The organism is Thalassobacillus devorans (assembly GCF_011761345.1).
GTDB lineage: Bacteria > Bacillota > Bacilli > Bacillales > Halobacillaceae > Thalassobacillus > Thalassobacillus devorans.
Genome location: NZ_JAASRY010000001.1, coordinates 974,420 through 1,205,105 on the forward strand (window position 1 = coordinate 974,420; position 230,686 = coordinate 1,205,105).

Below are 230,686 nucleotides of genomic sequence, written 5' to 3' on the forward strand. Positions count from 1 at the left end.
ACTTTCTGGAACAAATGGGACAAGTCCGAAGCATGGGACCATTGGATGAACTACTCGATATGATTCCAGGAGCCAACAAGATGAAGGGTCTGAAGAATGCGCAAATTGACGACAAACAAATCTCGCATGTAGAAGCAATCATCCAGTCAATGACGAAGAAAGAACGGCAGGATCCATCTCTAATGAATGCAAGTCGTAAACGCCGGATCGCTAAAGGTTCCGGAACATCCGTATCTGAGGTCAACCGACTTCTGAAACAGTTTGAAGAAATGAAGAAAATGATGAAACAAATGACCAACATGCAAAAAGGAAAAAAAGGCAAGGGAATGAATTTTCCGTTCATGTAATGGAAAAATCCTTTACACACAGAAAAACATCTGCTAAAATCTAAACTTGTGCGAAACATTAATAATTTATGGAGGTGCTTAAAGATGGCAGTAAAAATTCGCCTAAAGCGCATGGGATCAAAACGTAACCCATTCTACCGTGTAGTTGTAGCTGATTCACGTTCTCCTCGTGATGGACGTTTCATTGAACAAATTGGCACATATAATCCAGTAGCTAACCCAGTTGAGGTTGATATTGATGAAGAAAAAGCTTTGAACTGGATGACTAATGGTGCTAAGCCAAGCGACACGGTTCGTAACCTATTCTCAAATGAAGGCATCATGACGAAGTTCCACGAAGCAAAAAACCAAAAGTAAAGTAGTGGTGATACCATGAAAGCCTTGATTGAAACTATTGTCAATCCGCTAGTCGATTACCCGGAAGACATCCAGGTAGACGTCAAAGAAGAGGAACGCAAAATCGTTTATCATTTGACGGTTAACCAGGAGGATGTCGGCAAGGTGATTGGAAAGAACGGTCGGATAGCAAAAGCGATCCGGACAGTTGTTTACGCAGCAGGGTCAGACTCTAAAAAGAGAATTTACTTGGATATCATGTAATGAGGGAGAGGGAGCAATTACCTTTCCCTTTTTTACAATTTACTTTTTAATTTATTGATGTATGGAACCAGAACGGAAAGCTTTGAGAAAAAGGGGCAGGAACATGAAAATTATTAAAAAAATTCCTGTAAAACAAGTACTGACTGCAGACAGTAAAGAACAGCTGTCACATGATTTCCAATCAAGATATCAAAGATATGACCGTGAATGCCAGCAGCTGCGTTTTGAACAGCGAAAGCTTGAGAAAAGAAGTGACATCTCACCAAGTGAAATTGAAAAACGGTTTACACAGGAAATCAAACTTCGCAAAGAAAAGATGAACTGGGTAGAATATAAACTCCAGCAACTAGAAATACTGCCAGAGGGCAGCGAATTGTTCATCGAAGAAGTCGAAGCGATTGTTGAAGTAACCGAAGGTGCCAGATGGGATGAAATATACGAACATCAGACAATCGTCATAAAAGATGGAATAGTAATTCAAGCGAGGTAATGAAATGGAACTGCAAATGTACAATGTAGGGAAAATTGTCAATACGCACGGAATCAAAGGAGAAGTGAAAGTGATTCGCATCACCGACTTTGACGATAGGTTCCAGCCAGGAGCGCCTTTGTATTGGGTGAAGGACGGCGGGAAACCGGAGAAATTGATTGTCTCCGGTCACCGTGAGCATAAAGGGTTTGATCTGATCACGTTTGAAGGACTCCCGACAATCAATGATGTCGAGCGCTTAAAAGGCGGCATCCTTCAGATTCGTGAGGAGCAGTTGTCGGATTTAGAAGAGGGAGAATATTATTTCCATGAAATTATCGGCTGCCGTGTCTTCCATGTTGATGGAACAGAACTTGGAGAAGTAAAAGAAATCCTCACTCCAGGAGCGAATGATGTCTGGGTCGTAGAGCGAGAAGGAAAGTCTGATGTCCTTATTCCATATATCGATGATGTCGTGAAGCAAGTGGACATAGAAGAAGGAAGGATTGTCATTGATCCAATAGAAGGGCTGCTTGACTGATGCATATTGATATTCTGACGTTGTTTCCAGAAATGTTTGAAGGCGTATTGAATAACTCTATTTTGAAAAAAGCGCAAGAGCGCGATATTTTCAGTTATGATTTCATCAACTTCCGGGATCATAGTAATAATAAACACCAGAAGGTTGATGACTATCCATACGGTGGAGGTGCCGGAATGGTGCTTACTCCCCAGCCGCTGTTCGATGCAGTGGAAACGGTAAAGAAGAAACGGAACTCGAAGCCTCGTGTCATCCTGATGTGCCCACAAGGAGAGACACATACGCAGAGTAAAGCATTAGAGCTTTCCGAAGAAGAGCATTTAATTTTTCTATGTGGCCATTATGAAGGCTATGACGAACGTATCCGTCAGCATATCATTACGGACGAGCTGTCTATTGGTGATTATGTACTGACAGGTGGAGAGCTTGGTGCGATGGTTGTGATCGATTCGGTCGTACGCTTATTGCCTGAGGCACTCGGTAACAAACAGTCTGCACCGGAAGATTCTTTTTCTAATGGTTTACTTGAACACCCTCATTATACCCGTCCAGCCGATTTTAGGGGAATGAAAGTCCCGGACATATTATTGTCAGGTGATCATGCCCGAATCGAAAAATGGCGGCATCAGCAGTCGTTGTACCGTACATGGGAGCGCAGGCCAGACCTGCTAGAAGAAAGGGAATTGACCGGGGAAGAAAAATCGTGGATAGAAAAATGGGAAAATAGCTGACAGCTTGTTGCAGTAGCAAAGAATCTATGATATATTAAATTTTGTGCTTAAACGTCGGTTTAAGCGGAAAACGATGTTCCGCTGTCTCCTAGTTAGTCAAGAGCATTAGTTTGGAAGGAGTGAAATAGGATGCAAGATTTGATTAACGAAATTACAAAAGATCAACTTCGTACAGACCATCCTGATTTTCGTCCTGGTGACACTGTGAAGGTCCACGTTAAAGTCGTGGAAGGAACTCGCGAGCGTATCCAGGTATTCGAAGGCGTTGTAATCAAGCGTCAAAACGGCGGAATCAGCGAAACATTCACTGTACGTAAAATTTCTTACGGTGTAGGAATCGAGCGTACATTCCCGCTACATTCCCCACGTATCGAGAAAATCGAACGTACACGTCGTGGTAAAGTTCGTCGTGCGAAGCTATACTATCTACGCAACCTGCGTGGTAAAGCAGCACGTATTAAAGAAATCATCTAATGAACCAGGAAGGAGCTTGCAGACGCCAAGCTCCTTTTTTCTACTTGTACATTAAGAAAGCTTAACTTTGTTAAAAGCTTAAAGTAGTTCTGGAACTTAATGAAAGTTAACTTAGCAGGAACAGTTAGTTTAGAGGAAAGGGATGGCCTTCATGAAAAATGCATGGATGGAATGGATCAAAGCATTCCTGATCGCTGCCATACTAGCCATTTTGGTAAGGGTTGTACTATTTGCTCCGGTTGTTGTCGAAGGGCCATCAATGCTTCCGACATTGGAAAATAATGACCATCTGATTGTCAGTAAGATCAATTACACGCTGGGAAAGCCGGAACGCTTTGATATTGTCGTATTTCACGCCACAGAGAGACGAGATTATATCAAACGGGTAATTGGGGTTCCGGGAGATCATGTAGCTGTCGAGAATGATGAGTTGTATATCAATGGAGAAAGAGTGGCTGAACCTTACCTGAAGGAAAGAAAAGAACAGCTGGCCGAGAATCAGATTCTAACCCAGGATTTCACGTTAGAACAAGTAACGGATGAAGGGTATGAAACAGTCCCGGAAGGGCATGTATTCGTCCTGGGAGATAACCGTAATAATTCGACAGACAGCCGTATGTTCGGTGTCGTTCCTATGGATCAAATAGTCGGGGAGGCAGTATTTACTTATTGGCCACTCGATCGCATCCGGCTCGCAGATTAAGAATAAGGTGATGTTATGACAATACAATGGTTCCCTGGCCACATGGCCAAAGCAAAAAGAGAAGTAGCAGAAAAATTAAAGCTGGTCGATTTCGTCATCGAACTTGTCGATGCCAGAGCACCGGAATCATCACAGAATCCGATGCTTCAGCAATTACTTCAGACAAAACCAAAGATGATCGTTATGATGAAGAAAGACCTTGCAGACCCTAAGTTGTCTGAGCAGTGGATGGAAACATTCAAGAATGATAACGTTTCTGCGGTAGCAGTTAACGCCCAGGAAAAAAAAGATATCCAGGCGCTAATCAACCTTGCCAAGCAAATGGCTCAAGAAAAAATGAACAAAATGAAAGCCAAAGGGATAAATCCACGGCCAGCCAGAGCTATGATTCTAGGGATACCGAATGTAGGGAAATCCACTCTGATCAACCGTCTTGCCAATAAGAAAATCGCTAAAACAGGCGATCGTCCTGGTGTCACAACCAGCCAGCAATGGATTAAAGTCAAGAAGGATTTTGAGCTTTTGGATACACCAGGTATTCTATGGCCGAAGTTCGAAGATGAAGAAGTAGGCTACCGTCTTGCTGCTATCGGTACGATTAAAGATCAAATATTACCGATTGAGGATGTAGCAGCTTATATATTAGACTATCTGAAGAATTTTTATCCCGATCTTTTAAAGGAAAGGTTTGGTTTCTCGAATTTTGAGGACATGATCGAGGCTTTCGAAACGATTGGGAAACGGCGTGGCTGCCTGGAAGCAGGAGCACGTGTCAATTATGAGAAAACGGCCGAAGTCATTATTCAGGACCTGAGGTCAGGCAAACTGGGCCGCATTACCTTCGATGTTCCCACAGAGTAATAGTATAAGAGCGCATTTTTGACCTCAAAAGTGCGCTTTTTTCTTTGATATTAACTCGGTAAAATCCCGTATTGATTTTATATATAAGCTCCCTTTAATTGAAGGCTCAGTTTCGAGAGAAACTGTTTCCGTTATGGATGAGAGCCTCTGGGGGTCCGGGAAATCACTCGCTTTCCGTGGGCATGTGGTGAGCTTCCTCAGGCTTCGCCTTGCGGGATCTCACCGCTCATGTTCATCCCACAGGACTTTGAATAAGCTTCTTGAATAAACACCGCACGAAGGAAATGTGTAGCATTTTCGAGGAGTCTCGCAATTTCCCGGACCTCCTTGCGTTTATAGGAGAAACGGAAACATCGTTATAGCGTTCTTCAAACAAAGAGTGAGCTAAGCATGAAATGTGAGCTTAAAACCGCGTTTTTGTTCAATAATCAATAAAAAGTAGAAGACATTTTCAATATGGTATGGGTTCGTTTCTCTTATCCTTCGGATGGGTTGGTTGGGAAACTAGGAGACTCCCGCGGGAGAAGGATCCAGGCGAGACCTCAGAAGGAGTAAAACGACTGAGGAGGCTTGCCGGTTCCCCCGCAGGAAAGAAATGAATGCGTAATCGCCTTGGGAGACACGACACGCGTAAGCAGAACAGCAAAAGGGAAGTGGTCTTTCTTCCCGTTGATGGACTGCTTATGTCGCGAGTGTCTAGGCGATGGAGCTGGAAAGCGAGTAGTTTCCCAGCCAACCCTCCCGCTATTAAGGTAAAGAACCCTTGGTATCTTCAAATCAAGTCTTCGACTTTTCGGGCGTTCAATGGAATAAACCTCTTGTGATAGATCAATAACGTTTAACAGAGTCTTGATATTAAAAAGAAACTTCCGATAAATAGAATAAGGATAGGAGAATGTACGGTGGGGAAATGGACGATTGCACAAGTGAAAGAAAAGCTGGCAGGAAGGCAGTTAGCTGAGCATGAATGGACAGCATTAAAACAGGACACTCGTAAAGGAGTTCAAAAATTACTCCTCCAGTATGAACGCTTGTTAGAAAAAGAACAATTACTAAAAGTTAAATATCAAGAGATGATGGCTTTTGAAAAGAAGCAATACCAGGCTGGCAAACAATATGTAGCCGGTGTTGATGAGGCTGGAAGAGGACCGCTTGCCGGACCGGTAGTAGCCGGTTGTGTCATTTTACATAAAGATTATTATTTAGAAGGCTTGAATGATTCAAAACAATTATCACACGAAAAAAGAGAAATGTTGTTCGAACGCATTACAGCCGATGCTCTGGCCTATGGAATTGGCGAAGTAACAAATGAGGAAATTGATCGCTACAACATATATGAAGCAACGAAAATGGCCATGAGACGAGCGGTGAGCAACCTGGGAATCACTCCTGATCATTTATTAATTGACGCAGTCAAACTTGAGGGAATGCCTTGTACAAAAGAGGCTTTAATCAAAGGAGACCAAAGAAGTGTGTCAATTGCGGCAGGAAGCATTGTCGCAAAAGTGACAAGGGACCGAATGATGGCAAAAATTCACGAAGAGTTTCCAATGTATGATTTTCAGTCAAACCAGGGCTATGGCACAAGTACTCATATGAAGGCTTTAGAGCAATTCGGCCCTTCCCCTTATCACAGGTACAGTTTTTCTCCAGTGGCAGCAGCAATCCGGTCTTAAGGGAGGAACTTAGCATTGAAAGGTATAGCATCAGGGTTATTTCAGGCATTACAACGAGTGACCAGTGTTAACAGGCCAGGGCTGGTTCATGGGCAGGTGTTATCAGGGCGCGTGATAAAGCTGATGCCAAAAAATACGGCAGTCATATCGTTAGGAAATCAACAAGTGACTGCCCAGTTGCAAGCACCTGTGACATCTGGGAAGAAGTATTTATTTCAAATTCTTTCCCTGGAAGATAAAATCCAATTGAAAATATTAACGAAACAATCGAAAGAGTACAATGATGACCCTAAACAGGTGTTAGATCGACTTGGGGTAGCAGCGACTGCAGATAACAAACGTCTGGTGTCATTACTAGTAGAGCGGAACCTTCCTTTCCGTCAGTCAGCATTGAAGCAGGCCTCATCCCTCTTACATAAGACAAGTGATAAACAAAAAACTTTGGGAGCTTTGCTTCAAGCTTTTGAAAAGCAGCTTCCTATCCGTACCGGCATCATAGAAGCCTTGACCGTTCGCCAACATGCTACTTTGTCATCCCTTCTGCAAGAAACAGAGAGGTATCTGACGGAAAAAACGTCTTTGAGCAATACGGAAAAAGCCCTTCTTCACCGCCTGGCCAGTTTGAACGGGACTCCGGGATCAGCGGGGAGAACACTTGGTATTGCGAGTCTGTTACACCAGGTGTTGAATGGCAATAAGGAAAGCTTCCTCATCTTGAAGGAGACTGGAGTACTCCCAGAAAAGGCAACATACGAGCATTTTCAAAAAAAATGGATCCAGTGGATGTACAGGCAAGGAAGTAATATTCACAAAGGAGATACGGCTGTTTCTATTTTAAATAAATTATCTGGTGCGAACCTTTCCACTATTCCTTTTGATCTGCCATCTTCTGAAAATAGCCGCATCATTTTCGATCTGCTCCAGTCAAGAAACAGTGCGAAAAGTTCAGCATCGCCTGTGACTGCCAAACAATTAAGCCCTGAAACCAAAGCTGTAATGATGGCACTTCTGCCTGAGTTTCCTCAACCGGAAAACCTTTCACAAAGAATCTCCCTTCAAGTGAAAAACATGATGCTGTTTGCAGGGCTTGATGATGAAATGCAATTGTTGAAACAGTTATCTAACCAGGAGGAACTTCAGTCAAACCACAGTATGAAAACGCTTCTGCTTCAGGCACTTAATGAACAGCAATCAGGGAAGTCGCAATTAGAACGGATGCAGCAAATTCTCCATTTTTTAAATGGGATTCAGTTGACAGCACATCAGGATAATACACAAATGGTACAGTGGAGCCTTGTATTACCCGGTACATTTATGAAGGCAAAGGATATACAGGTTAATATAGAAGGACGAAAAAATGAAAAGGGCGGGATCGACCCTGAATTTTGTCATGTTCTGTTTTATTTAGAATTAGGCAACTTAAAGGAAACAGTGGTAGATATGTCCATTCATCACCGCAAAGTATTCCTGACAGTTTATAATGAAAATAATGAGTTACTGAAAAGGACCTCCCATCTTCAGTCACAAATGGAAAAAGGGCTGGAGCAAGCGGGTTTTGACCTGGCTTCGATTCAATTTAAAAAAATCAAAAGTTCCAGTGATCGTGTTACTTATCCAAGCTACTTTTCCGAGAGCGGAGTGGATTTAAAAATATGAATGACAAACAGAAACAGGCTATGGCATTAGGATATAAGCAGGATCAGGATAATGCCCCTAAAGTTCTGGCAAAGGGGAAAGGCTATGTGGCAGCCAATCTGATTGAGAACGCAGTAAAAAACGATGTTCCCATCCAGGAGGACGCTTCCTTGGTGGAACTGCTATCCCAATTGAATATTAATGAAGAAATCCCGGAGGAGCTGTATCAGGTGGTGGCCGAAGTATTTTCTTTTATTTACAGGGCAGACCAGGAAATATAAGGGAAGGAGCTCACCTTCATTGTTTACATAATCAAGTTATGGTCCATTTGTTTCTGTATGTGACACTTTTTCGACAAGTTCCAACGGTTACTGTGGACAATTCCCGACGTTTTTTTATACAATGGTAATGCAGTTAAAATGATGGGAGGATGGAACATGAACATTCACGAGTATCAAGGGAAAGACATTCTACGCGAATTTGGCGTTTCAGTACCAAATGGTCATGTGGCATATACCGTAGATGAAGCTGTTGAAGCAGCTGAGAAATTAGGTTCAGGTGTCACAGTAGTGAAAGCGCAAATCCATGCGGGAGGCCGCGGTAAAGCCGGCGGTGTCAAAATCGCTAAAAATGCTGATGAAGTGCGTACATATGCCGATGAAATTCTTGGCAAAACGCTCGTTACTCATCAAACTGGCCCAGAAGGCAAGGAAGTAAAGCGCTTACTGATTGAGGAAGGCTGCGACATTAAGAGTGAATACTATGTCGGCCTTGTATTAGACCGCGCAACAAGCCGTGTTACCATGATGGCTTCAGAAGAAGGCGGTACGGAAATTGAAGAAGTTGCAGCAGCAACTCCTGAAAAAATCTTTAAAGAAGTCATCGACCCAGTAGTCGGATTGACTCCTTTCCAGGCCCGTCGTCTGGCATTCAACATCAACATTCCGAAAGAGCAAATTTCAAAAGCTGTTAAATTCATGATGGGGCTTTACAAAGTATTTGTCGAAAAAGATTGTTCCATCGCTGAAATCAACCCACTAGTCACTACAGGTGATGGGGATGTCATGGCGTTAGATGCTAAGTTGAACTTTGACGACAATGCACTTTACCGTCAAAAAGACGTACAGGAGCTTCGTGATCTCGATGAAGAAGATCCGAAAGAAGTGGAAGCTTCTAAGTATGACCTTAGTTATATTGCACTTGATGGCAATATCGGCTGTATGGTTAATGGTGCTGGTCTTGCAATGGCTACAATGGACACCATCAAACACTATGGCGGCGACCCGGCCAACTTCCTTGATGTAGGGGGCGGAGCAACTACTGAGAAGGTTACAGAGGCATTCAAAATCATCTTATCTGACGAACATGTCAAAGGAATCTTTGTTAATATCTTCGGTGGAATCATGAAGTGTGATGTCATTGCTGAAGGTGTTGTAGAAGCTACAAAACAGATCGGATTGACACTTCCGTTGGTCGTTCGTCTGGAAGGTACGAATGTCGAACAAGGTAAGAAAATCCTTGATGAATCCGGTTTGAACATAACATCTGCGGATTCAATGGCAGACGGTGCACAAAAAATAGTAGAACTAGTGAAGTAGAAAGGCGGGGAATCAGATGAGTGTATATGTTAATAAAGACACAAAAGTAATCGTGCAAGGAATTACAGGTTCAACAGCCCTTTTTCATACGAAACAAATGCTGGATTACGGTACGAAAATCGTAGGTGGTGTCACACCAGGTAAAGGCGGCACAGAGGTTGAAGGTGTCCCTGTATTCGATACAGTTTCAGAAGCAGTGGAAAAGACCGGTGCCAATGCTTCTGTCATCTACGTCCCTGCACCATTTGCAGCGGATGCCATCATGGAAGCGACAGATGCGGAAATGGATTTAGCGATCTGTATCACAGAGCATATTCCTGTGCTTGACATGGTGAAAGTAAAACGCTACATGGAGGGGAAAAAGACACGCTTAGTAGGTCCTAACTGTCCTGGTGTCATTACTCCAGAAGAGTGTAAAATTGGTATCATGCCTGGCTATATTCATAAGAAGGGCCATGTAGGGGTTGTTTCCCGTTCTGGTACCTTGACATATGAAGCGGTACATCAGCTTTCCGAAGCTGGAATTGGCCAGTCGACAGCAGTAGGTATCGGTGGAGACCCAGTCAATGGCACAGACTTTATCGATGTTCTGCAGGCGTTCAACGACGATGATGACACAGAAGCAGTCATCATGATCGGAGAAATCGGTGGTACGGCAGAAGAGGAAGCAGCAGAATGGGTCAAGAAAAATATGACCAAGCCTGTGGTAGGCTTCATCGGTGGACGTACAGCACCTCCCGGAAAACGTATGGGCCATGCTGGTGCCATTATTTCCGGTGGTAAAGGTACAGCTGACGAAAAGATCCGTGTCATGAACGAATGTGGCATCAAAGTGGCGGAAACACCATCTGTCATGGGTGAGACATTGATTGAAGTATTAAGTGACAACGGTCTTTATGACAAGTGTAAAACACATTAATTTCATGTTTGAGATCGTGCATGGCATCTTCATGCACGATCTTCTTTAAGTTGAACATAAATCTATCGTAAATTTCATAGCTTCCATCTCTTCTATTTAAAAAAGATTTTCCCCTTTTTTCTTCCACTTATAATAAACCTCGCCAATAATTTCACCACTAAAACAGGAGTGATTGGTATTGAATGATCAAGATACACGACGAAAATTGTTGGTTTTTCTTTACAATAATGACTACGCAACACGCCCCTTACTTCGAAGAATCCTCCTTCATGATCCTGGATTGACCTCTGTTTTTCAAATGTCTTCAAAAGATATTTCTTCCCTTTACAAAATACCCTTCCAACGAGCGCAAGCTTTTCATGACCAGCTTCAATCTGATACAAAAAGGTATAAAAGTGAACAATTTATGAAAGAATTCTCTGTGATAACAATTTTCGATGACGACTATCCCATCCTGCTTAAAAATATTCCGGATCCTCCATATGTGCTTTATCTGGCTGGTAACCGAAAGCTGTTGAACCATACACCATCGATCAGTGTAGTAGGTACGAGGAAACCGACGAAGTCAGCTTATCCATCAATGGAACAGGTCATTGCTCCACTGATCGAATCAGGCTGGAGGGTTGTCAGCGGGCTTGCTGCAGGGGTAGACAGGTTTGCACACCTCTTGGCTTTGCGCTATCATGGTACAACAGTCGGGGTGATTGGTTCTGGCTTTTATCATATGTATCCAAAACAGAACATATCCTTATTTCAACAAATGGCTGCTTCTCAATTGGTAATTTCAGAATATGCCCCGGATGTTCGTCCACAAAAGTATCATTTTCCCGAAAGGAACCGGATTGTGAGCGGTTTGTCAGCAGCTACTTTAGTAGTGGAAGCGAAGGCTCGAAGTGGTTCTTTAATAACGGTGGATCAGGCATTGGAACAAGGAAGAGAAGTTTTTGCGTTTCCTGGTTCACTTTTGAATGAAAATAGTGAAGGATGTAATCGCATGATTCAGGAAGGAGCGAAATTGGTTCTAAATACCCATGACATATTAGAATCATGGCCGAAATAAAACTCGGTTTACTGTCGAAATATGACGGATAACCACTTTTAATAGCTTAAGTTAAAAAAATTCTGACCAATCATGTTTGACAAATGAAAAGAAAGTATTTAATAATAGGGAAAGTTTATCAAAGAAATTGCATAAGGTGCACACACCTCTATGGGAGGAACAGTAATGGCAGATTATCTAGTTATCGTCGAATCACCTGCAAAAGCCAAAACAATCGAGAAATACTTAGGAAAAAAGTATAAAGTAAAGGCTTCTTTAGGCCATATCCGTGACTTGCCTAAAAGTCAGATGGGTGTAGATGTCGACAAAGAATTTGAACCAAAATATATAACGATCCGCGGGAAAGGTCCCGTGCTTAAAGAATTGAAAACAGCAGCTAAAAAAGCCAAGCGTGTCTATCTCGCTGCCGACCCCGATAGAGAAGGGGAAGCGATTGCCTGGCATTTGGCTCATAGCCTTGAAATAGATGATAAAACAGAATGTCGTGTGGTCTTTAATGAAATTACGAAAGACGCCGTAAAAAATTCATTCAAGAATCCCCGCACCATCGATATGGACCGTGTCGATGCTCAGCAGGCGAGGCGTATCCTGGATAGATTGGTAGGGTACAACATAAGCCCGATCCTGTGGAAAAAAGTTAAAAAAGGCCTGAGTGCCGGTCGTGTACAATCGGTCGCGGTCCGGTTGATCATCGATAGAGAGAACGAAATTAACAAGTTCAAGCCTGAAGAATATTGGTCCATCGACGGCTCTTTCCTAAAAGAGAAGGAAAAATTCTCTGGTGCCTTTTATGGGGTAGACGGGAAAAAGCAGGAATTGAAAACCAAACAGGACGTGGACCAGGTTCTTCAGAAAATGAAGGGCAAGGATTTCCAAATTGATAAAGTGAACAAACGGGAACGCAGAAGAAACCCTTCGGTACCGTTTACGACTTCTTCGCTTCAACAAGAGGCGGCGCGGAAGCTGAATTTCCGTGCAAAAAAGACAATGATGATCGCCCAGCAATTATATGAAGGTATTGAACTGGGTAAAAAAGAAGGTACCGTTGGTTTGATCACCTATATGCGTACAGACTCCACCCGTCTATCGGAATCGGCTCAGAACGAAGCGAAAAGCTATATCGAGGACAAGTTTGGTAATGAGTACCTGGGCGGTGGTAAAAAGAAGAAACAGAAGGAAGGCGCCCAGGATGCCCATGAGGCCATCCGTCCGACCTCTGCCGTACGTGATCCAAAAAAAATGAAAAGCATCTTGTCCCGGGATCAATATCGACTATATAAGTTGATTTGGGACCGCTTCATCGCTAGCCAGATGGCGCCTGCAGTTTTGGATACGATGACTGTGCATATGACCAACCAGGGGGTTGAGTTCCGTGCTACTGGCTCAAAGGTGAAATTCCAGGGTTTCATGAAAGTATATGTGGAAGGCCGGGATGACAACAAAAAAGAGGAAGATAAAATGCTGCCGGACCTGGAAGAAGGAATGACCGTCAAAGCAGATGAGATCGAACCGAACCAGCATTTTACCCAGCCGCCTCCCCGTTACACGGAAGCGAGATTGGTCAAAACATTGGAAGAGTTGGGAATCGGAAGACCTTCCACCTATGCCCCGACTTTGGATACCATTCAGCGCAGAGGCTACGTCGCACTCGATAATAAACGATTTGTGCCAACAGAACTGGGCAGTATCGTTCATGAATCCATCGAGGAATACTTCCCGGAGATTATTGATGTCGATTTCACTGCCAAGATGGAAGAAGATCTCGATGCAGTGGAAGAAGGAAACGTAGAATGGGTAAAAATCATCAAAGACTTTTACACAGGATTTGAACCTAGGCTTGAAAAAGCTGAAAAAGAGATGGAAAAAGTAGAAATCAAAGATGAACCTGCGGGCGTTGACTGTGAGAAGTGCGGGCATGAAATGGTTTATAAAATGGGACGCTACGGAAAGTTCCTTGCTTGTTCCAACTTTCCTGACTGCCGGAACACAAAGCCGATTTTAAAGAAAGTCGGCGTCACCTGTCCGAAGTGTAAAGAGGGAGAAGTAGTGGAAAGGAAAAGCAAGAAACGCCGGACTTTTTATGGCTGCGAACGTTATCCTGATTGTGACTTCATTTCCTGGGATAAGCCGATCAGCCGTCCTTGTCCAAAGTGCAGCTCCCTGCTTGTTGAGAAAAAGTCGAAAAAAGGTGTACAAATTCAGTGTACGGAATGTGATTATAAAGAAGAACCTCAAAAGTAAGCGCAATATTTGCGCTTGCTTTTTCTTTTTGGTATGTATGATAGAGTGAAGAATGATTGAAATATCTTATTGACACTAGTTGACCGTATCGATATAATTACCGAATGGTAAGTAGATATACTTGACACGAATATGAAAGGAGCATATCTAATGACGACACAACATGTGACAGTAATCGGCGCCGGTCTGGCCGGAAGTGAAGCAGCATGGCAGCTTGCCAAGCGAGGCATCCAAGTAAATTTGTACGAAATGCGGCCATCGAAACAGACCCCGGCTCACCATACAGATAAATTTGCAGAGCTCGTCTGCAGTAACTCCCTGCGGGCCAATGCCCTGACCAATGCAGTGGGGGTCATTAAAGAAGAAATGCGCAGTTTGGATTCTATTATCATTCAAGCGGCTGATCAGTCACAAGTTCCTGCTGGAGGAGCACTTGCTGTGGATCGCCATGAATTTGCGGGCTATGTGACCGAGAATGTTAAAAACCACCCGAATGTAACGGTATATAATGAAGAAATTGGGAATATCCCTACAGATGCCCCTGTAATTGTTGCAACCGGCCCATTGACTTCCGAGTCATTATCCAACCATTTAAAAGAAATGACTGGTGAGGAATACTTATACTTTTATGATGCAGCTGCTCCGATTATAGAAAAAGATTCGATTGATATGGACAAAGTCTATCTGAAATCACGCTACGATAAAGGAGAAGCGGCATATCTAAACTGCCCGATGACAGAAGAAGAATTTGACCGATTCTACGAAGCTCTGACTTCTGCCGATACCGTACCATTAAAAGAGTTCGAAAAAGAGATTTTCTTTGAAGGCTGCATGCCTATCGAAGTGATGGCCCAGCGCGGGAAAAAGACTATGACATTCGGCCCGTTGAAGCCTGTAGGTTTAGAAGACCCGAAAACAGGTAACACTCCTTATGCAGTCGTCCAATTACGTCAGGATGATGCAGCTGGAACATTATATAATATGGTAGGTTTCCAAACCCACCTGAAATGGGGAGCGCAAAAAGAAGTGTTCCGAATGATCCCTGGTCTGGAAAACGCTGAAATTGTACGCTATGGCGTCATGCATCGGAATACATTTATCAATTCTCCAAATTTACTTAAAGCGACTTATCAATACAAAGATAGAGATGATTTATTTTTTGCGGGGCAAATGACAGGGGTGGAAGGTTACGTTGAATCTGCGGCTGCAGGTCTCATTGCAGGCATCAACGCTGCTCGCCTGGTCGAAGGGAAAGAGCCTGTTGTGCTCCCGCATGAAACCATGATGGGAAGCATGGCTCATTATATTACAACGACGAGCCCGAAGAACTTCCAGCCGATGAATGCAAACTTTGGTCTTATTAAACCGCTGGATAAAAAAATCAAAAATAAAAAAGAAAGAAATGAAGCATACGCTAACAGAGCCTTGGACACAATTCAGAATTTTGTTACAATTTAGTTAAAACGATTGCGTTAATTGATTGAATTGTGTTAAAATTTAAACGCCTTGAAGAGGTGGATATATGGACGACTTACAAACAGAAAAACTACTTTTTCTGGAATATCTGCAAATTGAAAAAAATGCATCTTCATTAACCATTCAACACTATGAGAAAGATGTCGATGCATTTTTTCTTTTTATGCAAACAGAAGGTATAGCCAGTATCAAAGAAGTGGATTACCCTTTGATCCGGATATTCCTGACTCAGTTATACCAGCAGAAGCTTTCACGCAGAAGTGTATCAAGGAAGCTTTCCTGTATGCGGTCGTTTTACCGGTTCCTGGAGAGGGAAGGCAAGGTTACCCATAACCCATTCCTCAATGTTTCGCTGCCAAAGGAAGGTAAACCGATTCCGGAATTCTTTTATGAAGAAGAACTGGAGCGGTTATTTTCTGTGAGCGATTTGACTGATCCTCTTGGGCAAAGGAATCAGGCTTTACTTGAATTGATGTATGGGACAGGAATGCGTGTCAGTGAATGTGTCGCTACCAAAGTGGAGGATATAGATTTTTTTATCGGTACTATTTTGGTAAGGGGAAAGGGTCGGAAGGAAAGGTATGTACCCTTTGGCCAGTTTGCCGAAAGGGCATTGAAGAAGTATATCGAGGATGGACGCGTAAGTCTATTACAAAAAAGCAAAGCCCAGCCAGTTCAGCTGTTTTTGAATGCAAAAGGCGGGGCCCTGTCTGATCGCGGTGTACGCCTTATCCTGGATAAACTGGTTGAAAAAGCTGCCATGACTGTCAACATACATCCCCATAAATTAAGGCATAGCTTTGCGACCCACATGTTAAATCAAGGTGCTGATCTACGGGCAGTCCAGGAGCTGCTTGGCCATGAAAATTTATCATCCACACAGATTTATACTCATGTGACGAAGGACCATTTGCGTAAAATATATAGGGATAGTCACCCGAGAGCGAATAAATAGAGGTGAGAAGAGGATGAGTGAACAATTTCATGCAACGACAATTTTTGCTGTACAGCACAAAGGGCAATGTGCGATGAGCGGCGACGGCCAAGTGACACTTGGCAACCAGGTAGTTATGAAACATACCGCGAAGAAAGTAAGACGTTTGTTTAAAGGGAAGGTTCTGGCGGGTTTTGCCGGTTCCGTAGCCGATGCTTTCACACTGTTTGAAAAGTTTGAAGCCAACCTGGAAGCTTATGATGGCAACCTTGCCCGGGCAGCGGTGGAATTAGCCAAAGAGTGGCGAAGCGATAAAGTGCTTAGGAAGCTGGAGGCCATGTTGATTGTCATGGATAAAGACAGCATGTTCCTGGTGTCTGGTACGGGAGAAGTGATTGAACCGGATGATGGCATTCTTGCTATTGGTTCCGGAGGCAATTATGCCTTAAGTGCCGGTCGGGCACTGAAACGTTATTCAACGGAAAAGAGTGCCAGAGAAATCGCCCAGGCAGCATTAGAAATCGCTGGAGAAATTTGTGTCTTCACGAATGACCAGATTACCCTAGAGGTCATTGAATAAGGAGGCTGGTGGAATGTCATTTGAATTAACCCCCAGGCAAATTGTAGAAAAACTGGATCAATATATTATTGGCCAGAATGATGCCAAAAAATCAGTTGCTGTAGCATTGCGGAATCGTTATCGCCGTATGCGGCTGGATGATCAGCTGCGGGAAGAGATTGTGCCTAAAAACATTTTGATGATTGGTCCCACTGGTGTCGGAAAAACCGAAATTGCACGCAGACTTGCCAAACTGGTAGGGGCACCGTTTGTCAAAGTGGAAGCTACTAAATTCACGGAAGTAGGCTATGTCGGACGGGATGTCGAATCAATGGTAAGAGATTTGATGGAAACCGCAGTCCGGATGGTAAAAGAAGAGAAGATGGAAGCCGTTAAAGGTCGCGCCGAAGAACAAGCGAACAAGCGGCTTGTAGAGTTGCTGGTCCCATCCAGGAAGAAGCAGGCGAACTTCAAGAATCCTTTTGAAATGCTGTTCAATCAGCAAGGCGGTCAAGAAACCCAGGAAACTCCGGGTGATGAAGAAGCGGAAGTTGAAAGTAAACGGAAGCGGATAGCCCAGCAGCTGGCAATGGGTGAGTTAGAAGACCGCATGGTCAATGTAGAAGTGGAAGAACAGCACCCATCTATGTTTGATATGCTTCAAGGTTCAGGTATGGAACAAATGGGGATGAATATGCAAGATGCTATGAGTCAATTCATGCCGAAGAAAAAGAAGAAACGTCGCCTATCTGTATCGGAAGCCCGAAAAATACTGACCCAGGAAGAAGCGCAAAAATTAATTGATATGGATGAAGTCAGCCAGCAGGCTATTGAAAAGGTAGAACAATCTGGCATGATCTTTATCGATGAAATCGATAAAGTCGCCGCTAAAAGTGATAATCAGGCGAATGTTTCCCGGGAAGGTGTCCAGCGGGATATACTGCCGATCGTAGAAGGATCAACTGTTGTGACGAAGCACGGGCCTGTAAAGACGGATCATATTTTATTTGTTGCGGCAGGTGCTTTTCATATGGCTAAACCTTCTGATCTTATTCCTGAACTGCAGGGAAGATTTCCGATTCGTGTAGAATTGGAAAAACTTACAGTAGAAGACTTTAAACGGATTTTGAGAGAGCCTTCCAATGCACTTTTAAAACAATATGAAGCTTTATTGGAAACAGAAGGTATAAAGGTTGAATTTTCTGACGAAGCTGTAACTAAGCTAGCAGAAATCGCCTTTGAAGTTAATCAGGACACAGATAATATCGGCGCACGAAGACTGCATACGATTCTTGAGAAATTGCTGGAGGATTTATCGTTTGAAGCTCCCGATGTAACGATGGATACGATAAAAATCACCCCACAATACGTCGATGAAAAACTTAGCAGCATCGTGAAAAATAAAGATTTAAGCCGGTTTATTCTTTAGTAAGCGAGTAAAGTTAGGAGGAAGAGAAACATGCAATTATTAGAACGTGCCAGAAAAATCAACTCTATGTTACAGAAAACAACAGGGAAATCAGTTAATTTCAATGACATGTCAGCCACTTTGCGCGATGTCATTGGTGCCAACATTTTTATTTTGAGTCGCCGAGGTAAGCTATTAGGTTTTGCGATCAAACAGGAAATTGAGAATGAGCGTATGAAAGCGATGCTTTCAGAACGTCAGTTCCCGGAAGCGTATACCCAAAATCTATTCACCATTCAGGAAACAACTGCTAATATCGATATTGATAGTGAATATACCGCATTTCCTGTAGAAAACAGGGAACTTTTTGAAAATGGTCTCACGACTATCGTACCGATTATCGGAGGTGGGGAACGCCTTGGAACGTTGATCCTAAGCCGCCTGAGTGACAGTTTTGAAGAAGATGACCTGTTGCTTGCTGAATACGGTGCTACTGTTGTAGGGATGGAAATCCTTCATGAAAAGACGGAAGAAATCGAGCAGGAAGCAAGAAGTAAGGCTGTTGTTCAGATGGCGATCAGTTCCTTGTCTTATAGTGAACTGGAGGCGATTGAGCACATTTTTGATGAGCTGGAAGGTAACGAAGGGCTGCTTGTTGCCAGCAAGATCGCGGATCGTGTCGGCATCACCAGATCCGTCATCGTTAACGCCTTACGTAAATTGGAAAGTGCCGGGGTTATAGAATCCCGTTCCCTTGGAATGAAAGGTACCTATATCAAAGTGCTCAATAACAATTTCTTAGTAGAACTTCAAAAACTTCGTACAAATTAATAAGAAAGAACAAAAAGTACAGTTTCGTGAAATAACTTACAAGCTCAGAGTCGATAATGACTCTGAGCTTTATTTATGCCGGTTTCTTATATTCCCTATATTTTTAGGCTCTGTTAAACTTTGTTGTTGATTTTTCATAACAGGTTTATTCCACAATAGGGCCGAAAAGTCGAAGACTTGATTTCGAGATATTTATTGGAGTTTAGGGGCTCCGGGAAACGATTCGCTTTCCGTGGGCGTGTGCTGAGTCTCCTCAGGCTTCGCCTTGCGGGGCCTCAGCGATCCCGCATATCCCACAGGACATTGAATTTTCATCCTGACTTTACCCACGCACGAAGAAAATGTGGATACATTTTCGAGGAGTCTCACCGTTTCCCTACGCCCCTTTGCCATAGGAAGTTCTCGAAAACGCGATTGTGAAAAATGCCCTATGATAATAGCGAGAAGACTTTGGTCCTCTTACATTCTTTATAAATGCCTGAGGGTGAAGGCTTTTTTGTACGCCCTTTCTCCTTTTGAAGGGTCCGTTTGTTACAAATTTGGCTGGATGGGCGGGGAAACGGGGAGACTCCCGCGGGAGGAGGGGCTAGGCGAGATCCCACAGGGCTATAGCCCGAGGAAGCTTGCCAGGTCCCCCGCAGGAAAGAAATGAATGCGTAATCGCCTTGGGAGACACGACACGCATAAGCAGAACAGCACAAGGGAAGTGATTTTTCTTCCCGTTGATGGGCTGCTTATGTCGCGAGTGTCTAGGCGATGGAGCTGGAAAGCGAGTCGTTTCCCTGCCCATCCCTTATTTTTAAGATAACGGCCCCAACTCGCTCTATTAAAACTCCACGCAAAGCTAACGTAGTCTCTGTCTGAAAAATATCCTCTCCATGTTCACAAATGGTAGATTCCTTTTGTTTATGTTGTGTGTCATAATATTGGTAGGATGTTCATTATTCGTCAAAATCCTACAAAATTCCTACAAAAAGCTTTTAATGTAAAAATATGTCTAATTATTAATTGAAAATACCTGGTAATATAGTCGTTTTCTGTAAGGTTTCATAACATATTGACGAATTCGCATAGACAACGTGTCATTAATTCCTTACAATGTGTTGGTAGGTTATGGGACCATGTCCATAAATCAGGAGGTAGTAAGATGAATTTATTTGGAGGTACCATCCAGACACTGGAGAATTCCTTAAACTACGCATCTAAGAAAAACAATACGATTGCAAATAATATTGCGAATGTAGATACTCCAGGCTTTAAGGCTAAGAAGGTTTTATTCAAAGATTTGCTGGCTGAAAAACAGAAAGAAAGTATTTCAGGGACTCGCACACATCCTCAACATCTTCCGATTGGCGGGGCTTCCAATGATTCAATGGCCTATAAAGTAGTGAAAGATAATGGGACTGCCTATAATCACAACGGAAATAATGTGGATATCGACAAAGAAATGAATGAGCTCGCAAAAAACCAGCTCTTTTATCAATCAATGGTCGATCGTTTAAATGGAAAGTTTCGGAGTCTGGAAACTGTAATCAAGGGAGGTAGATAGTGTGGGCATTTTTCAGTCTATGAATACGAGTGCAAGTGCGTTGACTGCCCAGCGTCTGCGAATGGACACTATATCTTCCAACATTGCTAATGCGGAGACCACCAGGGCCCAATTAAATGAAAACGGAGATTGGCAGCCCTATCGACGCAAACAGGTTGTTTTTGAATCTGGACAGAAAAGCTTCGGTACATATTTGAAGAAAGCGACAGCAGCGTCCGCTGATTCAGCAGAAGGAGTACGGGTCAGTGAAATCCGGGAAGATGACAAAGAGCCATTTAAAATGGAGCATAATCCCAATCACCCTGATGCGGATGAAGACGGCTATGTAAGGTTACCTAATGTCGATCCGCTAAGGGAAATGGTCGATTTAATGAGCGCTACCCGTTCTTATGAAGCCAACATTACTTCCATTAACGCTTCAAAGTCAATGTTGATGAAAGCGCTAGAAATCGGAAAATAAGGCAGGTGAAAGTTATGACCAATTTGTCCGCAGTTAGTCAGGTGTCTCCATTTCTTAACAAATCACAGACAAACCTAAAGAATACTCCCGCTGAGGCCCATAGTGCTTTTGCCTCCGACTTAAAAAAGGCGATAACAGGTTTAAACAGCAGCCAAAAACTATCAGATCAAAAAACAGAAGCATTGGCAAAAGGAGAAATCAATGATTTGCATGACGTTATGACAACTGCAAAAAAAGCGAGTATCACTTTACAGACTTCTGTAGAAGTCCAGGGTAAAGTGATAGAAGCCTATCGTGAAATTATGCGGATGCAAGTGTAATTCCGTTCTATCGCGATTCGATATTATATTATTCTGATGAAGTGTGTGTTTTATGGGGGCAATTATGAGAAAAAATTTATTAATTTTCAAAGAATCTGTTTCGAACTTTTGGAAAGAACGGACGAAAGCACAAAAAGGAACACTGATTGGTTCGGTACTGATCTTTTTTATCGCTTTGCTTTTGATAAGTATTTTATCTTCAAAAAGCAATATGGTCCCCCTTTACCAAAACCTTTCTTTACAGGAAATCGGTCTGATGAAAACGGAACTGGACGCACGCAATACACCCTATAAGTTGACGGAAGGCGGTACAACCATACTGGTGCCAGAATCGCAGGTCGATACACTTTTAGTAGAGTTAGCTGCAGCAGGCCTTCCTAAAAACGGCAGCATCGATTATTCCTTTTTTAGTGAAAACACATCCTGGGGGATGACGGACAACGAATTCGACATGATCAAACTGGATACAATGCAGACCGAATTGGCTAATTTAATGATTGGAATTGAAGGGATCCAGGACGCGCAAGTAATGATCAATCAGCCGCCCGAACCAGTATTTATCGGGGATGAAAGCCAGGAGTCCACAGCATCTATAGTATTACATACAACACCAGGTTATCAGTTCAAAGATAATCAGCTGCAAGGACTTTATAACCTCGTTTCCAAATCAGTACCAAATCTATCTACTGACAATATCGTCATCATGAATCAATATTTTGAGTATTACGATCTAAATAATTCAGAATCACTGGCAAGTGGAGATACATATACCCAACAGCAAAACATCAAGAAGGATATTGAGCGGGATATTCAGCGCCGCGTACAGCAAATGCTGGGAACTATGATCGGTATGGATAAAGTAGTGGCTTCTGTCACCACAGATATCGATTTCACACAGGAAAACCGGGTAGAAGAACTAGTAGAACCGGTCGATCCAGACACGATGGAGGGCCTTCCTGTCAGCGTGGAACGCTTAACAGAAACCTATACAGGCAATCCGCCGATAGAAGGCGGTGTTCCTGCAGGAGAGGAAGACGTACCGGGTTACAATGCAGAAGATGAGGCCGGCGAAGGAGATTATGAAATGGTCAAAGAGACCATTAATAACGAGTTTGACCGGATTCAACGTGAAATCGTCGAAAGTCCATATAAAATCCGGGACATTGGTATACAGGTAGCAATTGACACTTCAAAAGGCACGGATGAAGCTGGAGATGTTCAACTTTTATCGCAACAGGAACAAGCAACTGTAGAAGCCAGTGTCAGTTCACTTCTCGACTCGATTATATCTACCTCTGTTGCAGCCCCATATGAAGTGAGTTCACCAGGTGAAAAGGTATCGATTGTCTTTCAGGAATTCAGCGGAGCGGAAGCGAAATCACCTGCCTCGCCTGTCATCCCGTTATGGGCCTATATTGCGGGGGGCATATTGCTCGTTATCGTACTCACGTTATTATGGGTATTATTTCGTAAAAAACGTGAAGAGGAATACGAAGAAGAAAACTACCAGGAATTTATCCAGAAACCGTTGGAAGAACCTATCCCTGAGCTGGATGTCGAAAAAGACACAGAGGAAACGAAAAAACGTAAACAGCTGGAACGAATGGCCAAAGAAAAGCCGGAGGATTTCGCCAAGCTTTTAAGGTCCTGGATTGCGGAAGATTAGGGGGAATATTAGATGCCTAAAAGAAAAACATTGACGGGTAAACAAAAAGCAGCGATTCTTTTAATTTCTCTCGGTCCAGATGTTTCCGCGCAAGTATACAAGCATTTATCAGAAGAAGAAATTGAAAAGTTGACCCTGGAGATTTCTTCAGTCCAGAAGGTCGAGGCGAAACAAAAAGATGCTATTTTGGAACAATTCCACCAGCTTGCTTTAGCTCGGGATTACATTACCCAGGGCGGGGTTGATTATGCAAGAACGGTGCTTGAGAAAGCGATGGGAGAAAACGAAGCTTCTAATATCATCGGAAGACTCACCTCTACTTTGCAGGTAAGGCCGTTTGACTTTGCGAGGAAAGCAGACCCGCAACAAATTTTAAATTTCATCCAGAATGAGCACCCACAGACGATTGCGCTCGTACTATCCTATTTGGATTCCGCACAGTCTGCTGAAATCTTATCTCAGCTTCCCCAGGAAATGCAGGCGGATATTGCCAAACGAATAGCTTTAATGGATTCGACTTCCCCGGAAATCATTAATCAAGTAGAACAAATTCTGGAACGGCATTTATCATCTACAGGGACACAGGATTATACACAGACCGGTGGGATCCCGGCGGTAGTTGAAGTGCTGAATGGTGTCGATCGAAGCACAGAACGAACCATTCTCGATGCACTCGAAATCCAGGACCCAGAACTTGCGGAAGAAATCAAAAAACGGATGTTCGTTTTCGAAGATATTGTCACTCTTGATAATCGCGCCATTCAGCGTGTGATCAGAGAGGTGGAAAACGATGACCTCCGTCTGTCACTGAAAGTAGCGAGCGAAGAAGTGAAAGAGGTTGTTTTTAACAATATGTCCCAGCGAATGGCTGATAACTTTAAAGAGGAAATGGAATTCATGGGGCCGGTACGTTTGAAAGATGTAGAAGAAGCCCAGACACGCACTGTCTCTGTCATCAGGCGATTAGAAGAAATTGGTGAAATCGTAATTGCCCGTGGTGGAGGTGACGATATTATTGTCTAAATTTAAATCTGAAGCTAAATCACGCCTTATCCGTCTAAGGCCAGTATTATCTTCTGAACAGGCACAAAATCAGGAGAAACAACCGCAAAACCTGAACTTGGAAGCAGAGATAAAAAGGAAATTACGAGAAGCAGAACAGGAACGAAACGCTGCCCATGAGCAGGCTGAGGACCTGTTAAGAAATACAGAAGCAGAAATAAGCCACCAAAAACAAGTCTGGGAGCAGGAACGTGTGCATTTGGAAGAAGCAGCAAGAAAGGATGGATTCGAACAGGGATTATTGGAGGGGAGGAACAAAGGATTCGAGGAATTCGCTCTGAATATTGAGAAGGCTCGCCAGGTAATCGACCAGGCAAAAGAGGAATATCAACAAATTATAGCATCGAGTGAAACGGACATACTGGATATCGCGGTACAGGCTGCTGAAAAAGTAATATGCCAGCAGCTCACACATAGCCCGGAGAGTTTTATGTCCCTTGTGAAAGGGGTAATAGCGGATGTTCAAGATCAACCAGAAATTATTATTTCGGTCCATCCTGAGCAATATTCCCTGCTGCTTACGCAAAAGAATGAATTGGAATCACTTATTTCCAGTAAATCCAAGCTCACCATTTATCCTCATGCCCAACTTGATTCTTACAGTTGTCTGATAGAATCGCCATTTGGAAGAATAGATGCTTCCATAGACAGCCAGTTGACAGAGTTGAGGAAACAGCTTGAAGAATTTAATAATGAGGGAAACCCAGATGAATAAGGCAAAACTTCTCACGGCTATCGAACAGATGGATACATATAAACGTTTTGGCAGGATTCATCGAGTAGTAGGACTGATGATTGAGTCGAAAGGACCGGAGGCGTCAATTGGCGATGTCTGTCTCATTCACTCTCCCAGTAATAAAAAGATAAAAGCGGAAGTAGTCGGATTCCACAATGAGAATATCCTGTTAATGCCTTTTAAAGAGGTGAGAGATATCAAACCAGGCAGCCTGGTAGAAGCGACAGGTGCTCCTCTTCTTATCAAGACAGGGACTGGTTTAATCGGTAAGGTTGTCGACGCTTTGGGTAAGCCATTAGATAACCAGCCCCTGCCTAATGGCCTTCGCTCTTATCCCACTGATCAGGATCCCCCTTCTCCATTATCACGGCCGACCATTAAAGAACCGCTGCAGGTTGGGGTAAGGGCGATCGACACGCTTCTGACCGTCGGTAAAGGACAGCGCATCGGCATTTTTGCGGGTAGTGGTGTCGGTAAGAGCACACTGATGGGAATGATCGCGAGAAACAGTTCTGCCACAATTAATGTCATTGCTCTCATTGGCGAACGTGGACGAGAGGTCAGAGAATTTATTGAAAATGATCTTGGAAAAGAAGGATTGAAAAAATCGATCATTGTAGCAGTTACCTCTGACCAGCCTGCATTGATGAGAATCAAAGGTGCCTATACAGCGACGGCGATCAGTGAATATTTCAGGGATTTGGGCTATCAGGTTAATTTGATGATGGATTCGGTGACAAGGGTGGCAATGGCCCAGAGAGAAGTAGGACTGGCTACTGGTGAGCCCCCTACTACCAAAGGTTATACCCCTTCCGTCTTTGCCATGCTGCCCAGACTATTAGAACGGACGGGCACAAGTACCCAGGGAACAATTACAGCATTTTATACCGTCCTCGTAGACGGGGATGATATGAATGAGCCGATCGCCGATACGGTCAGGGGGATATTAGACGGTCATTTCATATTAGATCGGAAGCTGGCTGAACAGAATCACTTTCCTGCTATCAATGTATTGAAATCCATAAGCAGAGTGATGAACCAGGTAATTGATGACAGCCACAAACAAGCGGCTGATCGGGTTCGCAACCTGCTTGCCACTTATGAAGAAAATAGGGAATTGATTCAGATTGGTGCCTATAAAACTGGAGCGGACAGACAAGTGGATGAAGCAATTCAGGCAAACACCACAATCAATGACTTCTTAAAGCAAGGTACCAATGAACCAGCACCTTTTCTTGAAACTTTGGACCAGTTTAACCAGTTTAATAGCGGGGGTTAATAAGGATGGCAAGTATACAAGCTTTTCATAAAATCAGAGATGTTCATGAGAATGATAAGTTAGCAGCACAGAAAACTTACCAGCAAGCTGTAAAGAATTTTGAAGAGATAGCTGAACAATTATATTTGGGGTTGAAAAAGAAAGAAGAAACTGAGGAACAGCTGCATGAAAAGATAACAGGTGGAACATTGACTGCCCATCATTTTGCTCAAATGCAGCATTATATTACACGCCTGGACCAACAGATAATGCAGTTGCAACCGGAGGTCAATCAGGCGAGAAATTATATGGAGAAATGCCGCAGGAAAATGACCGAGGCTCATGTGGAAGTGAAAAAGTTCGATAAATTGATTGATAGAAAACTGAAACAGTGGCAAGACAGTCAGAAGGAAATAGAGAAAAAGCAGATGGATGAGCTTTCCCTGCAGCAATTTTTATTAGAAAGAAACAGGTGAGATCATGGCAAATCCGTATAGAGAAGAATCAAAGCAAACGAATAAAGTCCAGTGGTTCTTCTTTGTCATCTTCATTCCTGCTTTATTCGCTATAGCATTGACATGGATAGTACTGACGATAGCAGGGATAAATGTCGGCGATTGGGCTTCGAAGCATGCCGCTGATGTGCCGGTAATTTCTTCGGTGTTCCCTTCAGACGAGGAAAAAGAACAGGAAGAGCTGATCGGTCAATTACGACATAATCTCGATGAAAAAGAGACCGTGATTCAACAGCTGGAACAGGAAAAATCAGAGCTGGATGCCAAAATTGATGATTTGGAACATCAAGTTGGTGACCTGGAAGCCAAACTAACTAAGGCAGAAGGTACGGATGAAGAACAAGAAGCTCAGGTGAAAAAAATTTCCTCTTCGTTCCGGGAAGTAGAACCTGAACAAGCAGCCGCTATCATCAAAAATTTAGATCAGTCGGTTGCCGTTACCGTGCTAGTTAATCTTCCTGCCAATGAAAGAGGAGCTATTTTGGGAGAAATGGATCCAAAGGACGCTGCCAAGTTAACCAGTCTATTACTTACAAATGGAAATTGATAGTCTTTCTGATTCTTGAAAGGAGGTGAAATAGAATGGAATCGAGTCTTATAAAATCAACATTTTCTTTACCAGGCGGTTCGTTAACAGCACAGCATCGCCCTCGTGGTCCAGCTGCCGCTTTTGAACAGTTAGTATCGAAATGCTTTTCTGCTGGAGAAGGGAAGAAGGAGGTTCAACCATTTCCTCAAGCAGTATCCTCCATAAAGCATTTTACCTCGACTATAGTGAAAACAGAGGGAGAAGGGAGTTCCGATTCTTCAGAGGTTGTGAAGGAATTGCCGCAATCGGTGCTGGACTACTTGCAGGAAGACAATAAATCCCTTTCTTCCTTGGTGCTCACAGCACAAGATGGGGAACTTCTTCAAATAGAGAAACTACCACCCGCCTTGGAAAACAGCGATTTTTATGTCAGTTCCGAAGGGGATACAGGGAAACTCATTGCTGAATCAAATTTATTAACACCCATCAGTGAAGAAAAAGTAATCCTGGGTGATTTTCAGTCCTTACTCCTACATATCAAAGAATTATTACAGAAGGCGGGTACTGAATCAGGTAGTGAGTATGGAATTATAGCGAAAAAGCTGCTTCATTCACTCGAACAATTGTCCCAGCAAAGTAAGTTACAGGAACCAGCGGTTTGGAAGAGGGTTGAAATACTCCAGGGTGATCGGGCTTTACGTGATGTGATCAAATGGTATCAATCACGCACTTCTATGCCAAACACAGCTTACCACTCCCAGGCACAAGTCACGACGAAAGATATGAGCAAATGGCTGAAGCAGGCGATTAACAAGTACAACATGAATGAGTTATCTGGTGCCCATCAGGGGCCTATTTCTCCAGGACCACTTTCCAAAGTAGAACAATTGATGATTCGGCTGGACCAAAGCCAATCATCAGATGGCATGCAAAAGCAGCTGATGCACGCATTTGAACGCGCCATAAAATCTAGTAACCTGCAACAATTAAAATCTGGCGCAATGGAAATGCAACTGAAGTTGAAGCCTGGAAACCTGGGCGATGTAGTAGTAAAGATGACGCAATTGAACGGAGAAATGGCTGTGAAGATTCTCGTAACTTCTCAGTCTGCTAAAGAAATGCTGGAAGGGAATATCCAGCAGCTTCGCCATATGTTCTCCCCTCAACAGGTTGTAATTGAAAAATCAGATATGCATCCTGGACAACAGCAATTTCAATCAAAAGAACAATCATTCAGCGGTCAGGAACGCGACTCTCACTCCCAACATCCTTCAAGAGAGCAAAATTCTGACGGAAGCAGTGAGGAGGAGAAGGAAAGCTTTCACGATATATTGGTGAATGAGAAAGTGTAGGTGATTACCATGACAAAGATTGATCCATCCCTTTATTTACCACAGCAGCCAACTAGAGGATCCACAAGTTCAACATTAGATAAGGATGACTTTTTAAAAATATTAATGACACAACTGCAAACCCAGGATCCGATGAATCCAATGGAGGATAAGGAATTCATTTCTCAAATGGCCAGCTTTTCCAGTTTGGAGCAGATGATGAATATGACACAAGCAATGGAAAAAATGGCTGACTCCCAGACATTTGTACCAGTAGTACAGTACAGCTCCCTCATTGGAAAAGAAGTGTCCTATCCTGTGGAAGGTGACTCCGAAACAGAAATGGGAGTGGTGGCAGCTGTCAGTCAAAAAGATGGTGAAACCTGGCTGGAAATGGAAGATGGTACGCAAGTCGATGTCCAGTCCGTTTTGCGGATAAGCCAGTTGAGTACCGAGTGATGTATAGAAAGGGGATTATATGGAACCTCGCATCCATCAGCTGCATCAACCGATGCCCTTACCTAAGGTTAATAAGCAGCAGACTTCCAATACGAGCAGTATCTCTTTCAAAGATGTACTTGCAGATGCCAGGCAAGTCAAGTTAAGTAAGCATGCCGGAGAACGGCTGCAACAAAGGAATATCGCGATTTCCCAAGCACAATGGGACCGGTTATCTGACAAGATGCAAGAAGCAAAACAAAAAGGGATTACCGATTCACTGGTATTGCTTCCTGATGCGGCTTTACTAGTCAGTACCAAAAATAACACGGTTATTACTGCTATGAACCGTAACGAAGCTTCTTCAAAAATATTTTCAAATATTAATGGCACGATTTTAATGGATGATTAGGCTGGACCCAGCAAGGGAAGCCGTAGAAACTGCTGACTGATCGAAGCAGTTTGAAAAACTTAAAAAGAGAAAGGAATGTAAGCTGCATGCTACGTTCAATGTACAGTGGAATTTCAGGTATGAAAGGGTTTCAGACAAAACTTGATACGATCGGAAACAATATAGCTAATGTCAACACCTATGGATACAAAAAAGGCCGGACTACCTTTCAGGCAATGATGAGCCAAACAATCAGTGGGGCTCAAGGTCCTACTAACTTTTCAGGTGGTAAGAATCCTTCACAAGTGGGGTTGGGATCTAATGTAGGAGCTGTTGATACCATCCATACACAAGGAAACCGTCAATCAACAGACCGTCCATTAGACTTGGCTATTGAAGGATCTGGAATGTTTGTTGTTGCTGAAGGAGAAGACACCTCCACTAATATCCTGGAATCTAAATTGAGTTTCACAAGAGCTGGAAATTTTTATTTGGATGATAACGGTGACGTGGTTAATAGTAATGGCCAGTATTTAGTTGCCGATACTTTTGATGAAGATGGCAACAGTTTAGGTGAGGGTCGTATAAATATTCCTGATACTGCTCAAAGTTTCAGTATACAGAGCAATGGTACAGTAACTTATGTAGAGAATGGCAAAGCAGTAAATGCTGCCCAAATTCGTCTGGCGAATTTCTCAAATCCTGATGGATTAGAAAAAGCGGGTGGCAATATGTATACACTCACTGACAACGCAGGTTTAAGTGTCCAGAACGAACAGACTGGTTTGGCTCTTACTGATTTAGAGATACCAGGTCAAGGGGGAGTTGGTCAAACTATTGCTGGTGCGTTGGAAATGTCTAACGTCGATCTTTCGGAAGAGTTCACTGAAATGATAACCGCTCAGCGTGGTTTTCAGGCTAACACCAGAATCATAACGACATCGGATGAGATTCTTCAGGAATTGGTCAATTTGAAGCGTTAATATAAGGGAGGAAAGGAGGATTCATTTAAAATGGATCCTCCATCATATGATTACACTTACACGGCTTAATGGTGAAACATTTCAACTTAATGCGTTGTACATAGAACAAATCCAGTCCTGTCCGGATGCCACCATAACCACCACGACTGGCAAAAAGTTAGTGGTACGGGAAGAAGAACAACTAATCGTCGCTCGTATGAAGCGATTTTATCAGGACATCGGGTTCACAGGCCAATGGAAAGGAGCTGGAGATCAAGAATGAGTTCCAAACTGCTCAAAACAATGGTTATTTCTTTATCAACTGTGGCGGTGCTCGGAATCATAGCACTTATATTGGTCTTGAATATGGGAGAGCAGCCACAGGCAGAGGGGAAACGATCCATCGATGATATCATCGAGACCTCTTATGAAACGGAAGAGATAACTACTGATTTAAAGGACAACCGTTTTGTCCGCATACAATTCCGAATCGTGACGGACAGTAAAGGCGCCCATGAAGAACTGCAAAAAAGGGACTTTCAATTACAGAATGTGTTGATTAAAGAGCTGGCTACCATGGAAGTCAGCGAGTTCAAGAGCGGCCTGGATAAGTTAGAGGCCAGTTTGAAAACGAAACTGAATGACTTGTTGACGGAGGGCAAGGTTGCCGATGTCTATACGATTAAAAAAGTATTGCAATAAAATATAAGTTGTTTATGAACGGAGGTGGTATTAGTGGCAGAAGATGTACTTTCCCAAAGTGAAATTGATGCACTGCTTTCCGCAATATCGACCGGAGAGATGAATGCGGAAGAATTAAAGGAAGAACAAAATGAAAAAAGGGTCAGGGTTTATGATTTTAAACGAGCGCTCCGTTTTTCTAAAGATCAGATAAGGAGCCTCTCACGAGTCCATGAGAATTTTGCGAGGCTTTTGACTACCTATTTTTCTGCAAAGCTCCGGACCTATGTACATATAACGGTTGCTTCTGTCGACCAGGCTCCTTATGAAGAATTCATCCGTTCCATACCTAAAATGACAATTTTGAATATATTCAGCCTTCCACCCTTAGCGGGCCGAATTCTGTTTGAAATCAATCCGAATATCGCTTACGCCATGCTGGATCGAGTATTGGGCGGAAGAGGTGTCAGTTTTAACAAAGTCGATAATCTGACAGAAATTGAAACGACAATCATGAAGCAATTGTTTGAGCACGCTGCCGAGAACTTTCAAGAGGCCTGGAGTTCTATTGTAGAAGTGGAACCGATAATGGAAGATTTTGAAGTGAACCCACAGTTTCTTCAATTAGTTTCACCGAATGAAACAGTAGTGATCATTTCTTTGAATATGACGATTGGGGAAACGACTGGAATGGTCAATATTTGTATTCCACATGTCGTTCTGGAGCCAATCATTCCAAAGCTTTCCGTCCATTATTGGATGCAGAACCAACAGCTGACCGAAAGCAAACCGGAAGAATACCAGGCCCTTTCAAAATCTCTGGAAAAAACAACAATTGAGGTAAAAGCGATATTAGGGGAAGCAGATGTCAGTATTGAAGAATTCATCCAGCTGAAGCCGGATGACGTTATCCAGCTTGATCAACTGATTAGTGACCCGCTGCGTCTATGTATTGATGAAGAACCTAAGTTCTATGTTCAGCCAGGAAAGAAACGGAGAAAGATGGCTGTCCAGGTTTTGGAAGAAATCAAAAGGGGGGACGAATACAATGATGAATGATGATATGTTATCGCAAGATGAAATAGATGCGCTTCTCAACGGAAGTGACATGGGTGATGAACAAGAAGAAAGCAAACCTGCTGCCTCAAAAACTCGGATGAACACAGAAGATTACCTCACCGAATTGGAAAGAGATGCCCTAGGTGAGATTGGAAATATTTCGTTCGGTAGTGCGGCCACCGCATTGTCCACCATATTGAAACAGAAGGTGGAAATCACGGCACCGTCCACGATGGTAATAGACAAGGCGCGGATTCATGAAGAATTTCCACAGCCCCATGTTGCAATCAAAGTAACCTATACGGAAGGTTTTACAGGGGATAACTTATTAATCATCAGCACAGATGATGCCGGTATTATTGGAGATTTGATGTTGGGTGGGGATGGAACAGCTCCTCCGACAGAGCTGGAGGACATGCATAGGAGTGCTGTCCAGGAGGCCATGAACCAGATGATGGGAGCCGCAGCAACAAGTATGTCAACTATTTTTGAAAAACGAGTAGATATCTCACCTCCAACCATCGATATGCTCGATCTCCCAGAAGATGAAGGATTAAATTATATTCCTGACGAAAATATTCTCGTCAAAATATCCTTCAACCTGAAGGTTGGTAACATAATTGACTCCAATTTCATGCAATTGCTTCCTTATCGTTTTGCGAAAGATTTGGTGGAAAGCTTGCTGCACCAGGACCCTCCTACTGAAGAAATTGTGCCAAATGGTGGCAGTGTTTCTTATCCAGGTGATGGGAAGGATAGCGAAATGCCTGGAAGCCATTATGTCACTGAGGAAGCTAAGCAACAGCAGTCTTCCCAATTATTAGGTACATATGGAAGCCAGCAGCAGGATGCGGAGATTCAATCTGCCCAATTTTCTGATTTTGGTACACAGCCACCTGTCTCTAAAGACCTGCGGAACCTCGATATGCTGCTCGATATTCCGCTTAAGGTAACGGTGGAGTTAGGGAGAGCGAAACGCACGATCAAGGATATTCTCGAATTATCTTCCGGTTCAGTAGTAGAGCTTGACAAGCTTGCAGGTGAGCCTGTTGATATCCATGTCAATAATAAATTGATTGCCCAGGGGGAAGTCGTTGTCATTGACGAAAATTTCGGTGTAAGAGTAACAGATATATTAAGTCCAAAGGATCGCTTGAAAAGGATCAAATAACAGGATAGAGAAGAGGGTTTATATGGCTAATAAAGTTTTAATTGTAGATGATGCTGCATTTATGCGGATGATGTTAAAAGATATCCTCACTCAACACGGATTTGTCGTAGCGGGGGAAGCGCAGGATGGGAAAGAAGCGATTGAAAAATTCGAAGCGATTACCCCTGATCTTGTGACAATGGATATCACGATGCCGGAGATGGATGGTATCTCAGCTCTGAAAGTGATTAAACAGAACCACCCGGACGCGAAAATTATTATGTGTTCAGCAATGGGCCAGCAGGCGATGGTTATCGAAGCGATTCAGGCGGGAGCAAAAGATTTCATTGTTAAGCCCTTTCAGCCGGAACGCGTAGTCGAAGCAGTTCAAAAAGCAATAGATTAAGTGTAGAAGTGAGGCTGTTATGTTTATAAATAGAGTGCTTTACATGCTTGGGGCCCTCGTCATATTGGTATCATTTTCATTGACTCCGGTAATGGCGACCCCTTCGGTGATTGATTGTACAGAAAATCCTGGATTGGAAGGGTGCAAGGAAGCGGGGACAGGGTCCACCGAATCACCGGTTAACCAAAATAGTCATTCGAACGAAATAAGCACAGCCAATGGTTCAATGGCTTGGAACCTTGTCCAGTTACTATTTTCACTCGCGCTGGTCCTTGGATTGATATACGGTCTCCTGAAGTTTTTTAATCGAAGAAATAAGTTATTCCAAAAAACGCGCAAACTTGAAAATATCGGTGGTCTATCGTTGGGGCCCAGCCGTTCCCTTCAGGTTGTTCGTATCGGAAGTCGGGTCTTAGTAATAGGAGTTGGGGACAATGTTGAAATGATTACAGAAATCACAGATGAACATACAAAAGAAGAGCTATTAAATTCGGAACCGGATACGTCAATGGAGCAGCAGATTTTCACACGTTTCTTTCAAAAGAAAAAAGAGAAACATGCCGCTTATGACAATTCCTCCTCTTCTGTTCAATTTCAACAATTATTTCAGCAAGAGCTGGGGGACCTGAAGGATAAGCGTAACCAGCTTTTACATAACAAAAAGCAGGGAGAGAGACATAACGATGAATGAATTCGTAGAGATCTTTTCAAGCTCAGATCCGGAGAACGTTTCTACAGCTGTCCGTCTCCTTTTGCTGCTTACCGTACTTTCGTTAGCCCCAGGTATTTTAATATTGATGACAAGTTTTACGCGTATATTAATCGTATTGTCATTTGTCCGAACTTCACTGGCTACTCAGCAGATGCCTCCTAATCAGGTCCTGATAGGAATAGCGTTGTTCCTGACTTTTTTCATAATGTCTCCCACTTTACAGGAAGTGAACGATCAAGCGCTTCAGCCATTATTCAATGAAGAAATCACGCTGGATGAAGCTTACGAAGAAGCCGCGGTGCCGATGAAGGAGTTTATGGCAAAGCATACGCGGCAAAAAGACCTGGCGCTTTTTATGAATTATGCTCAAATGGAACGGCCGAATACAATCCATGACATCCCGATGACAACCCTAGTCCCGGCATTCGCCATCAGTGAACTGAAAACCGCTTTTCAAATGGGGTTCATGATTTTCGTTCCGTTTCTCGTTATTGATATGGCAGTGGCCAGCGTCTTGATGTCGATGGGGATGATGATGCTGCCGCCAGTCATGATTTCACTGCCATTCAAAATCCTTTTATTTGTATTGGTCGATGGCTGGTATTTGATTACCCATTCGTTACTGGAAGGGTTTTAGAGACAGGAGGTAGCTTCAATGAACAGTGAAATGGTCATCTCACTGGCAGAAAGAGGAATCTATACGGTTTTGATAGTTACTGGTCCATTATTGATTTTGGCGCTTGGGGTCGGTTTGCTGGTCAGCATTTTCCAGGCTACAACTCAAATACAGGAACAGACGCTTGCTTTTATTCCGAAAATTGTAGCTGTCCTTCTCGGTCTTATATTCTTTGGACCATGGATGCTTACACAGGTAGTGGAATTCACAGCAGATATCTTTAGAAATCTTAATATATTGGTAGGTTAAAATATGCTGGAAACAATCAATTTGGCAAGCATTCCTGCATTTTTACTTGTATTGGTACGGGTGACTGCTTTTTTCGTTACATTGCCGCTCTTTTCCTATCGAAATGTACCTGCGCAGCATAAATTAGGCTTCGGTTTTTTCCTGGCGCTATTGATGTTTTTTACCATAGATGTTCCCATCGTGTTGCCTAATGGCACCTATATACTTTTACTTTTAAAAGAGGCGCTGGTCGGCTTGATGATCGGTCTGATTGCTTACATCATATTAGCTGCTATCCAAATTGCTGGAGGGTTCATCGATTTCCAGATGGGGTTTGCCATCGCCAATGTCATCGATCCTCAAACAGGGGCACAAAGCCCGTTGATCGGCCAGTATCTTTATACATTCGCCTTGCTGTTTTTATTAGCCGTCAATGGCCATCATCTGATGCTGGATGGGGTGTTTTACAGCTATGAGTTAATACCGATGCAGGCCTGGCTGCCGTTATCGGATGGTAATTTCGCTGACTTTGTCATTCAGGCATTCAACCAGATGTTCATCATTGCCTTTTTGATGGCTGTACCTGTGGTTGGCTGCTTGTTCCTTGTGGATGTCGCACTGGGAATCGTCGCACGGACTGTTCCTCAATTGAATGTATTCGTCGTCGGCCTTCCTTTGAAAATTCTCGTCGCATTTATTGTGTTATTTTTATCCATCGGAATTTTCATGATGTTAATTGAAAACTTGTTCGAAACGATGCTTGCTACAATGAGGGGCCTGATGCAACTGTTTGGAGGCGCATGACATGTATTTGAAACTAGACCTGCAGTACTTCGCAGGTGAAAAAACGGAGAAAGCAACACCTAAAAAGCGGCAGGATTCACGGAAAAAAGGGCAGGTAGCAAAAAGTCAGGACGTCAATACAGCAATCCTTATGCTTTGCATGTTCGCCCTGTTTATGGTGCTCGGGGATTTTCTTAAAGGTGTGATGACAGGCATGTATGAACATGCTTTCCAGGAATATATCCATTGGGATGTAACCGAAAAGAATGTTTTTCAGGTATTTACAGAGACAACGATTGAATTAAGCAAAGTTCTCGCGCCTATTATGGGTGTAGCGGTAATAGCTGGACTGGCTTCCAACTGGCTGCAAGTCGGCTTCATGTTTACCACTGATCCTTTAAAGTTCAAATTGAGTAAAATCAATCCAATCCAGGGAGCAAAAAAGATCTTCTCGGCACGGGCGCTCGTAGAACTGGTGAAATCGTTATTGAAAATCACCATGATTGGTACAATTACCTTCGCTGTAATCTGGTTAAGAAAAGATGACATGATGATGATGTCCCAGCGACCGGTCGAGGGGGCACTGGCTTTCTTTGGTCAAACGACCGTCATTATGGGGATAGCTTCAGCTATAGCCCTGTTGCTTATCTCGGTACTGGATTACAGTTATCAAAAATATGACTTTGAAAAAAGCATCAGGATGTCGAAACATGATGTCAAAGATGAACATAAAAATATTGAAGGCGACCCGTTAATTAAATCGAAAATTAAAGAGAAACAACGACAAATGGCCATGCAGCGGATGATGAGTGAGGTGCCGGAAGCAGATGTGGTCATCACCAATCCGACGCATTTTGCCATTGCGATTAAATATGACGAGGAAAAGGGCGACGCTCCGATCGTTCTTGCCAAGGGTGTTGATTTTGTCGCCCAAAAAATAAAAGAAGTGGCGAAGGCAAATAAGGTAGTCATGGTAGAGAATCGTCCCCTGGCAAGAGCGTTGTATGATGGTTCGGAAATTGGGGAGGCAATTGATGAAAAGTTTTATAAGGCTGTGGCAGAAGTGCTTGCCTATGTCTACCGTATCCAGAAGAAAGTCTAGAAAGTAAGGGGGAGAAGACAATGGCACCAAGGGATCTATCTGTTTTATTAGGCGTCATCATGATTATTATAATGTTGGTCATTCCCTTGCCGGGTTGGCTTTTAAGTTTTTTGATCTTAATCAACATCTCCCTTGCTTTGATGGTCATTCTTGTGTCCATGAATATGAAAGAGGCCTTGCAATTTTCTATTTTTCCTTCTTTGTTACTATTAATGACGTTATTCCGCCTGGGCTTGAATGTTTCCACTACTCGGTCCATTCTATCCAAAGCTGATGCTGGAGGGGTTGTCGATACATTTGGCACCTTTGTCATCGGAAACAATCCCCTGGTAGGTTTCGTAGTATTCATTATCCTGGTGATTATTCAGTTTTTAGTCATCACGAAAGGGGCAGAACGAGTGTCGGAAGTCGCAGCCAGATTCACCCTGGATGCCATGCCTGGAAAGCAGATGAGTATCGATGCCGATCTCAATGCCGGTATGATTTCCGAACAGCAGGCAAAAGAGCGCCGGGAAAAAATTGAACAGGAAGCTGATTTCTATGGAGCGATGGATGGTGGAAGCAAGTTTGTCAAAGGGGATGCTATCGCTGGAATTATTATCGTTTTGATCAATATTATGTTTGGATTGATCATTGGAATGGTCCAGATGGATATGTCTTTCGCGGAAGCGGTTGATGTCTATATGCGCCTCACTGTTGGGGATGGTCTTGTCAGTCAGATACCTGCGCTGTTGATATCTACAGCTACTGGCATTGTAGTCACTCGCGTTGCTTCAAAGGGGAACCTTGGGACAGACGTCACTAATCAGTTGCTGCAGGATCCTACAATGTTATACATAGCTGCTGGGACTATCTTTTTATTAGGATTGACACCGATTAACTTTCTTCTGACGACAATGATCGCCTCTATTTTAGCTTTTGGAGGCTATTGGCTGTCGCGCGATCCCGAAGAAGATGAAACGGACCTGGAGGAAAAAGAAGAAGAAGCGGATAGCAGTCAAATGAAGTCACCGGAGAATGTCGTCAATTTGATAAGTATGGATCCTGTTGAATTTGAATTTGGCTATGGTCTTATACCGCTCGCTGACACTAATCAGGGCGGAGATCTCCTCGACCGGATTGTCATGATTCGCCGTCAGCTTGCAATTGAACTTGGAATCGTCATTCCAGTGGTAAGAATAAGGGATAACATCCAATTAAGCCCTAATGAATACCGTTTGAAAATAAAAGGAAATGAAGTAGCCCGTGGAGAGCTGATTCTTGATCATTATTTGGCTATGAGCCCAGGGGACGACGATGAGGCGATTGATGGGATTGACACCAGGGAGCCTGCCTTTGGACTTCCAGCGAAATGGGTAACCGAAGAAGTAAAAGACGAAGCTGAACTTTCCGGATACACAGTTGTCGATCCCCCTTCTGTCGTATCTACGCACCTTACAGAAGTCATTAAAAAGCATGCTCATCAGCTGTTAGGAAGACAAGAGACACAGCAGCTGATCGATCATTTAAAAAATACTTATCCAATATTAGTGGAAGAGGTAACACCTGAACCACTCGGCGTTGGAGATATCCAGAAAGTGCTGGCGAAGCTGCTTAGAGAAAATGTATCGGTCAAAAACCTCCCAGTTATTTTTGAAACGTTAGCAGACTTCGGTAAAATGACCAACGATACCGAGCTGCTTGGGGAATATGCCAGACAGGGCCTCTCCCAGCAAATCACCGAACAATTTTCTAATGGTAGATCCATGAAGGTGCTGACCGTTTCCGGGAAAGTGGAAAAGTTGTTAGCTGATCATATCCAGCAGACAGAGCACGGCAGTTATTTAACACTCGACCCGGATACTCAGCAAACCATTATCCAATCTGTAGCGGAGCAGGCAGAACAACTATCATTGCAAGAAGAGACAGCGGTTGTCCTTTGTTCGCCGGCTGTCCGTATGTATTTGAAGCAATTGCTCGACCGGTATCTGCCTCAGGTCCATGTACTTTCCTATAATGAGCTTGAGCCAACCATAGAAGTCCAAAGTGTAGGGGTGGTGAATGTGGCATGAAAGTAAAAAAATATCAGGCACCATCCATGCCTGAAGTTATGACCCAGGTTAAAAAAGAGATGGGGAGCGACGCGGTGATTTTAAATTCTAAGGTCGTTTATCGCGGTGGTTTCCTTGGTTTATTCAAAAAAAAGAATATTGAAGTAATTGCAGCCATCGATCCTGATACTAGGGAACCTCATATTGCGGGCAGCCAAAATAAAATTAAGCAAGAAGCGAAACCGGTCCCTCCTCCCCCACAAAACGATCAATCAATGGATCTGGACGTAATAAGGGAAATCAAGGCAATGAAAAAGCTGCTTGAACGACAGCAGCCCCAATCGTTTCATTTAGCCTCACCTTTTAATGAAATATACGAGCAATTAATGGAACAAGAAGTTGCCCCGGCAATTGCAGAAGAAATCATAAATGATTGGAAGGAGCACAACAGGGATACTACACCTGAGGGTGGTATACATGAAGTTATCTCCTCTGCATTGAACCGTTTGAATCCGCTTTTATCATTTGGGGGAATCGATTATCGTAATCAATATATTCAGTTTGTCGGTCCTACTGGGGTAGGAAAAACCACTACGATTGCAAAGGTAGCCGCCCAGGCGGTATTATCTGCAAACAAAAAAGTAGCGTTTATTACAACGGATACCTATCGTATTGCTGCTATTGAACAATTGAAAACTTATGCAGAGTTATTAGATGTTCCGATTGAGGTCGCCTATTCTATTGAAGATTATATGGCAGCACGGGAAAAGTTCTCAGCTTATGATTTAGTATTGATCGATACTGCAGGAAGAAATTTTCGCGACGCGCAGTACATCAAAGAATTAAAAGAAATGATTGATTTCGGGGTAAATATGGAAACTTATCTAGTATTATCGCTGACCTCCCGATATCGGGATATGCAGGTGATTTACGATCAATTTCATGAAGTTCCAATTAATAAGCTGATCTTTACAAAAGCTGATGAAACTTCCACGTTCGGCTGCGCCTTGAACATGCTGCTTCGCAACAAAGTGGGAGCAGCCTACATTACAGATGGACAAAATGTACCGGATGATATTCGGGGAGCAACCATTGATTGGGTGGCATCGAGGATAGCAGGTGACAGAAATGATGCATGACCAGGCGCAGCAGTTGCGTGACCGTATGCTGGAAAAAAAGAATAGAGAAGAACATAAAGCCAAAACCCTTGCCATTATCAGTGGTAAGGGGGGAGTGGGCAAATCAAATTTTGCCTTGAATTTCTCTATTGCCTTAAAAGAGAGACAGCAGAGAGTTTTGTTGTTTGACCTAGATATAGGTATGGGTAATATCGATATCCTCATTGGGAAAAGTGCCACCCATAATCTTGTAGATCTGTTTGAGGGGGATGTATCTCTCAAGCATATTTTGACCCAGGGACCGGAATCATTGGAATACATAGCAGGAGGCTCAGGGTTATCCGAGCTGTTTCATTTGGATGAAAATCGGTTCCATCACTTTTTATCTGAGTTTGAAGCTATATCTAAATCTTATGATTATGTCATTTTTGATATGGGGGCAGGAGTTACAAACGACAGTTTAAAGTTCATTTTAGCTGCTGAAGAAACCATATTGGTCACCACACCGGAACCTACTGCGTTGACGGATGGTTATGCCATCCTTAAATATATTCATCAGCTACAGAGAAACATGAACATTTATATGCTGATTAATCGGGCTTCTGACATTCAGACTGGTAAGGAAACTCTGAATCGTTTTCAAAGGGCAGGAAAGCAGTTTCTTAATAAAGAATTGCATCCGCTTGGTATTTTACCTGATGATCCTAATGTTGGGAAAGCAGTAGTTTCTCAGGTGCCATTCTTACAATTCAACCGAAGATCATCAGCTTCTAAAGCGCTTTTGCAGATTACACAGCAATATTTGGATGGGTCTATTACTATCAACCAATCTGCAGAAACCGGGTTTGTGAATAGACTGAAACGGTTGATTTCAAATCAGGGGAGATAATTTTTAAAAGGGCAAGGGGGCCTGTATATGAAACAATACCTGGATATTTTTATCGAAGAAAGTAATGAAAATATTCAACGCATTAACGACCATCTGCTCGCCTTAGAAAAAGATCCTTTCAGCCTGAACCGAATCAATGAAGTCTTCCGTGCAACGCATACATTGAAGGGGATGGCTGCAGCTATGGATTTTCAGCACCTGGCCAAACTTACTCATTCGATGGAAAGTGTACTGGATGCTGTACGAAACCAGGCTATTCTCATTACGCCGCAGATCATAGATGTTCTTTTAAAAGCTGTAAATGATTTGGAATCAATCCTCATGAATATTGCGGCAGGCAATCACAGAAATCTGGATATAGATGCAACTATCTATCAGTTAGAAGTAGTCGAACAAATGGGCAGTTCTCCGGATGGATCCAATAATGCAGCTGAGCAGGAAAACCATACTTTTCCAGAAAACGAATTCGAAGATGCAGCACTAAAAAAACCTGAGGTCACCAGAGTAACTGGTCCTTATTTTCATACTCAGACTATGGAAGATACAACAATTCGTGTAAAGAAGGATCGGTTAAGCCAATTGTCTCAAGTGGCGGATAGGCTTGAAAGAGAAAAAGGGAAGTTAAACCAAATAACTGAATTAATCAATGATAAGGAATTACAGGCAACGCTGGGCCGTGTGTTAACATGCAGCACGGAATTAAAGCAGCTTACAACTGAGTTAAGGAAGATACCAGTTGGGCAAGTTTTTGCCAGATTCCCACGGATGGTCAGGCAGTTGGCCAGAAACCTCGGTAAAAACATCAACTTAGAAGTTAGCGGTGCAGAAGTTGAAATGGATAAATCGATTACCGATACCATCGCAATTCCTATTGTCCACCTGCTCCGAAATGCGATTGATCATGGCATTGAACAACCTGAGGAAAGAAAGCGTAGGGGGAAAAACGAAGAGGGTACCCTGACTCTTCGAGCTTATAAAGAAACAAGGCATTTTTACATAGAAATCACGGATGATGGCGCGGGGATAAGGCGCGATGAAGTAGTGCACAAGGCGATCAATCGTGGCCTTGTTAGTAAAAATGAGGCATATCATATGAAAGATTCACAGCTATTCCATTTAATTATGAGCAGTGGTTTTTCCACAGCAGATAAAGTTTCGGATGTGTCTGGTCGTGGTGTAGGGCTTGATATCGTGAAAAATACGATTGAATCCCTTGGCGGCCAAATAGATATCACTTCCCAAATAGGGAAAGGAAGCACGTTTCTTATCCGCCTGCCCTTAGGTAATGATGGTCAAGCAGCAATTACCTAAGGAGTGGACTGGATTGCAATGGTTATAGATGGAGGTGGCTAAAGAGAATGGCCGGAAATCTATTATGGAACTTAGCGTTAGCGATATCGGGATTTTTTCTCTCTTTGCTTCTATCACTGCAAAATAATTCCCTTGATACCTCCATGATAAGAGCAGCTTTCGTGTTTGTGTGTTTATATTTGCTTGGGTATTTTTTTCGCTGGGCATTTCAGTTTATTAAAGGGGAAAAGACCAAATTAGCAGTAGTAAATAAGGATATAAACGATCCTCTTCCTATTAATAAAGACGATGTAGAGGAGGTACAGCTATCCGCACAAGCTACAGAGGCAGTCAGACAATTATTAAAGGAAGATTGATAGCTTAATAAGCTAACTAGGTTAGAGATTTATAATTGAAGGAGGGAGAAGATGGCAAGCTCGTTATCGTTGGAAGAACAAGAGTTATGGAACCGGTGGCAGCAGGAGGAGAATATGGAAGCGGCCAATGAATTGATTGAAAATCATATGGATTTAGTCAATTTTCATGTGCAGCGGATTGCAGCTCATTTGCCTGCAAGTGTCAATAAAGATGATATTAAAAGTCTTGGTTTATACGGTTTATACGACGCCTTAAAAAAGTTTGATATCCAACGCGACTTGAAATTCGATACCTATGCATCTTTTCGTATTCGTGGTGCCATCATGGATGGTCTTCGAAAGGAGGATTGGCTCCCAAGGTCTGTCCGGGATAAAGCAAAAAAAATTGAACATGTCTCAGAACGACTCGAACAAAAATTACAACGGCTGCCCACTTCCAAAGAAATTGGGGAAGAAACTGGATTGGAAGAAGAAGAGGTTGCAGAAGTAGTGAAGGATGCTTTATTTGCAAATATCCTATCCATGGAAGATAAGACAAAAGATGGGAGCAATGACCAAACGGAAGGTGTGGGATACACTTTGCCGGATAATAAATCGTTGACTCCGGAAAAAAGTCTGGTCCGCCAGGAGAATCATCAGGATTTAGCTGATGGAATCCGCCAGCTGAAAGAGAAAGAGCAACTGGTGATCAGTTTATTCTACTATGAAGAACTCACGTTGACTGAAATCGGACAGGTATTAGGATTGACAACGTCAAGGATTTCTCAAATTCACGCCAAAGCCCTATTTAAACTCAAGAACAATCTTGGTGGCCTTATAAACGCATAGCACCAACTGTTGGGCCCGTTACCATGAGATATAAGGGATGGGCTGGGAAACGACTCGCTTTCCTGCGGGGGACCTGGCAAGCTTCCTCGGGCTAAGCCCTACGGGATCTCGCCTAGCCCCTTCTCCCGCGGGAGTCTCCCCGTTTCCCTGCCCATCCAACCAGTTTTGTAACAAACGGACCCTGCAGAAGGGGGAAAGCGCGTACAATAAACCTTCATCCTCAGGCATTTATAAGGATGTAAAGGGTCCATAGTCTTCTTTTTATTATCATAGGGCGTTTTTCACAAGTTTAATCAAGTCTTCGACTTTTCGGTATTTTATTGAAAAAGCTTATTATGACATATCAATAACAAGGGTTAACAGAGCCAAATTATAACCATTTAATGAGGTGATGGAACATATGACGACTTTCTTATTGGTCGTTAGTTTTTTACTCCATGGCATTATGCTCCTGGTCATTTTTATCCTTTTTGCCAGAGTGAAAAAAGCAGAAGAGTTGGAAATGAGGCAAAAGCAGGTAGCGGGGGAAATTGAGGAGATGTTTACCGCCTACTTACTTGAAATAAAAGAAGAGAATGAACAGCTAAAGCGATGGCTGAATGAAAGCCCGAAGAAATATAGGAACACTGAAATTAAGCAGCCTAAAAGTCATGAATACAGGAAAACTGCTAAAGAAGAAACGCACTCCGATTTGAATAAGGAGTACTCCGATCCTGTTTACAACCCTCCCATCCCGGGAAACAATGATATAGAGTATCAGCCTTCTTTGTCGACACGCGTAGTTGCCATGAGGAACGAGGGCTATACAATAGAAGATATAGCCCGTAAAATGGATTGTGGCAAAACAGAGATTGAATTAATTTTAAAATTCCAGCCACAAAAAATGTAATAATTACTTGATTGCACCAATGGCATATGATATATTTACTTTTGGTGTCAATACACACGTCCGCAGATTCCTGCCGAGGGTGCTCTGTTCCAGAGTTTCGGAAGGAAGATGAAGTGGACGGAGGATACTAAAAAAACCAAACAGGAGGAATTAACATGTCTGTTATTTCAATGAAGCAGCTGCTTGAAGCTGGTGTTCATTTTGGACATCAAACTCGCCGCTGGAACCCGAAGATGAAAAAATACATCTTCACAGAGCGTAACGGTATCTACATCATCGACCTTCAAAAGACGGTCAAGAAAGTAGATGAAGCATTCAATTATGTAAAGGATCTTGCTGCTGACGGAGGAACAATCCTTTTCGTCGGAACAAAAAAGCAAGCACAAGACACTGTACGTGACGAAGCTACTCGTTGCGGCATGTACTATATCAACCAACGTTGGTTGGGTGGTACGTTGACAAACTTCCAAACGATTCGCAAGCGTATCAACCGTCTGAAAGATATCGAGCGTATGGAGGAAGATGGAACATTTGATGTACTTCCTAAGAAAGAGGTAGTCGGACTTCTTAAAGAAAAAGATCGTCTGGTGAAATTCTTGGGCGGTATCAAAGAAATGAAGAACCTTCCTGATGCACTTTTCGTTATCGACCCACGTAAAGAGCGCATTGCGATTGCTGAAGCTCATAAACTAAACATTCCGATTGTCGGAATTGTTGATACAAACTGTGATCCAGACGAAATCGATTATGTCATTCCTGCGAATGACGATGCGATTCGTGCTGTTAAATTGCTTACTTCCAAAATGGCTGACGCTGTTCTTGAAGCAAAGCAAGGCGAAGAAACTGAAGTTGCAGAAGAAGCTGCACCAGCAGAAGATGCTGAAGTGGAAACTGCAACCGAGTAACAAAGGTTTCAAAGGTGATAAGAGGGTGGACCTTTTATCACCTTTTTTAAAGAGGATGTCCAAAGGCATGAGGACGTAACGATTATTATCGAGCTTCCACCCGGAGCCTGACTTCCTTTTTCTTCTTAACTTAATTGATGAAGCATACGTAAATGCTTAAATTTTAAAGGAGGAAATAACATGGCTGTAACTGCAAAAATGGTAAAAGAACTGCGTGAAAAAACAGGCGCAGGAATGATGGATTGTAAAAAAGCACTAACGGAAACGGATGGAGATATGGACAAAGCGATGGAATGGCTTCGCGAAAAAGGTATCTCTAAAGCACAAAAGAAAGCAGACCGTATCGCTGCAGAAGGTTCTGCCCACGTTGAAGTTGACGGTAACACAGCAGTATTGCTGGAAGTGAACTGCGAAACTGACTTCGTAACTAAAAACGATCAGTTTAAATCTCTTCTTCAAGAGCTTGGAAAACACCTTCTTTCTCAAAAGCCTGCAGATGCAGAAGAAGCTTTAGAGCAAAAGCTGCACGGTGAAGGAGATGCTGTTCAAGAGTATATCAACTCTACTATTGCAAAAATTGGGGAAAAAATCTCGCTGCGCCGTTTCACAATCCTTGAAAAAACGGATAACGACGCTTTTGGTGCATATATCCACATGGGTGGTAACATCGGTGTCCTTACCCTTCTTGAAGGTGCAACAGATGAAGCTGCAGCAAAAGACGTAGCTATGCACATTGCTGCTGTCAACCCGCGTTACGTTTCTCGTGATGAGGTTTCTGAAGATGAAGTAAATAAAGAACGTGAAATGCTTAAGACCCAAGCCTTGAACGAAGGCAAGCCTGAGCATATCGTTGAGAAAATGGTCGAAGGCCGTCTTGGCAAATTCTTCGAAGAGATTTGCCTGCTTGAACAAAGCTTTGTCAAAGATCCGGATCAAAAGGTTAAACAATTTGTTGAATCCACAAAAGGTTCTGTCAAAGGTTTCGTACGTTATGCGGTAGGAGAAGGCATGGAAAAACGTGAAGACAACTTTGCTGAAGAAGTCATGAGCCAAGTGAAAAAATAAGCATGCCTGAAAAAATAGGGGACACACGCAGTGTTCCCTATTTTCAAACATGCTACATACCATGTATATTGACAAGAACAAAAGATTATCAAACTGATAAAATAGGTATATGGAGGTTACTATGACTGCAGCTCGTTACCGTCGAATCGTATTGAAATTAAGTGGTGAAGCCTTAAGTGGGAAAGAGGGGTTCGGTTTAGATCCTGCTATCATCCAGTCTGTAGCGAAACAAATTAAGGAAGTTGCCGAACTAGGAGTTGAAATAGCCGTTGTCGTAGGTGGCGGTAACATTTGGCGAGGCAAAGTCGGAAGCGAAATGGGAATGGACAGAGCGAATGCCGATTATATGGGAATGCTGGCAACGGTCATGAATTCCCTGGCATTGCAGGATAGCCTGGAAAACCACGGTATTCCTACTCGTGTGCAAACTTCAATTGAAATGCGCCAGGTGGCTGAGCCATACATCCGTAGAAAAGCAATCCGTCACCTTGAAAAGAAGCGTGTTGTCATTTTTGCTGCCGGTACCGGGAATCCATATTTCTCTACGGATACTACTGCGGCACTGCGCGCTGCAGAAATAGAGGCAGATGTCATTCTAATGGCTAAAAATAACGTGGATGGCGTTTATAACGCTGACCCTAAATTCAATAAAGATGCTGAGAAATACGATCAGCTTTCCTATATGGATGTACTGAACGAAGGGCTTGGCGTTATGGATTCAACTGCCTCATCCTTATGTATGGACAACGATATTGCTTTATTGGTATTCTCAATTACTGAAGAGGGTAACATTAAAAAAGCAGTTCTGGGTGAAAATATCGGAACGATTGTTAGGGGGAAATAACATGTCCAACGAAGTAATCAAAGAAACGAATTCTAAAATGGAACAGGCGGTACAGGCGTACTCCCGTCAATTGGCAACTGTACGTGCTGGGAGAGCTAATCCTAACCTCTTAGACAGTGTTTATGTCGATTATTATGGTGCTTCTACACCGTTGAACCAATTGGCACAAGTATCAGCACCAGAGGCGCGCTTGCTTGTCATCACACCTTATGATAAATCTGCCATCGCAGATATTGAAAAAGGTATCCAAAAGGCAGATCTTGGACTGTCTCCTTCCAGTGATGGAAATGTAATTCGCATTAACATTCCGGCACTGACGGAAGAGCGTCGTAAAGATCTGGTAAAAGTTGTTGGGAAATATGCAGAAGAAGCGAAAGTCCAAATTCGTAATATTCGCCGTGACAGTAATGATAAGTTGAAGAAGCTTGAAAAAGACGGCGAACTTACTGAGGATGAATTACGATCTTTCCAGGACGATGTACAAAAAGCTACCGATAGCCACGTGGCAAAAGTCGACGAACTTTCCAAAAACAAAGAAGCAGAAATCCTGGAAGTATAAAGGAAAGGGAAAGTGTCTATTAAACTTAATAGGCGCAGAATGACTATACCTTTCAGTGTTAAAGTAAAAAGCCGCGCTGCAATTGGCGCGGCTTTCTATTTTGTCCGTCTGACCTTTTGGGTTGATTGTAAAACTATTAAAACTGTTATAAGCTTCGTTCCAAGCCGTTTTGTTAATCATTTACGTAGATTACTCTTATAGAAAGTTTTGACGTTATACTTTATGTCATTATACGCTTAGGGTAGGATTATAGTATAATAAATATGATAAGTATCCTTATTGGAGGATGTCGAAATGCCAATCAAAATTCCATTTACAAAAATTAAATCAAAGCCTGAAGAACAAACGCCTGATTTAGATTATAATCATTTACCATCTCACGTAGCTATTATCATGGATGGAAATGGAAGATGGGCAAAAAGCAAAGGTCTTCCAAGAATAGCAGGACATAAAGAGGGCATGAATGTAGTAAAGAAAATTGTCAGGCACGCTTCGAACCTGGGAATTGAGGTGTTGACTTTATACGCCTTTTCTACGGAAAACTGGAAGCGACCGAAGACAGAAGTCGATTTTCTTATGAAATTACCGATGGAATTTTTAAATACATATCTCCCGGAACTGATAGAGAAAAACGTACGCGTTGAAACTATCGGTGATTTCGAGAGATTGCCTCACCATACAAAGAAAGCTGTTCAGGAAGCGAAGAACCGTACGTCACAAAATACTGGCCTGGTGTTGAATTTTGCACTGAATTATGGAAGCCGCTATGAAATGGTGAAAGCTGTCAAACAAGTAGCGGACGAAGTGCGGGACGGTGACCTGGTTCCTGAGGATATCGATGAAGACTGTATTTCTGATCGTCTGTATACAGCAAACCTGAAAGAGCCAGACTTACTGATACGTACAAGCGGCGAGCAGCGTCTAAGCAACTTTCTACTGTGGCAATTAGCGTATAGTGAGTTTTGGTTCACTGATGTATACTGGCCTGATTTTGATGAAACATATTTTGAAAAAGCGCTGTACGACTATCAGAAAAGAAAACGTCGTTATGGCGGGATATAAGGTGTTGAAGTAGCATGAAACAAAGAACGATCACAGCAATTGTCGGAGCACTTATATTTCTTCCTTTAATCATTCTGGGAGGGTGGCCATTTAAAGTTTTCGTCTATTTGATTGCTAGTATAGGAATTTTCGAATTGATCCGAATGAAAAAGATTTCCCGGTATTCCATTCCTTCTATACTGACGCTTTTTTTAATGTGGGCTTTAATGTTCCCTTTCGGTGATGTGTTCGGTATGAAAGATGTTGATGTCACCAAATCTGAATTTACACTGCTTGCGGTTTTACTATTACTTAGTTATACCGTCTTGGTGAAAAACCGTTTCACTTTTGATGATGCAGGTTTCCTTTTGATTTCTGCCATTTATGTAGGAATGGGCTTCCATTATTTAATGGAAACAAGAGATAGTGGCCTGGTGTATATCTTTTATGCTTTGTTTGTCATATGGGCAACGGACACAGGAGCCTACTTATTCGGCCGCTCTTTCGGCAAGCATAAACTGTGGCCGAAGATCAGTCCCAAAAAGACAGTGGAAGGTGCAGTCGGCGGCATCGTGCTGGCCTGTATCGTAGCGCTCGCCTTTCAGCTATTCTATCCGGTACACTCATCTACTATCATTGTATTGATTGTAACCGTAGTGGTATCATTTTTCGGTCAGATTGGAGATCTCGTCGAATCTGCCTTTAAACGTCACTATGCGGTGAAGGATTCTGGCAGTATTCTTCCAGGGCATGGTGGTGTACTCGACCGGTTTGATAGTTTAATTTTCATATTACCTGTATTACATTTCATAAATTTCATTTCATAGCATTCAATAGAAGTGGGAGAGATTTATCATATGAAGCAAATTACGTTGCTCGGGGCCACTGGATCCATTGGCATCCAGACACTGGAAGTCATTCGGCTGCATCCTGATCATTTCTCGGTCTATGCACTTGCTTTTGGGAAAAATATTGAAAAAGCATTGCCGCTGATCAAAGAATTCTCACCAAAAATAGTTGTTGTCCAGGATAAAACGATTAAAAAACAAGTGGAAAGTGAATTCCCTGATATCCAAGTATTACTGGGAACGGAAGGGATGATTGCAGCAAGCACAGCAGCTGATGTGGATGTCCTGGTCAATGCTGTCATGGGCAGTGTAGGTCTTCCGGCAACCCTTGCAGCAATTGAAGCGCAGAAAGTCATTGCCATTGCAAATAAAGAAACGCTTGTAACAGCAGGCCATCTGGTGATGGAAGCAGCTTATAGATATAACGTGGATCTTTTACCAGTGGACAGTGAGCATTCTGCAATTTTTCAAAGCTTGAACGGGGAAAAACCGGACACGATTGAACGACTGGTTCTGACAGCTTCCGGCGGAAGTTTCAGGGACAAGACAAGGGAAGAACTGAAAGGTGTTACGGTAGAAGATGCCTTGAATCACCCGAACTGGAGCATGGGAGCCAAGATTACCGTTGATTCCGCTTCGATGATGAACAAGGGGCTGGAAGTAATTGAAGCGCACTGGCTCTTTCATATCCCTTACGAACAGATTGATGTTATACTTCATAGAGAGAGTGTCATCCATTCCATGGTTGAATACAAGGATAGAAGTGTCATTGCGCAATTAGGTACACCGGACATGAAAGTCCCAATTCAATATGCACTCACTTACCCGGACCGCCTTGATTTATCAATGACCAAACGGTTAAACTTAGAAGAAATCGCAACCTTGCACTTTCAGCCAATGGATTATGAACGTTTTCGCTGCTTGAAGTTAGCCTATCAGGCGGGGAAAGAAGGCGGGTCGATGACTACCGTTCTAAATGCCGCTAATGAGCAGGCTGTTGAGCTATTCCTGAATGGGAAAATCTCATTTCTGGATATAGAGACCTTGATTGAACAAGCTTTAGAAAGCCACCAAACCATTGCCAAACCTGATTTAGAAACGATTATCGCAATTGATCAGGAAACAAGAAGCCAGGTGTGCTCGTATTTAAAATAAAACACTGTTAAATGTTGTTATTGATAGTTTCAATTGTTCGTACGTCTGAGTTTGTCTTCGTAACTATCAATAGAAAGATTTAACAGCGATTAAAAAGGAAGGTGCTTCTTTTTGACGACTGTTATTGCTTTTATACTCATGTTCGGTGTTCTTGTATTTGTGCATGAGTGGGGCCATCTGATCTTTGCCAAGAGGGCAGGGATGCTTGCAAGGGAATTCGCGATCGGCTTCGGTCCGAAAATTTTTGCCTTCACGCGAAATGAAACGCTATATACCATTCGTCTGCTCCCTGTCGGCGGTTATGTAAGAGTCGCAGGAGAAGACCCGGAAATCATCGAATTGAAAGCAGGACATCACGTAGGTTTGGAATTCAATGAGCAAGGCAAAGTCAATAAGATTATTGTCAATAACAAATCCAAACATCCAAACGCGCGTGTGATCGAGGTAGAAAAGGCGGACCTTGATCACCGACTGGTCATTGAAGGATATGAAATCGATGAAGATGAAAAGCTGTTTTTTGAAGTAGATCCTAAAGCCTTCTTTGTAATGGATGAAAAGGAAACACAAATTGCCCCATATAATCGGCAATTCGCTTCCAAAACGGTAGGTCAGCGGGCCATGCAGCTGTTTGCTGGGCCATTGATGAACTTTGTTTTGGCGATTATCATCTTTTTCATCCTTGGTTTCATCCAGGGGGTTCCGGTAAATGAAGCACAAATTGGTAATATAGTTGAGGATACACCTGCAGAGCAGGCAGGTTTGCAACAAGGTGATGAGATTGTAGCAATTGAAGGACAGCAGGTAGCAACCTGGGATGAGTTTACTGAAATTGTCAGAAATAACCCTGATACAGAGATGGATTTTACTGTAATAAGGAATGGACAAGAACAGGAATTTTCCGTCACACCTGCAGCAATTGAACAGCAGGATGTTAAAATAGGACAAATTGGGGTAGAAAGAGCTTTTGAGGATTCGTTCCTGAAAACAATCCAATTCGGTTTCACGCAAACCTATGATTGGACGGTGCTGATTCTCACCAATTTAGGGAAGCTGGTAACTGGACAGTTTTCACTGGATATGCTGTCTGGACCTGTCGGTATTTATGATGCCACGGACAAAGTGGTACAGACTGGCATCATCAATTACTTGATGTGGTCCGCTATATTGAGCATCAACCTCGGCATCGTCAACCTCCTGCCATTGCCAGCACTTGATGGGGGACGGCTTTTATTCGTTGGAATTGAGGCGGTAAGAGGAAAGCCGATTGATCCACAGAAAGAAGGCGTAGTGCACTTTATTGGGTTTGCACTGCTAATGCTATTGATGCTGGTAGTAACCTGGAATGATATACAACGCCTATTCCTCTGATAACTTATCTTCTGTTACAATAGAAAGAGGAAAGCAGGTTTTATCAGTAACGAAACGAATGCAAAGTCTGCTGGAAGTGGAGGGTTTACACCCTTTACTTCCAGTTTTCTATCACGTAGTAATGAATAGGGGTGTTTAGTATGAGGCAAAGTGAAATGTTATTACCAACTTTACGTGAAACCCCAGCCGATGCTGAAATAAAAAGCCACCAGCTTCTAGTCAGGGCAGGCTATATTCGCCAGATCGCCTCTGGTGTGTATAGTTTCTTACCGATCGGTCGCAGAGTGTTGCGTAAAGTAGAAGAAATTGTAAGAGATGAAATGGATAAAGCAGGGGCACATGAGATGCTTATGGCTGCTCTACAGCCAGCTGAACTGTGGAAGGAAACGGGGCGCTGGGATACATTCGGACCAGAGCTGATGCGTCTTCACGATCGACACGAACGGGAATTTGCACTTGGGGCGACTCATGAAGAAGTAATCACAAGCATTGTCAGGGATGAAGTAAAGAGTTATAAAAAACTGCCACTTACTGTGTATCAAATTCAGAATAAATTCCGCGACGAAAAACGACCACGTTTTGGATTACTTCGAGGCCGGGAATTTTTAATGAAGGATGCCTACTCTTTTCATGATTCGTTTGAAAGCCTTGATGGTACATACCAAAGACTTTTTGATGCGTATTCCAATATTTTTCGTCGTTGCGGTTTGAATTTCCGGGCGGTCATTGCCGATTCGGGGGCAATGGGCGGTAAAGACACCCATGAATTTATGGTACTATCCGACGTCGGGGAAGATACGATTGCATACTCCGATACTTCCCGCTATGCCGCTAACATTGAGATGGCACCTGTCATCACAGAATATGATAAGTCGAATGAAGAGCCGAAAGAGATGGAGAAAGTAGCCACTCCGGAACAGAAGACGATGCAGCAAGTAGCTGATTATCTCGGTCATGGATTGGATCAGGGCTTGAAGTCAATCATGTTCAAAGTGGACGAGCGGTTTGTTATGGTCGTAACACGTGGGGATCATGAAGTAAATGATGTAAAGCTTAAAAACCTTTATGATGCCAGTCTGATTGACCTTGCTTCCGAAGAGGAAACAAGAAAATTGATGGGTGCAGGGTTCGGCTCCCTCGGTCCTATAGGTGTACCGGCGGAAGTAGAGGTAGTTGCTGACTTTGCGGTTGAAGCGATGGTCAATACTACCTGTGGAGCTAATGAAGAAGGATACCACTTTGTCAATGTAACACCAGGGAAAGATTTCTCTATCGATAAATATGCTGATTTGCGTTTTATTCAAGAAGGAGATCCTTCACCAGATGGAGAAGGCAATATCAAATTTGCCCGTGGTATTGAAGTAGGACATGTGTTCAAACTAGGGAAGTTCTATGCCGAGAAAATGGATGCTACCTACCTGAATGACCAGGGGAAAGCAAACACTATGATTATGGGATGTTATGGCATTGGAGTATCTCGTACGTTGGCATCGATCGTGGAGCAGTATCACGACGAAGATGGAATCACATGGCCGGCGAATGTCGCTCCTTATCATGTACACTTATTGACATTGAACCCTAAGAAAGAAGAGCAGGCGGCACTTGGAGAAGAATTATACCAAAAGCTTCAAGCTCAGGGAATTGACGTTTTATATGATGATCGGAAAGAACGTCCAGGTGTCAAATTTGCAGACAGTGACTTAATTGGTATCCCGCTGCGGATAACAGTCGGAAAGCGCGCCGGTGAGGGCATTGTAGAATTCAAAGAACGTGCGACCAAGGAACAACTCGAACTTGAAACAGACCAGGTCATCGCTCAAGTAAAAACATTCCTTGGCAAATAGAAAAAGAATTTCATCTTGATTAAGTGGATATACCCTTGCTACATTTATATGCGAGGGTATATTTTATTGCACGGAATGAAAATCGATTGGATGAATTTAGAAAAGCGGTATTCAGTAGTTTGTAAAGGCTGCAGATACACTGGGAGGAATCATCGTGGGAGTTTCAAGTAGAGAGAAGATGGAGTTGTTATTAGAACAGATTCAGTTTCCCGAAGAGCTGGCAGAGCAGCATATGGGAAAGTGTTCTTTGAAGAAATTGGACGTTTATACGCAAACAAAAGCGTGGCACTTTCATTTTCACCTGGAATGCCCGCTGCCTCCATCTGTTTATCAGTTGTTCACAACGAAATTGCAGGAAGGGTTCAGGCATATAGCTGAAGTAGTGGACTGGACGATGCATACAGATCAACAATCGCTTGAAGAACAAGACCTGCTGGATTATTGGAAATGTTTTGTCACTACTGTACCTCAGCTGTCTCCGGCGTATAAGGATCTAGTCTTAGAACAACAACCAGAAATTAACGGTAATAAGATTATGTTAACATGCAGGAATGAAGCAGAAAGTCACGCTGTCAGGAAGCGGCTGCACGAGCCGCTGATCTCCTTCTGCAAGAAAGTGGGCATCCCGCCTTGCGCGATAACTACTAAAGTGAAAAGTCAGGAAGAAGAAATCAAGAAGTTCCAGCAGGAGCGCCAAAAAGAAGATCAATTATTTGTCCAGCAGGCCGTCAAGGAAAAAGAAGAACGTGCAAAACAACAGAGCGAAGGACAACATGAAGGTCCCGTCATGATCGGTTATAACATCCAGGAAGAACCTGACAAGATGAGCGATATCCTCGAAGAAGAACGCAGGAAAATCGTTCAAGGTCACATATTTGATGTCGAGGTGAAAGAACTTCGTTCCGGACGCCATCTGCTGCTATTGAAAGTGACGGACTATACGGATTCTTTTTCTATCAAAATGTTCTCCCGCGGTGATGATCACGCGGAACAATTCAAGGCGATTAAAAAAGGAATGTGGATTAAGGCGCGTGGAAGTATCCAAACGGACAATTTCACTTCAGAACTGACTATGATGGCAAACGATATTAATGAAATAAAGCCATCCCTGCGCGTCGATGAGGCACCGGAAGGAGAAAAGCGAGTCGAGCTCCATGCCCATACTACCATGAGCCAAATGGATGCGCCGGTAGCTCCGGGACGTCTGATAGAGACCGCTGCCAGATGGGGCCATGAAGCGATTGCTATCACAGACCATGCAGTAGTACAGGCTTATCCGGAAGCCCATAGCGCAGGAAGTAAGCATGGGGTAAAGATAATTTACGGCGTTGAAGCGAATCTGGTTGATGATGGCGTGCCCATCGCTTATGAAGAACAGGATAGAGAACTGGCGAATGATACGTATGTCGTATTTGACGTTGAAACCACTGGTCTGTCTGCTGTCTATGACAAAATCATTGAACTCGCTGCAGTAAAAGTAAAAGATGGTGACATCATCGATCGTTTCGAATCATTCGCAAATCCACACCATCCATTATCCCAGACAACGACTGATTTAACAGGGATTACCGATGATATGGTAAAAGATGCACCAGAAATCGAAGATGTACTAAAAGACTTCCATGAGTGGACAGGAGACTCGATTCTTGTTGCCCATAATGCCAGCTTTGATATGGGCTTCCTTAATGCAGGATACAAAAATATTGGCCTCGGGAAGTCTGAGTTACCTGTAATCGATACATTGGAACTTGCGCGTCTGTTAGTTCCGGAGCTGAAGAATCATCGGTTGAACACATTATGTAAGTTTTTTGATATTGAACTCACTCAGCACCACCGTGCGATATATGATGCGGAAGCCACAGGGTATCTATTATGGAAGCTCGTTAAGAAGGCACTGGAAAGAGGAATTACAAATCATAAGAACTTGAACGATTATATGGGGGAAGGGAACGCCTATCAACGCTCCCGGCCTTTCCACTGCACACTGTTAGCGACAAATGAGACCGGATTGAAGAATATCTACCGCCTTGTTTCCCATGCGCATATTGATTATTTTTACCGGGTGCCGAGAATACCAAGATCGAAATTATCCAAACTGCGTGAAGGGGTCCTTATTGGCTCCGGTTGTGATAAAGGTGAAGTTTTTGAAACGATGATGCAAAAGTCAGAAGAAGAAGCGGAAAAAACCGCTGAATTTTATGACTATATTGAAATACAGCCACCAGGAAACTATCGACATTTGATAGAAAAAGAGCTTGTGCAGAATGAAGCACAAATCTTTGATATTTTGAAGAAGCTGGTTGCCATGGCAGAGCGGCTGGGCAAGAAAGCGGTAGTTACCGGAAATACTCATTATATTGAGCCGCATGAAAAGATGTACAGGCAGATTCTGATATCTTCTCAGAATGGAAATCCATTGAATCGTCAAACACTCCCAGAGGTTCATTTTAAGACGACAAACGAATTGTTGGACGAATTTGCATTTCTAGGTAAGGAGAAAGCGAAAGAGGTTGTCGTCACTAATACTCAGGCAGTAGCAAATCAAGTGGAAGAAGTCTCACCGGTGAAAGAGGACCTTTATACGCCTAATATTGAAGGTGCCGACCAGGAAATCAGGGAAATGTCTTACAATAAAGCGAAGAGCCTGTATGGGGATATGTTGCCTGAACTGGTAGAGAAAAGGTTAGAAAAAGAATTGGACAGTATTATCGGGCATGGGTTTGCTGTCATTTACTTGATTTCTCAAAAGCTCGTGAAAAAATCATTGGACGATGGCTACCTGGTCGGTTCCAGGGGATCGGTTGGTTCCTCTTTCGTTGCCACGATGACAGGAATTACGGAAGTGAATCCATTGCCTCCGCATTATGTATGTGCCCATTGCCGGGAGCCGGAATTTTTCACGGACGGGTCAGTAGGGAGCGGGTTCGACCTGCCAGAAAAAGATTGTCCTAAATGCGGGGAACCGATGAATAAAGATGGTCAGGATATTCCGTTTGAAACCTTCCTAGGGTTTAAAGGGGATAAAGTCCCCGATATTGATTTGAACTTCTCCGGTGAATATCAGCCGCAGGCGCATAACTATACAAAGGTACTGTTCGGTGAAGACAAAGTTTATCGTGCCGGTACGATCGGTACGATCGCAGAAAAGACTGCTTATGGTTATGTGAAAGGTTATGCCGGCGACCATCAATTGCAATATAAAAATGCTGAAATCGATCGTCTTGTCCAGGGATGCACAGGTGTCAAACGGACCAGTGGCCAGCACCCGGGCGGTATTATCGTCGTGCCTGATGATAAGGAGATTTATGATTTCACACCGATTCAGTATCCAGCGGATGATACGAAAGCAGAATGGCGTACTACTCACTTTGACTTCCATTCCATTCACGATAACCTATTGAAGCTCGACATACTCGGACACGATGATCCGACGGTTATCCGAATGCTTCAGGATTTAAGCGGGATTGACCAGAAAGAAATTCCGGTTGATGACCAGGAAGTCATGAAAATCTTCAGTGGGCCGGAAGCGCTGGGCGTTACTGCTGATGAAATTCTTTGTAAGACTGGCACTCTGGGTGTTCCTGAATTCGGCACACGTTTTGTCCGTCAGATGCTAGAAGATACCAGCCCGAAAACATTTGCGGAACTGGTCATTATTTCAGGGCTTTCCCACGGAACTGATGTGTGGCTGGGTAATGCCCAGGAACTGATCAATGACGGCATCTGTACATTGCCGGAAGTAATCGGCTGCCGGGATGATATCATGGTTTATCTGATGCACAAAGGGCTTGAACCGTCCCTTGCCTTTAAGATCATGGAATTCGTCCGTAAAGGGCGCGGTCTCCAGGATGAGTGGATTGAAGAAATGAAAAAACATGGGGTGCCAGACTGGTATATTGATTCCTGTAAGAAAATCAAATACATGTTTCCGAAAGCCCACGCGGCTGCCTATGTATTGATGGCTGTACGGATCGCTTACTTCAAGGTTCACTACCCAATTTACTTCTATGCTGCCTACTTTACGGTGCGTGCCAGTGATTATGAACTGGAAACCATGGTAAAAGGTTCAGATGCAATCAGGAAGCGGATCGAAGAGATTCTGGCAAAAGGAAATGACGCCTCTCCAAAAGAGAAAAGTTTACTTACTGTGCTGGAACTATCTCTTGAAATGTGTCAGCGCGGCTATTCCTTCCAGACCGTAGATCTTTATAAATCCAGTGCCAGTGAATTCCTTGTAGAAGGGGATACATTGATTCCACCTTTCAACGCGATCGATGGTCTTGGCACGAATGCTGCCATCAACATCGTAAATGCCAGGGAAGAAGGAGAGTTCCTCTCTAAACAGGACCTTCGGGAAAGAAGCCGCATTTCGAAGACAGTTCTTGAATACCTTGACCAGCAGGGCTGCCTGGAAGGCATGCCGGAAGAGAATCAGTTGTCCTTATTCTGATTGGTATGAAGGTGCTTTCTTGCATTAAAAAGGAACGTATGGTATATTTTTAATGGTTAGAAAAGTGATACGGAGGACGGCGAAAGAGTGGGGCAACCCGCTCTTTCGTTTATCTTTACGGTTATTTTTCTGTTTCGATTTCGCACCTGTTTGTGCACTACACTTGCTGTAGTGCCGTATTTTTGTGGATGACTGCATGTAACAAATGCAGGCGGAGTGCCAATGAATTAGATGATAGGAAATGATTATATTAGAAATACTAAGTGTAAGAAAAAGGAGGGAACGACATGGGTGACAATGTTATACGCTTGACAGAAGAGCTGGTTCAGCCGGTACTCGAAGAAATGAACCTGGAGCTCGTCGACGTTGAATTCAAAAAAGAAGGAAAGAACTGGTTCCTTCGTGTATTTGTAGATAAGGAAAATGGCGTAGACATCGAGGAATGTGGGTATGTATCTGAACAGCTTAGTGAAAAGCTGGATGACGTGGATCCGATAGAATTCCCTTATTTTCTCGAGGTAGCATCGCCGGGGGCGGAACGGCCTTTAAAAAACAAAGAAGCATTTGAAAAGAACGTCGGCCGCCGTGTCCATGTAAAGCTATATGAACCGATGAGTGGCGAAAAAGAATTTGAAGGTGATTTGACTTCCTTTGATAATGAAGTCGCCACCATTGCTTACAAAATTAAAACAAAGACAAAAACAGTTGAAATTCCATATGATAAGATTGCTAAAGCCCGTTTAGCAGTGAGTTTCAATTAAAGGGGGAGAAGATAGTTGAGCAACGAACTTTTTGATGCTATCCATTTTTTAGAAAAGGAAAAAGGCATTGATAAAGATGTATTAATCGACGCTCTGGAGGCTGCCTTGATTTCTGCATATAAAAAGAACTTCAATTCAGCTACCAATGTTCGTGTGGATTTGAACGAGGACGCAGGGACCATGAAAGTATACGCCCGTAAAACGATAGTAGACGAAGTAGATGACCCGCAGGAAGAGATTTCCACAGAAGAAGCGAAAGAAATCAATCCTAATTATGAATTGGAAGATGTTATCGAAGTAGAAGTCACACCAAAAGATTTTGGCCGTATTGCTGCACAGGCAGCCAAACAAGTGGTGACTCAGCGAGTACGTGAAGCGGAGCGCGGAGTCATTTATGGCGAATACAGCGATCGGGAAGAAGATGTTATGACAGGGATCATCCAACGTAAGGATCCTCGTTTTATCTATGTGAATCTAGGTAAAATTGAAGCCCGTCTTCCAGAAGCGGAACAAATGCCGACAGAGACCTATGAAGTCCATGATCGTCTTAAGGTATTGGTTACGAAAGTCGAAAATACCAATAAAGGGCCACAGATTTATGTTTCCCGTACCCATCCAGGCCTCTTAAAACGTTTGTTTGAGATGGAAGTGCCGGAGATTTTCGATGGTACTGTAGAAGTGAAATCGGTAGCTCGTGAAGCTGGAGACAGATCCAAAATTTCCGTCCATGCGGAAGATCCGGAAGTGGATCCGGTTGGTTCCTGTGTCGGGCAGCGAGGCCAGCGAGTGCAGGCAATCGTAAATGAATTGAAAGGCGAAAAGATTGATATTGTTCAGTGGTCCGAGGATCCAGTAACTTATGTCTCCAATGCCTTGAGCCCATCTAAAGTGGTAAAAGTGCTGGTCAATGAAGAAGAAAAAGCTACTACTGTCATTGTACCGGACTATCAACTGTCCCTTGCGATTGGTAAACGAGGGCAAAATGCTCGTCTAGCCGCTAAACTGACAGGATGGAAAATTGATATTAAGAGTGAATCAGAAGCAGAAGAAGAAGGCCTGTTAGATGATAATCTTCAGGAAGATGAAGCAGTTGATGCTGTTTCTGAATCTGACGAAGAACGCTTTGAATAAGGAGTGGTAATAATGGCTGCTTCAAGAAAAATTCCATTGCGTAAATGCGTTGTAACCAAAGAAATGAAACCGAAACAACAACTGATCCGTGTGGTACGCAACAAAGAAGGAGAAGTCTTTGTTGATCCGAGCGGAAAGAAAAATGGCAGAGGCGCCTACATTTCAAAGGATCCAAAGGTCATTGAAACCGCTCAGGATCAGGACGTACTAAGCCGACAGCTGAATACAAAAGTCGATCATACTATTTATGAAGAACTGAAATCCTTGGCTGGAGAGCAATAACATGCAAAAAGCATTGAATTTATTGGGACTTGCCTATCGTGCTGGCAAGTGCACGCTTGGTGAAGAACTAATCACCAGGGATATCCAGAAGAAAAAAGCAAAGCTTGTCTGGATAGCGGAAGATACCGGCTATCAGACGAAAAAGAAGCTGATAGATAAATGCAGCTTTTATAACATACCCTACTATCTTGCGGCCGACAGGGATACATTATCCCAGGCTATTGGTAAGGAGGGGAGAGTCGCGATCGCAGTTCTTGACCAAGGATTTGCGAAAAAGTTGCAATCGCTGCTCGATGAATCTATTCGGGGGTGAACGTATGAGTAAGATGCGAGTATATGAATATGCGAAGAAAAATGAAATGACAAGTAAGAAAGTGATCGATAAATTAGGGTCGTTGAATATTGAGGTTTCCAACCACATGTCAACGATTTCTGAAGATACAAAAGCAAAACTGGACCAGGAGTTCGGCTTTGCCAAGAAAGAACAAAAGCAGGCTGGACAGAAGAGCAACAGCAGCCAGCAGGATACGCAGAAGAAAAACAACCAGAACAGTCAGCAAAGTAACCAGAGTAACTATAAGAAAAAATCCAACCAGAATAAGAAAAAGAGCCATAATCAGAAGAAAAACAAAAAGCAGGACCGTAAGCAGCAACAACAGCAACAACAAAAACCTGCTTCTAAAGGTACACCGGATAAGATCCTTTTCTCTGGTACTCTAACCGTTGCTGAACTTGCTGAAAAGCTGAACAAAGATACTTCTGAAATCATCAAAAAGTTGATGATGCTTGGAGTAATGGCAACGAAAAATCAGGATTTAGATGTCGATGCCATTGAATTGATCTGTTCTGAATATGACGTAGAAGTCGAAGAAGAAGTGCAAGTAGATGAAACAGATATTGAGAACTATCAATTTGAAGATGCTCCCGAAGACTTGGAAGAGCGTCCTGCAGTTGTTACGATCATGGGACACGTCGACCATGGTAAAACAACATTACTTGATTCCATCCGTGATACTAAAGTAACAGAAGGTGAAGCTGGAGGTATCACGCAGCACATCGGAGCGTATCAAGTGGAAGAAAACGGCAAGAAAATCACCTTCCTTGATACACCAGGCCACGCAGCTTTTACAAGTATGCGTTCCCGTGGTGCTCAGGTTACCGATATTGCAATTTTAGTAGTTGCAGCAGACGATGGGGTCATGCCACAAACTGTAGAGGCAATCAACCATGCCAAAGCAGCTGAGGTACCGATCATTGTTGCTGTCAACAAAATGGATAAAGAAGGCGCCAACCCGGACCGCGTCATGCAGGAACTAATGGAATATGAGTTGATTTCGGAGGATTTCGGTGGCGAAACCATTTTTGTCAAGATGTCAGCCGTCAAACACGAAGGCATTGATGACCTCTTAGAAATGATCGTCCTTGTCTCTGAAATGGAAGAATTGAAAGCAAATCCTGACCGTCCGGCATATGGAACGGTTATTGAGGCAGAACTCGATAAAGGTCGTGGCTCTGTTGCTACCTTGCTCGTTCAGAATGGGACCCTTAATGTAGGAGATCCATTAGTAGTAGGTAACACCTTCGGTCGTGTCCGTGCCATGGTTAACGACCTAGGCCGCCGCGTAAAATCTGCCGGCCCATCCACACCTGTAGAAATCACTGGTTTGAATGATGTACCTCAAGCCGGGGACCGCTTCCTGGCATTTGAAGATGAAAAGAAAGCACGGGCCATTGGAGAAGCTCGTCAGCAGAAACAAATCGAGGCACAGCGTAGTGACAAAACGAAAGTCAGCCTGGATGATTTGTTTGAACAAATCAAACAGGGGGATATTAAGGATATCAATCTGATTGTTAAAGCAGACGTACAAGGTTCAGTGGAAGCACTTGCTTCTTCCCTTGAAAAAATTGATGTCGAAGGTGTTAAAGTCAACATCATCCATACCGGTGTCGGCGCTATTAATGAATCAGATATCAATCTGGCATCTGCCTCCAATGGTATCGTAATCGGGTTCAATGTCCGTCCGGATGCTAATGCTAAAAAAGCAGCAGAATCGGAAGATGTGGAAATCCGTCTACACCGTGTCATTTACAAAGTAATTGAAGAAATCGAAGCAGCGATGAAAGGGATGCTTGACCCTGAGTATGAAGAAAAAATCATCGGTCAGGTGGAAGTGCGGGAAACATTTAAAGTTTCCAAAATCGGCACCATCGCAGGTGGTTATGTCACTGATGGTAAAATCACAAGAAATTCAGGTGTGCGTATCGTTCGAGACGGCGTCGTCCTTTTTGAGGGTGAAATTGACACCTTGAAGCGTTACAAGGACGATGTCAAAGAGGTGGCACAAAACTATGAGTGCGGGATTACCATCAAAAATTATAATGACATCAAAGAAGGCGACGTCATTGAAGCGTTTGTCATGGAGGAAGTTGAACGTACATGATTCTAAGCGCAGAAATCGAGTGCTTCATATATGATGCACAATCGTTGAAGGAGAAACGTTCTGTCCTCAAGCGGATAACGACCAGGCTGCAAAATGAATTCAATGTTGCTGTAAGTGAGCTGGAACATCAGGATTTATGGCAGAGGACAGTCATCGGGATCGTGACGATTTCAAGCGACCGTGTCCAGGCAGAACGCCTCATTCAGCAAGCGTTATCCTTCATTGATTCATTTCCTGAAATTGAAAGGGCAGAGACGACCATTGAATGGTGCTGATGCTGCCTGGCAAGGAAGAGGTGGAAGAGATGAGTGATTTACGAGCCAATCGTGTAGCAGAACAAATGAAGAAGGAACTCGGAGACATCATCAGTAAGAAAATCAAAGACCCTCGCGTCGGTTTTGTTACGGTTACAGATGTTGAGGTCACCGGCGATCTTCAACAAGCGAAAGTTTATATCTCTGTATTAGGTAATGACAAGCAACAGCAAGACACATTACTTGGATTAGCCAAGGCAAAAGGGTTCATCCGTTCCGAAATCGGAAAACGGATCCGCCTTCGCAAAACACCGGAAATAGCTTTTGAATTTGATGAAGCAATTGAACGCGGCAATCGAATCGAAGCAATTTTACGTGACCTGAATGATACAGAAAGTAAATAATCCAGACGAGACTGTCCTTTTCAACCTGTTCTTTTGCCCAATATGTACAGCTGCCTGAGAAACACACTGTATCAGGAAGGGCATAGAGAGGAGACAAAAGTGACAGTCTTTTCTTTTTGATGAGGACTGTTAAAACTCCATATTGATTTTACAAATAAGCTCCCAATTGCTGAAGACTCAGTTTCGAGACGTTAGGTAGGAATTATGGTGGCAGGGAAAACGGATAGCTTTCCGTGGGCATGTGGTGAGCTTCCTCAGGCTTCGCCTTGCGGGATCTCACCGCTCATATCCCTCCCATGGGAAAGGATAGACTGGCAAGACCCCACAGAGCTTTAGCTCGAGGAGGCTTGCCGTCTTCCCCGCGGAAAGAAATTAATGCGTAATCACCTTGGGAGACACGACACGCATAAGCAGAACATCAAAAGGGAAGTGATTTTTCTTCCCGTTGATGGACTGCTTATGTCGCGAGTGTCTAGGTGATGGAGCTGGAAAGCGAATCCTTCCCCAACGACCCTATTCCTTAAACAATGTCTCGAAATCAAGTCTTCGACTTTTTGGGTCTTTAATTGGATAAAATCAATGATATTTTACAGAGCTTTTTACTTTAAAATAAGATAGCGAGGTGGATATAGTGGACGGTATACTGCCAGTTTGGAAGCCGAAGGGCTGGACTTCCCACGACTGTGTCATGAAGGTACGTAAAATCCTACATACGAAAAAAGTTGGACACACCGGCACCCTGGATCCGGATGTGGAAGGGGTACTGCCGCTCTGCATCGGCCGGGCTACAAAAATTGTTCCTTTTTTGACCGATACCGTAAAAGTCTATGAAGCTGTAGTAACTTTGGGCGTGGCAACCGACACAGAGGACAGTTCAGGTGATGCAGTTGAAACGAAAGAAGTTGCTGAGGTGTTTGATGAAGAGCAAATCAAAGAAGTTTTGCAAACTTTTCAAGGTAAAATCAAACAAATTCCTCCGATGTATTCTGCTGTAAAAATAAAAGGAAAAAAACTGTATGAGTATGCAAGAGAAGGGAAAATAGTTGAACGTCCAGCCCGTGAGGTTTATATTCATAATATAGAAATGCTGGGATCGATCAATTATGAACACGGAAAAGCGAGCTTTCCTTTTCGAGTAGTTTGTTCTAAAGGCACCTATATCCGAACGTTATGTGTCGATATCGGAACAGCTATCGGATATCCAGCTCATATGTCATTCCTTGAACGTACCCGTACGGGCGATATCAGGAAAGAAGATTGTTATCAGATTGAAGATATCGAGAAGCTGGCTGAGCAGGAAGCCTATGACGATCTGCTGCTGCCGCTTGAAAGAGGATTGAATCATTTGGATGCCTGGCAAGTTGATAAAGAAACTAGTGAGAGAATCCAGCACGGCCAAGTCCTCCCGGCTCCGGCCCAATCTTTTGAACGTGATATTTTTCAAGTCAAATATCAGGATAAGGTACTGGCAATCTATCAATTCCATCCGGAAAAGCAAGGTAAAATAAAGCCGGTACGGGTTTTTTGATTTGTGCCTTTATCTGTAATAAAAGTAGGTGAACATCGTGAAAATTACCGAATTGAAATATCCCCATGACTTTAATAAAGAAGATTTCCCCCCTTCTGTTCTGGCCCTCGGCTTTTTTGATGGTGTCCATAAAGGCCATCAGGAGCTGATTAACACTGCTGTGGAAAAGGCAAGGGAAACGGGACTAAACAGTGCTGTGATGACATTTTACCCTCATCCATCCGTTGTATTGAAAAAACAGGAACAGCACGTTGCCTACATTACCCCTATGAGGGAGAAGCAGCAAGTTCTTGAGGAACTAGGCGTCGAGCAATTGTTCATCGTTAAATTTGACGAACAGCTGGCTGATTTATTGCCGCAGGAATTTGTTGATCACTTTCTCATTCAATTGAATGTACGGCATGTAGTGGCAGGGTTTGATTACAGCTATGGGAGGATGGGGCGTGGCAATATGGAAACTTTGCCGTTCCATTCCAGGGGGATGTTTGACCAGACAGTGATTGATAAAGTGGAAGATCATGGAGAAAAAATCAGCTCTACCCGAATTCGCCGTGAATTGAAGCAAGGGAACATGGAAGAGGTAGCCCGGCTGCTTGCACGTCCTTTTTCTACGTATGGGAAGGTAGTACAGGGAGATCAACGAGGAAGGACCATTGGCTTTCCAACAGCAAATATAGCATTGAATGAAGATTACCTGCTGCCAAAGGTAGGGGTGTATGCTGTCCGTGTAAAATATAAGGGAAAACTTTATCAAGGGATGGCCAACCTTGGGTTTAAACCTACCTTTAACGAAGAGGCAGAGAAACCTAATTTAGAAGTGTATATTTTTGACTTTTCTGGAAATATTTACAACGAAGGAATCGATGTTTACTGGCATGCATTCATCCGTGATGAAAAGAAGTTTAACGGGGTGGATGCCCTTGTGGAGCAATTAAAACAGGATGAAAGAAATATCCGTCAATTTTTCGTAGAGAACATGAACTAATCCTTGCATTTTTGCAGCAAAAGTTGTACCCTTAAATACGGAACCTTCGCTTGGCAACGCGTGTCTCCAACGCTTGCTCGGGGAAAGGGAATTTTTATAGAAATCCAGGAGGTGTAGCCGAAATGGCAATCACACAAGAACGTAAAAACGAAATCATTAATGAGTATAAGACTCATGACAACGACACTGGTTCTCCAGAAGTACAGATCGCTGTACTTACTGAGCAGATCACCAGCTTGAATGAGCATTTGCGTACGCATAAGAAAGACCATCATTCTCGTCGTGGTTTGTTGAAAATGGTAGGTAAGCGTCGTAACCTTTTGAACTACCTACGTAAAAATGATGTTACACGTTACCGCGAGTTGATTAAGAGTCTTGGCTTGCGTCGTTAATGGTAAAGACAAAAAGCGGGAGTTAATCCCGCTTTTTCTGTATGTTTGCATACATAAAGGTGCAGCTGGACGCTGTATACTTTAAATTCATGTATATTCCCGAAGCAGACAGCTCATGCTTTTTATAGAAATAGGAAAAGCTAATGAGCATACAGGCTATACAAGGAATCGTGTTCACTTAACAGTTGTTATTGAGAGGAGTATTAAAAGTTATGGCAGAAGAAAAGCAAATTTTTTCGATCGAAGTTGGCGGTCGGACATTCTCCATCGAAGTAGGAGAATTAGCCAAGCAGGCTAATGGAGCCTGTATGGTACGCTACGGAGATACATCCGTTTTGTCCACTGCGACTGGATCTAAAGAACCGAAAGATCTACCTTTCTTTCCGTTGACTGTCAATTATGAAGAACGTCTATATGCAGTTGGGAAAATTCCAGGAGGATTCATTAAAAGGGAAGGTCGTCCGAGCGACAAAGCAGTTCTCGCCTCCCGTTTGATTGACCGTCCTATCCGTCCAATGTTTCCGGATGGCTTCCGTAATGATGTTCAGGTCATCAGCACCGTGATGAGTGTAGACCAGGATTGTTCTTCGGAAATGGCAGCCATGCTTGGTTCATCATTGTCTTTGGGCATTTCAGATATCCCATTCGCCGGTCCAATTGCTGGAGTGATTGTCGGACGTATTGATGGAGAGTTTGTCATCAACCCGACAACGGAACAGCAGGATAAAAGCGACATCAACTTGACGGTTGCTGGTACGAAGGATGCTGTCAACATGGTAGAAGCGGGAGCATTGGAAGTTCCTGAAGAAGACATGCTGGAAGCAATCATGTTCGGTCATGAAGAAATCAAACGCCTGGTGGCATTCCAGGAAGAAGTGATCGAAGCAGTTGGAAAAGAAAAGATGGAAGTGACACTGGTTGACCTCGACCAGGAATTGAAACAGCAGCTGGAAGCTGACGTCAAAGAAACTATGGTCAAAGCTATCCAGACGCACGAAAAGAAAGCCCGCGAACAAGCTATCGATACAGCTAAAAAAGAGATTATCGCCAGCTACGAAGAACAGGAAGCTGATGAAGAAACAATCAAGAAAGTAAAAGCTATTTTAGATGATATGGTGAAAGAGGAAGTACGCCGCCTGATTACAAAAGAAAAGGTACGTCCAGATGGCCGTAGTCCTGAAGAAATCCGGCCACTGTCCTCCCGTGTTGGTGTCTTGCCTCGCACCCATGGTTCCGGATTGTTCACACGTGGACAGACGCAGGCATTAAGTATTTGTACGCTGGGGCCCCTGGGTGACGTTCAGATTCTTGATGGATTGGACCTGGAAGAATCCAAGCGTTTCATGCATCACTATAACTTCCCGCATTTCTCTGTAGGTGAAACAGGGCCGATTCGTGGACCGGGACGTCGTGAAATTGGACATGGAGCTTTAGGTGAACGTGCATTGGAAGTTGTCATACCTTCTGAAGCAGACTTCCCTTATACGATCCGTCTGGTATCAGAAGTTCTAGAATCTAATGGCTCTACTTCTCAGGCAAGTATCTGTGCAAGTACATTAGCTATGATGGACGCAGGTGTACCGATCAAGGCACCTGTAGCTGGTATCGCTATGGGACTCGTAAAGTCTGGTGAAGATTATACGATTCTAAGTGATATCCAGGGAATGGAAGACTTCCTTGGCGATATGGACTTTAAAGTGGCAGGTACATCAAAGGGTGTCACGGCTCTTCAGATGGATATTAAAATTGAAGGACTTTCGCGTGAAATTCTGGAAGAAGCATTGACTCAGGCTAAGAAGGGCCGTATGCACATTTTGGATAGCATGCTGGCTACAATCCCTGAATACCGTCAGGAGCTTTCTCAGTATGCGCCTAAGATACTGACGATGCAGATTAAACCGGATAAAATCCGTGATGTTATCGGTCCAAGTGGAAAGCAGATCAATAAGATTATTGAAGATACAGGTGTCAAAATCGATATCGAGCAGGACGGTAAAGTCTTCATTTCTTCTACTGATGCAGAAATGAACTTGAAAGCGAAACAGATCATCGAGGATATCGTTCGTGAAGTAGAAGTCGGTGAAGTATATGAAGGAAAAGTGAAGCGGATTGAAAAATTCGGTGCCTTCGTAGAACTTTTCAAAGGAAAAGACGGCCTTGTACACATTTCAGAAATGGCTGAAGAACGCATCGGAAAAGTGGAAGATGTTGCGAAAATCGGTGATATGCTGAAAGTGAAAGTCAAGGAAATCGACAACCAGGGACGCGTCAACCTTTCCCGCAAAGCTGTACTGGTTGAAGAAAAGAAAAAGCAGGAAAAAGAAAATAGCGATGCATAATTGAAAAGAAGCTGGACATCCAGTTTCTTTTTTTACTTTAAAAAAGATTTACTAATTTAAAGGTAAAAGAAAACTTAGGCTTTCGCCATAAGGACTTAAACCGTTTTTCTAAAATGTATAATAAAAGTTCTAACTCGTCCTTTCTGTCCATAAGGTAACGATAAGGGGGAGTTTGTAATGAAATGGAGATACATAGGAATAAGCGTCATAGCTTTGATCATCATCTATTTTTCCATGGCTGCAAGACCTCTCTCTTATACCCATGTGTTTGCTCCATTAACCGCCTCTATGGAAACCACAAACCTCTATAAAGAAATAGAAACCAAAAAAGGAGATTATGATTTACCCGCCCAAGACGCCTATATAGATAAAGTCTGGAAAAAAACACCTGGACTCGAAGGCAGGAAAGTGAATGTGAAAAAGTCTTATGAGAAAATGAAAAAAGTGAATACTTTTGATGAAGATAAATTGGTCTACGATTCAGTGGCGCCAGAAGTATCATTAGAGGACCTGCCTGCCTCTCCCATCTACCGCGGTCATCCTGAGAAAGAGATGGTTACTTTCCTGATTAATGTCTCTTGGGGAGAAGAGCATATACCAGATATGTTAAAGACATTGAAAGAAAAAAAGGTAAAGGCTAACTTCTTCATTGACGGGCAATTTGCTGAGAAAAACCCTGACCTAGTCAAGATGATTAAAGAGGAAGGTCATATAATTGGAAATCATGCATACAATCACCCTGATATGAGTAGAATGGACAGTGGTCAAATACAAGAACAAATAGAAAGGACCAACCAGGTCATCACATCGCTTATAGATGAAACCCCAAAATGGTTTGCTCCACCTTCAGGAAGCTACAACAAAGCGGTAGTAGATACAGCAGCTGCGTTGGAGATGGAAACCATATTGTGGACCGTTGATACCGTTGATTGGAAAAAGCCAACCCAGCAAGTTATGGTGCAACGAGTGGTTTCAAAAATACACCCCGGAGCAATGGTATTGATGCACCCGACCCATGTAACTGCTCAAAGTCTCGAAGTAATGATCGATCAAATCAGAGAGAAAGGGCTAAAAGTCAGTGACATTGAATCTTTATTGAGTGAATCAAGATGAAAGAAGGAGTGGCAGCTGATGAGGTTCAAAAGTTTGAGCGGTAAGGAAATTGTCGATGTATCCAGTGGCACGAAGCTTGGAATTTTAGGGCAGACCGATTTAGAGATAGATGAAAAAACCGGGGAAATCAAATCATTCGTCATACCAGAATACAAGTGGTTCGGAGTTAAATCAGGACACGAAGGCCACCGGATAACCTGGAATGAAATTATCCGTGTCGGAGAAGACATGATCCTGATTCAGCCAAAAAAAGGATAAGAGATTCTTATATAAGTATTACAAATAGAGGTGCCGATCGAATAACGATCGGTGCCTTTTTATTTTTTTGCAAAACCTTACTTATATATAGATTCAGCTAGGTGGAGATGTATCTTTTTTTACGTCATAAACTTCAACTTATTCCACTAAAGGACCGAAAAGTCGAAGACTTGATTTCAAGATATCTAGGGTTCTTTACCATAAAAGTGTCATGGGCGGCTGGGAAACTACTCGCTTTCCTGTGGGGGAACTGGCGAGCTTCCTCGGGTTATTGCCCTGTGGGATCTCGCCTAGATCCTTCACATCCGAAGAATGAGAGCAACGAACATTTGAAGAGCTCTTCTACTTTTAATGGATAATTGAACAAAGGCAAGGTTTTAAGCTCACATTTTATGCGTAGCTCACTCTTTGTTTGAAGAACGTTATACCGTTGTTTCCGTTACTCCCACCAACGCAAGGAGGTCCGGGAAATTGCGAGACTCCTATGGGATGAACATGATCGGTGAGATCCCGGAAGGCGAAGCCTGAGGAAGCTCACCCCATGCCCATGGAAAGCGAGTGATTTCCCGGACCTCCAAACGCTCAACACCATAACGGAAACAGTTTCTCTTGAAACTGAGTCTTCAGCAAAAAGGAGCTTATCTGTAATATCAACCCTGAGGAAATCCCCCTATACTTTGGAATGTTTCTCCATGTCCCATTTCAATTTTAATAATCGACACCTTCCTATCTTTCATCTTTGCCAGTGATACAAGGAACGAACAATCCGCTCCTACATAGGATAGAGGGAGAACGTGAAGCACCAATGCAAAAGGAGGTGTCCGGTATGCTGACCGGATGGAATGTGGCAATCCTCGGCGGGGATGCAAGACAAATCGAAATGATCCGCAAGCTGAGTGAATGGGATGCCTCACTTCACTTAATAGGTTTCGACCAACTAGATTACGGCTTCACCGGAGCAAACCATATCGATATGGATGATGAAGAAGTAGAAAAATTTGACGTAGTCATTCTTCCTGTGGCGGGGACAGATGAAAACGGCAATATTGATAGTATCTTTTCCAATCAACAAATGGCGCTCGATGAGGACTGGGTGACACGGACAAAAGACGACTGTATCTTCCTGACAGGTATAGCCAATAAATATTTAACTGATTTAATGGATAAGACTGATCGTAGGTTGGTTCCTTTACTATCCCGTGATGATGTGGCGATTTATAATTCTGTCCCTACAGTAGAAGGGGCAATCATGATGGTTATCCAAAATACTGATTTCACTATACATTCTTCCAGAGTCCATGTCCTTGGTTTAGGAAGAGTGGGAATGAGTGTCGCGCGTGCTTTCCATGGTCTTGGCGCAAAAGTACATGTAGGGGTAAGAAAGCCAGCCCATTACGCAAGAGTACAGGAAATGGGGCTTGTTCCGTTCTATTTGAATAATTTAGAAAAAAATGCAGAAAACAGCGACATCATGATCAACACTATCCCGGCTCCGATAATAAACGCTTCTGTAATAAGAAAAATGCCCAGTCACACGTTCATTTTAGATTTGGCGTCTAAACCAGGAGGAACAGACTTCCGCTATGCAGAGAAACGTGGCATAAAAGCGATCATCGCCCCTAGTCTCCCGGGAATTGTAGCTCCTAAAACTGCCGGCAGGATTTTAGCGAACACAGTTTCGCAGATTTTAAAAGATTACAAGCGAAAGGATGGAGAATCTAAATGAGTCTTTCAGGGAAAACGATCGGCTTCGGATTAACGGGATCACATTGTACGTATGATGCTGTCTTTCCAGAAATCAAGCGCTTAGTGGATATGCAAGCGAAAGTGATACCGATTCTCTCCTATACGGTACAAAAGACGGATACCAGGTTCGGGGATGCGACAGACCACTTGAAAAAGTTGAAGGAATTGACCGGTGAAGAACCGATCATGACCATTCCGGATGCGGAGCCGTTAGGACCTAAACGCCCCCTCGACTGCATGGTAATTGCCCCGCTTACGGGCAATTCCATGAGCAAAATGGCTAATGCATTGACGGACTCCCCGGTATTGATGGCAGCCAAAGCAACATTAAGGAATGGAGGACCCGTAGTTCTCGGAATTTCCACGAATGATGCACTAGGGTTAAATGGAGTCAATCTAATGAGGTTGATGGCTACGAAGAATATCTATTTTATACCTTACGGGCAGGATGACCCATATAAAAAACCGAACTCCCTTGTCGCAGATATGACAAAATTACCGGAAACAGTAGAGGCGGCCATTGCTGGCAGGCAGAAACAACCTGTTTTACTCCAGCGTCATTTTGAAGATGCATAGAATATCGCTAACATCAACTCCCCTTATTATGATAGAATACAAGAAGTGACTCTATTTCAGAGAATTTTCAATTATTCAAACGAGAAAGGGGACACGGATATGAGTCAGTCAAAACAATACAACGTAGCAGTAGTAGGTGCCACAGGCGCTGTTGGTCAGAAAATGATAGAAACATTGGCAGATCGTGACTTTCCAATCAAAAGTCTGAAGCTGCTTTCTTCCTCGCGTTCAGCGGGTAAGAAAATTTCTTATAAAGGTGAAGAAATTACAGTAGAAGAAGCTAAACCTGAAAGCTTTGAAGGAGTTGATATCGCCCTATTTTCTGCTGGCGGTTCCATTTCTAAAAAGCTGGCTCCTGAAGCCGTAAAACGAGGAGCAGTTGTGGTGGATAATACAAGTGCTTATCGTATGGATCCGGAGGTACCGCTTGTCGTACCTGAAGTAAATAAAGAAGATATCAAAGAGCACAAAGGAATTATTGCTAATCCGAACTGTTCCACAATCCAAATGGTAGCAGCATTGGAACCGATCAAAGATGCTTACGGATTAACCAGGGTAATCGTATCTACCTATCAGGCTGTTTCAGGCTCTGGTACAGAAGCAATCGAAGAATTGCGCGAACAATCGCAGTCCTTCTTGAACGGAGAAGATATGAAGGCAGAAATCCTTCCCGTCAAAGGTGATGAGAAACATTATCCAATCGCGTTTAACGCGTTACCGCAAATCGACACCTTTGAAGAGAATGGTTATACCTTTGAAGAAATGAAAATGATTAACGAAACGAAGAAAATCATGCACGCGGAAGACTTGTCTGTAGCAGCTACATGCGTAAGACTACCGATATTCACATCTCATGCGGAAAGTGTATATATTGAAACAGAGAAAGAAGGACTATCAGTTGAGGATCTACATCAATCCTTGAAAAATGCACCTGGCATCGTATTGGAGGACGAACCGGCGACTCAAACGTATCCTACTCCGCTAAGCGCAGCAGAAAAACGGGATGTGTTTGTAGGCAGGATAAGAAAAGACCTGGACCAGACAAATGGTTTCCATCTTTGGATCGTCTCTGATAATCTATTAAAGGGAGCGGCTTGGAATTCTGTACAGATCGCAGAACAACTAGTTGCTAATGATTGGTTGTAATTTCTTAGTTGATGGGGTGTCAACATGAAAGTAGTAGTACAAAAATTTGGTGGAACATCTGTAAGAGATGAAGCAGGAAGAGCAAAAGCAATCGAACATATTCAGACAGCTATTGAACAAGGATATAAAGTGGTGGTCACCGTTTCTGCAATGGGCAGGAAGGGTGATCCTTACGCCACAGATTCTTTACTTGACCTCGTTGGTTTCCCTGCCTCTAATATTTCTTCCCGTGAACGTGATTTATTGATGTCATGCGGAGAAACGATCTCCTCTGTTGTTTTTTCCAATGAACTGAAACGGGCAGGCATTCATTCGATCGCATTAACAGGCGGTCAGGCTGGATTCATAACAAATGGAGATTTTACAAAAGCTAAGATTATCAAAATGGATGCTACACGTGTGGAAGAAGAACTTAATTCCCATGATGTAGTGGTTGTAGCAGGCTTCCAGGGCAGGTCGGAAGAGAACGAAATCACTACGATCGGCCGTGGTGGAAGCGACACGACAGCAGCCGCATTAGGCGCTTCCCTGCAGGCGGATTTTGTGGATATCTTCACAGATGTAGAAGGTATAATGACAGCAGATCCTCGGATTGTTGATTCGGCACGAGCTCTTGATAAGGTTACTTACAATGACATTTGTAATTTAGCCTACCAGGGAGCAAAAGTCATTCATCCGAGAGCGGTTGAAATTGCCATGCAGGCGGAAGTGCCAATCCGGGTCCGTTCTACTTACTCGGTTGATGAAGGTACACTCGTCACTTCCTCGCGTGAGTCGGAAGCAGGAAAGGATATCCCGGACCGGTTAGTGACAGGAATCGCACATATTTCCGGAATTACACAAATTCGTGTCCTTGCTAAAGAAGAACCATATCAGCTGCAGTCGGAAGTATTTAAATCCATGGCCGAAGCTGGTATATCTGTTGATTTCATTAATATTTCTCCTAGCGGTGTTGTTTATACGATTGAAGACTTATATACGAACCGCGCTGTGGAAATATTGGAGAATTTGGGCTATACGCCTGAAGTTATCCGTAATTGTGCAAAAGTGTCGACAGTTGGCGCTGGAATGACTGGGGTCCCGGGGGTTACTGCAAAAATCGTCCACACACTGACAGAAGCTGGGGTTCAGATTTTGCAGTCCGCCGACTCCCATACAACCATATGGGTGTTGATCCCTCAGGACGATTTAGTGACCGCTGTCAATGCCTTGCATAAAGTGTTTGAACTTGATCTTGAATAATTGTGAGTAAGAAGGGAGAAAGTGCACGATGAACTTCGGCAGAGTATTGACGGCAATGGTCACCCCATTTGACCATAAGGGTAATATAGATTTCGATAAGACAACAAAACTTGTCAACTTTCTGATCAATAATGGGTCAGATGGGCTGGTCGTTGCAGGAACGACAGGCGAATCACCAACCTTGTCATCGGAAGAGAAAATTGCATTATGGAAGCATACGGTGGAGGTGGCGGATAAACGTGTACCTGTCATCGCCGGCAGCGGCAGCAATGATACCCATGCTTCCATTGAGTTAAGCAAAAAAGCAGAACAAACTGGTGTGGACGCTGTCATGCTGGTTACTCCTTACTACAATAAGCCGAATCAACGTGGGCTCTATGAACACTTCAAAAGTATTGCCAATGGAACAAACCTCCCTGTAATGTTATATAATGTTCCAGGTCGCTCCATTGTATCAATATCTGCAGAGACAGTAATAGCACTCTCAAAGATACCTAATATTGTTGCTATTAAAGATGCAAGCAGAGATATTGAATCAATTTCAGAAATGATTGAGTCTACACCTGATAACTTCCATGTATATGGAGGGGAAGACAGTCTCACGTTGCCAATCTGTGCCATTGGTGCAGCGGGTATTGTCTCTGTATCTTCCCATGTCATTGGTAATGAAATGCAGGAGATGTTAGCGAAATTCGATCAAGGAGACGTCGAAGGAGCTGCTAAGATCCATCGCCAGCTCATTCCGATTATGAGTGAGATGTTCCGCGCTCCTTCACCTACACCTTTGAAGACAGCTCTACAAATCAAGGGCGTTGATGTGGGCGGAGTAAGACTTCCGCTTGTCCCGCTCTCTCCTGATGAGCGAAAAAGGCTGGTAGAGCTCCTTAATGTGACTGTGTAATATCTCAGAAAGCACCGTATGTGTAAATGGCATACGGTGCTTTTTTTGGTTAAAATTTATTAGCTAAACGCTATTCTAATCATCATACCTTATTTTGTATTGGATGATGGGGTCTGGTTCATACTAACCGTAAAGAAAGGGGTATGACTATGACAGAATTCAATAATCAGCCACAACAGCCACAAAAAGATCAGCCAGGAGATCAACCGAAAAAATCGGAGCTAGTGGAAAAAATTCAGCAGCTGGGACAATCAAATGTTCCTCAGGCTCCTGATTCAAATATTCATGTCCTGCCTATTATCGGTCAGGTAGAAGGTCATCTACAGCTTCCACCTCAAAATAAAACAACAAAGTATGAACATTTGATTCCCCAGCTGGTAGCAATTGAACAAAATCCTAAAATTGAAGGACTTGTTGTTTTATTGAATACAGTCGGAGGGGATGTGGAAGCAGGATTAGCTATTTCAGAAATGATTGCTTCCCTATCGAAGCCTACGGTTTCCATTGTCCTAGGCGGAGGCCACTCGATTGGAGTGCCGATCGCTGTTTCAACCGATTATTCGTTCATTACCGAAACTGCTACGATGACCATACACCCGATTAGGATGACCGGACTAGTCATCGGCGTCCCCCAAACCTTTGAGTACATGGACAAAATGCAGGATCGCGTAGTGAATTTCGTCACCCAGCATTCTAATATCGACGAAGACAAGTTCAAAGAATTAATGTTTGCGAAAGGAAACCTTACCCGTGATATCGGCACCAATGTAGTCGGACAGGACGCAGTCGATTATGGATTAATTGATGCTGTGGGAGGGGTTAAGGAAGCAATGGAAATGTTAAATAAGGAGATCGATAAGAGAAAACCAGATGAAGAGCAGGTGATCCAGTAATGGTTCTCTATACACCTTTAAGTGAGACGGATATATTCCCAGCGGATCAAAATGCATACGATAGTACGGTTATCACTGCCTACAAACAAACGACTGTCAAAGCAAGAAAGCTTGAAAATGGCAATTATCAGATCGTTCAACTACTATCTACCGATCCATTTGATTATTTACACCCGGACTATCAACCAGGAATTCAATTTAACGCTTGAATGCCACCAAACACATGCTTGCCTGTGCTATAATGATACTGACTATTATTTGTAAAGGATGTCGCTCTCAATGAATTATTCATTTGGCCGGCATCCTTCTAATTTTAAGTATTTTGTAGAGGCAGGGTTTTTCTACTTCCTAAACAAAGCTTCATTATAGTAGATAGAGGTGACAGCATGGCAAAAAAAAGGAACAAGAAAAAACAGGCGAGATTGAAAAAGCAGTTAAAGGTAGAACTTCTTGGCCTGTTATTTATATTGCTTGCCGTATTTGGAAGCGGGGCAAGTGCCATCAGTGATGGTGCAGTTCCTGGCGGGCTAGAACATATTTTGCAATTCTTCTTTGGTGTATGGTACTTCATAGCTTCCATATTCCTGTTGGTACTAGGATTATTTTTAATGATTAAAAGAAGATGGCCGGTATTTTTACATAAACGGATGACGGGATTTTATATCATTTTTCTTTCCACCATTCTATTCACACACATACAGTCATTTGAGCGTATTCTCGCAGGCTCCAGCCAGCCATCGATCTTGAAAACGACCTGGGAACACTATTTTGCTTATTTAGATGGAAATCTTCCCTTCGCTACGATCGGAGGGGGAATGGTCGGTGCTGTTTTATTTGCACTCACTTATTTTCTATTCTCAGCTGCCGGGGCCAAAATACTTTCTGTATTTGGTATTATCATCGGAATCATTTTCTTAACGGAATGGTCACTTGGCACCTGGCTGGAAAATGTATTAGGAAAAATCACCGCTTTCACCCGTGACCAATGGAATTCAATAAAAACGAATCGTAAATCAAAAGAAAAAGAAGATAGAAAGAAAGTACGAAACAAAAAGGACAAGCGTGAAACAGACATGGTGATGGAAGAAGGGGAACCACCGGTTGAAGGAATCGATGAGGGTGAGGAGCCAATCATCCAGGACTTCACTGATATTGCTTATTCCTCTGAATTGAAGCAGCAGAATTCCGCCCCAGAAGAGCAGATATCTACTGCTCAAGACGAGGAAAAGGAAGAAGATACACTCACCCAGTCATTACCGATGACGGAAATGGAGAATAAAGATTACCATTTGCCAGGCATGGATTTATTAGCTGAACCAACCCATAATTCCCAGTCGCAGGAACGCTCGCAAATTCAGGCCACGGTAAGGAAACTGGAGAAGACCTTCCATAGCTTCGGGGTGAAAGCAAAAGTGACAAAAGTCCATGTAGGTCCTGCTGTAACCAAATATGAAGTGTATCCTGATGTGGGAGTAAAAGTAAGCAAAATTGTCAATTTGCATGATGATCTGGCATTAGCCCTTGCCGCAAAAGATATACGAATCGAAGCACCGATTCCTGGTAAGTCTGCTGTAGGCATAGAAGTTCCGAATACGGAAGTGGCCATGGTTTCTTTACGGGAAGTGCTTGAATCAAACTCGGCTAAGCAAGGATCTAAATTGGGATTTGCTCTTGGAAGAGATATATCCGGGGATGCGGTGATCGGGGAACTTAACAAAATGCCCCACTTACTTGTTGCTGGTGCAACGGGAAGCGGGAAGAGTGTATGCATCAATGGAATTATTACAAGTATCCTGATGCGTGCGAAACCGCATGAAGTGAAAATGATGATGATTGATCCGAAGAAAGTAGAGTTAAATGTCTATAATGGCATTCCTCATTTACTTTCCCCCGTAGTTACGGATCCTAAGAAAGCGGCCCGGGCCCTGAAGAAAGTAGTAGCAGAAATGGAACGTCGCTATGATTTGTTTTCTGACACAGGAACAAGAAATATCGAAGGATATAATGAATATATCGCAAAACAGAATAAAGATAGCGAAGAAACACAGCCACAGCTTCCTTATATAGTTGTGCTTGTGGATGAGCTGGCCGATTTGATGATGGTAGCTTCCAATGATGTCGAAGATGCTATTACCCGACTTGCTCAAATGGCACGTGCGGCAGGTATCCATTTGATTATTGCTACTCAGCGACCATCCGTTGACGTTATTACAGGAATTATCAAAGCGAATATCCCGTCCAGGATAGCTTTTAGCGTTTCTTCTCAGACAGACTCCCGTACCATACTCGATTCTGGAGGTGCGGAAAAGCTGCTGGGCAGGGGAGATATGCTGTTTATGCCAGTAGGTGCATCGAAACCTACCCGTGTCCAGGGGGCGTTTTTATCGGATGAAGAAGTCGAAAGAATCGTCAACTACTGTGTGGACCAACAACGTGCCCAGTATCAGGAAGAAATGATTCCAGAAGAAGAGAGCGAAGTGAAACAGGAAGTGGATGACGAACTGTATCCAGAAGCAGTTCAGCTTGTGGTTGAAATGCAAAGTGCTAGTGTTTCGATGCTGCAACGAAGGTTTCGTGTCGGCTATACGAGAGCAGCCAGACTAATTGACGCCATGGAAGATAATGGAGTGGTGGGTCCTTATGAAGGAAGTAAACCGAGGACTGTACTTGTATCCCAAACAACAGAAGAACAACAAAGCTCCTAATAAAGACCATATGTCCTGGTACCAAGGATATATGGTCTTTTCTAATGTATGGAAATAGGCGCATGCGACAGATCGCTTAGACCTATTTAATCACACTAATGAGAAAAAATGTGTCTTATTTAGTAAAAATAAAAAAATTCTATTTATTTATTACTAGTTTAATGGTATATTATTGTCTGACAAGATGTGTCGAACGTCAGATGTCAGATCTCATACGTTAGGAATATTGGAGGGAACTCTATGTCAATCAGACAAGACACCCGTCACTTATACTTACAGGTGATTGAACAGATTAAACGTGATATAGAAAACGGGGTATATAAAGAGAAAGAAAAACTTCCGTCTGAATTTCAGTTATCAAAGAAACTGGGGGTTTCTCGTGCCACACTGCGGGAAGCATTACGGATTCTGGAAGAGGAAAACATTGTAACAAGAAGGCATGGGGTCGGGACTTTTGTCAATCCGAAACCAGTTTTTTCCTCAGGAATCGAAGAGCTTATCAGTGTAACAGCAATGATTCAAAAATCAGGTATGACACCTGGGACTCAGTTCCTTTCAACTGATTTCGTTGAACCGTCAGAGGAAGACAAGAAACGATTTGATCCGATTGCCGTACATAGTTTAGCGCAAATTGAACGAGTGAGAACAGCCGACTCCCAACCTGTTGTCTATTGCATTGATAAATTGCCGGATGGTTTGATACCAGTCAAAGATGTACTGGAAAAGGATTCCATATTTGATAGTCTCGAAGAATATGCAGGGAAACGAGTCAGCTATGCTGTAACCTATATTGAACCGATTGGTTACCATGAACGTATTTCCCCTGTGCTTGAGTGTGAACCTGAACAATCCCTCTTGCTTCTTAAACAAATGCACTATACAGAAATGGATGAACCAGTGTTGTATTCATCCAATTACTTCAGGGCTGATAAGTTCAGTTTTCACGTGTTAAGAAAAAGAGTGTAAGCGATTTCATCAATGTGACACATTTCATTTTAGGAGGTGATCGTCGATAAATCAGCAAAAATGAAAGCGTTTTTTAGTCGGAATTTTGCTAATTTTATAACAAATAGGGGGTAATTATGTTGAAAAATCGTCGTTCATTATTAATTTTAACACTATTGTTGGCGATCGGTATGGTTCTTGGTGCTTGCGGTTCTTCTGACGGTGACTCAGAAGATGCAGAAGGCAGCGGTAGTGACAATTCTAATGGAGAAGAAGCTGCAGGTGATGATTTTTCTGTAGCGATGGTAACCGACGTTGGCGGGATTGACGATAAATCATTTAACCAATCCGCTTGGGAAGGTTTAACGGCTTTTGGTGAAGAAAATGGGATGGAAAAAGGACAAGGGATCGATTATGCCCAGTCTACAAGTGATGCTGATTATAACACTAACTTGAACCGTCTGGTACGCAGTGATTATAACCTTATTTACGGTATCGGTTTCCTGTTGGCTCCAGCTATTGAAGAAGTTGCTGACCAAAATCCAGATACGAACTTCGGTATCGTTGACTCTGTTGTAGAAAAAGACAACGTGGCAAGCATCGTATTCAAAGAGCACCAAGGTTCTTTCCTTGTTGGAGTAGCGGCTGCTATGAAAACTGAATCTGACAAGGTAGGGTTCATCGGTGGAGTAGACAGTGATCTCATCAATAAATTCGAGGCTGGCTTCCGAGCAGGTGTTAAATCAGTAAACAAAGATATTGAAGTGAAAGTGCAATATGCAGGTGCTTTCGATGCACCTGATGATGGTAAAGCGATCGCTTCTAACATGTATTCTCAAGGAATAGATGTTATCTACCACGCTTCCGGCGGAACTGGTAACGGGGTATTCGCTCAAGCTAAAGACCTGAAACAAAATGACGCTGACCGAAATGTCTGGGTAATCGGGGTGGACCGTGACCAGCATGAAGAAGGTCAAATTAATGACACGAACGTTACATTGACTTCTATGGTCAAGAGAGTAGATGTTGCTGTCCAGGACGTTTCAACCAATGCTATGAACGGTGAGTTTCCTGGTGGGGAAGTAGTAGAGTATGGTCTTGAAGATGATGCGATCAGTGTTGCTACTACAAACGAGGAAGCTATGACAGATGAAATCAAAACTGCTGTAGAGGACTGGAAAGAAAAAATCGTCAACGGTGAAGTAGAAGTCCCTAGCACAATTGATGAAGTAAAAGAATTTGAAGATTCACTTTAATAATGGAATGGAAAGGCTGGTCAGCCAGCCTTTCCTTCTTATATAAAAACATCAAATGAAAGGCAGGCAGCCCTTTTCATTTGATGTTTTTAAAGACAAAGATTCTAGCAGTTTATCTACCTGGTAAACTTTTTAAATTTTAAATGTCAAATTATGGACCCTGGGATTAATATCCCTTTAGATAAAAAAAGGTTTACGGTCGATTAAGAAAGTGGGGGAAACCATGAATTATGTTATAGAAATGCTGAATATCCGGAAAGAATTTCCTGGGATAGTCGCTAACGATAATATCACCCTGCAAGTGAAACAAGGAGAAATCCACGCTTTGTTAGGGGAGAATGGAGCCGGTAAATCAACATTGATGAACGTCCTGTTTGGTCTTTACCAGCCGGAAAAGGGAGAAATAAAGGTGCGGGGGGAAAGTGTCAAAATCACTGATCCGAATGTAGCTAATCGGCTTGGCATCGGAATGGTGCATCAGCACTTTATGCTAGTGGACAAATTCACAGTCACGGAAAATATTATTCTGGGAAGTGAACCTATAAAGAAAGGTACCGTTGATATTAAGAAAGCGGAAAAAGAGGTGGAGCGTTTATCGGAGCTATACGGGCTTCGTGTCGATCCTAAGGCGAGAATCCGGGATATATCTGTTGGTATGCAGCAACGCGTGGAAATCTTGAAAACCTTGTATCGCGGTGCTGAAATCCTGATCTTTGATGAACCTACTGCTGTGTTGACACCACAGGAAATCAAAGAGCTGATTGAAATTATGCGGGCGTTAATTCGTGAAGGAAAATCAATCATCCTTATCACTCATAAACTGAAAGAAATCATGCAAGTCTGTGACCGATGCACCGTCATCCGAAAAGGAGAAGGGATCGGTACAGTTGATGTGGCAGATACGAATCCGAACGAACTTGCTTCTTTGATGGTTGGCCGTGAAGTCACTTTCTCTACTGAAAAGCAACCTGCCCAGCCCAAAGATGTCACCTTAGCAATTCAAGATCTTAACGTGAAGGATGCTCGTCAGGTCGATATGGTTAAAAGTTTGAATTTAGAAGTTAAAGCAGGTGAAATTGTTGGACTGGCTGGTGTCGATGGAAATGGCCAGTCAGAATTGATTGAAGCGATTACTGGGTTGAGAAAAGCGGATAGTGGTGATATTAGGCTGAATGGTAAATCAATCACCAATCTGACCCCTAGGAAAGTGACAGAAGCGGGAATTTCGCATATTCCCCAGGACCGTCATCGGTTCGGTCTGGTATTGGATTTCCCCATCGGTGAAAACATGGTACTCCAAACCTATCATCACGAACCTTTTTCAAAAAAAGGCGTCTTACGCTACAAAGAAATCTACCAAAAAGCTAAATCGCTTATAGAAGAATATGATGTACGGACGCCTTCGGTCTATACGAAAGCTCGTGCTCTTTCTGGGGGGAACCAGCAGAAAGCCATCATTGGCCGGGAAGTGGATCGCTCCCCTGACTTGATTATCGCTGCTCAGCCTACAAGGGGATTAGACGTAGGAGCAATCGAGTTCATTCATAAGAAATTGATTGAAGAACGGGATAAGGGACGAGCTGTCCTGCTATTATCATTTGAACTGGATGAAATTATGAATCTGAGCGATCGGATTGCAGTCATGTTCGACGGTAGCATAGTAGCTGAAGTGAAGCCGGAGGAAACGACAGAGCAGGAACTCGGTCTGCTCATGGCGGGCAGTAAACAGCAGAAGGCTGGTGGTCAGTGATGTTTTCCAATCGTTTAGTAAATATATTAATACCAACTATATCTGTCTTTTTAGGTTTATTGGTTGGGGCATTCATCATGCTTGGCTTTGGATATAATCCGTTGACAGGATACCTTTCTTTATGGGAGGGAGCCTTTGGGGATTCTTACTTTTTTGGCGAGACTTTAAGACAGGTTACACCATATATTCTGTCCGGATTAGCCGTGGCCTTTGCTTTTCGGACCGGGCTTTTCAATATCGGAGTTGAAGGTCAGGTTATTATGGGATGGCTGGCATCTGTGTGGGTTGGGCTTGCGATTGACGCACCGATGATCATCCACCTGCCACTAGTGATAATTGCTGCTGCTTTAGCTGGGGCTGCTTGGGGGTTCCTTCCTGGATTATTAAAAGCAAAACTCGGAGTCCATGAGGTTATTGTAACGATTATGATGAACTACATTGCTTTATATACCTCGAATGCTTTGGTACGAAATATCATTAGTGACGGGCAGGACCGTACCGATCGTATTCCGGAAACCGCATCATTGACTTCGGAATGGCTGGCTGCTCTTACCCAGTATTCCAGGCTCCACTATGGTCTGTTGATTGCGTTGTTCGCAGCCGCTATTATGTGGTTCATTTTAAATCAGACTACTCGTGGTTACGAGTTGAGATCGGTTGGTTTCAACCAGGATGCCTCTCGTTATGCTGGAATGAATGTCGGCCGTAATATTATTCTATCAATGGTTATTTCTGGTGCGTTTGCTGGACTGGCAGGTGCGATGGAAGGTATCGGGACATTCGGTTACCAATCAGTTAAAGGCGGGTTTACGAACATTGGCTTTGATGGAATCGCCGTTGCCTTGCTTGGCGGAAACGCAGCCATAGGAGTCGTCCTTGCTGCTTTACTATTCGGTACCTTGAAGGTAGGAGCATTGAACATGCCAACAGGTGCAGGTGTCCCTACGGAATTAGTAGATATCGTGATTGCCATGATCATTTTCTTTGTAGCATCCAGTTATATGATTCGCTGGTTCTTACTGAAAATGAAAAAGGAGGGGAAATAAAATGGGTTTTTTAGATATATTACAATCAATCATAGGCCCGGCTATTTTCTTTTCAGCCCCTCTGATTCTTACTGCTATCGGCGGTGTTTTTAGTGAAAGGTCCGGTGTTGTAAATATCGGCCTGGAAGGTCTTATGGTAATGGGGGCGTTTGTCGGGATTGTTTTCAATCTGACGTTTATCGATACATTCGGTTCCTGGACTCCTTGGGTATCTATTTTCGTAGCGATGATCATTTCTGCTATCTTCTCGATTATCCATGCGATTGCCTCGGTTACTTTCCGTGCCGATCAAGTTGTTAGTGGTGTAGCAATAAACTTCCTGGCACTGGGTTTAGGTCTGTTTTTAACCAAGCAGTGGTACGGTAAAGGTCAGACAGACATGGTGAGCAGACCATTCTATACCACAGATGTGCCGCTATTATCGGATATTCCGATAATTGGTCCATTATTTTTCTCAGGAATGTATTTGACCTCTTATGTGGCCATTGCCTTTGCTTTTGTAGGCTGGTACGTATTATATAAAACGCCATTTGGTCTCCGTCTGCGTTCCGTCGGGGAGCACCCGATGGCTGCAGACACTAACGGTATCAACGTTTCCAGAATGCGTTATGTCGCTGTCATGATATCAGGAGCAATGGCGGGGCTTGGTGGTTCCGTATTTGCATTGACGATTGCGCTGAACTTTTCTCATTCCACTATTGTAGGGCAGGGGTTCATGTCTCTGGCGGCTGTAATCTTCGGAAAATGGCATCCGCTTGGAGCAATGGGAGCAGCGTTGTTTTTCGGTTTCGCCCAAAGTCTGAGTATCATCAGTTCGGGTGTGCCGTTACTGCAGGATGTCCCACAAGTATTCCTGCTGATCGCTCCTTATGTATTGACGATTCTTGCACTGGCAGGGGTCATTGGCCGTGCCGAAGCACCAAAAGCGATTGGAACCCCTTACATCAAAGGCAGTCGTTAAACAGAACAACTTGCCGGTTATCTGACAGCCCTGAGTACAACTAAAATGAGTATGAGCCCAAAAAGGTTCATACTCGTTTTTCTTTTTAGCTTAAGTAAAAGCAGTCTTAATGTTTAGCGGCTGTAATTTAATCATACATTAAGATAGGTAATTGATTAATCATTGAACCCTCCCTTTAATTGAATAAGCCTCTTATGAAATCAACAGCAAAGTTTAAGCAGGGGAATACTTTTTACTTTTTCTTATGAATCACGTAGGATAATAAATGGAACAAATTTTTTAGAATGGATAAATATAGCTTGAAAATGTAAAAATAAAAAGAAGCAGTTTGAATGAGGAGGACGGGATGATGAAGATTACAAAAGAAAAAATGTTAGAAAAGCAAGGGTATCGGTTACATATCCTTCCGAGTAAAAAATACAAAACCATTAACATAGTGGCAAAATTTAAGTCCGAATTGAAAAAAGAATGGATGACCAAGCGGGCTTTGTTACCGATGGTATTGCAGAAAGCCACCCAGGACCATCCGAGTCCACGTCAGCTCCAATCGGCTTTGGAAAATTTGTATGGCACGATTTTGAGCAGTGATGGAACTAAAAAAGGCGAAAACCATGTGATCAGCTTCCGGATGGAGGTAGCCAATGAGGCTTACTTAAATGACCGGACACCATTGCTGGAAGAAGCATTACGACTTTTCCATGATGTCCTTTTCAATCCGAAAAGCGAAAATAATGCGTTTGATGAGAAAATCTTCAACAGGGAAAAACAAACGCTCGAGCAAAAGATAACATCCATAAAGGATGACAAAATGAGCTATGCTAATATGCGTCTGATCGATCACATGTGTAAGGATGAACCGTATTCTTACCATGTTCATGGCTATCCTGAAGAGCTTGAAAAATTAACGGCAGCTGATTTGTATGAATATTACCAGAGCTTCATCAACCATGACTTGCTCGATGTCTATATCACTGGGGATGTGGAAGAGGATGAAGCAGAACGATTGATTGATAAGTACTTTACTAGAGAAAATGCCTCCAATCAGGTTCTTGATGAGAAAAAAACAAACACCCAGCCTATTGATGATTCGAAAGAGATTATTGAAGAGGATGAACTAAACCAAGGCAAACTCCATTTGGGTTTTCGTACTCATACAACATTCGGGGATGAAGACTACTATGCCTTACAAATTTTCAATGGATTATTCGGTGGTTTCCCTAGTTCTAAACTGTTTATGAATGTCCGGGAAAAACACAGCCTTGCCTACTATGCTGCTTCCAGGTTTGAAAGCCATAAAGGACTTCTCCTGGTATTCAGTGGCATCGCACCAGATGTATACGACCAGGCGAAATCCATCATTCTGGAACAAGTGGAAGCGATGCGTAATGGGGAATTTACAGAAGAAGAAGTAGAACAAACAAAAGAATTAGTCGTCAACCAGCTTCTGGAGACGATGGACAGTGCCCAAGGGCTCATTGAAATTCTATACCATCAAGTGTTGTCCGGCCATATGGTAGAGGCAGAAGAACTGATTGAAAATATCCGCCAAGTTACAATGCAAGAAGTTGTGGATATGGCTAATAAAATTGAATTAGATACGATCTACTTCCTGACTAGCAACGAAGGGGGAGAAAAATAATGAAAGAACTCGTTTATGATCAGCTGAAAGAAACTATTTATACGGAGACACTGGATAACGGATTAAAAGTTTTTTTATTGACAAAACCGGATATGGTGAAAACGTTTGGCATCTTTGCTACTGATTATGGTTCAATCGATCAGAAGTTCACTCCCATTGGAAAAGATGAAACGGTTGCGGTTCCAGAAGGGATTGCTCACTTTTTGGAACATAAATTATTCGAGAAGGAAGACCGGGATGTATTCCAGGATTTCACAAAGCAAGGTGCATCTGCGAACGCATTTACTTCCTTTACGAAAACAGCTTATCTTTTCTCAGCAACCAGCAATATTGAAAAAAATGTAGAAACACTCTTGAACTTTGTACAAAATCCTTATTTTTCCGATCAGTCCGTCGAGAAAGAGAAAGGGATCATCGCCCAGGAAATCAAGATGTATGATGACCAGCCGGATTGGCGTGCTTTCTTCGGTACGATCCAAAGCCTTTTCCATGAGCATCCGGTACGTGTAGATATTGCTGGCACGGTGGATTCGATCGATGAAATTACCAAAGAAGACCTTTATACGTGCTATGAGACGTTTTATCACCCTTCCAATATGACATTGTTCATCGCAGGGAATTTTGATCCGGAAGAAATGATGAAGCAAGTCAAGGACAACCAAAATGCTAAGGAATTCGCGGATGCCCCATCTATTCACAGATCCTATCCCGAAGAACCTGAAAATGTGGCCAAAGCCTTTGAGAAAATCGAAATGCCTGTAACTACTTCCAAATGCATGATCGGTCTAAAAGAAAAAGTGTCAGGTCTGTCTGGAAGAGAAATCCTCCGTGCGGAACTTCTATCAAGTATGATTCTCAGCCACTATTTCTCAAAAAGCGGAGAATTTTATGAAGAGTTATATGAAAATGACCTGATTGATGACAGTTTCCATTATGAAACGGACCTCGATCGTCAATTTGGCTTTACCATTCTTGGTGGAGATTCCAGAAACCCCGATGAATTGGCGAAACGTGTGAAGGAAATGCTGCATCAATTGAAAGAGCGCCAAATTTCACAGGAAGACTTTGAACGTATGAAAAAGAAAAAGATCGGCCAATTCCTACGCGCCATGAATTCCATGGAGTTTATCGCTAACCAGTTTTCGCACTATCATCTGCTTGGCATCGATCTTTTTGAAGTATTGCCTGAAATCGAAGCGTTGACAATCGAAAACGCCAATGATTTTCTGAAAAATTGGATTAACGAAGACAGGATCGCTGTTTTCCAAGTAGTACCACCGCAAGCGAGCTGAAAATGACACCGTCTAATATTCTGATAGTGGGGGCGAGTGGTGATATTGGCAGTGCTATTTGCCGTGAATTAGCAGGAAAAGGATATAACCTTTTCCTTCAGTTTCATGCAAACAGCAGGATTATCAAGCAATTGGAAGAAGACATCGCGAAAGCCCAATGGCTTGGGGCTATGCAGGCTGACTTAGCAACGCCTGCTGGTATCCATCAGTTTCTTGATCAACTGAACATTCATCTTGATGGTGTGGTCTTTGCCGGTGGGCGAGCTTTGACTGGAATGTTTCAGGACATGACAGAAAAAGATATGGACGATTTGTATCACCTTCATGTCAAAACACCATGGATGATTACCAAGCATCTGCTCCCCTCCATGATTCGTCATCGGTACGGACGTATCCTGGTCATCTCTTCCATTTGGGGAGATGTTGGTGCCAGTATGGAAGTGTTGTACAGCTCCGTAAAAGGGGCACAAAACAGTTTCGTAAAAGCGCTGGCGAAAGAAACAGCTCGCAGTGGAGTTGTGGTCAACGGAGTAAGCCCGGGATTCATTGATACAAAAATGAATCTAGAGCTTGATGATGAAGAGAGAGCTTTATTATTCGATGATATTCCTACCGGCCGACCGGGTACTCCGGAGGAGGTCGCCAAAGTAGTCGGCTTCTTGATGAGTGAAGATGCCAGTTATATTAATGGCGAAATCATTAAAATCAATGGTGCATGGAGTTAATCCCTAGAAAATTTTTCTTCTAACTCTTCTTTTGCGTATAATACTCTCCTTTTTTCTAAAACTAAGGATGTATTTTTAAACAAAGGAGGAAATAGTATGTCTGTACTTGACAACTTTGATTCATGGAAAGATTTTTTAGGTGATCGATTGCACCAGGCGGAAGGTCAAGGGATGAATCAGAATGCCGTCTCAGAAATTGCTTATGAAATTGGCGGCTATCTGGCAAAGCAAGTAGATGCAAAGAATGATCAGGAAGCGATTTTGCGTGACCTTTGGAATGTGGCTGACAAAGAGGAACAGCACGCCATCGCGAATATGATGGTGAAATTGGTACAAGATCAAGGTACCCCGCGCTGAATACATCTTTGAAACTGAAAGCCGTGCTGCTCGACAGCGCGGCTTTCATCTGCTTATGTCAAAATATCTGTCAAATGGGTTTTCGTAATGTCGAATCGTGGAACACACCAAAATATACAAACATTCCTTTTCTAATATATGAAAATCATTTATTATAAAAGAAGGGTTGAAGCAGGTACAGTACAGTTACATATCATTTCATTCCAGAGGGGTTGTAATATGGAAAAAAAAGAGTGGTATCTGGAATACGAAATTCAGTATAACCGACCGGGACTACTAGGTGACATATCTTCATTATTAGGGATGTTAGCGATTAATATCATTACGATCAACGGTGTCGAAAATTCTCATCGGGGAATGCTTTTATTATGTAAAAATGAAGAGCAGATTGATCGGTTGAAATCGATTGTCAAAACAATGGATACCATTAAGATTACAAAATTGCGAAGGCCAAAGCTCAGAGATACACTGGCTGTCCGTCACGGCCGCTATATTCATAGCGATGTCGATGACCGAAAAACATTTCGATTTATCCGGGAAGATTTAGGTTTGCTGGTAGATTTTCTGGCCGAGCTGTTTATGAAGGAAGGACATAAGCTAGTGGGCATCAGAGGAATGCCACGTGTAGGGAAAACAGAGTCCATCGTCGCTTCCAGTGTCTGTGCGAATAAACGCTGGCTGTTTGTTTCCAGTACACTGCTGAAACAAACAATCCGAAGTCAGTTGATTGAGGATGAATACAGTGAAGACACGCTATATATCATAGACGGTATTGTTTCCACACGCCGTGCGAATGAAAAGCATTGGCAGCTGGTTCGTGAAATCATGAGGCTGCCTGCAACCAAAGTGGTTGAACACCCGGATATTTTCGTCCAGGAATCCGAGTATAAAATGGAAGATTTCGATTATATCATTGAATTAAGGAATACAGAAGATGAAGAAATAAAATATGATACAGTAGAAAAACCGCAGCTTTCACCAAACGATGGTTTTTCCATGTTCGATTTTTAAAGTAATGGATGGTGTTATACATGGACCTCGGTACTCGATTGAGAGAAGCGCGAGAATCAAAAGGCTTGTCATTAGAAGAAATACAACAAGTCACTAAAATCCAAAAACGATATTTACAAGCTATCGAAAAGGGAGATCATAGCAACCTGCCCGGAACATTTTATGCCAGAGCTTTTATACGAGAGTATGCAGCGGCTGTAGGTCTGAATCCTGATGAAGTGATGGAGGAGCATAAAAATGAATTGCCTGCGTCTCCTCAGGATAGCAGTGTCGCCTATAACCGGGTACAGCGTTCCAAGGAAGACGCGTCACCAGCCAATAGCAATTTTTCCAGAGTATTTCCGACTATCATCACAATCATTTTGATAGGGGTTATCATTTTTGCTGCCTATTTCTTTCTTTCCCAGCTGAATTCTAATTCAGGCGGGGATGCGGGAAAAAAGGAAAGTGGAGAAGATGAAATTATAATTGATAATTCGGTGGAAGAAAATAACTCAGCCGATGAAAATTCCGAAGAAACAGACGGAGCAGCAGATGAAAACCAATCCTCCGATGATAGTGCAAACGATGAGGATGAATCAGCTGAAGAAACTACTGAAGGTAGTTCTGAAGAGAAAGAAGAGCTCAACGTGGAAGTGACGGAGACAGGATCAGGTGGTTTTCCTCAACACACATTAGAAATATCCCAAGTAGACGATTTGGAACTCACGATTGAATTGAGTAACGATAGCTATTTGGAAGTCATGAAAGAACCGAATGGTGAAACATTGATTGACAGTAAAATATACGGGGAAGATGATTCACCGATCACAGTAGATGTAAGCAAAGAAGAGCAGATTTTTATTAAAACCGGCTTTGTTCCAGGAACCACTGTCAAACTCAATGAGCAGGAAATTGAGTTTCCAGTGGAAAATATGCAACAGAAACTTCTCATTAAAGTAGCTGAATAAATAAAGTACAGGGAAGCTGTTCCTAGTAACACAAGGTGTTGTTGTATGACACTTGTACCCTTTTTACTGGAACAGCTTTTCTTCATCATGCCGGAAGCCAATAGGAGTGTATGGAAAATGAATATACCAAACAGAATTACGATTTCACGAATTTTATTGATACCGATTTTTATTATATTGATGAGTGTACCCTTTAACTGGGGAGAAGTGTCTATGGGAGAAAGGGAACTTCCGTGGTCCCATTTGGCAGCTGCAATCTTGTTTATCATTGCTTCGACTACGGACTGGGTAGATGGCTATTATGCTAGAAAGCATAATTTAGTGACCAACCTTGGAAAATTTCTTGATCCACTTGCTGATAAATTGCTTGTCTCCGCGGCCTTGATTTTACTTGTAGAACAAGGTCTTGCTCCGGCTTGGATTGTCATTCTCATTATTAGCAGGGAATTTGCTGTTACCGGGCTCCGTCTTGTAGCAGCAGGTGAAGGAATTGTATTAGCAGCAAGTAATATGGGGAAATGGAAAACTACCCTTCAAATTGTAGCGATCGCAGTATTGCTGCTTCACAATTGGCCATTTGCTTATGCCGGATTTCCGTTTGGAACCATTATTTTATATGCAGCAATGATTATTACGGTCATTTCCGGCTATGATTATTTTGCGAAGAACTGGCATGTAATGAGGGATTCTAAATAATGAAGACAGTAAAAGCGGAAATCATAGGAATTGGCACGGAATTATTACTAGGACAAATCGCTAATACGAATGCGCAATGGATTTCCTCCCAGCTGGCTGCCCAGGGGATTCATGTCTATTTCCATGGGGTGGTTGGTGATAACTTCAGCCGTTGCGTAGAAACTTTTGAGGCTGCTCAGCGCAGGTCCGATCTTGTTATTGTTACAGGGGGGCTCGGCCCAACGGAAGATGATATGACCAGGGATGCAGCACAAAAAATCTTCTCCCAAAAACTTATCGAGGACCCGGAAAGCGCCAGGCGAGTGGAACACTTCTACCTAAAAAACAACCGTCCTATGTCACCGAACAACCGTAAGCAAGCCCTTGTATTCGAAAACGCGAAAGTACTTCAAAATGAAGAAGGCATGGCACCGGGAATGATGGTAGAACATGAAAATGTGCTTTGGGTATTTCTCCCTGGTGTTCCTTCTGAAATGAAGTATTTAATGAAAGAACATGTACTCCCTTATTTCCAGGATTATTTTCAGTTACAAACCGAAATCGTATCTGAAATGCTTCGTTTTATCGGGATAGGGGAATCCCAGTTGGAACATGAACTTCAAGATTTAATCAGCAGCCAGACGAATCCGACAATCGCTCCTTTAGCTTCAGAAGGAGAGGTGGGATTAAGGTTAACATCAAAAGGGGATACAGAAGAAGAAGCGCGATCTATGATTCGCTCGTTAAAGAACGTCATTCTTTCCAAAATGGGCGACTATTATTATGGTTCCGATGACATAACCATCCAGCAGGAAGTTCTTACTTTATCAAAAGAAAAGCAATTGACGATAGCTGCAGCGGAAAGCCTGACAGGCGGCAGGTTCATCGATGGTCTCATTACGTTACCTGGAGCTTCAAGCGTCTGTGAGGGGAGTGTCGTGACCTATACTCCTGACATGAAAGAAAAGATGCTTGGTATCCCGGGTGCTCTTATCAAAGAGTATGGAACAGTAAGTGAGGCATGTGCAAAAGCGATGGCTATGAACATAAAACAGCTCGTTAAATCAGATATCGGGATCAGTTTTACAGGAGTGGCAGGACCTGATTCGAGTGAGGGCAAAGAACCAGGGACCGTGTACATCGGCATCCAAATCAAAAATGAGCCTGTGGAAGTGTATCACTTTCATTTTAATGGAACAAGGGAGACGGTACGTAACCGGAGCGTGAAGAAAGGCTATGAATTACTTTTTCATCGTTTGAAAAAAGATTTATCATCCAAAAAAAGCGGGCAGTAACCAGCCTTTTCCTGAAGGAAGTAAGAATTATCGTCATCATAACGCATGAAAAAAAGGGAACATTCATTCGCTTTTTAGTTGGCAAATCATCTAAAACAAGTTATTATAAGGATAGCAAAGCTGAAAGGGGAATATTATGAGTGATCGTAAACAAGCGTTAGATATGGCGCTTAGACAAATTGAGAAACAGTTCGGTAAAGGCTCTGTAATGAAATTGGGGGAGCAGGCTGAGCAAAAAGTCAGTACGGTTCCCAGTGGTTCGCTGGCACTTGATGTCGCACTTGGTGTAGGCGGGTATCCACGCGGACGAATCGTTGAAATATATGGTCCGGAATCTTCCGGTAAAACAACTGTTGCACTGCATGCGATTGCAGAAGCACAGCGAAAGGGTGGACAAGCGGCGTTCATCGATGCCGAGCATGCCCTGGATCCGGTCTATGCCAGAAACCTTGGTGTCAATGTCGATGAACTATTACTTTCCCAGCCGGATACAGGGGAACAGGCTTTAGAGATTGCTGAAGCACTTGTGCGCAGTGGAGCAGTCGATATGGTAGTCATCGACTCTGTAGCAGCTTTGGTTCCTAAAGCTGAAATTGAAGGGGAAATGGGTGATTCCCATGTCGGTTTGCAAGCACGTCTGATGTCTCAGGCATTGCGTAAGCTTTCCGGTGCAATCAACAAATCAAAAACGACTGCTATCTTCATCAACCAAATCCGTGAAAAAGTCGGTGTTATGTTCGGTAACCCGGAAACTACTCCAGGTGGACGGGCATTGAAATTCTACTCTTCTGTACGTCTGGAAGTGCGCCGTGCTGAAACGCTGAAGCAGGGTAATGATATGGTCGGAAACAAAACACGGATCAAAGTCGTGAAGAACAAAGTTGCACCACCTTTCAAGCAGGCAGAAGTGGATATCATGTATGGTCAGGGGATTTCCAGCGAAGGAGAACTGATTGATATCGGTTCTGACCTGGACATTGTCCAGAAGAGCGGATCCTGGTATTCCTATAACGAGGAACGTTTAGGTCAGGGACGTGAAAACGCCAAGCAGTTCCTGAAAGAAAACCCTGATATCTATCAAGCTATCAATGATCAAATAAGAAGACATTATGGTATGTATGAAGGGGAAGAAGGCGAAGACGCCTCTAAAGAAGCGAATCAAGAATCACTGGATGTATAAGATCACACCATAACAGGCAGTTCAATATTGGGGTGTTGGCAGCACATGCACCCCTTGATTGAACTGCTTTTTTTATGGGAAATTATAAATTTTCCTTGCTGAAACACCTTAGGAACAGGGGAATATTTTTCCATGGGATGTGGAAACTCAGCAGGAACAAGGAAAATCAAGGAATATATATTTGACGATTCCTTGACATTACCATTTCACAAGCTTAAAATTAACGTGTATCATTTTCATTTTTTTATACACCTATTAAACAATGTTTGTCAGAAAATGAAACGTATGTACATGCCGACAAATTGTACAATTTCATAGCAAGAGGAGGTGAAATCATGGATAATTTGGTATCCCTGCTCATCTTCATTTTGCTTGCCCTGATCGTCGGTATTGTTGTTGGGTATCTCATTCGGAAATCCATAGCGGAAGCGAAGATTTCAAGTGCGGAAGAACTGGCGAAACAGATCGTGGATGAAGGTCGCCGTAATGCAGAGGCGGCTAAGAAAGAAGCCCTGCTGGAAGCGAAAGATGAAAACCATCGTCTGCGCCAGGATGCAGAAGACGAAATTCGCGAACGTCGTATGGAACTACAAAAGACAGAAAATCGTTTAATGCAGAAAGAAGAAAACCTCGACCGTAAAAGTGAAACGCTAGATAAGCGTGAGCTTACGCTCGAGAAAAAAGAGGAAACTCTTACCGAAAGACAACAACAAATTGAAGAAATGGAAAGCAAAGTGAAAGCTATGCTGCAAGAGCAACAAACTGAGCTTGAACGCATTTCCGGCTTAACTTCAGACCAGGCTAAACAGATTATTTTAGAACGTGTGGAGCAAGAAGTTTCTCATGAATCTGCTCTCATGATCAAAGAAGCAGAGAATCGTGCCAAAGAGGAAGCGGATAAGAAGGCGAAAAGCATTCTTTCACTTGCCATGCAGCGTTGTGCCGCTGATCATGTAGCGGAAACGACGGTATCGGTTGTAAACCTTCCAAATGATGAAATGAAGGGACGCATCATCGGACGTGAAGGTCGAAATATCCGGACATTGGAAACATTGACGGGTATCGACTTGATTATAGATGATACACCGGAAGCAGTCATTTTGTCAGGTTTTGATCCGATTCGAAGAGAAACTGCTCGGATTGCTTTAGAAAAATTGGTGCAGGATGGACGGATCCACCCGGCCAGGATCGAAGAAATGGTAGACAAATCAAGACGTGAAGTGGATGAATACATCCGTGAAGTCGGTGAACAGACCACATTCGAGGTCGGTGTACATGGCTTGCATCCTGACTTGGTAAAAATTCTTGGCCGTTTAAAATATCGTACAAGCTATGGTCAAAATGTTTTAAAACACTCAATGGAAGTAGCGTATCTCTCAGGACTGCTTGCAGCAGAGCTGGGGGAAGACGAAACATTAGCCCGCCGTGCCGGCCTTCTGCATGATATCGGAAAAGCGATTGATCATGAAATTGAAGGCAGCCACGTTGAAATCGGGAAAGAGCTGGCAGTGAAGTACAAGGAAAATGAAGTAGTAATCAATGCGATTGCCTCCCACCACGGAGACGAAGAACCTACCTCAATTATTTCGGTACTTGTCGCAGCAGCTGATGCTCTATCTGCAGCACGACCAGGTGCCCGCAGTGAAACGCTTGAAAATTATATCAAACGTCTGGAAAAGCTGGAAGAGATTTGTGAATCCCATGAAGGGGTGGAAAAATCCTTCGCTATCCAGGCAGGTCGTGAAGTAAGGATTATGGTGAAGCCAGATGAAATCGATGATGTCACAGCTACTAAAGTAGCTCGTAGCATCCGTAAACAGATTGAGGATGAGCTTGACTATCCAGGTCATATTAAAGTGACTGTCATCCGTGAAACGCGATCCGTTGAATATGCTAAATAAAAGTAAAGTGGCCGTTTCGGTCACTTTATTTTTTATACTTTAAGAGAGTGTAACTATATTAAATGTTTAAAGTATTGAAAAGCCTAGTATTACCTTTGCATGACCCAGCTTTGACAACGGAGCCTTCCTATGTGAAACTGAATCTGAATATATAGTGAGAGAGGATTAGGTTAATGAAAATATTATTTATCGGTGATGTAGTCGGGTCACCTGGAAGAGATATGGTGCAAGAATACTTACCGAAGCTGAAAGCGAAATATCAGCCCGTAGTAACAATTATTAATGGTGAAAATTCGGCTTCCGGTAAAGGGATCACAGAAAAAATCTACCGAAATTTTCTTGAATGGGGAGCTAATGCAGTGACGCTAGGAAACCATGCATGGGATAAAAAAGAGATATTCGATTTTATTGACCATGCTGATTACATGGTGCGGCCTGCAAACTACCCGGAAGGGACTCCCGGTAAAGGGATTACCTATGTCAAAACTAATCATGGCGAGGTGGCAGTACTTAACCTGCAAGGCAGAACATTTCTATCACCAAATGATGACCCATTCCGTAAAGTAGATGAGTTGATAGAAACAGCTAAGAAGCGAACCAATATTATCTTTCTCGACTTTCATGCGGAAACTACCAGTGAAAAACAGGCAATGGGCTGGTATGTGGACGGCAGAGTCAGTATCCATGTCGGTACCCATACCCATGTGCAAACTTCTGATGAGCGAATCCTCCCTGGTGGCACAGGTTATATTACCGATGTCGGTATGACTGGTCCTTATGATGGCATCCTCGGTATGGATCGCGAAGCTGTGATCAAACGGTTTCTCACAAACCTTCCTGTACGTTTCGAAGTCCCTAAAACGGGTAGAAAACAACTAAGCGCAATATTGGCAGATGTAGATGAAGCCACAGGAAAGGCAAAGAAACTCCAACGGATCATGATTAACGACGATCACCCTTTCTTCGGCTGATTATTTGAACTTTTCTAAAAATTCCTTCATAATGAAAAGGAATATTCTTCATCTCCAAGAATATAGTAGTTATGGAATAACTATAGTTTATGAAGGAGGAGCTAGTAATGGAAATATTAAAAGTCTCAGCCAAATCCAGTCCGAATTCAGTAGCAGGAGCTCTAGCAAACGTCCTTAGGGAACGTGGAACAGCGGAGATTCAAGCGATCGGCGCTGGTGCGTTGAACCAGGCCGTCAAAGCAGTTGCTATCGCCAGGGGGTTCGTAGCACCCAGTGGTGTCGATCTAATTTGTATTCCGGCTTTCACAGACATCATGATTGATGATGAAGAGCGTACTGCAATTAAATTGATTGTCGAACCTCGATAAACGACAAGCTCTTCCATTAAAAATTAAATGGACAAGAACAGCCGTGCTATCCAAAGCACGGCTTATATTTTTTACTCTTCGGATTTTCTTTACGTTATTGACGATTTACTATAAGAGGCATATCCACCAATAGGGTCGAAAAGTCGAAGACTTGATTTCGAGATGTTTGTCTGCACAAAGGTCCGGTGGGGAACGACTCCCTTTCCGCGGACATGCGCTGAGCCTCCTCGAGCTGACGCTCTGCGGGGTCTCACCTGCCATGCTCATCCCGCAGGAGTCTCGCCGTTCCCCACCGGACCTTGCCATAGGAAGTTCTCGAAATCACACTTATAGAAACAGCTCCATGATGCCACACGTTATTATGAAAACATTTATATTCTTTATATGCGTACAATTGTAGGAATTAGTTATTCACTTTTTGGAGGGTCCGTTTGTTACATAACTGGTTGGATGGGAAGGGAAACGGTGAGACTCCCGCGGGAGAAGGGGCTAGGCGAGATCCCGCAGGGATTTTGCCCAAGGAAGCTCGCCAGATCCCCCGCAGGAAAGCGAGTCGTTTCACAGCCCATCCCTTACCTTTCGGTAACGGACCCAACTATCTAGAAACTGAGTCTTCAAGAAAAGGGAGCTTTACTGGAAAAACAAGATTGAGAACAGATTTGAGCAGAAGCTAGTTTTTCTGAAATAGGGAAGGGAGAATATCAGTGATAATCGATGCGCACTGTGATGTTTTATGGAAATTATGGGAAAAGAAAGTTGATTTCTACAATAGCGAGGAACTTCGCTTCAATTATTTGAAATGGCAGCAAAGTGATATCAAAGTACAGTGTTTCGCTATCTTTGTACCAGAGGAAGTAAAAGAAGAATCACAGTTCAGTGTGGCTTTAGAAATGGTGTCTATTTTTTTTGAACAAGTAGTCGATCCTTATGATGATGTGAAGTTTATCAGTAACAGGCAAGATTTATTAAATTTAAAAGCGCATGAAAAAGGAGCAGTTTTGACACTCGAGGGCTGTCATTCGATTGGGGCAGATATCAATAAACTGAAGGCATTAGTACGGATGGGAGTACGTATCGTCGGGCTTACATGGAATCAGGCTAACGCCGTCTGTGATGGCATAGAAGAAGAACGAGGTGCCGGGTTATCCTCTTTTGGGAAGGACGTAGTCCATTACTTGAACAAAGAACAGATTTGGGTGGATCTCTCCCATATATCCTATCAGGGGTTTTGGGATATTATGGACATTGGTGATTATCCCATGGCTTCCCACTCGAATGTTTTTCAGATTGCACCTCATGTCCGTAACCTGGATAATTCCCAGATAGAGGCTTTGATTGCCTGCGACAGTTGGATAGGAATCACTTTTGTACCAGAATTCATAAATGGAAGAAAAGTGGCTTACAGGCAGGAAATTATCAAACACATAGAGTACATAGTAGCTATGGGAGGAGAATCCATTCTGGGGTTCGGTTCAGATTTCGAAGGGACGGAAGATGAAGTCATCGGGTTGAAAGATATAATGGATTATAAATTTCTGATTAATGACCTTTGTCACAGTCAAACGAAATCAACTATGCAAAAATTAAGCTATAAGAACTTTGTCGACAAATTCCCGCGGATTCGGAATTGAGAAGCACCGTTAATTTGTCAGATTAGCTTGAAAATTACTATCCGAAGGGCTATGATTTAAATACATATATTACATACATCATAGCTTGCATTCAACATTAACTTTTGCCGAAATAGTTTTGTTGTTTCAAATTAGTTTGTTAGATTAAAATTCTATCAAACTAAGAAGTTCCGGGGAGAGAACCCTGGAAAAATTAAAAGGGGTGTATTAGATGGTTGAACAACTTTCATGGAAAGTTGGCGGACAGCAAGGGGAAGGGATTGAAAGTACTGGAGAAATCTTCGCCATTACTTTAAACCGCCTTGGTTATTACCTGTATGGCTACCGTCATTTTTCCTCACGCATCAAAGGTGGGCACACCAATAATAAAATTCGTGTTTCTACGAAAAAAGTAAGGTCGATTGCTGACGACTTGGATATCCTCGTCGCATTTGATCAGGAAACTATCGATGTCAATGCACATGAATTACATAGTAAAGGAATCGTTCTGGCTGATGCCAAATTCAATCCGAAACTGCCAGAAGGGGTAGACGTTACTTTATATGCGGTGCCTTTTACAGAAATAGCGACAGAACTTGGAACATCATTAATGAAAAATATGGTGGCTGTAGGAGCTTCAAGCGCTATTATGAACTTAGAGTGTGAAGTCTTCCGGGATGTTGTCGAAGAGATTTTTTCTCGTAAAGGGGAACAGGTCGTAGCTAAGAATATGGAAGCCATTGTCAAAGGGGCTGAATATGTAAGGAAACAAGATAAAGATTCCTTGCATCAGATGGAATTAGCTAAAGCGGATGGCAAAAAACGTATGTTTATGATAGGAAATGATGCAATAGCTTTAGGATTCCTGGCAGGTGGGTGCCGGTTTATGGCTGCCTATCCAATTACTCCTGCGTCTGAAATTATGGAGTATATGATCAAAAAGCTGCCGGAATTCGGTGGAACAGTCATCCAGACTGAAGACGAAATTGCAGCTGCTACCATGTCGATCGGTGCCAACTACGCAGGTGTTCGTACGATTACAGCTTCTGCTGGACCTGGTCTCTCATTGATGATGGAATCGATCGGACTGGCCGGAATTACCGAAACCCCGCTCGTTGTTGTTGATACCCAGCGCGGTGGCCCGAGTACTGGACTCCCGACGAAGCAGGAACAGTCTGACTTGATGGCTATGATTTATGGGACACATGGGGAAATTCCAAAAGTAGTGATGGCACCAAGTACTGTTCAGGAAGCTTTCAATGATGCAGTTGAGGCGTTGAACATTGCTGAAGAATACCAGGTGCCTGTCATTCTGTTATCTGACCTGCAACTGTCACTTGGCAAACAGACAGTGGAGCCATTGGAGTACGATAAGATTGATGTGCGGCGTGGAAAATTACAAGAAGACCCGCAATTACCTGAACTGGAGAAGGGTGAATACTTCAAACGTTACCAGGTCACTGACGACGGGGTATCCCCTCGTATTCTTCCAGGAACGAAAAATGGCATATTCCATGTTACCGGGGTAGAACATGATGAAACAGGAAAGCCGAGCGAACTCGCTTCTAACCGAAAAGCACAGATGGATAAACGTCTTCGTAAATTGAAAAAGCTGCCCGAGGTATTCCCTACTCCTGTCCATAAGGATGCCAAGCATGAAGTGGCAGATATATTGTTTGTAGGTTTCAATTCCACACGAGGAGCAATTGAAGAGGCGAAGGGAAGGCTGGAAGAAGACGGCTATAAAGTGAATCATGCTCAAATCCGCCTGGTTCATCCTTTCCCGGCAAACGAAGTAAAAGCATTAGTAGATCATGCTAAAAAGGTAATCGTCGTCGAGAATAATGCTACTGCACAGTTGGCTAATATTATTAAGATGAACGTCGGCAGCCAGGAAAAAATGGACAGTCTTTTACAATATGACGGTACGCCGTTCCTGCCTGGTCAAATTCATCAGCGAAGCAAGGAGTTGTTATAAATGGCGACATTCAAAGAGTTCCGTAATAAGGTAAAACCGAATTGGTGTCCTGGTTGTGGCGATTTCTCTGTACAGGCCTCTATTCAACGAGCTGCTGCCAATGTAGGATTAGAACCGGAAGACTTAGCCGTTATCTCTGGTATTGGCTGTTCCGGACGAATTTCAGGCTATATTAACTCATACGGATTCCACGGGATTCACGGACGTGTCCTCCCGATCGCTCAGGGCGTCAAGATGGCGAATAAAGACCTGAAAGTCATTGCTTCCGGCGGTGATGGTGATGGATTTGCAATCGGGATGGGCCATACCGTCCATGCCATCCGTCGTAATCTGGACATTACTTATATCGTAATGGATAACCAGATATATGGTTTGACGAAAGGGCAGACTTCGCCACGTAGTGAAATGGGCTTCAAAACCAAGAGTACACCGGAAGGTTCGATTGAATCTGCTGTTAACGTGATGGAAATGGCTTTATCGGCCGGTGCTACATTTGTTGCCCAAAGCTTTTCAAGTGACTTGAAAGAGTTAACTTCTTTAATCGAGCAGGGCATCAATCATAAAGGTTTTTCATTGATCAATGTATTCAGCCCGTGTGTTACTTATAATAAAGTCAATACGTATGACTGGTTTAAAGAAAACCTGGTCAGCTTAGATGATATTGAGGGATATGACAGTTCTGACAGGAAAAAAGCGATGGCAACGCTGATGGAGCATAACAGTCTGGTTAAAGGCTTGATCTATCAGAATAACAGTCAGCAATCCTACCAGGATTTAGTGCACGGGTATGCAGAATACGCATTGAAAGACAGCGATCTAAAAATCGATCAAGAAAAATTTAATAATCTAGTAAGTGAATTCATGTAAACATTATTTCTCGCATACGAAAGCCAGGTCAGTAAAAATTCTGACCTGGTTTTTTTGGCTTTAATTATGCTAAACTAGCATGTTTACAAGGCTGGTGCCAACCCGGCTGTCTACAACGATCATTTGTGTTTTCCACGAGGACACATGCATTTGCAAAAAATATTACTCCTGTTAAAATGGTGATATATAAATAGTTATGAGTTTGATAGAGGATAGGAGTGTTCGTTGTGAGTGGAACAATGAGAGCTATTGTAAAACATCATCGCGGCGTAGGTGCTGAATTACAGGAAGTAGAAATTCCTGTTATAAAAGAGAATGAAGTATTGATAAAAGTGAAAGCGACTTCCATATGCGGAACCGATGTTCATATCTATAACTGGGATGAGTGGTCCGCCAGTCGTGTTAACCCGCCATATGTGTTCGGGCATGAATTCGCTGGTGAAGTGGTAGAAGTGGGAAGTAAAGTAAATACATTTGAAGAAGGGGATTATGTAAGCGCAGAGACACACTTGGTCTGTGGCCATTGCCCTCAATGTTTGACTGGCAAATATCATATTTGTGAGAATACCCAAATAATAGGTGTGGATACACAGGGATGTTTTGCTGAGTATGTTGCACTCCCAGCCGAGAACTTATGGAAAAACCCGACAGAAATGCCAACGGATATCGCTTCCGTTCAGGAACCAATGGGGAATGCTGTCCATACTGTATTAAACGGTGACGTAGCCGGCAAGTCAGTAGCCGTCATTGGCTGCGGACCGATTGGCCTTATGGCTGTCGGAGTAGCAAAAGCAGCAGGTGCTTCACAGGTTCTGGCGTTTGACCTGAACGGGTATCGCCTGGAATTAGCTTCTCAAATGGGGGCTACTACGGTGGTCAATTCTGGTATAGAAGACCCGGTAGCAAAAGCAAAGTCACTGACAGATGGCCATGGTATCGATGTGGTCTGTGAGATGAGCGGTCATCCGATAGCGATGGATCAGGGCTTTAAAATGATTACGAACGGGGGCAGGATGTCCATCCTGAGTCTGCCGACTAAACCAGTAACAATTGATGTCACAAATGATATCGTTTTTAAAGGTATTGAAGTACAGGGCATAACCGGACGCAAAATGTATGAAACATGGCAACAGGTTTCCCGCCTGCTTCATTCTAAACAAGTGGATTTAACTCCAATGATTACTCATCATCTGCCACTCGAAGAATTCGAGAAAGGCTTTCAGCTGATGAATGAAGGGAAATGCGGCAAAGTAGTACTGCATCCTTGATTAAATTATGGATTGTTGAAAAATAATCCGTAAATGAGAGATACTATTAATAGAAAGATTACTTCATTGTATAAGGAGGGTCATCCTCCTGCATACATACTACACATTTGTAAATTATTAAGGAGGTTTGTATATGAAAGGTTTTGAGTACTTACAAAAGGAACTGGACCAAATGAAAGACCAGGGGACATTCCGGGAATTGATCCCGTTGGAATCACCTCAGGGATCACGTGTTAAGATAAAAGGCAAAGAAGTGATTCAGTTATCTTCTAATAACTACCTTGGATTGACCTCTCATCCAAAAATGAAGGAAGCTGCAGAAAAAGCGGTCCGTGAATATGGAGCAGGTACCGGTTCAGTAAGAACGATTGCTGGGACGCTGCAAATGCACGAAGAATATGAAAAGAAGCTGGCTAAGTTTAAACATACCGAAGCAGCACTTGTTTTTCAGTCCGGCTTTACAACTAACCAGGGAGTTCTATCATCTATTTTGACAGAGGAAGATGTGGTTATTTCGGATGAATTGAACCATGCATCGATCATCGATGGAATTCGTCTGACAAAAGCTGGTCGTAAAATCTACAAACATGTCGATATGAAATCTTTGGAAGAAAAATTGAAAGAGTCCGGAGACTACCGCACACGCTTAATTGTTACTGATGGCGTTTTCTCCATGGATGGGAACATTGCTCCGCTTCCAGAAATAGTTGAACTGGCTGAGAAATACGAGGCACTCGTTATGGTTGATGATGCTCATGCCAGCGGAGTGTTAGGGGAGAATGGTCGCGGTACGGTCAACCACTTCGGATTGGATGGACGTGTTCACATCCAGGTAGGAACATTAAGTAAAGCAATCGGTGTTCTTGGAGGCTATGTGGCAAGCAGTCAGACTTTAAAAGAATACTTGATTCATAAAGGCCGCCCGTTCCTATTCAGTACTTCTCATCCGCCAGCTGTAACCGCCGCATGTGATGCAGCGATAGACGTATTACTGGAAGAGCCTGAATTGATCCAGAAACTGTGGGATAACACGAAATTCTTCAAAGATGGTTTGAAGTCTCTCGGTTTTGATATAGGAATCAGTGAAACACCTGTAACGCCGGTAATGGTCGGCGATGATTCATTGACGCACAAGTTCTCAGATGAACTATTCAATGAAGGCGTTTTTGCCCAAGGAATCGTTTTCCCTACAGTACAGCGTGGGAAAGGGCGGGTGCGAACGATCGTCACTGCAGAGCATTCGAAAGAAGAATTACAAGAAGCGCTAACTGCTTTCGAACGTGCCGGCAAGAAATTGAATATCATTTCCTGATAGTAAAAAGGCTGATCACATATGCTGATCAGCCTTCCTTTATGGTATTCTTCGGCTTCTGCTCTTAAAATTTGCTATCAAAGTTGATATAATGAGAAAGTTAGATATGTTATGCGAAAGGAGCACTGTTGATGAATGAACAACAGCGTAAACAGATGAGTCAAATTCGTGAAGTGAATCCAGCGGACGTAAAATCCGACCAGGATAACCTGAAACGAATTAAGGATAAGAAAAGTGAAGACTTTATCAAATATTTTGAAACAAGCTACCAGCCCCCTTCCTTGAAAGATGCCAAAAAGCGGGGCAAGGAAGACGTCGAAGTTCATTATGATTTTAATATACCGGAAGAAATGATCGGCCTTGGTAAAGGCAAGAAATTCATGATCCGTACTTATGGCTGCCAAATGAATGAACATGATACAGAAGTCATGGCCGGCATCCTGGAACAGATGGGCTACGTTTCCACTAATGAAACAAAAGAAGCCGATATCATATTATTGAATACTTGCGCGATCAGGGAGAATGCCGAAAATAAAGTATTTGGGGAAATCGGTCATTTGAAACCGTTGAAAACCGAAAATCCTGATCTGATCATCGGTGTCTGTGGCTGTATGTCCCAGGAAGAGTCGGTCGTAAACCGTATCCTGAAAAAGCACCAGTTCGTCGACCTTATCTTTGGAACCCATAATATTCACCGGCTGCCACAGCTTGTCAAAGAAGCCATGTATGGGAAAGAAATGGTAGTTGAAGTATGGTCCAAGGAAGGCGATATCATTGAAAATCTTCCTCGTTCCCGGAAAGGGAAAATTAAGGCATGGGTCAATATCATGTATGGCTGCGACAAGTTCTGTACGTATTGCATTGTCCCTTATACACGAGGTAAAGAGAGAAGCCGTCTGCCAGAGGATATTATCCAGGAAGTTAGACACTTGGCAGCACAAGGCTATAAAGAAATTACACTTCTCGGTCAAAACGTCAATGCCTATGGCAAAGATTTAGATTTCGAATATGGACTGGGCGACCTGATGAATGAAATTCATAAAATAGATATTCCACGTGTGCGGTTTACGACATCCCACCCGCGTGACTTTGATGATCGTTTAATTGAAGTTTTGGCACAAGGCGGAAATTTGCTGGATCATATCCACCTTCCTGTCCAGTCAGGAAGCTCAGATGTCCTGAAAATCATGGCTAGGAAATATACCCGGGATAGCTACTTGGAACTCGTAGATAAGATTCGTACAGCGATGCCAAATGCGACGCTGACAACAGACATCATTGTCGGCTTCCCGAATGAAACGGAAGAGCAGTTTGAAGAAACACTAACCCTCGTGGAAGAGGTCGGTTTTGAATCTGCTTACACGTTTATTTACTCTCCAAGAGAAGGTACCCCTGCAGCGCGTATGAAGGACAATGTACCGATGGAAGTGAAGAAAGAACGCCTGCAGCGTTTGAATAAACTGGTCAATGAACAGTCAGCAGAAGCTATGAAGAAATACGAAGGTGAAATTGTTGATGTACTGGTAGAAGGGGAAAGTAAGAAAAACGCTGACGTACTTGCCGGGTACACTGAAAGAAATAAATTGGTCAATTTCAAAGGGCCAAAATCCGCAATCGGTGAAATTGTGAAAGTGAAAATAAATAATGCAAAGACATGGTCTCTTGATGGAGAAATGGTCGAAGAAGCAGCAGAGGTGAAGTAGAAATGGCTGAATATACACGGAAACAAGTATTAGAAGAAGCACAGAAATTGGCTAAGATGATGGCCAATATCGAAGAGATCGATCGTTTTAAACAACTGGAAGCAAAAATAAATGAAAATAAAAAAGTGCAAGAAAATATCTCCAGGATCAAAGCGTTACAAAAGCAGGCCGTCAATTTCCAGGCTTATGGTAAAACAGAAGCCCAGAAAAAGGTAGAAAAAGAAATTGACCGGCTCCAGGAAGAATTGGACGCTATTCCAGTAGTAGAAGAGTTCAAAAGTTCTCAGGTAGTCATTAACGATGTTCTACAAATGGTAACGAATACCATTGCCCGTGAAGTGACTAATGAAGTTATCCGTTCCACCGGAGGAGATGTGCTCAAAGGAGAAACAGGCACTAAAGCTGACAATTCAGCCTGCGGCCACTAATTTTTTTCCTTGCGCTGAAGGAGAATTATGTCCTTCAGCGTTTTTTTTCGTACAATTATCTAGGCTCTTGCATAGAATGAACTAAAACCTTATACAAATCCTTCTTGAAGGGAAAGGCATGTGCACATTTCGCCCAATTCAAGCATAGGATGTTGTGTATGATAAAGGGAGGTTTTAGGTGAGATGTCATTCTTTGACCAAGAGTACCGTGAGATCATCACGAAGGCTGTTTGTGGCAAAGGGAAGAAATTCACGCAATCGACACACATGATTTCTCCACCCCACCGTCCATCAAGTATCCTGGGCTGCTGGGTGATCAATCATGTCTATCACGCCAAGAAAAAAGGGGAGCATGTGGAAGTAAGTGGCCACTACGATGCAAACGTCTGGTTTTCGTACAATGATAATACCAAGACGGAAGTCGTAACAGAGAGAGTCCACTATTGCGATCATGTCCCGCTGTACATCAAAGACGAAAATTGCATTGACGATGACTTGGAAGTCTTTGCAAGAGCGACACAACAACCGAACTGCCTGGAAGCCAACATCACTAGCAACGGTCAGAAGATTTCGGTTGAAGTAGAGCGGGAATTCTTCGTGGATGTAATTGGGGAAACGAAGCTTTGTGTCCGTGTCAATCCAAAGGGATGTAAGCACGATCATGACTTTGATTTTGGTGACTTATCCGATGATGATTTTTCAGAGATCGACCCGGATTTTCTCGGAAGAAAAGAAGAGGAATAACCCCATTTAGATAATCCTTGCTAACAAAAGCGGGGATTATCTTTTTGTTTGCTTTATTAAACTTTTTTGAAAGGTTTATTCAACAAAAGTGCCGAATTGTGGAAGACTCAGTTTCAAGATAGTGAGGGTTCTTTACCATAATAGCGTCAGGGTTGGCCGGGAAACTACTCGCTTTCCTGCGGGGGAACCGGCAAGCCTCCTCGGTCGTTTTCACTCCCTGTGGGGTCTCGCCTGGCTCCTTCTCCCGCGGGAGTCTCGCAGTTTCCCAACCAACCCATCTGAAGGATGGGAGAAAAGAACCCCTGTTATAGGTGAGACTGTCTTCTACAATCAATAGTTACAAGCACGTTTTTAAAAATAGCTATCCCTTTGGTTGAAGGACTTCATAACGATGTTTCCGTTTCTCTCATCACAAGGAGGTCCGGGAAATTGCGAGACTCCTATGGGAGAATAGTACATGGGGAGATCCCGCAAGGCGAAGCCTGAGGAAGCTCACCGTACGCCCATGGAAAGCGAGTAATTTTCCCGGATCTCCAAACCGTTACTACCATAACGGAAACAACATATCTTGATACTGAGCCTTCAGCAAAAGGGAGCTTAACTGGAGCAATCAAGATGGGATTAACGGAATCATTTTTAGGGATCTGAACACAACCTTTCAAGGAAGGTTTTCATCTATGCTATAATAATGAAAGTGACTATAGAACGTTTTGGGGGATAGCAAATGGCGCAATACACACCGATGATGCAGCAGTACTTGACAATCAAAGCACAGCATAAAGACGCTTTCTTATTTTTTCGACTTGGTGATTTTTATGAAATGTTTTTTGATGATGCCTTAGAAGCGGCAAGAGAATTGGAGATCACTTTGACCAGCCGAGATGGCGGGAATGAACGGATCCCAATGTGCGGGGTTCCTTACCATTCGGCGGCTAACTACATAAAGAACTTGATAGAAAAGGGTTATAAAGTTGCAATCTGTGAACAAGTGGAAGACCCGAAAGCAGCTAAGGGAGTAGTCAAACGGGAAGTTGTCCAATTGATTACTCCTGGCACAGTTATGGAAGGGAACATGCTGGATGAAAAAGAGAATAATTACCTGGCAAGCCTAACCAGCTTTGACGATGGCAGCTACACAGTGGCCTACAATGATCTTACCACCGGAGAAAATAGCATCGCTCTTATTACGGATGGATGGGGAGCAGTGGTCAGTGAGTTATATAACCGCCCTGTCAAAGAAGTCGTCATTGCCTCTGACCTGCCTGAATTTTGTCAGCAGGATTTAAAGGAGCGTTTAGCTTATACGATTTCTTATCAGGATGATGTAACCATTGAAGAACCATTTTCCTCCTTACTGGAAGATATCCAACAGGAGAAATATAAAATCGGCTTTGGCAGGCTGCTCAATTACATTCAACATACCCAAAAACGGTCCCTGGACCACTTGCAGCCGGTACAAAAAATCGAATTAAAACAGCATATGAACCTCGACATGTATTCCAAACGGAATCTTGAATTGATGGAAACATTAAGAAAACAAGGGAAGACAGGCAGCTTATTATGGGTAGTCGATGATACAGTCACTTCCATGGGAGCTCGTCAATTAAAAAAATGGCTCGAAAGACCGCTTTTAGACAGGAGAGAAATCGAGGTACGTCACCAACAGGTGTCGGGTTTCCTTGATCAATTCTTTGAGCGGGAAGAGCTGCGGGAACAGTTGAAATCTGTTTACGATTTGGAAAGACTATCAGGGCGTATTTCCTTTGGGAATGTGAATGCGCGGGATCTTTTACAATTAAAACAGTCGTTAGGTAAAATACCAGCGATTAAAGAAACACTCGAAAAGTTTTCCCATACAGAAATCAGCCGACTGCATGAATCCATCGATCCGCTGACAGATTTATATCAATTATTAGATGAAAGTATCCACGAAGACCCTCCAGTCACGATTAAAGAAGGCGGGATCATTAAAGATGATTTCAACAGCCAACTGGATGAATATCGCGACGCTGCCAAGAATGGGAAGCAGTGGATCGCTGAACTGGAACGAAGGGAACGGGAAGAAACAAAGATTAAATCCCTGAAAGTTGGATATAATCGCGTCTTCGGTTATTATATCGAGGTGACCAAAGCCAACCTTCATTTATTGCCGGAAGGAAAATATGAGCGTAAGCAGACACTGACAAATGCGGAGCGCTACATTACACCGGAGCTGAAAGAAAAGGAAACATTGATTTTAGAAGCTCAGGACAAAAGTGTCGAACTGGAGTATGAGCTCTTCTTAACCTTGAGGGAAAAAGTAAAGCAATACATTGAAGACTTACAAAAGCTAGCTGGACAAATCAGCAAAATTGATGTGCTGCAAGGTTTTGCATCCGTTTCCGAGAAAAATGGCTATATCCAGCCGGGCTTCAATGAACAACGGCTGATTGACATAAAACAAGGAAGGCATCCAGTAGTGGAAAAGGTGATGAAGGGCGCTTCTTTTGTGCCAAATGATGTCTTTATGGATGATGATACCGATATCCTGGTGATTACCGGGCCGAATATGTCAGGGAAAAGCACATATATGAGACAGCTCGCTTTAACTGCCATAATGGCACAGGTCGGCTGTTTTGTACCGTGCGAGCAGGCAAACCTTCCAATCTTTGATCAAATATTTACTAGAATAGGAGCCGCCGATGACCTCGTTTCCGGACAAAGTACGTTTATGGTAGAAATGCTGGAGGCGAAGCATGCGCTGGCGAATGCCACCGAAAACAGCATGATACTTCTTGATGAAATCGGCAGAGGTACCAGCACCTATGATGGGATGGCACTTGCTCAGGCGATCGTCGAGCATATTCATGAAGAAATCAAAGCAAAAACGCTCTTTTCCACCCATTATCATGAACTGACCGAACTGGAAGAAAGCTTGGACCGACTCCAGAATATTCATGTACGTGCTGAAGAGTATCAAGGAAATGTCGTCTTTCTCCATCAGATTCAAAGAGGGGCAGCGGATGAAAGCTACGGTATTCATGTAGCGAAACTGGCAGAGTTGCCAGATTCATTGATTTCGAGAGCGACAGACCTGTTGAAAGAATATGAAACAGGGACTAAAAAAGAAAACACTACAGAAGCGTTAGATGAGCAGCAATTGACTTTTTTTGAAGAAGTACGGGAAGAGAAACCTGGGAAAAGCACCAGAACAGAAAGTAAATTGCTTGATCAGCTGGCAAATATGGACTTGATGGAAATGACGCCAATGGAAGCGATGAACCAGCTCTATCAATTGCAAAAGCAAATTAAACGATAAACAAAGGGGGAGGGGCATGGGAAAAATCAAATTGATGCCGGACCACTTAGCGAATAAAATCGCAGCTGGTGAAGTAGTTGAACGTCCGGCCTCTGTCATCAAAGAACTAGTTGAGAACAGTATCGATGCAAATAGTAAATCAATTAAAGTAGAACTACTGGAAGCTGGACTACAACAAATTAAAATAACCGATGATGGGGATGGCATGGCAGAGGAAGATTGTGAGCATGCTTTCTTCCGTCATGCGACGAGTAAGATTCAGAATGAGAATGACCTATTCCATGTCAGGACACTCGGGTTCCGGGGAGAGGCTTTAGCGAGTATAGCCGCTGTCAGCCGTTTATCCATTCAGACTTCGACTGGAAATGAAGCAGGTACCAGGCTCGAGCTGGAAGGTGGAAAACTGACCAATAAATCGAAAAGTGATGCACGTAAAGGCACGGAAATCATCGTCAATGATATATTTTTCAACACGCCTGCCCGCTTGAAGTATATGAAAACAATCCATACCGAGCTTGGCCATATCACTGATGTACTAAACAGGATGGCACTGGCTCATCCTGAGGTGAAATTTTCATGCTCACACAATGGCAAACAGCTCTTCCATACCTCCGGACGGGGAGATTTATTGCAGGTTATCGCGCAGATTTACGGGATGGGGACAGCGAGAAAAATGGTTCCAGTCGTAGGAGAAACGAAAGATTTCAAAGTATCGGGTTATATTGCTAAGCCAGAGGTGACCCGTGCCTCAAGGAACTATATTTCAACCATCATTAATGGAAGGTATATTCGTAATATCACATTAAATAAAGCAGTGATGCAAGGGTATCATACACTTCTTCCGATTGGGAGGAACCCGCTTGTCGTGTTGAATGTGGAGATGGACCCGATTCTTGTAGACGTTAATGTTCATCCGGCAAAGCTGGAAGTCCGGTTCAGTAAAGAACAGGAGCTTTTCGAACTGGTCAAAACGACAATACAATCTACTTTCAGAAAAGAAACCTTGATACCAGAGGCGCCGGAACAGAAAAAGCCGGTTAAAAAAATACACACGACACAGCCGGCATTTCACTTCTATGAAGAACGGGAACAAGATGCACACGAGCAGAGGAAAAAATCCATGGACCATTTGCTTGATACTCCCTCCTATCAGACTGATGAAAAGAGGGAAGTCGATGATCATGAGCAGAATCATTATCAGGAAAAGCAAAACGAAGTCATCAAAGAAATGGTCAAGGAAGACCCTAAGGAAGCTACAGTTGTCCAGGAAAAAACCGATGCCGAAAGAGTACCTGCGATGTATCCGATTGGCCAACTGCATGGTACCTATATATTAGCTCAAAACGAACAGGGCCTGTATATTGTCGATCAGCACGCAGCTCAGGAACGGATCAAATACGAGTTTTACACGGAAAAGCTGGGAGAAGTAGAAAATGAGGTGCAGGAGCTTCTTGTGCCGCTTACATTTGATTTCTCCAAGCAGGAAGCGCTGAGAATCGAAGAATATCATGAAGAATTAATGCAGGTGGGAATCTTTTTTGAAGCATTCGGTGAGAATAGCTATATTATCAGATCTCACCCCATTTGGTTCCCGAAAGGCTTCGAAGTCGAAGTGATTGAAGAAATGGTGGAACAGATTATGAGTGAAGAACGGATTAACATTAAAAAAATTCGTGAAGACGCAGCAACATTAATGTCTTGTAAACGGTCGATCAAAGCCAACCATTATTTGAACCATAATGATATGTTTCAGCTGCTTGAAGATCTAAGGAAATCGACTGACCCGTTCACCTGTCCTCACGGCCGGCCGATTATCGTTCATTTTTCCGAATATGAAATGGAAAAAATGTTCAAACGGGTGATGTAAACATAAGAGAAACTGGAGAGCGATATCGTTCTTCAGTTTATTTATGCTAGAATGGGATGGTGGATTAAGGAGGGATACGATGGTATTACAGCTAAACCTAAAGAACAATGGAGAAACTCTCTGGGAGACTAATGACTTTTATGATGAAAAACAAAGACGGGGAGCTATCACTAAGTTATTTGAGGCAGCCAATGCTTACTATCAAGGCAACGAAAAAACCTACGCTTCCATCAGTAGGGGAGTGGAGCAACTGGATGAATGGCGAATTGGTCTGGAGAATTTAATCAAACAATCCTACCATATCGCCAGACGGGAAGCGGATGAAAATCCTGAACTCCATACTATCAACGATGTAGCTTTCCAATTGCTGGTCGTTTATGTCAGTGACTATTTTAAAAATGATAATATGGACTACGATTATTTTATCGATAACAAGCACCGTTTTATCGGGATGAACTTGATTATTCTCCAGGATGGAGTGGTTCGTTTTGACAACGTCATTAATGAAGAAAACTTAGAAGAGGCGGAACAGGAATTGACGCGATATGAGCGTCTTGTCAGTGCACAGTTACTGGCACAGCATCGTATCGTCTATCAGCTGATCAAAGCCGTACTCTTCAAATATAAGTTAGCACACCGACAATAGGGGAGCGCGAGCGACTTACTTTTTATTACGGAAGGTTATGCAGCTTCTCAGGTTATTTGTGGGATTGTCTGATGAACTGGAAGAAATTCAGAATTTGAATAATTTCTTCCCGACTCAGTTCCTCCCATACATATACATAAAACAAATCCGTTTCCTCGATCCCTTTATCTTCCAGCACGTCGTTTATTTTTTTAAGAATATCAAATGGTTGATCGCTTTTCCCCAATAAATAATCTGTCGTACAATCAAGTGCGTCCGCAAGTGCTACGATATTCTCCAGGCTTGGAGTCGTATAGCCGCGCTCCCAGTTAGAGATAACCTGAGAGGACTCTCCGACTTCTTCGGATAGTTTTTTTTGTGTCCAATTATGGTGGATGCGTAAAAATCGAATGCGTTCCGCTGTGACCATCAGGCAACCCTCCTACCGCTAATTTTACCATGATAGCAAGCATAGGGACATCTGTTTGCTGCAGATAACGTAATTCGTTACCCGCGCGTTAACGGGTATAGTTAGCTGTGGATTAAGAAAACGATTACACACACCTAACGGAATCCGTTAATTTTTAACTAACTAAATCCGTTATAAGGACGTGGAAACCCTTGCATTTCCGCGATTAGTTGCTTTGGGCATTGTCGTGTATAATGTTTGTATAATCAGGTTTGTGAATGAAAGGTGGATAACTATATGAAGCCTGTGGTTGTATCGGTAGTCGGACCGACAGCAGTAGGAAAAACTAAACTTGGAATAGAAATAGCCAAACGATTCAATGGTGAAGTCATCAGTGGCGATTCCATGCAAATCTATCGAAGCATGGACATCGGCACAGCAAAAGTGACTCCGAAAGAAATGGAAGGAATCCCGCATCATATGATCGATATTAAGGAGCCGGAGGATTCCTTTTCGGTCGCGGAATTTAAAGAAAGGGTTACAGAGGCGATTGAGGATATTTCCTCCAGGGGAAAGCTTCCTGTAATTGTGGGAGGGACAGGTCTTTATATTCAATCAGTGCTTTACGATTTTAATTTTTCAGAGCAAAAGCGAAACAGGGAAGTAACAGAGCGCTTAGAAACTGAGCTTGAGATAAAAGGAAAACAGGCACTCTATCAACAGTTGATTGAGATCGACCCTGAGCAGGCGGAAAAAATACATCCCAATAACGAGAGAAGACTGATTCGTGCCCTGGAAATCTATGAAAGCACAGGGATGACTATGTCAGAGTACCAAAAGAACCAGTCGGTTGAATCCCCTTACCATCCGATCCTTATTGGTTTAGAAATGGATCGTGAGCTGCTTTACGAGAGAATCAATCATCGCGTCGACATCATGATGGAGGAAGGGCTGCTGGAAGAAGTTCAGGACCTGTATGATTTGGACCTTGAAGACGTGCAATCCATGCGGGCGATAGGATATAAAGAATTTATTCCTTATTTTAAGGGAGAGTACGACCTGGAACAGGCGGTGGAATTATTGAAGCGCAATTCGCGCCGTTATGCGAAAAGACAATATACGTATTTCCGCAATAAAATGGATGTACGCTGGTATTCCGTAACCGAACACAATTACCAGGAAAAGTTTGAAATTATTTTGCGTGATTTAGCAGGAATGATCGAACAGACATAGAATTAGTTGTAATATAGATAGAAAAGAGGAGGAAGATTCATGGCTCAATCCGTCAATATTCAAGACACCTTTTTAAACCAACTAAGAAAAGAACGCGTTCAGGTAACCGTCTTTCTACTCAATGGGTTCCAATTAAGAGGAACTGTCAAATCATTTGATAATTTTACAGTTCTCCTGGAAACGGATGGGAAGCAGCAGCTTATTTTTAAACATGCAATTTCTACTTTCGCTCCAACCAAAAACGTTTCTCTAGATAAAGAATAATGAGCAGTAAAACGGATGCTTCCGGCATCCGTTTTTCAATGCGCCTGGGCGTTTGTCACACATTTTGGCTGTCATACGTATAGTGTTAGGGAATGAGGGGTGATCTTATGAGTTCCCAACTGACCCATAACCAACAAGGTAAAATCAACATTATATTAAAAGACCGGAAAGAAGATAATTCCGACAGGGCAGCACTTGCCCCTGTGGAGAGTGGTGAAACGGACCCGTTTCAGCTTATTGAAGATCATTTGGATGCTTTCATCGGAATGGATCGTCTGCGTGAAAAGGTAAAAGAGATCTATGCACAAGTTCTTGTTAAGGAAAAACGCAGACAAGTGGGGCTGACTACTGAAAATCAAGTGCTCCATATGATGTTTAAAGGGAATCCCGGCACAGGGAAAACAACCGTCGCACGCGCACTGGCAAAGATTTTTTATGATATGAACCTGTTATCGAAAGGGCATTTTATCGAAGCGGACCGAAGTGATCTGGTAGGCGAGTATATCGGCCATACCGCGAAGAAGACGAAAGATTTGATAAAAAAATCGCTCGGCGGTGTTCTGTTCATTGACGAAGCCTATTCTCTGGCGCGTGGTGGGGAAAAAGATTTCGGAAAAGAAGCGGTAGATACGATTGTGAAGTGTATGGAAGATCATCATAGTGAATTTATTTTGATTCTGGCAGGATACCCACGTGAAATGAGCAGGTTTCTGACTTTGAATCCCGGGTTGAAGTCCCGCTTCCCTATTACTCTTGAGTTTCCTGACTATACACCAGGTGAGTTGCTGGAAATAGCACACGACATGGCAGAACTGAAAGATTATAAATTGTCCAATGAAGCCCAATGGAAATTGAAACAACATTTTCATTCGTTGCTCCAGCGGTCTCCCTATAATTTTTCAAATGGCCGCTATGTGCGTAATATCATTGAAGATGCCATCCGCAAACATGCTATCCGAATGATGCGATGCTCCACCATCAATAAAGAGGTACTAATGACAATAGAAGCTAAAGATATTATATTCGAAGAGGTTGGGGGAGGATAATTATTATCCTTCACTCTTTTCTTTTGATATGATGATAAGAGATACCGACCATGGAAAGAGGTAGAAATAATGCCAGAAAGAGAACAAGTATTACTTGTAGCAAGAGCGCAAACCGGGCAGGATGATAAACGGTTCCAATCCTCGCTGGAAGAGCTGCAATCGCTCACAGAAACAGCTGATGGCGCGGTTCAGCATATCTTCGTCCAGAAAAGGGACCGGGTTCATCCTGCCACTTACTTAGGAGAAGGAAAATTAGAAGAAATTAAAGATTATGCAGAAGAGAATAATGTGGACCTTGTCATCTTTAATGAGGAACTTTCCCCTGGGCAGCTAAGGAATATAACAGACCGATTGGGAGTTCGGGTCATCGATCGAAGCCAGCTCATATTGGATATTTTCGCTCAACGGGCAAAAACGAAAGAAGGTAAACTGCAGGTAGAGCTGGCACAGCTGCAGTATTTGCTACCAAGGCTTGCCGGACAGGGGACTGAATTATCCCGTCTTGGCGGCGGAATCGGGACAAGGGGTCCAGGTGAAACAAAACTTGAAAGTGACCGTCGACACATACGCAGGCGCATTGACGATATTAAAAAACGGTTATCCGCGGTGGTAAAGCAGCGAGAGCAGTACCGAAAACGACGAAAAGAAAATAAGGCTTTTCAAGTGGCGATCGTAGGTTACACCAATGCTGGGAAGTCGACGTTTTTCAACCGTGTAACCGAAAGTGATTCATTTGAAGAAAACCTTTTATTCGCAACATTGGATCCATTGACACGGCAGTTACAGCTTCCATCAGGCCTCCAGGTGCTTTTAACCGATACGGTCGGGTTTATTCAGGATTTACCAACTACTCTGATTGCTGCTTTCCGGTCTACATTAGAGGAAGTGACAGAAGCGGACTTCATCCTTCACATGGTTGACGCTTCTCATCCTGATCACGAACAGCATGAACGAACGGTCCTGAAGTTGTTAGGGGATTTGGAAGCGGATCACCTGCCGATGCTTACCGTTTATAATAAGATGGACCTGCTTAATGGTGATTTCATACCAGAAGCTTTTCCATCCATCACAGTGAGCGTCCATGATCCCATCGATAACAAGCGGGTATTAGATAAAATAGAAGAAACGCTTATAAAAGAATGGGATAACTATCACACCTTTATTCCAGCCGGAAACGGCAAGCGGATTCAACAATTAAAAGGGGAAAGCATCGTCTCTTCCTTCCATTTTGATGAGGAAAGGGAAGGGTATGTCATAGCTGGTGCCATCCATCCCGAACATCCGTTAAAACACCAATTACTATAAAAAGGAAGTAACGTACGTTATGAATATTGAACAACTAGCAGAACATACCGAAGACCAAATTCGTCCTTACCATACATCTATCCAATCCATTGTGGAAAAAAATCAGCGGAGAGTGCTGGAAGCCTTCCGCCGACTTAAAATCTCGGACAGCCATTTCAACCCGACAACAGGATATGGGTATGACGATTACGGCAGGGATACTTTAGAAGAACTTTATGCAGAGATCTTCGGAGGGGAAGACGCATTGGTACGTCCGCAAATCATTTCAGGTACCCATGCTATTACAACGGCTCTATTTGGTGTGTTAAGACCAGGTGATGAATTATTATATATTACCGGGGAACCCTATGACACGTTGGAACAAGTAGTAAAAGGTTCGAATGAAAAAGATATCGGTTCCCTCAAAGATTATGGGATAAGCTATCGATCTGTCCCCCTTACCGAATCAGGAGATATTAATTTCCCGGAAATCAGAAACGCCATAAACAAGAACACAAAAATGATAGCTATCCAGCGTTCGAAAGGGTATGCGGACCGCCCTTCATTTACTATTGACGAAATCGCTGACATGATTAAAGAAATACGGGTTATAAAGCCGGATGCGATCGTTTTTGTGGACAATTGTTATGGGGAGTTTGTCGAGTTGCAAGAGCCACTGCATGTCGGGGCTGATTTGATTGCGGGGTCTTTGATTAAAAATCCGGGCGGAGGAATTGTGCGTACCGGAGGTTATATAGCAGGGAATAAAGACTTAGTGGAGTTATGCAGCTACCGTCTGACCGCTCCCGGAATCGGGAAAGAAGCTGGAGCCAGTTTGAACAGTCTCCAGGAAATGTACCAGGGAATTTTTCTCGCGCCTCATATGGTTGGAGAAGCTTTGAAAGGAGCCGTTTTCACTGCCAGACTTTTAGAAGAAGCAGGCTTTACGACGAGCCCTGCCTATCATGCGAAACGCACCGATTTAATTCAGGCAGTCGCTTTTGAAACGGCCGAGCAGATGGTTGCTTTTTGCCAGGCGATTCAGAAGAATTCACCAATTAATTCTCACGTTACGCCGTATCCGAGCCCGATGCCAGGGTATGAAAGTGATGTCATTATGGCAGCGGGTACGTTTATCCAAGGAGCCAGTTTGGAATTGACAGCAGATGGCCCAATCCGTCCTCCGTATATGGCTTTCGTGCAAGGCGGGCTTACATACGAGCATGTCAAAATAGCTGTGAAGCTTGCGCTCGAGGAAATAGTTGAAGCAGGTTTTCATCAAATAGAAACAGGGTAAAACTGAGATGGGGAAGCTCATTTCAGTTTTTTTATTTTCTTATGTTAGTTTTCTTAACATCTCTTGACACATAATATTTCATTGGTATAATTAAGTTATCACATTCAAGGGAGGTAGCCATCGATGAGTGATGAAATACGACGTTCGATGCCGTTATTCCCGATTAGTATTGTTAAATCATTAACAGATCTGTCTGCGAGACAAATCCGTTATTATGAAGAGCACAATTTAGTCCACCCGGCAAGATCAGAAGGAAATCGCAGATTGTTTTCCTTTAATGATGTCGATCGTCTGCTTGAAATAAAAGCATTGATTGAAAAAGGCATCAATCTGGCAGGGATCAAACAGGTTCTATCCATGCAGAAAGTACCGGATAACGAACCGATGGATCAAGAGCAAGTCGAGGAAATCCATAATGACCTCTCAGAGAAAGAACTTCGCCGCCTGCTCCAGCAGGAATTACATACCGCTGGAAGGTACGGCAAATCATCGTTAAGACAGGGAGAATTATCACGATTCTTCCACTAAAATATAGGAGGAAATAATTAAATGGGATTAACTAGAAAAGAAATTTACAAAAAAATCGAAGAAGAAAACGTAAAATTCATCCGACTACAATTTACAGACATGCTTGGTACCATCAAAAACGTGGAAATTCCATTAAGCCAATTGGATAAGGCTTTGGATAACGAAATGATGTTCGATGGATCTTCCATCGAAGGATTTGTTCGTATCGAAGAATCTGATATGTACTTAGTTCCAGACCCTGAAACTTTTGTAGTCTTCCCTTGGACATCCGAAAAAGGGAAAGTAGCACGTTTTATCTGTGATATTTATAACCCTGATATGACGCCATTCGAAGGGGATCCACGCTATATCCTGAAAAAGAACCTTCATAAGATGGAAGAGCTTGGATTTTCCGCATTCAATATCGGTACTGAGCCGGAATTCTTCCTGTTCAAGCTGGATGAGCGTGGAGAACCTTCCATGGAACTGAATGACAAAGGCGGGTACTTTGACCTTGCTCCAACGGACTTAGGAGAAAACTGCCGTCGCGATATCGTACTTGAACTAGAGGAAATGGGCTTTGAAATTGAAGCATCTCACCACGAGGTAGCACCTGGTCAGCACGAAATCGACTTTAAATATTCCGATGCCGTCAAGCACTGTGACGATATCCAAACGTTCAAATTGGTTGTAAAAACGATCGCCCGTAAACACGGTCTCCATGCGACATTCATGCCTAAACCATTGTTCGGTGTCAACGGCTCTGGAATGCATGCGAACATGTCTTTATTTAAAGGAAAGCAGAATGCATTCTACGACACAGAAGGCGAACTTGAACTTTCCGATGTTGCCTACCAGTTTACTGCCGGTATCATCAAGCACGCGACAAACTTTACAGCTGTGACAAACCCGACTGTAAACTCTTACAAACGTCTCGTACCAGGTTATGAAGCACCTTGTTACGTAGCATGGTCAGGACAAAACCGCAGTCCGTTGGTCCGTGTGCCAACTTCCCGCGGCTTAAGCACTCGTATCGAAGTACGCAGTGTCGACCCTGCAGCTAATCCATACCTTGCAATGGCAGTATTGCTGGCGTCTGGACTAGATGGTATTGAAAATGCACTGGAAGCACCTAAGCCTGTAGACCGCAATATCTATGTCATGAATAAAGCAGAACGTGAAAAGAACGGAGTACAGGATCTTCCGGCAACACTATATGACGCATTGGAACTGCTTAAGAAAGATGAAATCCTAGTTAAAGCACTAGGTGAACACTGCTTCGAACACTTTATTGAAGCGAAAGAAATCGAGTGGGATATGTTCCGTACACAAGTCCACCCTTGGGAACGCGAACAGTATATCTCCGTATATTAATCAGAAAACCCCTTGGTACTATTGGTATCAAGGGGGTTTTCTTTAGATATAAAAGACAATAAACTTATATTAAAATAAAGTATGCCCAAATTTTGACCATAATTTTTTTAAGGTTTAATACGATTTATGACTCAGAAAAATGATTTAGTACCTCTTACTTAAGGTAAGAGTATATAATCGGAAATAGGAATCGTGTATAAAATTATCAGACATTTTATACACGATTCCTATTTCTTTTGTTGAGTATAATGTCAATTTAGAAAAGATCGTGGATTATCACCTAAAAAGAAAATTACTAACTTTCCAAGGATATGTCTGCTCAACCATTAGCTTGTTGGTTCTTTTTATTGCGCCGATATGTTTCGAGATGTACAGGAGTACAATTTTAACGATTTTCTGCTGTTACCGTGAGAACATTAAATATGAGATAAAAAGTACATAAACCTCTGGTAGCGTTAGAAAATCACCCGCTAAATAGGGAAATCAATTATAATCTGTAAGCGTTTCCTAAATCTTTAGGAAAAGGATTAAATTTTGTTTCTTTAGGAAATCTCATATAATTATTAGTGTAAAGCAACAAAGCGCTTAAAACCCGGGGTTATAAACTAAATAATCTAAATAGATTGAAGGTGAGATTTTGAGCATAAGAGCATTAATTAACGAAGACCTAATAGATCTACATCTACATGGTTCCAACCAGCTTAATGTGATCGAGCAGATGGCTTCCATGCTGGAAAGGCAAGGACGAATAGAATCCAAATCCATTTTTACCGAGTGTGTATTAGAGAGAGAAGCACAAGTTACAACAGGTTTTGGAAATGGAATAGCTATACCGCACGGGAAAGATGAAACAGTCAAAGACACGAGTATATCGATAGGGAAATTATCAAATTCTGTTGACTGGAAAGCGATGGATGATCGCGATGTTTCATTTGTGATTATGCTTGCTATTCCTGAATCAGAAGCTGGCACTACTCATCTGCAAATCCTTTCCCAACTATCTGGTAAATTAATGGATGAAGATTTTAGGGATAGTTTAATGAAAGCAAATGAAAAAGAAGACGTACTTAACTTATTATCTGATTGTATCACTGAAAAAAATATTGGATAGGAGAGATATAAAATGAAACTTATTGCTATTACCGCTTGTCCAGCAGGTGTGGCTCATACACACATGGCTGCTGCAGCATTAGAATCAGCTGCGAAAAAAAATGGAGTTAAAATCAAAGTAGAAAAGCAAGGGGCTATGGGGATTGAAAATCAAATCAAAGAAAAGGAAATAGCAGATGCAGAAGCACTTATCCTTGCTGTGGATACGGCAATTGCTAAACCAGAAAGATTCGAAGGCATTCCTACGGTGAAAGTTTCTGTAGGGGAAGCTGTAAAAAATTCGCAAGGTTTAATTTCCAAGGCTATAGAACTTACAAAGTAAAAATGAACTTATCATGAGTGAGGGGGATTTTTATGAAAAGAATTGTAGAAGATGCAAAAACGCATCTGATGACCGGTGTATCGTACATGCTGCCTTTTGTGGTAGCCGGAGGCTTAATACTTACCATTGGTTTATTACTAGGCGGTGGTGAACAGGAGGCGGGATTTGCTAAGAAAACAGTCGATACAGGAGTTCTTATTTTTTCCCTTATGGTCCCTGTAATGGCAGCTTATATGGCCTACTCGATCTCTGATCGACCAGGTATAGCACCTGGTATGGTGGGTGGTTTAATTGCAAATGAAATTGGTGCAGGCTTTTTAGGAGGGATTGTTGCTGGTTTTATTGCTGGTTATATTGTAAATGCTCTAAAAAAACTTCCTATGCACAGATACTTTGTACAATTAAAACCTATTATCGTGATTCCTTTACTTGGTGCAGGCGCAGTAGCATTATTAATGTTTATAATAGGACAACCAATTGCAACTCTTTCAGAAGGCTTAGAGGGCTGGCTCAAATCTCTGTCTGGTGGTAACTTGCTTGTACTAGGACTTATCATAGGTGCAATGATGGCTTTTGACATGGGCGGACCGGTAAACAAAGTTGCTTTTGCCTTTTGTGTTGGAATGTTGAATCAAGAAGTTTATTACCCTATGGCTGCTTGCTGGATTGGGATTATGACTCCACCAATTGGCTTAGCATTAGCAACTAGAATTGCCCCTAAAAAATTCACGTCAGCTGAGCGTCAAAGTGCTTTGCCAACTACTTTCATGGGGGCTTCAGGCATCACGGAAGGTGCCATACCATTTGCAGTATCTGACCCTCTTCGCGTTATTCCTTCTATCGTAGTGGGATCTGCTATCGGTGGGGCGTTGGCATTAGCATTAGGTGCACAAGCACCAATCCCAAGTGGAGGCGTCTTTGTTTTACCGTTTTTCATTAAACCGTTCATGTTTGTCATAGCCTTTGCTGTAGGGATTGTAGTTACGGCTTTAATGACAGCATTTTTAAAGAAGCCAACGGAAGAAGAACTTTCTATTACGGAAGAAGTAGTCTAATAATTGAACATTTTAATTACTGAGGGATCTAGCTATTAGTTCCCTCTTGTTTTATATATTGTTTAAGTATCGGAGGCATTCAAATGAATTTTCATCTTATTTCTCACACGCATTGGGATCGGGAATGGCATCAAACTTATCAGCAATATCGGGTGAAGCTTGTACGTTTTATGGACGAACTTATTCAATTGCTGGAAGGCAGCCCGGAATATTCCTCTTTCATGTTGGACGGACAAACGATTGTGTTGGAAGATTATCTAGAAATAAAACCTGAAAAGAGAGAGGCAATTGTAAAGCTTGTCCAAAAGGGTCAATTACTAGTAGGACCTTGGTATATTCAGCCAGATGAATTCATTCCAAGTGGTGAATCCCTTATCAGAAACTTATTAATTGGACAACAAATCGCGGATGAATTCGGTCAGGCTATGAAGATAGGCTATCTGCCTGATTCTTTTGGGCAGTCCGCCCAAATTCCTCAAGTGTTAAATGGTTTTGGTATTAATTATGCCCTGTTCTGGCGTGGAATTACAGAGGAAGAAACTGCGAACACCGATTTTTGGTGGGAAGGTCTTGATGGTTCCAAAGTATTAACCACACACCTTCCATTAGGATATGGAAATGGAAGGGATATTTCTACCGACCATAAGCAGAATGTAAAAGTAATTGAACAGAATTTAAGTGATTTAAAAGATAAGGTAACATCTGAAAACATGTTAGTCATGTGTGGTTTTGATCAAAGAACAGCAATAAAAGAGCTGCCTGAAATCGTGGCACAATTGAACGAATATTACTCCAGCCAGGAAAGCGATCATGCCATCAAGCTTAGTCAGCTTAAAGAATACTTTGATTCCGTGGAAAAAGAAGCAGAAAAACTGGAAACCATAAGGGGAGAATTTAGAAAAGGGAAAAATATGCGTGTACATGTCAGCATTGCATCGACCCGGCTGGATTTAAAAAGAGAAAACTACGACGTACAAAATTTATACGAGAACTATCTGGAACCCCTAAACGCCATGTCTTTTCTAGTTGGTAACAGCTATGACAATGCTTTGATCAACCAAGGCTGGAAGTATACTCTTCAGAATCATGCTCACGATTCAATTTGTAATGTCTGTACAGATGCAACTCATAAGGAAATGGAAATGAGATATCTATTTGCAAAACAAATAGGAGAAACCATCCAAAATGATACAATAACCGATTTGTTAACCAATGTTGACTTTGATTTTACTAAAGGTTCGCCTATTATTGTGTTTAACACCTTAGCACACAAAAGAAAAAATGTAGTGGATACTACCATTCAGCTAAACTACAAGAACTTTACAATTGTCGACTCTAATGGAAATTCCATTCCGTATCAAATTGTTGAAACAAAGCAAGAAAACCTCAATGATAAACAGATTGAGATTGGAGTCAAAAACGAAGATCAGTATGTATGGACTACTAGAATTAAATTCTTGGCTGAATTAGAGGGGTTAGGATACAAAACCTTCTATATTAATGAAACAACCCCAAATCAACAAGAAACGCAGTATGTTTATGAAGATAAAGTGTTTTCAAATGACTTTTTCCAAGTGGAAATTCAACCAAATGGTGCATTAAGGGTGAAAGATCATTCAACCAATAAGGTATATGACAATTTAAACATTTTAGAAGAAAGCGGAAATGCTGGGGATGAATATGATTTTTCTCCACCCAAAGAAGATAAGGTTATCACCACTCATCATTCTATTCCTGAAGTTTCAGTGGTACAAAATGGACCTATTTTTGCGACTGTGAAAGTTACCCACACATTAAACGTACCCATTGATACAAATGTTGATCAGCGGTCGAAAGAAAAGAGAGAGATAACAATTGAATCATTGATAACCGTTCATCGGCATGAAGATCGGATAGATATTAAAACTTTGGTTGATAATACAGTTAAAAACCACAGAGTGCGTGCACTTTTTGAGTCTGGGTTACAGACGGGAAACCATGTGGCAGAACAGCAGTTCGGAATGATTCGCCGCGACAATTACCTCCCACAAGTCGATTACTGGGACAAAGATAAATGGGAAGAAAAATATTATCCTATTTATCCACAGCAAAAATACGTAGACATTTCAGATAGTGAAAAGGGGATTTCTTTTCTAAATAAAGGGCTTCCTCAATATGAAATATTGAACGGGGACGAGCCAACAGTTGCCTTAACCTTACTAGCTGGAACAGATTACATGGGGAAACAAGATTTATTGGATCGTCTTGGAAGAAGGTCAGGTCTCCATGTGGAGACACCAGATAGCAGTCTGTTAGGAGAATATGAGATGGAATATGCTATTGTTCCTCATGCTGGTGATGAATTAGATGCGCAGGTTGGAAGAAAGGCCGATGAATATACAACCCCAATGAAGGCTGTACAAGTGAATGGTCAGTCAGAATCTCAAGCAACATATAAAGAAAATGAGGTATTTTTCCAGGTAGATCATCCACATGTTGCACTGAGTGCGGTCAAGAAATGTGAATATGATGATAGCATTATTGTAAGAATTTATAACACAACAACTCGGGAAATACCTGCTGTTAAAACATTTGTTAACGCTAAATTTTTCGATAATGTAACAATGGTGGATTTGAACGAAAAACCGCTTACTAAAGAAGATAACAGGGTTCAATATAAAGATGGTAGACTTAATATCAATAATATAGCTAGTAATGAAATAATCAGTTTTAAGCTAAGCAAATAACTTTTCACTCAAAGTTTGTATCAGAAGGGAGGGATTGTATTGGTATGCTTAAATAATCGTTTGAAAGAAATAATAAAAGAATTATTAGCAAATGATACACCTGTTACCAGCGAGTATATGTCCAGGTTTTTAGGGGTGACTTCCCGTACGGTTAGGAACGATATCTCTTCTATCAATCAAGAATTAAAAAAGATTGGTGTGCAAATTGGCGCACAGCGCGGGGTAGGGTATTTCATCGATCCAAAACCAGATAATGAAATTAAAGTATTAATTGAAGAATTATTTCAATTAACAAGCAATACTGAAAATGAATTGCCTGTTTTACCTGAAGAGAGAGTATTGTATATATTAAAAAGCATCATTATGGCAGATGACTTTGTTACGATTGAAGAATTAGCTAGTGAACTGTTTGTAAGCAAATCAACAATAGATAATGACTTAAAACAAGTAGAGAAGTTATTAAGTAAATTTGATCTCTCTCTATTCAAAAAGCCTAATTATGGAATTAAATTAATGGGCAATGAAATGAATATTCGTTTTTGTTTATCCGCTTATTTATCAGATTATAAAAGTGAGCAACTGCAGGAAATTGAGAATAGTTACGACATTACAGAAGATATAGAAATTGATTTAATTAAGGCGGTCACCAAGAAACACATTAAACAATTACCATTTAACATTGCGGAATTGCCACTTAATAACCTGATCATGCATATAGCGATTGGAATTAAAAGAATTAAAAAAGGTAAAAGCATTGAGTCGGGCACCATTGAACTAGGAGAAATTAAAAATCAAAAAGAATATTTTGTCGCTTCACATATTGTTACATCTTTAGAGGAAGCATTTTTTATAAAAATACCAGAACAGGAAATAGCCTACATTGCTATTCATCTGCTAGGTGCTAAACGTTTTCAGAATGGGCGCCTTTCTCAAGATGATTTAATTGAATTAATCGGGGAGAGCACGTATCAATTAATCGAAGAGATTTTAACTGAAATTAAGCGGGTATACCGTATCGAACTAGCTAAAGACGAAGAACTGACATATGGTTTGGGGTTACATTTGAAATCAGCTTTGAATCGAGTGAAATATAATATGAACCTCCGAAATCCTATGTTAAAAGAAATTAAGAGTAGTTATCCCTTCGCATTTGAACTTGCGATAGTTGCTTCCGATATTATACAAAATAAGATTGATGTAACGATCAACGAAGACGAAATAGCTTATATCGCCGTTCATTTAGCGGCTGCAATTGAACGAATAAAGAATATGAAGAAACGCGAAGTTAAAAGGGTGGCTGTGGTGTGTTCATCAGGAATGGGGACAGCTAAATTACTCGCCGCAAATATTGAGAGTAAGTTCCCCGGTATTACAATAGTCGGAACTTACCCCTCATTATCTTTGAAAGATATTAAAAAAGAGGATGTTGATCTGATACTGAGTACTGTGCCGGTAAGTGAAGAAAGCTCCATACCTACCCTTCAAATCAATGCTATGTTATCTAATCGTGATATTGATAAAGTGAAAGATTACATCTCTAGGGAATATTTGAATGAGAATAAAAGTAAAACAAATGAAAAGCTGCAAAATTTATTCAGTGAAGATTTATTTTTTGCAGAAATCAATAAGACAGAACCAGTGGACATTATCAAGTCGATGGCAAACACCTTAAATATAAAAGGATATGTTAATGATCATTATCTTGATTCTGTACTCGAACGAGAAAAAGTTTCACCAACATCAATTGGCAATTTAGTAGCGATACCGCACCCTATAGAAACAAATGCTCTTGAATCATGCATTGCAATCGGACTATTAAAAAAGCAGGTGAAATGGGGAGAGCAACCGGTACAATTAGTACTTCTTCTCGCCCTCAATGAAAAAGATAAAGAAGAATTCAGTCCTCTCTTCACTAATCTATGGAATTTAGTTCAAGATAAACAATTAGTTGCCGATGTATGTAAAACATCCACCTTCCCTGAATTCATGGATAAAATAGAAAGATTTAAATAATTGGAAACAGTAAGTGGGGTTAATATATGAAAATAGTTATCGCTCCAGATTCATTCAAGGAATGCCTGCCTGCGTATGCAGTTGGGGAAAGTATAAAAAAGGGCTTTTTGACACAAATGCCGGAAGCGGATATAGAAGTTTTCCCAATGGCGGATGGAGGAGAGGGCACGCTCGAATCCCTTATTTATGCGACAAAGGGCAAAAAGGTCGAAATGGAAACTAGCGACCCATTAGGTAATCATATAACTACACACTATGGAATATTAGGTGATAACAAAACCGTTGTCATTGAGATGGCACAAGTAGCCGGATTACAGATTGTCACGGATAAAAATATAAATAAAGCGTCAACTTTTGGTGTAGGTGAGCTTATCAAAGATGCCATAGATAAAGGGCATCGAAAATTCATTATTGGCCTCGGAGGGAGTGCTACTAATGATGGAGGAGCAGGGATGCTCCATGCGCTAGGTGGTAAATTTTTTGATGCAGAAGGGGAGCAGGTACCTGTAGGTGGAGGATATGTTAAACAGATTGCAACTGTTGACCTTTCGGAAATTCACCCATTAATTTATGACTGTGAAATAATCATCGCGAGTGACGTAGAAAATGAATTATGTGGTCCCCACGGAGCAACGTATGTATTCGGTCCGCAAAAGGGAGCTAAAGAAGAAGAACTGGCTGAACTAGACAAAGGCATACATCATTATGCCAACTTAATTGAAAATGCCAGTGGTAAAAAACTTCAAAAAATACCAGGGGCAGGAGCAGCAGGTGGATTGGGGTTCGGGCTATTGGTGTTAGGAGCTGAAATTAGGTCAGGAGCAAGAATTGTTGCTGAAGCTATGAATCTGGAAAAGTGCCTTCAGACCGCTGATTGGGTTATTACCGGAGAAGGAAAAAGTGATTCTCAATCTTTGTATGGAAAAGTTCCGGTTTACGTGGCTTCTATAGCAAAAAAATATAGGGCTAAAACGATTTTGCTTTCAGGAGCGTTAGGTAAAGACTATCAACAACTTTATGATTATTTTACAAGCTGTCATTCTATTACACGGGGTCCAATAAGTTTGGTAGATTCAATGAAAAATGCAGAAAAGTTACTTTATGATTCCGCTTATAATATTGCAAGACTCATTAGTTTGTCCCCCAAAAATGATATCAACAAAGGGAGGTTATGACTTTGGGGAATGTGGCCATCGGACAAATCACACCAGTAACTGGGCAAAAAAACAAAAACCTAGTAAAAATGAAACAACATATAATCCAAGCCTCCCAAAAACATGTTGGGTTGGTGGTGTTTCCAGAGCTTGCTTTAACTGGTTACAACTGTGGAGATGATTTCTTTGAAGTAGCTGAACAAATTCCAGGAGAAGCGACTCACTTTTTCACAAAGCTAGCAGAAGAATATAACATGTATATTATTTGGGGCATGCCTGAAAAAAGTTTAAATGGGATTCTTTATAATGCAGCTGTGCTAGTTGGCCCTGAGGGTTATATTGGAAAGTGGAGAAAGAATACATTGCCTGGACATGCTACCGACAAAACCGGTCCTGGTGCTTTTCCTGACAGGAGATACTTTAAGGCAGGAGAAGGTTTGCCAGTCTTTGATACGAAAATCGGAAAGATCGGTGTCCTGATATGTTATGATATTTTCTTTCCTGAGCTTGCCCGTATGTTAACCTTACAAGGTGCAGATATTTTGGTAGGGATTTCAGGATCTCCAACCTTTGAAAAAGAAATCTTTGAACCCATTATTAAAGTAAGGGCAATGGAAAATACAGTGAATATTGTATATACAAACTTAGTTGGTATAGAGGGGGAAACTGAATATTGGGGAGGAGGTTGCATCATAGGAGCTGGGGAAAAAGATACAAAGGTTCCAGGAAGCCCCCTTGTATGTAAGGCTCCTTATGATGAGGAAGGAATTACGATAGGAAAACTTGATGTTCAAGAATATAATAAAATCCGTCCTTATTTCCCTGTATTAAGAGATCTAACAACGAGGATGTATGAACAATTAGGCGAACTTCATAGAAAGATTACGTGAACAGCTCTGGGTTATGAGATAATAACTTGAAATCTATAAAGAAAAAAGGAGCAAAAAACCATCATTGATTTGATGGTTTTTTTGTTTCTGGGTAGTTTTGAGCGCCTGCAAATATTTTAATCTTTGCCTACTATATAGAATCAAAATTATCGTACTTCTTTCACTGAAAAAAATAGTGTTATAGATAACCAGGCGATTCGAGAGCAACAAAAGGTTAGAAGGAAACTTGACTTGATCTGAGTAGTGTTTTTATGAAAAGCAACCTTGGCAAAAAAATTTTTATAAATTTTCAGAAAATATTGACTTCTATTACCGTATCCTGTAAAGTAAACTAAATTAATTCAACATACAAAATATTAGTTCAGAATACTGAACTGAAGGAGGTAATGCAATAGTGTGGGAAAATGAAAAAGAGGTATTTCAGTTAATGAAAGATAAGCTTTATGCGGCGGTGATTTGTGATACATTAGATGACTTGGATTTCAGGAACCAGGCAATGAGAGAAGACATCAGACCTTTAGATGACGACACGGTATTAGTAGGAAAAGCCAAAACGGTTTTGGCAGCGGATGTTTATCATGAACATGAAAACCCTTATGAACAAGAAATCAATGCAATTGACAGTATCGAAGAAGATGAAGTCGTTGTGGCAGGAACCAATCATTCTGTACGTAATGGACTTTGGGGAGAATTACTTTCTACTGCTTCAAAAATGCGAGGGGCCAGAGGAGCGGTTATTGACGGTCTAATTAGAGATACGAAAAAAATTCTTGAGCTTGGTTTTCCGGTTTATTGTACAGGTTTCAAGCCTGTTGACTCAAAGGGAAGAGGTGTAGTGATCGATTATGATTGCCCCGTAGAGGTCGGCGGAGTGCTGGTCCATCCGAATGACGTGGTGTTCGGGGATAGAGATGGTGTAGTAGTGATTCCTAGAGCAGTTTTTCAAGAAACTGTGGAAAAGGCGTTGGATAAGGTGAACAGCGAAAACCAAACAAGAAACGAATTACTCGATGGGAAGCTTTTGAAAGACGTTTACGAAAAATATGGGGTTTTATAAAAGGGGAGAAGGCATGTCAAGCTACAAGGTACCAGCTCTGGAAAAAACAATAGCTATCCTGAATCTTCTCGAGCAGTCCCCTGACGGTCTTACAGCTACAGAATTTTATAAAGAGCTGAAGCTTCCAAAAACATCTGTATTCTCAATTTTGAGCGTATTGGAAGAAAATGAATTTGTTAAAAAGAAAGCGAATGGCAAGTATATTCTGGGAGTAAGACTTTTTCACTTAGGCATGTCGTATTTAGAAAATCTGGATTTAGTGAAAGTCAGCAGGCCATATTTACAACAGTTAATGAGAGATACAGGTTATACCATTCATTTAGGCGTCATGGATAAAGATGAGGTCGTCTATGTCGATAAAGTGGAAGCGAATACATTTGTCCAATTTTCCACCTACCCGGGTAAACGTCTTGAGTTCCATACTTGTGGGATAGGAAAGGCGATAGCTGCTTATTATGATCGAAAAAGCTTGAATGAACTTCTGTCTAATGACTTAAAATCGTATACTCCCGCTACCATTACAAAACCTGACGAACTTCTGAAAGAGTTTGAAAAGGTAAGGAATAATGGGTTTGCGTTGGAGGATGAGGAAGGAGAACCAGGTATCAGATGTATAGGGGTTCCTATATTCGGAAAGGACGGAAACGTAATTGCTGGCATTAGTCTGACAGCTTTGACCGTACATTTAACAGACAAGTTGGTTGATGATATAGCTGGGCAAGTAATAAAAACAGGCAAAAAGATATCGAATGAATTCGGTGGGAGTTACCAGCTTGAAAAAATTAAAGGGTAGGGGGAAGACTGATGAAACACAAAGTTTTCTTTTTATTAATTTCTGTTATGTTGATGGGGATCTTAGCAGCCTGCAGCAGTGAGGAGACTTCAGGAAATAACAGCAAAGAAAGCGGGACACAATCTATTGAGCTCTGGCATTATTTTGAAGGTAACTTGAAAGATGTTCTGGAAGATAATGTAACAAAATACAATGAGTCGCAGGATAAGGTGGAAGTGAAGCTGACCTTTGTTCCTTATGGTGAACTTAATAACCAGCTTTTGATCTCAGGCACAAATGACGCTACCCCGGATCTTGTCATTACTGGAATCAATGAAGTGCAGCTGTTTGCAGAATCCGGTGTATTAGAGGATATGACAGCCAACGTAGAAGAATGGGAAAATAACGACCAGATCACAGAAGATATCATGGATATTCATAAAGTCGATGACAATGTGTATGGTCTTCCGATTAAAACGAATGCGATCGTTATGTTTTACAACAAAGACATGGTTGAGGAGCCGCCGACAACTTGGGAAGAGTTGAAGAAAACAGCAGCTGATGCAACGGATGGTAAACAGACGGGATTTTTAGCCTCGGCCCATAATTCCCAGCAGGGTACTGCTTCCTGGATTCCTTTTCTGATATCAGCCGGTGAGGATATTACGACAATCGGAAGTGATGGAGGAAAAGAGGCTCTACAGCTATGGAAAGACATGGTGGATGAAGGATCGATGTCCTCAGAAGCTGTCAATAAAACGATCATGGATGCTCAGGTAGACTTTCAGAATGGGAACACGGCAATGACACTGACCGGTCCTTGGTTCATACCTGAATTAGAGGCGAATGCCCCTGACTTGAATTGGGGAGTAGCTGAAATTCCTAAGGACGAGAAGCATGTGTCGCTTGTAGGTGGGGAAAGTATCTCGATGGGTAAAGGAGCAAATAAAGAGGCAGCCTGGGATTTTATCAGCTGGTTCCTTGAGCCGGAGAATCATTTTGAATATGCGAAAGCAACGGGTGACTTTCCAGCATTAGAGGATGCATTCAATGAACCTTATTTCCAGGATGACCCAGTGAAGCAGGTGTTTGTCAATGTTATTAAATCCTCGTCAGGCTATGGTTGGGGTGAGAATCAGGGAGATTTCAATCAAATTGTCTATACGGCCATGCAAAAAGCGTTGACAGGAGAAGCCACGGTAGAAGAGGCCGTTACAGAAGCTCAACAGAAAGTGGACCAAATCTTGCAATAAAACATTTGGAAGTTGGAGCACCCTGGAAAGCTTCACACTGGGGTGCTTCGCCATAAGGGGCTTGATTTTCAATGAAAAAAAGATTTGAAAATTATAGTTTTGTATTACCTGCAATCGTTTTTTTGATGATCTTTTTATTGTATCCATTTGCTTTTAACATTTATTTGAGTTTTCGTGATATCAACATCGGCAATCTTGTACAGGGGGATAGTCCTTTCATCGGGCTGGAAAACTATAAAACGATTCTGAGTGAGCCTTTGTTCTACAAATCATTGACCCAGACCGTGATTTTCACCTTTTTCACTCTGGTGGTGTCTACTTCAATCGGTTTCCTGTTAGCAAGCTATTTCAACAAGGCGTTCCCGGGTAATAAGTGGATGCGATCGATTATGTTGTTAGGCTGGATGACACCGATTATTATTGTCGGAACGATTTTTAAATGGATGCTTGATGGGAAGTACGGAATCGTAAATAATATGCTGGTCAACATAGGATTAATGAATTCGCCTATCAACTGGCTATCAGACATCGATACTGCATTATTTGCGGTTACTGTGACGAACATCTGGTTGAGCATCCCTTTCAGTATGATTATCCTGCTTTCCGGATTACAAGGAATCCCCACGTATGTATATGAACCGGCCACCATTGATGGGGCGAGTAGATGGCAGAAGTTTCGTTACATCACCTTGCCTTTGATGACTCCGACGATATCTATTCTATTAATATTAGGTTTGATCTACACCTTCAAGGTATTCGATGTGATTTATATCATGACAGCCGGAGGTCCAGCTAATTCGACGCAGGTGGTTTCCTATTTAGCATACGAATTATCGTTTAACCTCTTCCGTTTCGGCGAAGGAGCAGCATTATCAAACCTTGCCCTCTTCATCATCGCATTTTTCGCCATTTTGTATGTTAGAAAGGTCCAAAAGGAGAGTGTGGTACATTGAGAAAAAAATGGGCACTTTCTTTATTCGGCTTGATTATCGTAGCGGTTTATTTATTTCCAATCTACTGGATGGTAGCGACATCTTTAAAACCTACTTCTGCAATATTCAGTGATATCAATATCATACCTGCTCAAATCACCTTAGAATCCTATCAAAATATCCTGACACAAAATTATCCCTTCCTCACTTACATGAAAAATAGTTTGATTATAAGTGTCGGTGTTACTGTAGGAAACTTGTTGCTGGGAGCTCCAGCAGCTTATGCCCTGGCCAGAACTAGAATCACTGGCTATGTATGGCTCATCATGTTCATCCTGATTGTCCAGATGTTCCCGAGTAACATGCTTGCCCTGCCCCTTTACACCATCTTTTCTAAGCTGGGGTTGATTAATTCATTATTTGGGGTCATTCTTGCTGATATGACTTTGACGTTACCGTTTGTAATCTTGATTCTAAGAACTTCTTATTTAAATATACCTGTTGATTTAGAGGATGCTGCTTCTATAGATGGCTGTGGTAAATGGAGAGCTTTTTACTCTATTATTCTACCATTAGTAAGACCAGGACTGCTGACGTGTGCCGCCTTCAGTTTCATTTTATCTTGGGGTGAATTCCTTTATGCGCTGACCTTTCTGAAACAGAATGATATGTGGACAATAACGCTTGGGATGAGACAGTTCGTTGGACAGTTCGGAACAAACTGGGGAAGTATGATGGCCTTGTCGGCATTATCTTCGCTGCCTATTATCATCATCTTTATGGCTACTCAGAAATACATTGCAGGTGGGTTATCATCTGGGGCGGTTAAATAATTTTATAAAACAAGGAGGTAACCAATGAAACAACTAAAAATAGGGATTGCGGGGTTGGGTATCTCTGGCACAGGAACCAGCCGAGGAACACAAATCTATAAGGAATTTATTAAGTTTCCAGAGGTAGCTGTTACAGCAGTTATGGATCCTAATCCCGAAGCACTGGATCTATTCACGAATCAATACGATGTAGATCATGCAGTTAAATTATATGAAGAATTATTGATGAAAGATATAGATGTTGTTTTTATATCTTCACCAATGCAATTCCATGCACCTCAAGCAATTCAGGCTTTGAAAAAGAACATCCATGTTCTATCTGAAGTAACTGCGGCTCAGAGTTTAAAAGAATGTCAGGAGTTATTGATCGCTGCAAAAGAAAGTGAAGCGCAATATATGATGGCGGAGAATTATTGCTTCATCAGAGATAATGTCGCCATCAAAAATATGGTGAAAGCAGGACTGTTCGGTGAAGTTTATTTTGCTGAAGGTGAATACCTCCATAGTGTCAGGGATCTTCACTACCATGAAGGGCAACCGACATGGCGGAAAGAATACCAGGTTGGCAAGAGAGGTATGACCTATGGCACTCATTGTCTAGGACCACTTCTGGATTGGTTTGAAGAACCAATCGACCGGGTGAATTGTGTGGGTACAGGAATTCATACTTATAAGGAATATCAAACGGATGATACCACCTTACTAGAATGTAAATTGAAATCAGGGAAGTTACTCAAGCTACGCTTGGATATGGTATCAAAACGTCCGCATAATATGGCTTACTATTCGTTGCAAGGGACAAAAGGGTGTTATGAAGGACCAAAACACAAAGGAGATTATCATAAAGTATGGCTGGAAGATTTCTGTAAAGACACGGAAGAATGGCTGGATTTGTCGGAATTTTATGAAAGGTATCTGCCTGAGGAAATGGTTCATTTACCTGAGGAAGCGAAAGGTTCATTTCACTGGGGTGCTGATTATTTTATGATAAAGAGTTTCATCCATTCCATTGTAAAAGGAATTCCTGTTCCTGTAGATATCCATAAATCACTTGCGATGACAATTCCCGGTATCATTTCGGAACAATCGATTAAAGATGGAGGCAACTTCAAAAAAATTCCTGAATTAAATAAGCAAGTCGAGGAATTACAATGAGACTTGAAGGTAAGCGTGCATTAGTGACAGGCGGAGCCAGCGGTATTGGCAAAGGCATTGCCGCTCGTTTCTTAAAAGAAGGGGCTTCTGTTTTAATTGCAGATAAAAATAGCGAAGGTCTGATAAAAACCGCTGAACAGTTCAAGGGAGAAGGGCATGCCTGTGAATATATTGTGGCGGTTTTGAGTGACCGGAGGCAGCTTGACGTATTGGCTGAACATGCATGGTCGTGCTGGGGTGGTATTGATATTTTAGTCAACAATGCGGGGGTTGCTGTACGAGAGCCCTTTGTAGATATTGAAGCTGAGCGCTGGGATCAAATTATGGAAGTGAACTTGAATGCCATTTTCTTTTTAACTCAGAAAATTACCAGGAAAATGATCGATAATCGTATCAAAGGCTCGATTGTTAATATGGCCTCCAAGAACGGGGTGGCTGGCAGTTCAGCATTAGCACATTATAACACTTCCAAAGGCGGTATCATTCTACTGACCCAATCCATGGCTGTGGAATTAGCGGCTAAGGAAATCAGAGTAAATGCGCTCGCACCGGGGTTTATTGAAACACCTTTGGACCAGAAGCTGAAACAAGCGGATGATTCTTTGAATCTGACGGAACGGACCCCGATGCAAAGAGTGGGAACTGTGGAGGAAGTAGCTAACTGTGCCTTGTTTTTAGCTTCTGATGAGGCGTCCTATGTCACTGGGTCTACGCTTGTTGTCGATGGAGGACACCTGGCCAATGCCAGTGAGTTATAGCTTATATTCTATTACCTGTTTTCGAAGGATAGTGATGATATGTCTAAACTAAAAAGTGAAGATTACTTTAATGATCCAGGCTTTTGGGGGTTTATTCATCGATCATTTACAAAATCGATGGGATATACCGACCATGATCTGAAGAAACCAGTCATTGGCATATGCAATACATTCAGTGAACTGAACAAGTGTCACTCTCATTTCAATGAGCTCGCAGAGTATGTGAAACGAGGGGTTTGGCAGGCTGGTGGTTTGCCAATGGAGTTTCCTACTATTTCTTTAGGTGAGCCGTATGTAAAGCCTACCAGCATGCTGCTTCGTAATCTGATGGCAATGGATACAGAAGAAATGATGAAAGCTCATCCGATTGATGGTGTGGTCTTATTAGGAGGGTGTGATAAGACGATTCCGGCTCAATTGATGGCAGCGGCAAGTGTCAATATACCTGCAATCGTGCTGGCGGGCGGACCGATGCTCAATGGCAAGTATAAAGGGGAAGAAATTGGAGCATGCACCGACTGCTATCGTTTTAACCTGGAGCATAAAGCAGGCAACATTTCGGATACGGAAATATCAGAAATCGAGAACTCCATGTGTCGGAGTGAAGGGCATTGTATGGTAATGGGGACTGCGAGCACGATGGCTTCAATCGCAGAGGCGTTAGGCATGAGCCTTCCTGGCTGTGCAGCTATTCCAGCTCCAGATATTAGACGGAAGCATATGGCTGAAAAAACGGGGATACAAATCATGGAGGTGGTCGATAAACAAATTCTCCCCCGCGACATAATGACGGAAAAAGCTATTCATAATGCCATTAAAGTTACGATGGCCAGTGGGGGATCTACGAATGCTTTCATTCATTTGGTGGCAATTGCCGGTCGGTTAGGGATGAAATTATCGATGCAAACCTTTGATGAAATGAGTTCGTCCACCCCATTCCTACTGAATCTAAAGCCATCTGGAGAATATTTAATGGAAGAATATTTTGAGGCCGGGGGAGTGCCGGCCCTGATGAAGGAAATAGAACCCTTGTTAGACAATGATTGCATGACCGTGACCGGCAAGGCTGTTAGGGAAAATTTACGGAACGTGGAAGTGTTGGATCGCCGCGTTATTTCATCTTTTGACCAACCGTTAGGAAAGGAAGGCGGTATAGCTGTCATAGAAGGTAACCTGGCACCAAACGGGGCACTTATCAAACAATCTGCGGTGTCGGAGCAATTGAAGGAGCATAGAGGTAAAGCGATAGTTTTTGAATCGTTAGATGATATGAATAGCCGAATTGATGACCCTCAATTGGATGTTGATCAATCTAGTGTTTTAATCTTAAAAAATGTAGGTCCCAAAGGGGGACCAGGGATGCCGGAAGTTGGGCAAATACCAATTCCGAAAAAGTTATTAAAACAAGGAGTCAGGGATATGCTCAGGATTTCTGACGGCAGGATTAGTGGCACTTCCTATGGCACACTTATTGTTCACTTATCACCTGAGGCAGCGGATGGCGGACCACTGGCAATAGTAAGGGATGGTGATGAAATCAGGTTCAGCTTACAGGAAAAGAGATTGGAACTATTAGTGGAAGAAAAGGAAATGAAGGAGAGAATGTCCGAATGGAATGCGCCTGTACCGCATTATGATCGCGGTTATGGTTTGTTATTTCAGCAAACTGTCCTCCAGGCAGATGAAGGATGCGATTTTGATTTCTTACTTCCTCCAGAATTAAGGGATCAACCGGATAAGGAAGGAGAGGATGATGCGTGATTTTTGACAGCCATACACATCTTTTCGGTCCTGGTCAGGTAGGGGGGCCTGTTCTAAAGGCATTAAAGAGAGCCTGGGGCTCTGATTTCGAGATGGTCGCTGACTATAACGATCATCAGCAAAATATTCAAGGATTTTCCGGTTCGATTGTATTAGCATTTGATGCGCCTGCAACTGGAATAGTAGTCCCTAATAAGTATGTAGCCGATTATTGCAAACAGGACCCCTCTAAATTGTTTGGATTCGCAAGTATAGACCCAAATAAAGAAAACGCAGCGCTTTTATTAGAAAAGGCAATTCAAGAGCTTGGGCTCAAAGGATTGAAGCTCGGCCCGATTTATCAAAACTTTTATCCTGAGGAAAAGAAACATTACACTTTATATGAAAAAGCAGCAGAATTGAATATTCCGATATTATGGCATCAGGGGACCTCGTTTGTACCGGAAGGGTATCTGGACGCGTCACGTCCGGCGATGTTGGACCCTATAGCCCGGACATTCCCGAACTTGAAAATGGTCATAGCGCATATGGGTCATCCATGGGTAGATGAGTGTATTTCAGTCGTACGAAAAAATCCAAATGTTTATATGGATTTATCTGCGTTATTCCCACGCCCTTGGCAGTTTTATAACGCCCTGGTCAGTGCAATGGAATATGGGGTCACGCATAAGATTCTATTTGGTTCTGACTATCCGTTTTTCACTACTGACCATACCATTCAAGGCCTGAGGGATGTAAATAGATTAGTAGAAGGGACGCACATGCCGAAAGTAACGGAAGATATTATAGAATCCATTCTTCATAGAAATACTCCTGAGCTATTAGGTTTGGAATGATTTTTTCATATAAGAAAGGAAGGTGAACGGCATGAGGTTGAAAAATAAGACCGTTCTGATAACTGGAGCTGGCTCAGGAATAGGGAAATGTACAGCGCTATTGTTTGCTAAAGAAGGAGCAAATGTAGTTGTAAATGATATTAATGAAGAGAATGGAGACGGAACGGTAAAAGAAATCAAGAACCAAAACGGCACAGCAATTTTTATTAAAGCAGATGTAACCAAACCTGAAAGTGTAAGTGAGATGGTCGAAAACGCTCTTAATGAATTCGAGCAGATCGATGTATTATTTAATAATGCAGGGATCAGCGGAGTAGGAAAACTTCATGAAATTGAACCGACAGACTGGGAAAGGGTTGTGAATGTGAACATAAAAGGAGTCTATCTCCCTTCTAAATATGTCTTACCCACAATGATGGAACGGCAACAAGGTTCGATTATCAATATGTCTTCCTGTATCGCTGAAATAGGATTGGCCCAAAGAGCCTCTTACTCGGCTACTAAAGGAGCGGTCCTGGCTCTGACCAAATCGATGCAAGTCGATTATGCCAGGTATAATATTCGTGTTAATGCCCTACTGCCCGGAACAATCATGACACCGTTTGTAAAAAAATACTTAAAAGAATCCTACGAAAATCCGGAAGAAGCGATTGAAAAAATTAAATCAAGGCAATTGAGCGGCGATTTAGGTCTTCCGGAAGATGTCGCAAATGCTGCTTTATTTTTGGCTTCAGATGAGTCGAAATTTATGATGGGCTCTCCGCTATATATCGATGGGGGAGCAACTTTTGGAAAAGATGCGTAATTAATATAATTATTCACTCTGCAAAGGAGCAGTTTTTATGAAATTAATGACAATCAAAAAGAATGGCAATTACAGATTAGGAATCAAAACTGACAAAGGGATTTTAGAAGTAGAAAGTATTCTTAATAAAGATAAACAGAGCTCTTTACCTACTGAGATTATGACAGTCATTCAAAATGGAGAAGAAGCAGTTGGCTTACTTGAAACTTATGTGAAAGAAGTAGATGCATCACAGCTGCTCTATCTATCTGAAAGTGAAGTTGAATGGGGGCCATGTGTAACTGATCCTGAAAAAATCATTTGTGTGGGTCTGAATTACCGGAGGCATGCCGATGAAACGGGAGCAAGCTACCCAGAGTCTCCTATTCTGTTCAGCAAATTCAATAATACACTTACGGGCCATAACAATGATATTTTTATCCCAAAAACCACCGAGCAATTAGATTATGAAGTAGAGTTGGGGATAGTGATTGGGCGAAGAGCGAAAGATGTATCTGAAGAAGAGGCTCTTAACTATGTGTTTGGTTATTGTGCTGCCAATGATCTATCTGCACGAGATTTGCAATTCAAGACCAATCAGTGGCTGCTTGGAAAAACTTGCGACGGCTTCAGCCCGGTCGGTCCGTACCTTGTTACAACCAATGAAGTGGAGAATCCCAATAACCTTAAGCTTAAAACAGTTGTAAATGGGGAAGAGCGGCAGAACTCAAACACATCAGATATGATATTTAGCTGTAAAGAGCTAATCAGTTATATTTCTCATCATATGACATTAGAGCCTGGTGACCTTATTTTAACAGGGACACCAGAAGGAGTAATTTTAGGGGAGCCAGAGGACGAAAGGAATTATTTGAAACCAGGTGATGTAGTGACTGCTGAAATCGAAGGGGTAGGCGCTTTGACAAATAGAATGATATAAAATATTCATTTTTACATTTTATAGAGCGAAAAGCGGGTTAATAAAAATTATATAAACTTCTCTCTTTTACCATTCAGTAGAAGGTGAAATGGCTTACATAGGAAAAGGGAGAACGAAGGAACTTCCTTTGAGAAAAGTAAATTTCACAAAAAGTGAGCCTACTTTTTTCGCATGTGAACTCTTGGAAGACAGCTTTCTACTGCTTTATACGGAAGTGACTGATTTTGTGGAGTAGTATTAGAACTTTCTATTAATAAATTATAAAAATTTCCTATGTATCTATTGATAAACAAGTCCATCCTTGGGAACGTGAACAATATACCTCAGTATATTAATCAGCAAGCCCCTTGTTACCATTGGTATCAAGGGGTTATTTATTAAAATAGATATATTAGTTATCTTTGGAAGAATGCTGATGGTCCATAATTCGACCAAATTTATTTAAGGTTATGTCTGTGCAATCAATTAATGACTATTAAAATACCAAGGACAAAACAATCAAGACAGCAACAAAAATCGAGTATTTAACCATAATGGGTTATTACTGGATTTTTTTAACTTAATTTTAAACGTAAGTCAAAATTTAAACAACATTCAAAAAAATCCTTGCATAGTTTTTTGAACGTTGTTAAAATATTAATCAGTTAAGAATTTTCAGATAACTGACTTTTGTTTAAAAATTTAACACCGTTTATATTCCCTTGATTTCTGCAATGTGTTGCACGTAATGAGAAGTTATTACAAAAAATAAGGTGATGACATGAAGCTATCAGAAAGAAAAGTTTTGAGGAAAAAAGAACAGATCCTTCTTTCTGCAATTAACATAATCAATCAAAAAGGATACAGCGGTACGACAATGGAAGAAGTCGCCTCTGAGCTGTTAATGACAAAGGGTTCACTGTATTACTATTTTAAAAATAAAAGTGATCTTATGTATCAATGTCACAATTTCGTATTATCTCAAGCTACAAAAGACTTGGAAAGCATTCTAGAGGATGGGGGTCCTGTAAAAGATGTCTTAAAAAAAATGATAGAGACTCATATTACCTACGCTATTGATGAAAAGGAAACTTTTAATTTGATTATGGAGCCAAAAAGGTTTTTTAACGAAGAGCAATTGGAACTGGTATTGAAATTGAGAAACCATTATGAAGGTTTATTTGATGAAATCATCCAGCGTGGCATTGAAGTGGATGAATTTCACGCAGAGGAGCCTAAAATTGCAAGAATGATTATCCTTGGTGCAATGAACTGGGTTCAGCAATGGTATCGTCCTGAAGGTAGGCTATCAAAGGAAGACTTAATCACTTTATATAGTGATTACATATTAAAAATTCTTGAATGAAAGGAGCCGATTATGAACATTCAAGAGATTGACTTATATGGTAGACCGAACGTTAAAGTTTTCGCAGACAGGCCGGAAAATATAAACAGCATCCTTTCTAAACATCTGGATACCCATGCTGATAAGAAGGCAATAGTAACAGAAGGTCATGCTTTGTCTTATAAGCAACTGGATAAAGATTCAACAGCAATGGCCGCCTATTTACAAAAAAACTGTAACGTAGAAAAAGGTGATAGAGTTGCGACACTTATCGGCAACCGTCATCATTTCCCAATTGTACTCTTCGCTTGTATGAAGATTGGTGCAATTATGGTTCCTATTAACGTGAAATTGTCGGCAGATGAGGTTGAATATATTTTGGCTCATTCTGATATAAAAGTGATTATCAGTGAGGATAGATATTTTCACAAAATAGCAGAACTCAGACAACATACAGAGAAAATAATACCACCAGATGATCACCTCTTTATTATTGATGGAACGAATTCTTTTGAAAAATTACTCACCCATGATTATCCACTAACTAAAGTTCAAGTCGATGAGTTAGACCCCGCATTTATTCTTTATACCTCAGGAACTACAGGAAGACCTAAGGGTGCTGTATTGACCCACATCAACATTATTCACAGTTTGATAAACTATCAAGTTACTTTCCAAACACATCAAGATATGAAAACACTGATAGCCGTTCCAATGTTCCATGTGACCGGCCTTGTAGGACAACTTCTGCACCTCATTTACGTTGGGGGTACCGTCTACAGTATGGAGCGTTATCAAAATAGAAAATATATCGATTACATCTTAGAATATAAAATTAATTTTCTTTTTAACGTTCCCACGATTTTTATCATGATGTCGACAGAAGATAAGTTTTTAAATAATCAATTTGACTTTGTAACTAAGGTGGCATTCGGAGGATCGCCGATTTATCAGGAGACATTCAGCATGCTTAAGAAAGCGTTTCCAAACGCACAATTGCATAATGCATATGGCGCTACAGAGACGACATCCCCGGCTACACTCATGCCAGTAAATTACCATGAATCAAAGGTTACCTCGGTCGGGTTGGCAGTGCCAGTTGCTGATATAAAAATAGTTAGGGAAGATGGAATGAACTGCAAGCCTGGAGAAGCGGGAGAAATGCAAATAAAGGGACCGATGGTAGTCAAAGAATATTGGCGAAATCCTGAAGCTAATACAAGGAATTTCACTGATGGTTACTGGCATTCAGGTGATATAGGTTATATGGATGAAGATGGTTTTTTCTATATCAAAGATAGAAAAAAAGACATGATCAACCGTGGCGGTGAAAAGATATTTTCCATTGAGGTAGAAGATGTATTAAAAAGTCACGAACTAATTGATGAGGCGGCAGTAGTCGGAGTTCCAGATGAAGTCTTTGGGGAAAGAGTAAAAGCATTCATTGTCGGTTCAAGCATAAATGAAGCTTATATTGAGGAGATAAAACACTATTGCCACAGTCAATTAGCTAAATATAAAGTACCAGAAGTCTTTGAAATTATTGAGGAGCTACCTCGGAACTCATCAGGTAAAATTTTAAAAAATTCCTTAAAAGAAAGTGGAGGTAATGGATATGTTAAAAGAAATGTCAAATGATGCTAAACAGTTGCAAAATGAATTAGTAGAATTTATGGACAATTACATTTACCCGAATGAAATAGAGGTAGAAAAGTTTCTAGAGGAAGCCGAAAATAGATGGGTGATCCCCCCGGTAATTGAAGAATTGAAGGATAAAGCAAAAGAAAAAGGGTTATGGAACCTCTTTATCCCTAAAGAATATGAGTATAGTAAAGGCTTATCAAATTATGATTATGCCCATTTATGTGAAGTGATGGGGCGGTCATTGATTGCACCCGAAATATTCAACTGTAATGCACCTGATACAGGGAACATGGAAGTATTGATGAAATATGGAACGGACGCACAAAAGAAAAAGTGGCTAGAGCCACTAATGGAAGGGAAAATTCGGTCGGTATTTTCCATGACCGAGCCGCAAGTAGCATCTTCGGATGCAACAAATATTCAAGCCAGCATAGCTCGCGATGGTGATGAATACGTAATCAATGCCCGTAAATGGTGGTCTACCGGAGCACTGGATCCACGATGTGACATAGCAATAGTTATGGGTAAGACAGATCCAGATGCAGAACGTTATAGACAACAATCTATGATTTTAGTTCCTTTCAATACTCCTGGAGTAGAAGTGAAGCGACATTTAAATGTGTTTGGTTATGATCACGCCCCCCAAGGTCATGCGGAAATACATTATAATAACGTCCGCGTTCCTAAAGAAAATATTCTTTTAGGAGAAGGACGAGGGTTTGAAATCGCCCAGGGGCGCCTAGGACCAGGAAGAATCCATCATTGTATGCGTGCAATAGGGGCAGCAGAGCGAGCGTTAGAGCTCTTGATTAAACGAGCAAATGAACGGGAGGCATTCGGTTCTAAATTAGTCGAAAAAGATACGTTAAGACAAATGATAGCAGAGAGCCGTATCGAGATCGAACAAGCCCGATTACTCACACTACAAGCTGCAAACAAAATTGACCAGGAGGGCGCAAAAGCTGCTAGGAAAGAAATAGCTATGATCAAGGTAGCTGCACCACGAGTCTCCTTGAATGTTATTGATAGAGCAATTGAAGTCTTTGGCGGGGCGGGAGTTTCTCAAGACACTCCATTAGCTGAACATTATGCGAACGCAAGGACATTAAGAATAGTTGATGGGCCAGACCAAGTGCATTTAAGGGATATTGCAAAACTCGAAATTCGAGAACAATTATAAATTCTACAGATTGTGAGGTGGTAGCGTGAGGACTTGGGTTGTAACAGAATTAGGAGACCCGGAACACGCTCTTAATATAATAGAATCCCCAGTGGATAGTCCAGGTGAAAATGAGGTTCAAATAAAAGTAGAGGCATTCTCGTTGAACTTTTTTGATATTCTTCAGTGCCAGGGCAAATACCAGGAACGACCAGAGCTACCGTTTACACCCGGCGCTGAAATTGCTGGGACAATTACTGAGACTGGCCGAGACGTAGATTTGAAAGTTGGCGATCGTGTCCTGGCAACTCCACTTCTTCCAAATGGAGGTTTCGCGGAAAAAATTAACGTACATAAGGAAAACGTATTTCTAGTTCCTGATGAGATGTCATTCAATGAAGCAGCCGCGATGTTTATCACATACCAAACAGCTTACTATGCTTTAAAAGACAGAGCATTATTAAAAGCAGGTGAAACTGTCTTGGTTCATGCCGGATCTGGCGGGGTAGGGTCTGCAGCTATTCAGATTGCTAAGGCGATGGAAGCTAAAGTAATTGCGACAGCAGGAAGCGATGAGAAAACGGAAATTTGTAAACAACTTGGAGCAGATGTAGTGATAAATTATCGTGAAGAAGATTTTGTGAAGGTTGTGAAAGAACATAGCGACAAGGGTGGGGCTGATGTCATTTTTGATCCTGTAGGAGGCGATGTCTTACACAAATCTCGCAAGTGCATCGGTTTTGCAGGACGCCTTCTCTTAATCGGCTTTGCAGGAGGAGACATTCCCGAAGTACCGGCCAACCACCCCTTGATTAAAAATTACTCTATTGTTGGTGTGCATTTCGGCTACTTTAGAAAGCTTTTTCCTGAGTTAGTAGTAGAAGCACATCAGGATCTTATGGAACTTTACCAAAAAGGGAAAATCAAACCGTTAATATACCATGAATATACATTTAATGAGGTTATCAACGCGCTTGAGCAATTAGCGGATCGAAAAACATGGGGGAAATTGATAGTTACTCCGTAGACTTTTAAAAGAATGGGGAGGAATTCCATGAATGATTTAGTCAGTATTCATGTGGATGGTCACAAAGGCTGGTTGACTATGAATCGACCAGACAAGTTAAATGCATTATCGCGAGAATTAGTAGCAGAAATGAAAAATGGTCTAGACCAATTATCTGAAAATGAAAATGTCAAGGTTATTGTGCTAAGCGGCGAGGGCAAATCCTTTTGTGCAGGAGGTGATATCGCCTCTATGAATGACATTGCTTCAAGCTCTGAAGCGGCAAAATGGGTCGAGTATGTTTCCAGCCTCTCTAGAAAAATATTAGAAATCGATAAGTATGTTGTAGCAGCTATACATGGGTACGCTGCGGGAGCCGGTTTTAGCTTGGCATTAGCATGTGATTTTATCATAGCAAAAAAGGATGCAAAATTTGCGTTGAGCTTTTCGAATATTGGGTTGATTCCGGATCTGGGATTGATCAGATCACTTTCAGAACGTGTGCCATCTCCAATAGCAAAGGAATGGATATCATCAAGCAAGATTGTGACAGCTGTGGAAGCTCATGAACAAGGTATTGTTAACCGTTTGACTGAGGGTAGTTTGTATGATGAAGTAACTGATTTTACTAAATTTATAGAAGAGGGTCCAAACGTAGTTAACAAATATGTTAAATTTCTTATCAACCATATAGATGATGCTTCACTTGATAACTATTTTATGACTGAAAACATCATTCAGACAACTTTGCTGCAGACCTATGATCATAAGGAAGGTGTTCAAGCATTCTTTGAAAAAAGAAAGCCTCATTTCCAGGGAAGATAATTTTTTTAGTAATAATTTTGTGAAAATTCATAAAAAACAAGGAGGGAAAAATATTGAGAAAATTAAATTGGTTACCTATTGTGTTCAGCTTAGTGCTTGTATTAGCGGCTTGTGGTGGAGATGAAAAAGCAGGCGGGGAAAGTAGTGATGAAACCATAACTTTACGTGCTGCAACTGGGTTGAGTGCTCAGCATGGTTGGTGGTCAGATACCATGGTTCCGTGGATGGAAAAAGTAGAGGAACTTACAGATGGACAAGTCCAATTTGAAACATATACTGGTGGCGAATTGGTTTCTGTACCGGATGAAGGTGACGCCGTATTGAATGGCACTGTTGATATAGCCTTGGTATTACCCATTTATCAACCGGACCAATTTCCAATGGCCGAAGTGACAATGCTTCCCCTTGCTCACTCAGATACCCTTATCGGCTCCAATGCTTGGAAAGCATTACTCAACAGTGATGTCGAGTTAAAGGATGGTCAAACTTACCAAGAAATGATGTTCACCGATTTCAAAGTATTTCCTGTTTCTACGACTCAGGAATATTCCATTTCAACAACAGGAAAAGAATTTGACTCTGTAAGTGATGTAAAGGGTACCTCACTTCGTACACCTTCCAGAATTCATGAAGTGTATTCCGATAACGTCGGAATCAACAGTGTAACTATGCCGGCTGTAGAAATGTACGATGCATTGAGTAGAGGTTCTTTTGAAGGAAGTTATTATAGCATTGCCGACTGGTCCGGTTATGGATTCCAGGATTTATTCCGTTACACATTGACTGGTATCAATTTTGGTCACTTCAACTCATTCATCGGAATGAGTCAGCAGAAGTGGGAAGATATGCCTGAAAATGTCCAAGAAGCTATGGAACAAGCAAATGAAGAAGTGTTCAAACCTGGGGCAGAAGAGTGGATCAACCGTTCTGAAGAGCTGATCGAACAAAATAAAGAGGACGGCGGGAAGTTTGTTGAATTTTCTTCACTCGATCAGGAAGTACAGGAAGTCTTTACTACAGGTATTGAGGATACATGGATGAATTATGCCAACATGTTGGAGGAACAAGGACTACCTGGAAATAAACTCATTAAGCTTTGGCGTGATTTGATTGTGGAAGAAGGCGGCGATGTACCTGATGGATTGAAGAACATAGAGTAGAAACTACCTATAATTCTTGCCTCATTTTATAAAAATGGAATGGGGCAAGTAAAATACATAGTTGATTGGAAAGATTAAGGAGTGATAGTTTCATGGATAACGTCACCATTATTATTATCATATTGGCAATGGTAATATTACTCTTGCTTACAGGACTATATATTCACTCTGTTTTATTCGCCACAGGAATTATCGGTCTGATTTTATTAGAGGGATTCAGCTTTCTGCCGGGGCTTTTAGGGAATGAACCGTTCGATAGAGTCGCAAGTTATACACTAACAACTATTCCACTGTTTGTTCTTATGGCACAATTCATACTCCAATCTGGAATAGTAAAAGATTTATTTTATATCGTTCATAAGGTGGCAAAAGGAAAAAACAGTGTCCTCGGAATCTTGACAATATCTATCGGTGGATTGTTGGGAGCAGTATCTGGTTCAGGCACAGCCACTTCAGCCTCTTTAGGGCAAGTCGCTATTCCTGAATTACGTAAACACAGGTATAGTTCCCGATTAGCGGGCGCTATCGCAGCAGCGGGAGGGTCCTTATCTGGTATCATCCCTCCTAGTATTATCCTTATCCTTTATGGAGTGGCTACAGAAACGCCTGTAGGACAGTTATTCATTGGTGCTCTCATTCCAGGTGTGTTAGTGATGATTGTGTTCATAGCCATAATGCTAATCTACTATCGAATGGAACAAAAAGAAACATACGAAGAAGCTGATAAGGATTCATTGATACAACAGAGTGATAAGGTAACTTTCATCCGGTTATTTGTAGTAAGTCTTGCTGCATCAATCATTGTATTAATCATCTTTGTCGGAATTTATGCAGGAATTTTCACCCCAACAGAAGCAGGTGCTGTAGGAGCTTTTGTCGGCTTCTTAGCTGCTCTATGCTTAGGGAAGGTCAACTTTGAGTTTCTAAAAGTATCACTAGTAGAAACTCTAAAGCTTACGGGCATGGTAATGTTGATCATGATCGGGGCTCAGATCTTCGGTCGATTCGTATCGTTATCTATGCTGCCGAGACAGTTGATTGCTATGTTGGATCCAATCATGGGAATGCCTGCATTGGTATTAATTGTCATATCTCTCGTTCTCTTCGTTATGTTCATGTTTATCGAAGGTGCAGCTGTGATTCTGATGTCCATCCCAGTATTATTGCCAATAATCACAGAATTACAGATCGACCTGTTATGGTTTGGAGTTTTCGTTGGGGTTATTTGTACTATTGGCTTGATTACTCCCCCAGTCGGTCTAAGTGTCTATGCGGTCGCTGGTGTCAGTGGCATTAAGTCTGACGCCATATTTAGAGTAGGAATGGCTTTTGCAATTGCGGCACTTGTTATTGTATGCGGTACCATGATTGCTTTTCCAGAAATCGCAACATTTTTACCGGATTCGATGAGTCAATAAATGAAGGAGTGAGCGGAGTGAGAAGCGCTTTGAAAATTTATCGCGTCTTCGAGTGGATCAAGCTGATCGGTATTTGGATCAGTGGAATCAGTTTATTTGGAATGATGATGTTCATAGTCGTAGACGTTGTTTTAAGAAATGTACTTTCTGATTCCATCAACGGAGGATTTGAGTTCGTGCAGAATTATTTCATGCCATTGGCTGTTTTCCCGGCGTTAGCTTATGTCTATTCATCCGGTGTATTGCCTCGGATGGATCTGGTTCTCGATAAATTCAGTGTTCCTATTAAGAGAATACTGATTTTCATAATGGTTTTGCTTGAAATTTTCATATTAGGTTTGATTGTCCAATTCACATGGGAGTACGCAGTGTCAGGATTAGAGAGGGAAATGTCATTTCCAGCGGCGGGCAGTCTTTACCCATTATATCCATTATTCTTCTTGATTCCATTATCATTCGCTTTGATTATTGTAGAAAATTTATTTATTTTGTTCCGAAATATCATCGAAAGAAAGCCTTCCTTTTTGTTTAAGGAAAAATAAGGAGACTAGAGGTTGTATGAAATGAGAAGAGTGATTGTTCTTACACAAAAAGAACTGGTAGAAAAAGAAAGGTTAAATGATGCCACTGCAGTAGTAATCGATGTTTTCTTGGCCACATCCACGATAGCCTTCTTATTGGAGTATGGTTACGACCCTGTTTATACAGCAAATGACGGAAACCATGCGTGTGACATTCAAGAAAAAGAACAGCTATTTGGACTGATGCTTGGTGAAAAGAACGGGGAAGCAATTGAAGGGTTCGAATATCCAGATCCTACTCTGATTCAAAAAGTTAATAAAAAACAATCCGCAATCATTTGCTCTACAAATGGAACAAGGGCAGTGGAATCCGCCAATCTGTCGGAATCATTATTGTTATCTTCTTTAGTCAATGGCCATATGGTTGCAAAACATATACACCAAAAAACAGACTCAGAAACAATTGTTATTATATGCGCTGGGAATGCAGGCCATTTCTCGGCAGAAGATTTTGTCGGTGCAGGACAACTTGTTGATCATTTATGGGAAAGAGAAAATTACTCTTTTTCTGACTCGGCAAAACTTGCCCGGGATGCTTTCCTGAAAGAGAAAGCTAATAATTATAAAGGATTGTTGGAAAAAGAAACTTCTAAACTTTTAAGAGACACAGGCTTTGCAGAATCTATGGACCTTATCATCCAATCAGTAGAAATGGTCCATGTACTTCCAATGTATGTAGATGGAAAAATACAAAATTTAAACTTGGAGTGATGTTATGGGACACGGAGATATGAATTTAATCCAATATAGCTGTGGAGGAGAAATAGCAAAAGTGACAATCCATAACCCTCCATTAAACGTTTTGACAGATGAACTGCTGACAGAACTGGACAAGGCGGTAAGTGATATTTTACAAGAAGAAAGTACGAGAGCCATGATTTTGACAGGTACTGGGAAGAAAGCATTTGTTGCGGGGGCTGACATAAACCAGTTCTCTGTTTTGACTAAAGAAACAGGAAAAGAGCTAGTAGATAAAGGAAAACGTATTTTTAATAAGATCGCAAATGCCAAATTTCCTGTTATTTGCGCCATGAATGGTTTGACACTTGGAGGAGGCCTTGAATTAGCACTTGCATGTGATATCAGAATAGCTGAGGAAAACGTGAAGATGGGATTACCCGAAACGGGTTTAGGTATTTTACCAGGATATGCAGGTACACAGAGATTGACGAGGCTTATTGGACCGGGGAAGGCAAAGCAAATGATTTTTACTGGGGTAACTTTCTCAGCTGTTGAAGCCCATCAAGTTGGTTTAATAGAAAAAATCGTACCTAATGGAGAAGCCTATATTGAGGGCATGAAAATTGCAGAACAGATATTAATGAAAGGGCCAGTGGCCATTGCTTGTGCAAAGAACGCTATTGATAACGGAATAGATATGCCGCTTGCGGATGGCCAGAGACTGGAATCGGACTACTTTGGTGAGTTATGCGAAACAGAAGATATGCAGGAAGGTGTAAAAGCATTCAAGGAGAAAAGAAAACCAACATTTCTAGGTAAGTAATTCATAGAAAGGAGCTGAATTAATAAATGAGACAATTTACTGATTATGAACATATCAATTGGGATGCTCTAGAACGTTTCCTGAAAGAATCCATTTCAGATTTACCAAAGGAACAGATGGATGTAAAAAAATTTTCTGAAGGTTATTCAAATTTGACTTACTTAATTACCTTTGGTGATTGGGAGGGAGTACTAAGGAGGCCTCCATTCGGGGAAATTCCACCAAAAGCTCATGATATGTCACGTGAATATAACATTCTGAGAAAGGTAAACAATGCTTTCCCTTTAGCCCCAAAACCATATTTATATAGTGAAGACCCGAATATTATGGGAAGACATTTTTATGTAATGGAAAAGAAGCAGGGGATAGTTATAGACGAAAAAATTCCTGAATATTTCGGTAATGTTGAAAAGATCGGTCCTCTGATTTCTACGAACCTGATTAATACTTTGATAGAGATGCAATCTATAGATTATAAGGAAGCTAATTTGACAGATATCGGAAAACCGGAGGGTTATTTAGAAAGGCAAGTGCATGGATGGATCAAAAGATACAATCGATCCAGAACGGATAACACTCCAGAAGCGGAGGAATTAGAGGCCTGGTTCAAGGATAACATTCCAATTTCAAGGGAGATAGCCATTGTCCATAATGATTTCAAGTTGAATAACCTTGTTTTAGATAATGATATTCCTGGCAAGGTGAATGGAGTATTGGACTGGGAGCTTTCGACCGTCGGTGACCCGATGACAGACCTAGGCTCAACAGTAGCCTATTGGCGCCAGTCAGGTGATCCTGACTTAGGTATTAACGTAGTGACCAATCAACCTGGCTTTTTTAATAGAAGAGAATTCGTAGAAGAGTATGCAAGCAGATGTCAACGCGACATGTCGGATATTACCTATTACGTAGCTTTCGGCTTTTATAAATTGGCTGCCATATTACAACAAATTTATTATCGCTGGGCAAAGGGTGAAATCGAGGACGACCGGTTTGAAACATTGAACGAGGCGGTCGGAAACTTGATTGAAATGGCTCATCTCACTAAGTCTAACCGGATTATTTAAAAGAAGGGATATTAATGGAAGAGACACTCCGACACGATTACGCTCCATTTATAATTGAACGCGGAAAAATTAAAGAGTTCGCCCTTGCACTAGGAGTGAAAAACTGCATCCATTACGATAAAGAAAAAGCAATAAAACTTGGTTATCGGGATGTAGTAGCGCCTCCTACCTTTGGAACAGTGATAGATTTCTGGAACGATAATCATTATTATCAATTTTTAAAAAAGTTGAGCTTAACTCCTGAGGATGTGCTCCATGGTGAACAATCGTATGAATATATAGAAGAAATTTGTGCGGGGGATGAAATAACAGGAACTGTTCGAAATAGAAATACGAAAGACAAGGGCGATAAAATCTTTTTTTATCTTGAAACTAATTATTTTAACCAACATTCTAAGCTTGTGTTAATTGGACGAGCGACACTAGTTACTTTTAACAAAAAGGAGGTTCAGGAATGAAGCCTTTCCCGATAGAGGAAGTTCAATCTATCGACCTAGTAAAATATTGTGGCGCTTCTGGTGATTTCAACCCTATCCATACAATAGAAAAAGTCGCAAAAGAAAAAAAACACCCCGATATTCTTGTCCCAGGTATGATGTTGATGGGATGGGCTACTCAGGCTATCAACACATGGTTTCCAGGAAAGAAGATGAAGAGCTTTCATGTCCGTTTCTGTTCTCCGGTTTACTCGAAGGAATCACTCAAAGTGGTTTGCACATCTAAAAAGAATACTGTTGCAGGAGAACAAAAGTGCACGTTGGAGATAGTCAATCAGACAGGGGAAAAAAAGATGACAGGCAAATTTGAAATTGCCACCGAAATTGAAGGAGGAAATACATGATGCAACAGATTTTCGTTATAGAAGGAGCTCGGACAGCATTCACTGGTTTTGGTGGTTCATTTGTAAATACGGATGCAACAGAGCTTGGGAAAGCGACAGCAGTTGAAGCTATGAAACGCGCCAAGGTGGCTCCATCTTTAGTTGATCATGTTATATATGGAAATGTGATCCACTCCCAAACAAGTGCCGCTTACCTTTCTCGTCATATAGGCCTACATAGCGGGGTGCCAGAGAAAATCCCTGCACTGACATTGAATCGATTGTGCGGATCCGGCTTGCAGGCAGTGGTCTCTGCCTCACAAAGCATTTTATTGAATGAAGCAGATATTGTATTAGCTGGAGGAACCGAGAATATGTCCCAGTCTCCTTATGCTAATTTCGAACAGCGATTCGGCGGTCCAAAAATGGGGGATTTGAAGTTCGAAGATATGCTTCAGGCGACACTGACAGATAGGTATACAGGGGCTGGTATGGGGATGACGGCGGAAAAGTTGGCTGAAATTTATGACATATCAAGGGAAGAGCAAGATGCTTATGCAGTCGAGTCAAATCAGCGGGCTGCAAAGGCTCGGGAAAATGGAACCTTTGGTGGAGAAATCGTTCCGGTCCAAGTGAAAACGAAAAAAGAAACGCGAACAATCGAACAAGATGAACATATAAAAGCAGATGCTAGTATAGAAAAAATGCAATTGTTACGACCTGTGTTCAAAAAAGACGGTACTGTCACAGCTGGAAATTCATCAGGAATCAATGACGGAGCAACAAGTGTCATCGTTGCAGGTGAACATGCAATTGAGAAAAATTCCTTGAACCCGTTAACACGGATCGTCTCGTGGGGCATCGCTGGAGTGGATCCAACAATCATGGGAATAGGACCAGTGCCTGCAATTAGACAGGCATTAGAACGAGCTGATTTATCTGTAGAGGATATGGACCTTGTAGAAGTAAATGAAGCATTTGCAGCACAATATCTAGCTGTTGAAAAAGAACTTGGATTAGAGAGAGAGAAAACCAATGTGAATGGAGGAGCAATTTCGCTTGGTCATCCAGTCGGTGCTAGTGGATCAAGAATTTTACTATCTGCATCTTATGAACTTAAACGCCGGGGTGGAAAGTATGCTGTTGTCAGCTTATGTATCGGCGGTGGCCAAGGAATTGCAATGGTGATTGAAAATGTCTGATCTACCTATTATCGTGGCTCCGATGTTCTTGGTTTCAACTCCAGAGATGACCATTGAAGCAGGAAAAGCAGGAGTAATAGGCTCTTTTCCATTGTTGAATGCACGACCAGCTGAAAAATGTGCCGAATGGCTGGAAAAAGTTAAGCGTAATCTGGGGGACAAGCCCTGGGCTGTTAATTTCATATGCCATAGTGGGTCGAATAAACGATATGTGGAAGACTTTGAGTTGATAAGAAAATACGAGCCTCCTATTGTTATCACTTCATTGGGTAACCCGCGTGATGTGATAGAAGTGGTGCATAACTATGGGGGGAAAGTATATTCAGATGTGTCAAATGTGAAGCATGCCAAAAAGGCAGCTGAAACGGGAGTCGACGGCCTAATTCTAGTGTGTGCAGGTGCTGGGGGGCATGGAGGAACATTGAATCCCTTTGCGTTTCTTAGTGCTGTGAAAAAATTTTACGATGGAACACTTATTCTGGCAGGAGGTATCACTACAGGCAGGGATGTGGCAGCTGCTAAAGTGATGGGAGCAGATTATGCCTATATGGGAACAAGATTCATTCCCGCAAAAGAAAGTATTGCTTCGGAAGAATACAAGCAAATGATTCTGGATGCTTCTATTGAAGACATTTTATATACTAACGCGTTCAGTGGTGTCCATGCCAACCTCTTGATACCAAGCTTGCATCGGATGGGGATTGATCCTAAAACATTAAAGTCTAGGGAAGATGTAGATCTTTCGCACCTGGTCAATGTCAAAGCATGGCGGGATATTTGGTCTGCGGGGCATGGGGTAACACTAGTGGAAAAACAGGAGCCTATCAAAGAAATCATTGACCAGATGACTCGTGAATACAAGGAGGGGATGACAGATGTCATACCAAACCATTAAATACGAGATACACAAAGGAATCATGACCCTAATATTGAATCGTCCCGAGCAGATGAATACCTTTACGTATGCGATGAGTGAGGAACTATTGGACGTTTTAGAATGGGCGAATCAACAAGATAAGATCCGCGTGGTTATTATAACCGGAGCAGGAAAAGCCTTCTGTGCAGGGATGGACTTATCCGGTGGCACCTCCACTTTTGAAACAGATGAAGCGGCTGATGACTTCCGGGATGTCGGTGGTAAAGTCAGCTTAAAGGTTTATGATATGAAAAAGCCAGTAATTGCCGCAATAAATGGGGCAGCTGTTGGAGTCGGTATTACCCTGACCCTACCAATGGATATTCGAATTATTAAAAAGGGAGTGAAGGTAGGTTTTGTATTTGGACGTGTCGGTATCGGACCCGAATCCGTCTCTGGGTGGTTTTTACCGAAGCTAGTAGGAGCAGGAAAAGCACTAGATTGGATGCTAACAGGGCGTTACATTCCTACGGATGAAGCAATGGCCGCAGGGTTAATTCAGTATGAAGAAGAAGATCCTCTGGCTAAAGCCAAGGAAATCGCCGAAGCAATAGTCCAGAATACCGCAGCTACCTCTAACGCGTTCACGCGTCAAATATTGTGGAGAATGACTGGGGAAAGCAATCCGAAAAGAGCCCATTTGATTGAGTCAAAGTACTTATATTGGGCTGCTCGACAAGCAGATGCAAAAGAAGGAATCAATGCATTTTTGGAAAAAAGGTCCCCGTCCTTTTCATTATCGTCAAATGAATTACCAAATTTCTTTCTATAGGAGTGGTGAGACAGATGAAAATAGGTGTACTAGGATCCGGAATTATGGGCAATGGTATCGCGCAGGTTTTTGCCATGAACGACTATGACGTAACGGTAGTAGAAATAAGTGAGCAAGCAGCTCAGAAAGCAAAAAAAGACATGGAGAAAAACATTAACCGCGTTATAAAAAAGAAGGAATTGGACATTAAAGCGGAAGAAGTACTGGAAAATGTAACATTCACCACAGATAAAACCGAATTCAAGGGTGCTGCACTTGTCGTGGAAGCCATCATTGAAAATATGGAAATCAAAAAGCAAGTATTCGCCGAGCTGGAAGAAATTTGTGATGAATCCACCATACTAGCGACCAATACATCAAGCTTGTCTATCACAGAGATCGCCTCAGCGACCAAGCGTCCAGCCAAAGTATGCGGCATGCACTTTTTCAATCCAGTGCCGGTTATGAAACTGATTGAAATCATTGAAGGTGTCGAAACATCCAAAGAAACGGTACATACCCTAGAAAGAATCGCTTCCAATCTCAATAAAGAAAGCATCTTAGTAACAGACGCGCCTTTATTCATTGTCAATCGCATACTTGTGCCAATGATCAGTGAAGCCATTTTTGTATTAGACGAAGGCATCGCCTCCGCAGAAGACATTGATGCAGGAATGATGTTAGGGGCGAGTCACCCGATTGGACCCCTTAAACTGGCTGATCTTATCGGACTCGATACCTTATTGTATGTGCAAGAAACGTTATTCCATGAGACAGGTGATTCCAAATACCGTATTCCTAAACTGTTGAAAAAATTAGTGAGGGCAGGGCATTATGGAAGGAAGACAGGCAGAGGCTTTTATGCTTATGAGTGATGCAGATAAAAAGTAGCATACCAGTATCAGAGAATTTTCAACCCAAATAATGGACACTTATAAGGAAGTGTTACCTTATTTGGGTTATTTCAGTATCCAGATTCTTATTTTCACCTCGTTCACTATTCGTATTAACACCTATTAATTCTTATCGGTAATAATAAAATTTTTGTATATAAAATGTTTGGCGTAATTAATTGGTGAATACTTACATTCACTTCACTACCCAACTTGCAATTAATTGATTTATTCCAACGAAGTATGAAGTATTAAATATATTTTTATATTCAATTGGCATGGATTTTGCATAACTTATGGCACCACATAGATTATGATAGTTTTATAATTTATTAGGAGGTTTCAATATGAATGTATTCTCATTAGAAGGTAAGGTAGCTATGGTAACAGGGGCTAATCGCGGGCTAGGAAAATCAATAGCATTAATGTTAGCTAATGCAGGTGCTGATGTTGTTGTTTGTGGGAGAAATGAGGAAAGAAACCAGGAAGTTGTTAAAGAAATTGAAAACTGTGGGAGGAAAGCATTAGGGATATCAGTAGATTTAAACGATTTAGAAGAAATAGAAAAACTAGTGGAAGAGGCTTGGAAAGAATTTGGAACAATCGATATCCTAGTGAATAATGCAGGAAGATCTTCAACTAATTTTGCTTTATCGACAAGTGAAGAGGAATGGGATCAAGTAATGGATCTGAATGTTAAATCATTGTTTTTTTGTTCTCAGGCAGTAGCTTCAAAAATGAAGGAGAATGGCAATGGCGGAAAAATTATTAATATGGCATCAGTTGCTGGGGCAGTTGGAGATGTAGGAATAAGTCCTTATACAGCAAGTAAGGGAGCGGTAATTAACTTAACTAGATCTCTTGCATTGGAATGGTCTAGATTTAACATACAAGTAAATGCTATTGGGCCCGCTTATATTGAAACTGACATGAATAAAGAACAGTTAGCTATACCTAAAGTAAGAAATAAGATTATTGAAAAAACTCCAATGAAAAGGTTAGGACAGGCTGAGGAATTAGAAGGTGCTGTCTTACTGTTAGCAGGTAAAGGAAGTAGTTTTATTACGGGACAGACTATTTTTGTTGATGGAGGGTGGCTTGCTCAGTAAAGGAAGATATGTGTCGAGTGGGTAAGTAGTTACTTCATTTTTAAGAAATATAATAAGAAAATTATTTTTAATAGTAAAGTTTTATAGGTGAAAGCTTATTATAGCGATCATTTGAAGTTGGCATAATTTTTGCAACATTATCACGGTAGAAAAGCATTTAATGTAAGCGTTTACTCAATATGCTTGATTGGAGGAATTGAGGGGGATTTTGTATATGGAAGAACCAAGAGTGAAGTGCTTCATTTCAAGAACACAAAAAAGTAACTGTTATGTTGTGTCTTCATCTGATACATGTGTAGTCATAGACCCTGGAGAGGTTACTGAGGAATTATTGAGTTACCTAAACGGTCGAGATGTAGATTATATATTACTTACCCATGGTCACTATGACCATATTGCTGGAGTGAAAAGTTTAAAAACACTTACCGATGCACAAGTAGGTATACATCATTTAGAAGCCAGTTGGCTGCTTGACCCCGTTTTAAATCGCTCTTCAAATACCTCTAAGCATATCTATTGTGATTGGCCAGATATTTTGTTTGACGGAGAAGAAGTGATTCAATGTGCTTCCATTTCTATAAAAGTTCTATTTACACCAGGACATTCGCCAGGAAGTATCAGCTATTTAATTGAAGATAAATTTGTTTTTACAGGAGATACATTATTATCGGGTTTTGTTGGAGCAGTACATCTACCACAAAGTGATCGAGAATTGTTAAAGCAATCCATACAGAAAAAAATACTTACACTTTCCAATGAAGTAATCGTCTATCCAGGGCATGGCCAAAAGTCCACCATCAAATTTGAAAGAAGAAATAAAACTATTCCAAATACCAAAGAGTTCTTTATTATTTAGAACTATCACTTTATTGAGGGAGGTGATATTAAAAACAAGAAGATATCCTAATTAACTCTAGACTTAGTGGGAAGAAAATTTAAAAGGAGTGTATTAATATGGCAGAAATCTATCAGCGAGATGTAAATTTAGAAGACTATGATCCAGATTTACTAATTGAGTTGTATAAAACGATGGTTAAAATTAGGTCATTTGATGAAAATTTGATTCGCTTAATGCAAGAAGGTAAAGTTTCTGGGTTCTATCATTCTGGAATTGGCTCGGAAGGTTTGTCTGCTGGTTCGATTACAAAACTCCTCCGAGATGAAGACTATATTTATTACAATCATAGAGGTTGTAACCAAAAAATTGCAAAAGGGGTTCCACTTTCAAAAATATATGGTGATTTTTTAGGTACTATAGAAGGAACGACTAAAGGATTGGGGGCGGGAATAGTTCACAGTGCTGATCCTTCCAGGGGGGTCTTAGGTCAAGCCGGGACAATTGGATCTCAACTTAGCTTAGCGGTAGGGTCTGCTTTTGCTTCTCAAATGAAAGGAACTGACCAAGTTACTATAGTTTATTTTGGAGATGGTGCAGCTTCCAGAGAAACTATGCACGGATCTCTAAATTGGGCCAAATTATATAACTTGCCTGTGATTTATATTTGCGAAAACAATGAATATGCAATTTCATGTCATGTATCGGAAACTCATGGGGTCAAGGCTCATATTGCAGATTGGTCAGAAGGGTACGGGATTCCAAACTGTGTAGTTGATGGAAATGATGTCCTCTTGATGCATGAGGTGACCAAAGAAGCCATTGAGCGTGCTAAGAAAGGCAGGGGACCAACGTTTATTGAAGCACAAACTTTCCGTCATAGAGGACATTTTGAAGGTGATCCTTATGATTATATTGATAAAGCTGTCCTACAAGATTGGAAAGATAATAGAGACCCTATTAAGAATTTTAAAAAGCAATTAATTAATAGTGGACTAACAACCGAAGATCATCTGATTAACTTAGGTAAGCAAGTAGAAGAAGAAATCTTGCAAGCTATTGAAATAGCGGAAAATGCCCCTATGCCAGAACGGAATCGTATTTATGAAGGTCTATTTGCATAAGGAGGAGAAAAAATGAGACAAATTACTATGCGTGAAGCACTTAATGAAGCTTTACATGAAGAAATGGAAAGAGATGAGAGCACAGTATTATTCGGTGAAGACGTGGCTAAATTTGGTGGAATCAATAAAGTAACTCAAGGGCTTTATGAAAAGTATGGGGCGCCTCGGGTTTACGATACCCCGATTGCTGAAGCTACAATCGTAGGAGCTGCGGTTGGCATGGCTATAACCGGGCATGCTAGACCGATTCCAGAGCTTCAATTCGGTGATTTTGCAAGTATTGCATTCGATGAAATCTTTAACAAAATGGGGAAATGGCGGTTCATGCACGGAGGGCAGATGGAAATGCCTATAACATTAAGGCTCCCTGTTGGTATAGCGGGAGGAGCAGGTCCTGAACATTCTCAAAGCCCTCAAGCCTTGTTTATGCACGGTCCAGGTCTGCAAATTGTTGTACCTTCGACTCCTTATGACGCAAAAGGATTACTTAAGACATCTATTCGTGATAACAATGCAGTACTATTTTTTGAACATAAATTACTTTATGACATGAAAGGCGATGTGCCAGAGGAAGAGTATTTAATTCCATTTGGTAAAGCTGATATAAAACGCGAGGGAGAAGATCTCACGATTATAGCTACAGCACTCCAAGTACAAACCTCTTTAGAAGCTGCAGAGGAGCTCTCAAACCAAGGGGTTGAAGCTGAAGTTATTGACCCTCGTACACTTGCTCCTCTTGATATGGAAACCATCTTGAACTCTGTACGTAAAACTGGAAGAGTTTTAATAGTACATGAAGAATCAAAAACAGGTGGGTCAGGTGCTGAAATAGCTGCGCAAATTCAAGAAGAAGCACTTTTTGACTTGGAAGCACCTATAAAAAGAATTGGAAGTCCTGATGTACCTATTGCACAAAGTATTCATTTAGAACAATTTTATCGTCCGAACGCACAACAAATTATAAATGCTGTTAATGAAATTATTGATGTTCCAGTATAAGTAAAAATGACAGAACATTCTGAATCGAAAATGTGGGGAGTGTCAGATATGTACGAAGTAAAAATGCCAAGGTTAGGTGTAACCATGCAAAAAGGTACGATTAATCAATGGTTAGTCGAGGAAGGAGAGGAAGTTAATAAAGGAGATTATATTTTTGAAATGGAGACGGAGAAGTCAACTTTAGAAATAGAAGCCCAAGAGTCAGGGACCTTAAAGAAGGTGATTGTTCCTGATGGAGAAGAAGTGGCTGTAAATACTGTAGTTGCTATTATTGCTGATCTAAATGAAGAAGTGGATTTATCCGCTTATCTTCAAGATACAAACCAGGAGAAAGCTGTAGGCAATAACAAAGAAAAATCCACATCTTCAACTGCTACTGCTGTTAGAAAACAAAGAAGTAAAGTGGTTCCTAAGGCACGTAAGCTGGCCAAAGAGATGGGGTTATCTCTAGAGGAAATTCAAGGGACAGGGAAAGATGGGTTAATTACAGTCAATGATGTTAAATCTTTTGTAAATTTCTCAGAAGAATCTCAACTTACTGTGAAAGAAACCATTCCATTAAATCATGTGAAAAGAGCTATGAGCAACAATGTATTAGAAAGCTGGCAAACTGTTCCTCAATTTACACAAATGGTTTCTGTGAATATGGAGAATGTACTCAAAGTAAAAAAACAACTAGAGGGGATTACTTTAAATGATCTTTTAATTAAGTCTTTAGCCAAAGCAGCGGCTTCCTATCCGATAGTAAATAGTCAATTTGATAAAGATAAAAAAGTGAAAATCTTTGAAGAAGTAAATATATCGGTTGCTGTAAATAGCTCACATGGTCTTGTGGTACCCGTTTTACGAAACGTTCCATCTAAGTCAATCCATGAAGTTTCTAAGGAAATGAAAGAGATTGGGTATAAGGCAGAAGCAAGTGAGCTTACCCCTCAAGATTATGCTGATGGCACAATTACTCTTTCTAACTTAGGAAGTGTGGGAATCGAATCGGGAACCCCTATTATTAATACTCCCCAGTCAACGATAGTTTTTGCTGGAACTATTAAGAAAACACCGATAGTAAATAAGGAAGATGAGGTTATTGTGGCTCCAATAATGACCCTCTCCATTTGTTATGATCATCGGTTTATTGACGGGGTAACCGGGGCTGAGTTTACAAATCAGTTTAAAACTATTTTAGAAAAATTAAGTGTTGAAGATATTACTACTTAAATAAAGAAAAGAGGGGTTAAATGAGGTTAAAAAATAAAGTAGCTATTATAACCGGTGCGGGTAGTGGGCAGGGCAAAGAGGCCGCGAAAATATTCGCGGCCGAAGGTGCTCATGTTGTAATTGCTGAATGGAATGAGGATAACGGTAAAAGTGTGGAAAAAGAAATACTTAACACAGGTCATAAAGCCACTTTTATCAAAACTGACATCTCTGACGAAAATAATGTTAAGGAACTGGTGGAGCAAGTAATCAGCCAGAAACACAGGATAGACATTCTTTTTAACAATGCTGGTATCGGATTTTCTTCCAGATCCCAATATAAAATGGCATCTGTATTAGAAACCCCTCTTGATGATTGGAATAACATTCTCTCTATTAACTTAAATGGAACATATTTAATGTGTAAACATGTCTTACCAATTATGATTGAACAGCAATCCGGAAACATCGTGAATAATTCCTCTCTCAACGGTATTCTCGGAGTTACCGGTGCAGATGCTTACACCGCATCCAAGGGAGGGGTTGTAGCACTAAGCAGGGTAATGGCTGTAGATTATGGTAAATATAACATTCGTGTCAATTGCATTTGTCCCGGAGCTATTGATACTCCAATGATCCAGGAAGTCCTTGACAACCCAGAGATTGCAAAGAATTATGAAGCCGGCCCCTTAGGTAGAGTAGGTAAACCAGAAGAGGTTGCCCAAGCTGCATTATTTTTGGCGTCAGAGGAATCCAGCTACATTACAGGGTTAATCATGCCTGTAGATGGGGGTTGGAGTGTTGTCTGATAATATCTGGGCTTAAACTTTAAGGAGGGAAGCCAGATGGTGAAGGATAGCTTTTTCTTACAAGGTAGTTATTCACCAAGTAAAACGACAGAGAGGGAACGAGCTTTACAATGGAGTTGGACAAACTTTTTCAAGAAAGGAATAGAAGGAGAAAATATTCGGTCCCTCATACTTGCTTCTTGGAAGAGATCTGAGGATTATCTAATCGACCCATTTGAAACAAAGGCTCCGGTTATTGTCGATGAGTATGATTTAGAAAAAAGAAAAGAAGCAAATAAAGAAGTACTTACATTCATACGACCCTTTATGGATGATCTTTATGAAATTGTTAAAGGGACAAATAGCATAATAGCTTTCTCTGATAAAGATGGGGTAGTTTTGGAGCTTCATGGCGACAAAGACATTAAATTAAATGCCTCCTCAACTAATTTTATGGTTGGGGTAAACATGAATGAAAAAGTTATGGGGACTAATTCAATAGGTACTTCCCTTGCACTTGGTCATCCGGTTCAAGTGGTTGGAGCTGAACATTATTGTAAAGCGTGGCACACATCTCATTGTTCGACTGCTCCAATCAATGATCCACAAACAAACGAAATTGTTGGAACACTTACCTTAGTGGGATATTTAAAATCTGCACATCCACACTCTTTGGCATTGGTTAAGACAGCTTCTGAAACACTGGTCCAACTATTGGAGCAGCAGGGATTAAAACATGAACAATATATGATTAATAATTATTTCAGCGCGGCGATAGAGTCCGTATCAGATGGAGTAATTGTACTTAATCGAAATGGAGAACTTATCCGTCATAACCAGATCGCCTCACACCTTTTAAAGCTTCCTTCCTCTGTAGAAAAAAAGAAATTGAAGATTAGTAGTATCAGTCATTTGAATCCGCTGCAAAAAAACTTCCAGAAGGCTATACAAGGAGAAGATGTTATTATTCAACAGCAACTCGATCTCCCGCAAGAGGGCAGAGTTAATGTATTAATGACTTCAAGAAAAATCATGGTCGCGGGAAATCATATAGGCTGCATTATTATTTTCAAAAAAATAGCCGAAAACCATACTAAGAGCTTACGAGCCAAGCATACTTTTTCAAACTTAAAAGGCAGGGATGAATCAATTACCCAGGCCATTAAATTAGCAAAAAAGGTAGCTCTAACAGATAAAAGTGTAATGATAATAGGAGAAAGCGGTACAGGTAAAGAGTTGTTTGCCCAGGCTATTCATAATGAAAGTTTAAGAAGAACTGAGTCTTTTTTGGCTATCAACTGTTCTGCTATTCCAAAAGAGCTAATTACCAGTGAATTATTTGGGTACGCGGAAGGGGCTTTTACCAATGCTTTAAAGGGAGGAAAAAAAGGTAAGTTTGAGGCAGCGGATGGAGGAACTTTGTTTCTTGATGAAATCGGAGATATGCCATTAGAGCTTCAAGCTCATTTACTTAGAGTCTTAGAAGAAAAAGAAATTACACCTGTAGGAGCTAATTACTCAAAACCGATTGATGTAAGAATTATTGCTGCTACTAACAAAGATTTATACGAGCTTGTTAAAGAAAATAAATTTCGTTTGGATTTATTTTATCGATTAAACGTAATTTCTTTAGAGATACCTCCACTTAGAAAAAGAAAAAGAGATATTAGTTATCTTGCTGAAAATTTCATATCTACTAAAAGGATAAGTGAAGAAGTTAAACAATGCTTTCAGTTTTATACTTGGCCAGGTAACCTAAGAGAATTAAAAAATGTAATAGAACAAATGGAATTATTCAGTGAAAGTGAAGAGTTAAAAACTGAAGACCTTCCATCTTATTTACAGGAAGAGCTAGGAAATCAGGATAATAATGATACTAAACTTTATCAAACCTTTGCAGAACAAACGAAAAAAGAGTCTTTAATTATAGCACTGAAGGAGAACAAGAATATAGCCGCTGCTGCTAAGAAACTAGGTGTGTCTACGAGTACTGTTTATCGTTGGGCTCAAATGTATGGATTAGAAATAAAGAAAATAATAAAAGAAAGTTATTGAATGGAAAAAGGGGTGTTATTTTGAAAGCTGCTATTTTTAATGGACCTCAATCAATGGAAGTACGAGATGTTCCGCCTCTAGAAAGTAATCCTAATGACCTTGTCTTGCGTGTATTATCCTGTGGTATATGCGGTTCTGACTTACATTCGATGAGAACTGGGGACTTTGTGACACCAGGCCAAATAATGGGTCACGAATTTGTCGGAGAAGTAGTTGAGGTAGGCTCAAATGTTGAAGGTATTAAGAATGGTGATAGGGTGGTAGGAACTTCTGCTGCATTTTGTGGGGAATGTAGGTGGTGCAAATCAGGAGACTTCATCTATTGTCCAGATTTATTCAATACTGCAATTGGCTATGGAAGGCCTGGTGGTTTTTCGGATTTTGTAAGAATTGAAAACGCTGTGTTGAATCAAACTGTTTTCCATGTCCCAGAACATTTATCCAATGAAGAGGCCTCTTTAATGGAACCACTAGGAGTTGCAGCTTTGACTGTGTCTCAAGTACACCGGCAATCTAATAAAAGGGCGCTAGTGATAGGAGGAGGGATAATTGGAAATCTAGTAGCTCAAATACTGAAAAATGAACATGATTATGATGTAGCTATTTCGGAACCATCCGAGATTAGAAGAAATAAAGTTTACGGAGTTACACATAAAATAAATCCATTTGAAGAAGATCTGATCAAGCGACTTCAAAACATATGGGGGGAAGGAAAATACCATTTTGGTTCAGGCGGAATGGCTGATTTAGTTATAGATTGTGCAGGAAGTAAGCAAACATTCATTCAAGCACTAGAGGCAGTTAGAAGTAAGGGAGTTATTGGTGTAGTAGCTCTGCCTGATCAACCTGTTCCGGTAAATCTCATGCGTGTAGTGCATAAAGCCCCTGAAATTGTAGGAGTATTAGGCTCGGATATGGGAGAGGCTATACGTTTAGTCAAGGAAGACAAAGTTACTCTTAACACATTGGTAACGCACACATACCCACTTAAAAATATAACAGAAGCCTTTAAAGTTCAACAAAATACAGATGCATCTGTCAAAGTAGTAGTGAATCCATAATCAGTTTGTTTAAGTAAGCCCAACCATTTATCAGCTTTTATATATTGAAAAGGAGGTGATCACTGTGAAACTACAAAATAAAGTAGCAGTTGTGACTGGAGGGGGATCTGGATTAGGACGTGAATTTTGTATTCAAATGGCTCATGAAGGTGCAAAAATAGTAGTAGCAGATATTAATAAAAAAAATGGTGAAGAAACTGTAAAACTAATTGAAGCCGCGGGTGGAAAAGCATATTGTTTTGAAATTAATGTGGTTAAAACTGAGCATATTAACAATTTGATAGCATCAGTTTTAGAGGTATTTGGTACCATCGATATTCTTTGTAATAACGCTGGTATTACTGGTGAACGCACGAAGTGTCATCAAGTTACAGAAGATTCTTGGGATACAGTTTTAGAAGTTAATTTAAAAAGCATATTTTTAATGTCCAAAGCAATAATACCCATTATGATCAAACAAGGTGGTGGGGTAATCATAAATACTGCTTCTGCCTCTGGAATAATTGCAAGCGCTGCAGGTGTTGAATATACAGCTGCTAAGCATGGGGTAATAGGACTAACAAAACAATTATCTTACGAATATGGACATGAGGGAATTAGAGTGGTTGCTATTGCACCTGGAGTAATTAAAACCCCACTTACAAAACAATTTTCTAATGAAGATGGACCATTTCATCAACTGACCATGAATGCACCCGCTGGCCGATATGGTGAACCGATTGAAATAGCTAAAGTAGTTACTTTCTTGGCAAGTAAAGATGCTAGCTTTATTCACGGTCACGTTATACCCATTGAGGGTGGATCGACTATTTTATAAATCTTAAATATTAGAAATGTAGAAATTATAACACCTTAAAATTATTGAAAGGGGCAATTTGAATGGATTATACCTCCTGGGCAATTCTAAGTATGGCTGTCTATACATCTATACTTTTATTGATTGGTTGGATTACCACGCGGAACACTAAAACAGTGGGTGATTACCTTGTAGCTGGAAAAAGTATGGGGATTATTTTATTAACCTTCGGATTAATGGCAGCAATTCTTAGTGGTGGCGCTGTAATGGGATATTCAGGAACAGGCTTCGGAACTGGCTATGCAGGTTATGTTATGTTAGTTTCCCTCGCCTTCCCAGGAATAGTGATTAGCTATTGGGTTTTAGCCAAACCTATGCGTATCATTGCTGAAAAACATGAGGTATACACCCTTCCTGACTTCTTAGCACTTCGCTATAACAATAACAAAACTGTTAGAGGACTTTCAGCTTTTGCAATTTTACTGGGGTGCACCGCTTACATGATTTCACAATTTGCAGCCATGGGCTGGGTTTTAAGCTCTATTCTAAACATATCTTATACCACCTCAATTTTAATATCTGTTGTCATTATGGGTGTTTATACTGTGGGAGGTGGAATGAAAGCATCAATGTGGTCTAACCTTTTTCAAATGATTATCCTACTAACAATTGGATTATTGTTAAACTTTTTATTACTCCCTCAAGTTGGCGGTTTAACAGGTTTACACAATACTTTAGCTGAAACTGCACCAACTTTTCTTCAACCTTGGCATGAAGAAGGGGCATTTTCTATGGGCCTAGTTCTTCAATACGGTATAGTAGTGGGCTTACTGGCCTATGCTGGTGTCCCTCACGTTTCAACAAAGTTTCTAACAGTAAAAAATATTAAAGTATTAAAATGGGCCCCACTAGTTTCAGTAATTCTATATTTTGGCGGAGTCTTATCCCAATGGCCAGGGATGGCAGGAAAGGTACTAGTTGATAATGGTTCAATTACCGCACCACAAGCTGCTGATCAAATCCTTCCACACCTCATTATTAATCTAGTTAACAATCCTATAATGGCTGGCTTCTTTCTTGTTGCGGTAGCGGCTGCTGTTATGTCCACTTGCGAATCCTTTCTTATATTAAGTTCTGCAGCTATAGTTAGAGATTTTTTCAAAAATACTTTAGGAGTAGAAATGAGCGAAAAAAAAGAATTGAAATGGATACGAATAGGTTCATTATTAGTCTTAATAATTGGGTTTTTATTATCTCTCAACCCACCCACTTTCATCCTACTGGTTGTTAGTGTAGCATGGGGGGCATTTGCTGCTATGTTTGCACCAGCTCTTTACCTAGGAGTTCGGTGGAAAAGAGCCACTCCTCAAGGAGCAGTGGCTGGTCTTTTGACGGGCATAATTTTTGGAGGAGTGCTAGGTATATTAAATCTAACTGTTTTTAATAACAATCCCATCCTACCTCAGTTTAATGTTGCTGTATTAGGAACAATTCTTGGAACAGTGGCACTAGTGACAGTATCCTTACTTACCAAACCAACAGAGAGCGTAGTTTTTAATCATTTTAATAAAAGTCAGGCCGTTATTACAAATACGAGAAAAAATATAAGTGGATAAAATAGAACAACGGAAAGGATTTATTTCACATGGGGAAAATTTTAGTAACTGGAGGGTTTGGATTTTTAGGTGGGCATCTAGTAAAAAGATTGCTCACTTATGGAGAGGAAGTAGTGGTATTTGACACTAATTTCCCTTCAAATGGTTCTCCAATTAAGTGGTTGTTAAGCGATGAAATTGAGAACATTGAATATGTAATAGGAGATATAACTGATAAAACTATTGTAATGGAAACAGTAAATACTAAAAATATAAAAAAAATTTTTCATGCAGCTGTAATAAATGATTTGGATATATTAGCCAATGATCCTTTATTAACTATGAAAGTAAATGTGGAAGGTACTCTAAATATACTAGAAGCTGCTCGCAATTTTAATGTGGAAAAAGTGGTGTTAGCAAGTTCTGTCTCCGTTTATACACCAGTAAAATACGAGCCAATAGATGAGTACCACCCTGTCATTTCACCCGATGAAGGTCCTACTTTACTATCATACTCTAGTTCTAAAATTTCAGCTGAGTCTTTTGCCCAGCACTATTGGTTACATTATGGTTTAGATATTATTTCTCTGAGGTTTTCGGGGATTTATGGATTTGGTATGAAATACCCAATGTATATAAAACCAATGGTCGAAAATGCTGTAGAACAAAAACCCACCTTTTTCAAAGATAATGGAAGTTCTAAACGTGACTATACCCATATTAATGACGTGACTAAAGGGATTATACTAGCATTGGATAAACCTCTAAAGAAAAATATATTCAATATCTCCTCTGGTGAAAAATTAATAAGTCCTAGGGAGATAGCTAAAATCGTAGAAGATTTAACGCCCAATACCACTGTCAAGTTTGGTAATGAAAGAAATATTATAGAAGACAGGAGTGCAAAAACAAGAGGTATTCTTTCTATTAAATCCGCCAAAAGTGACTTAGGCTTTAACCCGGGTTACAACTTGAAAGATGGTATCAGAGAATATTTCAATCTCTACAAAAGTTATTTGGTAAATAATGATCTTTATTTTCCATCTAAATATAATTAATTTCCAAAGGAGATGGCTTTATGTTTGGTTTGTCATTTTTAACTTTTTTTATGGTTTTCGTCACACCACTTATTGGAATCATATTAGGGTTACTCTATGCTTTTAAATTTAATGAGAGTAGCGAAGAGTGGGGAGTAATTGATAATTTATTTAAGAGAAATGATTAATTGGAAAATTTACTATGAATTTAAACTATATAAGCAAGGGAGGTGAGTTAATGAATTTAGGATTAGTTTTACAAAGACAAAAAGATTTGAATCCTAATAATATTGCTATTAAATTTGAGGAGATAACATTGAGCTATGCCCAATTCAATAAGCGTGTTAACCAATTATCAAATGGGTTATTGAATGCAGGAATCAAAAAGGGGGACCGCATAGCTTTACTTTTGCATAATTCTAATGAATTTATAGAATCTTTTTGGGCTGCTGCAAAAATAGGAGCTATTTTAGTTCCTATAAATTGGAGATTAAGCACACAAGAGATTAAATATATTTTGCAAGATTCTTTATCCAAATGTTTAATTTATGGGGAGAGTTATAAACAAAAGGTTAGGGATTTAAAGAAATCCTTAGGAAATATTTCAAAATATATCATCGTAGAAGGAAAAGAGGAAATCGATCCTAGTTATGAAAATTTTATAAGGGATCAGAACGAAGGGGAGCCTAAGCAAGAGAAAGTATGCCTGGAAGATCTATTTATTATAAATTATACCTCTGGAACTACAGGAACCCCTAAAGGGGTAATGCTTACGCAAAAAAATATATTTTGGACCTCAATTAACCAAATTGTGGATTGGGAAATTAATCGGGACGATATTACTCTAATAGTATCACCATTATTTCATGTGGGTGGTCTTTTAATGTTCTCGCTTCCTGCAATTCATACAGGCTCATCTATGGTAATACTTCGACGTTTTTCAGTTGAAAAAGTATTACAATCTTTTGCAGAAGAAGGAATTACAACAATGTTCGGTGCTCCCACGATGTACCATGACATTGCTCAACATGCACATATAATTAAAAATTCCAACTATGAAAAGCTTCGTTTATTATGCTCAGGAGGAGCTTCCCTTCCGATGTCTTTAATGAAGCAAGTTAGCGAACTTTTCCCTAAAACGAACTTCACAGAAGGTTATGGAGTAACCGAAGCAGCTTCTTGTTCAAGTGTTCTTAGACAAAAAGATATTTTAAGTAAGCGAGGGTCAGTCGGCAAACCTTTTATTCATAATTTAATGAAAGTTATAAATAGTGAAGGTAGGGAAGTAGAGGAAGGTGAAATAGGTGAAATAGTTTTAAGTGGTCCTACTGTTATGAAAGGATATTGGAATAAACCTAATGAAACTAAGTCAGCATTCATAGGTGAATGGTTCAAAACAGGCGATTTAGCCAGAGTTGATAACGAGGGTTTTATCTATATTGTTGATCGGAAAAAAGATATGATTATTAGTGGAGGAGAAAATATTTCACCTAAAGAAGTAGAAAATGTTTTATATAGGCATTCAAGGATTTCAGAAGTAAGTATAATAGGTGTTCCTGACAAAAAATGGGGTGAGTCGGTAATGGCAGTAATAGTGCTAAAACCTAATGAAAAAATGACAAAGGAAGAAGTAATTGTTTACTCAAAATCTAATTTAGCAAGCTACAAAAAGCCAAAATATGTTGAGTTCGTGAGTGAACTACCTAAAAACCCCGCGGGAAAAGTACTAAAGCACGAATTACGGAAAAGGTATAGCGAACTCTCTGAGTCACATAAATTCTGAATAAGGCAAAAATAATTCTTTTTGCAATTGCATTAGTAGTCCTATTACAGAGCTAATATAAGGAATAAACACACACATATGTGTGCTTAGGGCTGGCGAGAAAGTCTCGACAGCCTTTTCTTATTTAAAAAATCATCAAGTAATCTTGTATTAATAATAACTTAAATAACTCTATTGTTTATAATAAACATAGAGGTGATACAAATGAACAAGGAAGAAAAGGAACGAAAACGGCAGGAACTTTTAAAACGGTACCGGGAAAAGCCAAGTGATAAGCCGATTCGCTGGCGTACAAAAGAGAGAACCATGGAGTTGATGTGTAAGGGACCGAAATTAGGCCCTAGTAGGAATTCGATGAAAAAACGGGAGAAAAAAAGAAAAGGAATTTGCCGGTTTTTTAAAGGATAATTTTTAAAGTTGGTTACTACTAATGGAGTCTAGGATGTAATATTAACTGTGTAAGTAGAAATGCGTACGGTTTCTACTTGCACAGTTTTACTTTGATAATATGAAAGTAAGTAAATTGGGAGGTTGCCTACTTTAGAAAAGCAACCCAAAAAGAGGCATTCCTAAGCGAGAATGCCTCTTAAAGATATCCTATTTACTACTCACAATATAACTTGACTAATGAAGTAGGTTGATCGAACTTTCACACTTATCAGGACAATCCCGAAAGCCATACATTACAGCTTTCCGCTTCTTCTTATAAGACAGATGTGACTGCGGATCAGTTTTTGCACTTGTACCTTTGCTCATACCGTTCCGGGATGGTTAGAGGTTTTTCCTTTGGGAAATCACATTCTATTAACCCATATCTTTCAAGCACTTTAACCTGTCTAGGAGTGTATTTTTTTTGGTTTTCCTCTTTCATTCTTTGTAATTCTTCAAAGATTATCTCTTGCTGCTCAAGGATCATTTTTTGAATGTGAATGATATAATCAAGCTTTGACTTCACCAGAACATACCTCCTAGTCCTAATCACTATAATGTGTTTGTTCGATGTTTCTTGTAACTTGAACATTCAAGTATCGTTCGTATTTCGCCATATCATCGGTGCTACAGTTATGAATGAGATTGACTCTTTCATTAAACATATTTTCTCCCCCTAAAACAAAAGAATCTAAATGATATAGTTGACCATTGACAACTACTACTGCATCAGTAGAATCAATTTCTATGATATCTTTAAGTTCTCCTGCTGTAGATATTTCCCCTCCTTTTTTATTTTTTTCAACCAATCTCAATTTCATAGTTTTATCGTTAGACATATCCTTTCCCCTCCTCATTTCTTATTATAAACAGATAATGAAAAATCATCTCCGCTGTTTAAATCATTCTTTTTCAGAAAAATAGAACCACCCCACCAAGAACCAATGACTTGATGGGGTGGAGTGGTTTTCTTATTCAAATATAAGAACTTACATAGCTTTGGTACTTTTTGAAATTATTATCTTCTAGTTTCTTGCTGATATGAGCATATATATCAGATGTTATCTGGATGCTTTTATGGCCGAGTCTTTCCTGGATATATTTCATATCTACCCCTGCTTCTAACATTAGTACAGCATGGGTGTGTCTCAGAGCGTGGATTGCTATATCTGGAAGGTTAGCTCGAGATTTAATCTTTCTAAAAGCATTATGGAGGCTAGACTTACGAAGAAAACTGCCATCTTTTCTACAATGAACCAGGTTTAGGCTATGATTATACATCGACCCACAAGTTAGCTTGTCCTTTTTTTGATGAAGTTGATGTTTTTTAAGTTCTTCTACTAGTCCGTCTGATATGGTAATGAGTCTTTTCGAATTCTTTGTTTTTGGAGAGCCAAAAACTTCAGTGTCATTTTTAGCACTGAAATTCAACGTTTTAGTAACGTTAATAGTCCCATTCACCAAGTCAATGTCTTTCCATTGTAGAGCAGCCGCTTCACCTTTACGCAATCCAGTTTCCAATAATATTTTAAAAAAGAAACCGTATTCATAACCGTACCTATATGCTTCCTGAAGAAATTGAGAAAGAGCTTCTTTTTCTAGATAATTAATCTCCTTCTCTTTAGTTTTACCCTTTAGCGTGACACCAATACAGGGGTTGGTTTTAATTTTGCTTAAGATAACTGCTTTTTTCATCGCATTAGACATAGTCGAGTGAATATTCTCTATAGTCCTCTTGCTCAAACCCTTATCAGCCAACTCATTAATGAATTTCTGATACCTGGTAGGATTAAGTTGATCCAGCATTAAATCTTTAAAGAAAGGGAGAATATGCTTTTCAATACTGTACTTATGCAATTTATAAGTATTCTCACGCACTTCATCCTTTTTATATACCTCTAACCATTCCAGTAAAAATGCTTTCAAGGAAACAGAAGTATGGAAGTAACCCTCTTTAATTTCCTCTTCCATTTTAGCGGCTGCAAGCTGTGCCTCTTTTTTTGTTCTAAAACCTCCCTTTGACTTTTCTATATACTTTTGAGTAAAAGGATCTTTATGCGAAATTCGATACTGCCACTTGTTATTCCTTTTTCTATAAGACGCCATATACATTCCTCCTAGTTATTTATTATAAAAACTTGCTGAAAACTATTTCTCTTATATCTTCATTAGCTTTCTAGATTTATTCAATAAACAAGGATAAGAAATTTTAATGTTATCCATTCTTTCTAACGCGAAAGCTTGAATGAATAAGAGACGAGGGGTGACCCTCGTCTTTAAAAGTCTTTAATTACACTTACTACGTGCATTAAGCGCCCATTTGATGTTTAAACCATCTCGAGAGAAACTCTTCTGTTTCTTTAGCAGGGTAATACCATTTCCCTCCTATTTTCACTTTTGGGAAATCCTCTTCATAAAAGAAAGTGCTTTGAATTGTACTCCACGACATACTGACGCGGCGTTTAAGCTCTTTTGAATCCCAAACGACTAAATCCGTATTCAATTTTGAAAGAGTTTCCTCAACTTGTTTCTTGATAACCTCATTTACTTCTTCCTCGTTCACTCTAAAGTGTAGAATGATGGCCACCGCCTTTTTCATAGTTTTGAGATACGAATTAAAGCGAAATCTTCGGATGACTATCCTGCATATCGATATCTAGGCTTATTGTATTGACCAAACTCAAAAAAACCAACACTTTGGAAAAATTTCTGGAAAAAATTTAAATTATTTTTGAAGGTGTCTTCGTTTTTGAATATAAAACTGTTGTAGAAAGGTTGAAACAAACCACTAGATTGCTGCCAATTAAGTAATTTGCAAGTCCTTGAAAAGAAATTTTTGATTTTTTAAAGGAACTTGAAAAAAGTAGATTAATTTATCTACAACAGAGGAGGTGATAGCTTGAAATAATTTGTAGAGAATTTTTGTCCTGGTAGACTACGAAAATCACTTAAAATTTTAAGGGGGAATTATAATGAGAGTAGAAGACTATATCAACAAAGTTAGGTCACTTAATACTGACTATAATGTTTCAATGGAGAAAGTTTGGTACCAAAATTCGTACAAAAGGGTGTTATGGTATCGATTGAAGGGAAATCATAACACAATTTTAACAAATCCTTATAAGAATGCTTGGCGTCTTGAAAAGTATAATTACATATATGATGTGACATTGATTGAGTGGGACTTGGTACGTTGGTATTCCCACTATAAAGATGACGCCGGTATAATGCGCGGGGGATATGAAGATCCTTACAAATTGGCTAAAAACTACGCACAGAATTGCGATAAACCTCCAGAATTCTTATTTCGTATTTTTGTGCCAGCCTCAGAGCATTTTTCCGCTCTACTCAAACTGAAAAATTTAGAAGAAGTAGCTGAGTACTTTGAGAAATATTGGACTTGTCCTGATTTTGAAGAAGATTTTCATTAAACATACATTGGATGGTTAGTGCCTGACTAACCATCCTTTTTCTTTTTTTATGAGGCACCTATTCTTTGTAAGTTTGGCAGTATGTGTATTAGCAAAGTGTTATTAGTAAGCACAACAAGATGTTTTAGGAAGTGGGATCTTCTTAATTTAAGAAAGACCCGGCAGAGAGTTACTTTGGATTTTATTACAAAAAAATTCTTTCAATTCTGAAAATATTATGCTATTATATAAAAAAATACAGTAATACTAAAATTATTACCGTCTTGCTAGAAAGGTTTTGGTGTAATGGAAGATATTTATAAGAAAATTAAGGAATTACGTCTACAAAATGGACTAACATTAAAGGGCTTGAGTGAGAAAACAGATCTTTCGGTCAGTTTCTTGTCTCAAGTAGAACGTGGGGATTCATCGCTAGCTATTACTTCATTAAAAAAAATTGCAGACGCTTTTGGCGTCCCTATGGCTTCATTTTTCGAGGACCCATATAACCACAACTATGCAGTAAAGCGGGAACATCAAAAACCGTTTAAGATTGAAGGGTCAGATCTAATACATACTCGTTTAGGTGGTCATTTTCCGGAAAGAAAAATGGAACCAATCAAGGTAACACTTAGCCCAAACCAACAGGATAAACAAAAGTTTAGTCATCCTGGTGAAGAATTTTATTATGTGTTGAAAGGTATGGTTATCTTTGTAATTGAAGGAAAAGAATATCTTCTTAAGGAAGGTGATGCTATTCACTTTCCTTCAGTACAACAGCATCAATGGGAAAATCCTTTATCGGAAGAGACAGAACTTCTTTGCGTATTGACACCTGTAATTTTTTAATTTCGGGTGTTTTATTTATATAACTTAAAAAAGGATGGTGTTTTAGGTGAGAGTGGCAACTGATATTGGCGGGACATTTACAGATTTGGTTTACGTCGATGAAAAAGGGAGTGTTGGTATTGAAAAAAGTCATACGACGCCGCCTAACTTTGAACAAGGGGTTATTGATGTTATTGACAAGAGTGGCATAAATCAACAGAGCATCCAATCGTTCATTCATGGAACAACTGTTATCATTAATTCGTTGACAGAACGAAAGGGTGCTAAAACTGCTCTGCTTACCACCAAAGGTTTTCGAGATGTACTAGAGATTGCAAGAGGGAATCGACCAGATTTATTTAATGTTTTATACAAAAAGCCAACTCCTTTTGTAGAAAGGTATCTAAGAAGGGAAGTTAGTGAACGTATCAACTATCAAGGGGATACACTGGAACCGCTCCAAAAAGAAGATATAAAAGAAGCGATTGAATATTTCAAAAAAGAAGGCGTGGAGGCTATTGCAGTATCTTTCTTGCACTCCTATGCTAATTCGGAACATGAAAAGAAAACGGTAGAACTAATTAAAGAATTATGGCCGGAGGTGGCTGTTACAGCCTCTCACGAAGTAACAAAAGAATGGCGCGAATATGAGCGAACAAATACAGCTGTATTGAATGCTTATGTTCAGCCGGCTGCTACAACTTATGTAAATAAATTGGATGAAAAATTAGCAGAAAATGATACGATGAGCAATAATTTTATTATGCAATCAAATGGTGGTGCGACAACTTTTCCTCAAGCAAAAAAAATCCCAATTAATATGGTAGAGTCTGGTCCTGTTGCAGGTATTTATGGGGCGGCAGTCTTAGGTGAAATTATTGGAGAAAAAAACATTATAGCTTTTGATATAGGCGGAACTACAGCTAAATGTTCTTTAATAGAAAATGGGGAAGTAAAGGTTTCTACCGATTATTATATCGAACGGACTGATCGAACAGCTGGTTATCCAATTAAAACACCTGTAGTTGATATTGTTGAAATTGGTAATGGTGGTGGATCTATTGCATGGATTGATGAAGCCAACTCGTTAAAAGTTGGTCCTCAGTCTTCTGGAGCAGTCCCCGGTCCAGTTGCTTACGGTTTAGGGGGCACAGAGCCAACCACTACTGATGCCAATCTTTTAACAGGTAGGTTAGCTCCTGAAAATTTTGATTATAATGTCGACTTAGCAAATGTGAAAAATGTAATTTCTAATAAAGTAGCTAAACGTTTTGATATTTCAACTGAAGAAGCTGCATTAGGAATTATTCGCATTGCCAATTCCAACATGTTGAATGCATTAAAATTAATATCTATCCGTAAAGGGCACAACCCTAGAGGTTTCACCTTAGTAGCTTTTGGTGGTGGAGGATCCATGCATGCCCCAGCTCTAGCAAAAGAACTTGGAGTGAAAAAAGTGGTAGTACCGATTTCTTCCCCTGTATTCTCCGCGTGGGGAATGCTAATGACTGACTTACGACATGATTACATTAAAACATTTATTAAGCGTTTAAATGATATAGATTTAACTTTGTTGAATGATGAGTGGAATCGTATGGAGCAGGAAGCAACAAACCAATTTATCACGGAAGGGGTTTCTAAGGAAAAAGTACATTACAACCGTTTTGCTGACATGCGTTACTTGGGACAAGAACATACAGTTAAAGTCCCTGTTCCGGCTGGAGAGTGGGATGAAGAATGCATCAAGTCTATCATCTCTAAATTTCATGAGCTTCATGAAAAGAACTTTACCTTTAAATTAGAAGAGTCACCCACCGAGATTGTAAACCTTCATCTCACTGCATTTGGAAAAGTTGATAAGCCTGAACTTAAGCAAAATATAGTTCAAGGGACATTGAACGACGCTAAAAAAGAAACAAGACCGGTTTATTTCGAGGAGGCCGGATGGTTAAATGTCGCTGTCTACCATCGTGAAAAATTGCCAACGGAAAGTATGGTGGCTGGTCCTGCAATTGTCGAAGAAAAAGCTGCCACGACGGTAATCTATGATGGACAATCGCTTTATAAGGATGTCTACGGAAATCTTATTATTGAAACGGGGGTAGCTGTTAATGACCTATGATACAAAAGTAGATCCATTTACGTTAGAGATAGTAAAAGATTCACTATTATCTATTGGGGACGAGATGTTTATTGCCTTAGCGCGTACTTCGATGAGCCCAATTATCTATGAAGTTTTAGATTATGCTAGTGGATTAACGGATGCGAAAGGTCAATTGCTTACCCAAGGCAATGGTGTAACCGGTTTTATCGGGATGCTTAGCTTTATGGTTAAACAAACTCTTGAAAAATATGGAGAGAAAGGGGATTTAGAGCCAGGAGATATTATCATAATTAACGACCCATATGGTGGTGGAGGTTCACATTTATCAGATGTTGGACTTGTTATGCCAATCTTCCATGAAGGTGAATTAATAGCTTTTTCGGCCAATAAAGCCCATTGGACAGAGGTAGGTGGGAAAGATCCTGGTTCTTTTACCAATGATTCAACAGATATTTTTCAGGAAGGCCTTCAATTTTCTTGTATCAAGCTATTTGAAAAAGGAAAAATCAACGAAGGCATTGTGGAAATCATCCGTTCAAATGTACGATTCCCTGATTTGTCACTAGGTGATATGTGGGCACAAGTTGCAGCATTGAAAACAGGTGATAAGCGAGTAAAGGAGCTGTGTGAGAAACATGGCAGAAACACTATTGTTTCAGCAGTTGATTACTTGTTAGATCATGGCGAACAAATTTCAAGGCAGGAGCTCAGCAAACTACCTAAAGGAACTTTTTATGCAGAAGATTTTATTGATACAGATGGAATTGGAAATGGCCCCTTTCCAATAAAGGTTAAAGTTACAATCACCGATGATGAATTTATTTGCGATTTCCGTGGAAGCAGCCCACAGGTTCCGGGTCCTGTTAACTGTTCTTATACCGGCCTCGTTTCCGCTGTTAGAACAATCTTTTTAGGAGTAACAAACCCTTCTCAGGATGTTAACGATGGTGTGTTCCGTCCATTAAAAATAATTGTAGATCAGAGGTCTGTGATGTCAGCGGAAAGACCAGCCCCTGTCTCCAATTATTTTGAAACGTTATTGGGAAGCTTAGATCTTGTTTGGAAAGCATTAGCGCCAGAACTGCCACATCGTTTGGGTGCGGGTCATTTACTATCTGTGTGTGCAGTAACATTAAGTGGACTGCACCATGATACAGATGAACCGTTCCTCATTGTTGAACCATCTGTTGGCGGTTGGGGAGCAGCTCAAGGACAAGATGGTGCAAGCGGCCAGTTTTGTATAGCGGATGGTGAAACTTATAATATTCCAGTAGAAGTGGCTGAAACACGTTATGGTGTTTTACTGGACGAGTATAGCTTACGAACAGATGGAGCAGGAGCAGGTCAATATATCGGGGGCAAGGGAGTTATTAGATCATATCGGGCCTTAACTGATAATCAGGCTGCAACAGTCACATTCGGAAGAAATAAGTATTTACCGTGGGGTATTGATAACGGCCATGAAGGCTCTCCTAATGAATTTTATATTGAAAAAACCAGTGGGGAAAAAGACGGACCATTCGGGGTTTATCCACGCTACCCACTACAAAAAAATGATGTAATTAAATTAATGACAGCAACTGGTGGAGGTTATGGTGATCCTTTGAAGAGACCTGCTGAACAAGTGGCTAAAGATGTGAAAAATGAGTATTACACCTTAGACGAAGCAAAAGAAATTTTTGGCGTTCTGGTTAACCCAGATACGTTCGAATGGGAAGAAGACAAAATTCGTAAAAAGTGAGGTGTAAATGTCTTGGAAGTAAAAAAGTACGAACAGGACATTAAAGGGCTGCAAACTTTATTTCAAAACGAAGTAAAATTCGGCTTGGTAAACATACAACCAGGGGAACGGGTTCCTGGTACAGGTTTATCCAACCACAATGAAGATGAATATTCATATATCATCGAAGGAAGCATTGAAGGAGAATGTGGCGGACATAGATTCAAAGCTTCAGAGGGAGAAGCTACCTTTATCCCTTCTGGGGAACAGCATTGGGCAGTAAATAACAGTGATAAAGTGTGCAGAATTGTTTGGACGTTAGTGAAGCCATAATAGGGAGAGGGGGCAGTTAATGCCCCTTATTCTTTGTCTGTTGTTATCAGAAAATTACAATAAAAGGAGACTGTTATTATGAAAGATAGCAAGAAACTAAAGCAAGATGAAGCCCTCTCATCTGTCCCGGAAAGTAAAAGGCAGCATTGGCTCACACCCGCAATGATTTTCGGAGGTTTGGAATTTACTATACCAGTTTTAATGGTTGGTGCTACTCTCGCTGGTAGCTTTGGATTAGGTAAGATATTTTTGATACTTGTACTTGCACTAGTAGGAATTCAATGGATCGGTAACGCCCTACAAGGTTATCTTGGAGCCAAAACCGGTAGAGCATCTTCTGTGATAGCGCGTACCAGTTTTGGAGCAAAGCAAGCGAGATTTATTGTGGGTTTAACGATATTTATCGTCTCACTTGGCTGGTGGGCGTTGCAGACTGCCGTTGCAGGAAATGCTATTTCAGCTATGTTTGGCATTGATTATACCACTCAATGGGGCTTATGGGCTTTAATAACAGTCATAGCAGGATTATTATTCGCCCTACCTTCTATTATTGGCTATAATTCTATGAAGTGGACAGACTATATTGCAGTACCCGCAGGTTTATTATTAATTGGTGCAGGGATCTTTTATGCTTTACGAAATACTGGTATAGATAATATTACCGCCTGGAGCCCAGAGCCTACTATGGGGATATTAGCCGCAATCAGCTTAGTAATCGGAGTGAACGTTTCACAATGGGTAATAGCTTCAGACTATACCCGATACGCTAAACCAAAGGTCAAAGATAATCTTCTTATACCATTAGGAATTGTTGCTATCGGTCTTCCATTATTTTATGTCGGCGCTATAATGTCAGTAGGAGTTGGGGATGCTGATATTGTAAATGTTATGCTGAACTTAGGGTTTCCGGTATGGGGATTTCTAATTCTATGGTTTGCCACTTGGACAAGCCAGCTAGTCAATAACTATAGCATGGGACTCGCTTTATCCAATATGCTTAATGTTAATTCTGATAAAGGACGGGCGGTACTCACACTTTTAGGTACTATTGTTGCTATTGTTGTAGCTTTGGCAGGAATATTAGATTATTTTATGGACTTTTTATATATGACAGCATTAATCTATCCTGCTATTGCCGGGGTTATGATGGCTGACTTTTTCTTTTTAAGGAAACAGACGTGGGTAGACAAAGACGGTTGGAATTGGATGGCTACAATCGCTCTAATAATCGGTACTGGAGTAGGTTATTTAACTCAGTATGTTACACAACTTGGACTTCCTGCCGTTCAATCCTTGATAGCAGCTGGTGTTGTTTATTTAGCAGCAATGAAAATAAAAGCATCAATCGCACCTGATCGATTTACTGAGTTGACTATCAATGAATACGACAATATAGACGTAGAGGCAAAAGTTGAATAGTCTCATTAATAGTGCCCCGGAATTTGGGGCGCTTTTTATTTACCACAATCGAAATACTACATCCATCCAAAAAGGAGAAAATGTTATCTGTAAAAAGTTAAGATATGAAATGGCAGCATTTATGTTAGAAAACTGGTATAAGTAAACGAAAATATGAACGAGTGGTTTCGTATATTTATTTAGTTATATCTCGAAACTGAGTCTTCCGTATAAGGGCAGGATTGTGGAAGACTCAGTTTCGAGATATCCCAGCATAGTATCATGAATTTTCAAATTACTCCTGGCACAATTTGTGTTAAAGTCATATTAAAGACTAATACATAAAAAGGAAATTAGTGTACCATAAACCAATTATGTTTTAATATTCTACTTAGCAATGGGGTAGGTGCAATTATGAAAATTAATAAAATACGAATTCAAAATTATAAGCTGTTTAGAGATGTAACTATTCGTGTGAATCAAGGTTACAATATTTTTGTCGGTAATAATGACTCTGGTAAAAGTACTTTGTTAGAGCTACTTCAAATAGTCATTAGTGGGAAGCTAAATAACTATTCTTTTGAACGTCAACTTAAGGTAACTTGCTTTAATCAGCAAGTTAGAGAGGAATTCAAGAAAAAGCTAGTGCAAGATGAAGTAATAGAAGAATTACCAAAGATAACAGCTGAAATTTATTTTCATGATGAGGGAACTGCTTCAGAATTAAAAGGGACTAACAATTCTTTAGGCGATGATTGCCCTGGCATACAAATGTCTGTAATCTTTAACCCTATGTATGCTGAAGCCTTTAAGGATATGGTAGAAAACGATGAAATATATGATATTCCCGTTGAGTTTTATGAAGTGAAATGGAGAGATTTTTCAGGAAACCCAATTGTTTTTCGGAAATTACCTTTCAAAGTATCTCTTTTGGATACAACAAAGAAAGATTACAGTAATTCAGTAAATAGGTTTGTGAATTCAAATGTAGCTGAACATTTGACTGATGAAGAAAAAGCAAGCTTGGCAAGAAGTTATCGAAAAATGAAGTATGACTTTAATTCCAATGAAAGTGTTATTAGCTTAAACGAGAGAATAGAAGAAAATGTTCGTTTAGATGACAAAAGAATTAAACTGGGCATAAAAGAGGAAGTATTAGACGCTTGGAAAAACGAAGTTTCTATAGATGTTGAAGAGATACCTTTTGAGGATGTAGGATTCGGTAGCCAGAATCTTATTAAAATGGAATTAGTTTTATATGAAGAATCTCAAAAGTCTAATTTTATACTTTTTGAAGAGCCTGAAAATAATTTATCTTTTAGTAATATGTCGAAACTTATCTCAAAAATCAAAAATGAAGAATCTAAACAAGTTTTTATCTCTACACATAGCAGCTTTGTTGCTAATAAGATAGGTCTCGATAATATCATTCTCTTACATCAAGGAATTATCACCCCTTTAAATGAAGTGAATGATGGAACAATGGATTTTTTCATGAAATTACCTGGATATAATACTGTAAGGTTTTTGCTTGCTGAAAAAGTGATTTTAGTTGAAGGACCCACAGATGAATTAGTAGTTCAAAGAGCATACTTTGATCGTTATGGAAAACTTCCCATCGAGGATGGTACAGATATTATAGCTGTTGATTCACTGGCTTTTAAACGCTATTGTGATCTAGCTATTTTAGTAAACAAGGATATTAATTTAGTGACAGATAATGACGGTGATATTAAGAAGAATATTTTAGATAAGTATGATGACTACCTGGATAAATACGAATTTATTAAAGTATTTTATGAAGAAGACGAAAGTTTATATAGTTTAGAGCCTAGTATGTATGAGTCAAATGCGAAAGATGAAGAGAAACTTTCTTTGTTTAAGGATGCGATTTCTAAGAACGGTTCTATGAAAGATAAATCTAGTCAACAAATCATTAATTTCATGGAGAACAATAAAGCTGAATGGGGGTTAAGGGTTTTCGACTATGACAGAGAAGTTGAATATCCCGATTACATTATCAATGCAATCACAAAATAAAATCATTATGGCGTGTGCAGGTTCAGGTAAGACATGGGGGATTTGTCAAGATGCAATAAACACCCCTCATGGAGCAAAAAAAGTGTTAATGGTGTCTTTTACCAACAAAGGAGTTGAGTCTTTAAGAAATGAATACGAAAAACAAAACTATGGTGTAGTTGACCAACATATAAAAATACATTCTTGGTATCAGTTTCTTTTAAAAGATCTAATAAAGCCATACCAAAGTTTTTTTTTAGAAGACATAAATATAATTAGATCTTTTGACTTTTCGAATATGTATGGTGCTAGAGACTTTTCCAAAAAAAACACTTTACCTTATTTCCTTAATAAAAGTGGTGATGTAAAAGCTAATAAGGCTTCGGAGTTTGTGGTTTATCTAAATGAAAAGTCAAACGGAGCAGTTATAAAAAGGTTAGAAGAAATTTATTCTTGTATATACATTGATGAGTTACAAGATTTAACGGGAAGAGATATCGAATTATTAGAACTTTTACTTAAGTCTTCTATCAGAGTATATTGTGTGGGTGATTACAAACAATCAACTTTAAAAACTCATAATGCTAAAACTAACAAGAAAAAAAGTGGGGAAAATATTTTCGGTTACCTAGAAACATTGAAAGATTCACATCATTTAGAGATTATTAAGAATAATAAATCTAAGAGGTTTATACAAGATATCGCTGATTTTGCAAACCTTGTATATCCCGGAGACCCAATAACAAGTGTTAAAGAGGACTCCCTTGAATATATGGGGGTCTATCAAATAACTAGGAAGAATATCGACGATTATATTAGGTACTTTCAACCTAAAGTTTTGATATATGATAAAAGAACATCCACATCAGGGTATATGTCATTGAATTTTGGTGTAAGTAAAGGTATGACACTAGACAGGAGCATAATTTTCCCAAATGGACCACTCAAGAAATTTTTGAAAGACCCAACTAAATCCTTGAGCACCCCTCATAAATATTTTGTTGGTGTAACTAGATCAAAGTATAGCTTAGTTTTTGTTGTAGATAAGTTAATAGAGAACAGGTATTTTAAGAGAGAAACAATGAAGGTTGGGGATAAAGTCATAGATGTAGCTAAATTTTATTTGTGAACAATCAAAATACTAGCCTCAAGTCTTCCGTTAAAAAGAGGGGACCTTTAATAAAGAGAATAATTTTTTATTAGTGTAACGTGCAATAAGTGAGATAAGAAAATTGGAATTCTTAAATACGTACTAAACTAGATACTACGTAATAAAAACCTTATTTTAGCCTATTAGGAAGGCATGGAGTAGAGGGGGGATCAGTTATCCTTATTTCTTGAATCCTGTGAAAATGATCAATACTTATTTCAATGGAGTATATAAAAGTATCTTAAAAAGGATTTGATAAGATGAAATACTTAAATTTTTCTGAAGTGGCGGAATCTGATAGTTTAAGATCTAAATATATGTTTGAAAATGTTTTTAGAAGAGAAGCTCTTGATACAAACAGTTCCAATTCTTATGGCGGCATCCCTAAACATTTAATTCAATATTGGGATGATGCAATAATACCTGAGGATGTAAAAAAAGTGATGGATACTTGGACAAAGAGTGGTCTACCAAAAATAGTTTTCGATAAAAAAAGTGCTGGAAAGTTTATAAGTGACAATTTTAGCGATAAATTTTCCGAAGCTTATGAGAGATGTATTCATCCAGCAATGAGATCAGATTACTTTAGGCTTTGCTATCTGTACAAAAATGGTGGTTTTTACGTTGATGTAGATGATAAATTTAATGATGTTTGTTTGAATTTTCTATTTGAAAATAACAATTTGAAAGTATCTCCATTATGTTACGATCTTTCTGCTGATCAAATGGTAGAAATCAATCATTTTTATTATAATTCAGAAGAAGCAAATCCAAATTATATATACTATGTAAACAATGATCCTATTTTGGCACCTGCAAAGCATCCATTAATAGGTTTAGCTTTGGATAGAGCGACTTATAATCTGTTAAATGAGGCTACTAATTTAAAACAAATACAATCAGTGTCCGGACCAGGTAATTTTAGTGCAAGTGTTGTTCAATTTTTTCTTAATAACGAAAATACAAACAGTCCATTGCCCTTTGAATTAATAAAGAATTGGGACGAAATATCAACTCCTCAGTGGAACTTAATGTATAGAGAGGATCAAAGGAATTGGAGAATATGGTCTGGAGAAAGTATGTAGATTGGATGTGTCAACCACAGAATGAATATCAAAAACAGAAAAAATTTGTTAAATCAAGTCAGGTTTAAATTGAGTTCTTTATCACGACTATTTGAATTATATCCAAAGACAAAAGCTTTTTCTACCAATAAAAAGAATACGATTAAGCGAATATATGTGATCAACTTAGACAGAAAACCGCATAGATGGAGACAAATAAGTAAAGAGTTAAAACGCATCTTTATTAATAAATCAAACACCCTGTTTAGTATAACAAGAAGATTTTCGGCCATAGATGCGAGATATCTTGATGAAAAAATTGATAGTAAACTTTTGAAAACAAAATATTCTTTAGCTGACCAATTAGCTGTTGAGCCAAATGACAAAATTTCTGACCAGTTAGACACTCAAGCACTACAAATCGATATGACTCCACAGGAAATAGCTATAGCATTATCGCATATTGAAATTTGGAAATTAATTTCCGAGTCTAATATAGACTATACATTGATTTTGGAAGATGACATTTATTTTAAATATGGGTTCAATAAAGAAGTAGATCGCATATGGAATCAACTCACAAAATATCAAAATGAAGAATTTGATATTCTGTATCTATCCTACGAGTATGTAAAAGGAAATAAAAATGATACAAGTCGAGTTATTAATGATCAGGTGGTTAGTAAGCCAGTTAAAGGGGTATGGCATGCCTCTGGATATATATTATCCAAAGAAGGGGCCAGGAAAATGTTGGAAATGTTACCTGTGTATGGTCCAGTAGATCTTTGGCTGAATTTAGTATTTGATAAATTGAATGTCTATATCGCGAATGATTCAATCATTAGTCAACGACTAGATGTTCCGTCAACTAATTCTTATTCAATAATGCCTATATTTTCTAAGTTGGGTATCTATACAGGAAATGATGTATCTACTTTTAATGCCCCTAAACTCAAAACGCCGGTATTCGTTTTTGGTGAGCCTGATTCAGGCCAAACATCGTTAGCGAATGCCTTAATGATATTAGGATATACCTGTTGTTATAATTTAGACCAGCTTCCAAAATTTGAAGAAGAAACATTTTGGGATAAGAAAAGTCAAAACTTATTTAATGCCTATGTAAATATCAGTTCATTATCATCATTACAAAAAGAAGAAATAACAAGAATTTATCCTGAAGCTAAATTTATTTATACTAGTAGGAAAGGGAATTCAGAGGCAAATGTATATAAGGGCAACATGCTTAGTTTATCGAAAGACTGCTCAGATAAATGGGAGAAACTTTGTAAGTTTTTACATATGGAATACCCTTCAGTACCTTTCCCAGAATTTGAAGATTCTGATGTGTTTGAACTTATTCCTTATAAGAAAAGAAATTTCAAGGCGCAGGAGCTGAAATTTGATAAATTACCTTGGATAATTTCTAATCTGAAACATATAGGGGTACAAACAAAAGATCATAACAATAGCTATAATAAAATATTGTCACTAAATAAAGAAACAAAATTTGAATTGAATAAATGGCGGCTACGAGACGACACATTCCCAAGTAATTTATCATTATTTAATCCAAATAATATAAAAAATATTGATAACAAAGTATTAGAGTTGAATTTCAAAAGAGAAGAAAACTCAGTCCGTTCATTTACTTCTGCTGCCCTAGTTACTAAGGAAAAATATCTATTTGGAAAATTTTCCGTAGAACTGCGTCCTTCAAATGTTTCAGGATTAATAACTGGAATTTTTCTGCATCGTAATAGTCCACATCAGGAGATAGACATAGAGTTTTTGGGTAAGGATACAACAAAAATGTTGATAAATGTTTTTTTTAATCCAGGAATTGAGGGTAGTAAGATGGAATACGGTTACAGGGGTACCCCAGTTATAATTGATCTGGGATTTGATGCTCATAAAGAGTTTCATTTGTATGAGATACATTGGCTTAATAACTCCATTAAATGGTATGTAGATGGAGACCTTGTTTATGAAAGGGGTATATGGGAACCAACCCCTATTCCGTATTTACCTATGGATTTTAATGTTAATTTGTGGCATTCTCAGTCAAAAGAGCTTGCTGGTTCTTTAAATAAAGACGCTATACCAGCAAAATCTATTGTTAAAAGTATGAAAATTAATTACTAGCTGATTAGAAAACGCACTATTTATAAATTAAAGGTATGATTTAAGAATTATCTTGAAATCAAGTCTTCAAGATAAGGGGGCTTTACTGGAATAATTTATAACTACCATAGACCTTCAATATACAACGATTTATGCAGGAGTTGTATGTTGAAGGTCTTTTTATATGCAAAAATACAGCCATTTCGTACTTACATCTAATTGCTCTGACTTTGTCTCTTATCTCTTCATTAGCTATCAAAATATTTTCAATAGGTGAGAACAAAAATTTTATCCTATTCGTTCCTTCTAAAGGAATGAAGAAAAGATCAGGGGAAGTCTAAATTTTTTTAGAAATTTTTTCGAAGTGTTGGATTTTTTTAGTTTGCTCAATACAATAAACCTACATATCGATTTGCAGCAGGATAGTCATCCATAGATTTCGCATTAAAAATGTGTTCTAAAAACTATTTAAAAGGCGGTGGACATCATTCTAAATATTAGAATGGATGAGGAAGAAGTAAAAGAGTTTATCAAGAAACAGGTTGAGGAGTCTCTATCAAATTTGAAACAGGATTTGGTCGTTTGGGATTCAAAAGAGCTGGAACGTCGCGTATGTATGTCGTGGGGAACAATTCAAAACACTTTCTTTTATGAAAAGGATTTCCCTAAAAAGAAAATAGGAGGAAAATGGCATTACCCAGCAAAAGAAACAGAGGAATTTCTTTTGAGATGGTTTAACAATCAAAGAGGCGCTTAATGCAGCAAGCGGAACTAAGATATAAAAATATACATTCGAAGTTTGAAAAATACGACTAGGTAGCTGCCAATTATGTGCTTAGCCAGTTTTCACGAAAAATTTTTAATTTTTTGGAGGAACTTTAAAAAAGTCGATTAATTAATCGATAACAAAGGAGGTGATAGCGTGAAGTAATAGTTAAAAACGTCATTTATGTTGGCCTTTGAAATTTACCATTATGAGGGGGATTATAATGAAAGCAGAAGATTATATCAATAAAGTGAAGTCACTTAAAACTGACTATGATGTTTCACTGGAGGAAGTTTGGTACCAAAACTCGTACAAACAGGTCTTATGGTATCGATTGAAGGACAATCATAACACCATTTTAAAAAATCCTTATAAGAATTTTTGGCGTCTTGAAAAGTATAAATACATATATGATGTGACATTAATCGAGTGGGACTTAGTACGTTGGTATACCCACTACAAAGATGACAACGGAGTAATACGCAGGGGATATGAAGATCCTTACAAATTGGCTAAAAACTACACACAAAATTGCAATAAACCTCCAGAATTCTTATTTCGTGTTTTTGTACCTGCATCAGAGCATTTTTATAACCTAGTCAAACTGGAACATTTAGAAGAAGTAGCTGAGTACTTTGAGCGATATTGAGCTTGTCCAGATTTTGATGAAGATCATTACCGATGCACACGAATCGGAAAGTTAATGAACAGTACGATGCTAATATGCATTAAACTACATTTACTTGCCCTGACTTTGTGAAGTAATAGGTTTAAAGTTACGGGGAGTTAATTCAGGATCTACTCTAAGAAATCTCGAAACCCAGTCTTCCAGTATAGGAGACTTTAATGAAATAATTTATAAATACAAAAGACCTTCAATCTACAACAATTTATGCATCGGTTGTATGTGTTGAAGGTCTATTTATAGGCAAAAATATACTGCCATTTCACACATGGATTAAATGCCAAATAAGCTTTTTTCACAATTTTCCCCCTTATTAATAATTTTCAACTATATTTTATTCAAGCAACGATACTGTCTTAAGTACCATACTCTCGGCGCGGCATTATTTGTTTATATATAGGGGGGGGGGAATTATTATTTTTTTAGAATTCAATAAAGATATATACAACTGTAGTATGTACGAAGAAATTGAAAGGGTAAAGATGCTCAACTCATTTAATAAGATATATAAAGAAGAGAAGAAATTACTAAGAGACGCCCTTTTTCCTGGGGAAAATCTTAAGCCGGCTGTTCAATACACAATAAAAATGACTACGAAAAATAAGGAAGGTAAAAAATACAGTCTTTACTATATGTATCAGTGGCACTACTTAGGTAAAATTAATAATCGCTCAAAATACAAGTGGATATCGCTGGGTAATATCAATGAACAATCCAATTTACGGAGTCTCCTTTCACCAACTAACACATCTATCGATAAATTATTTGAAAAAGTGATGAATAAATATCATTTGCTTATTAGTCATAAAGCCAAGTATCAGAATAGTTCATACAATCATAATTTGAATGAATACTATGGGACTAAGGCAGATATCGCAGAAGGTAATAAATATAAACCCAATAAGAAGGAAGAGCAACTGAAAGAAAGCATTGAAAAGATGAGCGATAGATTAGTTAAACGTTATCGGAAGGAGCTTGAAGGAATGATTCATATTTACAAGAAGAATTTATATGATCAATATGATTATGAAAATAACTTACATCGCTTGAATGGAAAGTTAAAGCTTTTAAGTGAGTTTTGAGGAACTGTAGGAAAAGGACCCTTTATTAGGGTTCTTTTTTACCTAGCTGTAAGTCTGCTTGGTTTGTTAGAAGCTCACATAGTAGGCCAATTTTCAGTTATTAAGTTTATTCTATGTTAATAGGTGCTTTAACTATAATATCAGGAATCTTATCAATTCCGTGAACTTACACAAGTGCTATTGCTGCCTTTCCCTTTTATAAATAGCCAGAGCGGACGTAGTCCGCTTAAAATACCGACCGAAGGGAGGAGAGATTTTAATAGTTTGACTAAATAAATACTATATTTCTTTATATTTAAACCTTACATATAAGTATATCCGTCATATTTGATGGCGGTCGGTTATCAAATATGGGACTGGTAAACGTTAATATGCTCTTATTTATCTAAGGTGAACTAATATTCGTTAATAACAAAATCAATCAAATCCATATCAGCGCCTGACAGATTGAATTTAACTTGAACTTCTTTTTCTTTCCTTCCATTTTTAATTAAACGAATTGCTTTTTTCAGAGTATCATCGTCGCTATACTTAAGCTCCTGTTCTTCTTTCTTCATATAAAATCACCTCTCCTCATTATACCAAAAATCAACAATCAGACTTAACAGAGTTAAAAACTAAAAAAATTGAAAGGAGTACTTTTAGCCAAGCTTAATACAATTAGTGTAACCATTTTTGGTTACAAGTTTTTATAATATGAGGAGTGGTTTTATGAAAGATTTCAATGCAATTATTAAGCCGGAAAAATATGAGGTTCCATTTACAATGGTGCCAAACTTTATTATTGAAGATAAGCGCATTGAAGCAAGACCAGCAAGAATTCTTATGTATCTACTAGGTAAGTCTAAGGGGTGGAAAATTCGTAAAACTAATATTATGAATGTATTTGGAATATCCGCATCAACTTTTGAAAGAGATATGAACTCTTTAATTGAGGCCGGGTATCTAAACAGAACACTCAACAGAGATAAAAAAAGTGGGGAGTTTTCAACAACCTATCAATTTTATTGGAATCCACTAGAAAATAATGAGTATCAAGGCAGCGACATTCCCTTAGGGGCTAATTATAAAAGTCCGAAAATAATTGAAAAACACAAAAAGAAAAACACCATAACAGAAAAGGTAAATGAAAGGTATGAAGCGGTAAGCAAATTTGATTTTTAGGAGGTGGTTATTTGAAGTGCAGTAAATGTGAAGGAGGTTGGATTCAAGGGGAAAATGGATCCATTCTTTGTAACTGTCTATTGGAAGAAAATTTAGAAAAACTGGTTAGAAATTCTGGGGCACCTTTCAAGTTATTTAAACAAATTAATCAGTTGGAGGAGATGAATCTAAAGAATCCCTTAAGTGAAGAAGCAACCAATCAACAGTTTGTAAAAGGCTTAGTAACAAAGGATTTACCTATAAATAATTTGATCGATAATGAAGCACGATTTGTATTTAGAGGATACCCGGGAAGCGGTAAGAGCCAGCTGGCAACTACTATTGCTATTGAAGCGATCAAATCCAACTTTGAGCGCAATTTTGCGAGAGATGTAAACTTACCCATATTTACATTTGTTGATATTAGAAAACTATTAAATCAGTATTTTATGGAGGATGCTCATAAAGAACGAGCTGATATAACTAATCAAATTAAGAAATCAAAAATATTGATAATTGATGATATAGGGGTAGAAAGCCACTTGGATGCGAATGGCTCTATTGTGTTAAAAAATAAAGTCTCTAATTTAATATTAGAATATGTTGAAACAATTGTGAGAGACTTTTGCGGGCTCATAATAGTCACCACTAATTTAGGAATGGATTTACGTCCTGTTTACCAGAATTTCTCACAAAGACTAGCAGATACTCTATTTCCTTCTATTGAAAAGAATCACGGGATGGAAAACACCTTCTACTACAGTTTTGTAAAAGAGGAAGATGAATCTTTTCGCAGGAAGTATCTACCTGTACAATTACCAATTTAATTTAGTCAGAGAGGATGATTATTTGAATATTAATGAGGAAGAAAAATTCTTACAGGCCCTTGCCAATAATCTGGATATGTTGGATGAAGAGATTTTAGATATAGAAAGTCCAGAAGATTTTTTGAGTGAAAGAGGCAGGAAACATTACTATACAATGAAGAGTCTTAGAGAAAATACGAAGATAAATCGTTATGATAAGAGTTTTCAAAAAGAACAATTTAGTGGTGAAGATAACTGTATAACACAAAAAGGAACCAAAGATTTCGTGCGTTTTCACCTACATAAGTTACTTGAAGTTCAAAACCAAATAAATGAAAAGAAAATATTGGGACGGTTAGAAAAACTATTAAATGATTTCGGGGTTGCAAAAAGTAATCAAGAAAAAATAGAGTTACTGGAAAGGCTAGATGTAGTACGAGTAAAGCTGGAAGTACAAGAAAATAAATCTAAAACACTAGGAGAAATAATACAGGAAGATTTTATTTATGATCCTGGTACTGGTCGTGTTCCTTCCTATATAAATGAATTAGATACATCGTTAAGTGGTGGATTCTCCCGCGGAGGCATTCACATACTTTCTGCAGAACCAGGAGGTGGCAAAACGACGGCGGCTGCTCAATTCAGCACGATGCAAGCATTAAACGGATATAAAGTGCTTATCATATCACTAGAGCAGGGAAGAAGTGATATTGCTGAAAATATATTATCGATAATATCAAGCGAAAAAGAAAAAGACAGACAATATTGGGAAATCGCAGCTTTTCATAATGAAAACGAAGCAATAAAAAAGCGCCAAGAGGCAAATCAACGTATCAATACATTCATACAAGACCGATTGGTAATAGATGATACTTCCTATGAAGAACTTGGGAAATTGATGAAAAGAATTACACGAGGGGTAGTTACTGAAAAATATGATTGCATATACATCGATAACTTTCAAAATGCGCCTGCCCGTTTTCCAAATATGAACCATAGAGAATGCTATGAACATTTTGCCAATTTTCTAATGGTAACAGCGAAAAAGTATAAAGTATGCATTTTTGCTCTTTCCCAATTGACCAAATACAATGGACAAACTAACACCAAGTATGCAACCAAGTTAAACGACAATGCGTTAACTCATTTAGAGATATTTAGAACAGGAGGAGAGAGTAAGGATTTTATTAATCCTAATCGAATTGGTTTTTGTTTCAAGAAAAACCGGAAGGGTGAAAAGAGAAGAGATCCAGTATTATTACCATTCCTTGCCCGTAAATCAGTTATCGGTTCTATCTGTTTAGAAAAATATGGGGCCAAAAAAGCTGAAAAATAAAGTTCTGAAGGAGGCGTTCGCCTCCTTTTTAGATCTGGAAAAATCAAAATTCACCATTTGCTTAAAATGATTGTTTAAACCAGTAAAAACATTAACTCCTGAGTAAACTTATAAAAAGTGCAACAATTTTATTAAATTTACCAATTATAATAGCTTTTTTAATAACTATTTCTAGCAAAAATCAACTATTTTCAACCTTTTTTAATAATGGAATTCAAACCAGGTCTTGGTTTAACGCCTAATTGCTTTTGCAGGAGGCAACGACCTCTTTCCAGTTACCTTTTCATAATATCAATCCACAAACTTTTCAAGATTAACCACTATCCTAAAACTACTGTACTTTCGCGGATTAATATTTCTAAGTTATTCATCCGGCTAAGTTTTACTGATCAAGGTACTGTACTTCCATGGATTTTGAGTAAACTCTTCTCCATATAAACTTATTTAATGGTATTCATACTGTACTTTTAAGAATAGATGGAATATGAATTTCTTTCTCATTAAATGACTCTTAGTTATACAGGGTATATACACTATTAATACATTGCAATGCTTTGCGATAACAGAGCAACACGTTGCAATATATTTGGTATACATGGACTATATAACGTACTGCAATATGATGCGAAATAAAATATACTGGCAAATAAATACGCTCATCTCTGCTGAACTCCTTGAACATTACATTTTATTAATTGGTAATCTAAACTTTGTCGATGCTCAATATATTCTCTTTACGGTAAGATTTAAAAAGGGAAATAAGCATTGTATATGATGCAATGCTTTGTATTAAAGAGCAATGTATTATATTGCTATACACGTACCTATACAATGCATTGCTAAGTTAATATATTAAAGAGCATTGTTTAGTATTGCTTTGTTATTAAAAAGCATTGCGTTTAATTCTAATTTATTTACGTGTGCAGAGAACGTTGTAAGAAGACTAAACGAATTTATAGAAAGAAAACATCTGAACAGGTAAAAGTAGAGGTCAATCAATTGCGGTAGATATGGAAAAAATATCTTGACTTTATGGGCTAGTTCCACCGATATTCCCAACGCAATACTGCGTTAATTGATTCTCAGTTTCCAGGTGCTGAAGTAGCAGGTTCCTGTGCATTCTAGAAAGAAAAAGGTTTTTCCGTAAACAAAGGAGAGAAAAATTTAAAGATTCTTGTACCTAATCGATTAGGTCAGCAATTTCAAAATGAAGAGGGTGTCCTCTGTTCATCCATATTCTGGTTGAACAGAGATAGTTGTGTGCCCGGTACGGGTATAAACTCTAGGGTTAAAGTCCCGAACGGGTTTTTATTGCTATTTTTATGAAAAAAATTATTTTTTGTCTTTTTTAAAATGAATTCAGATTTATTCGTTTTATTAATCAACGCAATATATTTACAGTGCATTACAATATATATACTGTGCACTTATCATATAAATTAATTGTAGTACACATAGAGCGTAATGCTGTTTCTTACATTGCTAATTCATAGCATACACAATGTGATGCACTGTATATATTTTTTTTATGTAAAAAATAAAAAAGGAGCTTGTTTGATTGAACTGATCTATACCCCGAATAATAGACACTGATAAAAAAGTGCCCTTACTCGGGGTTTTTATGTTTTAAGACCTCGATTCTCCATTTATAATTTAATTAACTAACCGAGCGAGGTTATAGACATGGCCACGATTATTTTTGCTGAATCACAAAGAAAAGAGTTAGAATCCAACCCTAATGTCATCAAGGTTTCGGATCGATTCATTACCTATTCTCCTGAATTTAAAGTCAAAGCAGTAGAAGAAAACGCAAAAGGGAAAGGGCCACATAGATCTTTCTCCTGAAGACAAACTGAAGGAAGCAGAAGCGCGTATTGCGTATCTAGAGGCAGAGTTAGATTTCGTAAAAAAGCTAGACGAACTCGAAGGCAGGCGAAGAAGAAAAAGTAACAATCTCAGAGAAATAGTGGGAAGAGAAAATGGATTCCCTCAGTTAATTCAATATTTTTGTGAGTTGGCGGGAGTAAGTCGGAGTAAGTGTCTAAATATACAGTGATAAAGCGTTTGAGGAGGGTGATTATGATGAATAAAGAAGAGAAAAAGAAAGCTTTGTTGAAGAGGTATCGTGAAGGGCCAAAAGATACTAATTTTAAAACGCGGTCTTGGGAAGAGACTGCCAAAATCGTTCGTGAGAGAAATAGAGCAAAAAGAACAAGGAGAAAAATCATTGATAAACTCAGAAATAGATAAAAGACAATATATAATCAATAAATATGTACATTTTAAGTACAGTACACCGCCCCGAAAAGTGCGAGGATTAAAAGTGGAAAATGGCGAAGCTTTTGAATATGACTTTTTTCCAGGCAAAACTGAAAAAACGAACCAAACTAAGTTTTACTGTTCAAGGTACTGTACTTTCGGGGATTTCGAGTAAACTTTCTCCATAAGAACTTATTTAATGATATGCATACTGGACTTTTAAGAATAGATGTGAAATATTAAACTGTTTAAAAGATATGTTGGGGTCATATGATTTTACCTATGAAGTTACAAATGAAGTATTGAGTTTAATTTCCTTAACATCAATAGGCTTTGACAAAATCAAAGATAAAGAAAATAATGGTGAAAACATTAACACAGTAGTTCACATGTATGAAAAATAAAACTGAATCGTTTTGCTTTTTTTCATAGGATGAACACTGGATACTTAAAAATAGGGGGGGGATTGTTCGACAAATATGAGGTGAGAGTTAAGCCAACATTAATGAACTTATTATGGACATTCTTAAAGTAAGCGTAAAATAATCCCACCATATGAATTAGAGAAGGGATTGTTTTACGCTTACTCAATTTTGAACCTCTCTTTTCCTAATTCATTCAGAAGAGCCTCGTATGTATAGACTTTCTGTTTGAGATTATAGTATTTTCAACCTCTTTCCTGGTATATAAAAATCCATTGAAATCGTTCGTAATTTTTGGTGTTCATAGTTTTGTCCCTACCTCTTAAATCTGAATATTAACCGTCTCCTCAAACGTAGATACTTTTCAATACAACACGGCTCCTGCATCTCCTAATAGATCTCCTATCTCAGTACCGATTAATTCTTCTGATAAAGCGCTCATCCCACCGTCATCTTTCAAATTCGGATCAGCTCCCGCTTCCAACAAGGCCCGTACGACCGAGGTATGCCCTTTTGTCGCAGCAATCGAAACGGCTGTTGTATTATAGGAATTCGTTGAGTTTGGGTCAGCGCCATATTCTAGTAGCAGTTCTACCGCTTCTATATCGCCAGAAAATGAAAAATTAAATAAAATAGAAGTTCCGTCTGATTCCGCATTAGGATTCATTCCGTCTTCTAACATCCCAATGAAGTTTTCCTTATCTTCGTAGTACATCTTAAACAATTGGTCATAGTCGTTTTCATCGGTAACAGAAGCAGTGTTCGATTCATTCGCTTCTGATTCATCACTTTCTTTCGTTTCCTTTTTTTCATCTTCTTGAACTAGCGTTTTCGTATAGTACAATTCCACGATGACGTCTTCCTCATCTTTTGTCACTTTTGACATCTTAAGCAATCCGACCTTAGGCGCGTATGTGAATACCGCCCTGAATCCGGTATCTGGATCGATCCTGGAAACTTCTATGCAATCGTCATACAAACCGCTATATACCTCTACTGTTTTATCGGTATCCGTAATATAAAAATCTAATCCTTGAGATTCCCAAGCAGGTGCATTCTTTATAATAATATACCCATCACGCTCAGCGATCTTTGTTTGACTGACTGTATAGTAGTCCGTTGTAGTCCCTTTGTGTTCTCCGCTTATTTTTGTTCTGCTTTCCACAGCGCGTTCCTTGACATTATTTATCTCCTCAGCTTCAATGAATGTCTCAGTGATGTTCGAGCCAGTTGTACCATCGAGAATAGCATATATATTTTGGGTCGAGACGGAGGGGAAATATTTACTTATATCCACACCCGCTATATCTTCTTTCGGAACTGTCTTAACTGATGCGCCTGAACGCTCCTTACCGGACATTGTTTCAGTTGGCAAGCTATTAGAGCATCCTACAAGCAAAAAGTACAAAAACGCGATGATATGAGCGACTCTTTTTCTACAGTGCATCGCTTTACTCCCCTTCTTAATCAATTATCATTGACTCAAGTCCCCGAAAAACTTTAGGAAAAAGAGTAATGGATGCTCTAAGTGTACCATTCTTTTTCCATATTAAAGAAGATATTTACTTCCCCAAGTCGAAGTGTAGATGAAGGAATTTGAAAATGCATGGGGTCATAGATTTTCTCAATGATTAGCCTGAAATGCCATTTGGATCTATAGAAGAAGGAGCACTTTCTCGATTCGATTTATGGCTACTTATGTACATGGTCCGAGCCTTGAGGATGAATATAATTTATAAATATAGTTCCAAATAATTTCCAATTTGAACTTCCAAAGGTTACAGAATTAGAAGGAAAAATACCAAGAGACTATATAACCACCAAATTAATCCTGATTACACATATATTTCAGAAGAAACAGTTTAGATCAGAAGAAACAGTTTAGAGTGGTGTTTATTTTCGGTGAACTCGAACATGGTCTAGCGGGCATCTTTAAAGACTACGCTGAGATTCCAGGACTTGCACAACCTTCTCAAATAGTAAATGCACTTCATCTATTGGCTATGAAAAAAATGGGTGACCAATAATAGTTCTTGTCCTAGTGGTTGTGGCAAAGGTTAGGGGAATGAAATTTTCGCCAAACTAAACCGTAAATGACATACTCAATGACATACTCTGTCTCATTATTTGTCATTTCTATTTAGTCTTATTAAATAGCTAAGACTAAAGGAAGCTTGTGTTCACATATTATTTAGACATTTTTTTATGCTATTTTCTTTGGTGAATCCATGGGCGCCATTTTTCCTAAAGATTAAAGTGCTGTTTAGAGTGAAAGAGTGTATAAAAATACTCCTTCCACCGGAAGAGGCGCTGACAGAGCAGGGATTACATATCCTTTATTAATATGTTTATGAAGGATATTAGAGACTTTTCTTTTAGAAATTCTATAATAGCTAAAATATCCCTTAAGGTAACCAATCTTAAGGGATATTTTTTTGTGTTGTAAATTTCTAACTATGAAAGCGTTTCAAAAAAATGTTTACAAGACATATTTTTTCATGCTAGTATAAATGTAATAATTATTACATAAACATTATATGTAATAATATTTATTACATTGAAAGGAGGGTTTAATATTGATTGAAAATGCTCCACTTCTATCTGATGAAGTAACGAAACGAGTAAAAAAATTAAATACTACACTTCTTGCTGATGCGATGAACGGTAACGGATCGATGAATTTTAATATTAAACCTGTATCCGATGATATGGTTGTAGTGGGTACGGCGTTGACAGTAGAACTTAGACCCGGAGATAACCTTTTTTTACACCAGGCTATTTACATGGGATCTAAAGGTTATGTCTTAGTAGTGGATGGAAAAGACCATACGGAAAATGCCTATTTAGGAGATTTAATGGCAAATGCAGCAAAAGCTATGGAAATTGAGGGTATCGTGGTAAACGGTTTGGTAAGGGATAAAAATGAGCTAAAAAGACTGAATTTTCCTATATTTGCGAAAGGATATATCCCTAGCGGCCCTTATAAAGATGGTCCCGGAAAAATAAATAATGTTATTTCTTGTGGCAATGCAACCGTTCATCCTGGTGATTTAGTTGCTGGTGATGCGAATGGAGTAGTAGTTGTACCTCGAGAAAGCATAAACGAAGTGCTAGATATGAGTGAGAAAAAACTCACTTATGAACAAAACAGACTTGAAAAGATAGATGCTTTTCAATTAGGAAAACATAACACTTCAGACATCGCTCCAAATTGGCTTGAAAGTGAAATGTCTAAGTTTAATGGCTAACGGAGATTTGGAGTAGTTGAAAAGCACAATAAAATTGTAAACGCATTCATGTTTAAGGTGGTAATCCTGTATACAGATTGGATAGGAGTTATGTAGATGAGAATAGGATTTATAGGATTTGGAGAAGTAAGTTATGAAATGTCAAAAGGTTTTAAAGAAGCAGGGGTGAAGGATATATGTGCCTTTGATCCATTATATGAAGATCATAGTGTACAAGAGAGAGCACAGCAATCCGGCATAAGACTGTTCTCAATTCCTGAAAAAGTGGCAGAGCAAGAATTGGATGTTTTAATCACTGCCGTACCTGCTCAGCATGCATACTCAGCATGGGAACAAATAAGTGATTATTTTCAGTCAGAAACTATTTATGTTGATGTATCGACAGCAGGAGCCTCTGTTAAATACGATATTTACAAAAAATTAATGAAGGAAAATCACTACCTGGTAGATGGTGCATTAATGGGACCACTTCCTGTGCATCAGCACAAAGTTCCTATTTTTGCGAGCGGAAATGGGACGGATAAATTTATAGAAATCATGAAGCCCTACCAGATGAATATCGAAAAAATAAGTGATAAAACAGGGGATGCAACAAATATCAAATTCATTCGAAGCATTTATACTAAAGGACTTTCTATGCTGCTATTGGAAGTTATACAATTATCAAATAAGTTAGGTCTAGAAGACACTATAATTGAATCATTGGGGAGGACGATGGATGAAAAACCTTTCGAAGAAATCATGAACCGTTTGATAACTGGTAGTGCTATTCATTCTGGAAGACGTCTAGTAGAAATGGAAAACGTTATTTCCTTTGTTGAAGAAAATGGCGAGGTACCTATGATGGCAAAGGCAACGAAAGATAAATTGGAAGAACTTACAACATTTGGACTTAAAGAAAAATTCAATAATAAGACGCCTGATAACTGGAAGTTGGTTGTAAATGAACTATCCAAGGAGAGAGGGGAAATTAATAGTGGGACTTTTAAATAAAAAAGGAATTCTTATGATGCTTATTGTAGGTATTCTTACTTTAAGTGCCTGTAGTCAAAATTCTAGTTCTTCTAAAGGAGAGGCTAGTAATTATCCTGAAAAAGAGATTAAAATAGTTGTTCCCTTTGCCGCCGGAGGAGCTGCTACAACTACCGCAAGGCTTATAGCCCAGAACATGGAAGAACATGCCGGTGTGGATATTGTTGTAGAAAACCGAGAAGGCGGAGGTGGCACCGCAGGGCAACAAGCAGTTGCTTCAGCAGAACCAGACGGTTATACCCTGTTGTTAGCCACAAACTCTGTAATCACAAACCCTATATTCAGTAAGACTGGCTATACACATGAAGACTTTGTGCCAATAGGCCAAGTAGTCAGTGATGCTTCCTATCTATACATCCCGGAAGGTGCTCCCTATGATGACTATGAATCTTTCGTGTCCTACGCTAAAGAAAATCCAGGAGAAGTAACGATTGGAACATCTGGAGCACAAGCATCTGACACCTTTGCAGCAAAAGACTTAATAGAAGCGGAAGGGTTGGACGCTCAGACTGTGCCGTATGATGGTGCAGCGCGAGCTGTTAGTTCTGCAGCAGGCGGTCATGATGATGCGGCAATGAGTAGCTTTTCCGAAGCAGAAGGTCAAGTACAAGAAGGTAATTTGAAGCCCGTACTCGTGTTCAGTGAAGAGAGTTCGGACGAATACCCAGATATCCCCACTACGGCTGATATAGGTTATGAAGGCATCACGGACGAATCATGGAGAGGTCTGGTGGCACCTAAGGACACGGACGAAGAAATTTCAAACTATTTAACTGATGCATTAGAGAAAGCATTTAATGAAGAAGACTTTCAAGAAGCAATGGAGAATCAGGGAATGGTCACTCGTTTTCGAAATGGAGAAGAGCTCAAAGAGCTTATGAATAATCAATATGAGCAGTACAATGGTGAATAATTAAAGGATATGACCTCTATCTAATAGTGGTAGAGGTCATATTTTTAGAAGAATATTAGGGGGAGCTTTTATGCAAAAATCTAATTATATATTTGCGCTCACCATGGCAGCTTTAGCGCTTCTCTTTTATTTTTGGGGGAACGCGTTTTCAGAGGATGCTAGCCAGTGGCCACAGTTTTTTGCTCTTGCTTTACTGTTACTTTCTATATTATTAATTGTTGATACAATTTTGAAACCTAATCGCGAAAAAGACGATGAGGAGGATGAAGTAGCAAAGCCGCAAATATATGAGAAAAAAGTCTTTTATTCAGCACTTCTATTAATTGTATATTTGTTAATTATGAATAGATTGGGTTTCTTGTTAACCACTCCAATCTTTTTGGCTGCTCTATTATGGGCTATTAATTATAGGTTCATTACTAAATTAATAACAATCTCCCTAGGGACTACAATAGCAATCACTATTATATTTCAATTTCTATTAGGCGTTCCTATACCGCAAGGCGTTTTGGCAAATTTGTTCTAAAGGAGAGTCTTTATGGATCTGTGGATGAATGCAGTGTCTGATGTGTTTACATTAACTAATCTTTCTGCCATATTATTCGGTACCGTTTTTGGAATTATTATGGGGTGTCTACCAGGTATGAGTTCCACTATGTCTATAGCAATCATCATCCCTTTTACTTTTACAATGGACCCTGCAACTGGAATCATATTACTTGCAGCTATTTATTGTGCCTCTGTATATGGAGGTTCTATTTCAGCTATCCTTTTAAATACTCCAGGTACACCAGCCGGAGCAGCAACGGTATTAGATGGCTATCCTTTATCCCAAAAAGGCGAGAGCGGAAGAGTATTGGGTGTATCAGCAGTAGCTTCTGGGCTGGGGGGAATCATTAGTGCAATTATTCTTTCCACCACTGCTCCATTTTTGGCAGATCAAGCTTTACGTTTTGGTGCAGCCGAATATTTTGCTGTTGCCATTTTTGGAATATCTGTAGTATCAAGTTTAGGAGGAAAAAACCCGATTAAAGGGTTGATGGCTGGTGTTTTTGGAATTTTAATAGCTACCGTTGGACTAGATCCAATTGTCGGTTATCCAAGGTATACGCTAGGGGAACCAGAATTAAATGGAGGATTTTCGCTGATACCGGTCCTAATTGGATTATTTTCTGCCTCACAATCGTTTGTTTTGATAAAGAATGCTGGGAAAGACAAAGATGCGACCGTAGAAGATGTTTCGTCTAATTCACGTGTGACATTTGGAGAAACTCTCAAATTATTACCAAATATTTCTCGTTCTTCTTTAATAGGAACGTTTATAGGTATTATCCCGGGGATAGGGGGAGATCCAGCAGCTTTTGTAGCTTATAACGAAGCGATGCGTTGGTCTAAAAACCCGAAGAATTTTGGAAAAGGTGAAATAGGAGGAGTAGCTGCCCCAGAAGCTGCAAATAACGCAGTAACAGGAGGAGCTCTTATTCCACTGCTTACATTAGGAATACCTGGTAATACAGTAACAGCTATTTTGATCGGTGGCCTATTAATACATGGGTTGCGTCCAGGACCTATGCTTTTTGAAGAAAATGGAGATGTAGTTTATTCATTGTTTATAAGTTTACTAGTTACTAATATTTTATTTATGGTGTTTGGTTTAGCGTTTACGAAGTATTTTGCAGCTGTTCTAAAGGTTCCTTCTAGAATATTAGGCCCTATCATTTTAATGTTAAGCATTATAGGTGCATATGCGATTCACAATAGTTATTTTGATATATGGATCATGTTGATCTTTGGGTTTATTGGATATTTGTTCAGGCAGATAAATGTTCCGACAACTCCAATAGTTCTTGCTCTAATTCTAGGTCCTATTGCGGAAGAAAGTTTTAGACAAGCTCTTTTGCAAGGTGGCGGAGAGATGAGCATTTTTGTCACTCGCCCAATTACTTTAGTATTTTTAGTTTTAGCTGTTATATCGTTTTTCACTCCATTTGTAAGAGATTTAATTGGATCACGAAAACTTAAAAAGTCAAACTAATAATAGAAGGATAATAATGTAAAACTCATACCGAAGAATTACAGCAACTTTTTAAAAACGCAGGTGTGAATTATGAAAAGGAAGGATATTTAGTGAAAAACCTATCTATAAAACCTGATAATTTTAAGGATTTAACATCGGATCACTTATTTTCATTTTTCGATCGGATGAGATATAAAGACTTCATCCAATTTTTCCTAGAGGAAAATAATAAGGGAGAAAATGGCTTACTCGTCAAATATATTCGGGAATCTCTGCTTCAAGAGGAAGAGGATTTTGTACAAAATCAAATTAATTACTTTAACCGCAATGAATTAACGTTGTGGGATGCTCAGGCTTCAAAAATATTTGACCAATTTAATACAAGGTGCATTAGGAGCACTTACGAATATTCGGATAGCAAAAAGATACCTATGATGTTTCTCCTTTTAACGCTAAACTATGTTTTTGTGGGTTATAAGGATAAACATTTTCGGAAAGTACTGGGATTAAAAAAACGCTCTTTTATAAAACCGTTTAAGATTTGAAGGCACAAAATATACATGGTGGCGAAAATTCTATGAAAAAGGATAAAAAAGTATATTTAACCTTACTAAGCACTGCCTGTTTTATGTTCAGTATTGCTGGGAGCCGTCCACTTATTCCATTGTTTGCTAACAATATTGGGGCGACAAACACTGACATCGGTTTAATCGTTGCCATGTTTTCCTTTTTACCTTTGTTTCTTTCACTACCTATAGGTAATATAATAGATAAAATCGGCCCGAAGAGTCCTCTTTTGTACAGCATAGGCTTAGGGGGCGTGGGGCTAATATGTCCGTATCTATCGTCAAATTTATCTGGGATCTATATTTCCCAAGTATTGACGGGTATCTCGCAAATGATATTCGTTATAGCCATGCAGACTTTCACAGGACGCTTTGAAAAGAGAGAAAAACGAGATTTTCATATTTTTATATTTAGTATAGGGGTAGCAGTTGGAAGTTTTTTCGGCCCTCTATTCAGTGGCATACTCTCTCAGCAAAAAGGGTATGCTTTTACATTTTTTATATTAGGAATTTTGTCTTTGTTTTCAATTATTTTAGTTCTTCTCTTACAAATAAAAGGTTATAGCGATAAAAATATTAAGGGAAAAGATATAGATAAGACTGTACTTGAATTATTGACACAACGGAATTTGAGATATGCTTTTCTAGTAAGTGCTTTGGTGCTAATTGCAAAAGATATGTTTATTGCTTATTTTCCTTTACTTGCTAATGAAAAAGGTATATCAAATGTTTTAATAGGGATAATTATTTCCATAAATGCTGGTGCAGGTGTGTTAATTAGGTTTGTCCTTCCAATTATTGCTCAAAAATGGCACCAACGAAAAGTAATTTCTTTTTCAATCCTGGCGGTTGCTATTCTTTATATGACTTATCCATTATTAGAACATGTGACTTTATTCCTCGTTATTTCATTTATACTTGGTATTTGTTTGGGTATTGGTCAACCATTATCAATATCAGCTACTATAAGTAATCTACCATCTGATCAGGTAGGGAAAGGGTTAGGTTTAAGGTTATGTATCAATAAGTTTGCACAAGTTATTATGCCGGCTTTTTTGGGTGTCGTAGCAAATGTAGGCGGAATTACTGGAGTATTTTATGTGATTGGTATTATTATATTCGCAGGTTCAGTGAAAACAGGAAAAGAAAAGGAATAAATTTTGAGGGGCAATATGTATAGTGTTAAAGTAATAATATATGAAAAATATTAATATCGTAAGTGAAAATAGCAGTAGTTATTAAGACTATAAATTAATGGAGAGAAAACAATGGATAATCCTTTGGTTAATTTAAAAGAGAAAATTTCTGAACTCACAACTACGCAACGCAAAGTTGCTGATTATATTTTACAAAACCCTTCGGAGGTTGCTTTTCTGACCGTCGATCAATTAGCACGCAAAGTTGGAACCAGCACTACAACAATTATGAGATTAACTTTTACTTTGGGTTATACAGGGTATTCTCAATTTCAGAAAGGGCTTCAGGCTATACTCCGTAATAGAACAGCTCCCCATACCCGTTTAGAAACGAATCTGAAAAACATGAACGAAGATGATCTTTGGGGGCATACAGTCAGCAAGCATTTGAATCAAATTGAAAATATGTTTGATTTAATTTCCGCTGAATACCTGGATACCATTATTGATGAGATATTGGTGGCTAATCGGATTTATTGTACAAGTGTCCGTAGTGGTCTTCCAGTTGGGCAGTATCTGACTCACGGTTTGAATCGTTCATTAGGAAATTGTAACTTAGTAATGGCTGATATGAGTGACTGGATTGATGATATGATAAATATGAAATCCACTGATTTAATTATTGCTACTAGCTTTCCTAGGTATGCTCAACGTATCATTGAATTCGTAAAGGTTGCAAAAGAGCGGAATATTAAAGTTATTGCTATTACAGATAATTATTCAGCCCCGATTGTAGAGTATGCTGATTATATTCTTACTTGTGATTCAAGTAGTATAGCCTTTCATAACTCCCCTATTACAGCAATGGTCGTAGCTGACTACATTATTAGTGCGGCAGCAATTAGAAATTCTGATCAAACTCGGGGAAGACTGGATGAAATAAACAACATATTAACAAAGATAAAATATCATAACGGCAAATGATTTTACCTAGCAAGATAACTCGCTATGACTTACCAAGTTATTCATAATATACTATTTATGACTGGATTTTGACTGGATATTAATTATGAATACAGATACCTTATTTAACAATAAGCTCGCACTGTAATGTTAAATACCAATTATATAAAGGTTTTTAACATCTATTTATAAGTATTTCGTAAAATAAGAGAATGGGCGGCATGATGTAAGTTTAAATAAAGGGTAACCACCCATTATTTGATAGAAGTTTAATTCTTTGGACCAAAAAAAGACCAAAAATATTTAAAAGAAGGGCAGTTTATTTAACAAAGCGCCCTTATGTTTATGCGGGTTTATCGATTAGAAACGAACATTCGTTTCCATAAAATCTATTCCGTACACAAGTCCACCCTTGGGAACGTGAACAGTATATCTCCGTATATTAATCAAGACAAAAGCCATTGATGCACCACGCATCAATGGCTTTATTTATGGGTCAACACCATCCAAGATCGCAATCACTTACGTATTGCTGAATATCATTCACTTTATTTATACGAAAGATTTTTCCTTTTTGGTATTTGAAACCTTCTATCATTTCGTAACGATTTTCTTCACCAGTCATTAAAATACAGCCGATTTTTTCCTTATAAAGGTATAAATTCATGTTTCCTTCTTCTAACTTTCCATTAATACTATCTGTAATATCTACTAACTGAAAGTTCTCTGTCTTCATTCAATTCCTCCTTTAAAATAAATAACACCATTCTTTCATAACGGTTGTACGTTATTATAAAGGAGCGTCAGGTGGAAAAGCAACTTATAGTCAGAATATATTGATAATTCAGTTAATTAGTCCTATGTCTAGTTAATGGATAAGAAAAAAGCACATAATCAGCGCTTTTTATAGTTATATACTAGGGTTTGGTATTCCTATACGGTAAATGATTCAGTATTAATATAAAACAAAAAGGACAATCACCGCTATTAGTATTCGGTGGTTGTCCTTTTAAGCTTATTTATGATTGACACATATAATAAGAGAGGGGGGTATTAATGGATCGCACGGTATAACCCCACTACTTTTCCCAGAATAGATACATCCTGAAGGATAATCGGATCCATGGTAGCATTTTCAGGCTGCAGACGGATATGATTTTTTTCTTTGAAAAAACGTTTGACTGTGGCTTCTTCGTCTTCCGTCATGGCAACGACAATTTCACCATTTTGAGCGGTTGGTGTCTGTTTCACAATGACCATATCTCCATCCAATATACCAGCTTCAATCATACTTTCTCCTTCGACTACAAGTACGAACGTATTTTCTTCCCCGCCGGCCAGGTTCTCCGGCAGCGGTACATATTCTTCGATATTTTCAATTGCTGTAATAGGAGAGCCGGCTGTTACTTTACCAATTACCGGGGCATAGGCGGCTTCACTTCTCGGAATATTTTGTTCTTCTTCTAATTCTAATACCTCTATTGCACGAGGCTTTGTTGGGTCTCTTCGTATGAAACCTTTTTTCTCTAACCTCGCAAGGTGACCGTGGACCGTGGAACTGGAGGCAAGTCCAACAGCCTGTCCTATCTCGCGTACAGAAGGTGGATAGCCTTTTGCCAGTACTTCTTCTTTTATGAATTTCAATATTTCCTGTTGCCGCTTCGATAATTTACTCATATAAGCACACCTCGTACATATGTTTTTATTAACCACATTGTACCATGTTGATTTCCACAATACAAACATTCGTTCGAGTTTTTCTTGACAAGAACGAATGTTCGTATATAATGAAATTAGCAAATGCGAACAAAAGTTCTGTATGGAGGGGTTAAAATGTTTGATAAACTATCTAAACTGGACATGACCTATATAATTCTTTTTATTTTGAGTCTGGCATTCTTATATGCTGCTATGACAATCAGCAGCTGACATTAGGTCTATAGTTTATTATCCGTATTAACGAGCAGAAAGGATCGCAGAAATGAACGTAATCATCTATTGCAGGGTCAGTACAGAAAAAGAAGCACAAGTAACGTCATTAGCCAGGCAGGAGTCAGAACTGCTTGCTATGGCCGAACAGAAGGACATGGAAGTTGTGGACGTAATAAAAGAACAAGCGAGCGGTTACGAAATTGAGCGTGAGGGTGTATTCCAGATGCTTGACCGGTTTTCCGGAGGACAGGCTGAAGGGTTATTAATTCAGGATGAAACACGCTTAGGCCGTGGTAATACGAAGATTGCACTGTTCCATCAGCTTCAAAAAATGGACGTGCAAGTCTTATCTCTCTCTCATCAGGGAGAGTTGCAGCTGTCTGAATCAGACTCTATGGTTCTGCAGATTGTAGGTATTGTGGAAGAGTACCAGCGTAAAATTCATAACCTGAAAATAAAGCGTGGCATGAACAAAGCGATGGAAAGAGGATATAACCCAGGTGAAAATCTTTCCAACCAGCAACTGGCAAGAGGGAGGGAGCGGATTGAATTTCCGATAGAGGAAGTCGTCCGGCTTAGATCCAATAATTTGACCTTCGTAGAGATTGCCGCCACGTTGCGCGGACTTGGATATGATGTTTCCAAAGCTACTGTCCATCGGCGTTACCAGGAATACATCTCGCTTGAAAAAGATGAAGATAAAAGTTAATATATTATAGAAGACAAGGGTCATAGGACACTTGTCTTTTTAGCACTTAAAGAACTGGTTAACTAACGCTGCCTCCAAAAGTATTTGAGGGAACAGAACAGGATCTTCTTATAAGGGCTTACAAAAAGGAGTGTGTACGCATGTTATCAAAAGAAAAACTCAATCGTATAAACGAATTAGCCAATAAATCAAAAACAGAATCCCTAACAAAAGCAGAGAAAGACGAACAGCAGCAATTACGTCAAGAATACCTCGGCAATGTCCGTAAGTCTTTCAAAAACCAACTGAAAAGTATGAAGGTCGTTGATCCGGAAGGGAATGACGTAACACCGGATAAAGTAAAGCGAATGCAGCGTAACGAAAAGAAACATTAATCCAGCAGTCGTACTTTTTAAAGTACGGCTTTTTTTATTGTCTTCATCTATATAAAACCCACATAAAACAAGATGTACATCTGTTTAATATTCCATTCTCGGGGAAAACTTCAAAAGTAAATCTTAAAATCAGGTGACAACGCTTGTCTATATGCCATTTTCATTATAGGATTATAGATGGTACATAATGCAGAGCGAGAAAGGGGATTATTCCATGTCAAACACGATTGAACAGACATCTATCAACACGATACGGACATTGACCATCGATGCCGTAGAAAAAGCCAACTCCGGCCACCCGGGTATGCCTATGGGGGCAGCGCCAATGGCTTATACACTTTGGACAGAATATATGAACCATAATCCTAAAAATTCCAATTGGTTCAACCGCGACCGTTTCGTTTTATCAGCAGGTCACGGCTCCATGCTGATTTACAGCTTGCTTCATCTTTCTGGATACAATGTAACCATCGACGATTTGAAGAATTTCCGTCAATGGGACTCCAAAACACCAGGACACCCTGAATTTGGTCATACTGACGGTGTTGAAGCGACTACAGGGCCATTAGGTCAAGGTATTTCTATGTCTACTGGTATGGCGATGGCTGAAGCACATCTTGCCGCCAAGTATAATACGGCCGACCATAAAGTTGTCGATCATTATACCTACTGTATCTGCAGTGATGGTGACTTGATGGAAGGGGTCTCCCAGGAATCTGCTTCTCTTGCAGGCCACCTTGGACTTGGAAAGCTAATCGTTTTATATGATTCCAACGACATCTCCCTTGACGGAGATTTGAACCGTGCTTTCTCTGAAAGCGTTGAAGATCGTTATAAAGCATACGGATGGCAAGTAATCCGTGTCGAAGACGGAAATGATACCAAAGCTATCAGTGAAGCGATTAAAGAAGCAAAAGAAAATACGGATCAGCCGACAATGATTGAAGTGAAGACAGTCATTGGCTATGGTTCTCCAAACAAGTCAGGTAAAGCAGATTCCCATGGTGCTCCATTAGGGGAAGAAGAAGCAAATGCAGCCAAAGAACATTATAAGTGGAGCCACGATGAAGCGTTCCATGTACCGGAAGAAGTTTATCAGGATTTCCAGGAAAAGATTCAAAAGAATGGGGAAGCGAAAGAGTCAGAATGGAATGACTTGCTGGAAGCCTATAACAAAGCCAATCCTGAATTAGGCTCAGAATTCGAAAAGGCCGTTAATGGCGATCTTCCAGAAGGTTGGAACAAGTCTCTTCCTACTTATACCGAAGAAGATAAATTGGCAACCCGTGCTTCTTCTGGAGAGGCCATCAATGCATTGTCTGAAGCTATTCCATACTTCTTCGGGGGAAGTGCAGACCTTGCCGGCTCGAATAAAACTGCTGTCAAAGGAGAAGATGACTTCTCTAAAAACAATTATGCCGGCCGTAATATCTGGTTCGGTGTCCGGGAATTCGCTATGGCTGCTGCCCTGAACGGAATGGCGTTACATGGCGGGTTGAAAGTATACGCTGGTACTTTCTTCGTCTTCAGCGACTACATGCGTCCAGCCATTCGTCTGTCTGCACTTATGAACTTGCCGGTGAACTATGTGTTTACGCATGATTCAATTGCTGTAGGGGAAGATGGACCTACGCACGAACCAGTTGAACAGTTATCATCCCTTAGGGCGATGCCGAACCTTTCTGTGATCCGTCCAGCTGATGGTAATGAGTCCAGCGCAGCTTGGAGAGTGGCTTTGGAATCCAAAACTACACCAACAGCTCTTGTTTTGACGCGCCAGGGACTTCCTACTTTGCCTGGTACTGCTGATCATGCCTATGAAGGGGTAAAGAAAGGTGCTTATGTATTAAGCCCGTCTGAAAAAGAAACACCTGATGCTCTGTTATTAGCGACAGGTTCTGAAGTTCAGCTTGCTGTACAGGCACAGGCCCAATTAAAGGAAAAAGGCTATGATGTACGTGTGGTAAGTATGCCTTCTTTCGATCGTTTCCAGGCACAGCCGGATGAATATAAAGAAAGTGTATTGCCAAAATCAGTTACCAAGAGGATTGCGATTGAAATGGCTTCCTCCTTCGGCTGGGAACGCTATGTAGGTTTAGATGGTACTGTTATTGGCATCGATATCTTTGGTGCTTCAGCACCCGGCGAAACCGTTATGAAAGAATATGGTTTCACCGTTGATAACGTAGTAAAACAAACAGAAAAACTGTTTAAGTAAACGAATGAATCAAGCGAGAAGTTGACATGCAAAAAAGGGCTGTCTCTCCGGTTAGAGACAGCCCTTTTTATTCTTGCATGCAACTAATTAAACATTCGACAAAACTCGATGTTTTCTTTTTCAGCATTTGACAGATTTATTGTGGTACAACCGCTATAATATCCCTCAAACAGGAGGGGTTAGTGGATGGACCTTTACTATGTCTATGCAGTAAAAGAGGAGATCTCAAAAGAATATTATTATAAAACAGAGTTATTGTTCCGCTTTTTTCAAGAGTATCACAATAATTCTCATATAGATTTATATAGAATGCAGTTTCAATTCATTACGAAGTCATTTCCAGAGAGATCCTTGATACATTTATTAAAAGAAGATGCAGGCTTCGATTTAAAAGAATATCTGGAAGATGAAAAAATGACAAAATGGGTTGAACCCCATGGTATAATAGAGATAACAAATGAAATGTGTCTTATACAGTGTGATAGTTTGATGGATGCTGAACAACTGCTTTTTCACAAGCTGCGAATGATTGATCACTGTTTTTTTATTGCAGAGTATGCCAGCCGGCAGTATGGATGGATTTCACCACAAAGGAAAGAAATGCTATTATAAGCAGGGAGAACTGAAAAAAGAACTATGAGAAAATAGCAGTTTTTCAAAAAGACATGCTATTGTATTCTCATGCCCATTTTACTATACTGTTATACTGTATAAGAGACAACATGAAGGAGGAAGACGGAGAATGAGCTTGGGTATTGTATGGGTCATCGTCATTGCCATCCTGGCTTTGATCGGCGGTGTAGCCCTCGGGTTTTTCATTGCAAGAAAATATATGATGAACTATTTGAAGAAGAACCCTCCTATCAATGAACAAATGCTGCGTACATTGATGATGCAAATGGGGCAAAAACCATCCCAGAAAAAAATCAACCAGATGATGCGTGCTATGAACAATCAGCAGACAAAATAACCAAAATTAAAAAACCTTCTTTCACATAAGGAAAGAAGGTTTTTTTACTATTGATCTACAGGATAATCGGAGTTTTCATAACGGCCATTGATCCAGTATTTAATATTTGTCAAAATCGAGAAGCTTAAAAAGAAATTGACCGCCAGTACTGAGGCAAGCAAGGAATAATTGTCAAAATGAATCATTTCATAACCTTTGATAGCCATTACAATCATGGATTGGACTATCAAAAAAATCACGCTCATAACAAGAGAAAATGCAGTCCTTACCATAGCGCACCCCCGTTAATATTTATAACGAAATAATTGTCTCATTACTTTAACTATAGAATATTTTCACATAAAATTCAATTTTTTAACATAAAACTTTCAGAAGTGCACCTTGACAATATAAAATAACCCAAAAATGCAACTTCCGGTAAAAGAAAGAATTGCAAATGGGGAAGGAAAGTTCTCTTTATGTTATGATGACTATCGGAGCATTAAACCTTAACTATGGATTTTACAAATATTCTATATTAAAATTGACACTATCTACGTCATAAAGGAGTTACTACATGATGATTAAAACTAATGACTTGATACTTAGAACAACCACCACGTTGATTGCCTTCATCTTGTTCGGCTTCTCAGTCTATCTGTTTTTTGCCGGTCATAATAAGCCTGGAGGCGGCTTTATCGGAGGATTGATGACATCTGCGGCTATTGTATTAATGTACATGGCCTATGGGATGGAGTCGGTTGCGAAAATCATTCCGATCAACTTTCGAGTAGTCATACCTATCGGACTATTGATTGCTGTTGGAACAGGAGTCGGGTCCTTTATATTCGGGCAGCCATTCTTAAGTCAGACCTTCGCGTATTTCCAACTGCCGATCCTGGGAAAAACAGAACTTGCGACTGCCTTATTGTTTGATTTAGGTGTTTATTTGACTGTCATAGGAGTTACGATGACGATCATCTTGACGATTGCCCAGGATCGAAAGGATGAAACTGCCTAAGGAGCCTTTCAGCAATACACCCGCTGAAGAGAACGACGCAAGAAATGAGTGGATGAAGATATGTTTTGGTTGTTTGCAAGTACAATTGTGGCGGCATTCATGGCTAGTTTAATGATTCTTATCCGTTTGAGAGCTGCCAGGCGACCTGCCAGTGTAAAAAAAATCATTTTACCACCGTTATTTATGAGCACAGGAGCATTCATGTTTATATTCCCGGTCTTCCGAGTTGGATGGCTGCAAGTAGTCGAAGCAATCAGTGTCGGTGCTTTATTCTCTATTTTTCTGATTATCACTTCCAAATTCGAAATTAGAGACGGGAACATCTACCTGAAGCAGTCAAAGGCATTTGCCTTCATATTGATTGGTTTATTAGTCGTTCGTTTAACCTTGAAATTAATGGTCGGTCAAACGATTTCATTTGGCGAAACAAGCGGAATGTTCTTTCTATTAGCATTTGGCATGATTGTGACATGGAGAGCAGCCATGTTGTATCGTTTTCTGCAGCTTGAAAAGTCACTAACCAAAAATGAAATCGTCTATTGAAAAAAGAAGGCTTTCGCCAGGAATTTATGGTGGAAGCCTTCTTTATATTAGGTTACTTTCCTCTAATGCATAACAAAAGCCTGTCCCGAACAAGCGCGTAGGACAGGCTTTCGTTTTATTCTTGCAATAGATACCGGTAGGGTGTAAGGTCAATATTTTTTTCTTCCAGTGTCTTAATCAAAAATTTATGGTCTCTTTTTGGTGTTGCTATGATGTAACCTTCGACGATGACATCTTCCGTAATTCTGCTTCTGTCCTTCTTCAAAGCGGTTTCTCCAATTTTACTGGCAATTTTTTGCCGGGCGATGTCACGGAAAAGTTCTGGTACAGGTGCGACCAGTTCTTCCAGCAGCTGCTTTTCCTGTTCGCCCCACATATGTTTTGTTTCTTCTAAATAGTATTCTTCCCAATCCATATCCGATTTTCCATCTTCTTTAGGAAGACGTTTCAAAAACTTTCGGAACATGAAGAATCCACCGATAGCCAGCAATACAATCATGATGACTGCCCAGCCTATGATAAATAATGAAAATCCTCCTGACATAAAACCACCTATTTCATCATATATTCAAATCAAAGCCACATTCATTTCTTTCAATCATGACATAATAGGCCAAAAGTTTTACCTGTTTGTCAGATTATAGTATGATAAGTATAACTTATTGGCGGGACTGTGTGGGAATCGAACCCACCTGAGACGGCACGCGCCTCACAAGCAGTTTTGAAGACTGTGGCCTGCACCAGCATAGCAACCAGCCCCAGGATATTGCCTTCCAATAGTAACATAAGCAATTATAAAATCTGGAACGTGAAATGACAAGCTTTACATTTTCGCTTATTTTCTTTGAAAATGAATTCTTCAACTTGAAGTAGCTTTTCCATGTAAGATACTATATATTTAGATAGAAAGGAAGGAGCGGGTAGAATGGGTAACCATGACCTTGATTCATCTGAACAGCAAGGAAATCTTACTCCTTATACATACTATGATTTTTCCTCTCTACCCGATTGTTTTCAGTCGTGGATTGAACAAAACGGAAATGATCTTGTGACGATTTTTGATTTGGAGGGCAATATTAAATTTATTTCCAAATCAGTAACCCAGTGGCTTGGTTTTAATGTGGAGGAAGTAGTAGATTCCAAAGCAGGGGAGTATATCCATATCAAAGATCATCATAAGATACGGAGTTTGTTAGGTCAAAAACCTGACCAGACCCATACGACAAACATACTGGTAAAGGAAAAAAGTGGACGGTATATATTGATGAAAACCATCATCTCCAAAAAACTCAACCCTGCAGATGGTAAAACTTATATTTTGACCATTTCCCAGCACATTTCGGATCACAATATGATGGAAGAGCAGATTATGCATGCGGAAAAAATGACAGTTGCCGGTCAGTTGGCAGCTAGTGTTGCGCATGAAATCAGAAACCCGCTTACTTCTTTGAAAGGATTTCTTCAGCTGCTCCAAGCGGGAATCCGAAAAGAGGAAGAATATTATAAAATTATGCTCGAAGAAATTGAGAAAATGGAGTCAGTAACGTCCGAATTACTGTTTGTTTCCAAACCAATGACAGACGAACGGACAAGTGAGTCATTGAAAGATATGCTGGACGATGTCATCACATTGATGGATACCCAGGCTAAAATGCAGAGTATTACCATCCGTACGGAAATCCCTGAAGGAATTTTCATTTTTTGTGATCGTTCTCAAATCAAACAAGTATTCATCAATATCATTAAAAACGCAATTGAAGCCATGCAGGAAGGCGGACTGTTGGAAATAAGAGTATCCCGGAAAGAAAATCGTGTTCATATTGACATTAACGACGAGGGACCTGGGATACCTGAGGATGTCAGGCAAAAGATTGCTGAGCCTTTTTTTACGACGAAAAAGAACGGAACCGGGCTGGGACTGATGATCAGCAGTCAAATCTTAGACAAGCACAACGGATTTTTTGAAATTCATCCGAATGAAACGATTGGAACGACTTTTCGGCTTGTATTACCAGCTGAATGACACGTTTGCCATGCAAGCGTGTTTTTCTTATTGTTCTCCAAAGGAAAAGGGGGATTTTTTTGCATAAACGTTTTTATACCATAGGCATGGCCGGTCATATTGATCACGGTAAAACAGCTTTAACGAAAGCATTGACAGAAGTGGATACCGACCGGTTGAAAGAAGAAAAAGAACGGAATATTTCTATTGAGCCCGGTTTTGCCCCATTGAAATTGCAGAATCATGATTGGAATGTATCGATCATCGATGTACCAGGACACGAGAAATTTATCAGGCAAATGATCGCCGGTGTTGCTGGCATAGACCTGGTTATCATTGTCATTGCTGGCGATGAAGGGATTATGCCACAAACAAGGGAGCACATGGACATTCTATCTCTACTTGGTGTGGAAGAAGCGATTCTCGTTGTCACCAAAGCTGATCTGATCGATGAAGAAATGGAAGAACTAGTTGAAGAGGATATCCGTTCTTACGTGAAAGGGAAAAGTTATGAACGTGCGGAATTATTATTCGTCGATAGTCTTTCTGGAAGAGGTATCTATGAGCTTGAACAGTTAATAGGAGAAAAACTTTCCGTCCAGCCTACGCGCGACGCATCAGGCGCTTTTCGCATGCCGGTGGATCAATCGTTTACGATAAAAGGACAGGGTACAATCGTAAGAGGTACCATTTTTGAAGGGAGCCTGCGGATAGAAGATCGTGTTCTGTTCCTGCCTCAATATCAACAAGCCAGAATCCGTCAGATTGAGGTTCATCATACGCCAGTTATTCAGGCTTTTGCCGGCCAGCGTGCTGCCGTCAATATTACCGGTCTCGGAAAGGAAGATGTTAAGCGAGGGGACGTCATGGTGAAAAGTGATGCTTTTATTACTACCCAAACTCTTGATGTACGCATCACACTGGTCGATCATCTTCTTTCCCCAATAAAACAGCGTGCTCCTGTAAATGTTTATATTGGTACTGCTCAGGCAGCCGGTAAAATCGTATTCTTCGATCGCAATGAGGTGACAGAAAGCAGCGAGGAAATATTTTGTCAACTTCGCCTGAACGAACCTGTCGTAGCCAAAAGAAGTGACCGTTTCATTCTTCGCCGTCCGACCCCTGTAGAAACGATAGGAGGTGGAGTGGTGATTGAAGCGGGGGCTGAAAAGCATCGGTTTGGTGTTAATACTGTTGAAATGCTCAAAGAGAAGAGTAAAACGACGCCGGAAGAACGCTTAATCCATTTATTACACCAAACTAAATGGATGGATGAACAAGGGTTATGGAAAGATACAGCAATGGATCCTAAGCAATTAAAAGATATGCTGCAAACCAATATTGCTGAAGGTCGAATAATCGTACTCAGCAATGGCTATATGCTGAAAGAAGAAGTAGACAGGCTATTAGAGGACATAGCTGGAAGTTTAAAGGAATACCATGACCAAAACCCTCTTCGAGCTGGTAAAAATAAGGCGGAACTTATTGCTCAGCTTCCATTAAATAAACCGATTGGAAAACGTCTAATGGACTACTGGTTGAAGAAAGGCGAACTAAAAGCTTTCGGGCAATACTTTGCTCTCCCTTCCTTCGCACCCTACTTTCCAAAGGAATGGGCGGACCACTTTCATGCATTGGAGAAACAATGGAGGCAGGATGGCCTGGAGGTAAAAACCTGGAACTCGTATGGGGTGGAGCTGGGTGTACCGGATAGTTGGATGCAGGAATTAAAACTGTTTTACTTGCAGCAAAACCTGGCCTGGGAACTGGATGGGAAACATTTGGTACACATCCAGCCGGTACGGGAAAGTTTTGAACAACTGTACCATGAGACGGAAGAAGCGTTTTCTTTGAAGGAAGCAAAGGAAGTTTTCCAAGTCTCTCGTAAATACCTTGTGCCTCTGCTTGAGAATGGTGATGAAGCTGGTGTGACTATACGCATTGAGAATGGGAGAAAATGGCTGAAACAGCCATCCAAAATACTATCGAATAAACAAGAGGCTGACTAGGGAAAGTTATTTCCTTAGCTCAGCCTCTTTATTATGGATGCACCACGATTCTTTTATCTTCTGCCTTTTTCACTTCACCTATAATGGAAGCTTTCATATCCCCTATACGATTGAAAGCTTCTACATAAGATTCAGCATCTTCTATTGGCATGGATATTAATAACCCTCCAGAAGTGATCGCATCACATAAGATAAGCTGTTGTACTTCTGTAAGTTCCTCGTGATAATGGACCTGCCCGTCGAGCCAGGCATGATTAGCTTTAGAACCTCCAGGAATCACGCCTTTCCCGGCCAGCTCTATTGTCCGTTTCAACTGAGGAACCCGATGATAAGAAAGATGGATACTGACACCGCTTCCGGCGGCCATTTCATAGCTATGACCTAATAACCCAAAGCCAGTTACATCCGTCACTGCATGCACCCGATAACCTGCTAAAAGTTCGGAAGCTGCTTTATTTAATGCGGCCATCGTTTTTGTAACCCGTTCTTTTTCGACATCCTCGAGAAGGTCTCGTTTTATAGCAGTGGTGTGGATTCCGACCCCGATAGGCTTAGTCAACACAACAGCGTCGCCTTGTTGTGCCGTTGAGTTTTGGTATATTTTTTCCGGATGGGCCACACCAGTCACAGCCATGCCGAATTTGGGTTCCTGATCATCAATCGAATGGCCGCCAATGATATCGCCACCGGCCTCTGTCATTTTATCCTGTGCCCCTTGAAGGATTTGGGCAAGAAGTTCCGGTCCCAGCTTCTTAATCGGGTACCCGACGATATTGAGCCCTGTTTTGACTTCGCCTCCCATAGCATAAATGTCGCTTAAAGCATTAGCGGCGGCTATTTGTCCAAAATCATATGGGTCGTCTACTATCGGAGTGAAATAATCGACCGATTGAATCATCGCTATTTCATTTGTCAATTTATATACACCTGCATCATCATTAGTTCCAGAGCCAACCAGAACATCAGCATTAGGTTGAGGAGCATTGATTTGCCGCAGCACGTGCGACAGGTCTTCCGGACCGATTTTGCATCCTCAGCCGGCTTTTGTCGACAATGCGGTCAGTCGAATGATTTCTTCTTTGCTCATTATTCCACCTCCTGTAATCTTAGTATAATTGAAAGAAACATAAAGAGAAAATGTTGACCCTCTGTCTGATATTTTAATTTTATCAGGAATATGGCTATACTGATAAGGGATAAGAGAGGAGGAGAGGTATGAACGATTTGTTAAGACAAATACCTCCTGTACACGAACTACAAAAGCTGGATGCCCTTATTACCATTCGTATGGAGCATCAAGCAACAAAGCGTCTATGGACCAGCTGGATCCAGAAAGCAGTGGAATCCTTGCGCCAGGACATACTTCAAAGCGAGCATCCCAACCCGGTCGATTTTCAGGAGATCATCATAAAAAAAACACGCCATTACGCGAAACAGTGGGGGCTCCCAGCTTTACATAAAGTAATTAATGGTACCGGCACAGTCTTGCATACCAACCTCGGCAGAGCGAGGTTAAGTGAAAAGGCGGTCGCTCGAATAGTGGAAGTGTCTGGTAACTACTCTAACCTGGAATATGATATGGAAAAAGGAAAACGTGGTTCTCGTCACGATGTGCTGGAACGCCGTTTGAAAGAAATAACCGGTGCTGAAGCAGCGATGGTAGTTAATAATAATGCTGCGGCGGTTTATTTAATATTAAGGGCATTAGCCAAGGGGAAAAAAGTCATTGTTTCCCGAGGGGAATTGGTGGAAATCGGTGGAAGCTTCCGGGTATCTAAAGTAATGGAAGAAAGTGATGCGCAGTTGGTCGAAGTTGGTACAACGAATAAAACACATTTATATGATTATGAAGAAGCCATCGATGAAGAGACAGCAATGATTATGAAAGTCCATACGAGTAATTTTTATATGGAAGGATTCACAGAATCACAGTCGACCGCAAGTCTTGCGCCTCTTACGAAAGAAAAAGATCTGATTTTCTATGAAGACCTCGGAAGCGGCTCTATTGTCGATTATCAAGCACAAATGATCGGGAAGGAACCGGTGGTAAGCGATATAATAGCCCAAGGAACCGACTTAGTCTCCTTCAGTGGGGATAAACTTTTAGGTGGTCCGCAAGCAGGGATCATTGCCGGAAGAAAACAATATATTGATATCTTGAAAAAACATCAACTGGCCAGAGTGTTAAGGGTAGATAAAATGACATTGGCTGCCCTTGAAAGTACGCTGCAGGAGTATGGACGAGATAATATTGGGCACGGAAATGATGTCTACCGGGATATTACAAAACGACCGGATAAAATAAAAAAGGATGCTGAAAACTTTGTCGATGAGATGAAAAACATTAAAAGTCTGACATTAAAAGTAAAACCTTGTACTTCCAGAATCGGAGGAGGCACCATGCCCGAGGTGGAACTGCCAAGCTTTGGGATTAAGATTACTTCTGAGAATATGAGTCCGGAAACAATAGAAAAATTCATGCGTATAAATCCTCCATACGTCATCGGACGATTCCTGGAGGAAAGTTATTTTCTCGATTTCCGGACGATCACACCACCGGAAATCGAGCTAATGAAACAAGCTTTGAATAAGCTTGATGCTTACATGTCATGAGAAGCGTTCTTTTTTTGTCGGGAATGATTACGGTTTTTCACCTTTTTCGAACCTTTTAAGGGCTGATTAGGCTGTTTATCTTTTCGAGAATGTGTCATGGTCATCGCTCCTTTCTCGTTTAGGATTTGAGTTTTTCCATGGGGTTATGTATGGAAAAGATTTGTCTGGTGCATGCTATTCAATAGAAAAACTTGGTTTGTCGCCAACTATGGCGAAAGCCTTAGTTTTTTCTTATACTTTAAACCTTTAACAAAGTTAAACTTCCTAAAGTATTAGAAAAACTTGACTTTAAACCAAAAAAAGAGGTGTCTTTGTGAGTTATTATCAGAATAAACAGGAAGCTTTCCAGCATGCATCCAATAAAGTACATGAAGCGGAACGTACAGCGGATGACGTCTTAATGTCGATCCATGAAGCAGATTACGGCACAGAACTGGCACATTTAAAAGAAGAAGTTAACCAGGCTTATCAGCAGGTCGAAAAGGCGCTGACAGTTGCCAGTGAACATCAGGAAGAGCAATTGCAATCCTACAAACAGCAACTGGACAAAATCAGAAATCAATTGTTATAAAGAAACAGACGCTCATGACCTGGGCGTCTGTTTTACTGTTTTATTGATTTTTCTTACGCTTTTTATTAAACATTCTTTCTTCCGCAGTCAACGGTTCCCGCGGTGTTTCCTCCTGGTATCCAGCACCACCGCCCTGGGCTTTTGCCGCATTCATTCCCGGGCGTACATGATTGGCTTTTCTTGTTGTCATTTTACGTCACCTCCTCCTGTATACATAGTGTGACAAAAATTGACCAATTTAATTTACTTCTAAATCGTTTTCATTTACAATGGTAGATGCATATTTGTGAACTTTTTCTGAAAAAAGTAACAAATCGAATTTAAAGAATAGTGTAATCGAACTTGAGTTGCATTATTCAATTTCAACTGAGGGGGTAAGAGGAAAATATGGCAAGCAATAATGCTTACAATGCAAAAAAGCAATTTGAACTTAACGGTAAGACTTACAATTACTACCAACTGAAAGCATTAGAAGATGCTGGGCTGGGCAAAGTTTCACGATTGCCTTTCTCCATCCGTATCCTGCTGGAATCCCTGCTTCGACAACATGATGGCCGTGTCATCAAAGACGAGCATGTGGAAAGTCTGGCTAAATGGGGAACCAAGGATGCAAAAGGGGAAGATGTGCCTTTCAAACCATCTCGTGTTATCCTTCAGGACTTTACAGGTGTACCTGCTGTAGTCGACCTTGCTTCACTTAGAAAAGCGATGGTTGATATGGGAGGAAGCCCGGATAAAATCAACCCTGAAGTTCCCGTCGATCTTGTTATCGACCACTCTGTTCAGGTAGATGCATACGGAACAGAAAAAGCGTTACAAGTGAACATGGAATTAGAGTTTGAACGTAATGCGGAACGTTACGAGTTCCTTCACTGGGCTCAAAAAGCGTTTGATAACTACCGTGCCGTTCCACCAGCAACTGGTATCGTCCACCAGGTTAACTTGGAGTACTTAGCTAATGTTGTTCATGCTGTAGAGAACGACAATGGTGAAACTGATACTTATCCTGATACACTAGTCGGTACCGACTCACATACTACAATGATCAATGGTCTGGGTATCCTGGGCTGGGGTGTCGGCGGTATCGAAGCAGAAGCAGGAATGCTTGGACAGCCTTCATACTTCCCTGCACCGGAAGTTGTGGGTGTCAAGCTTAATGGCAGCTTCCCTAACGGCACAACAGCAACTGACCTGGCACTAAAAGTAACCCAGGTCCTTCGTGAGAAGAAGGTTGTTGGTAAATTCGTCGAATTCTTCGGACCAGGCCTACAGGAAATGCCGCTTGCTGACCGTGCAACCATTTCAAATATGGCTCCTGAGTATGGTGCTACTTGCGGTTTCTTCCCTGTTGACAAGGAGTCTCTCGACTACCTGCGCCTTACTGGACGCAGCGAGGATCAAATTGAACTCGTTGAAAAATATTGCAAAGAAAACGATCTATGGTATTCTCCAGAATTGCCTGATCCAGAGTTTACACAACTTGTCGAAATCGACCTTTCCGAGCTGGAACCAAACCTATCCGGTCCTAAGCGTCCACAGGACTTGATTCCACTTTCTAAAATGAAGGAATCCTTCAACAAAGCGTTGACTGCACCTACTGGACCTCAAGGTTTCGGTTTGGATAAAGATGAAATCGAGAAGGAAGTCACTTTCGATCTTGATAATGGAAAGACTACAACAATGAAGACAGGTGCGCTTGCTATTGCAGCCATCACTTCTTGTACGAATACTTCCAACCCGCATGTTATGCTGGGCGCCGGTTTGCTTGCTAAGAAAGCAGTTGAAAAAGGCTTGGAAGTTCCTGATTACGTTAAAACATCCCTGGCTCCAGGTTCAAAAGTAGTTACACGTTACCTGGAAGATTCCAACTTGATGGACCCTTTAAACCAGCTTGGCTTCAACCTGGTTGGTTATGGCTGTACAACATGTATCGGTAACTCCGGTCCATTGAAGCCTGAAATCGAAGAAGCTATTGCAAGCAGTGACTTGACTGTATCTTCTGTACTCTCCGGTAACCGTAACTTTGAAGGCCGCATCCATCCACTTGTAAAAGCGAACTACCTTGCTTCTCCACCACTGGTTGTCGCTTATGCATTAGCTGGTACAGTGGATATCGACCTGAGAAACGAACCGCTTGGGCAGGACAAAGATGGCAACAATGTATTCTTTGATGATATTTGGCCATCCCAGGAAGAAGTCAAAAAAGAAGTTGCACGTGTTGTAACTCCTGAAATCTTCCGCAAGGAATACGAAAACGTATTTAACTCCAACGAAAAATGGAATGAAATCGATACAACGGATGAACCGTTGTATGATTGGGACAGCGAGTCTACTTATATCCAGAACCCGCCATTCTTCGAAGGACTTTCCGCTGAGCCTGACACAGTCAAGCCGTTGAATAATTTGAGGGCTATCGGTAAATTCGGTGATTCCGTAACGACGGACCACATTTCACCAGCGGGTGCGATTCCAAAAGACATGCCAGCAGGTGAATACTTGCAGGACAAAGATGTTTCTCCTCGTAACTTCAACTCTTATGGTTCCCGCCGTGGTAACCATGAAGTGATGATGCGTGGTACGTTTGCCAATATCCGTATTCGTAACGAGCTTGCTCCAGGTACAGAAGGTGGATTCACTACTTACTGGCCGACGGAAGAAGTAATGCCGATTTACACAGCTGCTATGAAATATCAGCAGGATGATACTGGCTTACTAGTTATCGCTGGTAAGGATTATGGTATGGGAAGCTCCCGTGACTGGGCTGCCAAAGGTACAGACCTACTCGGCATCAAGACAGTCATTGCGGAAAGCTTCGAGCGTATCCACCGTTCCAATCTTGTGATGATGGGTGTACTGCCATTGCAATTTAAGGACGGCGATACCATTGATTCACTTGGTCTTACTGGCCGTGAAACTTTCAACGTAGAAATCGGTGAAAACGTCAAGCCGCATGACCTTGTCAAAGTGACAGCAGTAGACGAAGAAGGCAACAACAAAGAATTTGAAGTTGTCGCGCGTTTCGATAGTGAAGTGGAAATCGACTACTATCGCCATGGCGGTATTTTGCAAATGGTACTTCGTAACAAGCTAGCTTAACTTAAATAAGCATTGATCCGCATAGCCGGTAACGGTTATGCGGATTTTTATTTAGAATGAGGCTGCTGGTAACAAGTACCGCTCATCCTATGCTTCCACTTATAAACAGGGAGCTTTACTTTTGGTGAGCGTATATTTATCATCGTTAATGGAGAGTAAATTCCTCTACAATACATAGTTTGGAAAAGGAAGTGTTCCACCATGATCAAGCGAATAGTGGTTAGTGCTTTATTCCTGATATTGATTGGTTACGCTGTCTATAGCTTTGCTGCTGATAACGGTGAGGATGAAACGAATGGCCCCAATGAATATGATGTTTCTGGAGACACCTCGCAGGAAGGATCAGGGATGATGCCGCCTAATACTCCGAAAGGAATACAAGAAGGGGAACAGGCACCTGATTTTGAATTAGAAACTGTCGAGGGTGAAACCATTCGCTTATCTGATTTAAAGGGGAAGAAAGTATTTCTTAATTTCTGGGCGACATGGTGTCCGCCTTGCAAAGAAGAAATGCCTGAAATGCAGAAGTTCCATGAAGAGTTTGGCGAAGAAGTGGAAATAGTTGCCGTGAATGTCACTACGACAGAAACCGGTATAGATGATGTGCAAAAATATTTAGACCAGCAAGGCTATACGTTCCAGGTACCATTAGATAAGAGAAACCAGGTAAGTTCAGAATATCAGGCGATTACTATTCCGACCACTTACTTCATTGGTACCGATGGAATAGTTCAGCAACCGCGCCAGGTTGGTCCAATGAACTATGATTTCATGGTAAAGATGAAAGATGACTTGAAATAAGGTATATTTTTGCTGAATGAGGGAATCCTTGCTTATAAAAGGAGAGATTCCCATGGCAAAGAGGCGTAAACCCAATTTCCAGGATCTTGTTAAAGAGAACCGGAAACAAATACTATCCGATCACGACCTGATTACAAAAATTGAAGCGAAAATTGATGAACGTCACCATCAGAAATTACGTTCATCCTAAGGTAAAAGAAGCAAACCATCCCTTCAGGAATGGCTTGCTTTTTTTTATTTCAAGCATAAAAACAGCCTCGTTTGCAAATATTATTGCTGAATGGTACTGAAGGAGGAATAAGTAATGAGCAATCCAAAAAAACATGCTCAGGCTTTTACCCCGAGTCATTTGGGTACCCAGCCGAGGGAATCCGAAGTTAACAATGGTAAGAAAATGGAAGTCAAGACAGATAAAGAACCGAAAGTTATTCAAACCAAAGGGAAGAAGTAGGAGGGTTTTTACCATGGAAAACAATCAACGCCATCCCAATCCTGATGATCGAAGTGATAACGTAGAAAAATTGCAGCACATGGTACAGGATACAATTGAAAATATTGAAGATTCCCATGATGCGTATCCAATGGCTAATGAACAAGAAAAACGGGCAATTGAAGAAAAGAATAAACGACGCGAAGAATCCATTAATGCGATGCGAAATGAAATTAAAGACGAAGCCCGTCATAATCAGAATTAAACCAAAACGTCCTTTCACACGAAAGGACGTTTTGTTATGGGCATGAGCGTCTACATATTCCGACCAGTTATGATAGAATAAACCAATGAAACAAAAGGAGGAGGGGCGCGCCCATGGAAACAGAAATCAAAGCTCAATTGCAGCAATGGAACTCAATTGACCAACAACCTCCAATTACGGAAACTGAGGCATTAAAATTACTTGATGAAACGCTAGACGATAAAACAGATATGCAGGCTTATCTTTATGTTGCCCTGGCGTATCACCGGATTAAACGCCATCCAGGGGAAGATCGCCTGGCTGATTATTTTATAGAACAAGCTAAAGAAATGAAGCAAAATCATCCGTTAGTATCCCAATTGAACGAAGCGAAAAAAGTGCTGAAGGTCTATCACAGCCTCCGTGATATGACTTTTGATAACTGGACGATACACGAAACAGACCATCAGTCAGCAAAAATGAAAAAGGCTGGCAGAATACATGAACAAGTCATTCACCTTTTGAAGGCTTGGGATCAAGATCTGGTAGAAAAAGATATTGTCGATGCTGCCAGCGGTCGTTTGAAACTATACCAGGAAATTCACTTTCACCTTACCGAATTAAAGGAAATTTTGGAGGAAGCTATCGAGTCGATAGAAAACCGGCGCATCCGCTTATCAGCAGGAATAATCAATGAAAAAACGAGATATATCAGCAATTATACGGAAGAGCTGTACAAAAGGCTTCCTGATTTTTTAACGCGTACGGAACAACTGGATCCCCTTGAAGCGTTGGACAATATGGTCGGCCTCAAGGATGTCAAAGGTTATATCCACCGCTATTATCATTATTTGAAATATCAACAGCAGCGGAAAAACATGGGATTCAGTATGGTAGATGAGCCCGAACTGCATATGATCATGACCGGAAATCCAGGAACTGGAAAAACTACCTTGGCCAGGCTCCTGGCAAATATCTATTATGAGCTGGGGCTGCTGGAGACCAGGGAGGTCGTAGAGGTAAACCGGTCACACCTTGTCGGAGCCTATATTGGCCAAAGTGAAGAAAATACCATGAACTACGTCAAACAGGCAACCGGAGGAGTTTTGTTCATCGATGAGGCTTACAGTTTGAGCAGAGAAGGACAAACAGGCAATGATTATGGCCAGGCTGTCATCGATACCCTGGTTTCGGCTATGACCAGCAAAGAATACGGAGGTAAATTTGCAGTCATCCTTGCTGGATATCCAGAAGAGATGCGTCAATTTCTATGGTCGAATCCCGGACTGCGGAGCCGTTTTCCTGAACAGAATCATATTGAACTCCCTGATTATGGAATGGATGAGTTGCTGGAAATAGCTGAAATCAGTGCAATTGAAAATGATTATTTCTTCACAGATGGAGCATTGAAACAGTTTGAAACGTTAATTGACAAGCACCGTGTCGATGAATCTTTCGGAAACGCGCGTACGGTGAAAAACCTTGTCCTTAAAATCATTTTTAACAAAAGTGCTTTCCAGTCAGAGGTAGAACAGCAGAGATGGCTAGACCATATGCGGCTTACCAAAAAGGACATCGAAATAGATGATGAATCAGACAGGGAAAAAGAAGCGCCTATGCAGAGGCTGGAAGAACTGATCGGTCTTGGAAATGTAAAGGATGAAGTAAAAAAACTATCTGCTTTTGTAAGGGTTCAGCAGGAACGGAAAGATAAAAACCTGCCGCATGTACCAATCCAGCTTCATTCCGTTTTCACTGGAAATCCAGGAACTGGGAAAACTACGGTTGCCGCTATTTATGGAGATATATTAAAGCAGTGTGGACTCCTGAAGCGTGGACATATGATTGTGGTCTCCCGGAGCGATCTAGTCGCTGGTTATGTTGGACAGACCGCAATCAAAACGAAGAAGAAAATCAGAGAAGCGCTTGGAGGTGTCCTATTCATCGATGAAGCTTATTCCCTTTACAACGGCGGGAGAGATGATTTTGGAAAAGAGGCGATTGAAACACTCGTCGATGAAATGACCCGACATAACGAAAATCTCGTGGTTATCCTTGCAGGGTATCAAAATGAGATGCGTCAGTTAGTTAACAGTAACCCCGGGTTGACGAGCCGGTTTAAAAAATATTTTTATTTTCCTGATTACAATTCGGAAGAGTTGCTTACTATGACAAAATTCCAGGCAGCATCCTATCAATACAGGCTGGATGACACCGTGGAGCAATTTCTTGCTGAACGTTATCAGCAGGAAGACGTAAAAGGGAACGGACGTTTTGTCAATAACTTAATTAATGAAGCTATCCAATACCAGGCACTTCGGGTTGAAGGCGAAGAGGATCCTTCCATGGATTTATTAACCAAAAGTGATATCGAACAGGCGTGGAAAACAGTACAGGGGGACATTTAACATGACAAAAACAGAGACACCGATACGAGTAAGGTACCAGGAAACAGATCAGATGGGTGTTGTCTATCACGCTAATTATTTAGTATGGTTTGAACTGGGACGAACTGATTTTATCGAGGCATTAGGTTTCAAATACCACGAAATCGAAAACAAGGGGGTAGTTTCACCGGTGGTAGACGCGAATATACAATTCAAAAAACCGGTCCGCTATGGGGAAGATGCCTATGTGGAAACGTGGCTGGAGGATTACGATGGTCTCCGGATCACCTATGGTTACCGTATTTTCAATACAAGCCAGGATCTTGCCGTTTCCGGTACTACGAAACATGTGATTGTGAAAGAAGGAAGCTTTCGTCCAGTATCCATCCGTCGTTCCTTCCCCGAATGGCATGAAGCTTATACGAAAGCATTGGAGCGGTAATCATGGCGTTTGGAGTAGACAGAGCAGAATTGACGCAGTGGAAAGAACAAGTAAGTAAAGGCCAAATTGCTTTTTTGACCCATTATTGGCTGGACGATCGTTTTCCGGGGTGTGACACGGTAACTAAAGTTGGCTGCCGGGATGTCGCAAAACTGAAAAGATGGGGAGCAAAACACGGCCTCCAGCCGAACTGGATTCACTAGGATGATCAGTATCCCCACTATGATTTATTTGGCGAAGTGCAGGCAAGAATCCTATCTGCCGAAGGCATTCATTCTCAAATAAGAAGGTTCAACATTAAATGAAACCATTATTTTGATACTGTAGTTTCCCACCCATCCGCAAATCTGCTCAGGTATAAAGGTAATTAAATTTAATAACGATCCTCATAGTAAAAGAGCACTTTTCCTAAACGAAAGTGCTCTTTCTTTATGCTGCCACTAAAAGTTAAACATAATTAAATTCTGGTTCTTCCCATTTGGAGTTATAATCAACTTTCAATGATTTATCATCAAAATACCAGGCATCGGACGCTTCTACAAAAAAGGTGATGCCATTAATTTGAGTAGAAGCGGCTGGTTCCTCTGGCTCGTCCATTTGGATGGCTAATGAAAAACCAGGCTGCAGCCCGCCAGAACCACCATAACGGACAAGAAAACGGATAGCTGCTCCACTACTGATTTCCAGTTCTTCTTCATACCATTTTGCTGCCTGTTCGGTTACTTCGATTTCCATTCGCTCCACTCCTTTAGTCGATGTATCGTTTCTTCTGAAAGGTGCTGATTAGAAGAAATAAAGCAGGCTGTCATCGTTCAGCCTGCTTTATTTCTTTTTTCTCTCTGGTACAGGATCAAAACCTCCTGGGTGGAATGGCTGGCATTTAACGATCCTTACTACTGTTAAATACAACCCTTTTATAAAGCCAAAACGTTGGAATGCTTCTAACCCGTATTGTGAACAGGTGGGGTAGAAGCGGCAAGTTGGCGGTTTAACGGGACTGATTACTTTTTGATAAAAGCGTATCAACCCGATGAAGATATATTTCATATTTACCCGCCTTAGATTCTTTCCTCGTTTTTATCATAGTGCATGCTGGCTATCGCATCATGCAAGTGGATGGATTCTTCGTTTCTGCAAGTGACTTTAAAGCTTTCCACAAAGTCATATTCATATAAGTCAGCTGCCACCAGCCGGACGACATCTTCTACAAAGCGAGGATTTTCATATGCCTGTTCTGTCACCATTTTTTCATCCGGACGCTTCAACACAGGGTGAATTCGGGCGCTGG

General features: G+C 40.7%; 227 protein-coding genes, 1 tRNA gene and 1 pseudogene (2 of these 229 cut by a window edge). 211 read left to right on the forward strand and 18 right to left on the reverse strand.

All coding sequences use genetic code 11. From position 1 onward, the window contains the following. From ffh to FHS45_RS05385, 110 genes are all read left to right on the forward strand, one after another. A protein-coding gene (ffh, locus tag FHS45_RS04840; RefSeq protein WP_062445811.1) for a signal recognition particle protein crosses the window boundary here: on the forward strand, positions 1 to 347 show its final stretch. Its footprint begins 997 nt before the window's first position; 347 of the gene's 1,344 nt are visible here — the last part of the coding sequence; the start codon falls outside the window, past its left edge; the stop codon is at positions 345 to 347. Positions 348 to 431: 84 nt separating this feature from the next. Then, positions 432 to 704 carry a 30S ribosomal protein S16 gene (gene rpsP, locus FHS45_RS04845; RefSeq protein WP_062445812.1) on the forward strand — a complete coding sequence of 91 codons (273 nt, stop codon included), beginning with the start codon at positions 432 to 434 and terminating at the stop codon, positions 702 to 704. Between the two features lie 15 nt (positions 705 to 719). Beyond that, positions 720 to 947 carry a KH domain-containing protein gene (locus FHS45_RS04850; RefSeq protein ID WP_062445813.1) on the forward strand — a complete coding sequence of 76 codons (228 nt, stop codon included), beginning with the start codon at positions 720 to 722 and terminating at the stop codon, positions 945 to 947. A 103-nt stretch (positions 948 to 1,050) separates the two neighbouring features. Then, complete coding sequence (locus FHS45_RS04855; protein ID WP_062445814.1) at positions 1,051 to 1,437, forward strand: YlqD family protein; 387 nt, start codon at positions 1,051 to 1,053, stop codon at positions 1,435 to 1,437. A 4-nt stretch (positions 1,438 to 1,441) separates the two neighbouring features. After that, positions 1,442 to 1,957, forward strand: a complete 516-nt coding sequence (gene rimM, locus FHS45_RS04860; protein ID WP_062445815.1) for a ribosome maturation factor RimM — start codon at positions 1,442 to 1,444, stop codon at positions 1,955 to 1,957. Beyond that, positions 1,957 to 2,688 (forward strand): tRNA (guanosine(37)-N1)-methyltransferase TrmD, encoded by a 732-nt coding sequence (trmD, locus tag FHS45_RS04865; RefSeq protein WP_062445816.1) that lies wholly within the window; start codon positions 1,957 to 1,959, stop codon positions 2,686 to 2,688. The genes rimM and trmD overlap by 1 nt, the downstream gene beginning before the upstream one ends. A 129-nt stretch (positions 2,689 to 2,817) precedes the next feature. Beyond that, a complete protein-coding gene (rplS, locus tag FHS45_RS04870) occupies positions 2,818 to 3,162 on the forward strand; it encodes a 50S ribosomal protein L19 (RefSeq protein ID WP_028782766.1) in 345 nt (114 codons plus the stop codon). A 142-nt stretch (positions 3,163 to 3,304) separates the two neighbouring features. Then, positions 3,305 to 3,865 (forward strand): signal peptidase I, encoded by a 561-nt coding sequence (gene lepB, locus FHS45_RS04875; RefSeq protein ID WP_062445817.1) that lies wholly within the window; start codon positions 3,305 to 3,307, stop codon positions 3,863 to 3,865. Between the two features lie 15 nt (positions 3,866 to 3,880). Continuing rightward, positions 3,881 to 4,726 (forward strand): ribosome biogenesis GTPase YlqF, encoded by an 846-nt coding sequence (ylqF, locus tag FHS45_RS04880; RefSeq protein ID WP_062445818.1) that lies wholly within the window; start codon positions 3,881 to 3,883, stop codon positions 4,724 to 4,726. 902 nt (positions 4,727 to 5,628) lie between these two features. Further along, positions 5,629 to 6,402: a ribonuclease HII gene (locus FHS45_RS04885; RefSeq protein WP_062445820.1), complete on the forward strand. Its 774-nt coding sequence runs from the start codon at positions 5,629 to 5,631 to the stop codon at positions 6,400 to 6,402. 15 nt (positions 6,403 to 6,417) lie between these two features. Then, entirely contained in the window at positions 6,418 to 8,058 is a 1,641-nt protein-coding gene (locus FHS45_RS04890; RefSeq protein ID WP_062445821.1) for a hypothetical protein, read from the forward strand. Continuing rightward, positions 8,055 to 8,318, forward strand: a complete 264-nt coding sequence (locus FHS45_RS04895) for an EscU/YscU/HrcU family type III secretion system export apparatus switch protein (protein WP_062445822.1) — start codon at positions 8,055 to 8,057, stop codon at positions 8,316 to 8,318. The genes FHS45_RS04890 and FHS45_RS04895 overlap by 4 nt, the downstream gene beginning before the upstream one ends. A gap of 156 nt (positions 8,319 to 8,474) precedes the next feature. Then, entirely contained in the window at positions 8,475 to 9,635 is a 1,161-nt protein-coding gene (gene sucC / locus FHS45_RS04900; protein WP_062445823.1) for an ADP-forming succinate--CoA ligase subunit beta, read from the forward strand. Positions 9,636 to 9,651: 16 nt separating this feature from the next. Then, positions 9,652 to 10,554: a succinate--CoA ligase subunit alpha gene (sucD, locus tag FHS45_RS04905; protein ID WP_062445824.1), complete on the forward strand. Its 903-nt coding sequence runs from the start codon at positions 9,652 to 9,654 to the stop codon at positions 10,552 to 10,554. 178 nt (positions 10,555 to 10,732) lie between these two features. Further along, positions 10,733 to 11,614: a DNA-processing protein DprA gene (dprA, locus tag FHS45_RS04910; protein ID WP_229717868.1), complete on the forward strand. Its 882-nt coding sequence runs from the start codon at positions 10,733 to 10,735 to the stop codon at positions 11,612 to 11,614. A gap of 165 nt (positions 11,615 to 11,779) precedes the next feature. Next, a complete protein-coding gene (topA, locus tag FHS45_RS04915; protein ID WP_062445825.1) occupies positions 11,780 to 13,855 on the forward strand; it encodes a type I DNA topoisomerase in 2,076 nt (691 codons plus the stop codon). A 150-nt stretch (positions 13,856 to 14,005) separates the two neighbouring features. Then, a complete protein-coding gene (gene trmFO / locus FHS45_RS04920) occupies positions 14,006 to 15,313 on the forward strand; it encodes an FADH(2)-oxidizing methylenetetrahydrofolate--tRNA-(uracil(54)-C(5))-methyltransferase TrmFO (protein WP_062445826.1) in 1,308 nt (435 codons plus the stop codon). Positions 15,314 to 15,377: 64 nt separating this feature from the next. After that, a complete protein-coding gene (xerC, locus tag FHS45_RS04925) occupies positions 15,378 to 16,286 on the forward strand; it encodes a tyrosine recombinase XerC (protein ID WP_062445827.1) in 909 nt (302 codons plus the stop codon). 13 nt (positions 16,287 to 16,299) lie between these two features. Then, complete coding sequence (gene hslV, locus FHS45_RS04930; protein ID WP_062445828.1) at positions 16,300 to 16,845, forward strand: ATP-dependent protease subunit HslV; 546 nt, start codon at positions 16,300 to 16,302, stop codon at positions 16,843 to 16,845. A gap of 13 nt (positions 16,846 to 16,858) precedes the next feature. Next, positions 16,859 to 18,253, forward strand: a complete 1,395-nt coding sequence (hslU, locus tag FHS45_RS04935) for an HslU--HslV peptidase ATPase subunit (protein WP_062445829.1) — start codon at positions 16,859 to 16,861, stop codon at positions 18,251 to 18,253. Between the two features lie 30 nt (positions 18,254 to 18,283). Beyond that, the gene (gene codY / locus FHS45_RS04940; protein ID WP_062445830.1) at positions 18,284 to 19,063 is read left to right on the forward strand and encodes a GTP-sensing pleiotropic transcriptional regulator CodY; all 780 of its coding nucleotides are present in this window, start codon (positions 18,284 to 18,286) and stop codon (positions 19,061 to 19,063) included. A gap of 1,147 nt (positions 19,064 to 20,210) precedes the next feature. Next, a complete protein-coding gene (gene flgB / locus FHS45_RS04945) occupies positions 20,211 to 20,612 on the forward strand; it encodes a flagellar basal body rod protein FlgB (RefSeq protein WP_062445832.1) in 402 nt (133 codons plus the stop codon). A gap of 1 nt (position 20,613) precedes the next feature. Then, a complete protein-coding gene (gene flgC, locus FHS45_RS04950) occupies positions 20,614 to 21,072 on the forward strand; it encodes a flagellar basal body rod protein FlgC (RefSeq protein WP_062445833.1) in 459 nt (152 codons plus the stop codon). A gap of 14 nt (positions 21,073 to 21,086) precedes the next feature. Continuing rightward, positions 21,087 to 21,392 carry a flagellar hook-basal body complex protein FliE gene (fliE, locus tag FHS45_RS04955; protein WP_062445834.1) on the forward strand — a complete coding sequence of 102 codons (306 nt, stop codon included), beginning with the start codon at positions 21,087 to 21,089 and terminating at the stop codon, positions 21,390 to 21,392. A 64-nt stretch (positions 21,393 to 21,456) separates the two neighbouring features. Beyond that, positions 21,457 to 23,058 (forward strand): flagellar basal-body MS-ring/collar protein FliF, encoded by a 1,602-nt coding sequence (fliF, locus tag FHS45_RS04960; protein WP_062445835.1) that lies wholly within the window; start codon positions 21,457 to 21,459, stop codon positions 23,056 to 23,058. Positions 23,059 to 23,070: 12 nt separating this feature from the next. Further along, positions 23,071 to 24,081 carry a flagellar motor switch protein FliG gene (gene fliG, locus FHS45_RS04965; RefSeq protein ID WP_062445836.1) on the forward strand — a complete coding sequence of 337 codons (1,011 nt, stop codon included), beginning with the start codon at positions 23,071 to 23,073 and terminating at the stop codon, positions 24,079 to 24,081. Further along, positions 24,074 to 24,835, forward strand: coding sequence for a flagellar assembly protein FliH (fliH, locus tag FHS45_RS04970; protein ID WP_062445837.1), 762 nt, complete (start codon positions 24,074 to 24,076; stop codon positions 24,833 to 24,835). The genes fliG and fliH overlap by 8 nt, the downstream gene beginning before the upstream one ends. Then, the gene (fliI, locus tag FHS45_RS04975; RefSeq protein WP_062445838.1) at positions 24,828 to 26,135 is read left to right on the forward strand and encodes a flagellar protein export ATPase FliI; all 1,308 of its coding nucleotides are present in this window, start codon (positions 24,828 to 24,830) and stop codon (positions 26,133 to 26,135) included. Before fliH ends, fliI begins: the two co-directional genes overlap by 8 nt. Before the next feature lie 5 nt (positions 26,136 to 26,140). Then, positions 26,141 to 26,590: a flagellar export protein FliJ gene (gene fliJ / locus FHS45_RS04980; RefSeq protein ID WP_062445839.1), complete on the forward strand. Its 450-nt coding sequence runs from the start codon at positions 26,141 to 26,143 to the stop codon at positions 26,588 to 26,590. Positions 26,591 to 26,594: 4 nt separating this feature from the next. After that, positions 26,595 to 27,176, forward strand: a complete 582-nt coding sequence (locus FHS45_RS04985) for a MotE family protein (RefSeq protein ID WP_062445840.1) — start codon at positions 26,595 to 26,597, stop codon at positions 27,174 to 27,176. 35 nt (positions 27,177 to 27,211) lie between these two features. Continuing rightward, complete coding sequence (locus tag FHS45_RS04990) at positions 27,212 to 28,510, forward strand: flagellar hook-length control protein FliK (protein WP_062445841.1); 1,299 nt, start codon at positions 27,212 to 27,214, stop codon at positions 28,508 to 28,510. 9 nt (positions 28,511 to 28,519) lie between these two features. Beyond that, positions 28,520 to 28,948: a flagellar hook assembly protein FlgD gene (flgD, locus tag FHS45_RS04995; RefSeq protein ID WP_062445842.1), complete on the forward strand. Its 429-nt coding sequence runs from the start codon at positions 28,520 to 28,522 to the stop codon at positions 28,946 to 28,948. A gap of 19 nt (positions 28,949 to 28,967) precedes the next feature. Continuing rightward, a complete protein-coding gene (locus tag FHS45_RS05000) occupies positions 28,968 to 29,339 on the forward strand; it encodes a TIGR02530 family flagellar biosynthesis protein (protein WP_062445843.1) in 372 nt (123 codons plus the stop codon). 86 nt (positions 29,340 to 29,425) lie between these two features. Then, positions 29,426 to 30,301 (forward strand): flagellar basal body rod protein FlgG, encoded by an 876-nt coding sequence (gene flgG, locus FHS45_RS05005; RefSeq protein WP_062445844.1) that lies wholly within the window; start codon positions 29,426 to 29,428, stop codon positions 30,299 to 30,301. A 46-nt stretch (positions 30,302 to 30,347) separates the two neighbouring features. Then, complete coding sequence (locus tag FHS45_RS05010; protein ID WP_062445845.1) at positions 30,348 to 30,563, forward strand: flagellar FlbD family protein; 216 nt, start codon at positions 30,348 to 30,350, stop codon at positions 30,561 to 30,563. Beyond that, positions 30,560 to 30,982 carry a flagellar basal body-associated protein FliL gene (gene fliL, locus FHS45_RS05015; RefSeq protein WP_062445846.1) on the forward strand — a complete coding sequence of 141 codons (423 nt, stop codon included), beginning with the start codon at positions 30,560 to 30,562 and terminating at the stop codon, positions 30,980 to 30,982. The genes FHS45_RS05010 and fliL overlap by 4 nt, the downstream gene beginning before the upstream one ends. Positions 30,983 to 31,015: 33 nt before the next feature. After that, positions 31,016 to 32,020, forward strand: a complete 1,005-nt coding sequence (gene fliM / locus FHS45_RS05020; protein ID WP_062445847.1) for a flagellar motor switch protein FliM — start codon at positions 31,016 to 31,018, stop codon at positions 32,018 to 32,020. After that, a complete protein-coding gene (fliY, locus tag FHS45_RS05025) occupies positions 32,010 to 33,191 on the forward strand; it encodes a flagellar motor switch phosphatase FliY (RefSeq protein WP_062445848.1) in 1,182 nt (393 codons plus the stop codon). The genes fliM and fliY overlap by 11 nt, the downstream gene beginning before the upstream one ends. Positions 33,192 to 33,213: 22 nt before the next feature. Next, positions 33,214 to 33,576 (forward strand): response regulator, encoded by a 363-nt coding sequence (locus FHS45_RS05030; RefSeq protein WP_062445849.1) that lies wholly within the window; start codon positions 33,214 to 33,216, stop codon positions 33,574 to 33,576. A 19-nt stretch (positions 33,577 to 33,595) separates the two neighbouring features. Then, entirely contained in the window at positions 33,596 to 34,267 is a 672-nt protein-coding gene (locus FHS45_RS05035; RefSeq protein WP_082412050.1) for a flagellar biosynthetic protein FliO, read from the forward strand. Continuing rightward, a complete protein-coding gene (fliP, locus tag FHS45_RS05040) occupies positions 34,260 to 34,925 on the forward strand; it encodes a flagellar type III secretion system pore protein FliP (protein WP_062445851.1) in 666 nt (221 codons plus the stop codon). Before FHS45_RS05035 ends, fliP begins: the two co-directional genes overlap by 8 nt. A gap of 18 nt (positions 34,926 to 34,943) precedes the next feature. After that, on the forward strand, positions 34,944 to 35,213 hold the full coding sequence (fliQ, locus tag FHS45_RS05045) for a flagellar biosynthesis protein FliQ (protein WP_062445852.1): 270 nt from the start codon (positions 34,944 to 34,946) through the stop codon (positions 35,211 to 35,213). Between the two features lie 3 nt (positions 35,214 to 35,216). Further along, on the forward strand, positions 35,217 to 35,996 hold the full coding sequence (gene fliR, locus FHS45_RS05050; protein ID WP_062445853.1) for a flagellar biosynthetic protein FliR: 780 nt from the start codon (positions 35,217 to 35,219) through the stop codon (positions 35,994 to 35,996). A gap of 1 nt (position 35,997) precedes the next feature. Next, positions 35,998 to 37,077 (forward strand): flagellar biosynthesis protein FlhB, encoded by a 1,080-nt coding sequence (gene flhB, locus FHS45_RS05055; protein WP_062445854.1) that lies wholly within the window; start codon positions 35,998 to 36,000, stop codon positions 37,075 to 37,077. Positions 37,078 to 37,097: 20 nt separating this feature from the next. Then, entirely contained in the window at positions 37,098 to 39,128 is a 2,031-nt protein-coding gene (flhA, locus tag FHS45_RS05060) for a flagellar biosynthesis protein FlhA (protein ID WP_062445855.1), read from the forward strand. After that, complete coding sequence (flhF, locus tag FHS45_RS05065) at positions 39,125 to 40,246, forward strand: flagellar biosynthesis GTPase FlhF (RefSeq protein ID WP_062445856.1); 1,122 nt, start codon at positions 39,125 to 39,127, stop codon at positions 40,244 to 40,246. Before flhA ends, flhF begins: the two co-directional genes overlap by 4 nt. After that, positions 40,236 to 41,114 (forward strand): MinD/ParA family protein, encoded by an 879-nt coding sequence (locus FHS45_RS05070; protein ID WP_148350117.1) that lies wholly within the window; start codon positions 40,236 to 40,238, stop codon positions 41,112 to 41,114. The genes flhF and FHS45_RS05070 overlap by 11 nt, the downstream gene beginning before the upstream one ends. 27 nt (positions 41,115 to 41,141) lie before the next feature. After that, a complete protein-coding gene (locus tag FHS45_RS05075; protein WP_062445858.1) occupies positions 41,142 to 42,425 on the forward strand; it encodes a chemotaxis protein CheA in 1,284 nt (427 codons plus the stop codon). 47 nt (positions 42,426 to 42,472) lie between these two features. After that, positions 42,473 to 42,781: a hypothetical protein gene (locus FHS45_RS05080; RefSeq protein ID WP_062445859.1), complete on the forward strand. Its 309-nt coding sequence runs from the start codon at positions 42,473 to 42,475 to the stop codon at positions 42,779 to 42,781. A 51-nt stretch (positions 42,782 to 42,832) separates the two neighbouring features. Then, positions 42,833 to 43,609: a FliA/WhiG family RNA polymerase sigma factor gene (locus tag FHS45_RS05085; RefSeq protein ID WP_062445860.1), complete on the forward strand. Its 777-nt coding sequence runs from the start codon at positions 42,833 to 42,835 to the stop codon at positions 43,607 to 43,609. Between the two features lie 391 nt (positions 43,610 to 44,000). Continuing rightward, positions 44,001 to 44,498: a DUF6115 domain-containing protein gene (locus FHS45_RS05090; RefSeq protein WP_425086106.1), complete on the forward strand. Its 498-nt coding sequence runs from the start codon at positions 44,001 to 44,003 to the stop codon at positions 44,496 to 44,498. Positions 44,499 to 44,653: 155 nt separating this feature from the next. Continuing rightward, positions 44,654 to 45,403 (forward strand): 30S ribosomal protein S2, encoded by a 750-nt coding sequence (gene rpsB / locus FHS45_RS05095; RefSeq protein ID WP_062445862.1) that lies wholly within the window; start codon positions 44,654 to 44,656, stop codon positions 45,401 to 45,403. Positions 45,404 to 45,583: 180 nt separating this feature from the next. Continuing rightward, positions 45,584 to 46,468 (forward strand): translation elongation factor Ts, encoded by an 885-nt coding sequence (tsf, locus tag FHS45_RS05100; protein ID WP_062445863.1) that lies wholly within the window; start codon positions 45,584 to 45,586, stop codon positions 46,466 to 46,468. 121 nt (positions 46,469 to 46,589) lie between these two features. Then, on the forward strand, positions 46,590 to 47,312 hold the full coding sequence (gene pyrH, locus FHS45_RS05105) for a UMP kinase (RefSeq protein ID WP_062445864.1): 723 nt from the start codon (positions 46,590 to 46,592) through the stop codon (positions 47,310 to 47,312). 1 nt (position 47,313) lies between these two features. After that, on the forward strand, positions 47,314 to 47,871 hold the full coding sequence (gene frr, locus FHS45_RS05110) for a ribosome recycling factor (protein ID WP_062445865.1): 558 nt from the start codon (positions 47,314 to 47,316) through the stop codon (positions 47,869 to 47,871). A 294-nt stretch (positions 47,872 to 48,165) separates the two neighbouring features. Then, positions 48,166 to 48,933 (forward strand): isoprenyl transferase, encoded by a 768-nt coding sequence (locus FHS45_RS05115; RefSeq protein ID WP_062445866.1) that lies wholly within the window; start codon positions 48,166 to 48,168, stop codon positions 48,931 to 48,933. Positions 48,934 to 48,947: 14 nt separating this feature from the next. Beyond that, the gene (locus tag FHS45_RS05120; RefSeq protein WP_062445867.1) at positions 48,948 to 49,739 is read left to right on the forward strand and encodes a phosphatidate cytidylyltransferase; all 792 of its coding nucleotides are present in this window, start codon (positions 48,948 to 48,950) and stop codon (positions 49,737 to 49,739) included. Between the two features lie 30 nt (positions 49,740 to 49,769). Beyond that, positions 49,770 to 50,915 carry a 1-deoxy-D-xylulose-5-phosphate reductoisomerase gene (dxr, locus tag FHS45_RS05125; RefSeq protein ID WP_062445868.1) on the forward strand — a complete coding sequence of 382 codons (1,146 nt, stop codon included), beginning with the start codon at positions 49,770 to 49,772 and terminating at the stop codon, positions 50,913 to 50,915. A gap of 111 nt (positions 50,916 to 51,026) precedes the next feature. After that, on the forward strand, positions 51,027 to 52,283 hold the full coding sequence (gene rseP, locus FHS45_RS05130; protein ID WP_062445869.1) for an RIP metalloprotease RseP: 1,257 nt from the start codon (positions 51,027 to 51,029) through the stop codon (positions 52,281 to 52,283). A 140-nt stretch (positions 52,284 to 52,423) separates the two neighbouring features. Then, positions 52,424 to 54,127 carry a proline--tRNA ligase gene (locus FHS45_RS05135; RefSeq protein WP_062445870.1) on the forward strand — a complete coding sequence of 568 codons (1,704 nt, stop codon included), beginning with the start codon at positions 52,424 to 52,426 and terminating at the stop codon, positions 54,125 to 54,127. Between the two features lie 154 nt (positions 54,128 to 54,281). Continuing rightward, positions 54,282 to 58,577 carry a PolC-type DNA polymerase III gene (locus FHS45_RS05140; RefSeq protein ID WP_062445871.1) on the forward strand — a complete coding sequence of 1,432 codons (4,296 nt, stop codon included), beginning with the start codon at positions 54,282 to 54,284 and terminating at the stop codon, positions 58,575 to 58,577. Between the two features lie 287 nt (positions 58,578 to 58,864). Then, positions 58,865 to 59,338 (forward strand): ribosome maturation factor RimP, encoded by a 474-nt coding sequence (gene rimP, locus FHS45_RS05145; RefSeq protein WP_062445872.1) that lies wholly within the window; start codon positions 58,865 to 58,867, stop codon positions 59,336 to 59,338. 15 nt (positions 59,339 to 59,353) lie between these two features. Further along, positions 59,354 to 60,469 (forward strand): transcription termination factor NusA, encoded by a 1,116-nt coding sequence (gene nusA, locus FHS45_RS05150; protein ID WP_062445873.1) that lies wholly within the window; start codon positions 59,354 to 59,356, stop codon positions 60,467 to 60,469. Between the two features lie 12 nt (positions 60,470 to 60,481). Next, on the forward strand, positions 60,482 to 60,751 hold the full coding sequence (gene rnpM, locus FHS45_RS05155; RefSeq protein ID WP_062445874.1) for an RNase P modulator RnpM: 270 nt from the start codon (positions 60,482 to 60,484) through the stop codon (positions 60,749 to 60,751). A gap of 1 nt (position 60,752) precedes the next feature. After that, positions 60,753 to 61,064, forward strand: coding sequence for a YlxQ family RNA-binding protein (locus tag FHS45_RS05160; protein WP_062445875.1), 312 nt, complete (start codon positions 60,753 to 60,755; stop codon positions 61,062 to 61,064). 4 nt (positions 61,065 to 61,068) lie between these two features. Continuing rightward, positions 61,069 to 63,192, forward strand: a complete 2,124-nt coding sequence (gene infB / locus FHS45_RS05165) for a translation initiation factor IF-2 (protein ID WP_062445876.1) — start codon at positions 61,069 to 61,071, stop codon at positions 63,190 to 63,192. Further along, positions 63,189 to 63,467, forward strand: coding sequence for a DUF503 domain-containing protein (locus FHS45_RS05170; protein WP_062445877.1), 279 nt, complete (start codon positions 63,189 to 63,191; stop codon positions 63,465 to 63,467). The genes infB and FHS45_RS05170 overlap by 4 nt, the downstream gene beginning before the upstream one ends. A gap of 29 nt (positions 63,468 to 63,496) precedes the next feature. Next, positions 63,497 to 63,850, forward strand: coding sequence for a 30S ribosome-binding factor RbfA (gene rbfA, locus FHS45_RS05175; protein WP_062447929.1), 354 nt, complete (start codon positions 63,497 to 63,499; stop codon positions 63,848 to 63,850). A gap of 631 nt (positions 63,851 to 64,481) precedes the next feature. Continuing rightward, positions 64,482 to 65,378, forward strand: a complete 897-nt coding sequence (truB, locus tag FHS45_RS05180) for a tRNA pseudouridine(55) synthase TruB (RefSeq protein WP_062445878.1) — start codon at positions 64,482 to 64,484, stop codon at positions 65,376 to 65,378. Between the two features lie 37 nt (positions 65,379 to 65,415). Beyond that, positions 65,416 to 66,363, forward strand: coding sequence for a bifunctional riboflavin kinase/FAD synthetase (ribF, locus tag FHS45_RS05185; protein ID WP_062445879.1), 948 nt, complete (start codon positions 65,416 to 65,418; stop codon positions 66,361 to 66,363). A gap of 122 nt (positions 66,364 to 66,485) precedes the next feature. After that, positions 66,486 to 66,755 (forward strand): 30S ribosomal protein S15, encoded by a 270-nt coding sequence (rpsO, locus tag FHS45_RS05190; protein WP_062445880.1) that lies wholly within the window; start codon positions 66,486 to 66,488, stop codon positions 66,753 to 66,755. 212 nt (positions 66,756 to 66,967) lie between these two features. Continuing rightward, the gene (gene pnp / locus FHS45_RS05195) at positions 66,968 to 69,094 is read left to right on the forward strand and encodes a polyribonucleotide nucleotidyltransferase (protein ID WP_062445881.1); all 2,127 of its coding nucleotides are present in this window, start codon (positions 66,968 to 66,970) and stop codon (positions 69,092 to 69,094) included. 177 nt (positions 69,095 to 69,271) lie between these two features. Then, positions 69,272 to 70,207 carry a polysaccharide deacetylase family protein gene (locus FHS45_RS05200; protein ID WP_062445882.1) on the forward strand — a complete coding sequence of 312 codons (936 nt, stop codon included), beginning with the start codon at positions 69,272 to 69,274 and terminating at the stop codon, positions 70,205 to 70,207. An 18-nt stretch (positions 70,208 to 70,225) separates the two neighbouring features. Next, entirely contained in the window at positions 70,226 to 70,465 is a 240-nt protein-coding gene (locus FHS45_RS05205; protein WP_176224032.1) for a YlmC/YmxH family sporulation protein, read from the forward strand. Positions 70,466 to 71,291: 826 nt separating this feature from the next. Continuing rightward, complete coding sequence (gene dpaA / locus FHS45_RS05210) at positions 71,292 to 72,191, forward strand: dipicolinic acid synthetase subunit A (protein WP_062445884.1); 900 nt, start codon at positions 71,292 to 71,294, stop codon at positions 72,189 to 72,191. Further along, on the forward strand, positions 72,188 to 72,787 hold the full coding sequence (locus FHS45_RS05215) for a dipicolinate synthase subunit B (protein ID WP_062445885.1): 600 nt from the start codon (positions 72,188 to 72,190) through the stop codon (positions 72,785 to 72,787). Before dpaA ends, FHS45_RS05215 begins: the two co-directional genes overlap by 4 nt. Positions 72,788 to 72,886: 99 nt before the next feature. Further along, positions 72,887 to 73,933 (forward strand): aspartate-semialdehyde dehydrogenase, encoded by a 1,047-nt coding sequence (gene asd / locus FHS45_RS05220; protein ID WP_062445886.1) that lies wholly within the window; start codon positions 72,887 to 72,889, stop codon positions 73,931 to 73,933. Between the two features lie 24 nt (positions 73,934 to 73,957). Beyond that, positions 73,958 to 75,175, forward strand: coding sequence for an aspartate kinase (gene dapG / locus FHS45_RS05225; RefSeq protein WP_062445887.1), 1,218 nt, complete (start codon positions 73,958 to 73,960; stop codon positions 75,173 to 75,175). Between the two features lie 28 nt (positions 75,176 to 75,203). Beyond that, positions 75,204 to 76,076, forward strand: coding sequence for a 4-hydroxy-tetrahydrodipicolinate synthase (dapA, locus tag FHS45_RS05230; protein WP_062445888.1), 873 nt, complete (start codon positions 75,204 to 75,206; stop codon positions 76,074 to 76,076). 149 nt (positions 76,077 to 76,225) lie between these two features. Next, positions 76,226 to 76,969, forward strand: coding sequence for a ClpP family protease (locus tag FHS45_RS05235; RefSeq protein WP_082412051.1), 744 nt, complete (start codon positions 76,226 to 76,228; stop codon positions 76,967 to 76,969). Then, positions 76,969 to 77,178, forward strand: a complete 210-nt coding sequence (locus FHS45_RS05240) for a YlzJ-like family protein (RefSeq protein ID WP_062445890.1) — start codon at positions 76,969 to 76,971, stop codon at positions 77,176 to 77,178. The genes FHS45_RS05235 and FHS45_RS05240 overlap by 1 nt, the downstream gene beginning before the upstream one ends. A 177-nt stretch (positions 77,179 to 77,355) precedes the next feature. Continuing rightward, positions 77,356 to 79,674 (forward strand): DNA translocase FtsK, encoded by a 2,319-nt coding sequence (locus FHS45_RS05245; protein WP_062445891.1) that lies wholly within the window; start codon positions 77,356 to 77,358, stop codon positions 79,672 to 79,674. A gap of 240 nt (positions 79,675 to 79,914) precedes the next feature. Next, on the forward strand, positions 79,915 to 80,640 hold the full coding sequence (locus FHS45_RS05250; RefSeq protein ID WP_062445892.1) for a GntR family transcriptional regulator: 726 nt from the start codon (positions 79,915 to 79,917) through the stop codon (positions 80,638 to 80,640). Positions 80,641 to 80,756: 116 nt separating this feature from the next. Next, positions 80,757 to 81,875: a BMP family lipoprotein gene (locus tag FHS45_RS05255; RefSeq protein ID WP_279588061.1), complete on the forward strand. Its 1,119-nt coding sequence runs from the start codon at positions 80,757 to 80,759 to the stop codon at positions 81,873 to 81,875. Positions 81,876 to 82,098: 223 nt separating this feature from the next. Next, positions 82,099 to 83,625, forward strand: a complete 1,527-nt coding sequence (locus tag FHS45_RS05260; RefSeq protein ID WP_062445893.1) for an ABC transporter ATP-binding protein — start codon at positions 82,099 to 82,101, stop codon at positions 83,623 to 83,625. Beyond that, positions 83,625 to 84,671: an ABC transporter permease gene (locus tag FHS45_RS05265; RefSeq protein ID WP_062445894.1), complete on the forward strand. Its 1,047-nt coding sequence runs from the start codon at positions 83,625 to 83,627 to the stop codon at positions 84,669 to 84,671. The genes FHS45_RS05260 and FHS45_RS05265 overlap by 1 nt, the downstream gene beginning before the upstream one ends. Position 84,672: 1 nt before the next feature. After that, entirely contained in the window at positions 84,673 to 85,632 is a 960-nt protein-coding gene (locus FHS45_RS05270) for an ABC transporter permease (protein ID WP_062445895.1), read from the forward strand. A gap of 349 nt (positions 85,633 to 85,981) precedes the next feature. Beyond that, entirely contained in the window at positions 85,982 to 87,271 is a 1,290-nt protein-coding gene (gene yfmF, locus FHS45_RS05275) for an EF-P 5-aminopentanol modification-associated protein YfmF (protein ID WP_062445896.1), read from the forward strand. Continuing rightward, on the forward strand, positions 87,271 to 88,563 hold the full coding sequence (gene yfmH / locus FHS45_RS05280; protein WP_062445897.1) for an EF-P 5-aminopentanol modification-associated protein YfmH: 1,293 nt from the start codon (positions 87,271 to 87,273) through the stop codon (positions 88,561 to 88,563). The genes yfmF and yfmH overlap by 1 nt, the downstream gene beginning before the upstream one ends. A gap of 2 nt (positions 88,564 to 88,565) precedes the next feature. After that, entirely contained in the window at positions 88,566 to 89,288 is a 723-nt protein-coding gene (gene ymfI, locus FHS45_RS05285) for an elongation factor P 5-aminopentanone reductase (protein WP_062445898.1), read from the forward strand. Positions 89,289 to 89,384: 96 nt separating this feature from the next. Beyond that, positions 89,385 to 89,645 (forward strand): DUF3243 domain-containing protein, encoded by a 261-nt coding sequence (locus FHS45_RS05290; protein WP_062445899.1) that lies wholly within the window; start codon positions 89,385 to 89,387, stop codon positions 89,643 to 89,645. A gap of 219 nt (positions 89,646 to 89,864) precedes the next feature. Beyond that, positions 89,865 to 90,656, forward strand: a complete 792-nt coding sequence (locus FHS45_RS05295) for a DUF3388 domain-containing protein (RefSeq protein ID WP_062445900.1) — start codon at positions 89,865 to 89,867, stop codon at positions 90,654 to 90,656. Between the two features lie 20 nt (positions 90,657 to 90,676). Next, on the forward strand, positions 90,677 to 91,606 hold the full coding sequence (locus FHS45_RS05300) for a helix-turn-helix domain-containing protein (RefSeq protein WP_062445901.1): 930 nt from the start codon (positions 90,677 to 90,679) through the stop codon (positions 91,604 to 91,606). A 117-nt stretch (positions 91,607 to 91,723) separates the two neighbouring features. Continuing rightward, positions 91,724 to 92,302, forward strand: a complete 579-nt coding sequence (pgsA, locus tag FHS45_RS05305; protein ID WP_062447934.1) for a CDP-diacylglycerol--glycerol-3-phosphate 3-phosphatidyltransferase — start codon at positions 91,724 to 91,726, stop codon at positions 92,300 to 92,302. Beyond that, positions 92,302 to 93,576 carry a competence/damage-inducible protein A gene (locus tag FHS45_RS05310; RefSeq protein ID WP_062445902.1) on the forward strand — a complete coding sequence of 425 codons (1,275 nt, stop codon included), beginning with the start codon at positions 92,302 to 92,304 and terminating at the stop codon, positions 93,574 to 93,576. Before pgsA ends, FHS45_RS05310 begins: the two co-directional genes overlap by 1 nt. Positions 93,577 to 93,712: 136 nt before the next feature. After that, complete coding sequence (gene recA, locus FHS45_RS05315; RefSeq protein ID WP_062445903.1) at positions 93,713 to 94,756, forward strand: recombinase RecA; 1,044 nt, start codon at positions 93,713 to 93,715, stop codon at positions 94,754 to 94,756. A gap of 335 nt (positions 94,757 to 95,091) precedes the next feature. After that, positions 95,092 to 96,657, forward strand: coding sequence for a ribonuclease Y (gene rny / locus FHS45_RS05320; protein ID WP_166761362.1), 1,566 nt, complete (start codon positions 95,092 to 95,094; stop codon positions 96,655 to 96,657). A 173-nt stretch (positions 96,658 to 96,830) separates the two neighbouring features. Further along, positions 96,831 to 97,628, forward strand: coding sequence for a TIGR00282 family metallophosphoesterase (locus FHS45_RS05325; RefSeq protein ID WP_062445905.1), 798 nt, complete (start codon positions 96,831 to 96,833; stop codon positions 97,626 to 97,628). Between the two features lie 107 nt (positions 97,629 to 97,735). Further along, entirely contained in the window at positions 97,736 to 97,996 is a 261-nt protein-coding gene (gene spoVS / locus FHS45_RS05330; protein WP_062445906.1) for a stage V sporulation protein SpoVS, read from the forward strand. Positions 97,997 to 98,700: 704 nt separating this feature from the next. Beyond that, positions 98,701 to 99,627, forward strand: a complete 927-nt coding sequence (locus FHS45_RS05335; protein WP_062445908.1) for a dipeptidase — start codon at positions 98,701 to 98,703, stop codon at positions 99,625 to 99,627. Positions 99,628 to 99,838: 211 nt separating this feature from the next. Continuing rightward, positions 99,839 to 101,584 carry a 2-oxoacid:acceptor oxidoreductase subunit alpha gene (locus FHS45_RS05340; protein WP_062445909.1) on the forward strand — a complete coding sequence of 582 codons (1,746 nt, stop codon included), beginning with the start codon at positions 99,839 to 99,841 and terminating at the stop codon, positions 101,582 to 101,584. After that, a complete protein-coding gene (locus FHS45_RS05345) occupies positions 101,585 to 102,451 on the forward strand; it encodes a 2-oxoacid:ferredoxin oxidoreductase subunit beta (RefSeq protein WP_062445910.1) in 867 nt (288 codons plus the stop codon). 227 nt (positions 102,452 to 102,678) lie between these two features. Then, positions 102,679 to 103,719 (forward strand): L-threonine 3-dehydrogenase, encoded by a 1,041-nt coding sequence (gene tdh, locus FHS45_RS05350; RefSeq protein WP_181949537.1) that lies wholly within the window; start codon positions 102,679 to 102,681, stop codon positions 103,717 to 103,719. A gap of 133 nt (positions 103,720 to 103,852) precedes the next feature. Beyond that, positions 103,853 to 105,031, forward strand: a complete 1,179-nt coding sequence (locus FHS45_RS05355; RefSeq protein ID WP_062445911.1) for a glycine C-acetyltransferase — start codon at positions 103,853 to 103,855, stop codon at positions 105,029 to 105,031. A gap of 131 nt (positions 105,032 to 105,162) precedes the next feature. Continuing rightward, on the forward strand, positions 105,163 to 106,734 hold the full coding sequence (gene miaB, locus FHS45_RS05360; protein WP_062445912.1) for a tRNA (N6-isopentenyl adenosine(37)-C2)-methylthiotransferase MiaB: 1,572 nt from the start codon (positions 105,163 to 105,165) through the stop codon (positions 106,732 to 106,734). A 2-nt stretch (positions 106,735 to 106,736) separates the two neighbouring features. Beyond that, on the forward strand, positions 106,737 to 107,162 hold the full coding sequence (locus FHS45_RS05365) for a YlbF/YmcA family competence regulator (RefSeq protein ID WP_062445913.1): 426 nt from the start codon (positions 106,737 to 106,739) through the stop codon (positions 107,160 to 107,162). 183 nt (positions 107,163 to 107,345) lie between these two features. Next, positions 107,346 to 107,906: an outer spore coat protein CotE gene (locus FHS45_RS05370; protein WP_062445914.1), complete on the forward strand. Its 561-nt coding sequence runs from the start codon at positions 107,346 to 107,348 to the stop codon at positions 107,904 to 107,906. A gap of 724 nt (positions 107,907 to 108,630) precedes the next feature. Further along, entirely contained in the window at positions 108,631 to 111,204 is a 2,574-nt protein-coding gene (mutS, locus tag FHS45_RS05375; protein ID WP_062445915.1) for a DNA mismatch repair protein MutS, read from the forward strand. A gap of 16 nt (positions 111,205 to 111,220) precedes the next feature. Next, entirely contained in the window at positions 111,221 to 113,071 is a 1,851-nt protein-coding gene (mutL, locus tag FHS45_RS05380) for a DNA mismatch repair endonuclease MutL (RefSeq protein ID WP_166761363.1), read from the forward strand. A 79-nt stretch (positions 113,072 to 113,150) separates the two neighbouring features. Further along, positions 113,151 to 113,717, forward strand: coding sequence for a hypothetical protein (locus FHS45_RS05385; RefSeq protein WP_062445917.1), 567 nt, complete (start codon positions 113,151 to 113,153; stop codon positions 113,715 to 113,717). A gap of 52 nt (positions 113,718 to 113,769) precedes the next feature. On the opposite strand, the gene FHS45_RS05390 is transcribed toward FHS45_RS05385, so the two are convergent. Then, positions 113,770 to 114,126, reverse strand: a complete 357-nt coding sequence (locus FHS45_RS05390; protein ID WP_062445918.1) for a helix-turn-helix domain-containing protein — start codon at positions 114,124 to 114,126, stop codon at positions 113,770 to 113,772. Between the two features lie 276 nt (positions 114,127 to 114,402). On the opposite strand from FHS45_RS05390, the gene miaA reads away from it, so the two are divergent. The 56 genes from miaA to FHS45_RS05670 all read left to right on the forward strand — a co-directional run bounded on the left by miaA (position 114,403) and on the right by FHS45_RS05670 (position 172,515). Continuing rightward, a complete protein-coding gene (gene miaA / locus FHS45_RS05395; RefSeq protein WP_062445919.1) occupies positions 114,403 to 115,338 on the forward strand; it encodes a tRNA (adenosine(37)-N6)-dimethylallyltransferase MiaA in 936 nt (311 codons plus the stop codon). Between the two features lie 39 nt (positions 115,339 to 115,377). Next, positions 115,378 to 115,602, forward strand: a complete 225-nt coding sequence (hfq, locus tag FHS45_RS05400) for an RNA chaperone Hfq (RefSeq protein WP_062445920.1) — start codon at positions 115,378 to 115,380, stop codon at positions 115,600 to 115,602. A 107-nt stretch (positions 115,603 to 115,709) separates the two neighbouring features. Beyond that, positions 115,710 to 116,648, forward strand: coding sequence for an AAA family ATPase (locus FHS45_RS05405; protein WP_062445921.1), 939 nt, complete (start codon positions 115,710 to 115,712; stop codon positions 116,646 to 116,648). 69 nt (positions 116,649 to 116,717) lie between these two features. Beyond that, entirely contained in the window at positions 116,718 to 117,953 is a 1,236-nt protein-coding gene (gene hflX, locus FHS45_RS05410; protein ID WP_062445922.1) for a GTPase HflX, read from the forward strand. A 19-nt stretch (positions 117,954 to 117,972) separates the two neighbouring features. Beyond that, a complete protein-coding gene (locus FHS45_RS05415) occupies positions 117,973 to 119,229 on the forward strand; it encodes a methionine gamma-lyase family protein (protein ID WP_062445923.1) in 1,257 nt (418 codons plus the stop codon). Between the two features lie 123 nt (positions 119,230 to 119,352). Beyond that, on the forward strand, positions 119,353 to 119,757 hold the full coding sequence (locus tag FHS45_RS05420; RefSeq protein ID WP_062445924.1) for a MerR family transcriptional regulator: 405 nt from the start codon (positions 119,353 to 119,355) through the stop codon (positions 119,755 to 119,757). Positions 119,758 to 119,778: 21 nt separating this feature from the next. Further along, a complete protein-coding gene (glnA, locus tag FHS45_RS05425; RefSeq protein WP_062445925.1) occupies positions 119,779 to 121,110 on the forward strand; it encodes a type I glutamate--ammonia ligase in 1,332 nt (443 codons plus the stop codon). Positions 121,111 to 121,747: 637 nt separating this feature from the next. Next, entirely contained in the window at positions 121,748 to 122,221 is a 474-nt protein-coding gene (locus tag FHS45_RS05430; RefSeq protein ID WP_062445926.1) for a PTS sugar transporter subunit IIA, read from the forward strand. A 12-nt stretch (positions 122,222 to 122,233) separates the two neighbouring features. Beyond that, positions 122,234 to 122,542: a PTS fructose transporter subunit IIB gene (locus FHS45_RS20155; RefSeq protein ID WP_062445927.1), complete on the forward strand. Its 309-nt coding sequence runs from the start codon at positions 122,234 to 122,236 to the stop codon at positions 122,540 to 122,542. Between the two features lie 32 nt (positions 122,543 to 122,574). Next, the gene (locus FHS45_RS05440; protein WP_062445928.1) at positions 122,575 to 123,597 is read left to right on the forward strand and encodes a PTS fructose transporter subunit IIC; all 1,023 of its coding nucleotides are present in this window, start codon (positions 122,575 to 122,577) and stop codon (positions 123,595 to 123,597) included. A gap of 83 nt (positions 123,598 to 123,680) precedes the next feature. Beyond that, positions 123,681 to 126,323, forward strand: a complete 2,643-nt coding sequence (locus tag FHS45_RS05445; RefSeq protein ID WP_062445929.1) for a glycoside hydrolase family 38 N-terminal domain-containing protein — start codon at positions 123,681 to 123,683, stop codon at positions 126,321 to 126,323. A 60-nt stretch (positions 126,324 to 126,383) separates the two neighbouring features. Beyond that, positions 126,384 to 128,336 (forward strand): BglG family transcription antiterminator, encoded by a 1,953-nt coding sequence (locus FHS45_RS05450; protein ID WP_166761364.1) that lies wholly within the window; start codon positions 126,384 to 126,386, stop codon positions 128,334 to 128,336. 26 nt (positions 128,337 to 128,362) lie between these two features. Further along, positions 128,363 to 129,511, forward strand: a complete 1,149-nt coding sequence (locus tag FHS45_RS05455; protein ID WP_062445931.1) for a glycerate kinase — start codon at positions 128,363 to 128,365, stop codon at positions 129,509 to 129,511. Positions 129,512 to 129,522: 11 nt separating this feature from the next. Next, entirely contained in the window at positions 129,523 to 130,380 is an 858-nt protein-coding gene (locus FHS45_RS05460; RefSeq protein WP_229717872.1) for a carbon-nitrogen hydrolase family protein, read from the forward strand. A 394-nt stretch (positions 130,381 to 130,774) separates the two neighbouring features. After that, the gene (locus FHS45_RS05465) at positions 130,775 to 131,437 is read left to right on the forward strand and encodes an RraA family protein (protein ID WP_208416260.1); all 663 of its coding nucleotides are present in this window, start codon (positions 130,775 to 130,777) and stop codon (positions 131,435 to 131,437) included. Positions 131,438 to 131,450: 13 nt separating this feature from the next. After that, a complete protein-coding gene (locus FHS45_RS05470) occupies positions 131,451 to 132,230 on the forward strand; it encodes an IclR family transcriptional regulator (protein WP_062445933.1) in 780 nt (259 codons plus the stop codon). Between the two features lie 11 nt (positions 132,231 to 132,241). Next, the gene (locus FHS45_RS05475; RefSeq protein ID WP_062445934.1) at positions 132,242 to 133,462 is read left to right on the forward strand and encodes an ABC transporter substrate-binding protein; all 1,221 of its coding nucleotides are present in this window, start codon (positions 132,242 to 132,244) and stop codon (positions 133,460 to 133,462) included. A gap of 71 nt (positions 133,463 to 133,533) precedes the next feature. Continuing rightward, positions 133,534 to 134,415, forward strand: coding sequence for a carbohydrate ABC transporter permease (locus tag FHS45_RS05480; protein WP_062445935.1), 882 nt, complete (start codon positions 133,534 to 133,536; stop codon positions 134,413 to 134,415). After that, a complete protein-coding gene (locus FHS45_RS05485; RefSeq protein ID WP_062445936.1) occupies positions 134,412 to 135,227 on the forward strand; it encodes a carbohydrate ABC transporter permease in 816 nt (271 codons plus the stop codon). Before FHS45_RS05480 ends, FHS45_RS05485 begins: the two co-directional genes overlap by 4 nt. Before the next feature lie 24 nt (positions 135,228 to 135,251). Continuing rightward, positions 135,252 to 136,382 carry a Gfo/Idh/MocA family protein gene (locus tag FHS45_RS05490; protein WP_062445937.1) on the forward strand — a complete coding sequence of 377 codons (1,131 nt, stop codon included), beginning with the start codon at positions 135,252 to 135,254 and terminating at the stop codon, positions 136,380 to 136,382. Beyond that, positions 136,379 to 137,140, forward strand: a complete 762-nt coding sequence (locus FHS45_RS05495; protein ID WP_166761365.1) for an SDR family NAD(P)-dependent oxidoreductase — start codon at positions 136,379 to 136,381, stop codon at positions 137,138 to 137,140. Before FHS45_RS05490 ends, FHS45_RS05495 begins: the two co-directional genes overlap by 4 nt. Before the next feature lie 39 nt (positions 137,141 to 137,179). Continuing rightward, positions 137,180 to 138,901, forward strand: a complete 1,722-nt coding sequence (locus FHS45_RS05500; protein ID WP_062445939.1) for an IlvD/Edd family dehydratase — start codon at positions 137,180 to 137,182, stop codon at positions 138,899 to 138,901. Next, positions 138,898 to 139,737: an amidohydrolase family protein gene (locus FHS45_RS05505; protein ID WP_062445940.1), complete on the forward strand. Its 840-nt coding sequence runs from the start codon at positions 138,898 to 138,900 to the stop codon at positions 139,735 to 139,737. Before FHS45_RS05500 ends, FHS45_RS05505 begins: the two co-directional genes overlap by 4 nt. Positions 139,738 to 139,768: 31 nt before the next feature. Then, a complete protein-coding gene (locus FHS45_RS05510; protein ID WP_062445941.1) occupies positions 139,769 to 140,542 on the forward strand; it encodes an SDR family NAD(P)-dependent oxidoreductase in 774 nt (257 codons plus the stop codon). Positions 140,543 to 140,579: 37 nt separating this feature from the next. Then, positions 140,580 to 141,461, forward strand: a complete 882-nt coding sequence (locus FHS45_RS05515; RefSeq protein WP_062445942.1) for a fumarylacetoacetate hydrolase family protein — start codon at positions 140,580 to 140,582, stop codon at positions 141,459 to 141,461. A 760-nt stretch (positions 141,462 to 142,221) separates the two neighbouring features. Next, the gene (locus tag FHS45_RS05520) at positions 142,222 to 142,806 is read left to right on the forward strand and encodes a TetR/AcrR family transcriptional regulator (protein WP_082412056.1); all 585 of its coding nucleotides are present in this window, start codon (positions 142,222 to 142,224) and stop codon (positions 142,804 to 142,806) included. Positions 142,807 to 142,818: 12 nt separating this feature from the next. Beyond that, entirely contained in the window at positions 142,819 to 144,423 is a 1,605-nt protein-coding gene (locus FHS45_RS05525) for a class I adenylate-forming enzyme family protein (protein WP_062445943.1), read from the forward strand. After that, positions 144,401 to 145,609 carry an acyl-CoA dehydrogenase family protein gene (locus FHS45_RS05530; RefSeq protein ID WP_148350123.1) on the forward strand — a complete coding sequence of 403 codons (1,209 nt, stop codon included), beginning with the start codon at positions 144,401 to 144,403 and terminating at the stop codon, positions 145,607 to 145,609. Before FHS45_RS05525 ends, FHS45_RS05530 begins: the two co-directional genes overlap by 23 nt. Positions 145,610 to 145,634: 25 nt before the next feature. Beyond that, positions 145,635 to 146,615, forward strand: a complete 981-nt coding sequence (locus FHS45_RS20440; RefSeq protein ID WP_166761366.1) for an NADPH:quinone oxidoreductase family protein — start codon at positions 145,635 to 145,637, stop codon at positions 146,613 to 146,615. Positions 146,616 to 146,642: 27 nt separating this feature from the next. Next, positions 146,643 to 147,419 carry an enoyl-CoA hydratase/isomerase family protein gene (locus FHS45_RS05540; protein ID WP_166761367.1) on the forward strand — a complete coding sequence of 259 codons (777 nt, stop codon included), beginning with the start codon at positions 146,643 to 146,645 and terminating at the stop codon, positions 147,417 to 147,419. Positions 147,420 to 147,472: 53 nt separating this feature from the next. Continuing rightward, a complete protein-coding gene (locus tag FHS45_RS05545; RefSeq protein WP_208416262.1) occupies positions 147,473 to 148,579 on the forward strand; it encodes a type 2 periplasmic-binding domain-containing protein in 1,107 nt (368 codons plus the stop codon). A 92-nt stretch (positions 148,580 to 148,671) separates the two neighbouring features. After that, the gene (locus tag FHS45_RS05550) at positions 148,672 to 149,997 is read left to right on the forward strand and encodes a TRAP transporter large permease (RefSeq protein ID WP_062445948.1); all 1,326 of its coding nucleotides are present in this window, start codon (positions 148,672 to 148,674) and stop codon (positions 149,995 to 149,997) included. Between the two features lie 17 nt (positions 149,998 to 150,014). Next, on the forward strand, positions 150,015 to 150,539 hold the full coding sequence (locus FHS45_RS05555) for a TRAP transporter small permease (RefSeq protein WP_062445949.1): 525 nt from the start codon (positions 150,015 to 150,017) through the stop codon (positions 150,537 to 150,539). A gap of 21 nt (positions 150,540 to 150,560) precedes the next feature. Further along, positions 150,561 to 151,289, forward strand: a complete 729-nt coding sequence (locus FHS45_RS05560) for a 2-phosphosulfolactate phosphatase (protein ID WP_229717871.1) — start codon at positions 150,561 to 150,563, stop codon at positions 151,287 to 151,289. A 19-nt stretch (positions 151,290 to 151,308) separates the two neighbouring features. Further along, positions 151,309 to 152,082 (forward strand): enoyl-CoA hydratase/isomerase family protein, encoded by a 774-nt coding sequence (locus FHS45_RS05565; RefSeq protein ID WP_062447947.1) that lies wholly within the window; start codon positions 151,309 to 151,311, stop codon positions 152,080 to 152,082. Between the two features lie 26 nt (positions 152,083 to 152,108). Beyond that, positions 152,109 to 153,149: a phosphotransferase family protein gene (locus FHS45_RS05570; protein ID WP_062445951.1), complete on the forward strand. Its 1,041-nt coding sequence runs from the start codon at positions 152,109 to 152,111 to the stop codon at positions 153,147 to 153,149. 14 nt (positions 153,150 to 153,163) lie between these two features. Continuing rightward, entirely contained in the window at positions 153,164 to 153,607 is a 444-nt protein-coding gene (locus FHS45_RS05575) for an FAS1-like dehydratase domain-containing protein (RefSeq protein WP_062445952.1), read from the forward strand. Beyond that, positions 153,604 to 153,990: a MaoC/PaaZ C-terminal domain-containing protein gene (locus FHS45_RS05580; protein WP_062445953.1), complete on the forward strand. Its 387-nt coding sequence runs from the start codon at positions 153,604 to 153,606 to the stop codon at positions 153,988 to 153,990. Before FHS45_RS05575 ends, FHS45_RS05580 begins: the two co-directional genes overlap by 4 nt. Beyond that, complete coding sequence (locus FHS45_RS05585) at positions 153,990 to 155,171, forward strand: acetyl-CoA C-acetyltransferase (protein ID WP_062447949.1); 1,182 nt, start codon at positions 153,990 to 153,992, stop codon at positions 155,169 to 155,171. The genes FHS45_RS05580 and FHS45_RS05585 overlap by 1 nt, the downstream gene beginning before the upstream one ends. After that, positions 155,164 to 156,066, forward strand: coding sequence for an NAD(P)H-dependent flavin oxidoreductase (locus FHS45_RS05590; RefSeq protein ID WP_062445954.1), 903 nt, complete (start codon positions 155,164 to 155,166; stop codon positions 156,064 to 156,066). The genes FHS45_RS05585 and FHS45_RS05590 overlap by 8 nt, the downstream gene beginning before the upstream one ends. Beyond that, positions 156,047 to 156,859, forward strand: coding sequence for an enoyl-CoA hydratase-related protein (locus FHS45_RS05595; protein WP_062445955.1), 813 nt, complete (start codon positions 156,047 to 156,049; stop codon positions 156,857 to 156,859). Before FHS45_RS05590 ends, FHS45_RS05595 begins: the two co-directional genes overlap by 20 nt. Before the next feature lie 5 nt (positions 156,860 to 156,864). After that, entirely contained in the window at positions 156,865 to 157,713 is an 849-nt protein-coding gene (locus FHS45_RS05600; protein ID WP_371872038.1) for a 3-hydroxyacyl-CoA dehydrogenase family protein, read from the forward strand. Between the two features lie 365 nt (positions 157,714 to 158,078). After that, a complete protein-coding gene (locus tag FHS45_RS05605) occupies positions 158,079 to 158,840 on the forward strand; it encodes an SDR family NAD(P)-dependent oxidoreductase (RefSeq protein WP_062445957.1) in 762 nt (253 codons plus the stop codon). Between the two features lie 214 nt (positions 158,841 to 159,054). Next, positions 159,055 to 159,696 (forward strand): MBL fold metallo-hydrolase, encoded by a 642-nt coding sequence (locus FHS45_RS05610; RefSeq protein WP_062445958.1) that lies wholly within the window; start codon positions 159,055 to 159,057, stop codon positions 159,694 to 159,696. Positions 159,697 to 159,794: 98 nt separating this feature from the next. Then, a complete protein-coding gene (locus FHS45_RS05615; RefSeq protein ID WP_062445959.1) occupies positions 159,795 to 160,799 on the forward strand; it encodes a thiamine pyrophosphate-dependent dehydrogenase E1 component subunit alpha in 1,005 nt (334 codons plus the stop codon). A gap of 12 nt (positions 160,800 to 160,811) precedes the next feature. Continuing rightward, positions 160,812 to 161,798 carry an alpha-ketoacid dehydrogenase subunit beta gene (locus FHS45_RS05620; protein WP_062445960.1) on the forward strand — a complete coding sequence of 329 codons (987 nt, stop codon included), beginning with the start codon at positions 160,812 to 160,814 and terminating at the stop codon, positions 161,796 to 161,798. A 48-nt stretch (positions 161,799 to 161,846) separates the two neighbouring features. Beyond that, a complete protein-coding gene (locus tag FHS45_RS05625; protein ID WP_062445961.1) occupies positions 161,847 to 163,013 on the forward strand; it encodes a dihydrolipoamide acetyltransferase family protein in 1,167 nt (388 codons plus the stop codon). Between the two features lie 20 nt (positions 163,014 to 163,033). Continuing rightward, on the forward strand, positions 163,034 to 163,801 hold the full coding sequence (locus FHS45_RS05630) for an SDR family NAD(P)-dependent oxidoreductase (protein ID WP_062445962.1): 768 nt from the start codon (positions 163,034 to 163,036) through the stop codon (positions 163,799 to 163,801). Between the two features lie 36 nt (positions 163,802 to 163,837). Beyond that, entirely contained in the window at positions 163,838 to 165,835 is a 1,998-nt protein-coding gene (locus FHS45_RS05635) for a sigma-54-dependent Fis family transcriptional regulator (RefSeq protein ID WP_062445963.1), read from the forward strand. After that, on the forward strand, positions 165,781 to 166,896 hold the full coding sequence (locus FHS45_RS05640; RefSeq protein WP_166761368.1) for a zinc-dependent alcohol dehydrogenase: 1,116 nt from the start codon (positions 165,781 to 165,783) through the stop codon (positions 166,894 to 166,896). The genes FHS45_RS05635 and FHS45_RS05640 overlap by 55 nt, the downstream gene beginning before the upstream one ends. Before the next feature lie 64 nt (positions 166,897 to 166,960). Next, positions 166,961 to 167,713: an SDR family NAD(P)-dependent oxidoreductase gene (locus tag FHS45_RS05645; protein WP_062445965.1), complete on the forward strand. Its 753-nt coding sequence runs from the start codon at positions 166,961 to 166,963 to the stop codon at positions 167,711 to 167,713. Positions 167,714 to 167,775: 62 nt separating this feature from the next. Further along, positions 167,776 to 169,308 carry a sodium:solute symporter family transporter gene (locus FHS45_RS05650; RefSeq protein ID WP_062445966.1) on the forward strand — a complete coding sequence of 511 codons (1,533 nt, stop codon included), beginning with the start codon at positions 167,776 to 167,778 and terminating at the stop codon, positions 169,306 to 169,308. Positions 169,309 to 169,337: 29 nt separating this feature from the next. Then, positions 169,338 to 170,345, forward strand: a complete 1,008-nt coding sequence (locus FHS45_RS05655; RefSeq protein ID WP_062445967.1) for an NAD-dependent epimerase/dehydratase family protein — start codon at positions 169,338 to 169,340, stop codon at positions 170,343 to 170,345. Between the two features lie 20 nt (positions 170,346 to 170,365). After that, positions 170,366 to 170,512: a hypothetical protein gene (locus FHS45_RS05660; RefSeq protein ID WP_157620191.1), complete on the forward strand. Its 147-nt coding sequence runs from the start codon at positions 170,366 to 170,368 to the stop codon at positions 170,510 to 170,512. 50 nt (positions 170,513 to 170,562) lie between these two features. Beyond that, positions 170,563 to 172,107 (forward strand): class I adenylate-forming enzyme family protein, encoded by a 1,545-nt coding sequence (locus FHS45_RS05665; protein WP_062445968.1) that lies wholly within the window; start codon positions 170,563 to 170,565, stop codon positions 172,105 to 172,107. A 204-nt stretch (positions 172,108 to 172,311) separates the two neighbouring features. Further along, positions 172,312 to 172,515, forward strand: coding sequence for a hypothetical protein (locus FHS45_RS05670; RefSeq protein WP_062445969.1), 204 nt, complete (start codon positions 172,312 to 172,314; stop codon positions 172,513 to 172,515). Positions 172,516 to 172,834: 319 nt separating this feature from the next. Here the strand turns inward: FHS45_RS05670 and FHS45_RS05675 are convergent, their stop codons facing one another. The 4 genes from FHS45_RS05675 to FHS45_RS05690 form a co-directional block, all read right to left on the reverse strand. Further along, the gene (locus FHS45_RS05675; RefSeq protein WP_062445970.1) at positions 172,835 to 173,062 is read right to left on the reverse strand and encodes a hypothetical protein; all 228 of its coding nucleotides are present in this window, start codon (positions 173,060 to 173,062) and stop codon (positions 172,835 to 172,837) included. 19 nt (positions 173,063 to 173,081) lie between these two features. After that, complete coding sequence (locus FHS45_RS05680; RefSeq protein ID WP_062445971.1) at positions 173,082 to 173,375, reverse strand: DUF3931 domain-containing protein; 294 nt, start codon at positions 173,373 to 173,375, stop codon at positions 173,082 to 173,084. 136 nt (positions 173,376 to 173,511) lie between these two features. Further along, the gene (locus FHS45_RS05685) at positions 173,512 to 174,642 is read right to left on the reverse strand and encodes a site-specific integrase (protein ID WP_062445972.1); all 1,131 of its coding nucleotides are present in this window, start codon (positions 174,640 to 174,642) and stop codon (positions 173,512 to 173,514) included. Between the two features lie 202 nt (positions 174,643 to 174,844). After that, complete coding sequence (locus tag FHS45_RS05690; protein ID WP_229717864.1) at positions 174,845 to 175,099, reverse strand: group-specific protein; 255 nt, start codon at positions 175,097 to 175,099, stop codon at positions 174,845 to 174,847. A gap of 409 nt (positions 175,100 to 175,508) precedes the next feature. Here FHS45_RS05690 and FHS45_RS05695 point away from each other — a divergent pair, with 409 nt between their 5' ends. From FHS45_RS05695 to FHS45_RS05755, 13 genes are all read left to right on the forward strand, one after another. After that, positions 175,509 to 175,967: a hypothetical protein gene (locus tag FHS45_RS05695; protein WP_062445974.1), complete on the forward strand. Its 459-nt coding sequence runs from the start codon at positions 175,509 to 175,511 to the stop codon at positions 175,965 to 175,967. A 285-nt stretch (positions 175,968 to 176,252) separates the two neighbouring features. Further along, a complete protein-coding gene (locus tag FHS45_RS05700) occupies positions 176,253 to 176,795 on the forward strand; it encodes a helix-turn-helix domain-containing protein (RefSeq protein WP_062445975.1) in 543 nt (180 codons plus the stop codon). 46 nt (positions 176,796 to 176,841) lie between these two features. After that, on the forward strand, positions 176,842 to 178,896 hold the full coding sequence (locus FHS45_RS05705) for a hydantoinase/oxoprolinase family protein (protein ID WP_062445976.1): 2,055 nt from the start codon (positions 176,842 to 176,844) through the stop codon (positions 178,894 to 178,896). After that, a complete protein-coding gene (locus FHS45_RS05710) occupies positions 178,886 to 180,619 on the forward strand; it encodes a hydantoinase B/oxoprolinase family protein (RefSeq protein ID WP_062445977.1) in 1,734 nt (577 codons plus the stop codon). Before FHS45_RS05705 ends, FHS45_RS05710 begins: the two co-directional genes overlap by 11 nt. Before the next feature lie 12 nt (positions 180,620 to 180,631). Next, the gene (locus FHS45_RS05715) at positions 180,632 to 180,931 is read left to right on the forward strand and encodes a cupin domain-containing protein (RefSeq protein ID WP_062445978.1); all 300 of its coding nucleotides are present in this window, start codon (positions 180,632 to 180,634) and stop codon (positions 180,929 to 180,931) included. Between the two features lie 78 nt (positions 180,932 to 181,009). Continuing rightward, positions 181,010 to 182,350 (forward strand): purine-cytosine permease family protein, encoded by a 1,341-nt coding sequence (locus FHS45_RS05720; RefSeq protein WP_062445979.1) that lies wholly within the window; start codon positions 181,010 to 181,012, stop codon positions 182,348 to 182,350. A 393-nt stretch (positions 182,351 to 182,743) separates the two neighbouring features. Then, a complete protein-coding gene (locus FHS45_RS05725) occupies positions 182,744 to 184,369 on the forward strand; it encodes an ATP-dependent nuclease (RefSeq protein ID WP_062445980.1) in 1,626 nt (541 codons plus the stop codon). Continuing rightward, on the forward strand, positions 184,317 to 185,477 hold the full coding sequence (locus FHS45_RS05730; protein ID WP_062445981.1) for a UvrD-helicase domain-containing protein: 1,161 nt from the start codon (positions 184,317 to 184,319) through the stop codon (positions 185,475 to 185,477). Before FHS45_RS05725 ends, FHS45_RS05730 begins: the two co-directional genes overlap by 53 nt. A gap of 281 nt (positions 185,478 to 185,758) precedes the next feature. After that, positions 185,759 to 186,583, forward strand: a complete 825-nt coding sequence (locus tag FHS45_RS05735) for a glycosyltransferase family 32 protein (protein WP_062445982.1) — start codon at positions 185,759 to 185,761, stop codon at positions 186,581 to 186,583. Between the two features lie 21 nt (positions 186,584 to 186,604). Continuing rightward, entirely contained in the window at positions 186,605 to 188,704 is a 2,100-nt protein-coding gene (locus FHS45_RS05740) for a family 16 glycosylhydrolase (RefSeq protein ID WP_062445983.1), read from the forward strand. Between the two features lie 481 nt (positions 188,705 to 189,185). Continuing rightward, a complete protein-coding gene (locus tag FHS45_RS05745; RefSeq protein WP_208416264.1) occupies positions 189,186 to 189,440 on the forward strand; it encodes a group-specific protein in 255 nt (84 codons plus the stop codon). Between the two features lie 232 nt (positions 189,441 to 189,672). Beyond that, the gene (locus FHS45_RS05750) at positions 189,673 to 190,098 is read left to right on the forward strand and encodes a hypothetical protein (protein ID WP_062445984.1); all 426 of its coding nucleotides are present in this window, start codon (positions 189,673 to 189,675) and stop codon (positions 190,096 to 190,098) included. A 491-nt stretch (positions 190,099 to 190,589) separates the two neighbouring features. After that, positions 190,590 to 191,216 (forward strand): hypothetical protein, encoded by a 627-nt coding sequence (locus FHS45_RS05755; RefSeq protein WP_148350125.1) that lies wholly within the window; start codon positions 190,590 to 190,592, stop codon positions 191,214 to 191,216. Positions 191,217 to 191,611: 395 nt separating this feature from the next. Here FHS45_RS05755 and FHS45_RS05760 read toward each other — a convergent pair whose 3' ends face one another. Further along, complete coding sequence (locus FHS45_RS05760) at positions 191,612 to 191,773, reverse strand: hypothetical protein (protein WP_157620194.1); 162 nt, start codon at positions 191,771 to 191,773, stop codon at positions 191,612 to 191,614. A 154-nt stretch (positions 191,774 to 191,927) separates the two neighbouring features. Here FHS45_RS05760 and FHS45_RS05765 point away from each other — a divergent pair, with 154 nt between their 5' ends. From FHS45_RS05765 to FHS45_RS05790, 5 genes are all read left to right on the forward strand, one after another. Further along, positions 191,928 to 192,380 carry a helix-turn-helix domain-containing protein gene (locus tag FHS45_RS05765; RefSeq protein WP_062445986.1) on the forward strand — a complete coding sequence of 151 codons (453 nt, stop codon included), beginning with the start codon at positions 191,928 to 191,930 and terminating at the stop codon, positions 192,378 to 192,380. An 11-nt stretch (positions 192,381 to 192,391) separates the two neighbouring features. Continuing rightward, positions 192,392 to 193,186: an ATP-binding protein gene (locus tag FHS45_RS05770; RefSeq protein WP_062445987.1), complete on the forward strand. Its 795-nt coding sequence runs from the start codon at positions 192,392 to 192,394 to the stop codon at positions 193,184 to 193,186. A gap of 22 nt (positions 193,187 to 193,208) precedes the next feature. Continuing rightward, a complete protein-coding gene (locus FHS45_RS05775; protein WP_166761369.1) occupies positions 193,209 to 194,501 on the forward strand; it encodes a DnaB-like helicase C-terminal domain-containing protein in 1,293 nt (430 codons plus the stop codon). Positions 194,502 to 196,184: 1,683 nt separating this feature from the next. After that, complete coding sequence (locus tag FHS45_RS05785) at positions 196,185 to 196,346, forward strand: hypothetical protein (protein ID WP_157620197.1); 162 nt, start codon at positions 196,185 to 196,187, stop codon at positions 196,344 to 196,346. Positions 196,347 to 196,583: 237 nt separating this feature from the next. Further along, a complete protein-coding gene (locus tag FHS45_RS05790; RefSeq protein WP_166761370.1) occupies positions 196,584 to 196,751 on the forward strand; it encodes a hypothetical protein in 168 nt (55 codons plus the stop codon). A gap of 795 nt (positions 196,752 to 197,546) precedes the next feature. On the opposite strand, the gene FHS45_RS05795 is transcribed toward FHS45_RS05790, so the two are convergent. Further along, a complete protein-coding gene (locus FHS45_RS05795; RefSeq protein WP_082412060.1) occupies positions 197,547 to 198,629 on the reverse strand; it encodes an ankyrin repeat domain-containing protein in 1,083 nt (360 codons plus the stop codon). A 1,129-nt stretch (positions 198,630 to 199,758) separates the two neighbouring features. Here FHS45_RS05795 and FHS45_RS05800 point away from each other — a divergent pair. From FHS45_RS05800 to FHS45_RS05835, 8 genes are all read left to right on the forward strand, one after another. Beyond that, positions 199,759 to 200,430, forward strand: a complete 672-nt coding sequence (locus FHS45_RS05800) for an RraA family protein (RefSeq protein ID WP_148350127.1) — start codon at positions 199,759 to 199,761, stop codon at positions 200,428 to 200,430. A gap of 96 nt (positions 200,431 to 200,526) precedes the next feature. Further along, the gene (locus FHS45_RS05805; protein WP_062445991.1) at positions 200,527 to 201,423 is read left to right on the forward strand and encodes a DUF1932 domain-containing protein; all 897 of its coding nucleotides are present in this window, start codon (positions 200,527 to 200,529) and stop codon (positions 201,421 to 201,423) included. Further along, a complete protein-coding gene (locus FHS45_RS05810; protein WP_082412061.1) occupies positions 201,374 to 202,375 on the forward strand; it encodes a tripartite tricarboxylate transporter substrate binding protein in 1,002 nt (333 codons plus the stop codon). The genes FHS45_RS05805 and FHS45_RS05810 overlap by 50 nt, the downstream gene beginning before the upstream one ends. A gap of 70 nt (positions 202,376 to 202,445) precedes the next feature. Next, positions 202,446 to 202,901 carry a tripartite tricarboxylate transporter TctB family protein gene (locus tag FHS45_RS05815; protein WP_062445993.1) on the forward strand — a complete coding sequence of 152 codons (456 nt, stop codon included), beginning with the start codon at positions 202,446 to 202,448 and terminating at the stop codon, positions 202,899 to 202,901. Positions 202,902 to 202,913: 12 nt separating this feature from the next. After that, positions 202,914 to 204,410: a tripartite tricarboxylate transporter permease gene (locus FHS45_RS05820; RefSeq protein ID WP_062445994.1), complete on the forward strand. Its 1,497-nt coding sequence runs from the start codon at positions 202,914 to 202,916 to the stop codon at positions 204,408 to 204,410. Positions 204,411 to 204,475: 65 nt separating this feature from the next. Next, positions 204,476 to 204,937, forward strand: coding sequence for a hypothetical protein (locus tag FHS45_RS05825; RefSeq protein ID WP_166761371.1), 462 nt, complete (start codon positions 204,476 to 204,478; stop codon positions 204,935 to 204,937). Positions 204,938 to 204,969: 32 nt separating this feature from the next. Continuing rightward, entirely contained in the window at positions 204,970 to 206,115 is a 1,146-nt protein-coding gene (locus FHS45_RS05830; RefSeq protein ID WP_062445996.1) for an MFS transporter, read from the forward strand. 111 nt (positions 206,116 to 206,226) lie between these two features. Further along, entirely contained in the window at positions 206,227 to 207,078 is an 852-nt protein-coding gene (locus FHS45_RS05835; protein WP_062445997.1) for a MurR/RpiR family transcriptional regulator, read from the forward strand. Positions 207,079 to 207,553: 475 nt separating this feature from the next. Here FHS45_RS05835 and FHS45_RS05840 read toward each other — a convergent pair whose 3' ends face one another. Together FHS45_RS05840 and lexA are read right to left on the reverse strand one after the other, a co-directional pair. Then, entirely contained in the window at positions 207,554 to 207,793 is a 240-nt protein-coding gene (locus tag FHS45_RS05840; RefSeq protein WP_062445998.1) for a DUF2553 family protein, read from the reverse strand. A 317-nt stretch (positions 207,794 to 208,110) separates the two neighbouring features. After that, a complete protein-coding gene (lexA, locus tag FHS45_RS05845; protein ID WP_062445999.1) occupies positions 208,111 to 208,734 on the reverse strand; it encodes a transcriptional repressor LexA in 624 nt (207 codons plus the stop codon). 304 nt (positions 208,735 to 209,038) lie between these two features. Between lexA and FHS45_RS05850 the strand changes: the two genes are divergently transcribed. The 5 genes from FHS45_RS05850 to FHS45_RS05870 all read left to right on the forward strand — a co-directional run bounded on the left by FHS45_RS05850 (position 209,039) and on the right by FHS45_RS05870 (position 213,260). Then, the gene (locus tag FHS45_RS05850) at positions 209,039 to 209,698 is read left to right on the forward strand and encodes a YneB family resolvase-like protein (RefSeq protein ID WP_062446000.1); all 660 of its coding nucleotides are present in this window, start codon (positions 209,039 to 209,041) and stop codon (positions 209,696 to 209,698) included. Positions 209,699 to 209,838: 140 nt separating this feature from the next. Further along, positions 209,839 to 210,072 carry a DUF896 domain-containing protein gene (locus tag FHS45_RS05855; protein ID WP_062446001.1) on the forward strand — a complete coding sequence of 78 codons (234 nt, stop codon included), beginning with the start codon at positions 209,839 to 209,841 and terminating at the stop codon, positions 210,070 to 210,072. A 214-nt stretch (positions 210,073 to 210,286) separates the two neighbouring features. After that, on the forward strand, positions 210,287 to 212,290 hold the full coding sequence (tkt, locus tag FHS45_RS05860; protein WP_062446002.1) for a transketolase: 2,004 nt from the start codon (positions 210,287 to 210,289) through the stop codon (positions 212,288 to 212,290). 186 nt (positions 212,291 to 212,476) lie between these two features. Continuing rightward, positions 212,477 to 212,902: a sporulation inhibitor of replication protein SirA gene (sirA, locus tag FHS45_RS05865; protein ID WP_062446003.1), complete on the forward strand. Its 426-nt coding sequence runs from the start codon at positions 212,477 to 212,479 to the stop codon at positions 212,900 to 212,902. Positions 212,903 to 213,032: 130 nt separating this feature from the next. Next, entirely contained in the window at positions 213,033 to 213,260 is a 228-nt protein-coding gene (locus FHS45_RS05870; RefSeq protein ID WP_062446004.1) for a YneF family protein, read from the forward strand. 47 nt (positions 213,261 to 213,307) lie between these two features. On the opposite strand, the gene FHS45_RS05875 is transcribed toward FHS45_RS05870, so the two are convergent. Further along, complete coding sequence (locus FHS45_RS05875; protein WP_166761372.1) at positions 213,308 to 213,466, reverse strand: hypothetical protein; 159 nt, start codon at positions 213,464 to 213,466, stop codon at positions 213,308 to 213,310. Between the two features lie 353 nt (positions 213,467 to 213,819). Here FHS45_RS05875 and FHS45_RS05880 point away from each other — a divergent pair, with 353 nt between their 5' ends. Beyond that, positions 213,820 to 214,260 carry a Na(+)/H(+) antiporter subunit B gene (locus FHS45_RS05880; protein WP_062447955.1) on the forward strand — a complete coding sequence of 147 codons (441 nt, stop codon included), beginning with the start codon at positions 213,820 to 213,822 and terminating at the stop codon, positions 214,258 to 214,260. A gap of 60 nt (positions 214,261 to 214,320) precedes the next feature. After that, positions 214,321 to 214,803, forward strand: a complete 483-nt coding sequence (locus FHS45_RS05885; protein WP_062446006.1) for a CcdC family protein — start codon at positions 214,321 to 214,323, stop codon at positions 214,801 to 214,803. A gap of 115 nt (positions 214,804 to 214,918) precedes the next feature. Here the strand turns inward: FHS45_RS05885 and FHS45_RS05890 are convergent, their stop codons facing one another. Then, positions 214,919 to 215,347, reverse strand: a complete 429-nt coding sequence (locus FHS45_RS05890) for a DUF2621 family protein (protein WP_062446007.1) — start codon at positions 215,345 to 215,347, stop codon at positions 214,919 to 214,921. 119 nt (positions 215,348 to 215,466) lie between these two features. Then, positions 215,467 to 215,563 (reverse strand) — tRNA-Sec (locus tag FHS45_RS05895). 165 nt (positions 215,564 to 215,728) lie between these two features. Here FHS45_RS05895 and FHS45_RS05900 point away from each other — a divergent pair. Together FHS45_RS05900 and selB are read left to right on the forward strand one after the other, a co-directional pair. Then, positions 215,729 to 216,826, forward strand: a complete 1,098-nt coding sequence (locus FHS45_RS05900; protein WP_062446008.1) for an ATP-binding protein — start codon at positions 215,729 to 215,731, stop codon at positions 216,824 to 216,826. A gap of 59 nt (positions 216,827 to 216,885) precedes the next feature. Further along, positions 216,886 to 218,814 carry a selenocysteine-specific translation elongation factor gene (selB, locus tag FHS45_RS05905; protein ID WP_062446009.1) on the forward strand — a complete coding sequence of 643 codons (1,929 nt, stop codon included), beginning with the start codon at positions 216,886 to 216,888 and terminating at the stop codon, positions 218,812 to 218,814. A 31-nt stretch (positions 218,815 to 218,845) separates the two neighbouring features. On the opposite strand, the gene selD is transcribed toward selB, so the two are convergent. Then, positions 218,846 to 219,901, reverse strand: a complete 1,056-nt coding sequence (selD, locus tag FHS45_RS05910) for a selenide, water dikinase SelD (RefSeq protein ID WP_082412063.1) — start codon at positions 219,899 to 219,901, stop codon at positions 218,846 to 218,848. Positions 219,902 to 220,029: 128 nt separating this feature from the next. On the opposite strand from selD, the gene selA reads away from it, so the two are divergent. Further along, entirely contained in the window at positions 220,030 to 221,427 is a 1,398-nt protein-coding gene (selA, locus tag FHS45_RS05915; protein ID WP_062446011.1) for an L-seryl-tRNA(Sec) selenium transferase, read from the forward strand. On the opposite strand, the gene FHS45_RS05920 is transcribed toward selA, so the two are convergent. After that, the gene (locus FHS45_RS05920; RefSeq protein WP_082412064.1) at positions 221,415 to 221,531 is read right to left on the reverse strand and encodes a small acid-soluble spore protein P; all 117 of its coding nucleotides are present in this window, start codon (positions 221,529 to 221,531) and stop codon (positions 221,415 to 221,417) included. The two genes, selA and FHS45_RS05920, sit on opposite strands and share 13 nt — an antisense overlap. A 209-nt stretch (positions 221,532 to 221,740) precedes the next feature. Between FHS45_RS05920 and FHS45_RS05925 the strand changes: the two genes are divergently transcribed. Beyond that, the gene (locus FHS45_RS05925) at positions 221,741 to 221,998 is read left to right on the forward strand and encodes a hypothetical protein (RefSeq protein WP_062446013.1); all 258 of its coding nucleotides are present in this window, start codon (positions 221,741 to 221,743) and stop codon (positions 221,996 to 221,998) included. A gap of 40 nt (positions 221,999 to 222,038) precedes the next feature. On the opposite strand, the gene sspO is transcribed toward FHS45_RS05925, so the two are convergent. Beyond that, positions 222,039 to 222,188: a small acid-soluble spore protein O gene (gene sspO, locus FHS45_RS05930; protein WP_062446014.1), complete on the reverse strand. Its 150-nt coding sequence runs from the start codon at positions 222,186 to 222,188 to the stop codon at positions 222,039 to 222,041. Positions 222,189 to 222,385: 197 nt separating this feature from the next. On the opposite strand from sspO, the gene acnA reads away from it, so the two are divergent. From acnA to FHS45_RS05970, 8 genes and pseudogenes are all read left to right on the forward strand, one after another. After that, a complete protein-coding gene (acnA, locus tag FHS45_RS05935; protein WP_062446016.1) occupies positions 222,386 to 225,094 on the forward strand; it encodes an aconitate hydratase AcnA in 2,709 nt (902 codons plus the stop codon). Between the two features lie 201 nt (positions 225,095 to 225,295). After that, positions 225,296 to 225,895, forward strand: a complete 600-nt coding sequence (locus tag FHS45_RS05940; RefSeq protein WP_062446018.1) for a redoxin domain-containing protein — start codon at positions 225,296 to 225,298, stop codon at positions 225,893 to 225,895. 52 nt (positions 225,896 to 225,947) lie between these two features. Beyond that, on the forward strand, positions 225,948 to 226,085 hold the full coding sequence (locus FHS45_RS05945; protein ID WP_148350129.1) for an FbpB family small basic protein: 138 nt from the start codon (positions 225,948 to 225,950) through the stop codon (positions 226,083 to 226,085). A gap of 114 nt (positions 226,086 to 226,199) precedes the next feature. Next, a complete protein-coding gene (locus FHS45_RS05950) occupies positions 226,200 to 226,346 on the forward strand; it encodes an acid-soluble spore protein N (protein WP_062446020.1) in 147 nt (48 codons plus the stop codon). A 13-nt stretch (positions 226,347 to 226,359) separates the two neighbouring features. Beyond that, positions 226,360 to 226,590 (forward strand): small acid-soluble spore protein Tlp, encoded by a 231-nt coding sequence (tlp, locus tag FHS45_RS05955; RefSeq protein WP_062446022.1) that lies wholly within the window; start codon positions 226,360 to 226,362, stop codon positions 226,588 to 226,590. A gap of 113 nt (positions 226,591 to 226,703) precedes the next feature. Beyond that, the gene (locus FHS45_RS05960) at positions 226,704 to 228,977 is read left to right on the forward strand and encodes an AAA family ATPase (protein WP_062446024.1); all 2,274 of its coding nucleotides are present in this window, start codon (positions 226,704 to 226,706) and stop codon (positions 228,975 to 228,977) included. 1 nt (position 228,978) lies between these two features. Continuing rightward, entirely contained in the window at positions 228,979 to 229,398 is a 420-nt protein-coding gene (locus tag FHS45_RS05965; RefSeq protein WP_062446026.1) for an acyl-CoA thioesterase, read from the forward strand. Between the two features lie 2 nt (positions 229,399 to 229,400). Then, positions 229,401 to 229,703, forward strand: a pseudogene (locus FHS45_RS05970) (hypothetical protein). 142 nt (positions 229,704 to 229,845) lie between these two features. Here the strand turns inward: FHS45_RS05970 and FHS45_RS05975 are convergent. From FHS45_RS05975 to folE2, 3 genes are all read right to left on the reverse strand, one after another. Beyond that, a complete protein-coding gene (locus FHS45_RS05975) occupies positions 229,846 to 230,133 on the reverse strand; it encodes a HesB/YadR/YfhF family protein (protein ID WP_062446028.1) in 288 nt (95 codons plus the stop codon). A gap of 87 nt (positions 230,134 to 230,220) precedes the next feature. Next, positions 230,221 to 230,445: a membrane protein insertion efficiency factor YidD gene (gene yidD / locus FHS45_RS05980; RefSeq protein ID WP_082412066.1), complete on the reverse strand. Its 225-nt coding sequence runs from the start codon at positions 230,443 to 230,445 to the stop codon at positions 230,221 to 230,223. A gap of 11 nt (positions 230,446 to 230,456) precedes the next feature. After that, a protein-coding gene (gene folE2 / locus FHS45_RS05985; RefSeq protein ID WP_062446031.1) for a GTP cyclohydrolase FolE2 crosses the window boundary here: on the reverse strand, positions 230,457 to 230,686 show its end. 703 nt of this gene lie beyond the right edge of the window; 230 of the gene's 933 nt are visible here — the last part of the coding sequence; its start codon lies beyond the right edge, outside the window; its stop codon occupies positions 230,457 to 230,459.

Coding starts and splice junctions, on each gene's coding strand:
- rpsP (WP_062445812.1), top strand. CDS start 432: ATGGCAGTAAAAATTCGCCTAAAGCGCATGGGATCAAAACGTAACCCA.
- FHS45_RS04850 (WP_062445813.1), top strand. CDS start 720: ATGAAAGCCTTGATTGAAACTATTGTCAATCCGCTAGTCGATTACCCG.
- FHS45_RS04855 (WP_062445814.1), top strand. CDS start 1,051: ATGAAAATTATTAAAAAAATTCCTGTAAAACAAGTACTGACTGCAGAC.
- rimM (WP_062445815.1), top strand. CDS start 1,442: ATGGAACTGCAAATGTACAATGTAGGGAAAATTGTCAATACGCACGGA.
- trmD (WP_062445816.1), top strand. CDS start 1,957: ATGCATATTGATATTCTGACGTTGTTTCCAGAAATGTTTGAAGGCGTA.
- rplS (WP_028782766.1), top strand. CDS start 2,818: ATGCAAGATTTGATTAACGAAATTACAAAAGATCAACTTCGTACAGAC.
- lepB (WP_062445817.1), top strand. CDS start 3,305: ATGGCCTTCATGAAAAATGCATGGATGGAATGGATCAAAGCATTCCTG.
- ylqF (WP_062445818.1), top strand. CDS start 3,881: ATGACAATACAATGGTTCCCTGGCCACATGGCCAAAGCAAAAAGAGAA.
- FHS45_RS04895 (WP_062445822.1), top strand. CDS start 8,055: ATGAATGACAAACAGAAACAGGCTATGGCATTAGGATATAAGCAGGAT.
- sucC (WP_062445823.1), top strand. CDS start 8,475: ATGAACATTCACGAGTATCAAGGGAAAGACATTCTACGCGAATTTGGC.
- sucD (WP_062445824.1), top strand. CDS start 9,652: ATGAGTGTATATGTTAATAAAGACACAAAAGTAATCGTGCAAGGAATT.
- topA (WP_062445825.1), top strand. CDS start 11,780: ATGGCAGATTATCTAGTTATCGTCGAATCACCTGCAAAAGCCAAAACA.
- trmFO (WP_062445826.1), top strand. CDS start 14,006: ATGACGACACAACATGTGACAGTAATCGGCGCCGGTCTGGCCGGAAGT.
- xerC (WP_062445827.1), top strand. CDS start 15,378: ATGGACGACTTACAAACAGAAAAACTACTTTTTCTGGAATATCTGCAA.
- hslV (WP_062445828.1), top strand. CDS start 16,300: ATGAGTGAACAATTTCATGCAACGACAATTTTTGCTGTACAGCACAAA.
- hslU (WP_062445829.1), top strand. CDS start 16,859: ATGTCATTTGAATTAACCCCCAGGCAAATTGTAGAAAAACTGGATCAA.
- codY (WP_062445830.1), top strand. CDS start 18,284: ATGCAATTATTAGAACGTGCCAGAAAAATCAACTCTATGTTACAGAAA.
- flgB (WP_062445832.1), top strand. CDS start 20,211: ATGAATTTATTTGGAGGTACCATCCAGACACTGGAGAATTCCTTAAAC.
- fliE (WP_062445834.1), top strand. CDS start 21,087: ATGACCAATTTGTCCGCAGTTAGTCAGGTGTCTCCATTTCTTAACAAA.
- fliF (WP_062445835.1), top strand. CDS start 21,457: ATGAGAAAAAATTTATTAATTTTCAAAGAATCTGTTTCGAACTTTTGG.
- fliG (WP_062445836.1), top strand. CDS start 23,071: ATGCCTAAAAGAAAAACATTGACGGGTAAACAAAAAGCAGCGATTCTT.
- fliI (WP_062445838.1), top strand. CDS start 24,828: ATGAATAAGGCAAAACTTCTCACGGCTATCGAACAGATGGATACATAT.
- fliJ (WP_062445839.1), top strand. CDS start 26,141: ATGGCAAGTATACAAGCTTTTCATAAAATCAGAGATGTTCATGAGAAT.
- FHS45_RS04985 (WP_062445840.1), top strand. CDS start 26,595: ATGGCAAATCCGTATAGAGAAGAATCAAAGCAAACGAATAAAGTCCAG.
- FHS45_RS04990 (WP_062445841.1), top strand. CDS start 27,212: ATGGAATCGAGTCTTATAAAATCAACATTTTCTTTACCAGGCGGTTCG.
- flgD (WP_062445842.1), top strand. CDS start 28,520: ATGACAAAGATTGATCCATCCCTTTATTTACCACAGCAGCCAACTAGA.
- FHS45_RS05000 (WP_062445843.1), top strand. CDS start 28,968: ATGGAACCTCGCATCCATCAGCTGCATCAACCGATGCCCTTACCTAAG.
- flgG (WP_062445844.1), top strand. CDS start 29,426: ATGCTACGTTCAATGTACAGTGGAATTTCAGGTATGAAAGGGTTTCAG.
- FHS45_RS05010 (WP_062445845.1), top strand. CDS start 30,348: ATGATTACACTTACACGGCTTAATGGTGAAACATTTCAACTTAATGCG.
- fliL (WP_062445846.1), top strand. CDS start 30,560: ATGAGTTCCAAACTGCTCAAAACAATGGTTATTTCTTTATCAACTGTG.
- fliY (WP_062445848.1), top strand. CDS start 32,010: ATGATGAATGATGATATGTTATCGCAAGATGAAATAGATGCGCTTCTC.
- FHS45_RS05030 (WP_062445849.1), top strand. CDS start 33,214: ATGGCTAATAAAGTTTTAATTGTAGATGATGCTGCATTTATGCGGATG.
- FHS45_RS05035 (WP_082412050.1), top strand. CDS start 33,596: ATGTTTATAAATAGAGTGCTTTACATGCTTGGGGCCCTCGTCATATTG.
- fliP (WP_062445851.1), top strand. CDS start 34,260: ATGAATGAATTCGTAGAGATCTTTTCAAGCTCAGATCCGGAGAACGTT.
- fliQ (WP_062445852.1), top strand. CDS start 34,944: ATGAACAGTGAAATGGTCATCTCACTGGCAGAAAGAGGAATCTATACG.
- fliR (WP_062445853.1), top strand. CDS start 35,217: ATGCTGGAAACAATCAATTTGGCAAGCATTCCTGCATTTTTACTTGTA.
- flhB (WP_062445854.1), top strand. CDS start 35,998: ATGTATTTGAAACTAGACCTGCAGTACTTCGCAGGTGAAAAAACGGAG.
- flhA (WP_062445855.1), top strand. CDS start 37,098: ATGGCACCAAGGGATCTATCTGTTTTATTAGGCGTCATCATGATTATT.
- flhF (WP_062445856.1), top strand. CDS start 39,125: ATGAAAGTAAAAAAATATCAGGCACCATCCATGCCTGAAGTTATGACC.
- FHS45_RS05070 (WP_148350117.1), top strand. CDS start 40,236: ATGATGCATGACCAGGCGCAGCAGTTGCGTGACCGTATGCTGGAAAAA.
- FHS45_RS05075 (WP_062445858.1), top strand. CDS start 41,142: ATGAAACAATACCTGGATATTTTTATCGAAGAAAGTAATGAAAATATT.
- FHS45_RS05080 (WP_062445859.1), top strand. CDS start 42,473: ATGGCCGGAAATCTATTATGGAACTTAGCGTTAGCGATATCGGGATTT.
- FHS45_RS05085 (WP_062445860.1), top strand. CDS start 42,833: ATGGCAAGCTCGTTATCGTTGGAAGAACAAGAGTTATGGAACCGGTGG.
- FHS45_RS05090 (WP_425086106.1), top strand. CDS start 44,001: ATGGAACATATGACGACTTTCTTATTGGTCGTTAGTTTTTTACTCCAT.
- rpsB (WP_062445862.1), top strand. CDS start 44,654: ATGTCTGTTATTTCAATGAAGCAGCTGCTTGAAGCTGGTGTTCATTTT.
- tsf (WP_062445863.1), top strand. CDS start 45,584: ATGGCTGTAACTGCAAAAATGGTAAAAGAACTGCGTGAAAAAACAGGC.
- pyrH (WP_062445864.1), top strand. CDS start 46,590: ATGACTGCAGCTCGTTACCGTCGAATCGTATTGAAATTAAGTGGTGAA.
- frr (WP_062445865.1), top strand. CDS start 47,314: ATGTCCAACGAAGTAATCAAAGAAACGAATTCTAAAATGGAACAGGCG.
- FHS45_RS05115 (WP_062445866.1), top strand. CDS start 48,166: ATGCCAATCAAAATTCCATTTACAAAAATTAAATCAAAGCCTGAAGAA.
- FHS45_RS05120 (WP_062445867.1), top strand. CDS start 48,948: ATGAAACAAAGAACGATCACAGCAATTGTCGGAGCACTTATATTTCTT.
- dxr (WP_062445868.1), top strand. CDS start 49,770: ATGAAGCAAATTACGTTGCTCGGGGCCACTGGATCCATTGGCATCCAG.
- FHS45_RS05135 (WP_062445870.1), top strand. CDS start 52,424: ATGAGGCAAAGTGAAATGTTATTACCAACTTTACGTGAAACCCCAGCC.
- rimP (WP_062445872.1), top strand. CDS start 58,865: ATGGGTGACAATGTTATACGCTTGACAGAAGAGCTGGTTCAGCCGGTA.
- rnpM (WP_062445874.1), top strand. CDS start 60,482: ATGGCTGCTTCAAGAAAAATTCCATTGCGTAAATGCGTTGTAACCAAA.
- FHS45_RS05160 (WP_062445875.1), top strand. CDS start 60,753: ATGCAAAAAGCATTGAATTTATTGGGACTTGCCTATCGTGCTGGCAAG.
- infB (WP_062445876.1), top strand. CDS start 61,069: ATGAGTAAGATGCGAGTATATGAATATGCGAAGAAAAATGAAATGACA.
- FHS45_RS05170 (WP_062445877.1), top strand. CDS start 63,189: ATGATTCTAAGCGCAGAAATCGAGTGCTTCATATATGATGCACAATCG.
- rbfA (WP_062447929.1), top strand. CDS start 63,497: ATGAGTGATTTACGAGCCAATCGTGTAGCAGAACAAATGAAGAAGGAA.
- rpsO (WP_062445880.1), top strand. CDS start 66,486: ATGGCAATCACACAAGAACGTAAAAACGAAATCATTAATGAGTATAAG.
- pnp (WP_062445881.1), top strand. CDS start 66,968: ATGGCAGAAGAAAAGCAAATTTTTTCGATCGAAGTTGGCGGTCGGACA.
- FHS45_RS05200 (WP_062445882.1), top strand. CDS start 69,272: ATGAAATGGAGATACATAGGAATAAGCGTCATAGCTTTGATCATCATC.
- FHS45_RS05205 (WP_176224032.1), top strand. CDS start 70,226: ATGAGGTTCAAAAGTTTGAGCGGTAAGGAAATTGTCGATGTATCCAGT.
- dpaA (WP_062445884.1), top strand. CDS start 71,292: ATGCTGACCGGATGGAATGTGGCAATCCTCGGCGGGGATGCAAGACAA.
- FHS45_RS05215 (WP_062445885.1), top strand. CDS start 72,188: ATGAGTCTTTCAGGGAAAACGATCGGCTTCGGATTAACGGGATCACAT.
- asd (WP_062445886.1), top strand. CDS start 72,887: ATGAGTCAGTCAAAACAATACAACGTAGCAGTAGTAGGTGCCACAGGC.
- dapG (WP_062445887.1), top strand. CDS start 73,958: ATGAAAGTAGTAGTACAAAAATTTGGTGGAACATCTGTAAGAGATGAA.
- dapA (WP_062445888.1), top strand. CDS start 75,204: ATGAACTTCGGCAGAGTATTGACGGCAATGGTCACCCCATTTGACCAT.
- FHS45_RS05235 (WP_082412051.1), top strand. CDS start 76,226: ATGACAGAATTCAATAATCAGCCACAACAGCCACAAAAAGATCAGCCA.
- FHS45_RS05240 (WP_062445890.1), top strand. CDS start 76,969: ATGGTTCTCTATACACCTTTAAGTGAGACGGATATATTCCCAGCGGAT.
- FHS45_RS05245 (WP_062445891.1), top strand. CDS start 77,356: ATGGCAAAAAAAAGGAACAAGAAAAAACAGGCGAGATTGAAAAAGCAG.
- FHS45_RS05250 (WP_062445892.1), top strand. CDS start 79,915: ATGTCAATCAGACAAGACACCCGTCACTTATACTTACAGGTGATTGAA.
- FHS45_RS05255 (WP_279588061.1), top strand. CDS start 80,757: ATGTTGAAAAATCGTCGTTCATTATTAATTTTAACACTATTGTTGGCG.
- FHS45_RS05260 (WP_062445893.1), top strand. CDS start 82,099: ATGAATTATGTTATAGAAATGCTGAATATCCGGAAAGAATTTCCTGGG.
- FHS45_RS05265 (WP_062445894.1), top strand. CDS start 83,625: ATGTTTTCCAATCGTTTAGTAAATATATTAATACCAACTATATCTGTC.
- FHS45_RS05270 (WP_062445895.1), top strand. CDS start 84,673: ATGGGTTTTTTAGATATATTACAATCAATCATAGGCCCGGCTATTTTC.
- yfmF (WP_062445896.1), top strand. CDS start 85,982: ATGAAGATTACAAAAGAAAAAATGTTAGAAAAGCAAGGGTATCGGTTA.
- yfmH (WP_062445897.1), top strand. CDS start 87,271: ATGAAAGAACTCGTTTATGATCAGCTGAAAGAAACTATTTATACGGAG.
- ymfI (WP_062445898.1), top strand. CDS start 88,566: ATGACACCGTCTAATATTCTGATAGTGGGGGCGAGTGGTGATATTGGC.
- FHS45_RS05290 (WP_062445899.1), top strand. CDS start 89,385: ATGTCTGTACTTGACAACTTTGATTCATGGAAAGATTTTTTAGGTGAT.
- FHS45_RS05295 (WP_062445900.1), top strand. CDS start 89,865: ATGGAAAAAAAAGAGTGGTATCTGGAATACGAAATTCAGTATAACCGA.
- FHS45_RS05300 (WP_062445901.1), top strand. CDS start 90,677: ATGGACCTCGGTACTCGATTGAGAGAAGCGCGAGAATCAAAAGGCTTG.
- pgsA (WP_062447934.1), top strand. CDS start 91,724: ATGAATATACCAAACAGAATTACGATTTCACGAATTTTATTGATACCG.
- FHS45_RS05310 (WP_062445902.1), top strand. CDS start 92,302: ATGAAGACAGTAAAAGCGGAAATCATAGGAATTGGCACGGAATTATTA.
- recA (WP_062445903.1), top strand. CDS start 93,713: ATGAGTGATCGTAAACAAGCGTTAGATATGGCGCTTAGACAAATTGAG.
- rny (WP_166761362.1), top strand. CDS start 95,092: ATGGATAATTTGGTATCCCTGCTCATCTTCATTTTGCTTGCCCTGATC.
- FHS45_RS05325 (WP_062445905.1), top strand. CDS start 96,831: ATGAAAATATTATTTATCGGTGATGTAGTCGGGTCACCTGGAAGAGAT.
- spoVS (WP_062445906.1), top strand. CDS start 97,736: ATGGAAATATTAAAAGTCTCAGCCAAATCCAGTCCGAATTCAGTAGCA.
- FHS45_RS05340 (WP_062445909.1), top strand. CDS start 99,839: ATGGTTGAACAACTTTCATGGAAAGTTGGCGGACAGCAAGGGGAAGGG.
- FHS45_RS05345 (WP_062445910.1), top strand. CDS start 101,585: ATGGCGACATTCAAAGAGTTCCGTAATAAGGTAAAACCGAATTGGTGT.
- FHS45_RS05355 (WP_062445911.1), top strand. CDS start 103,853: ATGAAAGGTTTTGAGTACTTACAAAAGGAACTGGACCAAATGAAAGAC.
- miaB (WP_062445912.1), top strand. CDS start 105,163: ATGAATGAACAACAGCGTAAACAGATGAGTCAAATTCGTGAAGTGAAT.
- FHS45_RS05365 (WP_062445913.1), top strand. CDS start 106,737: ATGGCTGAATATACACGGAAACAAGTATTAGAAGAAGCACAGAAATTG.
- FHS45_RS05370 (WP_062445914.1), top strand. CDS start 107,346: ATGTCATTCTTTGACCAAGAGTACCGTGAGATCATCACGAAGGCTGTT.
- mutS (WP_062445915.1), top strand. CDS start 108,631: ATGGCGCAATACACACCGATGATGCAGCAGTACTTGACAATCAAAGCA.
- mutL (WP_166761363.1), top strand. CDS start 111,221: ATGGGAAAAATCAAATTGATGCCGGACCACTTAGCGAATAAAATCGCA.
- FHS45_RS05385 (WP_062445917.1), top strand. CDS start 113,151: ATGGTATTACAGCTAAACCTAAAGAACAATGGAGAAACTCTCTGGGAG.
- FHS45_RS05390 (WP_062445918.1), bottom strand. CDS start 114,126: ATGGTCACAGCGGAACGCATTCGATTTTTACGCATCCACCATAATTGG.
- miaA (WP_062445919.1), top strand. CDS start 114,403: ATGAAGCCTGTGGTTGTATCGGTAGTCGGACCGACAGCAGTAGGAAAA.
- hfq (WP_062445920.1), top strand. CDS start 115,378: ATGGCTCAATCCGTCAATATTCAAGACACCTTTTTAAACCAACTAAGA.
- FHS45_RS05405 (WP_062445921.1), top strand. CDS start 115,710: ATGAGTTCCCAACTGACCCATAACCAACAAGGTAAAATCAACATTATA.
- hflX (WP_062445922.1), top strand. CDS start 116,718: ATGCCAGAAAGAGAACAAGTATTACTTGTAGCAAGAGCGCAAACCGGG.
- FHS45_RS05415 (WP_062445923.1), top strand. CDS start 117,973: ATGAATATTGAACAACTAGCAGAACATACCGAAGACCAAATTCGTCCT.
- FHS45_RS05420 (WP_062445924.1), top strand. CDS start 119,353: ATGAGTGATGAAATACGACGTTCGATGCCGTTATTCCCGATTAGTATT.
- glnA (WP_062445925.1), top strand. CDS start 119,779: ATGGGATTAACTAGAAAAGAAATTTACAAAAAAATCGAAGAAGAAAAC.
- FHS45_RS20155 (WP_062445927.1), top strand. CDS start 122,234: ATGAAACTTATTGCTATTACCGCTTGTCCAGCAGGTGTGGCTCATACA.
- FHS45_RS05440 (WP_062445928.1), top strand. CDS start 122,575: ATGAAAAGAATTGTAGAAGATGCAAAAACGCATCTGATGACCGGTGTA.
- FHS45_RS05445 (WP_062445929.1), top strand. CDS start 123,681: ATGAATTTTCATCTTATTTCTCACACGCATTGGGATCGGGAATGGCAT.
- FHS45_RS05455 (WP_062445931.1), top strand. CDS start 128,363: ATGAAAATAGTTATCGCTCCAGATTCATTCAAGGAATGCCTGCCTGCG.
- FHS45_RS05470 (WP_062445933.1), top strand. CDS start 131,451: ATGTCAAGCTACAAGGTACCAGCTCTGGAAAAAACAATAGCTATCCTG.
- FHS45_RS05475 (WP_062445934.1), top strand. CDS start 132,242: ATGAAACACAAAGTTTTCTTTTTATTAATTTCTGTTATGTTGATGGGG.
- FHS45_RS05480 (WP_062445935.1), top strand. CDS start 133,534: ATGAAAAAAAGATTTGAAAATTATAGTTTTGTATTACCTGCAATCGTT.
- FHS45_RS05490 (WP_062445937.1), top strand. CDS start 135,252: ATGAAACAACTAAAAATAGGGATTGCGGGGTTGGGTATCTCTGGCACA.
- FHS45_RS05495 (WP_166761365.1), top strand. CDS start 136,379: ATGAGACTTGAAGGTAAGCGTGCATTAGTGACAGGCGGAGCCAGCGGT.
- FHS45_RS05500 (WP_062445939.1), top strand. CDS start 137,180: ATGTCTAAACTAAAAAGTGAAGATTACTTTAATGATCCAGGCTTTTGG.
- FHS45_RS05510 (WP_062445941.1), top strand. CDS start 139,769: ATGAGGTTGAAAAATAAGACCGTTCTGATAACTGGAGCTGGCTCAGGA.
- FHS45_RS05515 (WP_062445942.1), top strand. CDS start 140,580: ATGAAATTAATGACAATCAAAAAGAATGGCAATTACAGATTAGGAATC.
- FHS45_RS05520 (WP_082412056.1), top strand. CDS start 142,222: ATGAAGCTATCAGAAAGAAAAGTTTTGAGGAAAAAAGAACAGATCCTT.
- FHS45_RS05525 (WP_062445943.1), top strand. CDS start 142,819: ATGAACATTCAAGAGATTGACTTATATGGTAGACCGAACGTTAAAGTT.
- FHS45_RS05530 (WP_148350123.1), top strand. CDS start 144,401: ATGTTAAAAGAAATGTCAAATGATGCTAAACAGTTGCAAAATGAATTA.
- FHS45_RS05540 (WP_166761367.1), top strand. CDS start 146,643: ATGAATGATTTAGTCAGTATTCATGTGGATGGTCACAAAGGCTGGTTG.
- FHS45_RS05550 (WP_062445948.1), top strand. CDS start 148,672: ATGGATAACGTCACCATTATTATTATCATATTGGCAATGGTAATATTA.
- FHS45_RS05560 (WP_229717871.1), top strand. CDS start 150,561: ATGAGAAGAGTGATTGTTCTTACACAAAAAGAACTGGTAGAAAAAGAA.
- FHS45_RS05565 (WP_062447947.1), top strand. CDS start 151,309: ATGAATTTAATCCAATATAGCTGTGGAGGAGAAATAGCAAAAGTGACA.
- FHS45_RS05570 (WP_062445951.1), top strand. CDS start 152,109: ATGAGACAATTTACTGATTATGAACATATCAATTGGGATGCTCTAGAA.
- FHS45_RS05575 (WP_062445952.1), top strand. CDS start 153,164: ATGGAAGAGACACTCCGACACGATTACGCTCCATTTATAATTGAACGC.
- FHS45_RS05580 (WP_062445953.1), top strand. CDS start 153,604: ATGAAGCCTTTCCCGATAGAGGAAGTTCAATCTATCGACCTAGTAAAA.
- FHS45_RS05585 (WP_062447949.1), top strand. CDS start 153,990: ATGCAACAGATTTTCGTTATAGAAGGAGCTCGGACAGCATTCACTGGT.
- FHS45_RS05590 (WP_062445954.1), top strand. CDS start 155,164: ATGTCTGATCTACCTATTATCGTGGCTCCGATGTTCTTGGTTTCAACT.
- FHS45_RS05595 (WP_062445955.1), top strand. CDS start 156,047: ATGTCATACCAAACCATTAAATACGAGATACACAAAGGAATCATGACC.
- FHS45_RS05605 (WP_062445957.1), top strand. CDS start 158,079: ATGAATGTATTCTCATTAGAAGGTAAGGTAGCTATGGTAACAGGGGCT.
- FHS45_RS05610 (WP_062445958.1), top strand. CDS start 159,055: ATGGAAGAACCAAGAGTGAAGTGCTTCATTTCAAGAACACAAAAAAGT.
- FHS45_RS05615 (WP_062445959.1), top strand. CDS start 159,795: ATGGCAGAAATCTATCAGCGAGATGTAAATTTAGAAGACTATGATCCA.
- FHS45_RS05620 (WP_062445960.1), top strand. CDS start 160,812: ATGAGACAAATTACTATGCGTGAAGCACTTAATGAAGCTTTACATGAA.
- FHS45_RS05625 (WP_062445961.1), top strand. CDS start 161,847: ATGTACGAAGTAAAAATGCCAAGGTTAGGTGTAACCATGCAAAAAGGT.
- FHS45_RS05630 (WP_062445962.1), top strand. CDS start 163,034: ATGAGGTTAAAAAATAAAGTAGCTATTATAACCGGTGCGGGTAGTGGG.
- FHS45_RS05635 (WP_062445963.1), top strand. CDS start 163,838: ATGGTGAAGGATAGCTTTTTCTTACAAGGTAGTTATTCACCAAGTAAA.
- FHS45_RS05650 (WP_062445966.1), top strand. CDS start 167,776: ATGGATTATACCTCCTGGGCAATTCTAAGTATGGCTGTCTATACATCT.
- FHS45_RS05655 (WP_062445967.1), top strand. CDS start 169,338: ATGGGGAAAATTTTAGTAACTGGAGGGTTTGGATTTTTAGGTGGGCAT.
- FHS45_RS05660 (WP_157620191.1), top strand. CDS start 170,366: ATGTTTGGTTTGTCATTTTTAACTTTTTTTATGGTTTTCGTCACACCA.
- FHS45_RS05665 (WP_062445968.1), top strand. CDS start 170,563: ATGAATTTAGGATTAGTTTTACAAAGACAAAAAGATTTGAATCCTAAT.
- FHS45_RS05670 (WP_062445969.1), top strand. CDS start 172,312: ATGAACAAGGAAGAAAAGGAACGAAAACGGCAGGAACTTTTAAAACGG.
- FHS45_RS05680 (WP_062445971.1), bottom strand. CDS start 173,375: ATGTCTAACGATAAAACTATGAAATTGAGATTGGTTGAAAAAAATAAA.
- FHS45_RS05685 (WP_062445972.1), bottom strand. CDS start 174,642: ATGGCGTCTTATAGAAAAAGGAATAACAAGTGGCAGTATCGAATTTCG.
- FHS45_RS05695 (WP_062445974.1), top strand. CDS start 175,509: ATGAGAGTAGAAGACTATATCAACAAAGTTAGGTCACTTAATACTGAC.
- FHS45_RS05700 (WP_062445975.1), top strand. CDS start 176,253: ATGGAAGATATTTATAAGAAAATTAAGGAATTACGTCTACAAAATGGA.
- FHS45_RS05710 (WP_062445977.1), top strand. CDS start 178,886: ATGACCTATGATACAAAAGTAGATCCATTTACGTTAGAGATAGTAAAA.
- FHS45_RS05720 (WP_062445979.1), top strand. CDS start 181,010: ATGAAAGATAGCAAGAAACTAAAGCAAGATGAAGCCCTCTCATCTGTC.
- FHS45_RS05725 (WP_062445980.1), top strand. CDS start 182,744: ATGAAAATTAATAAAATACGAATTCAAAATTATAAGCTGTTTAGAGAT.
- FHS45_RS05730 (WP_062445981.1), top strand. CDS start 184,317: ATGACAGAGAAGTTGAATATCCCGATTACATTATCAATGCAATCACAA.
- FHS45_RS05735 (WP_062445982.1), top strand. CDS start 185,759: ATGAAATACTTAAATTTTTCTGAAGTGGCGGAATCTGATAGTTTAAGA.
- FHS45_RS05740 (WP_062445983.1), top strand. CDS start 186,605: ATGAATATCAAAAACAGAAAAAATTTGTTAAATCAAGTCAGGTTTAAA.
- FHS45_RS05745 (WP_208416264.1), top strand. CDS start 189,186: ATGGATGAGGAAGAAGTAAAAGAGTTTATCAAGAAACAGGTTGAGGAG.
- FHS45_RS05750 (WP_062445984.1), top strand. CDS start 189,673: ATGAAAGCAGAAGATTATATCAATAAAGTGAAGTCACTTAAAACTGAC.
- FHS45_RS05755 (WP_148350125.1), top strand. CDS start 190,590: ATGTACGAAGAAATTGAAAGGGTAAAGATGCTCAACTCATTTAATAAG.
- FHS45_RS05760 (WP_157620194.1), bottom strand. CDS start 191,773: ATGAAGAAAGAAGAACAGGAGCTTAAGTATAGCGACGATGATACTCTG.
- FHS45_RS05765 (WP_062445986.1), top strand. CDS start 191,928: ATGAAAGATTTCAATGCAATTATTAAGCCGGAAAAATATGAGGTTCCA.
- FHS45_RS05785 (WP_157620197.1), top strand. CDS start 196,185: ATGGCCACGATTATTTTTGCTGAATCACAAAGAAAAGAGTTAGAATCC.
- FHS45_RS05790 (WP_166761370.1), top strand. CDS start 196,584: ATGAATAAAGAAGAGAAAAAGAAAGCTTTGTTGAAGAGGTATCGTGAA.
- FHS45_RS05795 (WP_082412060.1), bottom strand. CDS start 198,629: ATGCACTGTAGAAAAAGAGTCGCTCATATCATCGCGTTTTTGTACTTT.
- FHS45_RS05805 (WP_062445991.1), top strand. CDS start 200,527: ATGAGAATAGGATTTATAGGATTTGGAGAAGTAAGTTATGAAATGTCA.
- FHS45_RS05810 (WP_082412061.1), top strand. CDS start 201,374: ATGAACTATCCAAGGAGAGAGGGGAAATTAATAGTGGGACTTTTAAAT.
- FHS45_RS05815 (WP_062445993.1), top strand. CDS start 202,446: ATGCAAAAATCTAATTATATATTTGCGCTCACCATGGCAGCTTTAGCG.
- FHS45_RS05820 (WP_062445994.1), top strand. CDS start 202,914: ATGGATCTGTGGATGAATGCAGTGTCTGATGTGTTTACATTAACTAAT.
- FHS45_RS05830 (WP_062445996.1), top strand. CDS start 204,970: ATGAAAAAGGATAAAAAAGTATATTTAACCTTACTAAGCACTGCCTGT.
- FHS45_RS05835 (WP_062445997.1), top strand. CDS start 206,227: ATGGATAATCCTTTGGTTAATTTAAAAGAGAAAATTTCTGAACTCACA.
- FHS45_RS05840 (WP_062445998.1), bottom strand. CDS start 207,793: ATGAAGACAGAGAACTTTCAGTTAGTAGATATTACAGATAGTATTAAT.
- lexA (WP_062445999.1), bottom strand. CDS start 208,734: ATGAGTAAATTATCGAAGCGGCAACAGGAAATATTGAAATTCATAAAA.
- FHS45_RS05850 (WP_062446000.1), top strand. CDS start 209,039: ATGAACGTAATCATCTATTGCAGGGTCAGTACAGAAAAAGAAGCACAA.
- FHS45_RS05855 (WP_062446001.1), top strand. CDS start 209,839: ATGTTATCAAAAGAAAAACTCAATCGTATAAACGAATTAGCCAATAAA.
- tkt (WP_062446002.1), top strand. CDS start 210,287: ATGTCAAACACGATTGAACAGACATCTATCAACACGATACGGACATTG.
- sirA (WP_062446003.1), top strand. CDS start 212,477: ATGGACCTTTACTATGTCTATGCAGTAAAAGAGGAGATCTCAAAAGAA.
- FHS45_RS05870 (WP_062446004.1), top strand. CDS start 213,033: ATGAGCTTGGGTATTGTATGGGTCATCGTCATTGCCATCCTGGCTTTG.
- FHS45_RS05875 (WP_166761372.1), bottom strand. CDS start 213,466: ATGGCTATCAAAGGTTATGAAATGATTCATTTTGACAATTATTCCTTG.
- FHS45_RS05880 (WP_062447955.1), top strand. CDS start 213,820: ATGATTAAAACTAATGACTTGATACTTAGAACAACCACCACGTTGATT.
- FHS45_RS05885 (WP_062446006.1), top strand. CDS start 214,321: ATGTTTTGGTTGTTTGCAAGTACAATTGTGGCGGCATTCATGGCTAGT.
- FHS45_RS05890 (WP_062446007.1), bottom strand. CDS start 215,347: ATGTCAGGAGGATTTTCATTATTTATCATAGGCTGGGCAGTCATCATG.
- FHS45_RS05900 (WP_062446008.1), top strand. CDS start 215,729: ATGGGTAACCATGACCTTGATTCATCTGAACAGCAAGGAAATCTTACT.
- selA (WP_062446011.1), top strand. CDS start 220,030: ATGAACGATTTGTTAAGACAAATACCTCCTGTACACGAACTACAAAAG.
- FHS45_RS05920 (WP_082412064.1), bottom strand. CDS start 221,531: ATGACCATGACACATTCTCGAAAAGATAAACAGCCTAATCAGCCCTTA.
- sspO (WP_062446014.1), bottom strand. CDS start 222,188: ATGACAACAAGAAAAGCCAATCATGTACGCCCGGGAATGAATGCGGCA.
- acnA (WP_062446016.1), top strand. CDS start 222,386: ATGGCAAGCAATAATGCTTACAATGCAAAAAAGCAATTTGAACTTAAC.
- FHS45_RS05940 (WP_062446018.1), top strand. CDS start 225,296: ATGATCAAGCGAATAGTGGTTAGTGCTTTATTCCTGATATTGATTGGT.
- FHS45_RS05945 (WP_148350129.1), top strand. CDS start 225,948: ATGGCAAAGAGGCGTAAACCCAATTTCCAGGATCTTGTTAAAGAGAAC.
- FHS45_RS05950 (WP_062446020.1), top strand. CDS start 226,200: ATGAGCAATCCAAAAAAACATGCTCAGGCTTTTACCCCGAGTCATTTG.
- tlp (WP_062446022.1), top strand. CDS start 226,360: ATGGAAAACAATCAACGCCATCCCAATCCTGATGATCGAAGTGATAAC.
- FHS45_RS05960 (WP_062446024.1), top strand. CDS start 226,704: ATGGAAACAGAAATCAAAGCTCAATTGCAGCAATGGAACTCAATTGAC.
- FHS45_RS05965 (WP_062446026.1), top strand. CDS start 228,979: ATGACAAAAACAGAGACACCGATACGAGTAAGGTACCAGGAAACAGAT.
- FHS45_RS05975 (WP_062446028.1), bottom strand. CDS start 230,133: ATGGAAATCGAAGTAACCGAACAGGCAGCAAAATGGTATGAAGAAGAA.
- yidD (WP_082412066.1), bottom strand. CDS start 230,445: ATGAAATATATCTTCATCGGGTTGATACGCTTTTATCAAAAAGTAATC.